This window comes from Streptomyces sp. OZ13 (assembly GCF_052068155.1).
Classification (GTDB): Bacteria; Actinomycetota; Actinomycetes; order Streptomycetales; family Streptomycetaceae; genus Streptomyces.
In genome coordinates this window covers 449,684-679,748 of record NZ_JBQHCZ010000004.1, presented here as the reverse complement: position 1 = coordinate 679,748, position 230,065 = coordinate 449,684, and the positions used below count along the sequence as shown (strand labels likewise).

Sequence of the window (230,065 nt, the reverse complement as noted above, 5' to 3'; positions counted from 1 at the left end):
CACCCTCGCCCTCGGTGTCCACGACCACGATGTGACCGGGGCGCAGCTCGCCGAAGAGGATCTTCTCCGACAGGATGTCCTCGATCTCGCGCTGGATCGTCCGGCGCAGCGGCCGGGCGCCCAGGACGGGGTCGTAGCCCTTCTTGGCGAGGAGCGACTTGGCCGTGGCGCTGAGCTCGATGCCCATGTCGCGGTCCTTCAGACGCTCGTCCACCTTGGCGATCATGAGGTCGACGATCTGGATGATGTCTTCCTCGGTGAGCTGGTGGAAGACGACCGTGTCGTCGACACGGTTGAGGAACTCGGGCCGGAAGTGCTGCTTCAGCTCTTCGTTGACCTTGACCTTCATCCGGTCGTAGTTCGACTTGACGTCGCCCTGGGCGGCGAAGCCCAGGTTGAAGCCCTTGGAGATGTCCCGGGTCCCGAGGTTGGTCGTCATGATGATGACCGTGTTCTTGAAGTCCACGACGCGGCCCTGGGAGTCGGTCAGACGACCGTCCTCCAGGATCTGCAGAAGGGAATTGAAGATATCGGGGTGGGCCTTCTCGACCTCGTCGAAGAGGACGACGGAGAACGGCTTCCGGCGGACCTTCTCGGTGAGCTGGCCGCCCTCTTCGTAGCCCACGTATCCGGGGGGCGAACCGAAGAGACGGGAAACCGTGTGCTTCTCGCTGAACTCCGACATGTCGAGGGAGATCAGCGCGTCCTCGTCACCGAAGAGGAATTCGGCGAGCGTCTTGGAGAGCTCGGTCTTACCCACACCGGACGGGCCGGCGAAGATGAACGAGCCACCGGGGCGCTTCGGGTCCTTCAGACCGGCTCGCGTACGGCGGATGGCCTGCGAGAGGGCCTTGATGGCGTCCTTCTGCCCGATGACGCGCTTGTGGAGCTCGTCCTCCATGCGCAGCAGACGCGAGGACTCCTCCTCGGTCAGCTTGAAGACCGGGATGCCGGTGGCGGTCGCGAGGACCTCGGCGATCAGCTCGCCGTCGACCTCGGCGACGACGTCCATGTCGCCGGCCTTCCACTCCTTCTCCCGCTTGGCCTTCGCCGCCAGCAGCTGCTTCTCCTTGTCGCGGAGCGAAGCTGCCTTCTCGAAGTCCTGGGAGTCGATCGCGGACTCCTTGTCGCGGCGGACACCGGCGATCTTCTCGTCGAACTCGCGCAGGTCCGGCGGCGCGGTCATCCGGCGGATGCGCATCCGGGAGCCGGCCTCGTCGATCAGGTCGATCGCCTTGTCCGGCAGGAAGCGGTCCGAGATGTACCGGTCGGCCAGGGTGGCGGCCTGGACCAGCGCCTCGTCCGTGATGGAGACCCTGTGGTGGGCCTCGTAACGGTCGCGCAGACCCTTGAGGATCTCGATGGTGTGCGGCAGCGACGGCTCCGCGACCTGGATCGGCTGGAAGCGGCGCTCGAGCGCTGCGTCCTTCTCCAGGTGCTTGCGGTACTCGTCGAGCGTGGTGGCGCCGATGGTCTGCAGCTCGCCTCGCGCCAGCATCGGCTTGAGGATGCTCGCGGCGTCGATCGCACCCTCGGCGGCGCCCGCACCCACCAGGGTGTGGAGCTCGTCGATGAACAGGATGATGTCGCCGCGGGTGCGGATCTCCTTGAGGACCTTCTTCAGGCGCTCCTCGAAGTCACCGCGGTAGCGGGAGCCGGCGACCAGCGCGCCGAGGTCCAGGGTGTAGAGGTGCTTGTCCTTGAGGGTCTCGGGCACCTCGCCCTTGACGATGGCCTGCGCCAGGCCCTCGACGACCGCCGTCTTACCGACGCCGGGCTCGCCGATGAGGACCGGGTTGTTCTTGGTACGGCGGGACAGCACCTGCATGACCCGCTCGATCTCCTTCTCGCGCCCGATGACCGGGTCGAGCTTGGACTCACGAGCGGCCTGGGTGAGGTTCCGGCCGAACTGGTCGAGGACGAGGGAGGTCGAAGGAGTGCCCTCGGCCGGGCCGCCTGCCGTGGCGGCCTCCTTGCCCTGGTATCCGGAGAGCAGCTGGATGACCTGCTGCCGCACCCGGTTGAGATCGGCGCCCAGCTTCACGAGGACCTGGGCGGCGACGCCCTCGCCCTCGCGGATCAGGCCGAGCAGGATGTGCTCGGTGCCGATGTAGTTGTGGCCCAGCTGAAGAGCCTCGCGGAGCGACAGCTCCAGGACCTTCTTGGCACGGGGCGTGAAGGGGATGTGACCGGACGGGGCCTGCTGGCCCTGGCCGATGATCTCCTCCACCTGCTGGCGGACCGCCTCGAGCGAAATCCCGAGGCTCTCCAGGGCCTTAGCGGCGACACCCTCACCCTCGTGGATAAGGCCCAGGAGGATGTGCTCGGTGCCGATGTAGTTGTGGTTGAGCATCCGGGCTTCTTCCTGAGCCAGGACGACAACCCGCCGCGCGCGGTCGGTGAACCTCTCGAACATCGTTAATCGCTCCTCAGAGCGGTCAGGCAGTAAGGGGTCGGTCCCCTCCCTGTCCTTCCGCAGCTTAGTCCCGCAAGCGGGGACCGCTCATTCCAACTGCCGACACCCGTCTGTGGCCTCCTGACCCCTGAACGCCGACAACTGCTCCAACCCGATGGTGCGAGACGATGTTCCCGCAGGCCAGGCAGTTACCCCCACCGCCACTACGCCGATGGCGAACGTGAGACTGCCCTGCGAGCGTGTCGCCCCTCCCCACTAGGAATGTCTTACCCGCTGCCACCGACAGTCCATGCAGCGTGCACCCCGTCCCTCAGCTACGGGCGAACAACCTTGCGCCGTTCCGTGCGTGTGCGCGCCCCCGAATCCGCCACGTTGAGCAATGACTCCGACACAGTGCGTAACCATCATCGGGCCTGCGGAGTTTGCGGAACATGCCCTTCACCGTGCCGTCCCCCCGCGCACCCTTCGAGTGCGGCGCCGCGCAGTGGTACCGCAGCGAACTCGGCTGGGCGGCGACGGAGGGCAGTCCCGTGCTGCTCACGACGGGGGTGCGGTTCGATGTGCTCGACCTGCCGGCGGACGCCGGAGCGGCGGTGCTCCGCCGGGTCGCCCGCACCGGGCCGGTCGCGCTCATGGGGCAGAGAATGCGGCTGCTGGTCGCTCCGGGAAGCGCGGAGGAGCTGCCGGGGCTGCTCGACTGGCTGGAATGGGGCGGTGTCGATCTGGACCTGACCGCCCTCGGCACGGGCGGAGCGATGACCGCCCCGCCGCCGCCCGGGCGTCCTGGTACCGGTCGGGCCGCCATGTGGCTGCGGCCCCCCGCGCCGGGGCGCGAGGCACAGCTGCCCGCTCTCGCCGGCCTCGGGGGCAGTGGGGATGCCCCCGATCTCGTACGGCTGGTGGACACGGCGGCCACCGAGTGCCACCGCGCCCGGCTGACGCGTACGGCGCGTACGAATACGCGACGGGCGACGAGTCAGCCGTTGGCCTTCTCGTAAGCCTCACGGACCGTCGCGGGGACACGGCCGCGGTCGTTGACCTCGAAGCCGTTCGCCTTCGCCCAGGCGCGGATCTCGGCGGTGTCCTTGTTGCCGCCCGTCGTCGCACGGCCCTTGCCACGCCCGGTCGCCGCACGGCCACCGGTACGCCGGCCGTTCTTCGTGTACGGCTCGAGCAGACCCCGGAGCTTGTCCGCATTGGCGGTGGTGAGGTCGATCTCGTAGGTCTTGCCGTCCAGTGCGAACGTCACCGTCTCGTCCGCCTCGCCGCCGTCGAGGTCGTCGACAAGAAGGACCTGAACCTTCTGTGCCACCGGGATTTCCTTTCATCGAAAATGCAGTACGCGGAAAGGAAACCGCTTTTCCTTGGAAAACACAAACCCTTGACAGAGGTTCAGAACCGCGAGAACGCGGGAAACGTGCGCGATTCGGACATAGGGATCCGGGGCTCTAGTGGCGATCACAGGTGCAGAAGCATCCGGCTGTTGCCCAAGGTGTTCGGCTTCACTCGTTCGAGACCCAGGAACTCGGCGACACCCTCGTCATAGGAACGCAGGAGCTCGGCGTAGACATCGGTGTCGACGGGCGTCTGAGTCTCCCCGATCTCGACGAAGCCGTGCTTACCGAAGAAGTCCACTTCGAAGGTGAGGCAGAAAACTCTGCGCACTCCCAGCCTGCGCGCGGTGGCCACCAGCTTCTCGAGAACCTGGTGTCCGATGCCGTGGCCCTTGAAGGCCGGGTCGACCGCGAGAGTGCGCACTTCCGCGAGGTCCTCCCACATGACGTGGAGAGCGCCGCAGCCGACGACCAGGCCGTCCTCGTCGCGTTCCGCGACCCAGAACTCCTGGATGGCTTCGTAAAGAGTCACCGTCGCTTTGTCGAGCAGGATGCCTTCACCGACGTACGGGTCCACGAGCCGGCGCACGTCCGGCACATCGCCGGTCCTCGCGCGCCGGACGGTGAAGGCATTTGCTGCGGCATAAGGCATGGACCCGACGCTATCGCTCCGCTGCTCCGGGGTCCTCGGCGGCCTCGTTGCCCTGAACGAGACGCACTGCGGCTTGCAGCGACTCGCGCTGCTCGGGGGACATCATGCCGAAGAAGGCGACAAGAGCCGCTGCGGGGTTGTCGCTCTTGGACCAGGCTTCGTTCATCAGTGCGGCCGCGTAGGCGGCGCGGGTGGAGACCGCTCTATATCGATAGGCCCGGCCCTCGACTTCCCGGCGGACCCAGCCCTTCTGATGGAGATTGTCCATTACCGTCATGACGGTGGTGTAGGCGATGGACCGTTCCTTCTGGAGGTCTTCCAGGACTTCCCTGACCGTCACCGGCCGGTTCCATTGCCAGATGCGTGTCATGACGGCGTCTTCGAGCTCTCCCAATTGGCGGGGCACACCACCACCATAGTGGGAGATCCGGGATCAACTGCCCTTTGACGTGACAAAAAGGACGCACGGCGGGAATTCCACCGTGCGTCCTCGGCCGTCGGGGACGGCCCTCAGTTGTCGCGTCCGGTCTGCGGACCGGACTCCGTCCGGGCCAGCGCCGCGTCCACGGCGGCGTCCTCCTTGGCCTTGTTCGGACCGCCCTGGCTCTTGACGATCGTCACGACCAGACCGATGAAGAACACGGCCATCACCACGGGAGGCACAAGCGCGGAAACATAGTCCATGCCGTCCAGGGTAACTAGCCGACGGCCCACTGCTCCGGCGGGGGCACGGGCTTACGGCGCGGCGGGAACACCTCGGAGGGCTTGGGCACGGGGCGCTCGTCCGGCGCGGGCGGCTTCGGCTGTGGCTGCGGTTGCGGCCTGGGCTTCGGCGCGTCGGCGGCACGGCCGCCGGGGAGCGCGAGGAGCCGGGCACGCCGGGGCGCCTGGGCGGGCGCCGGGACGTGGACGACGCGGCCGGCGAGCCGGTCGCGCACCGACTGCTCCGCCAGGCCCTGACAGCGTCGCAGCACGGCCGCGGCGGCCGGATTGCCGCGCAGGGCGCGCAGAGCCGCCAGATCGTCCGGGCGGGGGTCGTAACCGGCGGCGAGGGCGTCCTGGAGGCGCTCCAGGTAGCTGGTGGCCGTGCCGGGCAGGGCGTCGCGGTAGCGGGCGAGGTCGGCGACGAGGAACGCACGCAGCCGGCCTGCCTCGCGGACCGCCTCATCGACGGAGTCGGCCAGGCGCAGACATTCCCGGACGTCGTCGTCGGCCAAGGGGACGGGGTGAAGGGCGACGGCGAGGGCGCGTCGGAGCACACGCAGCTCGTCCGCACCGAACGCCATGCCGCCACGGGATCCGTATGGCGTGGGCATGTCCCGACAGTACGTCCTAATTGCCCAAAATCCGCTTAATGCCCGCCCGTGGGCGCGGCGTGGCTCCACGCGGTCCCGGGGGTGCGGCCGGGCGTTGCCCGGGCGCACCCCGGATCACGTCACCGCGTCCCCGCCCTCCGATTCAGGCCCGGCGACGGCGCAGGAGCAGAGCGGCTCCCAGAGCCACGGCCACGGCCGACGCCGTACCGATCAGCACGAGCGCGGAGGTACCGGTGGAGGCCAGCTTCCCGTTCGGCGATCCCGCCGCGGCGGAGGGACCGGCGCCGGTCGCCGGCGCGGCCGAGGCGCTCGGGCTCGGGTTCGGGCCCGGCGAGGCGCTCGGCGCCGGAGACGGGCTCGCCGAGGGAGACGCGTCACCGGTCACCTCGAGCCTCACCGGAACGGTGTTGTTCGACAGGTCCGGGTCGTTCACACCGTCCGGCAGCACCAGCGTCAGAGTGCCCGGCCTGCCCTGCTCGGGCTTGCGGTCGATGTGCACCCGCAGGACGTTGGAGTAGTTGTTCAGCCCGCAGCGGATCGGCTCGTCCGCGGAGCGCCCGGCGGCGCAGTAGCCGATTTCCGAAGGATGGCTGCCCGGTTCGGGCGTAGCGAGGGACACCCCTTCGGGGAGGGTCACCACAGCCTGACGCACATACGTGTCGCCGGCGTTGTCGGGCCCCAGGTTGCGGGGGACCGGCAGTTCGACCTCCGCGTAGCTGCCGACCGCACCCTCGAGGGTCACCCCGGAGGCATCGCCCGGTGCATCCCCGCCATGGAGCGACCAGTCGGTCGTCCACTCGCCCTCCGTCACGAACGGCAGTTGGCCGCCCCCCGGGCTCAGCGTCCCGATGTCCACGGGCTTCAGACCGAGCACACGGCCGTTCCCTTTCGGTTCACGACGGTAGTCCGTGTATTCGAGCGGGTTCCCGACGGGACGGACGCTGTAGCCGTAGGCCCCCTTCACACGGCGCTTCGTCTCGGTGACGGCATCGAAGTCGCCGTCCGTCTCGTACGCCGTGCCCGGCGTCAGCGGGCCGGGGAACTCGCAGTGGGCCACGGCCTTTCCGTAGTGGCAGTTGCTGTACCTCTCCCCCGTGAAGTCGAGCGCGTCGCCCACCGCGACTCTCATCACCACGCCGGTCGGCATCTCCACCTGGCCGGCATTGCCGAAGGCAGGGGTGATGGCGGGCAGCGAACCCCGCTCCGATTCCGGCACCGTGTACGGGGCATGGGACCGGTAGACCGGCTGGTGCTCCCCGATGAAGACACGGGTCGACCTGGTCAGCGTGCCGGCGTTGTCACTGGTGACCGTGACCTTGATCGGTCCGGCCTCGCCGATCTCCGCTCCCGCGACCGCCTTGATCCTGAACGGCGTCACATAGGTGCGCTCGTAGAAGTCCCCCTGCGGGCAGGTGACAACATGGTCCTGCCGTGTGCAGCGGTGTCCGAGGCCGGAGAGGGTGACCTTGCCCTTGAGGGCGGACGCGTCGTAGACGGCCACCACGTTCTTCGCGTCGCGCTCCTCGCCGCCTCCCGGCTGCCGCACGGCGATGATCGTCTGGAAACGGTTGTTGACGTCGGTGCCGTCGGGCCGCGCGAAGTAGGACTCCTGCGCGTCCATTTCGATCAGCGTGACGTCGTTCGCGGCCTGGGCGGCCTGGGCCGGCGCGCCCAGGGCCGTGCCGAACAAGGCCGTCGTCGCCAGAGCCGCCAGCAGGCCGGCCTTGCGTCCGCTCATGTTGTGTTTACCCCCTCCACGGGCGGACCGGTGCACCGCCCGCGGAGCAAGACCCCTGTCGGGCAGGAAGGGTTGTACGGTCACCCGCGGGCCGCCCGGACGTCACCGGGCGGGCCTCACATGCGGGAGACGTTGCGCTCGTACACCAGCCGCAGTCCGATCAGCGTCAGCCACGGCTCGTGCTCGTCGATCGCCGTCGCCTCGCCGAGGATTATCGGGGCGAGACCGCCCGTCGCGATCACCGTCACGTCGTCCGGGTCCTCCGCCAGCTCGCGCTTCATCCGCTGGACGACACCGTCGACCTGGCCGGCGAAGCCGTAGACGATGCCGGACTGCATGGCCTCCACGGTGTTCTTGCCGATCACGCTCCGCGGGCGGGCAAGCTCGATCTTGCGCAGCTGCGCGCCCTTGACGCCGAGCGCCTCGACGGAGATCTCTATGCCCGGAGCGATCACACCGCCGGTGTACTCGCCCCGTGCGCTGACCGCGTCGAACGTCGTCGCCGTACCGAAGTCGACGACGATCGCGGGGCCGCCGTAGAGGTCCACCGCGGCGACCGCGTTGATGATGCGGTCCGCGCCGACCTCCTTCGGGTTGTCCATCAGGATCGGCACGCCGGTCTTGATGCCCGGCTCCACCAGGACCGCCGGGACGTCGCCGTAGTAACGGCGGGTCACCTCGCGGAGCTCGTGCAGCACGGAAGGGACCGTGGAGCAGATCGCGATGCCCTCGATGCCGTCGCCGAGTTCGTCGCCGAGCAGCGGGTGCATGCCCATCAGGCCCTGGAGCAGGACGGCGAGCTCGTCGGCGGTGCGCCGGGAGTCGGTGGAGATGCGCCAGTGCTCGACGATCTCCTCCCCGTCGAAGAGGCCCAGGACGGTGTGGGTGTTGCCGACGTCGATGGTGAGCAGCATCAGCTCTCGACCTCGCGGAGGTCGAGGCCGATGTCGAGGATCGGCGAGGAGTGCGTGAGGGCGCCCACGGCGAGGTAGTCGACGCCGGTCTCGGCGTACGCGCGGGCGTTGTCGAGCGCGAGCCGGCCGGAGGACTCCAGGACCGCGCGGCCCGCGACGACTGTGACGGCCTCCGCCGTCGCGGCCGGGGTGAAGTTGTCGAGCAGGATCAGGTCGGCGCCCGCGTCCAGGACCTCGCGCACCTGGTCGAGGGTGTCCACCTCGACCTCGATCGGGAGGTCCGGGAAGCGGTCCCGCACGGCCTTGAAGGCCGCCGCGACGCCGCCGGCCGCGATCACGTGGTTGTCCTTGACGAGCGCGGCGTCGGACAGCGACATGCGGTGGTTGACGCCGCCGCCGCAGCGCACCGCGTACTTCTCCAGGGCCCGCAGGCCGGGCGTGGTCTTGCGGGTGTCGCGGACCTTCGCCCTGGTGCCCTCGAGGGCGTCGGCCCAGGCGCGGGTGGCCGTGGCGATGCCGGAGAGACGGCACAGGATGTTGAGTGCGCTGCGCTCGCCGGTCAGCAGGTCGCGGGTGCCCGCGGTGACGGAGAGGAGCTTCTGGCCCGCCTCGACGCGGTCGCCGTCCTCGACGTGCCGCTCCACCTCGAACTCGGTGGTGCAGACGATCGACAGGATCGCCTCCGCGACCCGCAGACCGGCGACCGTGCCCGCCTCACGGGCGGTGAAGTCGCCGGTCGCGACGGCGTCCTGGGGGACGGTCGCGACGCTCGTCACGTCGACGCCGCCGTCCAGGTCCTCCTCGATGGCCAGGTGCGCGATGTCCTCGACCTGGACGGGGTCGAGCCCGGCCTCGGCGAGGAGCGTGGCGAGCGCCGGGTCCAGACCGCACTCGTAGACCTCTTCGGCGCAGCCGCAGTCGTCCCCGCAGCCGCCGCCGGCCGGGGCGCCGATCTGGATCAGCGGTACGTCCACGGGGCTCGGGCGTTCATCGGGCGTGCTCACGGTTACGGCTCCCTGGGTGCGTCGGGGACGGACAAGGTATCGGTGGACGGGAAGGCTGTCCCGTCGGTGTGCCGGACGACGAGCCGGCGGTCCGGCGCGAGCCGTACGACGAGATGGCGGCGCCACTCGGCGTCGTCGCGCTCCGGACGGTCCTCGCGCCAGTGGCAGCCTCGGGTCTCCTCGCGCTCCAGGGCGGCCGCGGTCAGCACGCGGGCCACGCACAGGAGGTTCGAGGTCTCCCACGACTCGACGCCGGGCTCCGCCGTCTTCCCGGAGCCTTCGCGCTCCTGCACGGCGGTCACGTACACCGACTCGAGGGCGGCGGCCGCAGCGGCGAGCGACGCCGCCGAGCGCAGCACGCCCGCGCCGTGGGACATGATCCGCTGGATCTCCGCGCGCTCCTCCGGGGCGATGAGCGGCAGCAGGGAGGGCTCACGCGGCGCGGCGGGCGGGACGGACGGCCAGGGCCGCCTGGCGGCGATGTCGGCGGCGATGCGCTCCGCGAAGACGAGCCCCTCGAGCAGCGAGTTGGACGCGAGGCGGTTGGCGCCGTGGACACCGGTGCAGGCGACCTCGCCGCAGGCGTAGAGACCGGGGACGGTGGTGCGGCCCTGCAGGTCCGTGCGTACGCCGCCGGACGCGTAGTGGGCGGCGGGAGCGACCGGGATCGGCTCGGTCACCGGGTCGAAGCCGTGGGCCCGGCAGGCGGCGAGGATCGTGGGGAAGCGCTGCTCCCACATCTCGGCGCCGAAGTGGCGGGCGTCCAGGAGCATGTGGTCGGCGCCCTGCTCCTGCATGCGGCGCATGATGCCCTTGGCGACGATGTCGCGCGGGGCGAGCTCGGCCAGTTCGTGCTGTCCGACCATGAAGCGGACGCCGTCCGCGTCGACCAGGTGGGCGCCCTCGCCACGTACCGCCTCGGAGACCAGCGGCTGCTGGCCCTCGCTGTCCCGGCCGAGGAACAGCACCGTCGGGTGGAACTGCACGAACTCGACGTCCGAGACCTCCGCGCCCGCGCGGAGCGCGAGCGCCACGCCGTCGCCGGTGGAGACGGCGGGGTTGGTGGTCGCGGAGAAGACCTGGCCCATGCCGCCGGTGGCGAGCACGACCGTCGGGGCGTGGACCGCGCCCACGCCGTCGTGCTGGCCCTCGCCCATGACGTGCAGCGTGATGCCCGCCGTCCGCCCGTCCGCGTCGGTGAGCAGGTCGAGGACCAGGGCGTTCTCGATGGTCCGAAGCCCCTGGTCGCGGACCGCGTCGACCAGGGCGCGGGAGATCTCGGCCCCGGTCGCGTCGCCACCGGCGTGCGCGATACGGCGCCGGTGGTGGCCGCCCTCACGGGTCAGCTCGATCTCGCCGGACGCCGGGTCGGTGTCGAAGTGCGCGCCGGTGGCGATCAGCCGGCGCACGGCGTCGGGCCCCTCGGTGACGAGGGCCCGCACCGCCGCCTCGTCACACAGGCCGGCACCCGCCACCAACGTGTCTTCCAGGTGCTGTTCCGGGGTGTCGCCGTCGCCGAGCGCCGCGGCGATACCGCCCTGCGCCCAGCGCGTGGAACCGTCGTCGAGGCGGGCCTTGGTGACGACGACCGTGTCCAGACCGGCCGCCGCGCAGCGCAGTGCCGCCGTGAGCCCGGCGACACCCGAGCCGACCACGACGACATCCGCGTCGATGGCCCACCCCGGGGCGGGGGCGGTCAGCCGTATTCCGGTCACTTGGCGGCTCCGTCGTTCAGGGCGGTCCCGGGATGCGCGGTCCCGAAGTCCAGCGGGATGTTGTCGATGAGGCGGGTCGAGCCGACCTTGGCCGCGACGGCGAGGACCGCCTCGCCCCTGTGGTCGTCGGGCACCTCCTCGAAGGTCGCCGGGTCGACGAGTGCCACATAGTCGAGCGCCAGCGGCGGCTTGGCCTTCGCCGCCTCGTCCAGGACGGTCCGGGCCGCGGCCCGGACGGCGTCGGCGCCGACGGGCGGCCATGCCTGGGCCACCGCGTGCGCGTCCGCCGCCGCGCGGGCCTCGCCGAGCTTGGAGAGCGCGGCGGCGCGGGTGGGCGCGGCCGGCACCGCTTCGGCCCTCGCGTGCAGTGCCTGCTGGGCGGCGAGCCGGTCGGCCGCCGCGAACAGGGCGCGGGAGAGGGCCAGGGCGGTGTGTCGCTCGCCGGCGGACAGGTAGCGGTTGCGGCTGGAGAGGGCGAGGCCGTCGTCCTCGCGGACGGTGGGCACGCCGACGATCTCGACCGGGAAGTTCAGGTCGCGCACCATCCGGCGGATCAGGGCCAGCTGCTGGGCGTCCTTCTGCCCGAACAACGCCACATCCGGGCCGGTGAGATGCAGCAGCTTGGCGACGACGGTGAGCATGCCGTCGAAGTGGCCGGGGCGGGTCCGGCCTTCGAGACGCTCCCCCATGGGGCCTGCCGTGATGCGGACCTGCGGCTGCCCACCCGGGTAGACCTCGTCGACGGACGGGGCGAACACCACGTCGGCGCCCGCCTCTTCGGCGGTCCGGAGGTCGGCGTCGAGGGTGCGGGGGTAACGGTCGAGGTCCTCGCCCGCGCCGAACTGGAGGGGGTTGACGAAGACCGTGACGATGACGAAGCCCTTGGGGCCGACGCGCTCACGGGCGGTACGGATCAGGGAGGCGTGTCCCTGATGGAGGGCGCCCATGGTCATCACGACGGCGGTGCGGCCGGGGACGGCGTGGTGCTCCACCACGTACCGCAGGTCCTCCCTGGTCGGTACGAGCTCGAAGGCGCGGCTCATCGGAGGTCCCCCTCGGCCAGCACGCCCAGCAGGTCCTCCGCGAGCTCCGGCTTGAGCATGCCGTGCGCGAGGGCGCGGTCGGCGGTCGTACGGGCCATCGCCAGATAGCCGGCGACGGCGGCGGGAGCGTGTTTGCGCAGCTCGGCGACGTGCGCGGCGACGGTGCCCGCGTCGCCCCTGGCGACCGGCCCGGTCAGGGCGGCGTCACCGGAACGCAGGGCGTTGTCCAGCGCGGCGCCGAGAAGGGGGCCGAGCATCCGGTCGGGGGCGCCGACGCCCGCGGCGCGCAGCAGCTCCATCGACTGGGCGACCAGCGTGACGAGGTGGTTCGCGCCGAGCGCGAGGGCCGCGTGGTAGAGCGGGCGGTTCTGCTCCTCGATCCACTCGGGCTCGCCGCCCATCTCGATGACCAGCGCCTCCGCGGCCAGCCGCAGCTCCTCGGGCGCGGTCACGCCGAACGAGCAGCCGGCCAGCCGCTGCACGTCGACCGCCGTGCCGGTGAAGGTCATCGCGGGGTGCAGGGCCAGCGGCAGCGCCCCGGCCCGCAGCGCGGGCTCGAGCACCTTGGTGCCGTACCGGCCGGAGGTGTGCACGAGCAGCTGCCCGGGCCGTACGGCACCGGTCTCGACGAGACCCTCCACCAGGCCGGGGAGCGCGTCGTCGGGCACGGTCAGCAGCACCAGCTCCGCGCGGGCCAGCACGTCCGCGGGCGTCACCAGCGGGACGTCGGGGAGCATGGCGGCGGCACGGCGGACGGAGGCGTCGGAGACTCCCGACGCGGCGACCGGCCGGTGACCGGCGAGTTGCAGGGACGCGGCGAGCGCGGGCCCTACCCGGCCCGCTCCGACCACGCCGACGGTCAGCCGGGCGGGGCGGTCCCGCGGGTCGAGCGGTTCCTGTGGTGCTGTGGGATTCACGCGGCGGTGCCTTCCGTTCCAGTCCGCACGGGTACCGGACGATTTCTCGTCCACGATGCTACGCCAGCGTTTCCGGCGCCCCGCAGTTGTCCACAGGCTGTGGGCGATGATCGGACCGTGACGGACACGAACGGAACGAACGAGTACGGCAAGCAGGCGGAGCCGGACGACCGGGACCACCGGACAGAACCGGACGTCCCGGACGTCCCGGACGCCGCGGACGGACAGAACGGGCAGGACGCCCTGGACGCCCTGGACGCCCTGGACGAGCAGGACGCCCCGGACGAGCGGCGCCGCCGCCTCGCCGCATGGCGCGCGTCGGACCGTGTGCTGTCGCGCGTCTCCGCCGACCGGCGGATCGGCGAACGCCTCGCGGCGCTGGCGGAGGCCGCGGGCGAGGTGCACGACCTGGACGACTGGACCGACGTGTACGGGAACGGGGTCGTCGCGGAGCTGGAGCGGCGTACGGCCTCGCTGCTCGGTTTCCCGGCCGCCGCGTTCTTCCCGACCGGCACGATGGCGCAGCAGGTGGCGCTGCGCTGCTGGGCGGCGCGCACCGGGAACGCGACGGTAGCGCTGCACCCCCAGGCGCATCCGGAGGTGCACGAACGCTCCGCCTTCTCCGTGGTGAGCGGCCTGCGCACGGTCCACCCCACGACGGAGCCCCGGCTGCCGACGGCCGACGAGGTGCGCGAGTGCGACGAGCCCTTCGGCGCGCTGATGCTCGAACTGCCGCTGCGGGACGCCGGCTTCGTACTGCCCGCCTGGGAGGATCTGGTGGCCGTCGTGGAGGCGGCGCGGGAACGTGATGCGGTGGTGCACTTCGACGGCGCGCGCTTGTGGGAATGCGCCCCGCACTTCGGCCGCCCGCTCGATGAGATCGCGTCCCTGGCGGACAGCGTGTACGTGTCGTTCTACAAGTCCCTGGACGGCATGTCGGGGGCGGTGCTCGCCGGTCCGGCGCCGCTGATCGACGAGGCACGGGCCTGGCGGCACCGGTACGGGGGCCAGCTGTTCCAGCAGTACCCGGCAGCCCTGTCCGCGCTGCTGGGCCTCGAACGGGAGCTGCCCCGGCTGCCGTCGTACGTGGCCCACGCGAAGGTCGTCGCCGCGGCGCTCACGGACGCGCTGCGCGAGCCGGCCGTCCCCTGGGCGCGGATCCACCCGCCCGTTCCGCACACGCACCAGTTCCAGGTCTGGCTGCCGTACGACAAGGACGTGCTGAACGAGGCGGCGCTGACGCAGGCGGAGGAGACCGGCGTGACGCTCTTCCGCCGCTGGTTCTCGGAAGGCTGCCCGCCGGGCGTCTCGGTCACCGAGGTGACCGTCGCGGCCGAGGGCCTCGAGTGGACACCGCAGGACGTGGCGGAGGCGGCCTCGGAGTTCGCACGCCGCCTCCGGTAGCCGGCACCCACCTCCGCGCCACCGCCCGGCGGGTGCGCGTCATGACCACCGGGCGGGCGCGCCGCGTGACGAACCGGTGCCGGCCGAGGCCGGCGGGCGGCGGTCAGCAGGGCGAACGGTGGGCGTCGGCGGGCCGGGGGACGGCGCGGCGGGACGCGAGCACCGTGCGGAGACGGCGGTGGCCGCGTGCCTCGCGGAGCGTCCGCAGGTCGTGGTCGCCGGGGTGCGGTGGCGGCGCGGTGTCGGTCCGGGCGGCCCGGTACAGGTCGAGCATGTGCTGCTGGATCGCGTTCATGGCCTCACGCTGCTCCCCGCGTCCGGCGCCCGTCGCGTCGATTGACGAGCCACGTCAAACGTGGCCGCGCCCGCCCCGGGACCCCGCACCATGGAGTCGTGAGCGTGACCATCGACATCACGGGGCTGGCCCCCGAGCGCATCGTCTTCGACATCTCCCCACTCGCCGAGCTGGGCGTGGCCCTCCACGCGCTCTCCGAGCCCGCGCACCACCCCGGGCTGCACGGCTGGGCCACGGCGACGGCCGCCGGGCTCAAGCCGGACCTCGCCGACCGGCTGCACGAGGCCGACTTCCTGTGGCGATCGACGTTCTCGGACATCTTCCTGCCCTTCGCCGGGCTGCCGGCGGAGCCCGGTCGCATCGGGGCGAGCCTCAAGGAGGAGCTGGACCTGCTCGACCGGCTCGACGACGAGCGGTTCGTGTCGTCGGCGCTCGAGTTCACCTGCGCCAGCACGTACTCGACCGGCGCCCCGTCCCCGCTCGTCGACGCCTCACGCCGGGCGCACGCGCTCGATCTGGCGGCCAACCGAGGGCCCCGTCAACTGGACTTCACCCGGCGGCTGCTGGCCGACCCGGCGTCCGTACGCGCCTGGCTGCGGCGGCTGTTCGAGGACTGCGACGACGCCTTCTTCGCGGACACCTGGGGACGCGTCTCGACGCAGCTCGCCGCCGACGCCCGCCACAAGACCGAGCTGATGCGACGCAAGGGCCTCGCGGAGGCGCTGCGCGCCGTCTCCCCGGCGCTGTCGCTCGACGAGGGCGGCACCGTGATCAGCGCCGACAAGCTCGCGGACGGGCGGACGACCGCCACCGACCCGGCCTTCGGCGCCGGGCTCACCCTGCTGCCGTCCAGCTTCGGCTGGCCGCACCTGATGGTCGTGCACGCGCCCGGCTGGCAGCCGGTGATCCAGTACCCGATCGGGGCGCCCGAACTGCCGGGCGCCGCCTCCGTGGAGCTGCTGAAACTCCGCATGGACGCGCTCGCCCACCCGATGCGGATGCGGCTGTCCCGCAACCTCGGCAGGGCCGCGTACACGACCAGCGAGCTCGCGGACTCCCTCGGCATCAGCGCACCCGAGGTCTCCCGCCATCTGGCCGTGCTGAAGAAGGCCAAGCTGATCTCCACCCGCAGGCGCGGCCGTTACGTGCTCCACCAGCTGGACGTGACGGCCGTAGCCCGGCTCGGGAGCGATTTCCTCGAGACGGTGCTGCGCTGACCGCGGGGCCGGCGCGCAGTCCGACGGCGCGTGGAGCCGTCGGCGGGCCGACCGGTCAGGCCGTCCCGCCGCCGGCCCGGACCAGCCCGGTCTCGTAGGCGAGCACCACCACCTGCACGCGGTCACGGAGGCCGAGCTTGGTCAGGATGCGGCCGACGTGCGTCTTGACGGTGGCCTCCGAGAGCACGAGGCGGCCGGCGATCTCCCCGTTGGAGAGGCCCTGGGCGACGAGCATCATCACTTCCCGCTCCCGCTCCGTCAGCCTGGCCAGCTCCTTCTGCCGCGGCTCCGGGCCGGCGCTCGGCAGCATCGGGGAGAAACGGTCCAGGAGCCGCCGCGTCGTCGACGGCGCCACGACCGCGTCACCGCTGTGCACGGAACGGATCGCGCCGAGCAGTTCGCCGGGCGGCACGTCCTTGAGCATGAAACCGCTGGCGCCGGCCTTCAGACCCGAGAAGGCGTACTCGTCGAGGTCGAAGGTGGTCAGGATCAGCACCTTGGGGGCGTCCGGCTCCGCGCAGATGCGCCGCGTCGCCTCCACCCCGTCGAGCCTCGGCATGCGTACGTCCATCAGCACGACGTCGACAGCGGTGGACCGCAGGTTCTCGATCGCCTCCGCGCCGTCCCCGGCCTCCGCGACGACCTCCATGTCCGGCTGGGCGGCGAGCACCATGCGGAAGCCGGTGCGCAGCAGCACCTGGTCGTCGACGAGCATCACGCGGATGGACATGTGGGTTCCGTCCCTCGGTTCTGTGGGCACTAGTGGGCGGGCTTGAGCGGCAGCAGCGCACTGATACGGAAGCCTCCGCCGGGCCGGGGTCCGGCGTCCAGGGTGCCGCCGACCATGCCGACGCGCTCCCGCATGCCGATGAGGCCGTGGCCGCGGCCGTCCGCGCCCCCGTCCTCGTACAGCTCGTGCGAGGCGCCGCGGCCGTCGTCCTCGACGAGCAGCCCGAGCCCGTCGTCGAAGTAGACGAGCCGCACGCTGGCGCCGGCGTCCGGGCCGCCGTGCTTACGGGTGTTGGTGAGTGCTTCCTGCACGATCCGGTAGGCGGTGAGCTCGACACCGCTGGGCAGCGTGCGCGGCGTTCCCTCGACCTTGAAGTCCACGGTCAGACCGGCCCGGCGGACGTGTTCGACCAGTTCCTCGATCTGCTTCACATCGGGCTGGGGAACGTACTCGCCGCTCTCCGGCCCGTCGCCGGTGCGCAGCACGCCGAGCAGCCGGCGCATCTCCGCGAGCGCCTGGCGGCCGGTGCTCGAGATGGTCTCGAGGGCCTGCTTGGCCTGGTCGGGCGCGGCGTCCATGACGTAGGCGGCGCCGTCGGCCTGCACGACCATCACGGACACGTTGTGGGCGACGACGTCGTGGAGCTCGCGGGCGATCCTGGCGCGCTCGGCCGCCACCGCGACCTTGGCCTGCGCCTCGCGTTCCTTCTCCAGACGGGTGGCGCGCTCCTCGAGCTGGTCGAAGTAGGCGCGCCGGGTGCGTATGGAGTCGCCGAGCACCCAGGCCAGGACGAACGGAAGGCTCATGACGACGGTGATGAAGATCCGCTCGGAGACCGCGGAAGCCTCCTCCGGCCAGCGGATCTGCGCCAGCGACGCCGCTGACAGACCGCCGGTCAGGGCCAGCCTCGAGGCCCACCGGGGCGAGCCGACCGCCGCGACGGTGTAGATGATGACCATCATCGCGAAGTCCGCGGGATTGACGCCGACGTCGAACACGAGCTGCGCGACGCCCGCCAGCGCGGCGAGGACCAGCATGTGTTCGGGCATTCGCCGGCGCATCGCCACGACCAGGCTCAGTGCCGTGACGATGACGGCGGCCGCGATGGTGCGGCCGGCACCGTCCGGCACCTCGACCACCCACAGCATGGCGAATCCGAAGAGCGCGACGGCCCAGAAGGTGTCGACGCCCGTCGGGTGTCTGCGGATGAAGTCGTAGAGGCGCTGCACGTAACCCAGAGTAGGGAAGGCAGATAGGTGCAGGGGTCAACCGGAGGGGCGATCCGGGGAGCGGAGGCGTACTCCGCAAGGTGGAGACTGGTGCCCGTGACGTATGAGACCGGCGATTGGCGCGGCTGGCGGGAGGCGGCGGAGACCGCACTCTACGGGCCTCGGGGGTTCTACCGGCGGCCGGAGGGTCCGGCGGGCCATTTCCGTACCTCCGTCCACGCATCCGGGTTGTTCGCCGCCGCGGTGGCCCGGCTGCTGACCTCGACGGCCGGGTCGCTGGGCCTCGCCGAGCCGGCGCTGATCGACGTGGGGGCGGGCCGCGGCGAACTGCTGACCGGGGTGCTCGCCGCGCTGCCGCCCGGCCTGCCGGTTCGCGCGTACGCGGTCGAGCGGGCGGACCGGCCCGCGGGCCTCGACCCGCGGATCGAGTGGACCGCGGAGATCCCCGAGGGTCTGAACGGGCTGCTCTTCGCGAACGAGTGGCTCGACAACGTTCCCGTGGACGTGGCGGAGGTGGACGCGAACGGGGCGGTCCGCCGTGTGCTGGTCCGCGAGGACGGCGAGGAGCGGCTCGGTGACGAGGTCACCGGGGCTGACGCCGACTGGCTCGCCCGCTGGTGGCCGCTCGGCGAACCGGGAACGCGTGCGGAGATCGGCCGGCCCCGGGACGAGGCGTGGGCGGCGGCGGCGGGCTCCCTGGCGTCGGGTCTCGCGGTCGCCGTGGACTACGCGCACACGGCAGGGGCCCGGCCGCCGTTCGGCACGCTGACCGGCTTCCGCGACGGCCGCGAGGTGCGCCCCGTGCCGGACGGAAGCTGTGACATCACGGCCCATGTGGCGCTGGACGCGTGCGCCGCGCCGGGGAGCGCCGAGCTGGTCGGCCAGCGGGAGGCGCTGCGGAGGCTGGGCGTGAGCGGGGAGCGGCCGCCGCTCGCCCTCGCGTCGTCGGACCCCGCGGGCTATGTGCGTGCCCTGTCCCGGGCCGGGGAGGCGGCGGAGCTGACCGCGAAGGGCGGCCTCGGCGACTTCACCTGGCTCATGCAGAGGGTGGGGCGGCCTCTGAGAGACTGGTCGGCATGACGGAGACGACGGTCGGCATCGGCGGTGCGGCGGAGAACACCGACATGGTGCTCAACATCGGGCCCCAGCACCCTTCCACGCACGGCGTGCTGCGTCTTCGTCTGGTGCTCGACGGCGAGCGCATCCGGGAGGCCGAGCCGATCGTCGGCTATATGCACCGCGGTGCGGAGAAGCTCTTCGAGGCCCGCGACTACCGGCAGATCGTGGTGCTCGCCAACCGGCACGACTGGCTGTCCGCGTTCTCCAACGAGCTCGGTGTCGTCATGGCCGTGGAGCGGATGCTCGGCATGGAGGTCCCGGAGCGCGCGGTGTGGTCCCGTACGCTCCTCGCCGAGCTGAACCGGGTCCTCAACCACCTGATGTTCCTCGGCTCCTACCCCCTGGAGCTGGGCGGCATCACGCCGGTGTTCTACGCGTTCCGCGAGCGTGAAGAGCTGCAGACCGTGATGGAGGAGATCTCCGGCGGCAGGATGCACTACATGTTCAACCGGGTCGGCGGTCTCAAGGAGGACCTGCCCGCCGGCTGGCTCGGCCGCGCCCGGCACGCGGTCGCGGACGTCCGCTCCCGCATGGACGTGTACGACCGCCTCGTCCTTGGCAACGAGATCTTCCGCGGGCGGACGCGGGACGTGGGAGTGCTCTCCGCGGACGCCGTCCACGCCTTCGGCGTCAGCGGTCCGATCGCCCGCGCCTCCGGTGTGGACTTCGACCTGCGCCGGGACGAGCCCTACCTCGCCTACCCCGAACTGCAGGACACCCTCCGGGTGGTGACCCGACAGGAGGGCGACTGCCTGGCCCGCTTCGAGGTGCTCCTCGAGCAGACGCACAACGCCCTGGACCTGGCGGACGCCTGCCTCGACCGGATCGCCGAACTGCCGCCGGGGCCGATCAACCAGCGGCTGCCGAAGGTCCTCAAGGCACCCGAGGGCCATACGTACGCCTGGACCGAGAACCCGCTCGGCATCAACGGCTACTACCTGGTCTCCAAGGGCGAGAAGACGCCCTACCGGCTCAAGCTCCGGTCGGCGTCCTACAACAACATCCAGGCGCTCACGGTGCTGCTGCCCGGGACGCTGGTCGCCGACATGGTCGCCATCCTCGGGTCGCTGTTCTTCGTCGTCGGCGACATCGACAAGTAGCGTCCGCCGCTTCAGGAGACGGCGTTGCGCAGTCCGGCGACGTCCAGCTGCTCCGTCTCGTCGTGCGCGGTCAGGTCGATGACCTTGCCGACCGCGCGGGGCCCGCTGACGCGCTGGGCGGCGAGGGCCTCTTCGCCCACGACGTCCGCCAGGTCCTCGTGCTGGACCGCTTCGATCGCCTTCTGCGTGCCCGGCGCCTCGATGGCCCTCAGGGCGGCGGCGCTCTCGACGGCCTTGACGCCTTCGACGGCCCTGGCACCGGACCCGGCCTCGCCGCCGCCCGTGACGCCGCTCGCCGCGCCGCCCGTGCCGAAGAAGTCGAAGCCGCCCTCAGGGCGCTTCACGCGGGAGCGCTGCTGACCGTACGGGACGATCGCGGCGGCGGCAGGAACGGTCCGGCGGGCGGGGAGGGCGGACGACGGGCGTACGTCCTGCTCGGCCCCGGCGCCCGCCGCGTGCTTCCCCTGCGGCTCGTCCGCCTCACGGGAACGCTCCGCGAGGTCCCGTCGGCGCGCTTCCTCGACCGTGTGTCTCGCCTCCTGCGCCGCGGCGTTGCGCGACAGGTCCTCCAGCGCCTTGGCCGCACGCAGAAACGTCGAGGGCGTCGGCGTGGAACCGGCGGGCAGCAGCGCCTTCGCCGGTGCCGCCGCCTCGATCGCGAGCTGCCTGCGGCCCTCGAGGGCGCTGGCCCGCTCCGTCTCCGCGTTCGCGTACCGCCGCAGCAGTGCCGCGTGCTCGCCGCGCAGCGCGGCGAGTTCGACCCGCTTGGCGCGCAGCTTCGCGTCGAGCTTCAGCCGCAGCTCGCGGGACTCCTCGACGTCCGTCTCGAGCTCCGCTATGCGTTCCTCGAACTTCCACTGGTCACTGGCCCGGCCGCGCGTCAGCTCCGCGACCCTGCGCCCGGCCCCGCGGTCCCAGTTGCGCATGAGGACCGCACCGGTGACGGCGGCGGCCGCCGCGGCGGCGACCAGCACACGGAGCACCACGGTATCGCCGACGAACCACGCGCCGGCGGCGCACAGGACCGACGCTCCGGCGACCGCCGAGGGGGGCAGCAGCTTGTGCAGGGGCGGGGAATGACGGTGGCGTCCTCGTGGCATGGCCCGAAATTTACCGTGCGTAGGCACTGAATGGGGCATCGGCCCGGCAAATCTCTGGGAGAGAATGCCGGGCCCGGGGACCGCTACTTCCGCAGCAGTCCCTCCGACTCCAGATAGGCCTTCGCGACGTCCGCGGGCTTCGCGCGTTCCGAGTCCACCTTGCGGTTCAACTCGGCGAGATCCTCGGTGGTCAGGGCCTTGGTCAGGCCGGCGAGGACATCGGCGATCTCCGCGCTGCCGGCGTCCTTCGCATTGACGACCGGAAGAATGTTGTCCGCGTTCTGGAGCTTCTTGTCGTCCTCCAGGACCACCAGGCCGTAGCTCTCGAGCGTGCCGTCGGTGGTGTAGGTGAGCACCATGTCGTCCTCACCGTCCTTGACGGCCTGCTTGGCCTGCGGGGTCCCGACGCCCTTCGGGTCGATGCCCGCGACGTCGATGCCGTAGGTCTTCTTCAGACCCGGCGCGCAGAAGGGCCGCACCTCGCACTCGTCGCCCGCCGCGATCTTCACCGGTCGCTTCGACCTGCCGAGATCACTGAGCGTCTTCAGTTTGTTCTTCTCGGCGAATTCCTTCGTGACGGCGAAGGCGTTCTGGTCGACGGCTTCCCCGACGGGCAGCACCTTCAGTCCGAGCGGCTCCGCGAGCTTCGTGAGCTCCTGAACGGTCGAGGTGACATCACCCGACGCGACGGGCTTCTCCTCCGGCGCCTTGGGCCCGTTGACCTTCGCGTTGAGGAATTCGGCGAGGGTCGCCGCGTATTCCGGTACGACGTCGATCTCGCCCTTCTCCAGGGACGGTTCGTACAACTCGCGGTTCTTAACGGTGGTGATCGACGTCTTGTAGCCGGCGTCGCCGAGCAGCTGTGCGTACAGCTCGGCGAGGACCTTCGACTCGGTGAAGGCAGCGGCCCCGACGACCAGGGTGCCCTTCTTGCCCGAGCCGGTCCCCGGTGACGTGCCTGCGTTCTCCTGCTCGAGGGATTCACCGCCGCACGCGGCGAGGGAGCCTGTCAGGGCCACCACACCGAGTACCGCACCGGCGATGCGAGAGGTCTTGCTCATCAAGGTTCTCCGTCCACAGCGACTTGGGAAGCGAATCGGCGGCACGCGCAGTCGGCACGTGCCGTCAGGCGGACGACGGCACGGTCCTGCGCAAGGGACTCAGCAGCCGGTCGGCGGCCACCAGAACCCCTTCCACGACAAGGGCCAGCAACGCCGCGAGCAGCGCCCCCGCGACAACCTGCGGGGTGTTGTACGTGTTGAACCCGGCGGTGATGATGCGGCCGAGGCCGCCCTGGCCGACCATCGAGGCGATCGTGGCCGTCGCCACCACCTGGACGGCGGCCGACCTCAGCCCGGTCATCAGCAGCGGATACGCGAGGGGCAGCTCGACCCGCAGGAAGACCTGCCCGCCCGACATGCCCATGCCCCGCGCGGCCTCCACCACGGCCCGGTCGACCTCCCGCATGCCCACGTACGCGTTGGTCAGCAGCGGCGGCACGGCGAACAGCACCAGGGCGATGATGGTCGGCACATAGCCGGCGCTGCGCAGCGGCGTGAGCATGAACAGCGCGAGGACCGCGAAGACCGGCACCGCCCGGCCCGCGTTGGAGATGTTGACCGCGAGCGCGCCGCCCTTGCCGATGTGCCCGAGCCACAGGGCGACGGGCAGCGCGATCGCGCAGGCCAGGAGGAGCGCGACACCGCTGACGTAGACATGCTCGCCGAGCCGGTGCCAGGCGCCGCCCTCCCCGGACCAGTTGGCGCCGGTGGTGAGCCACGTCCACGCACCCGAGACCACACTCATCGGACCTTCGCCTCCGCCGTCCGTACCCGGGTCCAGGGGGTGAGCAGCCGCTGCAGGCCGAGGAGCAGCAGATCAGCGACCGCCGCCAGCAGCACGCACAGCACGGACGCGGTGAGCACCTGGGCCTTGAACGTGGTCTGCACGCCGTCGTCGATCAGATTGCCGAGACCGCCCTTGCCGACGAGGGCGCCCACCGTCGTCAGCGCGATCGTCGACACGGTCGCGATGCGGATGCCCGCCATCAAGGCCGGCAGCGCCAGCGGCAGTTCCACCTCCCACAGCAGGCGGGCGGGGCCGTAGCCCATGCCGCGGGCGGCCTCACGCGCCTCGGCCGGGACCGCTTCCAGCCCGGCCATGATGTTCCGCACGAGGATGGTGAGGGAGTAGAGCACGAGCCCGGTCACCACCAGGGCGGCCGACAGCCCGAAGAACGGCAGCAGCAGCGAGAACATGGCCAGCGAGGGGATCGTGTAGAGCAGCGTGGTGAGCCCCAGCACGGGCCCGGCGAACCGCGGCCTTGCACGGGCCAGCAGCGCCAGCGGGAAGGCGACCGCCAGCCCGATCAGTACCGACGCGACGGTGATCCAGACGTGCTGGACCGTCGCTTCGGTCAACTCCTGGCCCCGGGAGCGGATGTACTCGCCGCAGATCCAGTCGTTCGCCGCGAGACAGCTCCCCGCCGCCTGCTCCGTGCCCGCCCACCCCGTACTCATCCACTCCCACCTCCCCCGCAACCGCCGAACGTATGTCTGGCGACCATAACCCTGGGGACCGACAATGCCCGGGGCCGCCACAGTGCAGCAACACGGCTTTCACACATCACCCGTCACAATGGGGAGTCATGATCCGGTTCGAGCACGTCACCAAGCGGTACCCGGACGGCACGACGGCCGTCGACGATCTCTCGTTCGAGGTCGCGGAGGGTGAACTGGTCACGCTCGTCGGACCGTCCGGCTGCGGCAAGACCACCACCATGAAGATGGTCAACCGCCTCATCGAACCGAGCAGCGGGCAGATCTTCGTGGACGGCCGGGACATCGCCGGCACGGACCCGGTCGAACTGCGCCGCCGTATCGGCTATGTGATCCAGCAGGTCGGCCTGTTCCCGCACCGGACGGTCCTGGAGAACACCGCGACCGTCCCCCGCCTCCTCGGCGCCAAGCGGTCCGCCGGCCGGGCGCGCGCCGCTGAACTCCTCGACCTGGTGGGCCTCGACCCGTCCGTGTACGGCGACCGCTACCCGGAACAGCTGTCGGGCGGCCAGCGCCAGCGCGTCGGCGTGGCCAGGGCACTGGCCGCCGACCCGCCCGTGCTGCTGATGGACGAGCCCTTCGGCGCGGTCGACCCCGTCGTGCGCGAGCATCTGCAGAACGAGTTCCTGAAGCTCCAGGCCCAGGTGCGCAAGACGGTCCTGTTCGTCACCCACGACATCGAGGAGGCCGTGCGCCTCGGGGACCGCATCGCGGTCTACGGGCAGGGCCGCATCGAGCAGTTCGACGCCCCGGCGGCCGTGCTCGGCGCCCCCGCCACCCCGTACGTGGCCGAGTTCGTCGGCGCGGACCGCGGGCTCAAGCGGCTGTCCGTCACCCCCATCGAGCCCGCGGACCTGGAGCAGCCGCCGGTCGTCCACCTCGACGATCCGCTCCCCCGCGACCTCGGCGCCCGCTGGGCCGTCGTCCTGGACGGCGAGGAGAACCTGCACGGCTGGATCTCCGAGGAACGGGCCCGGCAGAGCGGTTCGGTGCGCGACCATGCCCGCCGCATGGAGGCCTGGCTGCCGGTGGGCGCCTCGCTCAAGCAGGCGTTCTCCACGATGCTCCAGCACGACGCGGGCTGGATCGCGGTGATCGACGAGGAGGAGACCGGGCGGTTCCTCGGTGTCCTCACCCCGGCCCGGCTGCACGAGGCGCTGCGGCGCTCGATCGACGCGGACGCCCAGGACATCGCCCGTGCGGAGGTGGCCCTGGAGTCCATCGCGACCGTCCCGTCGGCGGGCCCCCTCACGAAGGACTGAGCCGGCCGGCCAGCCACTGAAGGGCCGGCGGGATCTCGCGCCGCCACGTGTTGAAGTTGTGCCCGCCGCTGTCGAGGACGATCGACGACACCCGCGCCGGCGCCTTCACCTTCTTGACGAAGGCGCGCGTGCCCGCCAGATTGCCTTCGCCCTGCCGGGAAGTGGTGACCAGGAACGACGAACGGCCCTGCGGCAGATGGTCCAGGCTCCACAGCAGGTCGGCCCGCTTGCGCTCCCGGTCGTCGCCGTGGAACAGGTCGCCGGTCGTCGGGTCCTCGGCCGCCTTGTAGTACGCCGAGAGCCCGACACCCGCCGAGAACCGCTCCGGATGGTGCAGCGCGATCTTCAAAGCGCAGTAGCCGCCCGTGGAGTTGCCCATGAAGCCCCAGTTGCGCGCGTGGGTCCCCACCCGGTACGTCTCGGAGACGGCCCTCGGCAGGTCCTCGGCGAAGAACGTCTCCGTCTTCGGTCCCCCGGGCACGTCCACGCACTCGGTGTCCCGCGGCGGCGCCACCGTCGGCCGCAGCATGACCAGGATCATCGGCTGCATCCGCCCATTCTTGGCCTGCTCGTACGCGGTCCTCGGGTACTTGAGTCCCTTGAGCAGGTTCTCCGCGGTGCCCGGGTACCCGGTCAGCACGACGGCCGCCGGAAAGGTCCGCTCCCGGTGCTCCGCATGGAAGTACTCCGGCGGCAGATAGACGTACGCGGGGCTGTCGATCCCCGACTTCGCGCCCGACACGACCACCTTGTGTATCTGGCCGCCGGTCTCCGGGCGGGACGCGCCCGTCACGCCGGGTCTCTGCTTCTCGACGACCCTCAGATGGGTGCCCTGCGAATGGTCCACGACCACGCCCATGTCCTGCTGCTGCCCGAAGAGGTCGGCCCACGAGCCGTAGAACAGGAAGGAGTTGTTGGCCGCGAGCCCGACCGCGGCGAACAGCGACAGCTGCGTGGCGAGCAGCAGACCGACACGCCCCGCCACGGCCCGCGGCCCGCGGCCCGCCAGCCGCGGCCACAGCCATACCGTGGCGGCGAACAGCAGCACGGCCGCCGCGACGGCCAAGGCCAGGACTTTATTACTGGTCAGACCCATGAGTCGGGTGTGCCTTCCGTATCGACGAATTCCCGTTGCGGATGAACCCGCCTCCCCGAAGTCCCGTCCTAGAGGGCGCAAATCGTCCGGGCCGACCGACCTGAGGCCTTGGGCACGGGATCTCATCCGAAATCACGGGAAGCGATGTCTGCAACGGTAGATGGGGACAAATCAGGATCGGTTCCGAATCGGGTGCGCCGCATACTGCACGGCCCACGGCCCGAGACGGTTCCGGCCCTGGTCGGCACGGCCTGCACGTTCGTCGGTCTGATCGACATCGCGGCAGGGATCTTCCCGCGTTTCCGGCACAGCCGGATGCACACGATCGCCGAGGTACTGCCGGGCGCCACCGGCCCGTTCGCCGCCGCGCTCTCGCTGAGCGCCGGCATGCTGCTGCTCCTGCTGGCGCACGGGATCAAGCGTCACAAGCGCCGGGCCTGGCGGGCGGCCGTCGTGCTGCTGCCGGCCGGGGCCGTCGCGCAGTTCGTCTACCGGCACTCCGTCATCGGCGTGCTGCTCTCCCTCGCGCTGCTGGCGCTCCTGCTGCGCCACCGGGGCGAGTTCGCCGCTCTGCCCGACCCGCGCAGCCGCTGGCGGGCGCTCGCCAACTTCGTGTCGATGGGCGCCGGTTCACTCGTCATCGGCCTGGTGGTCGTCAGTGCCCACCCCGGCCGGGTCGTCGGCGACCCCGGGCTCACCGACCGCCTGGAGCACGTCATCTACGGGCTTTTCGGCTTCGAGGGCCCCATCGACTACACCGACGGCGTCTCCTGGACCGTCGGCTACTGCCTCGGCGCACTCGGCCTGCTGACCGCCGTCACCACCATCTACCTCGCCTTCCGTCCCGAGCACCCCGCCGCCCGCCTCACCGAGGACGACGAGCGCCGGCTGCGGGACCTGCTCGCCGTCCACGGCGGGCGTGACTCGCTCGGCCACTTCGCGCTCCGCCGCGACAAGGGCGTCGTCTTCTCCCCCAGCGGCAAGGCCGCCGTCTGCTACCGCGTCGTCTCCGGTGTGATGCTCGCGAGTGGCGACCCGATCGGCGACGTCGAGGCATGGCCCGGCGCCATCGAACGCTTCATGGACGAGGCGAAGGCCCACTCCTGGACCCCGGCGGTGATGGGGTGCTCCGAGACCGGCGGCGAGGTCTGGACCCGCGAGACCGGCCTCGACGCCCTGGAACTCGGGGACGAGGCGGTGGTGGATGTCGCGGATTTCTCCCTCACCGGGCGCGCCATGCGGAACGTGCGCCAGATGGTGAAGCGCATCGAGCGGGGCGGCTACCGCACCCGCGTACGCCGCGCCCGTGATCTCACCGACGAGGAGGTCCGGCAGATCCGCCGCGCCGCCGCCGACTGGCGCGGCACCGACACCGAGCGCGGCTTCTCCATGGCCCTCGGCCGTATCGGCGACCCCGCCGACGGCGACGCCGTGATCGCCACCGCCCACAAGGCCGACGAGAGCGGAACGTCCCCGTACGGCGACCTGAAGGCGGTCATCCACTTCGTCCCGTGGGGCACGGACGGCATGTCGCTGGAGTTGATGCGCCGCGACCGGTCCGCCGACCCCGGCATGAACGAGCTGCTGATCGTCGCCGCCCTCCAGGCGGCGCCCGGCCTGGGCGTCGAGCGTGTCTCCCTCAACTTCGCGATGTTCCGTTCGGCGCTTGCCCGGGGCGAGAAGATCGGGGCCGGGCCGGTGCTGCGGATGTGGCGCGGGCTGCTCGTGTTCCTCTCCCGCTGGTTCCAGATCGAGTCGCTGTACAAGTTCAACGCCAAGTTCCGGCCCCGCTGGGAGCCCCGGTTCGTGGTCTTCCCGGCCACCCGCGACCTGCCCCGGATCGGCTTCGCCGCGATGCAGGCCGAGGGATTCGTCAATCTCTCGCTGCCGCGCCCCTTCGCCCGCCGGCGCACGCGGGTTCCGCGCCCCTGCGCCCATCTGCCCGCCCGGCCGGAACCGCGCGAGGCCCGCGTGGCATGACGGGTCCGCCCCCGTGCGCCACCGGCCCGGCAGGGGCCGTGGACGCCCGGGTGGGGCGCGAGCGCGGCCCGAGACGGGCCCGGGCGCCGCACAGCTCCCGCACGAGCAGCACCCGGCCACGAGTGGCATGGACGCGGCCCGTACGGGCCTAGGCTGGGTTCCATGAGTACGTTGCGCGGACGGGGCACGGCCGACGGCCTGCCGGAGTGGGATCGCTGTGCGGTCATGGGAGTCGTCAATGTGACGCCGGACTCCTTCTCCGACGGCGGGCGCTGGTTCGACACCACGGCCGCGATCAAGCGCGGTCTCGAGCTGGTGGCCGAGGGCGCCGACCTCGTCGACGTGGGCGGCGAGTCCACCAGGCCCGGAGCCAGCCGGGTCGACGAGGACGAGGAGCTCCGCCGGGTCGTACCCGTCGTTCGGGGCCTCGCCGCGGAGGGCGTCACCGTCTCCGTCGACACGATGCGCGCCGTGGTGGCGGAGCAGGCGGTCGCGGCCGGCGCGGTGCTCGTCAACGACGTCAGCGGCGGCCTCGCCGACCCCCGGATGGTCCCCGTCGTGGCCGCGACCGGCGCCCCGTTCGTGGTCATGCACTGGCGGGGCTTCAGTGAGGACATGAACAGCCGCGCCGTGTACGCGGACGTGGTCGCCGAGGTGGTCGCGGAACTGCGCGCCCGTATGGAGGCCGTCGTCGAGGGCGGGATCGCGCCGGAGCGCATCGTCGTCGACCCGGGCCTCGGCTTCGCCAAGCAGGCGGAGCACGACCTCGCTCTCGTCGCGCATCTCGCGGAGCTGCGGGCGCTCGGCCGGCCGGTCCTGGTGGCCGCGTCCCGCAAGCGCTTCCTCGGCCGCGTACTGGCCAAGGACGGGCCGCCGCCGCCCGCACGCGAGCGGGACGCCGCCACCGCCGCGGTCTCCGCCATCTCCGCCCACGAAGGCGCCTGGGCGGTCCGGGTCCACGAGGTGCGGGCCACGGCCGACGCCGTAAGGGTCGCGCGTGCCGTCGAGGGCGCCCGGTGAGCCTGACCGACACCGAGCTCGTCGAGCAGGCCAACACCGCCTTCTACGAGACGATGGAACGCGGCGACTTCGACGAACTGTCCGACCTCTGGCTGGACGACGACATCTCGTGCATCCACCCCGGCTGGCCGGTGCTCTCCGGCCGCGGCGAGGTGCTCCGCTCGTACGCCCTGATCATGGCGAACACCGAGTACATCCAGTTCTTCCTCACCGACGTGAAGGTGCACCTGGCAGGCGACACGGCGCTGGTCACCTGTACGGAGAACATCCTCAGCGGCGGTCCCGCGGAGGACGGAGGCGAGCTCGGGCCACTCGTCGGCCAGCTGGTCGTGGCGACCAATGTGTTCCGCCGCACAGCCGACGGCTGGAAGATCTGGTCGCACCACGGCTCGCCGGTGCTCACGGAAACCGACGGCGAAGAGGACGAGAACAGCCCCTCATAAGTGGGTAGGGGGCGAGCAAGAGGGTTCGTCGCCGCGCATGCGCGGGTATACGCGCCTACCCGGCCTCTCGTGAGTCCTCCACGGCCCCATGGGCAGGTCCTGTCGGTGCTCGCAGGTAGATTCGAACGCGGGCACCACGCCATCCGCATGTGGCCGCGTGCCCGCAGACCTACAGAAGCAGGAGTGATTCGCGTGGATCGTGTCGCGCTGCGCGGCCTCAAGGCCCGTGGGCACCACGGCGTTTTTCCCAAGGAGCGGGAAGAGGGCCAGACCTTCATCGTCGACCTGGTGCTCGGTCTGGACACCCGCCCCGCGGCGGCCGACGACGACCTGGCGAAGACCGTGCACTACGGAGTGGTCGCGGAGGAGGTCGTCGCCGTCGTCGAGGGCGACCCGGTGGACCTGATCGAGACGCTGGCGGAGCGGATCGCCCAGGTGTGCCTCAAACACGACCCTGTCGAGGAGGTCGAGGTGGTGGTGCACAAGCCGGACGCCCCGATCACGGTGCCCTTCGACGACGTCACCATCACGATCACCCGGAGCCGAGTATGAACCAGGCAGCGAGCGACCCGACCGTGCAGCCGGTGCCGTCGTCCGTCACGGAACAGGTCGACGCGGCCGATGTCACCCTGTCCAACCCCAAGGACGCCGTGCTGTCCCTCGGCTCCAACCTCGGCAACCGCCTGGAGACCCTCCAGGGTGCCATCGACGCCCTGGAGGACACTCCCGGCCTCCGGGTGAAGGCCGTGTCCCCCGTGTACGAGACGGAGCCATGGGGCGTCGACCCCGGCAGCCAGCCGTCGTACTTCAACGCGGTGGTCGTGATCAGGACGACCCTGCCGCCGTCGTCGCTGCTGGAGCGCGGACAGGCCATCGAGGAGGCGTTCGACCGCGTCCGCGATGAGCGCTGGGGCCCGCGCACCATCGACGTCGACATCGTCGCCTACGCGGACGTCGTGTCCGACGATCCGGCCCTCACTCTTCCGCATCCGCGCGCCCATCAGCGCGCCTTCGTCCTCGCCCCCTGGCACGACGTGCAGCCGGAGGCACAGCTGCCGGGCCGCGGCGCGGTGGCCGAGCTGCTGGCCGGTGTGGGCGCCGGCGGCGTCCAGCCGCGCGGCGACCTGGAACTGCGGCTGCCCGAGTAGTCGTTAGGCTCGTACGGAACGATCTCCCCCGGCGGGTCGGCGGGGCACGGACGACAGGCGAAGGGCGGCTTTCTCGGTGAAGCAACTACGGCTCGGTGTGCTGGCCGGTCTCTTCGCCGTGGCAGGAGTCCTTTCCTGGGGCGGCGCCCGCCTGTGGGACTCGCTGGGCACCCTGCCGAGCGTGCCGCTGGCCGCGCCGATCGTGCTCGCCGCGATCGCCGTCGTCCTCGCCGCGACCGCGCTCTCTCTGCGCGCCCGCCTGCGGGCCCAGCGCGAACGCCGGCCGGGCGCCAAGGGCGTCGAGCCCCTGATGGCCGCCCGCGCGGTGGTCTTCGGTCAGGCGAGCGCCCTGGTGGCGGCCCTGGTCAGCGGCATGTACGGCGGCACGGGCGTGTTCCTGCTGGGCTCCCTCGACGTCCCGGCCCGCCGCGACCAGGCGATCTACGCCGGTTTCGCGGTGGTGGCCGGCATCGCCGTGATCGCCGCCGCCGTCTTCCTGGAGCGGGTCTGCAAGCTCCCGGAGGACGGCGACGACGAGAACGGCGACGGCGCGGCCCGGGCCTGACCCGGGACCGCCACGCCGGGCGGGCCCTGGGCGGCCGGCCCTCCGGTCAGAGCAGCGTGCCGCCCTCCACCTCGGTGGACGACAGGATCGCCGAGAGCCGCTCGAGCACCTCTCCGGGCAGCTTCACCCTCCCCGCCGCCAGGTTCTCCTCGATGTGCGCGGGCGTCCGGCTGCCCGGAATCGGGACCGCGTGCTCGTCCTGGTGCAGCAGCCATGCCAGCGCCAGCTGGGCGGGCGTGATCGACAGCTCGGCCGCGATCCCGCGGACCGGGGCGAAGCGGTCGTTGTTGGCCTTGAGATTGGCGGCGGCGAAGCGCGGCGCGTTCTGCCGGAAGTCGCCCTCCTTCACCTCGCTGACGGCACCGCTGAGGAACCCGCTGCCCAGCGGGGACCACGGCACGATGCCCACGCCCAGCTCCCTCGCGGTCGCTAGCAGCTCCGGATCGATCGGCCGCCACATCGACCACTCCGTCTGCACGGCCGCCACCGGGTGCACGGCATGCGCGGCGCGCAGTTGCGCGGCGGTCACGTTGGACAGACCGAGGTGCAGGACGAGACCGTCCCTGATCAGCTCGGCGACGGCGCCGACGGTGTCCTCCAGCGGCACCTGCGGGTCCGGGAAGTGCGGGTAGTACAGGTCGATCCGGTCGGTGCCGAGGCCGCGCAGGCTCGCTTCGGCGTAGCCGCGGACATGCTCCGGCGCGGCGTTGACGGCCAGCTCGCCGAAGGCGAAGCCGACGGGGAACGGATGCGGTTCGACACCGTCCGGAAGCCGGAAGCCGAACTTCGTGGCGATGGCGATCTCGTCCCGCCGGCCACGCAGGGCCCTGCCGATGAGCTGCTCGTTGTGGCCGTCGGTTCCGTAGCCGTCGGACGTGTCGATGAAGGTGGCGCCGGCGTCGACGGCGGCGAGCAGTGCCCGCTCGCCGCGCTCGTCGTCGATCTCGCCGTACACACCGGGGGAAAGGACCATCGCGCCGAAGCCGAGTGCGGAGACCTCGAGGTCACCGAGGCGGCGCGTGGGCAGCAGTTGTTCGGTCATACGACCGATCCTTGCAACAACTCCCGGCTGTCACCGGGGAGTTGATGAAGAACGCGGACACTGTCCGGAGTGTGGGATCAACGGGCCATGATCAAGCTCATCGCCTCGTTGCGCGTCGCGGGGTCACGCAGCTGACCGCGGACCGCGGAAGTGATCGTCTTGGCGCCGGGCTTGCGGATACCGCGCATCGACATGCACATGTGCTCGCACTCGACGACGACGATGACGCCCCGGGGCTCCAGGATCTCCATCAGGGAGTCGGCGATCTGAGTGGTCATCCGCTCCTGCACCTGCGGCCGGCGCGCGAAGACGTCCACCAGCCGGGCCAGCTTGGAAAGGCCGGTGATCTTGCCACTGGTGGACGGGATGTAACCGACGTGCGCCACGCCCCTGAAGGGGACCAGGTGGTGCTCACAGGTCGAGTACACCTCGATGTCCTTGACGAGCACCATCTCGTCGTGGCCGAGGTCGAACGTCGTCGTCAGGACGTCCTCCGGCTGCTGCCACAGACCGGCGAATATCTCCTTGTACGCCCGCGCCACGCGTGCGGGCGTCTCACGCAGCCCCTCGCGGTCCGGGTCCTCGCCGACCGCGATGAGCAGTTCACGAACGGCGTTCTCCGCCCGCTTCTCGTCGAACTCGGCGAGATAGCCCTCGCCGTCCAGCGTCACCGGGTCGGTCATCTGTGCCTCGTTCCTCTGCTCCGACGTGGCGCGAAAACGCCGCACCTCCCAGGCTAGAACCTGGGAGGTGCGGCGTTCATTCCGGGGCCGGTGGCCCTGGGCGACGAATGCCCTGGTCAGGCCTCCGGACGCTCCTCCGGGACCGGCTCGGCGGACGACTTGGTGACATCGGTCACCGTGGTCGCCGTGGCCGAGGCCGACGTCGCACCGTTCGCGGCGCCGTTGGTCAGCGCCAGCTCCTTGGGCGAGAGCACCGGCGGGCGGGTGGAGGGGGTACGCCGCGAGGAGCCGGTCCACGCCGGGCGGGCCGGGCGCTTCACGATCGGCGCGAAGATCTCCGCGATCTCCTCCTTGCCGAGCGTCTCCCTCTCCAGCAGCTGGAGGACCAGGTTGTCGAGGACGTCGCGGTTCTCGACGAGGATCTCCCAGGCCTCGTTGTGCGCGGCCTCGATGAGCTTCTTGACCTCTTCGTCGACCAGCGCCGCGACCTCTTCCGAGTAGTCGCGCGGGTGGGACATCTCGCGGCCGAGGAACGGCTCGGTGTTGTCACCGCCGAACTTGATGGCGCCCAGCCGCTCGGTCATGCCGTACTGCGTGACCATCGCGCGGGCCGTGGCGGTGGCCTTCTCGATGTCGTTCGCCGCGCCCGTGGTCGGGTCGTGGAAGACGAGCTCCTCGGCCGCACGCCCGCCCAGCATGTAGGCGAGCTGGTCGAGCATCTCGTTGCGGGTGGTCGAGTACTTGTCCTCTTCCGGGAGCACCATCGTGTAGCCGAGGGCACGGCCCCGGGACAGGATCGTGATCTTGTGGACCGGATCGGAGTTGGGTGAAGCCGCCGCGACCAGGGCGTGACCGCCCTCGTGGTACGCGGTGATCTTCTTCTCCTTGTCGGACATGATCCGGGTCCGCTTCTGCGGGCCGGCCACGACACGGTCGATCGCCTCGTCCAGCGCGTGGTTGTCGATCAGCTTCTTGTCGCTGCGCGCGGTCAGGAGCGCGGCTTCGTTCAGCACGTTCGACAGGTCGGCACCGGTGAAGCCGGGCGTGCGCCGGGCAACCGCGCCCAGGTCCACGTCCGGAGCGACCGGCTTGCCCTTCTGGTGGACCTTGAGGATCTCGAGCCGGCCCTGCATGTCCGGACGGTCGACCGCGATCTGCCGGTCGAAGCGGCCCGGGCGCAGCAGCGCCGGGTCGAGGATGTCGGGCCGGTTGGTGGCGGCGATCAGGATGACGCCGCCCTTCACGTCGAAGCCGTCCATCTCGACGAGCAGCTGGTTCAGCGTCTGCTCGCGCTCGTCGTGGCCACCGCCGAGACCCGCACCACGGTGCCGGCCGACGGCGTCGATCTCGTCGACGAAGACGATCGCCGGGGCGTTCGCCTTGGCCTGCTCGAAGAGGTCGCGCACCCGGGAGGCACCGACACCGACGAACATCTCGACGAAGTCGGAACCGGAGATCGAGTAGAACGGGACGCCCGCCTCGCCGGCGACGGCGCGTGCGAGCAGCGTCTTACCCGTACCGGGCGGGCCGTAGAGCAGCACACCCTTCGGGATCTTGGCGCCGACGGCCTGGAACTTCGCCGGCTCCTGGAGGAACTCCTTGATCTCGTGGAGCTCCTCGACGGCCTCGTCGGACCCCGCCACGTCGGCGAAGGTCGTCTTCGGGGTGTCCTTGGTGATCAGCTTGGCCTTGGACTTCCCGAAGTTCATGACTCGGGAGCCGCCGCCCTGCATCTGGTTCATCAGGAACAGGAAGACCACGACGATCAGCACGAAGGGCAACAGGGAGAGCAGGACCGAGACGAACGGACTCTGCTTCGACGGCGAGACCGTGTAACCGTCCTCGATCGCGCCGGCCTCGAACTTGTCCTGCAGCGTGTCGGCCAGGTCGGCACCCTGGGTGCCGATGTAGCTGGCCTGCACCTTGCTGCTGTTGTCGACCTTCTGGCCCTCCTTGAGCTCGATCTTGATGATCTGCTCGTCACCAGTGGTCAGTTTTGCCTGCTTGACCTGGTCTTTTGCGATCGCCTGGACGACCTCGCCGGTGTCAACCGTCTTGTAGCCACCGGACGAGCCGACGACCTGCATCAGCACGACCACGGCGAGGACGGCCAGCACGATCCACATGACCGGCCCACGGAAGTATCGCTTCACGTCCATCCATACGGGGCGGTGTCGCCCCGTCCCTCCTGCCCGTAGGTAAATGCTGCTGTGAGAAAAGACAACTGCTCTTCGGACGGTACCTCAGCATCGACGCCGACGACCGCCTTCCCCTGCTCCAACGGCGAAAAGGCGGGCTTGGTTCCCCGGCGTGCCGTTGCTTCAGCCTCCGTAGACGTGCGGCGCCAGCGTGCCCACGAACGGGAGGTTCCGGTACTTCTCCGCGTAATCAAGGCCATATCCGACGACGAACTCGTTCGGGATGTCGAACCCGATCCACTTCACGTCGATCGCGACCTTGGCCGCGTCCGGCTTCCGCAGCAGGGTGCAGACCTCGAGTGAGGCCGGCTCCCGGGAGCCCAGGTTCGACAGCAGCCACGACAGGGTCAGCCCCGAGTCGATGATGTCCTCGACGATCAGGACGTGCTTGCCCTTGATGTCGGTGTCCAGGTCCTTGAGGATGCGGACCACACCGGACGACTGCGTGCCGGCGCCGTACGAGGACACCGCCATCCAGTCCATCGTGACGGGGGTGGACAGCGCACGCGCCAGATCCGCCATCACCATCACCGCGCCCTTGAGGACTCCGACGATGAGCAGGTCCTTGCCCGCGTACTCTGCGTCGATCTTCGCGGCCAGCTCGACGAGCTTCGCGTCGATCTCTTCCTTGGTGATGAGCACCGACTGAAGGTCGGTGCCCATGTCCTTCTCGTTCACCCGCGTCGCTTTCTCTCGGCGGTTCAGCCTTGCCGAATGACCAGTCTGCCACCCTGGCGTCGCGCTTCGACCCGGCCGGGCAGGTTGATGGCGCCCTGACCGCGCCATCCGGTGATGAGACGGTCGACTTCCTCGACGTGCCGGGCGAACAGCGATCCGGCGGGCGCCCCGGCCTCGATCACGGCCCGGCGCAGCACCCGGCGGCGTACGGCGGGCGGCAGGACGTAGAGCTTGGCGCATTCCAGCCGGCCGCTCTCGTCCCGCACGGTGGCCTCCGCGTCGGCGGCCCAGCTGTCGAGGGCATCGGCATCGTCGCGGGAGAGCTGGGCGGTACGGGCCAGTGCCTCGACGACGCCCTTGCCGAGCGCCTTCTCTAGGGCGGGCAGCCCCTCGTGGCGCAGCCGGGAGCGGGTGTAGGCCGGGTCGGCGTTGTGCGGGTCGTCCCACACGGGCAGCGACTGGACCATGCAGGCCTTGCGGGCGGTCTGCCGGTCGATGTGGAGGAAGGGCCGGCGGTAACGGCCGGCGGTGCCCGACACGGCGGCCATCCCGGACAGCGAGCGGATGCCGGAGCCTCTGGCGAGTCCGAGCAGCACGGTCTCCGCCTGGTCGTCACGGGTGTGGCCGAGCAGCACGGCGGCGGCCCCGTGGCGCTCGGCGGCGTCGTCCAGGGCGGCGTAGCGGGCGTCACGGGCCGCGGCCTCGGGTCCGCCCTCGCGGCCGACCCGGACGGCGATGGCCTCGACCGGGTCCAGCTGCATCGCGGTGAGGCGTGCGGCGACCTCGGCGGCGCGCATGCCGGAGCCGTCCTGGAGGCCGTGGTCGACGGTGATGCCGCCGGCCCGGACGGAAAGTTTGCGGGCCTCGAAGGCGAGGGCGGAGGCGAGCGCCATGGAATCCGCACCGCCGGAGCACGCCACGAGGACGAGCGGGGGTTCGCTCGCGGGCGCCGGGCCCGGGGCGGAGTGCGCGAAGCGTGCGGCGTTTTCTGTCTGGTCGGTGAGGACGTCGTGGAGTACGCGGCGGACCGCCAGGCGTATCGCCGCGACCGCAGGATGGGGACCCATGTCCGGTGCCCTTCGTGAACGGTTCGGGAGTGGGGTGACTCGGTCGAGTCGGACGATCAGGACGGCCACAGGACGAAGACCGTCACTCCGAGAGCAGTCACTCAGAGTGCGTCGATGGTGACAGAACCGAGCCAATACCCGAGCATTGCACGCCTATCCACAGCCCACGGTCCCTCGGACGGGTGATTGGAGGGGCGCCCTTCTGCCGATGCCCGCCTGTCTTTCGCGACTCTCCTCTACGGCGCGCCCTCCCCCTTGCGGTGCACCCTCGCGACCCAGTCCGCCGGTTTGGCGATCTCCGCCTTGGTCGGGAGCGTGTTCGGTGAGGTCCAGACGCGGTTGAAGCCCTCCATCCCCACCTCCTCCACCACGGCGCGCACGAAGCGCTCGCCGTCGCGGTACTGGCGCAGCTTGGCGTCGAGCCCCAGCAGCTTGCGCAGCGCGAGGTCCAGCCGGCTCGCGCCCCGTGCCCTGCGCTGCTGGAACTTCTCCCTGATCTCCGCGACCGACGGCACCACCGCGGGCCCGACGCCGTCCATCACGAAGTCGGCGTGACCCTCCAGCAGAGACATCACCGCGGTCAGCCGGCCGAGGATCTCGCGCTGGGCGGGGGTCTGCACGATCTCGACGATGGAGCGGCCGTCCTCGTCCTGCTCGCCCTCCGGACGCGCCCCGACGAGGGACTGCGCGGCCTCCCGGAACCGCTCGAGGACGGTCATGGGATCCATCTCGGTCTCACTGAGGAACGACTGGATCTCGCCCTCGAGATGGTCGCGCAGCCAGGGCACGCCGGTGAACTGCGTGCGGTGGGTCTCCTCGTGGAGGCAGACCCAGAGCCGGAAGTCGTGCGGCTCCACTTCCAGTTCGCGTTCGACGTGGACGATGTTGGGCGCGACCAGCAGCAGCCGTCCGCCGCCGTTGCCCTCCCCGGGGTCTCCGGACGGCAGGTCGCTGCCGCCCGGAGCGAAGGTCTCGTACTGTCCCAGCACCCGTGAGGCGAGGAACGACAGCAGCATGCCGACCTCGACGCCGGTCACCTTGCCGCCCACGGCGCCGAGCACCGCGCCACCGGCCGTGCCGGAGCGCCGTTCCTGCATCTTGTCCAGCAGCGGGCGCAGCAGTTCGCGGAAGCCCGCGACGTTCGCCTTGATCCAGCCGGCCCGGTCCACCACGAGGACCGGGGTGTCCCGTGGCCGGGCGCCCTCCGGAATCATCCGGGTGAACTCCCGGACGTGCTCCTCCGAGGCCTTGGCGTGGCGGCGGAGCTCGGCGACGACGGCGCGCGCCTCGTCCCGGCTCACCTCGGGACCCGGCCGCACGAAGCGGGTCGCGGTCGCCACGGCGAGGTTCCAGTCGACCATCTCGGCACCACCGATGCTCGTCATGCGTCAACCGTACGTTCTCGGCCCGCGCCGCGGAGAGGTGTCGTCGCCCGCCGATCCGGTCCCCCGGCCGGTTCGGGCCCCTGCCGTCAGGAGACCAGGGCGGCCGCCAGCCGGTCCAGAGCGGGTTGCGCCTCGTAGGGGGAGGGTGTGTCCGCCGCGAGGAACGCGAAGCCCAGGAGTCGCCCGCCCGGGGCAGCGACGGTGCCGGCGAGGGAGTTGATCCCGGTGAGGGTGCCGGTCTTGGCGCGGACGAGGCCGGTGCCGGCGGAGGTGTCGGAGTAGCGGTCCTCCAGGGTGCCGCTGAAGCCGGCGACGGGCAGTCCGGTGAGGATCGGCCGCAGCTCGGGGTGGGCCGCGTCCGCCGCCCGCGCCAGAACGGTCGTGAGCAGCGCCGCCGACACCTTGTCGCGGCGGTTCAGCCCGCTGCCGTCGGCGAACCGGGTATCGGCCAGCGGCAGCTGGAGCCGGCGGAGCTGCTCGGTCACGGCCCGCTCCGCGCCGGCGAAGGACGCCTTGTCGCCGGTGGCGACTGCGGTCTGGCGGGCGAGCGACTCCGCGATGTCGTTGTCGCTGTCGGTGAGCATCCGCTCGACGACGGACGACAGGGGCTCCGAGAGCACCTGGGCGAGGGGGACCGCGTCGGCCGGCGCGCGCCCTGGTGCGGGCGGCGACGTGCGGATTCCGCGTTCCGAGAGCTGCTCCCGGAAGACCCGGGCCGTTTCGCCGGCCGGGTCGGCGCTGCGGGTGGCGGGCCCTCTCGTGCGGTCGTCGAGCCGGCCCTGCCCGACCATGAGGGCGGTGACCGGGGCGATGTTGTCGTTGGGGCCGATGGGATGCAGGACGGGGCCCTGGTAGAGCGAGGCGTCGTACACGAGCCGGACCGTGGCGGCCTTCCGGGAGCCCTCACCACGTTCCCGCAGGGAGCTCGCGGTCAGGTCGGCCAGTTCGGCGAGACGGGCCCGGTCGAGGGTCGCGTCGCCCCCTCCGACCAGCGTGATCGCGTCGGCGTCCGGAGCGGCGACGACCGTGGTGGGGATGCGGTGGTCCGGTCCGAGTGCGGTGAGGGCCGCGGCGGCGGTGGCGATCTTGACGGTCGACGCCGGGACCATGGGGACCTCCGCCCGCTTCCCGTACAGCCGCTCGCCGGTGGTGAGATCGACGACGCAGACGGCGGGCGCCGGTCCGAGGCCGGAGTCGGCGAGCAGCGGCCCGAGCGTCGCGGCCAGGCCGTCCGCCCGGGTGGGGTCCTCCGCGGACACGGTCCGCGGGCCGCCGAGGGCCTCGAGCACCGAGGCGGCGGAGGGCGCCGGTGCGGGGCGCTTCGGCGGGGGCGCTTGGTGATGTGCGCCACCCGTGGGGCCGTGGGCCGCCACCCGCTGCTTCTCGGCCTTACGCTGACCGTTGTCCCAAGGTCCCGCCGCGGCCACCGCCCCGGCGGAGAGGGTGAGGCCGACCACGGCAGCACCTGCTGCGAGCTGCCACGTCCTGACCTTCGGCACCTCGCACCAGCCCCTTTCGCGATCACACATGTGCGTGAGGGACACTTAATCACCAGTACTGCGTCTTGCTATGTGTTGATCATGGAGGAGCCACCCGTGGAGTTCGACGTCACCATCGAGATCCCGAAGGGTTCGCGGAACAAGTACGAGGTGGACCACGAGACCGGTCGGATCCGCCTTGACCGTCGACTCTTCACCTCGACCAGCTACCCCGCCGACTACGGTTTCGTGGAGAACACCCTCGGCGAGGACGGCGACCCGCTGGACGCGCTGGTCATCCTCGACGAGCCGACCTTCCCGGGCTGCCTCATCAAGTGCCGCGCCATCGGCATGTTCCGGATGACGGACGAGGCGGGCGGCGACGACAAGCTGCTCTGCGTGCCGGCGTCCGACCCGCGCGTGGAGCACCTGCGGGACATCCACCACGTGTCCGAGTTCGACCGCCTGGAGATCCAGCACTTCTTCGAGGTCTACAAGGACCTGGAGCCGGGCAAGTCCGTCGAGGGCGCCGACTGGGTCGGCCGCGCCGAGGCCGAGGCCGAGATCGAGGCCTCCTTCAAGCGCCTCGAGGCGCAGGGCGGCGCGCACTGACGCCGTACCGCTGACGTACGCCGGCGCGGGCGGGACACCTCTGGTGTCCCGCCCGCGTCGCGTTTCTGCCCATGCCCGTGGCCATACTGGGCAGAAGCGCCGGTCAAGGGGCGGTACGAGAGGGAGCGAGGAACACGAGTGGTGGCGGAACCCGAGGGTCCGGAAGACCGGAAGCCTCAGTCCGACGAGGCGCACAGCGCTTTCGTCCCGCCGGCGGGGGTGGAACAGCCCGAGGCGCCGGAAGAGGACCACCCCAGTTCCGAGTTCGCCGTCCCCGAAGGTCTGGCCCCCGAGCCGCCCGCGGAGCCGGAGGGCTCCGCGTTCGCTCCGCCGCGCACCTACAGCGCCAGGACCTCGCCGCCCGCCTTCACCCCGGCGCACGGCATCCCGATGGTGCGGCTCACCAAGGACGCGCCCTGGCAGGACCGTATGCGGGCGATGCTGCGGATGCCGGTGGGCGAGCGGCCGGTGCCGGAGACACCGCACCGGCACGACGAGGCGGGTCCGGCCGTGCCCCGGGTGCTCGACCTGACCCTGCGTATCGGCGAGTTGCTGCTCGCAGGCGGCGAGGGCGCCGAGGACGTCGAGGCGGCCATGTTCGCCATCTCCCGCTCGTACGGGCTGGACCGCTGCGAGCCGACGGTCACGTTCACCCTGCTGTCGATCACCTATCAGCCGTCCCTGGTCGACGACCCGGTGACCGCGAACCGGACCGTCCGGCGGCGCGGCACCGACTACACCCGGCTCGCCGCCGTCTACCGGCTGGTCCACGACATCAGCGCCGAGGAGTCGGACGTCACGCTCGAGGAGGCGTACCGGCGTCTCGCCGAGATCCGCCGGAACCGGCACCCCTACCCCGGCTGGGCGCTGACGCTGGCCGGCGGACTGCTGGCGGGCTCCGCCTCCGTGCTCGTCGGCGGTGACCCGGTGGTGTTCCTCGCCGCCGCGGTCAGCGCGATGCTCGGCGACCGGCTGGCCTGGCTGTGCGCCGGGCGTGGGCTGCCGGAGTTCTACCAGTTCGTCGCCGCGGCGATGCCCCCGGCGGCGATGGGCGTGGCGCTGAGCCTGTCACCGCTGGAACTGCGGGCGTCCGCGGTCATCACCGGTGGACTCTTCGCCCTGATCCCCGGACGAGCGCTCGTGGCCGGCGTGCAGGACGGTCTGACCGGCTTCTACATCACCGCGGCTGCGCGTCTGCTCGAGGTCGGCTATCTGGTGGTCGGCATCGTCGTCGGCGTGCTCGGGGTGCTCTATCTCGGTGTCGCGCTGGATGCCGGACTCAGTCCGGAGACCGCGATCCACAGCGTGCCGCGGCCGGTCATCCAGACCCTCGCGGCGATGGGCCTGTCGCTGTGCTTCGCGGTGATGCTCCAGCAGGAGCGCCGGACGGTGGCCCTGGTGACCTTCAGCGGCGGCGTGGCCTGGGTGGTGTACGGCGCGGTCGCGGACGTCGCCGGGGGCTCGCCGGTGGCCGCGACCGCCCTCGCCGCGGGGCTCGTGGGCCTGTTCGGCCAGATGCTCTCGCGGTTCCGGTTCGAGTCGGCCCTGCCGTACGTGACGGCCGCGATCGGCCCGCTGCTGCCCGGTAGCGCCACGTACTTCGGGCTGCTGGAGGTCGCCCGCGGCAATCTCAACACCGGTCTCGCCTCGCTGAGCAAGGCGGCCGCCCTGGCGCTGGCCATCGCGATCGGGGTGAACCTCGGTGGCGAGATCTCCCGGCTGTTCCTGCGGGCGCCGGGTGTCACCGGCGCCCTGCCGGGCGAGGAGACGCCGGGCGGACGCCGCGCGGCCAAGCGGACGCGCGGCTTCTAGCCAGGTTCTCCGCGTCGGCGGTCGGCGTCAGCGCTTGGCGTGACGGCCGCCGCGGGACGACGGCGGGATCTCGCCCTCCGGCGCGGAGGCGGCGGCCTCCGACCTCTTGTTCTTGGAGCGGGCCCGCAGGAACTCGATCACGATCGGGACGACCGAGAGCAGGACGATCAGGATCAGGATCGCCTCGATGTTCTTGTGGACGAACTCGACCTTGCCCAGCGCGGCGCCGAGCAGCGTGACGCCGGCGCCCCACAGGACGCCGCCGATGACGTTGAAGGTGACGAACGAGCGGTAGTTCATCCGGCTCACACCGGCGATGATCGGCGTGAACGTGCGCACGATGGGCACGAAGCGGGCCAGGACCAGGGACTTCGGGCCGTACTTCTCGAAGAAGTCGTGAGCCTTCTCCACGTTCTCCTGCTTGAAGAGGCGGGAGTCGGGGCGCTTGAAGAGGGCCGGGCCGACCTTGCGGCCGAAGAGATAGCCGACCTGGTCACCGATGACGGCGGCCAGCACGATCAGCGTGCAGACCAGCCACAGCGGCATGTCGATCGCGCCCGTGGTCACCAGGAGTCCCGTGGTGAACAGCAGCGAGTCGCCGGGCAGGAAGAACCCGATCAGAAGGCCCGACTCGGCGAAGACGATCACCAGGACACCGATCAGCCCGAACGTGGTGATCAGGTAGTCCGGGTCGAGCCAGCTCGGTCCGAGCGCAAGGGTGTTCACGAGGTCCGGGCTCCTGTGGTGATAGTCGTCGGCAGGGTCGGCTGCCCAAAGCTATCAACGCATACGGGTGACACCCGGTTCCACCTGCCTCCCCGGATGCGAGGCGAACGCAGGGACCCGAAGCTTTCACCATGGGAATCGATGATTACGGCGGCGGGCAGGGTCCGCAGGCCGATGTGCTGGTCGTCACGACGAACGACCTCCCCGGCTTCCGTGTGGAGCAGGTGATCGGCGAGGTCTTCGGCCTGACGGTGCGCTCGCGGCATCTGGGCAGCCAGATCGGGTCCGGCCTGAAGTCGATGATCGGCGGCGAGCTCAAGGGTCTGACCAAGACCCTCGTGGAGACCCGCAACCAGGCCATGGAGCGCCTGGTCGAGCAGGCCCGGTCACGGGGTGCGAACGCGGTGCTCGCGTTCCGCTTCGACGTGACGGAGGCCGCGGACGTCGGCACGGAGGTCTGCGCGTACGGCACGGCGGTGACGGTCGCGAAGGTGTGACGATGACGGGCGCGGCGGGCCCGTACGCCGCCGCGGCCCGACCCGTCCCGTCCCCGCCCGCGCGGCTCAGAGGTGCCGGACGGCGTTCGCGAGGATCGCCTCCCGCTCGTACGCCGCAAGGCCCGGCCTGGCCTTGTCGATGTTGCGGGTGAACCGCTCGTCGGCGACGTACATCTCGGCCAGGCCCGTGTGGATCTCGTACGTGCAGGTGTAGTGGTGGCTCGAGATCCACCGGCGGTGGTCCTCCGCCACGTCCATGGCGGCCTGGGACTCCGGCTCCTCGCCCGCGTCCATCAGCGCCACGAAGCGACGGGTGATCTCGTCGGCCTCGCGCTGGATGCGCAGCCAGTCCTCCTTCGTGTACGAGGCCGTGCGCCGCCGGGACTCCTCGTACGCGTCGGTGCCGCCCCAGCGCTGCTCGGTCTCCTCGGCGTACTCGTCGGGGTCGAAGTCCCCGAAGACCTCGAACTTCTCCTCGGGCGTCAGGTTGATGCCCATCTTCTTCGCCTCCATGGCTCGTTCCACGGCCGCGGCCATCTCCTTGAGTCTGGTGATCCGGGCGGAGAGCAGTTCGTGCTGCCGCCGCAGGTGGGCCTGCGGATCCGCGTCGGGGTCGTCCAGGAGTGCCGCCACCTCTTCGAGGGGAAAGCCGAGCTCCCGGTAGAACAGGATCTGCTGAAGCCGGTCCAGGTCGGCGTCGTCGTACCGCCGGTGGCCCGACCCGCTGCGGCCGCTCGGACGCAGCAGTCCGATCTCGTCGTAGTGGTGCAGGGCGCGCACCGTGACTCCGGCGAAACGGGCGACCTGTCCCACGGAGTAGCTCATCGCCTTCGCTCCCTTCCTTCGCGTTACGGACCCAGGCTGCTGCCTCACGTTGCGTGAGGTGCAAGCCCGTACGAGCCTGTGGCATATGGCACTCCACCAGGGCACCACCGGGACCGAGGACCACACACCGGAGCGGCGCAGGCTCGCGGTCAACCCCTTCTTCGGTCCGGCCGACCCGGTCGGCGGGATGACGGCCGCCCCGCCCACGCACCGTCTCCCGGACGGCCCGATGCCGCCTCTCACGGCGTATCAGCTGGTGCACGACGAGCTCATGCTCGACGGGAACTCCCGTCTCAACCTCGCCACCTTCGTCACCACCTGGATGGAGCCGCAGGCGGCGGAGCTGATGGCCGAGTGCCGCGACAAGAACATGATCGACAAGGACGAGTACCCGCGCACGGCGGAGCTGGAGCGCAGGTGTGTGGCGATGCTCGCCGACCTGTGGCACGCGCCGGACCCGGCCTCGGCCGTCGGCTGTTCGACCACCGGCTCGAGCGAGGCCTGCATGCTCGCCGGGATGGCCCTCAAGCGGCGGTGGGCGAAGCGGAACGCCGACCGCTATCCGGTGAAGGCCCGGCCCAACCTGGTGATGGGCGTCAACGTGCAGGTCTGCTGGGACAAGTTCTGCGCCTTCTGGGAGGTCGAGCCACGGCTCGTGCCCATGGAGGGGAACCGCTTCCATCTCGACCCCCAGGCCGCCGCCGAGCTGTGCGACGAGAACACCATCGGGGTGGTGGCGGTGCTCGGCTCGACCTTCGACGGCTCCTACGAGCCGGTCGGCGAGCTCTGTGCCGCGCTGGACGACCTCCAGGAGCGCACCGGCCTGGACGTCCCGGTCCATGTCGACGGAGCGTCGGGCGCGATGGTCGCCCCGTTCCTCGACGAGGACCTCGTCTGGGACTTCCGGCTGCCGCGGGTGTGCTCGATCAACACCTCGGGGCACAAGTACGGGCTGGTCTACCCCGGTGTGGGGTGGGCGCTGTGGCGGTCGCCCGACGAACTCCCCGAGGAGCTGGTGTTCCGGGTGAACTACCTCGGCGGCGACATGCCGACGTTCGCCCTCAACTTCTCCCGCCCCGGCGCGCAGGTGGTGGCGCAGTACTACACGTTCCTGCGGCTCGGGCGCGAGGGCTACCGGGCCGTCCAGGGGACGGCCCGCGAGGTCGCGACGGGGCTCGCCGCCCGGATCGGGGCGCTGGACGACTTCCAGCTGCTCACCGCGGGCGACCAGTTGCCCGTCTTCGCGTTCACGACCGCGCCCGAGGTGACGTCGTTCGACGTCTTCGACGTGTCGCGGCGGCTGCGGGAGAAGGGGTGGCTGGTGCCCGCCTACACCTTCCCGGCGAACCGCCGGGACCTCTCGGTGCTGCGGGTGGTCTGCCGCAACGGCTTCTCCGCGGACCTGGCGGAACTGCTCCTGGAGGATCTGCGGCTGCTGCTTCCCGAACTGCGTGCCCAGTCCCACCCTTTGACCAGGAGCACCGCGGAGGCCACGGCCTTCCACCACTGAGCGGGCCCGGCAGCGGCCGCGGGCCGGTGCCGGGCCCCGCCGTCTCAGCGGCCCAGACGCCGGAAGCGGGAGACCGCCAGCGGGAAGAAGACCGCGACCAGCACCAGAGGCCAGGCCACCGCCAGCAGGTCCGCGTGCTCCGCGGCCCAGGAGCCCGTGGCCACGTCGGGGATGCCGGCGAGGTCGCGGACCGTCGTCGCGGTCGCCGAGATCGGGTTCCATTCGACGGCCGCGCCCAGCCAGCCCGGCATCGATTCGGGCGTCGCGAAGGCGTTGGACAGGAAGCCGACCGGCCAGACCAGGATCTGCACGGCCTGCACCAACTCCGGCTTCCCCGCGACCATCGCGAGGTGGATGCCGGCCCACAGCATCGCGAAGCGCAGCAGCAGGAGCAGCCCGACGGCCCCGAGAAGCGCGCCGAAGCCGCCGTTCCAGCGCCAGCCGATGGCATGGCCGACGCCGATCATGACCAGCAGGCCGAGCGCCGACTGGAGCATGTCCGCGAAGCTGCGCCCGACCAGCACCGCCGACGACGCCATGGGCATGGACCTGAAGCGGTCGATGACGCCCTTGTTGAGGTCCTGGGTGACCGCGAGCATCGTCGCCTCCAGACCGAAGGCCATGGTCAGCGCGAGCATGCCCGGAATCAGGAAGTCGACGTAGGCCCCTTCCACGCCCCGGCCGCCCCCGATCAGGTAGCCGAACATCAGCAGCAGCATCACGGGGAACACGAGCCCGACCACGACCTGCACGGGCTGCCGTGCCCAGTGCGCGAGTTCGCGCCGGGTCATGGTCCAGGAGTCGGTCAGTACATAACTGCTCATGCCGCGTGCTCCTTCGTCAGGTGGAGGAAGACCTCGTCGAGGGTGGGACGGCGGACGGACAGGTCCTCCGCCTCCACCCCGGCCGTCTCCAGTGCCCGCACGGTCTCGGTCAGGGCGGCCATCCGGTCGCTCACCGGCGCGCTGACCAGCCGCCGGTCGGCGTCCACGGTCGCCTCGCCGGGAAGCAGGGAGGCGACGAGGGCGAGGCGGTCCGCGTCCCGCAGGACCACGTCGATCCGGTCGCCGCCGGTCTTCGCCTTCAGCTCGTCCGCCGTGCCCTCCGCGATCACCCGTCCGGCGTCGACGACCGAGATCCGGTCGGCCAGTTGATCGGCCTCCTCCAGGTACTGCGTGGTCAGCAGCACCGTGGTGCCGGCGCCGACGAGGGAGCGCACCGAGGCCCACACCTCGGCCCGGCCGCGCGGGTCGAGCCCCGTCGTGGGTTCGTCGAGGAACAGCACTTCGGGCTCGGTGATCAGCGAGGCCGCGAGATCGAGCCTTCTGCGCATGCCGCCGCTGTAGAGCTTGACCGCCTTGCGTCCGGTGTCCGCGAGGTCGAACCGCTCGAGCAGTTCGTCTGCCCTGGCGCCCGCCCGGCGTGCGCCGAGGTGGTACAGCCGCCCGAACATCTCGAGGTTCTGCCGTCCGCCGAGCTCTTCGTCGACCGCCGCGTGCTGCCCGAGCAGGCCGATCCGCTTACGGACCTCGCCGGCCTGGGTGCGCACGTCGTGACCGGCGACGCGCACCACGCCCTCGTCGTGCCGCAGCAGTGTCGCCATGACCCGTACGGCGGTGGTCTTGCCCGCTCCGTTGGGACCGAGCACGCCGTGCACCGTGCCGCGCGCCACCGTCAGGTCCAGGCCGTCCAGAGCGCGCTTGTCCCCGTACCGCTTCCGTACACCCTCGACGACGATCGCGTCCGTCATCCGTCTCCTCCAGCAGCCTTGGGGCAGTAGTCAAATTTGACCACCGCCGTAAGATAGTCCCCTGAAATCGATTGGTCAAACTTGATTAGCTGAGATCGCCCTCATGCGGCTCGCCCGTCGCGTAAGGGTTCTCGTCGCCCTCCGCCCGCACCCCGATGAACGGTTTCCCCTCACCGGCGAAGGTGTAGGCGCCGTCCTCGATCCGGCTGATCAGGCCGCGTGTCCACTCCGCGCCGAAGTCCGCGGACGACACCCACATGTTCATGATCTCGCCGATGTGGCCCAGCGACTGGGGGCCCTCCTCCGGCGTGTAGTACTCGGTGACCGCCGCCCGCCACTGCTCCAGACCGCGCACCCTCTCCTTGAGCAGCGCCACCGCCTCGTCCCGGGGCAGGTCGACGATGAAACCGATCGCGGCCGAGAGCACGTCCGTCTTCTGGTCGTGCGCCGTCAGGGACTCCCGCAGGAGCGAGAAGAACTCCTCGGTGCCCTGCTCGGTGATCTCGTACTCGGTCCGCGGCGGCCCGCCCGCCGTCGACGGGGCGATCTCATGGGCGTGCAGCAGTCCCTGCTTCGCCATCTGCTTGAGCGCGTGATAGATCGACCCCGGCTTGGCGTTGGACCACTCGTGGGCGCCCCAGTACTCGAGATCGTTGCGGACCTGGTAGCCGTGCGCCCGTCCGTGCTGGCGCACGGCCCCCAGGACGAGAAGCCGGATCGCTGACATCCGCGTACCTCCTAATCAACTTTGACCAGGGTACGCAGCGGTCATCACGCGCCCCAGTCCCCACCCTGCTCCAGCGCGATCAGGTCGAACGCGCCCTTGCCGTCCAGCGACTCGCGGATGATGTCCGCGTGGCCCGCGTGCCGGGCGATCTCCTCGACCAGGTGCATCATCAGCCACCGCATGGAGACCCGCGCGTCCTTGGGGTACCAGGGCGCCGGAGGCAGCGGGAAGGTGTCGTCGAGGCTCGGCACGGAGCGGATGAACTCCTCCGTCTCCTTCGCGACCGAGTCCCAGAAGCCCAGCACACCCGGCACGGTCTCACCGTCGACCAGGCGGAAGCTGTCGCCCCAGGTCTCCTCGCTGCGCTGCCTTTCGTTCGGCCGCTGCTGCGCCAGCCGCAGCCAGTTCAGCTCCGTCTCCGCCACATGCTTGACCAGCCCCGACAGCGACAGCTCGCTCGCGCTCGGCCGGCTCGCCGCCTGCTCCTCCGTCAGACCGAGGACGGAGCGCCGGATCGCGCCCCGCTGCGCCTCGACGAAGGACAGGAGCGCGCCGCGCTCGTCGCCGTGGGCCTCCGCGGGAACGTGGGTGACCATGGTGTGTCCGCCTTCCGGATCGTGGGGAGGGCCGTCCGCCCTCCTGCCGACACCTCAAAAGCTACGGGCCCTTGCGGTCAGGTTCTGTCCGCAAGGGCCCGGCGTCGGAAGATTCGTCAGAACGGGAACCGCGAGCGCCCGTGCTGGACCGAGATCCACTTCTGGGTCGTGAAGGAGTCGAGCATCGAGTCGCCGTTCAGCCTGCCGAGACCCGACTGCTTCTCGCCGCCGAAGGGCACGATCGGCTCGTCGTGCACGGTGCCGTCATTGATGTGGATCATGCCGGTGTCCACCCGCTTGGCGAGCCGCACACCCCGCTCCACGTCACCGGTGTGCACGGCGCCGCTCAGGCCGTACGGCGTCGCGTTGGCGATCCGGACCGCCTCGTCCTCGCCGTCGAAGGGGACGATCAGGGCCACCGGACCGAAGATCTCCTGCGTGAGCACCGGCGAGTCGGCGGGGATGCCGGTCAGCACCGAAGGGGAGACGAGGTTGCCGTCCGCGGCGCCGTGCAGCAGTGCCGTCGCACCCGCCTCCACGGTCTGCTCGACCAGCGCGGAGACCGCGTCCGCCTGGGAGGAGTTGATGAGCGGGCCGATGTGGGTCGCCGGGTCGGCCGGGTCGCCCACCTTGAGGGTCCGCACCTTGGCGACGAACTTCTCGGTGAACTCCTTCTCGACCGAGCGGTCCACCAGGATGCGGTTTGCGGCCATGCAGACCTGGCCCTGGTGCACGAACCGGCTGAAGACCGCGGCGTCCACCGCGTAGTCGATGTCGGCGTCGTCGAGGACGATCAGGGCGCTGTTGCCGCCGAGTTCGAGGATCGCGTGCTTGAAGTTGGCCGCGCAGACGGTGGCCACGTGCCGGCCCACCTTGTCGGAGCCGGTGAAGGAGATCACCTTCGGTATCGGGTGCGCGATGAGCGCGTCGCCTATCTCGGCTATGTCCGTGATCACGACGTTCAGCAGGCCGGCGGGCAGTCCCGCTTCCTCGAACACCCTGGCCACCAGCGAGCCGCCGCAGATCGGGGTGTTCTGGTGCGGCTTGAGGACCACGGCGTTGCCGAGGGCGAGCGCCGGGGCGACCGACTTGACCGACAGCAGGAAGGGAAAGTTGAAGGGGCTGATGACGCCCACCACGCCGACCGGCACCCGGTAGACGCGGTTCTCCTTGCCGTCGACCGGCGAGGGCAGGATGCGCCCCTCCGGCCGCAGCGCCAGGTGCACCGCCTCGCGCATGAACTCCTTGGCGAGGTGCAGTTCGAACGCCGCCTTGAGGCGGGTGCCGCCGAGCTCGGCGACGATCGCGTCCGCGATCTCCTCCTCGCGGTCCTCGATGATCCGAAGGGCCCGCTCGAAGACGGTCCGGCGGGCGTAGGGGTTGGTGTCCGCCCACGCCCGCTGGGCGCGGTCCGCCGCCCGGTAGGCCTGGTCCACCTCGTCGGCCGTGGCCACGGCGATCGAGGCGAGTTTCTCACCGTCGTAGGGATTGAAGTCGATGATGTCCCAGGAGCCGGTGCCGGGCCTCCACTCGCCGTCTATGTACTGCTGGGCCAGATCGGTGAAGAAGGACATGTGATCCCTTACTCCAGAGGCATGAGCACGGACGTCTGATGTTGCGTCATCGTACTTATGTTTCAGATGAGTTGGAGGAGACCCCGAAGAAGGTCACGGGTCTCGGCCGGATCAGGACTGTCCTCGGTCAGCCGTTCCATCACCCGCTCGTACTGGGCGACCTCCTCGCGCTTGTCCAGATACAGGGCGCTGGTCAGCTGCTCGAGGTAGACGATGTCGGAGAGGTCCGACTCCGGGAAGCGCAGCATGGTGAACGCGCCGCTCTCGCCCGCGTGGCCGCCGAAGCTGAAGGGCATCACCTGGAGCGTGATGTTCGGGTGCTCCGAGACCTCGATCAGATGGCGGAGCTGGGCCTGCATCACCGCCCGGTCGCCGTACGGGCGACGCAGGGCCGCCTCGTCCAGCACTGCGTGCAGGTGCGGGGCGCGTTCGGAGACGAGGGTCTTCTGGCGCTCCAGGCGCAGCGCGACCCTGCGGTCGATCTCGGCCCGCGGCGCGTCGGGCATGCCGCGGGTGACGACGGCGTGCGCGTACGACTCGGTCTGCAGCAGCCCGTGCACGAACTGCACTTCGTAGATGCGGATCAGTGAGGCGGCACCCTCGAGGCCGATGTATGTCTGGAACCAGCCGGGCAGTACGTCGCCGAAGCTGTGCCACCAGCCGGCCACGTTGGCCTCCTTGGCGAGCCCGAGCAGCGCGTCGCGTTCGCTGTCGTCGGCGACGCCGTAGAGCGTCAGCAGGTCCTCCACGTCGCGCGCCTTGAAGCTCACCCGGCCCAACTCCATACGGCTGATCTTGGATTCGGACGCGCGGATCGAGTAACCGGCCGCCTCTCGCGTGATGCCACGCGATTCCCTCAGCCTTCTGAGCTGTGAACCCAGCAGGATGCGCCGCACCACCGAACCTCCGCCCGGGCCCTCGGCGCGGGACTGTTCCCACGACCACGCTGACTCGCCTGCTGCCACGACTTCGACCCTCCCCATCCCTGCTGTACACGCTCTGTTCGCTCGACACCGATGCTTCCGGAGGTCCCCCCGAACCCCAAGAGCCGGATTCTGCCACCAAAACGCTTCAGCCCGTACTCATTCGATTACGGAAATGAGAAGGCGTCAGGCAGAGCTCGCAAGATATTGGTGGAAGAAATGAGCAAGAACCGGCACGGGGACGGACAGGTCCGGCGCGTGCACGTGCATCTGCCCTTGCATCTGCCCTACGCATTCGGAACCATGGTCCTCGCGCACCTGCGTGCTCGTTCGTGTTGTAGCGTCACAGCCGCGATTCCCGGGAGTGCCTCGCATGGGACCGAATGGATCCACCATGCTCGAGCCGTTACGGCAGGGCCTTCCCCCCTTCGACCCCGCGGCCGTCTCGAGCTCGGCCTCGTGCGCCCTGCCCGCCCGCTTCGAAGCGGTGCGCGGCGCCCGCATGTTCACCAAGAACACACTGGGCCAGTGGCAATTGGACGAACGCTTCGACGATGTCGCCCTGGTCGTCTCCGAGCTCGTGACCAACGCCCTGCGGCACGCACTGCCGTCCGACGGCGCCCCGCACGAGCCCACCAAGGAAGCCCCGGTCCGGTTGCACCTGATGCGGTGGACCGGCCGGCTGGTGTGCGCGGTGCGTGACCCCAGCCACGACGGCCCCCGGTCGCGGGAGACCGAGGAGGACTTCGCCGCCGAGTCCGGCCGCGGGCTCTTCCTGGTCGACTCCTTCAGCGACGGCTGGGGCTGGCACCCGCTCGCCGGGTCGCTGCGCGGCAAGGTGGTCTGGGCGCTGTTCCGTCTGAACCAGGCGCCTCCGTCGGTCTGAACCGGTCGCCCACGCCCGGGACACGGTCGCGTGTCCCGGCCCGGCGTGCGCCGGAGCGGCCGGGCCTCACGCCCCCGCGATCAGGTGATCGAACTCCCCGTCCTTGACGCCCAGAAGCAGCGCTTCTATCTCGGCGGGCGTGTAGACGAGCGCGGGCCCGTCGGGGTGCCGCGAATTGCGCATCGCCACGTCGCCGTCCGGCAGTCTGGCGAGCTCCACGCACGAACCCTGCGAATTGCTGTGCCGGCTCTTCTGCCAGACGACCCCGCGAAGCTCCGTCGCCGCCATGCCGTTGTAGACCTGGTGCACAAGTCGCTCCCGGGGTGCAAGGTGCAGGTGTCAACTATCCGGGATCATAGCTGTGTTCACATGCAGATGCATGAAGCGAATGCGTGAGCAGATGCACGTGCACGCGGGGTGTTCCCACGGTTACAGCAGCGACGGCCTCACCCATGGAGACGTCTGCCCCCGCCGATCGGTGCCATCCACCGCGGCCAGGTTCCGGGTGCCCCCGGTGGATACGTACGACCGTGCCCGTCCGTTCAGCCGGCCGAGCCGCGACGCGGGCCGACATGTCAGACCTCGAGGAGGGAGTCGAAGGCGGGCGGCAGCCGCTTCCAGGCCTCGCGGCCCGCGGCGTACTCGGCGTCGGTCAGCAGGCACGACTCGAGGAGCTGCTGGAGTCCGTCGCGGTCGAGGCCCGGCGAGGTGAACACCAGGTGCTGGCAGCGGTCTCCGTGCTCGGGGTGCCAGTCCAGCGCGGCGGCCGCCCGGCGCACGGGCGGGACCATCTCCCAGGCGGCGTCCGGCAGCGAGGCGAGCCAGGGCCCCGCGCTCTCGACACAGAGCGCGCCCCCGGCCGCGTCCCAGGCCAGCAGGGTGTCGGGCCGGTCGGCGAGCCAGAACCGGCCGCGGCTGCGGGCCGCCGCGCAGGTCAGGTCCTCCAGCGCCTGGTAGAGGCGCTCCGGATGGAAGGGCCGGCAGCTGTGCCACACATAGGTGGCGACGCCGCAGTCGTCGGCCTCCTGCGGCAGCCGTGCGCAGGCCGGATGCTGCGCGGCGGCGGCCGCGTCCACGTCGAACCCGGCGACGGCCGCGGCGGCCAGCTCCTCATCGCCCACGGCGATCCGCCTGGCCGTCGGGTGCAGTTGTGCCAGCAGGGCGCGGTCCTCGTCGTCCGCCTCCTCGCTGTCGACGAGGGCGAGGACCGGCGCGTACTCCAGTTGACGCGCCCAGGTGTCCGCGATCGTGCGCCGGTCCGTGGCCGCCGCGGCGAGGCCCGCGTCCGCCAGGTCGTCGCCGTTGGCGAGATACGGCAGCAGCAGCGCCGGGTCCACGGCGGTCATGACCGATGTCAGGGCAAGGCCTTCGCCGCCGTGCGCCGCGATCACTTCGGCCATGGCCTTGGGCTCGACCGAGTCCCACAGCTCGACGACCGCGAGACCGGTGGCGCCGTCCGCGGCGAGCCGCGCCAGCTCGGGCACGAGATCCTCACGCAGTGCGCAGCAGGCGCAGTCGTTGACGAGCGGGGTCTCCCCCGTGTCGCGGACGCCCCGTGCGTCGCGGACCGTCCTGACCACCGTGCCCCGTCCGGCGGTCGAGAGGTCGTGGTGGAGGGCGACGCTGCCGGGCACCGTGGTGAGCAGCAGCTCCACGGCTGCCCGGCGGGCATCGGCGTGCAGCCCGCCGACGATTACGACGGGCAGCGTCACCGTCGGCCTCCGTACCGGCGCTCGAAGCGCTCGACGCGGCCGGCGGTGTCGAGGACGCGCGCCGTCCCTGTGTAGAAGGGATGGCTCGCGGAGGAGATCTCCACGTCGATGACGGGGTAGGTGTTGCCGTCCTCCCAGTCGACGGTCCTGTCGCCGGTGGCCGTCGACCGGGTCAGGAAGGCGAAGCCGGCGGCCTTGTCGCGGAAGACGACAGGCGCGTAGGGCGGGTGGATGCCGGACCTCATGTCAGCGCTCCTCTCGGAAGTCGACGTGCCGCCCGGCGACCGGGTCGTACTTGCGAAGGGTCAGCCGGTCGGGGTCGTTGCGGCGGTTCTTGCGGGTGACGTAGGTGTAGCCGGTGCCCGCGGTGGAGCGGAGCTTGATGACCGGGCGGATGTCGTTGCGAGCCATGACGCCAGTATATGGAAATGATTTCCATTATCAAAGGCAGCCCCGCGCGGACCGGGCACGGGCGCGCTGGAGCAGCGGTCGCACAGGCCGGACGACGCCGTCGGCCGCGGGACGCCGGTCCGGCGCGTGTCCGCGAAGAGGCGCGGCGGGCGGCCGAACAGCGGGGTCGCCCGCGGAAGTTCCGGGTGTCCAGGGCGCCGAGGCGTGAGCAGGCGCACGCCGGCTCCATCCCTGGGGTGGGCACGTCCTGCTGGTAGCTTGGCGCGGTCTTGCTATCGATCAGGGGGACAGATCAGTGCTCAAGCTCGTACGTACATCGGCCGTCGCGGCGGGCCTCGTCGCCGCCCTCGCGCTGACCGGATGCGGCAGCGGCGACAGCGACGACGCCGGCAAGGACAAGGCCACGGCCTCGCCCACCGAGGCCGGCGGCGACAGCGGCGGCGGCGAGGGCAGGGCCCGTGACATCGAGGGCACCTGGACCGGCCTGAGCGACGGGAAGCCGGTCGCGCTGTCCGTCCAGGGCTCCAACGCCGCGATCGTCGCCGACGGTCATGCCTGCACGGGCGAGGTGCAGGACATGGGCAAGCAGATGCTGTCGCTGAAGTGCGCGGACGGGAACACCGACCGCACGATGGGCTCGATCGAGTCCAACGACGGGACGACGCTGGTCATTTCGTGGGACGCCGGCAAGAAGGACTCCCTCAAGAAGAGCGAGGCGGGCGCGCTGCCGGACGGTCTGCCGACCGGCCTGCCGTCGGACTTCCCGACCCCGTGACGGCTGCGGTTCACCGCCGGCCGGTCGCCGGGGACGAGCCGCTCCGCACGTCACTTCCGCGTCACCGGGCCGCGGGTCCCTCGTGGGCCCGCGGCCCGTCGTCGCCCGGCCTCGCGGCCATGGCGTCGGCCAGGTCGTCCAGGGCGGCGAGGAGTTGGACGGCGCCGCCGCGCAGGACGGCGTCGGACGTCTCCTTCGTTCCCCAGCGGTCCACGACCTCGTGCACCGGCCCCCAGTCCGGCACCCGGTTCTCGCGTACCGCCTCCGCGCCCTCCTCGACGGCGTGGCGCAACACCTCGGCCAGCGCGGCGGCGGCGGGTACCGGCGCGGCGTCCTGACCGCCGCCGTTCTCGGGCAGATGCGCCTCGATGAGCATGGCGACCCTGCCCGCCTGGGCGAGTGCCCGGCCCGCGTCCTCCGCCGTCCTCCGTGACAGCACACGGGAGCGCACCGGCTCGTGCTTGGCCTTCGACAGGGCGTCCCGCCAGGCGATCCGGGCGTCCCGCGAGTGGAGCAGCGTCCCCCGGACGTCCGCGGACCCGGGCGACCCGGCGATGTCCGGCCCCTCGGCGGGATCGGCGTAGCGGTCGAGGACGGCCGCGGCGTAACGGCCGCTCGCGAGCAGCCAGTCGGCGAGCCGGTGGTGCAGGCGGGGGGTCTCCCAGGCCGGGTAGAGCGCGTAGGCGAGCATCGCCAGCACCCCGCCGAGGAAGGTGAGCAGCACCCGCTGGGGAACCGTCTGGGCCCAGTCCTCTCCACCGGTGCCGAGCAGGAAGACCACGTAGGCGGAGATGAAGACGCTGGCCACCGCATACCCGGTGCGCATCACCAGGTACATGCCCAGGGCGCACAGGACGGCGATGCCCGCGCTGAGATAAGTGCCGGGGCGCGCCGTCTGTACCACCGCCGTCGCCACGCCCACACCGACGAGCGTGCCGCAGAAGCGGGCTACGGAACGGCCGTAGGTCTGCGAGAAGTCGGGGCGCATGACCATGACCGCCGTCAGGGGCGCCCAGTAGCCGTGGCCCAACGGGAGGGCTGTGCCCAGCAGATAGCCGGCGGCCACGACCGCCGACGAGCGGACCGCGTGCCGCAGCACCGGCGAGTCGGGCCGCAGCTCGTCGCGCATCGCCCGCAGCGCGCCGGGGACCAGCCGCACCAGCCCCTGCCGTGTGCGGTGGTCGGACTCGGTGCCGCCCAGGCCGCGCACCGTGCCGACGACCTCGTCGAGCAGCGCGGTCAGCCGCACGGCCGCTCGTCGGGGCGGCCCGGTGAGGAGGGCGCCGGTGTCGGGCGTCCGCAGGGCGGCGGCCGCGGCCGGCGGCACCCGGACGGCCTCCCCGTGGCGTACTGCACGCGCGGCGGCGTCGAGCACCGTCCCGGCGGCGTGGAGGAGTTCACGCACCCGGTCGCGGGCCGGGCCCTCCGCGGGAACACCGACCGCCGGGTCGGCCAGTGAGGCGAGCACGGGCCTGATGCGTTCGGCGACGCCGCGGGTGCCGTGCAGCTCCGCCGGCCTGCGCCTGGCCTGGCGAGGGGTGACGGCAGCGGCACTGCGGGCGTACATCAGCGGGGCCGGATCGAAGGACGCCGTCGGGTCCTCGCGGAGCCTGCGCGCGTAGTCGGCCTCCGCCGCGAGCGCGTCGGCGAGCGCGTCGCGCTGCGCGCCCCAGCGGCGCACGGGGAACAGGACGACGAGCAGGGCCTGGACGACGCCTCCGACGGCGATCATGGCGGCATGGCCCGCGGCGGCGGCGACCGACGTGGGCAGTGTGACGGTCACCAGCATGATGGCGATGTTGGAGGACGCCATGATCCCGGCGGTCGGTCCCACCGCCCACAGGAGGCCGCCGAGGAAGGTCCACAGCGTCAGCAGGGCGAGGAACAGGGCGACATGGGCGCCGGTGAGGTAGCCGAGGAAGGTGGAGACGGCGAGCGTCGCTCCCGACAGGAGCGCGAGGACCGGCCGCGGCCGCCAGCTGCGCTGGAACGTCGCGATGGCGGACTGGAACGCGCCGAAGGCGGAACTCACGGCGACGGCGGGCCCGAAGATCATGAGCCCCGCGCCGACGACGAGCGCCAGCCCGGCGGCGGCCCGGACGGCGATGAGGGGTTCCAGCCGTTTCCGCTCGATCTTCAGCCCCGAAAGGGCAGTCTCCTTCAGCGCCCGGAGCCAGCTCATGGACCGAGCGTAACGACCTTTCCCGGCATTTCACCCGACCTCCGGGCGGAGGGCGCCGCACGGCGGAGTGATGCCGGGCCATACGCTCCGACCATGTCGAACATACGCATGGCGCGGTTGTCGTCGGACGGGCTGTGGGTCGCCTTCGCGTTGCTGCTGTGCGCGTCCGTGGTCGTCTGGCTGGCGGCCGGCCTGCTGGCGGCGATCTCCGAACTGGACGAGCGGTGCAGCCACGGGATGGTCGGCCCCGGCGGGCCGTTCACCGTCGAGCGGAGCAGCCTGCCGCCGGACGTGCGGTGCGTGTTCGCGGACGGCACCACCATTTCCACCGCCGGCGCGCTGGTGTGGGTGATGTGGGCGTGCATCGCCGCCACGGCCGCCTGCGCCGTCGCCGCGACGGCACTGGAGTTCGTCCGGTCCGATCACGAGAAGGCGGCCCGGCGGATGGGGGCGACCGCCGTGGGCGCGGGATTCGCCCTCGCTCTCGTCCACGCCGGCGGCACGGCGCTGACCTCACCGGGGAAGGAACCCCTCCAGTCCTGCTCGGCGTTCGTGACCGGAATCTACGACCGCGCCACGCGCGTGGACCGCGACATCTTCCCCGCCCAGGCCACCTGTGTGTACCGGGACGGCACCACGTACCGCCTTTTGCCGGAGTGGCTCGGCATCCTCGAATGGCTGCTGCTCGGCGCGGTGGTCGTGGGCGTGGCGGGCATGGCCGCGGCGCGCAGGAGGCAGCGCGCCGGCTGAGGGCGTGGCGAGGGCGCGGAGGCGCACCGCGCCGGGCCGAGGTGACAGCCGGCGCCCGCCGACCGGCGTGGCTAGTGGCGGGGTCTGCGCGGGATGCGTCCCGCCGACGGCGCCGGGCCCCGACGCTCCGCGCGGTCCGCAGCGGCCCGGCCGTCCTGCCAGCCGTCGAGGTCCGTGGCGCCGCGCACCCGCGTGGTCGTCGTCTCGGGGAACATCCGGTCGGTGTGCGAGGCGACCGCCACGTCCCGCGATGCCAGGACCGGCAGCAGGTCGGCGGTGACCACCTCTTCGGCGACGGCGGTCAGATGCTCGCCCAAGCGGCTCGCGTACGCGGTCCAGAACGACTGGCGGAAGGTCTTGGTCCGCCGGCGGCCGCCCGCACGCTGCGCGGACTCCGCCTTGGTGAGGGCCGTCGCGCCCTGGACGAGCAGGGAGGTGTGCAGCAGCTCGACCGACTCGAGGTCGCTCTCGAAGCCGACAACGGTCGAGAAGCCGAAGGCGCTGTTCCACACCGCTCGGCAGCGGTTCGCGGCGGCGACCGCGTCGAGCAGGACCGCCTTCGCCGTCTCGTACGGGGCGTCCACACCGATCCGGCACGCGGACGGCGCGTCCGGGCTGTGCGTACGGGCGGCCAGCAGGGCCTCGTCGACGCTGTGCCGGGCCATCAGCTCCTGTGCCTTGGCGGTGAGCGCCTCCGCCTCCTCCGGGTAGCCGGTGGCCTCCGCCTTCGCCAGCAGCGCGCGGATCCGCCCGAGCATGCGCGGCTCGTACGGTGACGCCGGCACCGAGGCCAGGGACGCGCCCGGGACGGGGCCGACCGGTTCGATCGCGGGGAGGCGGGAGAGCAGCCGGTACAGCTCCAGCAGGGCGGTGGCGTGCGAGAAACGGTCGGACCTGGGCGGTTGCAGACCGGCGAGTTCGTCGAGCTGGGCACGGAAGCGGGGGGCGAGCCGCGGGCCGTAGCGCTTGGTCTCCGCCGTGATCAGCCCCGCCGCCAGCAGTTCGTGCGTGTCGTCGAGGTCCCGCCGGACCAGCCGCACGACGTCGGCCGGCTGCCAGCCGCGTTCCCACGCCCGCCGCACCAACTCCTCGCCGCGAAGGCGCAGCTCCCCGTCGGCGGAGGGGTCGGCGGCGAGGAGGGACGCGCCGGTGTCGAGCGCCTCGTCGCCCTCCCCGTACAGCGCCGCCGCCAGCGCCCTTTCGACCGTACTCATACTTCGGATGGTCCCACGGACGGGGCGGCCGGTCCCGCGGGGTGCTTCCGGGGGTAGGGCAGGCCATACCCCCGGAACACCCCCCAGTGGTCGTGATCACGGCGCCGGGAGACGGAAGCCTGGCGGCATGACCACAACAGCCGTACGGCTCACCGGCCTCCGCCGCGTCCACCGTGACGTCACCGCACTCGACGGCGTCGACCTGGAATTCCCGCGGGGGTCCTTCACCGCCGTCATGGGGCCCTCCGGATCGGGCAAGTCCACCCTGCTCCAGTGCGCCGCCGGGCTCGACCGGCCCACCTCGGGGAGCGTGGAGATCGACGGCTTCAGGCTGGACGGGCTGAGCGAACGGCGGCTGACGCTGCTGCGGCGCGACCGGATCGGCTTCGTCTTCCAGGCCTACAACCTGATCCCGTCGCTGACCGCGGCCCAGAACGTCGCCCTGCCGCTTCGGCTGGCCGGGCGGCGGCCGTCGCGTGCCGATGTGCGCCGGGCGCTCGCCGAGGTGGGCCTCGAAGGCAGGGCGGGGCATCGGCCGGGCCGGATGTCGGGCGGGCAGCAGCAGCGGGTCGCCCTCGCCCGTGCCCTGATCACCCGGCCGGCCGTGCTGTTCGCGGACGAACCGACCGGTGCGCTCGACACCGTCACCAGCAAGGAGGTGCTCGGACTCCTGCGCGGGCTGGTGGACCGCGAAGGGCAGACGATCGTGATGGTCACCCATGATCCGGTGGCCGCGTCGTTCGCCGACCGGGTCGTCCTCCTGGTCGACGGGCGGGTCGGCGGAGAGCTCACGTCGCCCACCGCCGAGCAGGTCGCGGCCCGTCTCGCGGGGCTGGAGGCGGTCCCGTGCTGACCGTTGCCTGTGCCGCACTGCGGGCACGCTGGGCCACGTTCGTCGCCGGCTTCGTCGCACTCGCGCTGGGCGTCGGCCTGCTTGCGACGATGGGCCTCGGCCTGGCCTCCACCCTGGAGGCGCCGCAGCGCCCGCCGGAGCGGTTCGCCTCCTCGCCGGTGGTCGTCATGGGGCAGGACAGGCTCACCGTGGAGGTCCGTCGGGGGCCGGCGACCGGGACGGTGTCGAAGCCGCTCGCCCATCCACACCCTGTGGACACCGCACTGCTGCCGGAACTGGCCGCGCTCGGCCCGGTGACCCGCGACGGCGGCCCTGACGCGGTCGGCGTCGACGCCCCCGCCGACAGGGTGAGAGAAGTGGTGGGCCGCAGAGCTCAGGTCCTCACCGGGGACGAACGGCGGCGCGCCGATCCCGGGACCGAGCGCGACGCCCAGGCTCTCGTCTCGGTGAACTCGCTGCTCGGCACGGCCGGCGGCGTGTCCGCCTTCGTCTCCGTCTTCGTGGTCGCCTCGACGTTCGCCTTCGCGGTGGCCCTGCGGCGACGTGAGTTCGGGCTGCTGCGGACAGCGGGGGCGACGCCCGGCCAGATCCGCCGCCTGCTGCTCACCGAATCGCTGGTCGTCGGCGTGCTCGCCTCGGCCGCGGGCTGCGCGCTCGGCGCGTGGGGAGCGCCGCGGCTGGCCCGGGCCCTCGTGGAAGGGCGGGTGGCGCCCGCGTGGTTCGCTATCCGCGAGGACGTGAACTGGCCCTTCCACGTGGCGTTCTGGACCGGGCTGCTGGTCGCCGTCACGGGAGTGTGGGCCGCCTCGCGCCGGGCAGGGCGCATCGGTCCCGCGGAGGCACTGCGTGAGGCGGACGTGGACACGGGTGTGCTGCCGCGCGGCAGACTGCTGGCCGGCGTCGTCCTCGCGGTGGCCGGTGCGGCGCTGCTGGCGTGGGGGCTCGCCACGGACCCGGCCGACCTGCTGAAACGCAAGACCTACCTGACCCGGCCGATGATCCTGATCACCGCCGTCGCGCTGCTGGCTCCACTGCTCGTGCGGCGCACCGCGAGGCTGCTGCCCCTGCCCGGCGCGGTGGGGATGCTCGTACGGGAGAACACCGCCGCGTCCGTGCGCCGCACGGCCGCCGTCGCCGCGCCCGTACTCGTCACCGTGGCACTCGCCGGCTCGATGACCGGGACCGCCGAGTCGGTGACGGCGGCGCGGGCGGCGGACGCCCGGGAACGGACGGCGGCCCAACTGGTCGTGACCGGCGAACGGTTGCGCGTGCCGGAACGCTCCGGCAGCACGCCGGTGACGAAGGCCGCGACTATCTCGCCGTCCGCGTCCACCGCCGTGTACGTACGGGAGGAGGGCACCGCGCTCGTCGGGTTCGAGGCGCGCGCGGTGACCGACCCCGCGGCGTTCGCGAAGCTGGCGCGGCTGCCCGTCACGGCGGGCGACCTGCGCGACCTGGACGACCGTTCCATCGTCGTCACCGAGGAATGGATGCGGCACGAAGTGGGGCGGACCATCGACGTGTGGCTGGGCGACGGCCGCCCGGCCAGACTGCGTATCGCCGCCGTCCTGGCGGTCGGGACCGGCGGCGACGGCGCTTTCGTCACGGCCGCCAACGCGCCCACCGCCCCGGTCGACCGGATCGACGTACGGGCCGGCGCCGGCGCCTCCCCGGCCGCACTCGAAGCCCTCGCCGGCGAACTGCGGCGCTCCTTCGGCGGAACGGTCCGCGACGTGCACGAGTGGGCCGCGGCGACGCATCCCCGTACGAGCCCGCAGACGCGTCTCGGAATGCTCGTGGTCCTCGGGATCGCCCTTGTCTACACGGCGATCGCCCTCGCCGGGACGCTGCTGATGGCCACGTCGGCACGCGCCGGCGAACTCGCTTCGCTGCGCCTCGCGGGAGCGACCCGCGCGCAGGTGCTGCGGGTGGTCACAGGAGAGGCACTGCTCTCCGTCGCGGTGGGAGCCGTGCTGGGGGCGGCGATCACCGCCGTGAACCTGGCCGGGCTGGGGACGGCGCTGGCCGCGCTGTCGGCGCCCGTGACCGTGGTGGTGCCGTGGGGCACGGCCGGAGCGGCACTCGGGTCGTGCGCGGCGGTCGCGGTCCTCGCGTCGCTGGTCAGCTGCCCGCGGACAAGGTGAGGGCGGCGGGGCGGGCGGGGGCGGGGCGAGGAATGAGGTCCGGGGACTCAGGGGGCGGGGCGGGACACGAGGTCGCGGGACTCCGGTCCCCCGCCCGCGGTCATTTCCCGGGACCGGCGCGCGCCCGGTCGGGAAACGCCCCCGGTCAGGAACACCCCGTCAGGAAATACGCAGCGTCCGCTTCGCGAGTTCGTACGCGGGGAGCATCTGCTCGTGTTCCTGCGAGTCGAAGCCGCCGAGGTCCACGACCACCAGGCCCCGCGGCGTGGCCACGGCGAAGGCACGTTCCTTCTTCGGGTCGTCGAAGAACTCGTTCTTGTTGATGTACGTGACCTCGGTGGCGGCGAGCTTCCCCGCCTTGGTCTCCTTGTACACCTCGTCCGTCCGCTCCTTCGCACCGTCGGCGACGAACGCCTGGAGCGCCTTGCGGGTGTCGTCCCCGGCCTCGGCACCGACCCACACCCGGATGAAGCCGATGTGGCCGGCGGGCTTGGCGTCGATCTCGCACACGAGGGTGACCGGGCCCTGGTCGAGGACCGCGGCGAACTCGCTGTCCTTGTCGCTCTCGAGGCGCTCGGGCTTCCAGTCCGCGGCGAGCGAGAAGGTGACGGGCATCGGGCAGGCGGAGCCGGGGGCGCCCACCGAGCCCGCCTCCGCCGGCCCGTCGGCCGCCTTGTCCTGCTCCTTGCTCTCTTCCTCGGTCTTCTCCTTCTGCGTCTCTTCCTTGCTCGCGTCCTGCCGCACGTCCTGCCGGCTCGCCGGACCACCCGCCTGATCGTCCGAGTCGGCCTTCGACGAGCAGCCGCTCGCCACCCCCGTCACCAGTACCGCCGTCACCACCCCGAGAGCCGCGCCGCGCAGACGTCCCCGCATCACACTCCGCACCGAAGGATCCCCACCCTGTCTGTCCGTGAACCCGCCACCACTGTCGGCGGCGTAGCAGGATCGATCCTACGGAGAGCCGCTGTCGAGGAAGGGTTCGAGCAATGGGCGAGAACAAGGACCGGATGCTGGCCGGCGAGTGGTACCTCCCGGACGACGAGGAGTTGGGCGCGGACACCCGGCGCCGTTCCGAACTCTGCGCCGCCTACAACGGGAACGGCGGCGCCTCGCCCGACGAGCGGACCGCGATACTCCGCGAACTGCTCGGCTCGCTGGGCGAGGACGTGCGCATCCGACCGCCGTTCCACTGCGACTACGGGCGCCACATCAGCATCGGGGACCGCACGTTCGTCAATTTCAACGCGGTCTTCCTCGACGCGGCCCCCATCACCGTCGGCGCCGACGTGCAGATCGGACCGAACGTGCAACTCCTCACCCCGGCCCACGAGATGGACACGGAGCGACGCCGAGCGGGGTGGGAGAAGGCGGTCCCCATCGTGATCGGTGACAACGTTTGGCTCGGCGGCGGCGTGATCGTCTGCCCCGGCGTCACCATCGGGGAGAACACCGTCGTCGGCGCGGGGTCCGTGGTCACCAGGGACCTGCCCGCCGGGGTGCTCGCCGTGGGCAACCCCGCCCGCGTCGTCCGCTCCCTGACGGGCTGAGCCCGCGGCGCGCCCGCCTCCCACGTCGCCGCCCGGCCCGTCGACCGGCCGTTGTCGTACCCGGCTGCCACACTCGAACCCATGGGCGAACGATGGGCTCTGGCAGCGACGGAGGGGGACGGGGCCAGGCTCGTCCCCCTCCGTCCCGACGGCCTGCCCGCAGGGCCCGCGGCGGAGGAGCCCGACCTGGTCGAGGCGGTCCGTTCCCGTCCCGGGGTGGACCGGTGGGTGTGGCGGTCGACCGCCGGGATCTATCCGCGGCTGCTGGCCGCCGGTGTCCGGGTCGAGAGGTGCTACGACATCGAGGACGCCGAGCTGCTGCTGCTCGGCCACGAGGGACGGCTCGGCGAGCCCCGCTCGGCGGCCGCCGCCTGGGCGCGGCTGCGCAACGCTCCCGTGCCGCCCGATCCGCCGGCCCGCGCGGCCGAGCCCGGCTCCCAGTCCTCACTGTTCGAGCCGCAGCCCGTCGCCGTGCCCCTGGAGGCACTGCTCGAGGTCTACGCCGACCAGCAGCGAAGGCATCTGGCCGCCGAGCACCCCGGCCGGATGCGGCTGCTCACGGCCGCGGAGTCCGCGGGCATGCTGGTGGCCGCCGAGATGAACCGCGCGGGGCTCCCGTGGCGGGCCGATGTGCACCGGGCGGTGCTGCACGAACTGCTCGGCGAGCGGTACGCGGGCGGTGGCGAGCCGAGACGTCTGGCGGAGCTCGCGGACGAGGTGTCGGCCGCCTTCGGCCGGCGCGTGCGGCCTGACCTGCCGGCGGATGTGGTGCGGGCGTTCGCACAGGCGGGGATCAAGGTGCGCTCGACCCGGCGATGGGAGCTGGAGGAGATCGACCACCCGGCCGTGAAGCCGTTGATCGAGTACAAGAAGCTGTACCGCATCTGGACCGCACACGGCTGGAGCTGGCTCCAGGACTGGGTGCGGGACGGCCGTTTCCGGCCCGGGTACCTGCCCGGCGGCAGCGTCTCCGGCCGCTGGACGACCAACGGTGGCGGGGCACTTCAGATACCGAAGGTGATCCGGCGGGCCGTCGTCGCGGACGACGGCTGGCGTCTCGTGGTCGCCGACGCCGACCAGATGGAGCCGCGGGTACTCGCCGCGATCTCGCGGGACCACGGCCTGATGGAGGTCGCGGGGCACGACGGCGATCTCTACACGGCGCTGTCCGACCGGGCGTTCTCCGGAGACCGCGACCACGCCAAGATCGCGCTGCTCGGCGCGATCTACGGCCAGACGTCGGGCGACGGCCTGAAGAACCTGGCGGCGCTCCGGCGCAGGTTCCCGAGGGCGGTGGCCTATGTGGACGACGCGGCGAAGGCGGGCGAGGAGGGCCGGCTGGTACGGACATGGCTCGGGCGCACCAGTCCCCGGGCGGCCGGCGCGGGCGACGACGACGAGGCGGGCATCCCCCAGGAGCCGGTCGAAGCCGCTCCCGCCGACGGCGAGTTCACGCCCGGCTACGCATCGACCAACGCCAGGGCACGGGGCCGCTTCACCCGGAACTTCGTGGTGCAGGGCAGCGCCGCCGACTGGGCGCTGCTGATGCTGGCGGCGCTGCGGCAGGCGACCGCGGGGATGCGGGCGGAGCTGGTGTTCTTCCAGCACGACGAGGTGATCGTGCACTGCCCGGCGGACGAGACCCGCGACGTGGCCGAGGCGATCCGCTCGGCCGGTGAGCTGGCCGGGCGGATCGCCTTCGGTGAGACGCCGGTGCGGTTCCCGTTCACGATCGCGGTGGTGGAGCGCTATTCGGACGCGAAGTGACGTGCGCAGGCCCGACTGCGGTACCGGCTCCGCGGAGACGAGGCTCCGGGGTTCGCGCCGAGGGGGCCCGGCTGCCGGAATTCGCCGTCGGGGAGCCCCGGAGCTCGGCGCCGTGGGGGGCCAAGCCTTGGCGCTCGCGCCACCGTGGAGACCAGGCCGCCGGAGCCCGGCTCCCGGGGCCGGGCCCCTGCGGCTCATCCGGTCGTCGTGCGCCACTTCTCGTCGAGGACGATGGTCTTCATCTGCTCGATGGTCAGGACCGGCTCGGCGCGGCTGGCGTCCTGGCCCTGCCCCGGCGCGTTGAAGGCCATCATCACGACCCGGAAGCCGTCGGGGCGCAGGGTGTCGACCGTCCAGCCGACCGCGCCCGCGCCGCCCTTCTGGTCGGGGTCGTTCTCCTTCTTCACCATGACCTTGGTGCCGTCCGGCAGGGTCGTGACGTCGCCGGTGAAGACCGCCGCGAGGTCCTGCATGCCGGACTGCGCGTTGACCTGGATGAAGCCGGCGCCCTTGCCGTCGTCGGCGACGACGAAGCCGTAACCGGGGTCGCCCTGCTTGTCGAGGACCTTCAGTCCCTTGGGCAGCAGCGACGTGAGGATCTTGTCCACCGGGGTACCGGCGGCGCCGGGCAGCGGTGTCTCCTTGTCGGGCTCGCCCAGTTGCGCGCCGATCGACTGCCACACGCCGTCCGTGACGAGCGTCTTCAGCTGCGGGCCCGTCAGAGGCGGGGCCGGCCGGCTGACCGGCGCGTTCTTCTCGGCGGGCGCGTTCCATTCGCTGGCGTCGACCTGCACGCCCTTCGGCGTGATCAGGACGGCCCGCCACAGTCGGGTGTCCACACGCCGGTCGGGATATTCGTAGCCCTGGAACAGCATGTAGCGGGAGCCGTCGGGGAGCGTCTCGGCCTTGCATGTGTCGTGCTGCACCAGCGCCTTGGACGGGCACGTGACGTACTGGTCGGCGCTCTGTCCGGCCGGGTCGACGGTGCTCACGCCGAGGCTGATGGCCGCCGCTCCCTGTCCGTCGTCGAAGACGACGGAGGCGTACGGGCCGGTCTTCCCGCCCTTGACGTCCTCGGTGATGCCCTGACCGGCCTCGCGGGTGATCTTTCCTTCGGGCAGGAGGGCCTTGAAGGCCTCGATCATCTTCTCCTTGGTGACCCCGCCCGCCGGGGGCGCGCTCGGAGCGCCGGGCGTGGCCTGCCCCGCGACGGCGGTGGGCGTGGCCGGTGCCGCGGCCGACGCCCGGCCGTCGCCGGAGCCGAGTGCGCCGGTCGTATAGCCGCCGGCGACGCCGACCACGGCGAGCGCCAGGACGCTGCCGGTCACGGCGGCGGTCCTGCGACGGGCCAGCCGGCGGCGGCCGCGGGTCAGGCCGGCGTCCACCAGGCCCGGCCGGTCCAAGGGCCGGAACGTGTCACCGGTACGGCGGATCGCATCACCGAGTTCGTCCTCGAAAGGCATGGGGAACCACACTCTCTGGTCGCATCGCATGAATGAAGTGGTGGAGCCCGCGGGGCGGCCCGCGGGAAGAGCCCGTCGTCGCGGTGCCGCGCCTCAGCGGGCGGCGAACTCGACGAGACTGCCGCCGAGTTGCTCGCGGAGCTTGGCGAGCGCCCGCACCGTTCTGGTGCGCACGGCGGCGGAGCTGACGTTCATCGCGTCGGCGGTCTCCTCGATGCTGCGGTCCTCCCAGTACCGCAGCACCACCACCGCCCGGTCCTTCGGTGAGAGCCGGCCGAGCGCACCGAGAAGTGCGAGGCGCAGCTCGGGGTCGTCACCGGAGAGCAGGGCGGAGTCGGGCAGTTCGCCGACAGGGCGTTCCGAAGCGGAGCGCCGGCGCCTGTGAGTGAGGAACGAGCGGACGAGAACGGTCTGTGCGTATCCCGCCGGATTCTCGATCCGGGAGACGCGCCCCCACAGCACGTACATCCGGCCGAGCGTCTCCTGCACCAGATCCTCTGCGAGGTGCGTGTCCCCGCTGGTCAGGAGGCAGGCGGAGCGGTAGAGGTGCGCGGCGCGATTCGCCGCGAACTCTCTGTACTCCTCCGTGCGGGACGCTCTCATCCCCTGCTCACTCTCCCCCCGTCGTGCGCCGGCGACCCCTTCACCTCATTGACGCGGCAGCGTCCCCGTAATGTTTCAACCTTTTCCAGGACCCGTGCCGGGGTCAGGCCCCGACGTACTCCCGCAGATGGTGCGCGGTGAGGGTGTCGCCGTGGGCGACCAGGTCCTTGGGTGTCCCCTCGAAGACGGTGCGGCCGCCGTCGTGTCCGGCGCCGGGGCCGAGGTCGATGAGCCAGTCCGCGTGTGCCATGACCGCCTGGTGGTGCTCGATGACGATCACGGTGTTGCCGGCGTCCACCAGCCGGTCGAGCAGCGCCAGCAGCTGGTCCACGTCGGCCATGTGCAGACCGGTGGTCGGCTCGTCCAGTACGTACGTCGCCGCCTTCTCCGCCATGTGGATGGCCAGCTTGATGCGCTGCCGCTCACCGCCGGAGAGGGTGTTGAGCGGCTGTCCCAGCCGGAGGTAGCCGAGCCCGACGTCCCGCAGCCGCCCGAGGATGGTGTGTGCCTGACCCGAGGTGAAGAAGTCGTGGGCCTCGGCCACCGACATCCCGAGCACCTCGCTGATGTTCTTGCCGCGCAGGGTGTACGTGAGCACCTCGGGCGTGAACCTCTTGCCCTCGCACTCCTCGCACACCGAGGCCACGCCCGCCATCATGGCGAGGTCGGTGTAGACGAGCCCCAGGCCGTTGCACTTGGGGCAGGCACCGTCCGAATTGGCGCTGAACAGGGCTGCCTTGACTCCGTTGGCCTTGGCGAAGGCGGTACGGATCGGGTTCAGCAGACCGGTGTACGTCGCCGGGTTCGAGCGGCGCGAACCGCGGATGGGCGACTGGTCGGCGACCACCACTCCGTCACGGGCGGGCAGGCTGCCGTGGATCAGCGAGCTCTTGCCGGATCCGGCGACGCCGGTGACCACGGTCAGGACCCCGAGCGGTATGTCGACGCTCACGTCCCGCAGGTTGTGCAGGTCGGCGCCCTTGATGGCCAGCTGTCCGCGCGGCTCGCGCACCTTCTCCCGCAGACCGGCCCGGTGCTCCAGGTGCCGCCCCGTCAGCGTCCCGGAGGCCCGCAGTCCGGGCACATCGCCGCTGAAGCAGATCTGTCCGCCTTCCGTGCCGGCCCCAGGGCCGAGGTCGACGACATGGTCGGCGATCGCGATCACCTCGGGCTTGTGCTCGACGACGAGCACCGTGTTCCCCTTGTCGCGCAGCCGCAGCAGCAGGTCGTTCATCCGCCGGATGTCGTGCGGGTGGAGACCGACGGTCGGCTCGTCGAAGACGTAGGTCACGTCGGTGAGGCTGGAACCGAGGTGCCGCACCATCTTCACGCGCTGCGCCTCACCGCCGGACAGAGTGCCGGCGGGCCGGTCCAGGCTGAGATAGCCGAGGCCGATCTCCACCAGCGAGTCGAGCAGGTCCCGCAGTCCGGCGAGCAGGGGGGCCACACCCGGGTCGTCGATCCGGCGCACGAACTTCGCGAGATCGCTGATCTGCATCGCGGAGCACTCCGCGATGTTCACCCCGTCGATCTTCGAGGAGAGGGCGGCGGCCGTCAGCCGCGTGCCCCCGCAGTCGGGACATTCGCGGAAGACCACGGCCCGGTCGACGAAGGCCCGGATGTGGGACTGCATCGCGTCGCGGTCCTTGGTCAGCATCGTCCGCTGGACCTTCAGCAGCAGGCCCTCGTACGTGAAGTTGTTGCTGCCGACCTTCACCTTGACCTGCGGCTTGTGGAGGAAGTCCGCCCACTCCTGCTCGGTGAAGTCCCGGAGCTTCTTGTCCGGGTCGTAGAAGCCGGAGTTGGCCATGATCTGCCAGTACCACGAGTCCACCGCGAAGTTCGGCACGGTGATCGCGCCCTCGTTCAGCGACTTGTCGCGGTCGACCAGCTGGTCGATGTCGATGTCCGACACCCGGCCGACGCCTTCGCAGCGCGGGCACATGCCTTCCGGAAGGTTGAAGCTGAAGGCTCCGGACGTGCCGATGTGCGGCGTGCCGAGACGGGAGAAGACGATCCGCAGCATGGTGTACGCGTCGGTCGCGGTGCCCACGGTGGAGCGGGAGTTGGCTCCCATCCGCTCCTGGTCGACCACGATGGCGGCGCTCAGGTTGTGCAGCGCGTCCACGTCGGGCCGGCCGAGGCTCGGCATGAACGACTGGATGAAGGCGGTGTACGTCTCGTTGATGAGGCGCTGGGACTCGGCGGCGATCGTCCCGAAGACGAGGGACGACTTCCCCGAGCCGGACACGCCGGTGAAGACGGTGAGGCGCCGCTTGGGGATGTCGAGCGAAATGTCGGCCAGGTTGTTCTCGCGCGCGCCGCGCACCTGGATCACATGGTGGTTGTCGGCCGGGATCGTCATTCGGCCGACGTTAGCCGACCCCACTGACAACGGGGCCCGGTACCTGCGTCCCGCCCGTTGACAGCGGTGGGACAGCGTTGTTTCGTCGTCTGGCAAGCGCTTTCCGGCCGAACCTTGGAGCGTTCAGGTGGAGTTCTCGCGTCGTTCCGTGCTGTCCGTGATCCCGGCGGCAACGCTGCTTGCCGTGGCCCAGCCCCTGCGCGCCCGAGCCGCGCCCCGCGTCCGCCCCTCCGCCTCCGGACAGGCAGCCGATCACGAGACCCTGCTGCGCAACACGGTGGCAGTCTTCGCCGGCACGGCGGAGGCCAACGCCCGGGCCGAGGTCGCCCCGAAACTCGCGGCCATCGCCTCCGCGGCGCGGTCGCGGCTCGCCGCGATGGACGGCGCCGGACCGGGCGAGCTCTTCGCGGGGGTTCCGCTCGGGACCAGCGATCCCAACCTGAGCAGGACGTTCCAGTACCTGTACGAGATCGCCCTCGCCACCCGCACCCCGGGCGTCTCCGGTCTGTTCGACGGCACGGCGGTCCGGCGCAGGGTCGCCGACGGTCTGGTCCGTCTCCACGACGAGTACTACGGCGACCAGTCGAAGGGCTACTACGGCAACTGGTTCAACTGGGAGATCGGCATCCCCGGCCACGCGACCAAGACCCTCGTACTGCTCGGGGACGAACTCGCGGCGTACCGGCCGGACCTCGCCGCGACCTACGTCGCCTCCATGGACGCGTACCTGCGCAACGGCAAGAACGGCGACGTCGACCTCGACTCGCGCTTCCACACCGGAGCCAACCTCGCCGACATCACGACCAACCGGATCCTCCAGGGAGCGGTCCTCGGCGAAGACGCCCGTGTCAGCAAGGCCGTCGCCGACCAGCTCACCGTCTTCGCCCGGATCGACCCGTACGACCTGCGGCACGGTGTGACCGACGGCTTCTACGCGGACGGCTCCTTCGTCCAGCACGCGTCCGTCGCCTACACCGGCTCCTACGGCAAGGGCCTGCTCACCCGGATCGTCCAGAGCGTCAAGATCCTCGACGGGACGGCCTACGTCCCTGCCGAGAACCTCGTCGGCGTCGTGCAGGGCTGGGTCGCGGAAGGCTTCGCCCCGGTGGTCTTCGAGGGCTGGATGATGGAGATCGTCAAGGGCCGCGCCGTGTCACGCACCGGCACGGGCTACGCGGACGTCGCCGCCGTCGTGGAGGCCGTCGTCGACCTCTCCGGATACAGCACCGGCGGCGACACCGAGGCGCTCGAGGGCTACGTCAAGTACGTCCGGCAGACGTCCAGGACGAACCTGGACCCGGCCTCCTTCGTCTCCCCCGTCAGCATCGCCCGCTACGCCGACATCCTGAAGTCCCCGGCCCCGGCCGAGGACCTGGTGCCCGCCGCCTCCCACACCGCGTTCAACGCCATGGACAGAACCGTCCACCGGCGCCCCGGCTACGCGTTCGCCCTGGCCCGCAGCTCGGACCGCATCAGCAAGTACGAGTACATGAGCGGCGAGAACCTGATGCCCTGGTTCCAGGGCGACGGGGCCCACTACCTCTATCTCTCCGGCCAGGACCAGCGGCAGGCGTTCGGGATCGACTACTTCACCACCGTCTCCCCGTACCGCCTGGCGGGCGTGACCGCCCCGGTGGAGGACCGCCGTACCGTGCCGGAGCTGTACGGAACGCTCTGGTACGACAATCCCGAGCGGGGTTTCACCTCGTCCTCCGAGTCCCAGAACACGTACGTCTACTTCCCGCGCGGCAGCCACCCTCACTCCGGCGGCGCCCGCCTCGGCGCGTACGGCACCACCGCGCTCGTCCTGTCCGACGATGTCGCGTACGCGGCGAAGGAGGCGGGCGAACTGCCCGACGACTTCGTCGCCTACCAGGGCGCCCGTGGCACCAGGTCCTGGTTCATGCTCGACGACGAGATCGTCGTCCTCGGGGCCGGTGTCACGGGCCACGCGGACCGCGCGGTGACCACCACCGTCGACACCCGCATCGCCTCCGCGACCGCCCCGGTCACCCTGACCGGTGAGCTCCGCGACGGGACGCCGTGGCAGGGGACCGGAACCGCGCCGCTCGCCTGGCTGCGGTACGACGATCCCGGGCAGGGGACCGCCGTCGGATACGTCTTCCTGTCCGGACCCCGGCCGGCCGTCGCGCTCGACACGGTCACCCGCAGCCTGCGCGGCGTCCGTCTGTCCAACCCGGACACCGCCGTGACCAGGCAGGTCTTCACGGTCTCCTACGACCGGCCCGCCGGTGCCGCGCCCGCCGCCATGGCGCACGCGATCGTCCCGAACGCCTCCGAGCGCCAGTTGGCCTCCTACTCGGGCGGGCCGCTCTCCGTCCTCGCCAACACCGTCCGCGCCCAGGCGGTCAAGCACACCGGGCTGGGCATCCTGGCCGTCAACACCTTCGCCCCGGGCACCCACCACGTCGAGCGCCTCTCCGTCGACGGCCCCGCGTCGGTGATCCTGCGCCGGTCCGCCGACGGCACGTGCTCGATCGCCGTGTCCGACCCGACCACGGAACGCCGCACGGTCAGGGTCACCCTCCACGGCCGCGCCCTGCGCCCCGTCTCGGCAGACGACGGGATCCGCACCACTCACGTCCCGGGCGGCACCCGCCTCGACGTCACGACGCACCACGCCTACGGCCGCAGCTTCACGGCGACGCTGCGGTAGGGAATCCCGTACGGACAGCCCGGCCGCCGGCGGGTCCGCTCGTACGGGCCGGCCGGGACCTCCTGGCGCGTCCCGTACGCAGGCCCGGCGGCCGGGGGTGCTCACGTCACCGGGATCAGGGCCGGCGCGCGTACTCCTCGGAGAGGAACTTGATCGTCTGGTCGACGAACACCCGCATCTCGCGCGAGAGGGTCTTCCCGCGCCGCCAGGCGATCTGGGTGTGGACCTCGAACGGGACGGTCCAGGGCAGGGGTACGAGGGTGCCGCTCTCGAGGCTGTCGGCCACTGTGACGCTCGGCAGCAGACTGATGCCGAGTCCGGCGGCGACACCGCGCTTGATGGACTCTATGGTGCCGAACTCCAGGAAGGGCAGGGATTCGCCGGTGCCGTCGTTGAGTTCCGCCTCGAACAACTCCCGGTAGGCACAGCCCGCCTCCGCGGAGATGACCTGGGTGGCGCGCAGGTCGTCCGTCGTCACCTTCTCGGCGCGGGTGAGGGGGTGGCCCGGGGCCGCGACGACCGTGAGCGGCTCGGAGCCGAGCACTTCCGTCTGCACCCCGGGGTGCTGGGTCTCCGCCTCCATCAGGAAGCCCATGTCGAACATGCCCTGGCGCAGGGCGTGGCAGGTCTCGGCGCACAGACTGGGGCGCAGCACGATCTGCAGTGCCGGGTGACGGTGGTGGAAGAACTCCAGCAGCGGCGGCATCCGGTAGGAGGTGATGCTCTCCATGGAACCGACGGTGAGCACCCCTGCCGGCTCCTCGGAACCCAGCGCCGCACCGCGTGCTTCTCCCGCCAGGGCGAGCATCTGCTCGGCGTAGGGGAGCAGTCGCCGCCCCGCCTCCGTGAGTTCGACCCGGCCGCCGAGACGGTCGAAGAGATTCACCTCGAGCGATTCCTCAAGGGCTTTGATGTGCGCGGTGACACTGGATTGCGCGTACTTCAGTTCCGCCGCCGCGCGGGTGAAACTGAGCAGCGTCGCCACCTTGTGAAATGTCGCCAACTGCCGAATGTCCATGTCCCCTCCGTGGTCCGGTTGTCGCCGAACTCGTGGCGCATGAACCAGGAAATCAGCCGGGGAATGGGGACACCAGAACAGCGGCCTGTCCGATCGGGGACAATGACCGTCAGGAATCTGCCACTTCGGCCCTGTCCGGATTCGCGGGCACAGCGCTCGTCTCAGGGATCAAGCCCTGCTGAGCGAGGAGAAGTCCGGCCTGGAAGCGGCTGGTGGCGCCGACTTCCTCCATGATGGCGGAGATGTGGCGACGGCAGGTGCGGGTCGCCATACCGAGCCGGCGGGCGATGCCCTCGTCCTTGAGGCCTTTCGCCATGAGCCGGGTGATCGACACCCGCAGATCTTCGGTGATCTGCTGGTATTCGGCGGTCCGGCCCATTTCGAACGGCTGGCTCGCCTGCCAGATGGACTCGAAGGAACGGCAGAGATAGGCCACGACCGTGGGGTCGGTGACGAGCGCCGCGCCCGGCGGCTCCTTGCCGGTGCGTTCCTTGGGAATGAAAGCGAACTTGCGGTCGTAGATGATCAGCCGCTCCGACAGCTCTTCCGCGGTCCGGACCTCCGCGCCCTGTGCGCAGATCTGGCGTACATAGGTACGCGTGGCGAGGCTCGCGCGGGCGGTGTTCTGATAGAGCGTCCGGATGCGGATACCGCGTTTTCTCATCTCGAGCGTCTGCAGCAGGTCCTGCTCCAGCAATTCGGCGCTGCGGCCGCCGCCGGGCTGGAGGCTGATGCGTTCCTCCGTGCAGCGCCGGCGGGCGAGGTCGATCTCGCGCCGGACGTCCTCGAAGTCGTCGAGCACCCGGATCGGCACGTCGTCCGACGTGGACCGGGTCCGGGAGCGGTAGACCTCCGACAGGACCCGCAACTCCTGGTGTATACCGGCTATCTCGCGGCGGCGCTGCGCGATGGACAGCTCGAGCGGGGTGACCAGTTCGGCCTCGGCGATGTCCGGATCGAGCGCGGCCACGACACGGCCGTTCGCCGATACGGCGAGCAGCCGAAGCTCCTGCAGCACCTCGCGGGCCTCACTGATCATCCGGACATCGACGCCCAGGCGACCTGCGATCTCCTCGTCCTTGAACGTTCCGTTACGCAATGCGTATTCATAGACCTCGACCGCGACGCCGCCCAGCAGTTGATGCTCCCCCATAGGTCACCAACCCCAGCCAATTGCCCGATTTGTCGCTATCCACTTGCTGCCGCTCCATCATAGGACACTCCATGCCACTCGAACTCGATCTTCACTAGTGCCACCTTGTTCTTGCGGCCGGAGAGGGCGCGCATCGGATGAACAACGAGAGGGAAATACACGATGGCGAAGGCACACCGTTTCCTGGCTCATGGAATCTCGGTGACCGTGCTGGCGCTCGCGGTGATCCATTCCATGGCAGGGGTGACCACGTCCGTTCCCGAAGGCAACTCGTTATCCGGGGTCATTCTCGCGGACGACAAGTGGGACTCCCCGATGCCGGGCGAGGGATCCACCGCGGCCGAGCGTGATCAGTACTGACCCAGTGGTACAGGCCAAAGGAGTATTGATGTCGGGGAATATGCCAATGGCCGGACGGCTCCGGGCGGTCGGAGCCAAATGCGGCACTCTCCACTGGCCGCGGCGCTGCCGTTAGCCTCGAGGCTCCGTGACGGCCCGTCGTTCACTTCGACGGGCCGTCACGGCCGTCCGGACCCGGTGCCGGGGACGGCCGGCGCCGGGCCGGTCAGAAGTGGACGCGCCGGTTCTCCGGCGTCACCCGGTACCGGATGTCCCACAGGCTGCGCCGCACATACGTGCGCTGCAGCCACCGGTCCCGCCCGTCGTGACGTGCCCCGAAGCGCGACCTCGCGTGCACCCCCTTGCGGTTGTTGACCAGGAGCGCCTGGCCCGGCTCCAGCCGCACGGCGTGCGCCACCTCGCGGCACGTCTCCTGGAGCCCCTCGAAAGCGGCTGCCGCCTCCCCGCTCAGCGGGCGCACGCCGTTGGCCGACACGGCGATCTCCGGAAAGTCCTCGGCACCGCTGATGATCGGGACCGGATCGGACAGCACCTCCGCCCCGCCCGCGGCACTGCGGGTGTAACTGCCCGGCGCGTTGAGCCGGAACAGCGGACTGCGCAGCAGGCGGAGCCGGTCGTCGGGCAGCCGGCCGCAGATGTCGCGGGCGTCGGCGTAATAGGTGACCGCGGCGCCGAAGGGGTCGCCACGCAGGCAGTTGAGCACCAGGAAGTCCGGATTGGCGACGTCGTACCGGCCCGTCGGGTCGTAGGTGATGTCGCTGTGGAAGTTCAGGAAGACCGCCGAGCTCTGGTTGGTCTGGGTCCGCTCGCCGCCTTCCACCGGCACGATGTCGTGGATCAGCCGGCCGTCCTTCTCGGTGAGCACCCCCAGGGGTTCACCGAGCAGTCCCGTCAGCCCCAGCAGCACCCCCTCGGAGACGAAGCCGCGTTTGGCCCGGCTCGGCCCGCCGTCGTCGGGTGTCGGCGGCAGCACGTCGTCGACGGGGAGGTTCCGCACCAGGGCGACACCGGCCGTGTCGATGTGCCGGCCGAAGTCCATGACGGCCTGGAGCAGTTCGGTGGGCAGCGCCGCGAAGACCTGGTGGCATCGCGCGGTGGCCCGGTCGAAGTCCTCACTCGGATCGGGCAGCCGGGAGAGGCCGCTGTGGAGCGTGTCCCGCACCGCGTCGGGGAGCACCAGGTCCAGACGGGTCGCGGCGCCGCGCCCCTCGGGCCCGCCGTACCGGCCGGAGGGCTCCCCGTGGACCGGGAATGCCGTCACCACGTCCTCACACCCCTGCCAGCGCAACCGCGTCCCTCGGCTGCGGGAAGTCCATCCCGTCGTGCAGCCGCTGCGCCAGGTGGAGCGCGTCCTCGCCGCTGTCTGCGAGGTGCATCGTGACCTTGCTGCCCCGCACCTCGGCGACGGGCACGCCCATCTGCCGGCCCGGCTCGACCCCGGCCCTGCGCTGGACGGCCTCCACGTCGACGTAGCCGCCGACCACCGCGACCCCGGGCCGTCCCGTGAGCCGCACCGTGTCGATGCCGGCGCCGTGGAACGCGTTGTGCGCCGCGTCGGCATGGGCGTCGTCGGGATATCCGAGCACCACGGAACGCTGGTTGAAGACCACCGCGGACATCTGGGTGCCCTCCGCGCTGATGGTCGTCCCGGCGGAGAACGGGGCGCGGTTGTAACGGAGCACGATCTCGATACGGTGCCGCAGCGCGAGCTGCACGGCGCGGCGGTGCAGGACCTTGGCCCCGTACAGCGACATCAGGGCCGCCATGTTGTACGAGACCCGGGGCAGGATATGGGCTCCGGCGATCAGATGCGGATCGGAGGTGTAGATGCCGTCGACGTCCGAATGGATCTCGCAGGCGGTGCTGCCGACGGCACGGGCGACCGCCAGGGCCGACAGGTCGGAGCTGTTCTTGCCGAGCCAGGTCGGCCGTCCTTCCGCGTCGACGGCCTGTCCCCCGGGCACCACGACGACCTCGTGCTCCGACATCGCCCGGCGCAGCGGCGCGGGATCGGTCCTGACGACGCGCGCCCACAGGAAGGAGTTGTCGGTGGTCAGACCGAGCTGGTGGCCGGCGAGCACCGTGGCCGTGCGGCCCCTGCGGTGCAGCGCGGCGGCCAGCAGATGGGCGCTGACGAGATCGCCGGTCGCCAGCATCCCGGCGGACGTGGCGTCCTCGGGCCGCGGGTTGACCTCGTGCAGCCGGCCCCGCAGCCCCTCGGTCTCGCCCTGCATCGCACTGACCACGACGGCCATCGGGCGTCCCCCGCTGCGGAGGCGTTCCTCGAGCCCGGCAGCGAGTTCGTCGTAGGCGGCGTGGGTACGGAAGGTGGAGCCGCCGAATTTCAGTACCACCGGGCCGTTCAACGTGTGCCTCCCGCCATGAATCCGTGCCGGAGGACGTACTCGGCCACCTGGATGGCGTTGAGCGCGGCGCCGACGCGGAGGTTGTCCGAGACCAGCCAGAGCCAGAAGCCGCGCGGGTTGTCCGGGGTCACCCGGATCCTGCCGACGTGCACATGATCGGGGTGCCCGGCCCGCAGCGGGGTCGGGAAGGCCGCCGGATTCTCCGCGTCGTGCACGGTCACCTCCGGCAGCCCGGCGAGCAGGGCGACGAGCTCCGCCCGGTCGACCGGAGCACCCGCCTCCACCCAGACCGCTTCGGAGTGGGAGTTGACCACCGGTACGCGTACGCAGGTGGCGGTGAGGTCCAGATGGGGCCGGTCGAGGATCTTCCGCGACTCCTGGAGCATCTTCTGCTCCTCCAGGGTGAACCCGGTGTCCAGGAGCCGGTCGATGGAAGGGACCACGTTGAAGGCGAGCGGCGGCTTGAACCGCTCGGCGGGCAGCTCGGCGTCCGGGTCGCGCAGCGCCAGCTCGGTGCCCTCCAGCAGTTCCTCGATGCCTTGATGGCCCTGGCCGGAGGCGGCCTGGTAGGTGCTGGCCACCACCTGGCGGATGCCCCAGCGGCGTTCGACGGGCTGCAGCACACGCACCAGCGGGATGGTGGAACAGTTGGGGTTGGCGACGATGCCGCTGTCGGGGCGCCGCTCCAGCACGTGGGCGTTGACCTGCGGGACCACCAGGGGGGTGTCCGGGTCCATGCGGAAGGCGTTGGTGTTGTCGATCACGAGCGTGCCCTTGGCCGCGGCGACGGGCACCCATTCGGTGCTGATCGGAGTGCCCGCGGAGAAGAAGGCGATATCGGCCCGGCCGAAGTCGAAGTCCTCCAGGTCCTGGACGGCGTACGGCCGGCCGTCCACCATGAGCTCCCGGCCGGCGCTGCGGGCCGAGGCCACCAGATGCATCTCGCGGTAGGGCAGCGACCTCTCCTCGATCAACTCGATGAGGGTGTTGCCCACCACTCCGGTCGCACCGACGATGGCGATGCGCGGGGCTGCTGGGTCGGTGACGAGCGTCATCAGACTTCTCCGATCTGTACGGGTCCGGCTGCGGGTGCCAGAGCTGCTCGTACGGCTTCCAGGACGGGACCTGTGGGGCCGCACACCCGTGACGGCGGCGTCATCGACGCACCGCCTCGGCCTTCGGCGGGGCGGTGGGCGCGGGCTTCCCGGCCGTCCGGCGGCGCCCGCCGGGCAGCAGGGGCAGCCGGCCGAGGTTCACTGCGAGGGCCGCCGCGGCGATCAGCGCGACGCCGAGGGCCTGGAGGGCATCGATGCGATGTCCGTAGACGGTGAAGTCCACGAGGATGGCCACCGCCGGGTACACGAAGGACAGCACCGCGATCCGGTCGGTGGCCAGCTTCTGGTACGAGGAGTACAGAAGGATGTACATCACACAGGTGTGGATCACTCCGAGGCCCACGAGCCAGCCCCAGCGGGCGTCGAGACCGGCGGTGTCGCCGAGCCGGGTGAACGGCAGCAACAGCGGAATGCCGACCAGCACCTGCACGAGAGCGGTGACTTCGGGGCGCAGCGTGGTCAGCCGCTTGGCGATGACCGTGGCGAAGGCGTAGAAGAGCGCCGCCACCAGAGCCTCGCCGACGCCCAGCAGATAACCGTCGCTGCCGCCGAGGTCGGCGCCCGGCAGATCCGCCACCAGCACCACACCGGCGAAGGCGGCGAGGATCCAGCCGGCCCGGTACCGGTCGAGCCGCTCCTTGAAGAGGATCACCCCCAGCAGCACCACGTAGAAGGGCTGGGTGTGGTAGACGACGGTGGCCACGGATATCGACGTACGGCTGTACGCGTCGAACAGCAGCACCCAGTTGAAGACGATGAACACGCCGCCGAGGGCGGCGAGCGCGAGGGTGCCCCGGGTCAGCCGGGTGTTCTTCAGATAGCCGCGGAACAGGCAGTACGCGGCCAGGGCCAGGGCGCCGAAGAGGCACCGGAAGAACACCACGTTGAAGGAGGAGGCGCCGGACTCCAGGACGAACACACCCAGGGTCCCCGACAGCCCCATGGCCGCGATGAGCTGGACGGCGCCTCTGCGCTGCCGGTCGGCCGGTACGGCCTCGTTGGTCATACGCCTCGACTCCCTCTCGGTGACGTTCGGATCGGTGCGGGCGGATCGGTACGTTCGGATCGGTGCGGGCGGATCGGTGCGGTCAGGCGGAGATCCGTGCGGGCGGGGTCAGTGCAGCGGGACGGCGTAGTGCAGGCCGCCCGCGGTCCACAGCTCGTTCACCCCCCGGGGCACGTCGAGGCCCGAGGCGGCGCCCAGGTTCCGTTCGTAGACGTCCGCGTACGTACCGACCGCGGACAGGACCCTGTCGGCCCACTTCTCGTCCAGCCCCGCCGACGGCCCGTGGGGGCCCGCCAGCCGGGCCGCGTCCTCGGGGCCCTCGTGCTCGGCGGCCACCAGCAACTGGAGCACCCACCGGACCAGTCGGAACCAGTGCGGATCGGCCTCGTGGACCGCCGCCGCCATGGGCTCGCGGGAGATCGACACCGGAAGGATCCGGTGGTCCCGCGGCCGCGGCAGGCACGCCCTGGCGCCGGCCAGCGCCGTGCGGTCCAGGACATAGGCGGCGCAGTCGCCGCTCGCGTAGGCGGCCAGCGCGTCGGCCGGGTCGTCGAAGCCGACGGGCTCGACGTCAAGGCCCCTCGGGCCGTACCACGACTCGAGATTGACCACGGTGGTGCAGCCGTTGTGGACGGCGAGACGCCGGCCGGCGAGGTCCGCCGGATCGCCGGCGCCGTCGGCCGCACGCACGAGGAACCCCTCGCCGTCGTAGCAGGTGATGCCGGCGAAGAGCACCGCGCCCGCCGCCTCACGGCCCATCGTCCAGGTCAGGTTGCACACCGTGAGATCCGCCCGGCCCGACTCCAGGGTGCGCAGCCGGTCGGTGGCGCGTACCGGGACCCAGTCGACCGCCTCCGCGTCCCCGAGGGCGGCCGCGGCCACGGCGCGGGCGATGTCGGTGTCGAGCCCCGTCCACAGCCCGGCGGGCGTCCGCAGCGACAGACCGCGGACGCCCTGGGACACGGCGACGCGCACGGCCCCGCGGACCTTGGCGGCCCGGAGCGTGGCGGTGGTGGCCGGGCGGCTCATGACAGGCTCCCGAGCGGTTCGCGTTCCGGCCGGTCGTAGCGGCGCCGGTTGAAGGTGAGCAGTTCGGTGAGGCGCCGCGCGGTGAGGGGACCGCTCTCCCGGACGGCCGTCACGGGCATGCCGCCGGCGTCTCTCCAACTGAGCGCTGACCGGGCGTCGATGGTGGCCCGTGCGCGGTTGGCGTTGTCGGGGTGCAGGCAGAACGGCACGTCGAGGATGCCCCGGGCGAAGGCTGCGACCAGGCACCGGCCGATGCTGCCGCCGAGTTCGAGGGTGGCGTCGACGAGGGCCCTCGCCTCTTCGTACAGGCCCGTGGACGTGGGTGCGGGGCCGCCGTTGACGTCGGTGGCGTCGGCCACCGAGCGGGCGAACGCGATCGCCGCCGCGTTCTCCTCGATCGTGGGAATGCGGTGCGCCTCGGCCGGGGTCTTGACGATCAGCCGGTCGGCGCCGCCCTGCACGGCGAGCGGGACGCTCTCCGCGAGCAGCCGGCGGCTGCCGTCGCCGGTGCGGGGGAAGACGCCCATGAAGGTGTAGAGGACGATGTGGTGGTCGTCGCCGGCCAGCCGCTCGTCGGCGAGACGCCGTAACGCGGCGAGGGCCTCGCGGTCCTGTCCCGGGTGGATCTGCTGGGCGTAGCTGAGCGAGACGCCCGTCAGCCCGTGCTCCTGGAAGAACATCGCTTCCAGCACTCCGAGGGCGACCAGCAGCGACGGCGGGCACAACTGGCCCAGCATGCAGCCGCCGAACGTCTCCATGTGCATCGGTACGGGCTGCGCCGCGAGCAGTTCGCAGCCGGCGCTCCACTCGCGTACCGCCTGTCCGAGCGGAACCCGGCTGTAGGGCAGGCAGTACGAGACGGGACCGCCCTCCGTCGCGTCGGCACCGGCCCGGACCATGGCGTCGAGCACGCGTAACGGGCGGGGGGTGCCGTGCCGGACCTGGACCGGGAAGCCGGGTGAGGACGTCTCCTCCAGCAGCGCCCGCACCGCGGGCACTCCGTGGGCGATGAGCGGGAAGCCGTTCAGGCTCTCGGGGTGCTCGCGCAGGGCGCGGCGCGCGGCGGTGAAGTCGTGGCAGCGGGTGTAGCTGTCCAGTGTGACGGTGCCGGCCGTGAAGGGGCCGGCGTCCCGCACGGCGCGCAGCCCTGCGCGCATGCGGTCGAGTTCACCGAAGCCCATGCGGGCCTGGATGACGAGATGTCCCGCGCGGCGGGCGTCGCGCACCATGCCGGTGAACCGGTCGGTCTCCATCACACCGCTCCCGCCGGGACGGCGAGCCGCGGTGCGGGGAAGGCCGTCGCGGGGCCGGCGCCGGGACGGGTCACCGCGTGACCGGCGGCGGGGCCGGGACGGTGCAGGGCGGCGAGGGCGCCGAGGAAGTCGTCGAAGCGCGCCAGGGCCGCGTCGGGGCCGCCTTCGTCCGCGTCGTCGAACACCGCGTCGTAACCGGCGGCGGCCAGCTGCGCGGTGACCTCCGCGTGGTCGCGGTCGTCCACACCGAGCTTCCCGCCGATGACGACGGGCAGGGCGGCGAGTTCGGACGTGGCGCGCAGGGCACGGACGAGGCGCAGCCCGTCCAGCCGGCCGTGCCCGTTGACGCTGCTGATGACGAGGAGGTCCGGCCGGCGGCTGCGGCATGCGCCGATGATCGTCGCGTCGGGCGTCACATTGCCCAGATTCGAGACGTCATGGCCGCGTTCCTCCAGCAGCAGCTGAAGGAAGACCAGGTTCCAAAGATGGGCGTCGGAGGACAGACCGGAAACGACGACTCTCAGTCTCGGAGCAGAAGCTGTGCCGTTCATTCGTTCCCCCGGGGAGAAAAGGAGTTACGTCATGGAAACTATCCATGGGCCGGCGCCGCCCGGTCCAGCGGCATCGGTCGGCATTCCTGATCGGACGGATCAGGAATTCCTATCCCTCGGCGTCCGGCTCCCGGTCGTCATCCGCGAGGCCAAGTCTGGCCGCCGCCATGCCCAGTTGGAACCGGGTCTCCACCTGGAGCTTCTCGCACATTCCGGCCAGGTACCGGCTCAGCGTGCGGGTCGAGATACCCAGCCTTCGTGACATGAACTCGTCGGATCTTCCCCGTTCCAGATGGCGCAGAATTGCCAGTTCCACATCCTCGAAGACCGCGTCGTCGTGACTTCCGCCGCCGACCGGTCTGGCGTGTTCCCAGATGTGGTCGAAAATCAACGACAGAAAGCCGACCGCCACCGGATCGCGGAGCAGGGCGGCACCGCCCGAAGCTGTGGACACGAACGCGAAGGCGTCGTCGAGCAGAATCATCCTGCCGGGTATCACGGCGGCGGTGCGCACCTGTGCCCCGAGTTCGCCGAGGCGCCTGACGTGTTGCAGCGACTCGTACTGCCGGCGAGCGGTGTGCGGCACCACCGTCCGGTACCGCACACCGCGGTCGAGGAGTCCGCGGTCGAGATCCAGGGCGGCGCGCAGCGTCTCGGGACTGCCCAGTGTGGGGTGGGCCGTCAGCACGCTGTGCCGCACCTGGGCGGACAGATCGGTGAGGCGGTGCCGTACGGCGTCCCCGTCGGCGAACAGTTCGGTGGTGGTGCCGTCGAGCTCCTGCCGCCGGTGCGCCTCGTACGCCGAGCCCAGCGGCCCCAGTTCACGGCGGGTGGTGTCGATCAGCCGCACCAGCTCGTGCACCCGCGTGTGGCAGGCGGCGGTCAGCGCGGCGGCGGCGACGGCCGGGGAGAGGGCCTCGTGGCGGCCGGGGCCGTCGGGCCGGAGCAGCCGGCGGGCCGTCAGTCTCTTCACGGACTCGGCGACCTGCTCGCTGGAGAGCCCGAGCCGCCGGGCGCCCTCCTCCGCGTCGGGGGACGTCTCGAGCAACTGCCGGTAGACGCCGATGTCCTGGGCGGTGAGCTCGTCCGACGGCATGGCTGCTCCCCGTTCCGGCGTGGGCTTCCCTTCTTCCGGTGTGCCGCTCACAGCGCGAAGTGACGCCCGAGGAAGTCCGTCGCGATGTCTCCTCCGCGGAATTCGGGGTGGCGGAGGATCTCCTGGTGCATCGGCACGGTGGTGTGCACACCGGGTCCGCGGACGTCGAACTCCGACAGCGCGCGCAGGACGCGGTCGATACAGGTGTCGCGGTCCGGGCCCCACACGATGAGCTTCCCGATCATGGAGTCGTAGTAGGGACTCACCCGCGCCCCGGCCACGTAGTCCGTGTCGACACGGACCCACGGGCCGCCCGGGACCCGGTACTCCTCCAGCGGACCCGGGGTCGGGACGAATCCCCGTGCGGGGTCCTCGGCGTTGATACGGCACTCGATGGCGTGACCGCGGATCTCGATGTCCTCCTGCTTGAAGGACAGCGGGCTGCCGGACGCCACACGCAGTTGCTCGGACACCAGGTCGACGCCGGTGACGAGTTCGGTGACCGGGTGCTCGACCTGGATACGGGCGTTCATCTCCATGAACCAGAACGCCTCGTCCCCGGCCTCCAGCAGGAACTCCACGGTGCCGGCGCCCCGGTAGCCCACCGCACGGGCGCCCGCCACGGCCGCCTCGCCCAGCCGGTTCCGCAGCTCGGGAGAGACCATCGCGGAGGGCGACTCCTCGATGAGCTTCTGGTGCCTGCGCTGCACCGAGCAGTCGCGTTCGCCGAGGTGGACCGCTCCGCCGAAGTCGTCGCAGACCACCTGGACCTCGATGTGTCTGGTCTTTTGCAGGTAGCGCTCCATGTAGACGGCGCTGTTCTTGAAGACGGCCTGGGCGCTCGCCCGGGTGGCGGTGTAGGCGTCCCGCAGGTCCTTGGGGTCCTGCACGACGGTGATGCCGCGTCCTCCGCCGCCGGCCACCGCCTTGATGATGACCGGATAGCCGATCTCCGCCGCGACGGCCACGGCCGCGTCCACCGAGTCGACCGGCTCGACCGTGCCCGGCAACAGCGGAAGGCCGGCCGAGGTCATCAGCCGTCGCGCGGTGGCCTTGTCGCCGACGTTCTCCATCACGTCCGGCGGCGGCCCGATGAACGTGATGCCGTCGTCGGCGCAGATCTCGGCGAAGTACGGGTCCTCGGAGAGGAACCCGTATCCGGGGTGGATGGCCTCCGCGCCGGTACGGACGGCCGCGCCGATGATGTTGGGGATGTTGAGGTAGCTGCGGGCGGGGGCGCCCGGGCCGATGTGGACGGCCTCGTCCGCGGCCTTGACGAACTGGGCGTCGGCATCGGGCGTGGAGTAGACCGCCACCGTACGCACGCCCAGATCGCGACAGGAGCGGATGATCCGCAGCGCGATCTCACCGCGGTTGGCGATGAGCACCTTGTCGAACACGTCTCGGTCCTCCCGTGTGTGTGGCGCCGGCGGGTCAGTCGACCGGGACGAGATCGATGAGCGGCTGCGCGTACTCGACCACCTCGCCGTCCCGGGCATGGATGGCGTGCACCCGGCCGCGGACGTCGGCGGTGATGGAGTTGAGCAGCTTCATGGCCTCGACGACGGCCAGTTGCGTGCCGGGTTCGACGATGTCGCCGACCTTGACGAACGGCTCCGCGCCGGGTGACGGCGCCTGGTAGTAGGTGCCGACCAGCGGCGCGGTGACCTGGACGAGGCCGGCGGGCGCCGCGTCCTCGGCGGGCGCGGCGGCGGTCGGCGCGGCGGGGGTCGGCGCGGCGGCCGCCGCGGGGGCGGGAAGCACGGCGACGGGGGCGGCAGCGGCGGGGGCCGTCTCCCACTCGACGTCGACGCTGATCCCGCCGGCCCGCAGCGTGATCCGGCGCAGGGTGCCCGGCAGTTCACCGGCCAGCAGCCGGGTCTGTGCCCTGAGCTCTTCGACCGTCATCGTGGCGGCGGCGGTCGGCGCCTCGGACGCCTCAGTGGTCATCACTCTTCTCCCAGTCGACGATGGGCTGACGTTCGGGGTGCCCGAACCGGTCGAAACGCTCCCGGCGCAGCTCGACGAGCCGGTCCCCCGGAAGGTCGAGCAGCGGACCGAGGGTCCGCACCAGAGCGGTCTTCACATTGAGTGCCGTCGGGTACGGCGCCGTGTGCGCCCCGTCCGGCGGTTCGGGCACGATCGCGTCGACCACGCCGAGGCGCAGCAGGTCGGCCGCGGTCAGCCGGAGCGCGTCGGCCGCCTGGCCGGCGCGCTCCGCGGTGCCGAACAGGATCGTGGAGCAGCCCTCCGGGCTGATCACCGAGTAGTACGCGTTCTCCAGCATCAGCACCGAGTTGGCGACGCCCAGCGCCAGTGCGCCGCCGCTGCCGCCCTCGCCGGTGATCACCGAGACCACCGGGACGCGCAGCCGGGAGAGCTCCAGGATGCATTCGGCGATGGCGAGGCTCTGCCCCCGTTCCTCCGCGCCGATGCCGGGGAAGGCGCCCGGGGTGTCGACGAACGCGACGACGGGCAGGCCGAAGCGGTCCGCCAGCCGCATCAGCCGCAGCGCCTTGCGATAGCCCTCGGGATTGGGCATACCGAAGTTGCTGCGGACCAGCGCCGCGGTGTCATGGCCCTTCTGGTGGCCGAGCACGACGACGCTCCGGCCGCCGAGCCGGGCGACGCCGCCCGTCAGCGCCTGGTCGTCGCCGAAGACCCGGTCGCCGTGCAGGCTCACGAAGTCGTCGAAGACGTAGCCGATGTACTCCTGCGTGGTGGGACGTCCGATGTTGCGCGCCAGCGCGACGGTGTCGCGCGTGCCACGGACGGCCGGGGGCGGTGCGGTGAGCGGCTCCGCGCCGTTCGCCTCGGGCAGTTCGGGCACGGAGGGGCCGAGCAGGGTCAGCAGCCGGGCGAGGTGTTCGCGCTGGTTCTCCCGGGGGACGACCGCGTCGATCATGCCGTGTTCCAGCAGGAACTCGGCGCTCTGGAAGCCGGTGGGCAGTTCCTGGCGGATCGTGTTGCGGATGACCTGGGGGCCGGCGAAGCCGATCAGGCTGCCCGGTTCGGCGAGGATGACGTCGCCGAGCATGGCGAAGGAGGCGCTGACGCCGCCGAAGGTCGGATCGGTGTTGAGGTTGATCACCGGCAGCCGGGCCTCGCGCAGCCGGGCGACCCACTGGGCCGTCTTGGCCATCTGCATCAGTGACAGGGCGCCCTCCTGCATCCGGGCGCCGCCCGAGGCGGCGATCAGCAGCAGGGGCAGCCTCCGGGACAGTGCGTGGCGGGCCGCGTCGGCGATGCCCTCGCCGACGACGGCGCCCATGCTGCCGCCCATGAAGCTGAAGTCGATGGCGGCCACGACCAGCCGGCGGCCCTCGATCGTCAGCTCACCGGCGACCAGGGCGTCATGGCGGCCGGTCCTGGCCTGCGCGTCGCGCAGCCGGTCGGGGTAGGGCTTGCTGTCCGTGAACTCCAGCAGGTCACGGGGACGGTAGTCGTCGGGGAACGGCCGGAAGCTGTCGGCGTCGGCGAGCTGCTCGATCCGGGTGTGCGGCGGGATACGGAAGTGGAACTGGCACTCCGGACAGACCTTCCGGTTGCGGTCCAGCCGTTTGACGTAGACGAAGGCGCCGCACGCCCCGCATCTGCGCCACTGCACCTCCTGGTCGGCCCTCACCGGGCCCTGTTGCGGGCTCACGGCCGATCACGCCCGCTCCGGGCCGGTGCTGCCCGGGACCGGCGGCCGGACGCGCTGCGGGACGGACTCGGTGGCGGCGGCGATCCCGAAGACGGGGATGTTCCGGTAGACGGTGTGCATACGCGCCGGATCGACGATGTACGCCTCATGGAAGATGCCCACGGCGCCGTCGTTGCGCACCGCCCGGTTGAACCAGGCCCACATGGAGCGGTGCTTGCCCTCCGTGTTGTGCGAGTAGCGCATCAGATCGTCCATGCTGCGCCAGTACTGGAGCATGATCACGGTCCGGTTGAACCAGGCCCGCGAGTAGAGGAAGCCGTGGTCCTTGTTCTTCTTCAGCTCGATCAGCATGGGGATCATCGAGGCGATGACGGGCAGCCAGCGGTGCACCATCCAGAACTTGTTGATGCGGGTGCCGATCAGCAGCACCACGGTGCCCTCGGGCGGCGCGGCTATGCGTGGCTCGGTGACGACCTTGAGGTCCATCGGGAGCTCCTCTCAGAACGGGTAGGCGCGGGCGGGGCTGCTGGTGGTGAGGGTGTGCCAGCGGGTGAACGCGTCGAGTGCGGCCCGGCCGCCGAATCCGGAGGCGTTGCCGGAGGCCCCGATGCCGCCGAACGGCAGCGCCGGGTCGTGGTTGACGGTCTGGTCGCCGACATGGACGACGCCGCAGCGCAGGCGGGGTGCGAGGGCCCGCCCCCGGTCGGCGTCGGAGGTGTACACGGCGGCGGTGAGCCCGTAGTCGGAGGTATTGGCGAGCGCGACCGCCTCGTCGTCGTCGGCGAAGGCCGTGATCGTGGCGACCGGACCGAAGACCTCTTTGTGGAAGACGGCCATCTTCGGCGTGACGTCGGCGAGCACCGTCGGGGGGAAGAACGGGCCCTGCATCCGTCCGCCGGTGACCAGTCGGGCCCCCTGGGCGACGGCTTCCTCGACGGCGGCCGCGATCCGGGTGAGCGCCCCGTGTTCGATGACGGGCCCGATCTGGGCGTCCGTGCGGTAGGGGTCGCCGATGCGGAGCGCGGCGGCACGGCGGGCGAGGGTCTCGGTGTAGGCCTCCACCACGTCCTGGTGGACCAGATGTCGGCGGGCCGCCATACAGATCTGACCCTGGTGCAGGAACGAGCCCCAGGAGCCGGCGGACGCCGCCTGCTCGATGTCGGCGTCCGGCAGGACGACGAAGGCGTTCTGCCCGCCGAGTTCCAGGACGACCCGCTTGAGCAGCCGGCCCGCCGTGGCGCCGATCTCGCGGCCCACCTCGGTGGAACCGGTGAACGACACCATCGCCACGTCGGGCGCCTGGACCAGGGCGGCACCGGCGTCCGCGTCGCCGTGGACCACCTCCAGCACGCCCTCGGGCAGCCCGGCGTCGGCGAGCACCTCGGCGAAGAGGCGTCCGCCGGACAGCGGCGTGTGCGGATCCGGCTTCAGCAGCACCGTGTTGCCGAGGGCGAGCGCGGGGGCCACCGAGCGCATGCCGAGCAGCAGCGGGAAGTTCCACGGCACGATGACCCCGACGACGCCGAGCGGCACCCGGCTCACCTCGGTCTCCCGTCCGGGCTCGGAACCGGGGCCGTGCGGGCTTTCGGGGCCGGTGGCCAGCGCGGCGGCGTGCCGCAGCTCGGCGGCCCCCGCGTGCACCTCGTAGAACGCCTTCCCGGTGATCGAGCCGCCCTCGCGGACCAGCAGGTCCATGGCCTCCTGGTCGCGCTCCAGCAGCAGATCGGCGGCCCGGGACAGGATCGCGGCGCGCTCGACGGCGGGCCGCGCCGCCCAGGCGGGTGCCGCGGCGGCGGCACGGCGGGCGGCCGCGGCCACGGCGCCCGGGGCGGCGAGCGGGACGCTGCCCAGTTCCTCACCGGTGATGATCTCCCGGCTCGTCAGGAGCGCGGCTTCGGTGGCAGTGGTCACCTGCATACCTCTGTTTCTTCGTGGGAGGGACGTGCCGGACCGCCGCCGCGCGTCAGGACCGCGTGGGCGGTGACCCGGCCGGCGCCGGTGGTGACGGAGAGGGAGATGTCGCCGCGCAGAACCGTCTCTGCGAAGCGGGCGACCTCGCCCCGGAAGACCAGGGTGTAGGGGCCGTCGTCGGTGCCCAGCAGTTCGACGTCCCGCCATCGGGCGGCCACCCGCGGCGGCGCGGCCAGGGCCCGCAGCGTCGCCTGGCGCAGTGCCCACCGGACGGCGGAACCGCCCCCGGCGGGCAGCTTCACCGCCGTGACGCCGTGCCGGGCGATCAGCCTGTCGAGCGAGTCGACCGCGACGCCGTAGCTGCCGATCCGAAGGACGCTCCGCCCGTGCTCAGGCATGGGCGGCCCGCCCCTCGGCGAGCAGGTCCTCGACCATGGAGATCAGGTTTCCGACCGTCATCCGGTCGAGCATCCGGTCGAGGGTGAGCCGGCCTTCCCATTCCGCCGGGTCGAGCTGCGGCATGACGGTGCGCAGTCGGGCGAGGCCGCGGGGGCTGATGACTCCACCGGCGTCGCAGAATTCCGCGTCGGCGACGTCGCCCTGCAGATATCGGCCGCAGCGCTCCACCGAGAGAACCACCGGCGCGCTGCATTCGATACGGAAGAAGATGTCCAGCAGATCCAGCGATTCCAGGCCGAGATCGGCGCTGAGAACGAGATCGGTGCGGTAGACGGCGGCGTCGATCCCGAGCGTGTCGATGACGATGGAACGAACGAGTTCCTTCACGTCGTAGTGAGACATGCACATCACTCCTGTCCGGCCTGCCCGGCCTCGAAGGCCCCTGCTTCGCGGCCTCTTCTCACCAGAGCCGCCGGAAGGCGCGGACCGGACACGTCGGCGGGCTCCGGCGCGGCCGGGCAGCTGACGCAGCCGGCCGCCGCGGGTACGCGCTCCCCCGCCTCGACGGCGGCGAGCACCCGGCGGAGACGGCGCAGGCAGCGCGTACGTATGGGGCCGACCGAGCCGACGGACATGGACAGGGCGGCGGAGATCTCCTCGTACGAGGCGGGCGGGTCGTCCAGGGCGAGGAGCAGCACACCCCGGCACTGCTCGGAGAGGGTGCCGATGGCCCGCAGCACCTCTTCCCCGCTCTGGGCCCGTAACGTGATCTGTTCCGGGCTTTCACCGTGCCCGGAAAGGCCGTCGAGTGTTTCGCTGTCGCCGACCATGACGAGACGTTTTCCCCGGGTGACGACTTTGAGGGATTCACGCCGCGCGACGGTGGCGAGCCAGTCGCCGACACGTTCGGGATCGCGAATCCGGTCCACGTTCTGCACGAGCCGGAACCAGGTGAGCTGGCGCACGTCCTCGGCGTCCACGTCGTTCATCCGGTGGCTGCGCACGACGGAGGACACGAGCCTGCCGTACCGCTCCACGATCTCGTCCCAGGACTCCTGTTCGCCGCGTGCGCATCCGGCCAGAAGTTCCGCATTCCCTTTACGGGTCATTGGAATTCCCTCGTAGCAAAACAACAGTGCCGACGGCGGGGGGTACCTCTCATGCAAGCCGCCGTCGGCCGGGGCGGGCAAGCACATCGGCTGGCAGCTAGCGGACCGGCCACAGGTGGACACCGGGGCGGCCCGTCCCGGCCGGGCGGGGTCACGGGCCGGCCTCGCGGGGAAGGAGTTCCGCCATGGCCGAGCGCAGCCTGACCGGCAGCGGACCCGTGTCCTCGCTCCCGGCACGGATGGCCACGCCGAGCGCGAACCTGTCCCACACCTGCAACACCTGCACCTGCCACAGTTCACGCTCCTGTTCGGGGATCTCGTCGTCCACGACGGCCAGGCCCCCGTCACGCAGCCGGTGCACGGAGAAGGCGTCGAACCCGCGGCACATGCCCATGCCGGTGGCCTTGGTGTACGCCTCCTTCGCCACCCAGGAGTCGGCGAAGGCGTGACCGCGCTGGTCCTCCCGGTTGCGCCGGAGCACCTCGGTCTCCAGCGGGGTGAAGACCTTCGGCGCGAACTGCATCGCCTCTGAACGGGCGGGGGTGACCTCGGCGTCCACCCCGGCGGTCCGGCCGCGGACGACGATGGCCGCGATCAGTCCGTTGGTGTGGGTGATGTTGAAGTCCAGCCCCCAGGCCGTGCCCTCGACCTCCGGGCGGCCGTACTTGCCGGTGCGGAACCGCCAGGAGCCGGGCGGAACGTCCGCGTACCGCGACAGGACCTGGCGGGAGAGCAGCCTGGCGCCGAGGAACCGGCGCCGGGCGGCGGAGAACAGCAGCCGGTCGTGCCGGGCCCTTTCCTCGTCGGTGAGCAGCGCGGCACCACCGGTGGCCTCGGCGAACCGGTCGACGTCCTCCTCGGCGAGCAGCCAGACCTCGGCGGTGTCCGCGAGGGGGTCGTCGGGCCGGGCCTCCGGCGGGTCGGCGAGCGGGTCGGCGAGCCGTGCCCCGATGTCCATGGGTGTTCCTCCCTTCGTGAGTTCACCGGTTGACGGGAAAGGGCCGGAAGGAGAAGAGCCGGCCTTCGCTGTGCGCCGACGACAGCGCGGTAGCGACCTCGGCGATCTCCTGCGGTCCCGTGATCCGCCGGGTCGGGTGGAACCGCTTGAGCAGCCGCTCCAGACACACCAGAAGCACCGCCGGGGACCGCAGCGCCGGGTCCATGCAGTGGCCTCCGTTGAGGTGGAGGTGCACGACGGAGGCCGCGGCGGACACGGTGGTGTACTGCTTGGCCAGGTCGTACAGCTCCGCCGAGGAGGCGGCGTCCTTGCCCAGGTCGGAGAGGAGTTTGCGGTGCTCCTCCGCGATCCGGTCCAACTCGCCGGCGATGGCGCCGGCGGCGTCGGCGGCGGCGGCGAGCTGTGCGGCGTCGCGGCCGGTGGCGGCGCCGGCGGACCAGCGCAGCTCGTCGACGGCGGAGCGCAGGGCGAGCACCGGGTCGTCGACGCCCCGGCTGAACAGCTGCTGCTCCGCGGGCCGGTAGGGCTCCATGGGGTAGGAGGGGTCGAAGAGCGGACCGGTCCTCGCCACCGCGCCGGCCACGGCCCCGGGGTCCTGGGCGGTGGCGTTGGCGAGCAGCTTCTCGAGCTGGAGGGCGATGTTCTTGAGGTTCACGACGGTGTTGCCGTCGGCGAAGTTGGAGATGGCGAAGTCCCGCAGGACCTTCTGGAAGATCCCGTGCCGGGGATGGGAGCGCAGGTAGTAGCGCGCACCCAGCACGGTGCTCAGCCGTCCGAGCGTCTCCTCCAGGAAGGTGGGGACGAAGTACTTCACCACCGACGACCAGATGCTCGCCTGGTCCGGGCTCAGCTGAAGGCTGCGCACCGCTCCGGTGGTCAGCGCGTCGGTGACCAGCAGGTCCGCGAAGCTCTCCACGAGCTGGCGCTGCGAGTAGGGGACCTCGAAGACCGGCCCGCCGAAGATGGTGCGCCGGACGGCGAAGTCGAGTGTGGTGCGCAGTGCGGTGTCCACACAGCTCATCGCGATGCTGGCGATGGCGACCCGGGCCAACTGGCTGCTCTTGAGCGCCGTTTCGAGGCCCTGCCCGGCCCGTCCGACGAGGGCGGAGTCCGGTACGAAGCAGTTCCGCAGCCGCACCCCGCTCATGTCCAGCCCGCGCAGTCCGTGCAACGGCTCGTCCGGCAGGTGTTCGAGCTGGTCGGCGGGTATGCCGGCCTTCTCGACGGCGAAGACGGAGTATCCGCCCGGGCCGCCCCGTTCCGAGGTACGGGCGAAGACCATGACGACGTCGGCGACGGTGGCGTTGCCGATCGTCCACTTCTCCCCGTCGAGCAGCCAGCCGCCCTCGGTCCTGCGGGCGGTGGTGTCGTTGGCGAGGATGTCGCTGCCGTGCCGGCGTTCCGACAGCCCCCACGCCAGCTTCCCGCCGCTCCTGATCACATCGGCGAAGTGCTGGCGCTGCCCGGGGGTGCCGGCGATCCACACCGGCATGTAACTGAGGCTGGTGAGGACCATGGCCGTGGCGGACGTGGGGTCCCGCCGCGCGACGAGCCGGTAGAGGTTGAAGCCGTCCTGGACGTCGACGGCCCTGCCGCCGTTCTCGGCGGGGACGATCCAGTCGTACAGCCCCCAGGAGGCGAGGTGGTCGACGAACTCGTGGGGGTACTCCTCCCGTTCGTCCAGGGCGAGGATGCGGGAGAACGGCATGGGCCCGGCCGGGTCCTCCGGATCGCCCAGGTGACGCTCGAGGTCGGCCATCAGGGCCGGCAGATCGGTCATCGCTTCTCGTCCTCCACGTCGTCCGGGCCGGCCCGGTGTGCGGTGCCGTCGCTGAGCCGTACCGGCAGGGCCGTGAACAGCCGGTGTGCGGCGTCGAGTTCGGTGATCAGTCGCGCGGCCGGGGCGGCGTCGTGGCCCGCCGAGCGGGGCTCGCGGCTGTCCACGAGCGTGGTCAGCAGACCAAGGACGGCGATGAGCCACCCGGTGGCTCCGGGCGACGCCTCGCCGTACAGTCCGGCGCGGTCGCGGTGGAACCACCACGTCAGGGCCGCCGTCGCCGCCGCGTACAGCAGGCACAGCCGGTCGGCGAGGTCCAGCAGCTCCGGGGACGCCTTCAGCGAGCGGGCCCGGTCACGCTGGGCGGCCGCCGCCTCCCGTACGACGCCGCCGAGCGCCCGGTGGACGCCCGCCACCAGGGCGGCGGCACGGGTGTCGCCCCTGCGGTCGAGTTCGGCGGCGATCGCGTCCGCGTGCCCGGCGAACCCCAGCAGGATGTCGTCCTTCGGGCGTACGCCCAGGTCGAGCGCGGCCGGTTCGACGCCGGGCAGGACGTCCGCGTCGCCGAGGGCGAAGACGGCGGTCAGCCGGCGTTCGCGGTCCGCCGCGGCGGTCCCGTCCGACCGGGCCGCCCCGCCCGGTTCCTGGTCGTAGGCGGCCGCGTACGCGGGCAGGTGCATGGCGATGGCCCGCAGGTTGCCGAGCACGCTGGTGTCGATGACCGCGACCATGGCGTTGTCGCGGACCGCCTTGTCCAGGACCGCGCCCTGCCCCTCACGGAGCACCCCGCGGGCCCCCACCAGCGCACGGGACCGGGTGGCGCACGCGGCGGTGAGCCGGGTGGCCACGTGTTTGACGACCGAGGAGCAGAGGCCGAACGACCCCGGTGCGACATGGACGAGCCGCGCGGCGGCGAGCACGGTCACGTCGGTCGCGATCAGCTCGGCGGCGGCCAGGGCCAGTTCACGGGATCCGTACGGGGTGTCCGCGACGCGGTCGCCCCCTGTGCGGTGCGCACGGGCGAAGCGCAGTGCCGTACGCAGCGCCGTGTCGGCGGTGGCCAGGCAGCCCGCGGTGCTCATCAGCCGGACGATCTGCTGGGCCCGCAGCGCCCCGGCGAGGCCGCTGCCGGTGTCCCCGACGACGGCTCCGGGCGGCACGGGGAGGCCGTCGAACTCCAGGTCGGCGAAGTCGATGCCGCGCATCCCGGTGGTGGGCCGCGCCGGAAGCCGCCGTAGGCGGTCGTCCGCCAGTTCCCCGGGTCCGAGCAGCAGGGCGGTGAACGCGGCGGGGCCGCGCTCGGCGGTACGGGCCACGACGACGGCCGCGTCCGCCGAAGCGCCCCGGCCGACCAGCCATTTGACCCCGGTCAGTCTGCCGTCGTCGGCCAGCCGGCATGTGTTGGCGAGGACGTCGCTGCCTGCCTGCTCCTCGGACAGCCCGAAGGCGATGGTGCGGCCGTCCCGCAGCCATGCGGCGACCGTGCGGTGCTGCTCCGCCGTACCGGCGGCGAGGACGGTCGTCACGGCCGAGATGCTGAACATCGTGGCGGGCATGACGTTCACGTCCCGGCGGGCACAGACGCGGACCAGGACGTGTGTGTCCTCGAAGGAGCGCAGCGTGCCGCCCAGGGACCCGGGGAGATGGCAGAGGTGCAAGCCCTCCGCACGCAGCCGCCTCTCGGCCGCCGCCGGGTACGTCCCCTCGGCGTCGCGGGCCGCACCGGCCGCGAAGCCGTACGGGTTGTCCGGCAGCCACGGGTCCCCCAGCGCCGCGTCCAGCGCCTCGGCGCGGGCGAACGGCGCGGCGGCGGCCGGTCCAGGGGCCTGGGCGGGCGCGGTCGCCGTGCGTGCGCCTGTCACCGCCCCACCCCCACCGTGGGATCGCAGGAGGCGGAGTCCTCCGGCGACGGACGGGTCGCGAAGCCCGCGGGGAAGGCGACGCCCGCGGCCCGCAGAACGGCCAGCCGCTGGTGGAACGCCGCCCCGGCCATGATCTGCCGGGCCACGTCGGCCACCCGGCGGTGCTCGGGCGCCGCCAGATAGGTGCCGCGCACCCAGGCGTTGAAGCTGCCCATCGCCGGCCCGCACCAGATCTGGAAGTCGACAGCGCGGTCGGCCTCCCCTGTCTTCGCCCACCGCGAGGCCATGCCGAGGTACCAGCGGAAGATGAGGGCCGCGCGCCGCTTGGGGTTCCCCTCGGCACGGGCGAGCTGGCCCGGGTCGCGGCGCCGGAAGTACTCGGCGGTCTCCTCCCACACGTCGTCCAGCGGCCGCCGGAAGATCTGCTCCTCGACCCGGGTGCGTACGTCCGCAGGGATCGCCTCGATGCCGTCGTACGCGCGGTACAGCTCGTACAGCTGCTTCGCGCGCATCGGGAAGAACGTGCCGCGTCGAAGCACCTGGAGCTCGACGCCCATCTCGAACATGTCGGCGGCGGGGGCCATGTCGCAGTCGGCGATGCCCGCCTGGCTGAGCATCTCCTTCACCCGTGCGGACGTTCCGGCCTCGAGGCAGGACTGGTTGACGGAACCGGTGACGATGTAGTCGGCCCCCATGGCGAAGGCGGCTGCCGCCGCCTCGGGGGTGCCGATCCCGCCCGCCGCGCCGATCCGGATACGCACGGGGCAGCCGGTCTCCTGCGCGACGGCGTCGCGCTGCCGCATGATGACGGGCAGCAGGGCGGGCAACGGCCGGCGGTCGGTGTGTCCGCCGGAGTCGGCCTCGACGGTGATGTCGTCGGCGAGCGGGACCAGCGCCGCGAGACGGGCCTGCTCCTCGCTGACCAGTCCCTCCTCGACGAGCGCCCGCACCATCGCCTCGGGAGCGGGCCTCAGGAAGAGGTCCGCGATCTCCGGCCGGGACACCTTGGCGATGATCTTGTTGGTGGCGGTGACGCCGTACGGCCCGCCCGCCGTGAGCCCGGCCACCCGGTAGCGGACCAGGTGCGGGGTGAGCCTGAGGAAGGCGGACGCCTCGACACGGCGGACCCCGTACTTGAGGAACAGGTCGACCGAGGTGCGCTCGAGCCGCTCCTCGCTGGGACTGTGGATCAGATTGCAGGCGTACGCGAGCCCGGGGATCTCGTCGCGGAAGCGCACCAGCGCCTTCTCGACCGCCTCCGGCAGCAGGCCCGCCGCTCCGTAGGAGCCGAGGAAACCGGCCCGTGCCATGGCGATGACCATGTCGGCCGACGCGATGCCGTTGGCCATGGCGCCGCTCATGTACGCCTGGCGCACTCCGTGGTCGGCGAGGAAAGCGGCGCTGCCGAGCCGTTCGGGGCCGAGGGGCGGCGCGGCGGCGACGATCTCGTGGTCACCGCCGGCGGTCACCGTGCCGCCACTCGCGGCCCCCAGGCCGTACGGCCCGCGCAGGATGTACACGGGCTCGTCGAGCCGGGTCAGGGCCTGGTGGATCCCGGTGTCGCCGACCGCGGGCTGCCCGGGGCCGCTCCAGCGCGGCCGGTACACGTCGGTGGTCATGCTGAGTCTCCTGTAGGTCTCACGCCGGATCAGGCCTGGTCGTGGTGGATCTCGATGCCGATGCCACCCAGCTGGTAGATCCGCAGGGCGGACTTCCAGACGTTCGCGTCACCGAGCAGCTGGATCCGGCCCGGTTCGCGGCGCACCTCCTTGATGTGCACGTCGAACTCCATGTCCGGGTCGGTGCGCAGGATCTGGCCGCGGTACGTCCAGCTCGTCTCGCTGCCGGACAGCAGCGCGAAACGCGGATTGACCAGCCCGTCCGTGAGTCCGGTCTCGACCGCGTACACCTGAAGGCCCTGGAGCAGCGCCTCGACGCCGAGCGAGCCCGGCATCACCGGGTCGCGGTGGAAGTGGCAGGAGAAGTACCAGTCGTCCGGGCGGATCGTGCGGTGGCCGCGCAGATAGCCGCGGCCGTGATCGCCGCCGCCCGGCAGGACGTCGACCCACTCGACGAGATCGAGGTGGCCGCCCGCCAGCCGCGGGCCGCCGCGGGCCGGCTCCCCGGCGCGGTACGCCGGCAGCTCGACCCGGCGGACCCCCGCCGGACGGTCGGGCTGCCGGTCGAGCCAGGGCAGTACGTGCTTGCCCTTGTCGAGGCCGACCTGGTTCTCCAGCGCCTTGGCGTTGAAGTATCCGAAGAGGGACTCGCCGGTGTAGAAGACCTCGCCGTCGGCGGAGAGTTCATAGCGGTAGTTCTGCAGGACGGAACCGGGCATCCGGTCGCTGGACAGCAGCGTGGAGCGGTGCTGGACGGTCTTGCCGCGCAGGTCGATGTCCTTCACCAGGGTGGCGCGGCCGTCGAGGTTGCGGATGCTGAACTGCTCGTCGGGCTCCGGGAGGGTGGCTCCCAGGTAGTAGCCGAGCAGGATGGCGGCCTGCAGACTCGACTCCATGTAGACGCAGTTGGGCATGTGAGGGTGCCCGTTGTGGCGGTAGTACCAGGCGTCGTCCGGCGAGTCGTACTCGGTGACCATGACGGCCCCGCGCTTGAGGACACCCCGGGTGCCCTCGAGCTCCATCACCCGGTCGACGAAGAGGAAGTCCCCGTTGGGGATGTACGGGGCCCTGCTGTCGGCGTAGATCTCGAACTCCGGCCCCATGGCGGTGGCCAGGTCGCCCTTCGCGGCGTGCGCCATGTGGAACTCGCTGAGCATCGCGGGCTTCCCCGTGGCGGGGCTGAGCCGGCCGAGGAAGTGCGGCACCTTGCCGCCGGCCTCCGGCCGGAACGGGGCGCCGGGCTTCTCCACCAGGCGGATACCGAGACCGCTGACGCTGATCGACGGCTTGCCGTCGCGCAGCACGACCACATCCGCCGTGATCGCGGGCCGCGGCAGCAGGGTGAGCCCGGTGATGTCGATGCGGTACTCGATGCGCTCGGTGTCCGGGGTGATCTGCCCGCGGACCTTGACCTCGGTCTGCAGACCGGGGACGGGCTGGAAACGGGCGTCGGGGAACGACAGGTGCAGGCCGAGGGAGAGGGCGTACACCTCCAGGAGCTGGACCGCGCCCTCCGCGACGAGCGAGCCGGCGAGCACCGGGTCGTCCGGGAAGTGGCTCGTGAAGTACCAGCCGTCCGGGACGAGCCGCTTCACCGCCTCGATGCGCCCGAGGCCCGCCGGGCCGCCCGAGCGGTCGAGGAGCGTGACCTCGTCGGCCATGCGGAGGCGTTCCGTGGGCAGCCTGAGCGAGGTGTTGCAGCCTGCGGGCTGGCGGTGCCCCGGCCCGAACACCTCGGCGATCCGGCCGTCGGCGAGCAGCGCCAGGTCCGCCGAGGTGAGCGAGGTGCGCTCGGTTCGGGCCAGCGGCTTGAACGAGCTCGCCCCCGAGAACGTGCCGTCGCCCTTGGGCGGAACGGCCTTGCCCTGGATGATGCCGAGGGAGCTGTCGAGCTCCTCGTCGGTGAAGAACCCGGCGCAGGCGTTGTTGAGCTTGAGGATCAGCTCGCCGTCGGCGTAGCAGTCGTAGTGGAAGAAGAACAGCAGCGTGTCGCCCTGGCGCACGAACTGGTCGATCCAGATGTCGTAGCGCAGGGTCTGCCCGACGCGGGGCAGGTCACCGACGAAGCTGAGGCTGCTGTCCAGGAGGCGGTAGACGCGGTCCCCGCGGTTGGTGAAGTCGGCGCCCAGATAGCTGATCAGGAGCAGGTCGCACTGGCCCGCCTCGATGGTGACGGCCGGCGGGACCTGCCCGTCGACGGCGTACCAGGCGTCCATCGGGATGTCGTACTCGGTCCGGATGAACGAGGGCTTGAACTCACCCGGTTCGGCGTCCAGTGCGGTGACGCGGGTGGCGAAGTGGTACGGCGGCGCGGGCAGCCGGACCCGGCGGCGGTAGCCGTCGATCTCCGCGAAGCGGGGGCCGAAGACGTTGCCGATCTTGCCGGTCGCGAACTCGAGGAGATCGTGTTCGTCCCACACGACGCCCTCGGGCTTCGGCGGCCGGGGCGCGGTGGGCGGTGCGGGCACGGCGGGCGGAGACGCCGGCGTCGTAGGCAGGGCGGAGGGCCCGGGTGCGGTGGGCGCCGTGGACGTGGGCGGCGTGGGTGGTGACGTGGGGGTCGTGGGCAGTGCGGTGGGCGCCTCGAGTGTCGTGGGCGGCCCGGGCACGGCGGGCGTCGTGCGCGCTGCCGGCGGCGCGGCGTGGCCGCCGCCGGGCGAGAGCAGCGCGACGAGTTCGTCGCGCAGCTCGTGCTGGGCCTTGAGCACCTCTCGGTGCGCCTCCAGCATGTCGCCGCGCAGGCCCCGGACGAGGACGGCGGTGGTCTCGTCGGCCGTCACCGCCCCGTTCCGCGCGGGCTGCGGGGACCCATCAGGCCGGTCAGGGCCGGCGGGCGGTACGGGCAAAGGCGCTCCGAAGATGGCCGGGCCGGGCGGCTCGACCGCCTCCGCCCGCGCCTCGGCGGGTCCGGACGGCAACACGACGGCTCCCGCCGGGATCATCGTGATGGGCTCCCGTTCCAGCACCAGGGCCGGCGCCTTCGGCTGCGCGGAGGGGCGGTTCGGCATTGCGGTGTCCCATTCCGTCGGAGTGTCTGAGCCCCTGGCGTGCGCCGGGGCGGGGATGAGAGGGCCACCGGCCCCCGGTACGGGTGCCGGTGGCGGGGCTCCGACGCCGGAGCGCGGCGTCGCGGGAGCGTCGGCCGACTCGGCGCGTACGGCGGCCGTTTCGGCCGCCACGGTCGACGCGAGAGGCGGGGCGGCACTCGGCCCCGTCGGGCTGGTGAGCCCGGTGGGCCCGGACGACGCGAAGGCACTCGGCCTCGTCGCCACGAGCGGCGTCGCACCACCCGAACCGGCCGGCACGCTCGCCGCGGGCGAGTCGACCGCACTCGCCACCACCGCCACAGGCGACCCGGCCGCACGCGCCACCGCCGCCACTGCCTGCGCAGGCGGCTCGACCGCACTCGCCACCACCGCCACAGGCGAGCCGGGCGCACGCGGGGCCGCTGCCACAGTCGACCCGGCCGCACGTGCGGCCACCGCCGCACGCGGCAGGTGCGGTACGAGTGGGGCCGCCGCCTGCGTCACCAGGCGTGGGACCGGGGTGCCGCCCGTCGGGAAGCTGCGCACCCCCACCGCCCTGCGGGGCCTGCCGGCCGGGGCGAAGGCGCCGAGGTCCACGGGGATGCCGTGGCCCGCGAGGCGCGCGGCGAGCCGCGCGACGTCGCTCGCCCCACGCGCCCCCCGGCGGTCGACGGAGACCGCGAGATGCGAGGTGCCGGCCAGGGTCTCCTGGATCCAGCGCGCGCAGGTGCTGCTGGGGCCGACCTCGATGAAGCAGCGGTAACCGTCGTCGTACGCACGCCGCACCAGCCGGGGGAAATCCACCGTCTCGCGCAGCGTCACCGCGATGTTCCCCGCCACGGCGTCCGCGTCGAAGTCCGTCACGGGTGCGTAGTGACGGCTGCTGTAGAGGACCAGGTCCCCGACGTCGCCCGTCGGATAGCGGTTCAGGTCCGCCAGGTCGGTCAGGACACCGTCCACCACGGGGCAATGCATCACATGGTTCGCGGGGGAACGGGCGCTGCGGCAGTCGAGTTCGGCGATGAGCTCCCGGCACTGACCGGGGTCGCCGGCGATCACCGACTCCTGCGGGGTGTTGACGTGCGTGAGGTACACCCGGTCGTAACGTGGGACGGCCGCCCGTACCTCCTCGGCCGGCGCGAGCACCACATGCGTCGACCAGACGTCCCCGTCCGCCACCTCGTCGCCGAGGCCCCACAGCGCGCGCACCGTGCGCTTGGGACCGCGCAGCATGTCGTCGAAGAGCGGCGAGGCGCTGATCTTCTCGTCCCCGCGCGCGCTCTTGATCCAGCCGCCTGTCGCGAAGAGCATGCTGCTCTCGCCGAGGCTGTAGCCGAAGGCTCCGTGCACCTCGATGCCCAGCACCTCCCGCACGAGGTCCGTCGACAGCAGGGCGTAGCTGGTTCCGGCCGCCAGCATCAGCGGGATGTCCTCGACCAGTTCGCCCTCCCGCCGCATCAGCTCGCGGCGGTCCAGCGGGCCGCGCGCCCTCGGATAGAGGGCGGCGCTGCGCAGCAGTTCGGCGGGGAGTTCCGCCTGGTCCTCGAAGCGGGGCAGCAGCCCGGGGAACGCACGGAACAGCGACCGGCCCAGCCCCAGGTAGGAGTTGAAGGCGCCCGGGAAGACCAGGGCGACCTTCGCACCGGGGCCCACCGGCCGCGCGGTGAAGAAGCTGCCCGACGGCGACGACCACTCGCCGCGCGACCGCCACACGCCGGGAAGGTCCTTGAGCGCCTGGTCGATCTGCCGGACGAGACCCGCCGCGTCGTCGGCGACGAGTACGGCCTTGAGCGCGGCCGGCCGGTCCGCGAACACCTCGGCGCCGGCGTCCCCGTCGAGCGCCGACCGTACCTCCGCGAGCCGCCGGAGCAGGCCGTCGAAGTCGTCGGCGCCGACCGGCACGACCAGTCCCCCGCCGGACCGCGCCCAGTCGGTCGCGGCGAGTTCACCGCGGACGGTGGCGCCCGTGAGCACCAGGTGGGCGTGGCTGCCGGCCGTTCCGGTGACACTGACGGAAGCGGCACGCCGCCCGTCGCGCCGCGTCCGCAGCCAGGGACGGGAGTCGCCGGCGAGGAAGAAGGCGGAGCCGTCGAGCCGTTCGGCGCCGATCCCGTCCGGAGCCACCGGGAAGTAGGCGTGGTGCAGGCAGAGTGCCGCGCGGATGACGCCGGCGAGCCCGGAGGCGCAGCCGGTGTCGCCGACGGCGCCCCGTACCCCGGTCAGGGCGGTACGCAGCTCCCCGCCGGCCCGTGCGCCGGTCCACACCCGCGCCAGCCCTTCGACCTCTGCGGTGTCCGCGCGGCCGGCCTCGACCAGCTCGACGTCCCGCGGGGTCAGCCCGGCGGCTGCGAGGGCGTCCTCGGCGGCGCGTTCGACCAGCTCGGGGCGCACGGCGGGCGTGACGTCCGGCGCGTGGTGCACGGAGAGGGACCGGACCGTGGCGTACACGGTGCGGCCCTCGGCCACGGCGTCGGGCCGGGTGACGACGACAGCCCCGGCGCCCTCGCCGAGGACGCGGATCCCGTCGCGGACGGCGCCGGGTTCGAGCAGTTCGCGGGCGAGGGTGTTCTCCGGGCCCGCTGCGAGATCGACCGCGCCGACGAGGACGGCCTCGACGGTGGGGTCGAGCAGCAGCAGCCGGGCCACGTCGAGGGCTTCGACGCCGACCGCGCTGTCGGAGGAGAGCGTGAAGGAGGGGCCGGTGAAGTTCCACAGGGAGGCGACCCGGCTGGCCATGATGTTGCCGATGTAGCTGAGGACCTCGTTGGGTTCGATGGAGTCGTGGATGCCGTCGCGTGCGGCCCGGGTGAGTTCCGCCAGCTGCTGCGGCGAGGGCTCGACGCCCGCCGCCGCGCACCATTCGGTCAGCCGGCGGCCCAGCTCGTAGCGTGCGCCGTGTCCGTGCGCGCTGGGCTCCATCTCCATGCCGATGACGACACCCACGCGGCGGGGCCCGCAGCCGGCGTCGCCGCCCGGACGGGGGCGTTCGTATCCGGCGTCCCGCAGGGCCTCTTCCGCGACGCGCATCATCAGCAGCTGCTGCTGGTTGAAGTGGTCGAGGTCCTTGGGTGGTATCCGGTACGACGTGGTGTCGACCTCGAAGTCCTCGATGTACGCGCCGCGCGGGGCCGACGGGCCCGCGAGCCCGGCCTGCTCCAGGGGGCCGCCCGGCACGGTCTCGAAGCCGCGCCAGCGCTGCTCCGGCAGGTCCCGTACGGCGTCGTGCCCTTCGTAGCCGGCCCGTTCGAACTCGTCGAGCGTGCTGAAGGAGCCGAAGTGGGCGCCCATGCCGATCACGGCCAGCGGCGGGATCTCGGCACCGGGTCCGGCCTCGGCCCCGGCCGGTGTTCCGTCCGGCGCCGACAGCACCACATGCGCGTTGGTGCCGCCGAAACCGAACGCCGAGACACCGGCCCGCCGGGGCGAGCCCGGAGCCGGCTCCGGCCACGGGACCGCCTCGCGCACCACTCGGTCGGCGACCGTTCCGGGAAGCGGGCGGTCGACGCCGATGGTCGGCGGTATCACGCCGTGCGACAGGGACAGGACGACCTTGAGGAGGCTGGACATGCCGGCGACGGTCAGCAGGTGGCCGACGTTGGCCTTGACGGATCCGAGGAGCGGGCCTCGTCCGAAGAATTCCTCGACGCCACCGAGTTCGGTGCCGTCCCCGATCGGAGTGCCGGTGGCGTGGCATTCCACGTACTGGACGGCGGAAGGATCGACGCCGGCCTCCCCGTAGGCCAGTTCGTACGCCGCGAGCTGCCCGGTCACGTTCGGTACCAGCATGTGTTTGCCGGGCCCGTCGTTGGTGAGGGCGAGCGCGTCGATGACGGCGTGCACACGGTCGCCGTCGCGCCTGGCGTCGGCCAGCCTCTTCACGGCGATCATCGCCGCGCCCTGGCCGGTGACGATGCCGCGGGAGCGCTCGTCGAAAGGCTGGCTGAAGCCGTCCGGCGGGTAGGCACGCAGGTCGGAGAAGGACAGGTGGATCACCGTCGGGTCGGGTGCGCACACACCGCCGGCCAGCATGAGATCGGCACGCCCGGTCTCCAGATGGGCGCAGGCCAGCTTCAGCGCGTACAGCGCGGACGAGCAGGCCGCGTCGAGGGTGAACCTCGGCCCCTCCAGGCCCAGGGCCGCGGCCACCACCTTGGCGGGCATACCGCCCGCCCAGAGGTTGTGCGCTGCGGCCATGGGGTCGGAGCCGTGGCCGGGGCCGGTTACGGCCTCCGGCGGTACGCGCAGAGCGGCGTCCGCCAGCCCGTGGGCCACCGCGGAGTCCCACAGGTCACCGGTGAACCGGCCGGAGGCCGGGGTGGGGAACGGATAGTTCCCGAACACCACCCCGGTCCTCCGCCGGCTCGGACCGCCCGCGGTAGGGGGATGTCCCGCGTCGGCCAGTGCGTCCCCGGCCACCCGGAGCGCCCAGTGGAACGAGCGGTCCAGGCCGGCCAGGTAGTCGGACGGGAGAAGGTATCCGTTCGGTTCGAAGGCCGTGCTCTCGTCGTACTCGCCGAGGAAGCCTCCCCGGGTGCAGTAGATGCGGTGCCTGTCCTCCGGGTCGGTCTCCCGGGCCTGCGGGGAGTGCCCGAAGATCCGGTCGTTCCCGTCGGTGCGTGAGTCCACGCCGCCGATCAGGTTGCGCCAGTAGTCGTCGGGTGTCCCCGCCCCCGGGAAAAGGCAGGCCAGGCCGACGATCGCGTACTTGCCCATGGTTGGGTCAGCCTCCGAGTTGTCCGAATGTCCGCTCGGGAAAGTGGTCGGCGATCGGGCGTCAGACCGTCACGGTCGCCGCGCCGGTCCGTTCGGCCGGCCCGAACTTCCCTTCCAGCTGCGGGTCCTCGACGACCGACACCCCCTCCATGACCTGGAGAACACGGCCCTCGCGGTCGAGCGCGGTGACGGAGCAGGTGATGCCGGCCGGTCCCGCCACGACGTTCTCCACGGCGATCAGGAACTCCTGGTCCGTGGGGAGCTCGGCGAAGTAGCGGGCGCGGGCGATCTCCATCGGCAGGCACGCCCGGTTGCGGAAGCGCCTGACCCAGACCAGCGCGGCCTGGAGCATCAGATCGGCGAGCACCGGGCTGTGGAACCGCCCGTGGTACGCACCGCGCGCCGGACGCGTGTCGCCGAGCCGTGCGCCGATCAGCAGCAGCCGCTCGTGGGCCGCGAGAATGCCGCGGATGCCCCGCAGCGTGGGCCCGTGGAAGAGGGTCCCGTCGCGGTACAGGTGGGCGGCGTCGGTCCGGTCCGCCTCACGGGCGGCGCGGGCGAGGTCCGGCCGGTCGGCAGGACGGCCGGCGGACGGGTCCGTGACGAGGACGCCGCCGTACGCGGGCCTGCTGCGCCCGGCGTCGTCCACCGCGGACGCCAGCACGTCGACCGAACCGGGGCGGGCGGCCTGGCCGGGCTCCATGAACAGCCGTAGCCGGCCCGCGCCTTGGGCCTGCCCGCCGTTGTCGGCGAGGTGGCCGTTGCTGTCGCCGTCGCCGTCCAGGACGACGCCCTTGAAGACCTTGAACCCGCTCACCTCGGTGACCGGCTTCCCTGTGGCCGTCTCGGCGGTGTTGACCAGCGCGCCCAGCGCGGCGGTGGCGGGCAGTACCCGCCTGCCGTCGATCGCGTGGTCGGCGAGGACCGTCTCCGTCGCGATGTCCGCCAGGGTGCGGTCCACGAGCAGGGACGCCTGGGGTGCCCCGTCGGCCGGCGCCGCGGACAACGGCTTCAGCGGTCCGGCGACGATGACGGTGTCATGACCGCGGGCCGCGGTGAACTGCTCGGCGAAGATCCCCGCGCCGGTCTCCACCGGAACGAGCTCCACACCGCGCGAGGCGAACATCCGGCGCAGATCGTCGGTGACCATGCCGCCGTCCCACGCACCCCAGTTGACGGAGGTGACGCGCGCGGAGGGCAGTTCGTGCTTGAGCCGCACGGCGAGCCGGTTGAGCGCTTCGTTGGCGACGGCGTAGTCCGACTGGCCACGGTTGCCGAAGAATCCGGCGACCGAGGAGAAGAAGACCAGGTGACGCAGGGCCGCCGTGCCGCGCAGCGCGTCCAGAACATTGCCCAGACCCACGATCTTGGTCCCGAGGACCCTGGCGACCTCCTCCTGCGTCTTGTCCGCGATCAGCCGGTCGGCGAGCACTCCCGCACCGTGCACGACACCGGTGACGCGTGCGGCGTACGGCGCGAGCGCACGGCTCACGGCCTCGGCGTCGGTGATGTCGACGGTGACGTACTCGACGGTGGCGCCGGTCGCGCGCAGCCTGGCCAGGTTGGCCTGGATCTCCCGGCTGCCGGTCACCTCCCGGTAGACCGCCTCGACCCCGCGAGGTGTCGGCTTCTCCCCCGTGGCGGCGATCCGCTTCGCGATGGTGCCCTTGAGAGCCGCGCCCTCCAGACCCAGCGCCCACCCGGGATCGGCAGCCGCCGCACTGCGGCCGAGGAGCAGCAGACCGGCCGGACGTGCGGCGACCAGTGCGTGCAGGCAGTCGGCGGTGATGCCTCTGGCCCCGCCCGTCACGACGAGCAGGTCCCGCGTGCTGATCTCCGGTACGGCCGTCACATGCACGGCCGGCGCCTCGGCCGACGGGACGACGGTGCGCCGTCCGTCCGCGTCGTGCGCCACATCCGCGATGCCGGTCGCCAGGTCCTGGATCTCGCCCAGGAAGCGGGCGGCGACGGTCCGGGCGTCCATCCCCGGCGCGAAATCGACCGTACGTACGAAGATTTCCGGCGTCTCGATCGCCAGCGTCTTCACCAGGCCGCTCACCCCGCCGAGCAGGGCCGATCCGGTGCCGCCGCCGCGGTAGCCGCTCGCGCCGTCCAGCTGGGTCACCGCCACGAAGGCCGCCCTGCCGCCGGCCGCGGCAGCGGCCTTCAGCGCGGGCTGCGTCTGCTTCGCCACCAGGACGGTGTGTCCCAGCCGCCGGGCCGCGTCGGCCCAGTCCTGACCGGCCGCCGCCGCCATCTGCACCACGAGGTCGAGACGCCCGGCCGTGACGACACGGGCCAGCTCCTCGGCCTCCCAGGTACCCAGCGACCGCACGGAGTCCGCCTCGACGGAGGTCGCGATACCGTCCGGCAGCCCGACGACCTCCACCCGCCAGCCGTCGGCACGCAGTGCCGCCACGAGAGGCTGCGTCAGCGTCGACCCGTCGTCCATGACGAGGGCGGTCCGCTGCTCGGCGTAGGCCCCGACCACGGTGGAGGGAACGGGCAGTTCCCGTATGCCGGCGAAGGTCCGGCCGACCCCGTCCGCCGCCGGGTACGTCACGACGAGCGGAGTGTCGGCACGGGGAGCGGCAACGGGAGCGGCCTCAACCACAGACACGGCCGGGGACGCGGACGACGCCAGGAAACCCGCGACATCACCCAACGTGCGCAGCTCACCCAGACGCTCAGGATCCACATCACCACCAACGCACCCAACACCGCACCATCAACAGCCGAAGCCACAGGCGCAGAAACGGGAACGGGAGCCGGAGCCGGAGCCGGAGCAGGAACGGGCTCGACAACGGGAGCGGCCTCAGCCACGTACACAGCCGGAGACGCGGACGACGCCAGGAAACCCGCGACATCACCCAACGTGCGCAGCTCACCCAGACGCTCAGGATCCACATCACCCGACACCGGGAACCGATCCTGCAACGCACCCATGATCTGAACCCGCTTGATCGAATCGATCCCCAGATCCGCCTCAAGATCCATACCCGGCTCCAACATCTCCGCCGGATAACCCGTCTTCTCCGCCACCACCTCCACCAACGCACCCAACACCGCACCATCAACAACAGGCGCGGGGAGGGCGGCCGCAGCGGGCACGGCAGCCGCGGCGGGCTCGGCAGCAGGCAAGGCGGCCGGTACCGCCGACGGCACGGTCGACGGCTCCACCGCCGGCGTCCCCGCCGTCGGCTCCCCCTCCCGCAGCGCCTCGATCAGCAGTCGAGTCGCCCGCTCGTGCCCTGCCGTGATCGAGCTGCTGTGCTGCTCGATCAGGCGCAGCGCGGCATTCGCGTCGGCGGCGGTGCCGGAGCGGATGGACTCCTCCAGCGAGCGGACCGTCCGGCGGACGGTCTCCAGGTGGGTGTCGAGGATCTCGGCCTGGAGGCCGAGCCCTTCGCGCACGACGTCGTCCAGGCCGGTCGGCGCCTCCGCGGCCGCCGGAACTCCTCCCGCCGGAACCTCTCCCGCCGGCACCCCTGCCACCGGCTCGGCCAAAGCCTCCGCGTAGGCGGAACGCCGCGCGTCGCTCACGTAGTTGACGCCGCGCAGGGGAATCGCCATGCCCTTGCGCGCCGGTTCCGCCGGCACCGGCGCCGTGCGGTCGTCGATGCCGGCGACCGGCAGGCCGAGGATCGTCAGCTCGAGCGCGGCACGCTTGGCGGCGATCTCGCCGTCCTTGGCGGGGCCGCCGTCGACGGCGACGGTCACGACGTCCTCGCGGCCTTCGAGGATGCGGTCCACGAGGTCCGACAGCACCCGCTTGGGGCCGAACTCGACGAAGACGCGGTAGCCGTCGGCGTACATCTCCTCGATGCGCGCGGCGAAGTCGACCGGCTGGAGCAGCTGGTCGACGAGGGTGCGGCGGTTGGCGGCGATGTCGTTCCCGTACGACGCGCCCGGCGCGTCGGCGTACACGGGGATGCGGGGCGCGGCCATGTCGACGCGTTCGACGGCCTCGCGGAACGCGTCGGCGGCGTGGGCGACGAAGCGGGTGTGGAACGCCGCGGAGACCGGGAGCCGCTTCGCGGGGAGGGCGCCGCCGGCCTGGTCGGCCACGAGCCGGTCGATCTCGGCGGTGGGGCCGCCCACGACGATCTGGCCCGGGGCGTTGACGTTGCAGACGGTCACGTCACGGTAGTGCGCGAGCGCGGCTGTCACCGCGTCGAGTTCGCCCCGGACCGCGGCCATCGCGCCGGGGTCGTGGCCGGTGCCGGCGCGGTCCGACGGCGGGGCCATGGCCAGTCCACGGGCACGGGCGAGCTCAGTGAAGGCGGCGTCGTCCAGGGCCCCGGCCGCCCACAGGGCGGTCAGTTCGCCGAAGGAGTGGCCGATCGCGCCGTCGGGGCTGAAGCCGAGCTCGCGGAACCAGGCGAACTGGCCTGCCGACAGCGCCCCGATCGCGGGCTGAGCGAACTGTGTCCGCCGCAGGGCCGCGTCCTGGGCCGTGCGGGTCACGTCGTCGAAGGCGGGCGGGGGGAACACGACCCGGCCGAGGGTCTCGGTACCGTCGCTGAGCCGGTTGGCCCTGTCGTACGCGGTGAGCACGGGCGGCAGTGCGAGCGCCGCGCGACGGCCCATGCCGACGTACTGGCTGCCCTGGCCCGCGAAGACGGCCGCGGTCTTCGTTCCCGCGGGCAGCGCGGAGCGGCGGTAGGTGATCCCCTTGGGGTGCTGCCACGAGGAAGCGTCCGGCTTGGCGCGCAGCAACTGCGCCGCCGTGGCGCGCAGTTCCTCGAACTCGGCGTCCGAGCGGGCCACGATGCCGATCCGGGCGTCACCCGACGGCATCCAGCCGGCGGGATCCGGGGCGGCGCCCTCCTCCAGGCGGCGGGCGAGCGACCCGGGGTCGGCGGCGTGCCAGATGCCGGTACGGGCGACGGGTCCGAGGACAGCGGACACGTCGGTCCCGTGCTCCTCGAGGACCATGTGGAAGTTGGTGCCGCCGAAGCCGAAGGAAGAGACCGCGGCGCGGCGCTTGTCCCGGCCGGGGTCGGCGACCCAGGGGCGGGCCTCGCCGCTGACGTAGAAGGGGGTGCTCGCCGGGTCGACGGCCTCGCTGGGCTCCTCGACGTTGATGGTGGGCGGCAGGACCTTCTGGTGCAGGGCGAGCGACAGCTTGATGAGGCCGGCCGCGCCGGCGGCGGCCTTGGTGTGCCCGATCTGGGACTTGACGCTGCCGATGGCGGCGTAGCCGCGCTCGTCCTGCCCCTCCATGACGAAGGAGCCGAGCGCGGACAGTTCGGTGTGGTCGCCGACGGCGGTGCCGGTGCCGTGCGCCTCGAAGAGCTCCACGGAGCCGGGCGTGACGGCGGCGTCCTCGTAGGCCCGGCGCAGGGCGAGCTGCTGGCCCTCGGCGCGCGGGGCGTAGATGCTCTTGAAGCGGCCGTCGCTGGAGGTGCCGATGCCGCGGAGTACCGAGTAGATGCGGTCCCCGTCGCGTTCGGCGTCGGCCAGCCGCTTGAGGGCCAGCATGCCGATGCCCTCGCCGATCAGCGTCCCGTCGGCGGAGCGGTCGAAGGGCCGGATGACCTGGCTCTTGGAGAACGCAGGGGTCTTGCTGAAGCACATGTACATGAGGATCGTGTTCTCGGCGTCACAGCCGCCGGTGATCATCATGTCGGCGCGGCCCTCGATCAGCTCGCTGACGGCGAGCTTGACCGCGGCGAGGGAGCTGGCGCAGGCGGCGTCCACGGTGCAGTTGGTGCCGCCGAGGTCGAAGCGGTTGGCTATGCGTCCGGCGACGACGTTGCCCAGCATGCCGGGGAAGGAGTTCTCCTCCCAGGGGATGTACGCCTTCTTGAAGCGGGCGGCGACCTCATCGGCCTGGGCCTCGCTGAGCCCGACGCTGCGCACGACCTCTTTGAGGACCGGGGTCTGCAGGCGCGCGGAGAGCGGCTGGGTGAGCGAGTTGGCGCCGGTGACGCCGAGGATGACTCCGGTGCGCGTGGGGTCGTACCAGGTGGATCCCTCGGTGCCGGCGTCGCGCAGCACGTCACGTGCGACGGTCAGCGACAGCAGCTGAAGGATGTCGGTGACCTCGAGGGTGTTCGGCGGGAGGCCGAACTCCATGGGGTTGAAGGCGATCTCCGGGAGGAACCCGCCGCGCCGGGCGTAGGTCCTGTCCTCGGCGGTGGGGTCGGGGTCGTAGTAGTCGTCGGTGTTCCAATGGCTCGACGGGACGTCCTCTATGCAGTCCTTGGCGTCCACGATGTTGCGCCAGAATTCGCGCAGGTCGCGCGACTGGGGGAACAGGCCGGCCAACCCGACGATGGCGATGGGTGTGTCGGCCAGACGTGAGTGATGCACGACGGTCCTCTCGGTCTTGTGCGCCGGGTGTGCAGGGCACGGATCACGGTGTGTTCAAGCGACGGCCGAGCCGGCCAGGAGGCCGGAGAGCACGCCGACGGCCTCGGGGTCCCGAAGCATCGTGTAGTGGTCGCCGGGGACGTCCACCTGTCGTACGGGCCGCGCGCCGAGCCCGCTCCAGCCGAGGTCGCCACTGGTGGGCAGCAGGGAGCCGGCCGGTTTGACGAGGGTCAGGGCCCGGTCGAGCGGCGCCGGTTCGTAGGGGGCGGTGCTCCGGTTGTTGCGGGAGAGGCCGCCCTGGTAGGCGGCGTACAGCTTGCGCAGCCCGGCGAGCTCGGTGCCGGGCGGCAGAACCCCCTGGGCGACGGCCGCCTCGAGCACCTGGGGCAGACCGTCCTCGGGTGCGGCGAGGAGCCGGCGCTCGTCCGCGGTGAGGCCGAGGGTGAGGGGGCGGCCGCGTTTGGCGGCGAGGTACATCGCGAACCAGTCGAGCAGCATCGCCGGTTCCATGAGCTCGTCGGTCCGCTTGAAGGCGGGGACGGGGGCGATGCTGTCGAGCAGGACGAGGTCCCGCACGACCCCGCCGTTCCCGGCTGCGTCCAGTCGGGCCGCCATCTCGAAGGCGACGACGCCGCCGAACGACCAGCCGACCAGGGTGAACGGCTCCGCGACGGCGCCCGCCGCGGCGAGTTCGTCCAGGCAGCGTGCCGCCAGGTCGGTGACCGGGACGACCGGTGCCCGGGCGTCGAGGGCCGCGGCGAGGAACTCGGGCACATTGCCGAGGTCCAGGAGGTCGAAGGCGGTGTCACCGGGGAGCCGCCCGGCGACGGCCGCCCATTCGCCGGACGCGAGCGCGCCCGGATGCACGGCGCAGACCCGGTGGGCCGCCGGGCCGTCCGGTGCGCGCAAGGTGCGCAGGACCGGACGCGGTGCGCCCGGGTCAGGCCGCGGTGGCATGGCGGGCGTTCTCCTCCGCGATGTGCTCCGACAGCGCGGCGATCGTCGGGTGGTACCAGAGCGCGGTCGCCTCGAGTTCGAAGCCGAGCCACTTCTCGAGCTCGCCGGCGAGGATCAGGGCCTCGGTGGAATCGAGGTCGAACTCGTCGAAGTAGCGGTCGACGTCGATCTCGGACGGTTCGACCTCGAGCCGGATCGCGAGCTTCTCGACCAGCCAGGACTGTGCCTCTTCAGCGGTGACACGCTGCATGGGAGTACCTCTTCTCACTTCTTGATGTCGCGGGCGATGGACTCGGCGGCCTTGAGCCCGGAGACGTATCCGGCCTCGTGGGAGCCGATCAGGTCGTGGCCGATCTTCGGGGAGTGGAAGTACGAGCCGGCGAGCTTGACCCGGCCGCCGTCGTTGACGGCGTAGATCCCGCGCTGCATGGCGCGTACGTCCAGGTCGATGACGGGGTGGGTGAAGGGCAGCTCGCGGATGACGAGTTCGTCGCGCGGGACGATCGGGGAGTCGAGCGTGACGAAGTAGTCGTTGCGCGCGGTGAAGCCCTGGAGGGAGTTCATGTAGTACGCCACCCAGGTACGGGTGCGGCCGTCGACCGTCTTGAGCCCGTAGTTCCAGCTCTGCCAGCGGGAGCGGTCCGGCGGCATGCTGGAGGGGTCGGTGTGCAGTACGGCGCTGGTGGAGCTGTACCGGACCTTGCCCAGGATGTCGGCCTGGAGGGCGGACGGGGCTTCGAGCACGGACAGCGTCTGGTCGGCGTGCGAGGCGAGCACCGCGTAGTCGTAGCGCTCCTCGCCGTCGGCGGTCCCGACGACGACCGCGTCCGCCTCCTCGCGGACCCGGGTGACCGGACTGGACGTGCGCACCTTGCCGTTGACGGCGGTCACGAGACGGCGTACGTACTCGATGCTGCCGCCGGCGACGGTCTTCCAGGCGACGGAACGCCCGCCGAGGCCGCCCGGGTCGTGCGACATGAAGAAGGCGATGACCGTGGTGGCGGGCATCTCCCAGATGAGCTCGGCCGGCACCGACCAGACCGCCGTGGCCAGGAGCACCACGTAGCCGTACTTGAAGGCGTCGGAGTACCCGCCGCGCTCCAGGTACTCGCCCAGCGCCATGTCGGTGCGCTTGCGCAGGAAGTCGCGTGGCGCCTCCCGGTGGAAACGCTCGGCGTCCCGCCACAGCGTCAGGAAGTCGGCCGGATAGGACCGGGCTATCTCCTCCTCCGTGAGTTCGAACTCGGCCGTTCCGTAGTCGAGGCCACGGTCGAGGTCGAAGAAGTCGAAGCCGCCCGTGTGGTCGAGGGCGGTGACGCCCAGCTCCTGGAAGAAGGCGGTCAGCTGGGGATAGGTGCGGCTGTTGAAGACCACGAAGGCGGTGTCGATGCCCAGCGTGCGGCCGTCCTCGTCGACTTCGACGGTCAGCGCGTGGCCGCCGGGCCGGTCCTCCTTCTCGTACACGGTGACTTCGACGTCGTCGGGCAGGTGGTAGGCGGCGGAGAGTCCGGAGATGCCGGCACCGACGACAGCGACTCGGGTGGTCATGGCGGGAAGCCCTTCGGCTCGAGCGGTACGCGAAGAACCGGTCGCGTTGCGCGACAGCGGCTGGAACGCAGAGGGCTGGCACCTCTGAAGGCGTGAATTCGCTCACCGACCCGTGCGAACGGCGGTGTCGGGTCGGGCGTGGAAGGACCGTAGGGCGGTGGTCGGAGGAGGGTCAATCACCGCATCACGGATGCTCCTCGCCCCATCGGGATGGCCGATGGGGCCGGTGACCGGTGTCCGGATCCGTACGGTCGGGGGCTCGCAGGCACGATCAGGCCAACCCTTCCCGTTCCCGGAAGTTCACGCGCGAAGGTTGTCCGGAACAGCTCTCAGGGGGACTCATGTGGATGAGACGGGCTCCGCCTGCCGTCCCCGCCTGTTCCATGTCGAAGAGGAGAAGCTTCCATGCCCACCATTCCCTGGATGCCCGGGGCCGCCGCCGACAGGCCCGCAGACTCGGGCGAGGCAGTGGTTATGGCGTCCAAGCTCCAAGTGAAGTCCCTGCTCAGCGTCCCCGGCTTCTTCCTGAAGTCGCTGGTGGTGTGGAAGCAGGTGCGGTCGGCGCCGGGTGTGGTCGGCGCCTCGCTGCGCGCCGAACCGCTGAAGAAGACCTTCTGGACGCTGTCGGCGTGGGACAGCCAGGAGTCGCTGGACACCTTCTCCCGTTCCGACCCGCACGCCCGGATCGTCGCCGGGCTGCGCAAGGTGATGGACCACTCGGTGTTCGTCTTCTACCCGGCCGGCCGGGACAGCCTGCCCGCCGACTGGGACGACGCCATCGCCCGGCTGACCCGCAAGGAGGCCGCCAAATGAGCGCGCCGACGGACGCGTTGTCGTCCGCCGCGCCACCGAAGCCGGTCATCGAGCACGGCAGGCTCGTGCTGGCGGCCGCCTGCCTCGGCCTGTTCATGTCGTTCATCGAGGTGACGGCGGCGATCTCGACCCTGCGCGCCCTCCAGGTCGACATGCAGGTCGCCCCGGCCGACCTGAGCTGGGTGTCCAGCATGTACACCCTGGTCGTGGCGGCCTGCGTGCTGTCCGGCGGTGCGCTGGGTGAGCGTTTCGGCAGGCGTCGCGTGTTCGTCATCGGTGTGGTGGCCCTGGCGGCCGGTTCCCTGGTGGTGGCGAGCGCGAGCGGCTACCCGCAGGTCCTCGTCGGGCGCGCGATCAGCGGCGTCGGCGGCGCCCTGGTGCTTCCTACGTCGCTGGCGATCATCACCACGACGTTCTTCGTCGACCTGCCGCGCATGCTGCGCTACATCACGATCTGGGTGTCGGTGTCCGGGATCGGGCTGGCCGTCGGCCCGCTGCTGGGCGGGGCACTGCTGAACGTCTTCGACTGGCCCGCGGTCTACCTGGTGAACACGCCGGTCGCCGTGGTCACCGTGGCCGTCACGCTGTACGCGGTGAAGGAGTCCTCCGTACCGAACCGGCCGCTGGACCTCTGGGGCCAGTGCCTGTCCGTGGTGGGCCTCGGCACCCTCGTGTACGGGATCGCGGTCGGCGGCCGGACGGGGTACGACGACCCGTCGGTGGTGGCCGCCCTGGTGGTCGCCGTGGTGTCGCTGACCGCGCTGGTACTGGTGGAGCGACGCGCGGCCATGCCCATGCTGGACGTGCGGATGATGGGCTCCCTGCGGGTGTCGGCGACGCTGGTGGTGGCGGCGAGCGCGCTGTTCACCTTCGTCGGCGTCGTCTTCCTCGAAGTGCTGTTCCTCCAGCGGGTCCAGGGGGCCGAGCCGCTGGAAACGGGTGTGCAGCTGCTGCCCGCCATGGTCTCGTTCGTCCTGGCCACACTGGTGGCGCAGCGCATCGCCGCGAAGGTGGGTCCGGGACGGCTGCTGGCCGCCGGTTCGCTGGTGGCCGGTGTGGCCGCGGTCGTCCTCGTCGCACAGCAGCCCGACAGCGCGTACGGGGTCACGGCTCTCGGCCTGACGCTGCTGGGCCTCGGCAGCGGTCTGGTCGTGGCGCCCTCGACGGCCGCCGCGTTCGCCGTCGTCGAGCCGGCGCAGATGGGCTCGGCGTCCAACGCCGTGACCGCGTTCCGGCAGGTCGGCTCGGTCCTCGCGACGTCCGTGCTCGGCGCCGTACTGGCCATGCGCTTCGTCGGTACTCTGCCGGACGAGCTGGCGACGGCCCAGGTGCCGCCCGGGACGGCCGCCGCGGTCGTCGAGGTCGCGCGCAGCGGCGGCAACGGCGACGGCCGTTCCACGGCCGAGGTGACCGAGGCCGTCAACGCGTCGTTCACCGTGGGCATCCATACGGGGCTGTGGGTCGTCGCAGGGGTGTCGTTCCTGGCCCTGCTGCTGTCCCTCGTGTTCCTCACCCGTACGACTCAGGGAAACAAGTAACGCTTCTTCAGGCGGGACGGCTGCCGTCAGGAACGGGCCGTTCACCAGCAGCGCGCCCGGTGCCGATCGCACCGGGCGCGCTGCTGGTTCAGGGTGCTGCCTCGAGCCGTGCCGGTTCGGGACGCCTCGAGGCTCAGGCGGCGAGCAGTTCACGCAGACGGCGGCGGGCGAACTCGACGAACGGGACGCTCGGCAGCAGCCGGCACTCGGCCGCACCGATCGTCCGCCTCCGCACCCCGTCGCCGGGCCGCCCTTCGTGCAGGTCCTCGTACGCGGCGCCGACGGCCGGGAAGAAGCGGCCGTTGTCGTCCCCGACGTCCTCGGTCTGCACCCACACCCGCTCCCCGTCCACGAGGTACGGGAAGCGGCGTCGCTTGCGGCGGTGCCCGGGGACCAGGCCCTCGGCGTGGTGGAGGAAGGAGTTGCGGTTGTGCCCCACTCCCAGCAGCAGGATCCGGGCGTCGAGCGCCAGGAGCGACGCGAACGGGGACGACCCGCCCACCGCGTGGCCCAGCGTCTGCACCGCCGTGATGCGCTCCGCGTCCGGTCCGATCGCGGCGACGGACACCTGCGGGTGCGCGCTGCGCAGTCGCCCGGGCAGGGCCAGGACCGCGTTCGGGATCGCGCCCATCTCCGTCGGCATGCCGGGACGGAACAGCGGAACCCGTTCACGGGCCGCTGCCGCCCCGGCGTCGAGGTCCGCGGCGTCGGGGCACGGGTCGGCGACCGACGGCGTGAACGCCGGTACGGCGAGGGTCCCTTCGGGGCCGAGTGCCGATCTCAGCGCCGCGACCACGGCCGACGCCCCGCCCTCGACATGCCCGAGCCGGGACAGCGACGCATGGACGACGACCACCATGCCGCGCCGTACGCCGAGTTCCCGGAACTCGTCCACGAGCAGGCCTTCATCGAGATTCCGCATCGCGCGGGCTCCTTCACTGAACAGTCGCCACCGGGTCCGCGTCCTGCCGCGCGGAGGAAGCTGAGCCCGGTGCCGGGACCTCCGGTGAGCCTTCGGCCGCCGGGGCGGCCGGCGTCGTGCGGCGCGTTCCCGGCCTGGGCAGCACGAACCCGGCCATCCCGGTGGTCACGACGGCCATGCAGACCATCATCGTGAACATCCGGGTGTCGAGTATGCCCATGCTGAGCCCGGCGTTGAGGATGATCAGCTCGGTCAGCCCACGGGTGTTCATGAGGAAGCCGAGGACCGTGCTGTCCCGCCAGCCCAGGCCCCGGGCACGCGCCACCGCCATCGTGCCGGCGAGTTTGCCGGCGCAGGCTACTGCCAGAATGGCCAGGAACTCCGTCAGCCCCGCCCCGCCCAGTCCCGCGACGTCGACCGTCAGCCCCGTGGCGATGAAGAAGACGGGCAGCAGCAGACCGCTGACGTGCTGGAACGGCACCTCGAGCGCTTCCTTCACCGCGGGGCGCACGGTGCGCGGCATGGCCAGTCCGAACGCGAAGGCTCCGAAGATCGTCTCGAGCCCGATCCACTGCGCCGTCCAGGCGGCGGCGAACACCCCGGCGGCGACCACGGGAAGCCCCACCGTGATCAGCCTGCCCGTCCGCGCCGCCCGTTCCAGCACGTGCCGCAGGACCGGCCTGACGACCAGGGCCAGGACGAGGACGGCGACGGCGGACCACCCCGCGACGGACAGCAGTTGCGAGTAGCCGCCGGAGACCGCCATGACGGACACGGCGACGAGCATGCACCAGGCGAGGATGTCGCCGACCGCCGCCGCGGCCACGGCCAGGAATCCGACCGTCGTCCCGCCGAGCCGGTTGTCGGCGACGATCCGGGCCAGTACGGGAAAGGCGGTGATCGCCATGGCCGTGCCGACGAAGAGGACGAACGTGGTCCGGTCCACGGGCTGCCCGCCCGCGGAGGAATGGGATCCGTGGAGCCAGAGCGCGAGCAGTCCTCCGGTGGCGAAGGGGACCGCGATGCTCGCCACCGACAGGGCCGCGACGGTTCCTCCGCTGCGCCGTAACCTGCCGAGATCGATGTCCCAGCCGATCAGGAACATGAACAGCAGGATCCCGACCTGCGCGATGGCCGTGAGGGCCGCTCGGGTCTCGTCGGGAAACAGAAGGCCCGGCAGATCGCCCGGGAGGAGCCCCAGCAGACTGGGGCCGAGCGCGATGCCGACCAGGATCTCGGCCGTGACCGCGGGTTGGCGCAGTCGCTGCATGAAGGGCCGCAGCAGCGCCCCGAGCACAAGGATGATCGACAGGGCCGCGATGGTCTGGGCCATCGCAGGCGTGGCGTGGGTCATGGTCTTCTCTCTCGGACGGTGGGACGGGCGGCTGCCGGCTCAAGGCTCGAAGGCGGCAGGAGGATCCGGCCGTGCGAGGGTGGCTTCCGTGTAGTCCGGAAGCCCGTTCCAGCTGAAGCGCGCGTCGACACCGGCACCGAGCCCGGCGGCGTTGACGCAGTCCCAGAGCGGGATCACCGGAAGGTCCGCGAAGAGCACGGCCTGCGCCCGTGCCGCCCACCGGTGTGACTCCGCGTCGTCCGGCGCGCGCCGGGCCGCGGCCAGTGCGTCCTCGAACTCCCGGCTGCGGTAGCCCGTCTCGTTGGCCGCCGACCCGCCGGCGAACTGGGCCTGCAGGAAGGACAGCAGCGACGGGTAGTCGCCGCGCCAGCCGGTGCGGAAGGCGGTACGCAGGTTTCCGGACGACACGGCGTCCCGGACGTCCTTGAAGGTCGGCAGCGTGATCAGCTCGGTCTCGATGCCGAGGGTCGTACGCCACTGTTCCGCCACCTCGCGCAGCCAGTCCTCGTGACCGCCGTCCGCGTTGCAGGTGATCCGGAAGGGGTCTTCCCAAGGCGCCACCGCGTCGGCCCGCGCCCAGAGTTCCCGCGCCGCGGCCGGATCGTGGACCAGCGCCTCCGAGCCGGGAAGGCCGGCCCGGAAGCCCGGGAGGGTGTGGGCGGTGAAGTCGGCGGCCGCGCGTTTCGTGCCCCGGAAGACCCGCCGGACGACCCGGTCCCGGTCGAGGGCACGGGACAGCGCCGCCCGGCGCAGGGCGCCTTCGGCGCCGCTGAACCGCGGCAGCGAGTACGGGACGGCCAGCGCCTTGTTCAGGGCGACGGGGCGGTCGACGGCACCGTCGCCGAGCTCCGCCCGGTAATCGGCGATCCGGCTGTCGGGGATGCTGTCGAGGATGTCGAGGCGGCCGGCGAGCAGGTCCTCGTAGGCGCGTTCCAGGTCGTCGTAGTAGACGAACGACAGGCCCGCGTTGCGTGCCCGGCGGGGGCCCGGATGCCCCTCGCGGGGGACGAGGTCGTAGTGGTCGCCGTCCGGTCCGCCGCCCGGCGCGGGACGGTACGGCCCGTTGCCCACCGGACTGCGCCCGAACTCCTCGGGCCCCCGCTCGAAGAAGACCGGAGGCAGGGGGGCGAACGGGGTGAAGCCGAGGGAGAGCAGGAAGTCCCGGTCGGGTTCGCGGAGCCGGACGGTGAAGGTCAGGTCGTCCAGCACGGTGAGGCCGCGCAGCCGGGGGCAGGAGCCGGCGCCGTCCGGGGCGTAGCCGTCGATGGGCGCGAAGACGGACCGCTGGGCCTGCCGGTTGGCCGGGTCGGCACCGTGGTTCCAGGTCCGGACGTAGTCGTGGGCGGTCACCGCGCTGCCGTCGGAGAAGGTCCAGCCCGGCCGCAGGGCGACGGTCCACGTGCGCTCGTCGTGGCAGGTGAGGGACTCCAGCATCGCGGGCACCGGGACGCCGTCCGCCGTGTACACGTACAGGCCGGTGAACAGCAGGTCCAGGATGCGGTTTCCGTAGCCTTCGATGGTGTCCGTGGGCACCAGCGGCCGCTGGGGGCGTCCCCCGTTGACCCTGATCAGGCGGGGGCTCATCGCGTCGTCGCCTTCTGCGTGTGCGGCTCGGCCTCACCGGCGGGACGCTCCGCCCGCAGGCGGGGCGCCAGGCCGGCCACCAGGCTGGCGAGACCGGCCAGCACGAACCCGAGGTGCACCCCTTCCACCGTGACCAGGCCGGCCAGGCCCAGTCCCAGCGCGGACACCGCGATCTTCACGCCCGCCATCGTCACGAAGACGGAGGCCCGCAGGTGTTCGGGAGACGCGTCCCTGCGGACCGCGAACGAGACGGTGTTGAGGACGGACTGGCACGCGCCGACGGCCAGGAACGCCACCGCCGCCCCCCACACCCCGGCGAAGGGCACGGCGGCGATGAACACGCCGCTGACCACGGCGCAGAAGCGCGCGGTGCGCATCACGTCCCAGGCGAGCGGGCGGACGACGAAGTACAGCGCGGTCAGCAGCGCCCCCACCCCCGTCGCCGCGATCAGCAGGGGCCCCACCGATCCCGGGAGGCCCTCGCTGCGGGCGAACGTGGTCGCGAGGACGAGGAGACTCCCCAGCCCGAACGCGTTGCCGTAGGTGATGATCGTGATGTCGCGCAGGTCCTTGGTGCGCGCGATGGTCCCGAGGACGTTGGAGATCGAGGTGCCGGCGCGGTCCGCGGCGGCCACGGGTTCCAGCGGAAGGCGGAGGACCAGCAGGGCCGCCCCGGCGGCCAGTGCGCAGAGCACCCCGACGGTGGCCTGCGCCGACACGGCGGTGGCCACGGCCCCGACGACGGAGTTGCCCACGCTGCTGCTGATCGCGTAGGTGAGCGAGTCCCCCGACTGGGCGCGCCGCTGCGCCGCCCGGGTCTCCGGTACGAGGCTGCCGAGCCAACTGCTCAGCCCGCCCGTGAAGATGGGCCCCAGGAAGCCGGCGACGGCCAGGGCACAGGCGGCAAGGACGACATCGCCCCGCTGGATGAGCAGGCCCGCGGCACCGAACAGCACGGCGAAGAGGGCGAAGGAACCCGCGAGTGCCACGCGCGGCGACCTCACCAGCGACATCACCCGGGCGGACAGCGGCCCGAACATGTGGGGCACGGTGATGCACGCCGCCAGCAGCGCCGACGCCGCCACTCCGTCGGATTTCTGGGCGAGCAGGACGACGGCCGCGGCCGAGCCGGCGTCCGCGGTACGGATCGCGAGGGCGGAGCTGTAGTAGGCGGCGACCGCCCCGCGGGGTGACGGTGCGCGCGCGGTGTCCGCGGCCTGGGTCATGGCAGAGCCTTTCTGCGCGGGTACGGGCGGTCGTGGCGGACGTCGCGGGCAGAGCGGGGCCGTGGAACGTCAGGTGGCGGTGACGGGGACGAGCAGCCGGTGCTGGGCGCACCAGCGGGACAGCTCGTCGAATGTCTTGCGCTCGTCCTCGTCGCCCTGGAAGCCGACGACGAACTGCTGGATCGCGTCGATGCTCGACGTGGCGCCGCCGTGCGGCTGCCCCATCCGGCCCGTGACGTTGTACTCGAGCACGCCGGGCAGGTCGCACCGGTCCGGGAGCCCGAGGAGCCGGCCCTCGGGCGAGGACTCCAGGTACCAGCCGTACCGGCCCGCGGGCTGCGCCGGGAGTTCCGGCAGGACCTCGTCGGCGAGACCGCACTGCATCAAGGCGTGGGCACGGAACATGTCGGCCCCGTAGGCGAGCTTCCAGCAGGGGCCGACACCGGCGCCGCCGCCGCGAGCGGCGATCTCGCAGAACCGGACCCGCCCGCTCTCCTCGAGGAAGAACTCCGCGTGGAACGGGCTGCCCCCGGTGTCAGGGAGCGTGGCCAGCACGGTACGGACGGCCTCGGTGAGCAGCGCGTGGGACGGGGCGGACAGGGGCACCATCGCCGAGGTCAGGGGGCGTGCCTCCTGATAGCCCAGGGTGCTGCCGCCGTACCGGGAGACGGTGACGCCGTACGCCTCGTTCCCGATGGTCAGACCGTCCACGTGGTACATGTCGCCGGCCGCGAACTCCTGGACCAGCACCGGGGCGCCGAGCGTCACAGGGTGCGTATCGAGCCAGCTGTCCAGCGCCGTGTCGTCCCGGAGCACCACGGTGTCCTTCGAGCCCGCCCCGTCGACGGGCTTCACCACCACCGGTGTTCCCAGCGAGCGCGCGGCTTCCCGCACCTCGAAGCCGTCGGCCGCGACGGCGAAGGACGGCACGTCCACGGCGCCCTGGAGCAGTTCGTACATCCGGTGCTTCAGCCGGAAAGCCTCGGCGGAGCGCAGGTCCTGACCGCTCGTCACACCGAGCAGCCCGCGCAGCCGGGCCGCGACGATCAGGCCGCGCTCGTCCAGACACACGACGTGCCGCACGCCGTACCGAGCGTGCCATTGCTCCGCCTGGCGCACCGTGGTCCAGTCGCCGAACAGGTCGTCGACCCAGATCCACTCCTCCGCGAGAGCGGCGCTCTCGACGAAGGCCTGGTAGTGCTTCTGGTTCGTGGCGTTGCGCGAGGCGATCAGGACCACGCGGAACCGGTCCGCGAGCCAGCGCACCACGGGCAGGGCCTGAAGATCGAAGCCGGTCAGGACGAGAACGGTGTCGCGGCTCACTGGGCCACCTCCATGGCGATTCGGGACACGGCCTGGCTCAGGAGCAGCTCCAGCTCGTCCGCGGTACCGCCGCGGACGACGAGGAAGCCGTCGAGGTCGACCGAGGAGATCTGACGGGTGCCGGCGGACCGGCGGTGCACCCTCTCGAGCGCCCGGTGCGGTTCGGGGACACAGGAACGGACCAGCGCCGGATCGAAGGACTTGGGTATGCCGACCCAGCCCGTCACGCCGCTGCCCCGGGGGGCCGGGCCCTCCGGCGCCCTGCCGAACGTCGCGTCCAGGAGCAGATCGAACGTGCTGACGCCGAAGTAGGCGTCCACCTGGTCGACGATGCCGAGGCCGCCCGGCCGGGCGGCGACCTCGCAGAGCACCGGGCCCCGCGAGGTCACGAACACCTCGCAGTGGAAGTAGGAGTGCGCGCCGCCGCCCAGCAGACCGAGCACGTCGAGCACCCGCCCGGTGAAGCCGCGGAGCTCCACCGCACGCGGGGAGTCCGGATCGATCATCGCCGTGGACAGCGGCGCGCCGAACTCCAGGATGTCGCTGCGGTAGCGGCTCACCGTCTGGAGAAAGACCCTGCCGTCCAGGACCAGGCCGTCCACATGGCACAGCTCTCCCTCGACGAACTCCTCCGCCTCCATGTGCGCCGGGGTGTAGAAGGCGGGCTGCAGCCCGGTGGCCAGCAGCGCGCGCAGCGCGGTCTCGTCCCGCACCACGCGCGTGCCCACCGAGCCCCCGCCGAGACGGGGTTTGACCACGAAGGGGAAGCCGAAGTCCCGTGCCGCGGACAGCAGGTCGAGACCCGTCTCCACCGTGCGGTACCGGGGCACGCTCACCCCGGCGTCCGCCAGGCGGTCCTTCATCGCGGCCTTGTCGCGGAACAGCCGGGCGGTCGCCGGCCGCAGGCCGGCGATGCCGTAGCGCTCCCGGAGCAACGCGGCACGCATGACGTCCACTTCGGACAGAGCGATCACTCCGGCGCAGCCGCCCTGTTCCTCGATGACGCGTGCCGCGTCGTACTCCACCAGGCTGTTGACGTCGTAGTCCTCATACACGGTCACCCGCTCCGGGGCGACGCCTCCCGTGGTGACGGAGGCGAGGCTCTTCTCCGGGTGGCACAACAGCCTCATGTCCACCCGGCCGGCGAGCCGCTCGTACCCGAACTGTGTGAGCGGGTGCCGGCAGAGCGCGATCCCGGTCGCCATCATCCCCCCAACTGCAGCGCGTAGGCGTAGTCGGAGACGAAGTCGTCGAGCGACTTGGCGTACCGGTCACCGCTGGTGAGGACCTTGGCGATGCGCCGGCTGTACTCCAGGGCCGTGTCGTGCATCGAGTAGTACATGTCCCAGCCCCACAGGCCCGCGAAGAAGCGGCCCTGCTCCTCGAAGTGGATGTCCGGCAGGAAGGTCGTCCACACGAAGGACTCCACCGGCGAACGCAGTGCCGGAGAGCCGCCGATGAGGTCGATGACGACGGCTCCGACGGGGATGTCCCGCTCGGCGTTCCGCCGGGTGATGATGTACTCCGTCTCGCCGGGCGTCTCCGCTCCGTTGACGATCAGCTGTGCCGAGGCGAGCCGACCGGGCAGCTCGTCGGGCGTCGTCTGGGGCCTGCCCAGCACGGTGAACTCGACGCGCCGGTCGCGGAGATGCTCGAAGGCGCCCATGGAGCAGTTGCCGTATCCCAGGACGAGGACCTCGGGGTCCCGCCCGGAGTTCCGGGAGCGGTACAGGTCCAGGCCGTACTTGGTGCCCCCGATGCCGACCTCCCGGATCTGGCCGATGGCGCGCACGGGCTTGCCGCGCTCCTCGGCCAGCAGACCGTCGCGGCCGGCGGGAAGATCCCCTTCGCCAAGTCGGTACGGGCCGCCCACCGCCGGCACGAGGTCGGTGACCCCGTCGCCGACGGTCAGCACGGCAGAACCGGAGACGGCCGCCCGGGACTGCTCCGCGCCTGCCGTGTCGGTGCAGCGGACCCGGACCGGCTTGCGCCCGTAGCGCATCAGCGCCCGCAGCAGGCCGTTGACGTACTCCTGCGGCGCCGACGGGTCGAGCATGACCTCCGGTTCCGGCCCCAGGGCGCCCGCGTCCACGGCGGACCCCGCGGCGATGCCGGCCAGGTACCCGTCCGACGGCTCCTGCGGGTCGGTCACCGTCTCCATGCCGACGAGCCGGACTCCCTTGTCCCGCAGCAGCCGCTCCCGCTCGGGGAAGCAGTACAGGTGCCCCATGGAGAACAGCGTGGTCCCGTAGGAAAGCTGCGCCACCTCGGCCGCCGACGGCCCTTTGAGCTTGACCACGAGGTCCTTGCCGCCGTAGCAGGAGGGGTAGGACTCGACCCGTGCCCCCTCCAGCTCGTACTGGCGGTCCAGGTAGCCGATGCCCTCACCCAGGCCCTGCTGGACGACGACGTCGAACCCGCGGTCGACGTAACGGCGTACGTCCTGGGGAACCAGGGTGGCGCGCAGGTCGTGCCCGCCCGGGTTCTCCTCGCAGTCGCTCTCCTTGGCGAAGAGGATCGTTGTCATGCCCGATCCCCTCCTCAGTCCGTGTAGACGGCGTTGGTCGTCTCGTAGGACTTCTCCTCCAGCCAGTCCTTGAGGCTGGCGAGGGTCAGGTTGACGATGATCCGCTCCACGCCCTCCGTCTGGATCGGAACGGTGCGGTGCAGGGTGGTGTCCGTCTTGAAGACGTACGACTCGCCGCCCTCGTGGTGGTAGGTGCGGATGGTGCCGCCCGCCAGGTTCTCGTGCACGGCCGGGTTCTTCTTGTCCCAGACGGTGTGCGGCACGGCCTGCAGCATGCCGCCGTGTTCGATGGAGGGCGCCTCGGCGATGAAGATGAAGGCGAACTCGTGGTCGCCCCAGTGCCAGCCGTGCGTGTCCCCCACGCGGCTCTGGTGCGTGCCGGTGATCTTCTCGTCCTCGAAGGAAGCGTCGAGGACCGGCGTCCCGACCACCGTGGAGAGCACGGAGCGGAACTCCACGGAGTTGTACAGGGCCGTGAACAGCTTGCTCTGCTCCTGGAACAGCGAGTTGGGCAGGCTGCCCAGCCTGCGGGGAGTATCACCGGTCACGGGGACGGTGATGTCGATCCGCCGGGTGTTGAGGTCCGCGAGCCGGCGCGCCTCGGCCCGCAGCTCGGAGATCAGCTCGGCAGGCAGCAGCGCCGTGGTGCGGGCGTAGTGCTCGGCGGAGTACTGCCGCTTGGCGGCCGTCAGCTTCTCGTCGAGGGTGAGCCGGTGCCGGGCGATCATCCGGTCGATACGGGCGACCTCGTCCATGTCGACGTGCGGACCGGGGACGTTCCCATGGGCGAGCAGCGCGGCAGCGGCGTCGCGCATGGTCATGGCGGGGGATACGGCTTCGATCGTCATGAGCATTCTCCTTGTGCCAGATATGGTGTCGGTGCAGGGAAGAATTGCTGAAATGAGAAACCGGTACGCGGGCGTTCGCAGCGAATGCTGCTCAAAGCCCTCGCATCGCTGGATCGTCGGCGCCCCGGGCGTCATGGCCCGAATGCGCGTGGTCGGGATCGTGCGCGTAAATCCTCGGCAGGTCGATCTCGTACTGCTCGAGCGCGGACGACAGTGCCGGGCCCGGATCAGAAGGGGTAATGCGCTCGTCGCTCACACCATTTCCTTCGAGGCTCGGCCGGCCCATCGGGCCAGCACTTCCTGGACGTCACCCTGGCTCAGCTCGCTGCTGAGCCGGCTGACCTCGGCAGGCCTGCGCACGGACAGAACGGGACGGCATCCCCACGTCACGAGGACCGTGCCGTCCTGACGCTCCTGGATTCCATAGAACGAAGGACCGCTCATGGCACCTCCAGTGCCATCGGTTTTCGTCACTCGTCGGGTCTCGCCACCGGTGGGTGAAGCCCCTGAATTCGGAACCTTCCGGAATCATTTCCGGAGCCCATCGATGCACGGCGCCGGCATCCCACGCCACTGGTTAGACAACTACCGCCCGGCGCCCGTTCTTTCCTTTTCCGCTCACCCCCTCGCTCTGGCGCGACGGGTAAATCATGCGGGCCGGCGGGCATCGGCAAAAGGGGGGATGCGGGGGCCACAATCGGCCTGGCATCAACAGGACAGCACCCGGTTCCGGTGAAACGCACGTGAAATCGGTCGCAGCGGATTTCTTCCCACCCGGGCCCGGCCCGCCCCGGCGCCCGCGCCGCCGGGACCCGGCCGGTGAGGCCGGTGCGGCGGTCCCGGCCGGGACCGCCGTGGGGGCGGCCCGGACCGCCCGGGGGTCGCGGATCCTCCGCCGGGAATCGCGCGGCGTCGCCGTGAGCGCCGTGACATCGTGGTGCCATGACCATCGAAGTTCGCCCGGCTTCGGTCTTCGAGGACGTCCGGACCCTGCTCGGCCCGAAGGCGCCCGGCGCAAACGTCTGCTGGTGCCTGAGCTACCGGATCCCGTCCAAGCTCAACAACGAGCTCCGGGGGCCTGCCCGCGGTGAGTACGTCGCCGAGCTGTGCCGTACCGGTCCCCCTCCGGGCGTGCTCGCCTACGACGGCGACGAACCGGTCGGCTGGGCCGCGGTGGCGCCGCGCTCGGACACGTCCTTCGCACGCAACCGCAAGATCCCGCACGTCGACGACCTGCCGGTCTGGTCGCTGTGGTGCATCCGGGTGCGCCCCGGTCACCGCAAGCAGGGGATCTCGCACGCCCTCATCGCCGGCGCGGTCGAGTTCGCCCGCGCCCACGGCGCCCCGGCGGTCGAGGCGTACCCCCTCGACAACGGCGGGGCCAAGGTCGACCTGACGATGGCGTACGCCGGGATCCGCAAGAACTTCGAGCGCGCCGGCTTCGCCAAGGCCGCCGACACCACCTCCGTGCTGGCCGGCCACCCCCGGATCCTGATGCGCCTCGACCTGCGCTGACCTTGCCGCACCCGCCACCGGACCGACCGGGCCCCTGCGCACGCGCGGCGGGCGGAGTGCGGGTCCCGGTCACACGGCAAGGAACTTCCTCGCCGCGGCCGCGCCCGCGGCAGGGTCCCAGCCGCCCCTGCCGATGACGGCGGTCACGTGCGCCTCGGTGACGTCGCCGTCGGCGGCGACCAGCGCGTCGATGGCGTCCCGGCGGGCGCTCTCACCACCGAGCCCCGGGGCGTCGCGGGTGAACGCGACGATGCTCTCGCGGGTCCGTTCCATGGTCAGGGCGGGCAGGCCCACGCTGTGGAACCCGTCGGGGACGCTGTACGCGGCGCGCTTCCACCCGTCGGCGTCGAAGCCGTAGACGAAGCCCACGTATTCGTCCGCCTCCAAGGTCTGCCGCACGACCGGCCGCCACCAGTCGGGCGCCCCGGCGAGGAGATCGGTCTCGTCCTCGCCGAACTCCTCGGCAGCGGGGCCGTAGTACGTCTGCGAGTACTCGTGGTCGTGACCCACCAGCAGCGCACGGCCCTCGCCGAGATGATGCAGCTCGAGCCAGTTGCCCCCGCTGTCGTCGAAGTGCCAGACGCGCCCGTCGGCACGGCACGTGGCATTCGGTCCCCGCGCGGCCAAGACCGCCGCGAACGCGGCCCGGCGTCCACGCAGCCGCGCCGGAGCGGGCAGGTCCAAGGCCACCAGTCCCGTGATCATGTCCCCCTCGTGATCTCCGTCTGCGGGGCAACATGCCCCGGACAGCAGAAAACCCCAAGTCGGAGATCATCCGACCTGGGGTTTCGATGGAGCCGCCTGGGACCGTTGTCGTAAGTCCGCGCATCGTGTCTCCATCAAGCGCCCGCCTGGTCGCCGACCGGTACGCGTAGGGCAGGTCGCCACGCGTGCCTCGTCCTGTGCCGCTGCTGGATGCGATACCCCGCTTCCAGCAGGGGCAGGCGGGCGGCCACGAGCCAGCTGTTCGCCGACCGCGGCTACGACTACGACGGCTCCGGGCCCGGCGCATCACACCGAAGATCGCCCGCAAGGGCACAGCCCACGGCTCCGACCTTGGGCAGGACCTGCTGGGTCCAGTTCAAGCGGCTACGGATTGCTACGAGATACGCGCCGATCTCCACCTGTCCACGGCCGTGCGCTGCCGCGCGGGCCGCTGCGCCTACCCCTCCGCAAGGCCCACCGCGCCGATAGGGCCCGGCCGGAGGACGGACGCAACCGCCCTCCGGCCCACGTTACGGGCCAACGCCAATCAGGCGCGGCGCGACCGGACGACCAGGGACACACCCCCGGCGATTGCCAGAACCGCCGCGCCCCCGAGGATGATGGCCCGCTCGCCGGTTCCGGTCTGGGCGAGGCTGGGTCGGGAGCCCTGCGCCGCCTGCAGGATCAGGTCGGTGACCTCGCCGGAGTTCGTCTCCATCACGTCGTGCGGGGCGTCGACCTCGACGGTGGTCGAGCTGGCCCGCTTGGCCATGAAGCGCAGGTTGTCGGTACCGATCGTGCGGTCGTCGGTGGCAACCAGGTACCACGAGGGGACCGACTTCCACGCTACGGCCTTGGTCGGTTCACTCCCGGTGAGAGTGCCAACCGGTCGCTGTGAGGCGGCCAGTACAGCGGCCCGGCTGCGGTCGACGCGGTGGCTCAGGAAGACGTCGCTGAACTTCTCCGGCTTGATGTAGAGATCGACATCGTTCGGACCGCCGCCGAGGGGAACGGCGTTCAGAGCGGTGGGGACGGGTGCCTGTGGGTCGTCCGTCAACCGGCTGCCAGGAAATTTGGCCGCCAGTTCCAGGGTGGTCTCGCCCTTGTCCGGCGCGAAACCGGCGATGTAGACGAGGGACTTGACGTTCGGGTTGTCTGCCGCCGCGTTGGTGATGACAGCGCCGCCGTAGGAGTGGGCGGCGAGGACGATGGGACCCTTGATCGTCTTGAGCAGTGCAGCGAGGTAGTCGGAGTCGCCGGAGAGGCTGCGAAGCGGGTTGGCGGTGGCGATCACCGGATGCCCCTGGGCCTTCAGGCTTTGGATGACCTTGCTCCAGCCCGAGGCGTCCGCGAAGGCACCGTGCACCAGCACGACGGTCGGCTTGGTGCTGCCGCTGCTCTCGGACGCCATGGACGGGGTGGCAACCAACAGCGTGACGGCGGGGACGAGGGCGGCCAAGGGGAGTATCCGCCTGGCGGTAGCGCGCGGTATGTGCTTCATATCCGCTCTTTCTATGGGGGATGACTGCTGATGACACTGCCTTCACCGCACCCGTGCGGCGCGACGTGATGGTCCGGCCGAGTGAAGACGGCGTCAGCGGGTTAGAACGGCCCACTACGCACGTCCGGAGCAATGTCCGTGCGCGCTTGCGGCCCGCGGGGCCTGTCCCGCCGTCGTGCGTCGGCCCCCGTCTACCAAGTTGGACTGCTGAGATGAACGGGCGGCGGACAGACTCGGCCGGCCCGGTACGACGCGCCCTCCAGTTCGGCTGTGAGACGAAGGGCGGCGGAACCTACGCTTCTGAGTCTGCTTTCGGCTCCCTAACCCCGGGCGGCGCTGGGCGGCGCCGGCTGCCGCCATGTGTGCTGGCGCCGAGGGCCTCAACTATGAGCGTGGCGCCATGTGAAACCCGGCGGTGTGAGGCCCGGAAAGGATCCGGCCTTGGGTGCAGCGGCATACGGCGACCCTGTGCTGTCGTGTCTTCACCGACTGCACCGAGACCGAAGAACGCACACGAGGCAGTGGGGCCGCGTTTGACTTGCTTCGGTGCGATGGGAGGGTGGTATGCGGGGGCAGGTGGTTGGGAGGCTTGCATGACATCCGCTTCCGCATGGCGATCCGCAGCGCGGCAGTTGCCGCTCAGACTTGGCGTCGGAGCGTTCTTCCTGAATTCCGGGCTGTCCAAACGTGGCGCGGATCAGGCCACCGCTGAGGGACTGCAGCAGTTCACCACCACCGCATATCCCTTCCTGGGCAAGCTCGACGCCCAGCGGTTCACCCGGGCCCTCTCTGCAGGGGAGTTGGCCGTTGCAGCCGCGTTGCTTCTCCCTGTGGTCCCTGCCGCAATTGCGGGGGGTGCGCTGACCGCGTTTTCTGCCGGCACGCTCGGGCTGTACCTTCGCGCGCCGGGCATGCGCAAGGAGGGCAGCCTGCGCCCCACTGAGCAGGGGGTCCCGCTGGCCAAGGATGTCTGGATGCTGGGCATCGGCATCTCGCTCGTTATCGAGGGCACCATCGGTCATGGTCGGTGACGTGACGGATATCTTCTGGCCCTGCATGTGGGTATGGGCAAGAGGTCGGGCGACAGGTGTCTTCGGGTGAGACATGCGTAAGCCGTACGCCGCCAAGAGCGGTCATCCACTCGCTCCTCATCCCGAACGCGCAGATCTCACACGGTGCATAGAAGAGAAGCCGGTGGCCAGCACTGCCGTATCCGATTCCAATGCGCCGACTGCGACTTCTACGGTCCTGAACCCTTCAACCCCTGGAGCAGCAGGTCGCCGAGCTGCCGGCCGGAAGGAAGCAGCCCCTTGCCATGGGCGCCGCCGACTGGGGCATCCGCAGCCTCGACGAACGGATCACCGGCTACAACTAATTCCTGAACCAGATGCGGTGCACGCTGGAAGCACTGCCTGAGCAGGAACGGACGGCCATTGAAGACACGGCTCGAGAACTGCGTAAGGCACGCTCGGCCGTGCCTTCATCCACGTGGGCGGGCTGACCATCCGGAGCGCACGTGAACTCAGCTGAATCCTCCCGCGCCGGCCCGCGTAGCCCGCTTGCGCAGGGTCCGCCAAGCGGACAACGCCGGCGAGGCCAAACCGATCTCGTGTCAGCCTGTGGCGCCAATGAGCAGACAGCCTGCCGCCAAGCTCTGGACCGTGCCGAGCTCGGCCAGCAGGCGGGATCAGAAGCTATCGACGCTTGCTCCCCAGGCGATGCCCCGGGAAGGCGCAGAGGAGCCGCGCCACCACCGAGCGCTGGAGATGCCCATTCTGTGGGTGTTAGATAGAAAACGTCACGAACGTGAAGACGTGCCGCAACGGCGGACAGCCAACAGACCGCGATTGCTTGGCTATCAGGAAGAACCGGTGGGTGACGAGCTGTCGCCGAGGATGCGCCGCACGCTCCTGGCTGAGCCCATGTCTGAGCCTTCGCGTGAGGAGTACTGTCATGACTGCCACCAGCGTTGTCCTTGAGCCTGCGGCACAGGATGTCGCCGAGGCATTCTCGAAACCGCCGTTCTTGTACGAGATGGCGCCGGCTGATGCCCGGAAAATCCTCGTAGACGCGCAGTCTGCCCCGATCAGCAAGCTCCCCGTCGACGAAGAGTGGATCACGGTTCCCGCCCAGGTGGGAGACGTCCGCGTACGCATCATCAAGCCGCAGGGCACTACTGGCATGTTGCCGGTCATTGTGTACATGCACGGTGGCGGATGGATCCTCGGCAACGCTGGAACCCACGACCGGCTCGTCCGCGAGCTCGCTGTCGGTGCCGGCGCAGCGCTCGCGTTCGTGGAGTACCCGAACTCGCCGGAGGCCCGCTACCCGACCGCGATCGAGCAGGGCTACGCCACCGCCCAGTGGATCACCCGAGACGGGGCGTCCAAGGGCCTGGACGCCGGCCGCATGGCGGTGGCCGGCGAATCGGTGGGTGGCAATATGACGGCCGCGCTGGCGCTGATGGCGAAGGAACGGGGCGACGTCACCTTCCTGCAGCAGTCGATCTACTACCCGGTCACCGACGCGGCGATGGACACCGCGTCATATGAGCAGTTCGCCACCGGTTACTACCTCACCCGCAAGGCGATGGAGTGGTTCTGGGACGCCTACACCACCGACCCGGCACAGCGCGCCGAGATCACGGCATCTCCGAATCAGGCCAGCGCCGAGCAGGTCACTGGGCTGCCGCCCACATACCTGTGCGTTGACGAGGCCGACGTGCTGCGCGACGAGGGAGAAGCCTACGCCGCCAAGCTCCGCTCAGCGGGCGTCCCCGTGACAACCGTGCGCTACGACGGCACCATCCACGATTTCATGCTGCTCAATGGCCTCAGCGAGACCCACGCCGCGCGAGCCGCTATCGGTCAGGCCACCGCTTTCCTGCGCGCCGGGCTTGGAACAGGCTGAGGCACCAACAGACGAACCCGCTCGGCAGAAGACTCGCCCCGGCTCGTCAGGAGGAACTGCCATGATCGACGCAGGGTCGAACTCCCCGCCGGACGGCAAGACGATCACCGAGCACGAGCTGGAGCAGTGCCAGCGCGCGAACCAGACCGGCCGCCAGCCAGTGGTGTTCGTCCACGGTCTGTGGCTGCTGCCTAGCAGCTGGGATCGCTGGGCGAAGCTGTTCGAGGACAACGGCTATGTAGCCCTACGCTGTGCCGAGCCCAGGCAAGCCGCTGTTCCAGGCGGCCGCAGCCAACCTCAATCCCTGGACCGAGGCCAAGGTCGACACCAAGAACCCCGACCGCGGAGTCATGAGGCCTAAAGCCCTCTGCAGCAGGGACGTTGGCGCTCTATCGCGCGCAGCAGCCGGCGGCCGCGCACGGTCTCCGGGACAGGAGTGTTGGTGCACCCTCCGTTGGCTGTCCGTGACATGCCACGGCGCGGCCTGGATAGCGGCAGGTCATCGCAGTTGCCGACGCCTGCGGCTATCACTGCTTGCTACAAGGAAACCTCTCTGCGTGACCTTCGTGAGCCCGAGCATGCGTGTTCGGCTCCTTCGACCGTTGAGTGAACGCACACCGGCGCACGCGCCGATCAGTCCCTGTAATCCCTCAACGAAGAGGACCGTGTTCGAAGACGTCCGTGAGACGAGGGCCATAGTCCTGTGGAGGCCCCACTGCGGCTGCCGCTGGACTTCCAGGCGCACTACCTCATGAACCAGGAGGCCTGGCACGCGTATGCGCTGTGGCGCCTTGGCAGCACACCCGGATCAGCCAGACGCGGCGGTACGTGAAAGGCCGGTCCCACCTGTCGAAGGATGCCATGCGGCGCATGGGCGAGTTCTTCATCCCCGCGCCTCCGGGCCCGATTCCGGGCCGCACTGAGACCAGAACTGAGACCGCCACTACTCGCGCGGACCGCTCCCGCCGCCGTCGCCGTGTCCGCTGAACGAAGAAACCCAGCTCAGCGAATCGCTGGGCTGGGGTTTCCATGGAGCCGCCTTCGGGATTCGAACCCGAGACCTACGCATTACGAGTGCGTTGCTCTGGCCAACTGAGCTAAGGCGGCAAGCTGCCGGGAGATACACGTCCTCGCCGAGGACACGCTCTCATCAGCAGCGGCGCCAAGTCTACAGGGTTCTTGGGGGTGCCCCGAACCACCTCCCGCGCGCCCCTGACGAGGGCCTCAGCAGCGCTCGCCGTCCTGCGGGGCCTTGCCCTCCAGGAGGTAGGTGTTGATCGCCGTGTCGATGCAGTCGCTGCCCCGGCCGTACGCGGTGTGGCCGTCGCCGTCGTACGTCAGGAGCCGGCCGGACGACAGCTGACCCGCGAGGCTCTGGGCCCACTTGTACGGGGTCGCCGGGTCGCGGGTGGTGCCGACGACCACGATCGGGGCCGCGCCCTTCGCCTCGATGGGGTGCGCCTCGCCGGTCGCGGGGACCGGCCAGTGGCCGCAGTTCAGGGCGGCCCAGGCGAAGCCGCGGCCGAAGACCGGGGAGGCCTTCTCGAACTCGGGGACGGCGGCACGGACCGCGTCCGGGGTCTTGAAGGCGGCCGGCAGGTCGAGGCAGTTCACGGCCGCGTTCGCGAACATCAGGTTCGCGTAGGACCCGTCCGGCTCGCGCTCGTAGTAACTGTCGGCCATCGCCAGCAGCGGGGCGCCGTCGCCATTCTGCGCGGCGGCGAGCGCGGAACGCAGCTGGGGCCACGCGCCGTCGTCGTACATCGCGGCGATCACGCCGGTGGTGGCCAGGGACTCGCTGAGCTCGCGGTCCTCTCCGGTGGGCACGGGAGAGGCGTCGAGCTTCGCGAAGAAGTCCTTGAGGCGGTCGGTCGCGTCGGCGACGGACTTCTTCCCGAGGGGGCATTCCGCCCGCTTGACGCAGTCGGCGGCGAACGATTTGAACGCCGTCTCGAAGCCGGCCGTCTGGTCGCGGTTCAGCTGGCGGGCGGGCAAGGCGGGGTCCATCGCCCCGTCGAGGACCAGCCGGCCGGTCCGGTCGGGGAACAGCTCGGCGTAGGTCGCGCCGAGGAAGGTGCCGTACGACGCTCCGACGTAGTTCAGCTTCTCGTCGCCCAGAACCTCACGCAGGACGTCCATGTCACGGGCCGCGTCCACGGTGGAGACATGGGGCAGGACCTTCCCGGAGCGCTTCTCGCAGCCCGCGGCGAATTTCTCGTACGCCTGCTCCAGCTTGTCCGCCTCGGCGGCGTCGTCGGGCGTCTGGTCGACCTGCGTGTACGTGTCCATCTCGGGGCCCGTGAGACATTCGACGGGCTCGCTGCGGGCGACGCCGCGCGGGTCGACGGCCACCATGTCGTAGCGGGCACGGACCGGGGCCGGGTAGCCGATGCCCGCGTACGCCTGGAGGTAGCCGACGGCCGAGCCGCCGGGGCCGCCCGGGTTCACCAGCAGCGAGCCGAGCCGCTCGCCGGGCCCGGTGGCCTTGATGCGGGAGACGGCGAGCTTGATCGCCTCGCCCTCGGGCTTCGCGTAGTCCAGCGGCGCCTTCATAGTGGCGCACTCGAACTTCGGCACGCCGCATTCGCGCCAGTCGAGCTTCTGCCCGTAGTACGGCGCGAGGGCGGCGGAGGGCGCCGACCCGCCGGCCGCGCCTGGGGCCTCGGGCCCGCTCACGGTCGGGCCGCCGGTGGTGCAGGCGGAGGCGAGCAGGCCGACCGTGGCCAGCGGGAGGGCGAACGTGCGGAGCAGGCGCCTGGTGTCCATTCAACGGAGCGTAATAGCAGGAGGCAGCCGTTGCCCGTCCCGGCTCGCACGGGTGAGCCGGTCAACCGGACGATGTTTCTGTGCCGATGCCGTCGGCGGACGCTGTCAGCCCGCCCGCAGCGCGACGGTCATCGCCTCGACCGCCAGCAGCGGCGCGACGTTGCGGTCCAGCGCCTCACGGCAGGCGACGATCGCCTCTATCCGGCGCAGGGTGCCCTCGGGTGTGGAACCGCGGGCGATGCGGTCGAGGGAGTCCCGCACATCGTCGTTGGCGAGGGCGACCCGTGAACCCAGCTGCAGCGCGAGCACGTCCCGGTAGAAGCCGGTGAGGTCCGTGAGCGCGAGGTCGAGGCTGTCGCGCTGGGTGCGGGTCTTGCGGCGCTTCTGGAGGTCCTCGAGCTCCTTCATCAGGCCGGCCGTCCCGCGCGGCATGCGGCCGCCCTCCGACGCGCCCAGCGCCGCCCTGAGCTCCTCGGTCTCCTTGACGTCGGTCTCTTCCGCGACCTGCTTGGCGTCGTCGGCGGCCGCGTCGACCAGCTCCTGGGCGGCCCGCAGGCAACCGCCGATGTCCTCCACGCGCAGGGGCAGCTTGAGAACGGCCATGCGGCGGGCCCGGGCCCGTTCGTCCGTGGCCAGGCGACGGGCGCGGCCGATGTGCCCCTGCGTGGCGCGGGCCGCCGTCGCCGCGAGATCCGGTTCGACGCCGTCCCTTCTGATCAGCACGTCGGCGACAGCGGCCACCGGCGGCGTACGGAGGGTCAGGTGACGGCACCGGGAGCGGATGGTGGGCAGCACGTCCTCGACGGAGGGCGCGCACATCAGCCAGACCGTGCGGGGGGCCGGCTCCTCGACGGCCTTCAGTACGGCGTTGGCCGACTTCTCGTTCAGCCGCTCGGCGTCCTCGACGAGGATCACCTGCCAGCGGCCGTTCGCCGGCGCGGTGAACGACTTGCGGACGGTGTCCCGCATGTCGCTGACGAGGATCTGCGTGCCCGTGGCAGCGATCCAGCTCACATCCGCATGCGTGCCGATCAAGGCTGTGTGGCAGCCGTCGCAGAAGCCGCACCCCGGCGTGCCGCCCAGAGCCCGGTCCGGGCTGGTGCACTGCAGGGCCGCCGCGAAGGCGCGCGCCGCGGTGACGCGTCCGGAACCAGGGGGTCCGGTGAACAGCCAGGCGTGCGTCATCTTCGACGCGGACGGCACCGGCTCCCCCGCGGCGTGAGCGGTGACGTGTGCGTCGGCGTCGCGCGCGGCGGCGGAGAGCTGCTCCTGGACGCGCTCTTGGCCGACCAAGTCGTCCCATACGGCCATGTGCCGTCACCGCCCTTTCCTGCTGCGGTCTCCCATTGTGGCGGAGGGCGCCGACAGTGCCGTCCACCGGCGTCCCGCCGCCCTGCCCCGCGGGATCGCGAGTCAGCAGGTCCCGTAGGTCCCGCAACCGCAAGAGGACCGGGCACCGGGCCCGGTCCTCTTCAGCGCGCACAGGTGCTTCCGTCAGCCGCGGCGGCCCCGGCGTCCGCGTCCGCCATCGTTCTCGTCGTCCTCGTGCGGGCCGAGGAGTTCGTCCGCGAGCGTCGGAAGGTCGTCCAGAGGTGTCTCCTCCGCCCAGTCGGAGCGGCGGCGCGGGCGCTCCGCAGAGGGATCCACCTGGGGAAGTTCCGTGGTGCGTTCGTTGCCCCCGCCGACCCCCCGCTCCTCGTGCTCGTCGCGGAAGATGCCCGGCGGCACACGGTCGGCCGGGCCGGCGTCGCGCACCGGAGGCAGTACCGCCGTCTCGTCCGCCGCACGCACGTCACGCACCGGCCGCAGCATGGTGGTGTCCTCGTTGTCGGGGACCTTGGGCAGCATGGCCGTCTCGGCCTCGTCCGGGACCTTCGGCAGCACGCTCGTGGCGTCGTGCGAGCCGCCCGGCATCGGGACCTCCTGCGTGACCTCGTCCGGCTTCACGACCGGAGTGGGCACCGTGGTCTCCACGGCCGACGCGGCGGCGGCCGCGGCAGCGGCGGCCTCCGCCGCCCGGCGTGCCTCCTCCGCCTTCAGCAACGCCTCCTCGGCCTTGCGCTGCTTCTCGAGGCGGCGTTCCTCCGCCTCCTTGCGCAGCCGGGCCTCTTCCTCAGCCTGCTTGCGCAGCCGTTCCTGCTCCGCCTGGCGTGCCCGCTCCTCGGCCTCGCGGCGCTGCCGCTCCTCCTCGGCCCGGCGCCGCGCCTCCTCGGCGCGCTGCCTGGCCTCCTCGGCCTGGCGCTCCGCCTCGCGCTGCCGCGCCTCCTCCAGTTCGCGGCGCTTGCGCTCCTCCTCCTCGGCCCGGAGCTTGGCGAGCTGTTCCTGCCGCTCCCGTTCGAGGCGCTCCTCCTCGGCCTTCCGCGCCGCCTCTTCCTCGGCCTTGCGGCGGGCCGCCTCCTCGGCCGCCTTGCGGGCGTCCTCCTGGGCCTTGATCTCCGCCTCCGACAGCGGCAGCAGCTGGTCGAGCCGGTGCCTCACGACCGTGGTGACCGACCCGGGCTCCTGTCCCGCGTCGACGACCAGGTAGCGGCCGGGGTCGGCCGCGGCCAGGGTCAGGAAGCCGGAGCGGACCCGCTGGTGGAACTCCGCCGGCTCGGACTCGAGCCGGTCGGGTGCCTCGGTGAAGCGTTCCCTGGCGGCCTCGGGCGACACGTCGAGGAGCACGGTCAGGTTGGGCACGAGACCGTCCGTCGCCCAGCGCGAGATCCGGGCGATCTCGGTCGGGGACAGGTCACGGCCGGCGCCCTGGTAGGCCACGGACGAGTCGATGTACCGGTCGGAGATGACGATCGCGCCCCGGTCGAGCGCCGGGCGGATCACCGAGTCGACGTGCTCCGCGCGGTCGGCCGCGTACAGCAGTGCCTCGGCGCGGTTGGACAGTCCGGCGCTCGAGACGTCCAGCAGGATGGAACGCAGCCGCTTGCCGACCGGGGTGGCACCGGGCTCGCGGGTGACGACCACCTCGTGGCCCTTGGCGCGGATCCATTCGGCGAGGGCCTCGACCTGGGTCGACTTGCCGGCTCCGTCGCCGCCTTCGATGGCGATGAAGAATCCGCTCGTCGCGGGGGCCTGCCCCGGGTCGGCCCCGCCGCGCAGTGCGTCGCGGAGGTCGCGGCGCAGCGGCACGCCGGAGCGGTCGTCCGTCTTGGCGAGCACGAGCGCGGCGACCGGCAGCAGCAGTGCTCCGACGAGCATGAGCGTGAACGCGGCCCCGCCGTGTGCGAAGACGAAGTCGCCGCCGGCCAGCCGGTGCGGTCCGATCGCGGCGGCGAGCAGCGGGGCGGCGACCGCGGCCAGCCCGATGACGAAGCGGACGACGGCCTGGAGATGCGTGGCGAACCGGGGCCGCCGGAAGTCCTCGGTCTCCTGGTCGACGAGTGCGTGTCCGGTGTTCGCGGCGATGCCCGCGGAGACGCCGGCGACCGCGGCGAGGAACAGCCCGGTCGCCGTGTCCGGAACGAGGCCCAGCGCGAGCAGGGCGACGCCGGTCACGGCGAGGGCGAGGGCGAGCAGCCTGCGGCGGGACAGCGAAGGCAGTACGGCGCCCGCCCCGCGGATGCCGGCACCGGTGCCACCGATCAGCGCGAGGATCAGCAGCGAGAAGGTCACGGGGCCGCCGCCCAGGTCCACGGCGTGCAGCACGGCGACCGCCGCGGCGGAGGCGATGGCCGCGGTGACGGCGGCGCAGGCCAGGACGAACAGCGGTATGGCGCCTGTGCGGCCCTTGTCCGGCCCGTCGCCCTTGGACGGCCGCCGCAGACCCTCCAGCGGCGAACGCGGCCGGGGCGTGTGCGAGCCGGGCAGCTCCACGAAGTACAGGGTCGACACGGACGCGGCGAACAGTCCGGCCGCGAGGTAGGAGCCCAGCGCCGCCTGGTGCTGGGAGAACCATTCGACGCCCGTGCCCAGCAGGTTGCCGATCAGCGTGGCGAGCAGGAGCGCCGCGGCCGCGGCGGGTACGACGGCGAAGGCGGTGCGCAGCCACAGCGTGCGCAGCGACTCGAGGTGGTCGGGCAGGGGCCGTACGGCCGCGCCCTCCGGCGGCGGCGCGGGCAGCAGCGCGGGTGCGGCACCTTCGCGGGCGACGGTCCAGAAGCGCTCGGCGACGCCGGTCAGGAAGACCGTGACGAGCAGGATCGCCAGTGCGTTGTCGGGTGTCCAGTCGATCCACAGCGGTGCGACGACGAGCAGCGCCAGGCGCAGCCCGTCGGACCCGATCATGGTCCAGCGCCGGTCGAACGGTCCGCTCGGCGCCGTGAGTGAGGTCATCGGGCCGAGGAGTACGGCTCCGAAGAGCAGCGTCGACAGGACCCGCGCGCCGAACACGGCGGCGACCGCGAAGGCGGCCCCGCGGTATCCGCTTCCGAACGAACCGGACTCCACCGCTGCCTGGAGCGACAGCAGGAGGAGCACAAGCACGGCGAGTGCGTCCCCGGTGCCGCCGACCACCTGGGCGTTCCACAACCGCCTCAGCGGTGGGTGGCGCAACAGGGAGCGCACGGCCCGTTCACGTGAGTCCGTGGCAAGTGCATCGGAACCCGATGCGTCGGAGGCAGTCTGTGAAGCGGTGCTCATGACCGCCTGCTGCTCGGCTGGCTGCTCGGCTCGCGTCATTCGGCCAGCCTATCCGGAGCGTGGTGCTCCCCGGAGGGGTGTCCGAACATACGGGCGCTCTTGTGGCAAGGGTGTGAAGTTCGCCTGTCGCGGAGCGCCCGGTCACGGTATGCGGCGGGGCGGTCTCCTCACGAGGAGACCGCCCCGCCGTCCCGGCTACTCGTCCGCCGAAGCGGCCGTCTTCTTGGCCGCCGTCTTCGCGGTCGTCTTCTTGGCCGTCGTCTTCTTGGCCGTCGTCTTCGCGGCGGTCGTCTTCGCGGCGGTCGTCTTCTTGGCGGCGGTCTTCTTCGCCGCCGTCTTCTTGGCGGCCGTCTTCTTCGCCGGAGCCTTCTTCGCCGTCTTCTTGGCGGGCCCCTTCGCCCGCTTCTCGGCGAGCAGCTCGTATCCGCGTTCCGGAGTGATGTCCTCGACGCTGTCGCCGGTCCGCAGAGTGGCGTTCGTCTCGCCGTCCGTCACGTACGGGCCGAACCGGCCGTCCTTGACGACCACCGGACGCTCGCTGACCGGGTCGGTGCCCAGTTCCTTCAGCGGCGGCTTGGCCGCGGCCCGGCCACGCTGCTTCGGCTGGGCGTAGATCGCCAGTGCCTCTTCCAGCGTGATGGAGAAGAGCTGCTCCTCGTTCTCGAGGGAGCGCGAGTCGGTGCCCTTCTTCAGATACGGGCCGTAGCGGCCGTTCTGCGCGGTGATCTCGACGCCCTCGGCGTCGGTGCCCACCACCCGCGGCAGGGACATCAGCTTCAGGGCGTCCTCGAGCGTCACCGTGTCCAGGGACATGCTCTTGAAGAGCGAGGCGGTCCGCGGCTTGACCGCGTTCTTGCCCGTCTTCGGCGTGCCCTCGGGCAGGACCTCGGTCACGTACGGGCCGTAGCGCCCGTCCCTGGCGATGATCTGGTGGCCGGTGGCCGGGTCGGTGCCCAGTTCGAAATCACCGCTCGGCTTGGCGAGCAGTTCCTCCGCGTACTCGACGGTGAGCTCGTCGGGTGCGAGGTCCTCGGGGACGTCGGCGCGCTGGTGGCCCTCCGCCTCCTTCTCGCCACGCTCGACGTACGGCCCGTACCGGCCGACGCGCAGCTTGATGTCGTTGCCGACGGGGAAGCTGGAGATCTCCCGGGCATCGATCGCGCCGAGGTCGGTGACCAGTTCCTTGAGGCCGCCGAGATGGTCGCCGTCGCCGTTGCCCGCCTCGGAGGCGGCGCCGGCGGCGTCGCCCTCGCCGAAGTAGAAGCGCCTCAGCCACGGCACGGCCTGGGCCTCGCCGCGCGCGATGCGGTCGAGGTCGTCCTCCATCCTCGCGGTGAAGTCGTAGTCGACGAGCCGGCCGAAGTGCTTCTCCAGCAGGTTGACCACGGCGAAGGAGAGGAACGAGGGGACGAGGGCCGTCCCCTTCTTGAAGACGTAGCCGCGGTCGAGGATGGTGCCGATGATCGAGGCGTAGGTCGACGGGCGGCCGATCTCGCGCTCTTCCAGCTCCTTGACGAGGGACGCCTCGGTGTAGCGGGCCGGCGGCTTGGTGGCGTGACCGTCGACCGAGATCTCCTCGGACGACAGGGCGTCGCCCTCCGCGACCTGCGGCAGGCGCCGCTCGCGGTCGTCGAGCTCCGCGTTCGGGTCATCGGCGCCTTCGACATAGGCCTTCATGAAGCCGTGGAACGTGATCGTCTTGCCGGACGCGCTGAACTCGGCGTCACGGCCGTCCGAACCCCGGCCACCGATCTTCACGGTGACGGAGTTACCGACCGCGTCCTTCATCTGAGAGGCGACGGTCCGCTTCCAGATCAGCTCGTAGAGCTTGAACTGGTCACCGGTCAGGCCGGTCTCCGCGGGGGTGCGGAAACGATCACCCGACGGGCGGATCGCCTCATGCGCCTCCTGCGCGTTCTTGACCTTGCCGGCGTACACGCGCGGCTTCTCCGGCAGGTAGTCGGCGCCGTACAGCTGCGTCACCTGTGCACGGGCCGCGGCGACGGCCGTCTCGGACAGCGTCGTGGAGTCCGTACGCATGTAGGTGATGAAGCCGTTCTCGTACAGCTTCTGCGCGACCTGCATGGTCGCCTTCGCCCCGAAGCCGAGCTTCCGGGACGCCTCCTGCTGGAGCGTCGTCGTACGGAACGGTGCGTACGGCGAGCGGCGGTACGGCTTGGACTCGACCGAGCGCACCGCGAACGACGCGCCTTCGAGGGCCGCCGCGAGGGAGCGGGCGTTCGCCTCGTCCAGGTGCAGCACCTGGGCGGACTTGAGCCGGCCGTCGGAACCGAAGTCGCGGCCCTGCGCGACACGCTGCCCGTCGACGGTGTTCAGGCGGGCGGTGAGCGTGGACGGGTCGGACGGGTCACCGGCCCGGCCGGTGGAGAACGTGCCGGTCAGGTCCCAGTACTCGGCGGAACGGAAGGCGATGCGCTCGCGCTCCCGCTCGACGACGAGCCGGGTCGCCACCGACTGGACGCGCCCGGCGGACAGCCGGGGCATGACCTTCTTCCACAGGACCGGCGAGACCTCGTAGCCGTAGAGGCGGTCGAGGATGCGGCGGGTCTCCTGGGCGTCGACCATGCGCTTGTTCAGCTCGCGCGGGTTGGCGACGGCGTCCCGGATCGCTTCCTTGGTGATCTCGTGGAAGACCATCCGGTGGACCGGGACCTTGGGCTTGAGAACCTCGAGGAGGTGCCACGCGATGGCCTCGCCCTCGCGGTCCTCATCGGTGGCGAGGAAGAGCTCGTCGGATTCGGCGAGCTGCTCCTTGAGCTTCCTGACCTGGGCCTTCTTGTCGGCATTGACGACATAGATGGGCTGGAAGTCATGTTCGACGTCGACGCCGAGCCGCCGCACCTCGCCGGTGTACTTCTCCGGCACCTCTGCGGCACCGTTCGGCAGGTCGCGGATGTGCCCGACGCTCGCCTCGACGACATAGCCAGGGCCGAGGTAGCCCTTGATCGTCTTCGCCTTGGCAGGCGACTCGACGATCACAAGTCGGCGGCCGCCGTGTGCGGTCTCGCTGGTCGGGGACAACTTCGCTCTTCTCTCCGGTCGACGCTCGATGGGCGCTCACGGCGGGTGCGGCACGTGGTCCTGTGCCTGGTCGCACTGCTGTGACGCTGCTGTCGCTGCGGAGTGTGACGGTACAACCCGCCCCCGTGTCAAACGGCAAAAGCCCGCAACGGCCACTCGAACGGTAACCCGAGTCCAACTGTTCATGCCGCCCGGACCCGGCACGTCGTCTTCCGGGAGCCGGGTCAGAGACGGCCGAAGCACCACACGGCGAGAGTGAGGAACACCGCACCGAACAGCATCCCGAAGGTCACGCCCGTGGCCGTGGTCACTCCGTGTGCGACGGGCCGGCGGTGCAGCGCGCGCATCCCCGTCCACAGCAGCAGTGCGGCCCCGAACAGCGCGAATGCCGTTCCGGCGAAGATCGCTGGCCCGCTCTCCATGCCCGTACCCGGTCCTTTCCTGACGCCGAGGTCCCTGTGCAGGGCGAGGCTGGCACCCCAGGGCGTCGCAGGCACGAACTCCGGGTGAACGCCACGTGGGGTTCACCCGCCCGGTCGCGGTCGAAGTCACACGGCGGGCGGGGACGAAGTCACAGGAAATGGGACCGCAAACCGAACCTTGGCCGGATTTCCCTGTCGATTTCCGCCACCACGAGCCGCGGGAGCCGGACCGGGTACGGGGACCGGGAATCGGAAGCGGCCGGGAAGCGGGACCGGCAGCGAGGCCCGGGACCGGAAGCGGCCGGGACGCGGGACCGGGGACGGGGCCGGAAGCGGCCGGTCCGCCGCACGGTGCGGCGTCACCGCGGGACGGGCTCCAGGAAGCCTTCCTCGATCAGCAGCCGCAGTGCCTGCGGAGTGCGGTCGCGCAGCAGGACCGGATCCTCGCCGAGCAGCTGGGCGATGGCGTCGAGGATCTGCCCGGCGCTCAGGCTGCCGTCGCACGCGCCCGCGAAACCGGCGCCGACAGTGTCGACCTTGGTGGCACGGCGCATGCCCCGGTTCTGGCGCAGCACCACGTGTTCCGGGTCCTCCGCGCCCGGCATCCCGACCTGCTCCTGCATGATCTCTTCGGCCAGAACGAAGTGATCGGCGAGCAGCGCGGCATCGTCATGCGCACGCAGATAGTCCTGCCGGGCGAAGTGCGCGCGCACCGTGTCGCCGAGCGGCTGCTCGACGGGGTGCGGCCACTCCTCCGTGACGATCGAGGGGCGTTCGGCGCCGGACTTCCGCAAGGTGATCCAGCCGAAGCCGACCGACTTCGTGCGGCGGGCCTCGAACTCGTCCAGCCACGCGTCGTAGCGCGCGGCATACCGGGCCGGGTCGGTGCGGTGGTCCCCGCTGTCGCGCAGCCAGAGCTCCACGTACTGCGTCACGTCCTGCACCTCGCGCTGCACGATCCACGCGTCGCAGCCGGGCGGCACCCAGGAGCGCAGCCGGTCCTGCCAGTCCTCCCCTTCCACGTGCTGCCAGTTGGCGAGGAACTGGGCGTGACCGCCGTCGTTGAGCCTGTCCCCCGCCTGCTGAACGAGAGAGCGGCACAGATCGTCCCCGCCCATCCCGCCGTCCCGGTAGGTCAGCCGGGCGCCGGGGGAGATGACGAACGGGGGATTCGACACGATCAGGTCGTACGTGTCGGAGCCGACCGGCTCGAACAGCGACCCCTCGCGCAGGTCGGCCTCCCGCGCGCCGGACAGGGCGAGCGTGAGCCGGGTGAAGTGCAGGGCCCGGGGGTTGAGATCGGTGGCCGTCACCCGCGTGGCGTGCCGGGCGGCGTGCAGCGCCTGGATGCCGGAACCGGTTCCCAGGTCCAGCGCGGCCGCGACGGGCGTGCGGATCGTGATGCCGGCGAGCGTGGTGGACGCGCCGCCGACGCCGAGGACCACTCCCTCGCCCTGGCCGCTCGCCCCGCCCGCCCCGCCGACCGCGCAGCCGAGGTCGGAGACGATGAACCAGTCCTGCCCCTCCGGCCCGCCGTACGGACGGACGTCCACGGTGGCCCGTACCTCGTCGCCGTCGCGCGACACCCAGCCGTCGGCGAGGCACTCGTCGAGAGGGAGCGCCTTGCGGGCCTGCTCATGGGGCACGGCGCACTGGAGCAGGAACAGCCGGACGAGCGTCTCCAGGACGCCCGCCCCGCGCGTGGCGCGCAGGGCGGGCACGGTCTCGCTGCGGGCGAGCGCCGCGTAGGCGGGCGCGCCGAGCAGGTCGAGCAGCCCGTCGGCCGTGAAGGCGGCGGAGAGGAGCGCTTCACGCAGCCGGGGCGCGTGGTCGGGCACGGGGAGGCTTGTCGTACTCACCCGCCCATTGTGGCCGCCGCGAGGGACGACCGCCGCGCGGCCCGGCGTCCCATTCGGACCGCTGCCGTCCGCCGAACCCCGGCTCCCGTCGCACACCGACGGCGATCCCGCCGTGCCGACACCGCCTATCGGACCGAAGACATCCACCGGCCCGCCGCCGCGCCGGAGGGGCGGGCGCGTTGCGTCACGGCACCGGGACGGCCCCCACGACCCGTCCGACGTCGTGCCGGACGGGCGGGCGCCGTTGAGCCACGGCGCCGGGACGGCCTACGCCTTGCCCGACGAAGCCGACGCGCCGCCTGCGGGGTTCGACGTGTCGGCCCGCTGGCAGCCGGGCTGCTTCGCCATGGCCGTGCCCAGCTCCCCGGACTGCAGCTTCGCCAGCGCCGCTTGGTCCATGCGCTCGATCTTCTTCAGCCCGTCCGCGACGGTTTGCAGGCCGTCCGCGAACTTCTGCTGGTTCTTCGGGTCGAGTTCGTCGACCTTCTTCTTCAGGTCGAGGTAGGCGGCGGCGGTGGCGTCGAGCTCCTTCACCGCGTCCTGCTGGAGCTTCTCGCCGTTCTCGACCGGGGGGACGCCGGCGTCCCTGACCGCCTTGGCGAGCGCCTTGTCCGCAGCCGCGATGTCCGCGAACGCCTTGGAGTCGGCAGCCTGGATGTCCGCGGGCTTACCGTCCGCAGCCGTCGAGATGATGGCCTGCTGTGCGTCCGCCCTCTTCTTGATCTGCGGCTGCGCCTGGTCGCAGACGTCCTTCGCCCAGGCGTTCACCTTTTCTTCGCTGTCGTCGCCGCAGCCGGACAGCGCCAGTACCAGTACCGCGCCGCCGGACAGGGCGGCCGCAAGCTTCTTGTTCACCGGATTGGTCCCTTCCAAGGCCTCTCGGCCCCGGAACATACACGCCAACTGGGCGACAACCGCGTGTCGTGCGCCCGCTTTATTACCTATTGAAGCCATTTGCACCAAGAGAGACAAGGCTCACCCTGAGCGGTGATTCCACACACGGACGGGCGGGCGGCACGTCAAACCGTGCCGCCCGCCCATCCACTGAATCAGCGTCAGGAAACCACCGCCGGATCGGTCGGCTTCGAGCTGTGCTCGGCAGTGCCCGACTCGTCGCCGACGGCGATGCCACGCCGCTTCGAGAGGTACACGGCACCGACGATGATCAGGATCGCCAGGACCGCGACCACCGCACGCACCCCCGCGCTGGCGTCGTCCCCGTAGCTGAACTGGATCACGGCGGGCGCGATCAGCAGCGCAACCAGGTTCATGACCTTCAGCAGCGGGTTGATCGCCGGGCCGGCGGTGTCCTTGAACGGGTCGCCGACCGTGTCGCCGATGACGGTCGCGGCGTGCGCCTCACTGCCCTTGCCGCCGTGGTGTCCGTCCTCGACGAATTTCTTGGCGTTGTCCCACGCGCCACCGGAGTTGGCGAGGAAGACGGCCATCAGCGTTCCCGTGCCGATCGCGCCCGCGAGGAACGATCCGAGGGCGCCGACGCCGAGCGAGAAGCCGACCGCGATCGGGGTCAGCACGGCGAGCAGACCGGGCGTCGTCAGCTCGCGCAGCGCGTCCTTGGTACAGATGTCGACGACGCGCCCGTACTCCGGCTTCTCCGTGTAGTCCATGATCCCGGGGTGCTCGCGGAACTGCCGCCGCACCTCGTAGACCACGGCGCCGGCGGAGCGGGACACCGCGTTGATGGCCAGCCCGGAGAAGAGGAAGACGACCGCGGCGCCGAGAACGAGGCCCACCAGGTTGTTGGGCTGCGAGATGTCCATCACCAGGTTCATCGGGGCCCCGTCGCCCAGCTTCTCGCCGACCTCCGAGGCCGCCGTCGCGATGGCGTCGCGGTACGAGCCGAAGAGCGCCGCGGCCGCCAGCACGGCCGTGGCGATCGCGATGCCCTTGGTGATGGCCTTGGTGGTGTTGCCCACGGCGTCCAGGTCGGTCAGCACCTGGGCGCCCGCGCCGGTGACGTCACCGGACATCTCGGCGATGCCCTGTGCGTTGTCCGAGACCGGGCCGAAGGTGTCCATGGCCACGATCACGCCGACGGTGGTGAGCAGACCCGTGCCGGCCAGCGCCACCGCGAACAGCGCCAGCATGATCGACGTGCCGCCGAGCAGGAAGGCCCCGTAGACGCCGAGGCCGATCAACAGGGCGGTGTAGACGGCCGATTCGAGGCCGATGGACATGCCGGCCAGGATGACGGTCGCCGGGCCGGTGAGCGACGACTTGCCGATGTCGCGCACGGGGCGCCGGTTGGTCTCCGTGAAGTAGCCGGTCAGCTGCTGGATCAGCGCCGCCAGGACGATGCCGATGGCGACGGCGACGAGCGCCAGGACCCGCGGGTCCCCGTCGTGCGCCTGGACCGCCGCGTCGCCGACCCCGTCCAACTCGGCGTACGAGCCGGGCAGATAGACGTAGGCGGCCACGGCCACCAGGACGAGCGAGATCAGCGCGGAGATGAAGAAGCCGCGGTTGATCGCCGTCATCCCGCTGCGGTCGGCGCGCCGCGGGGCGACCGCGAAGATGCCGATCATCGCGGTGACCACGCCGATCGCCGGGACGATGAGCGGGAAGGCGAGCCCGGCGTCGCCGAACGCGGCCATACCGAGGATGAGGGCCGCGACGAGCGTGACGGCGTACGACTCGAAGAGGTCGGCCGCCATGCCCGCGCAGTCGCCGACGTTGTCGCCCACGTTGTCGGCGATCGTGGCGGCGTTGCGCGGGTCGTCCTCGGGGATGCCCTGCTCGACCTTGCCGACGAGGTCGGCGCCGACGTCGGCCGCCTTGGTGAAGATGCCGCCACCGACACGCATGAACATGGCGATGAGCGCCGCGCCGAGGCCGAAGCCCTCGAGCACCTTCGGCGCGTCCGCCGCGTAGACGAGCACGACGCAGGACGCGCCCAGCAGACCGAGGCCCACCGTGAACATGCCGACCACGCCGCCCGTACGAAAAGCGATCTTCATGGCCTTGTGCGAGACGGCCGTGAGATCTTTTTCCGCCTCGCCTTCCGCCGGCGTGGCTTCACGCGCGGCGGCGGCGACACGCACATTGGCCCGCACGGCAAGGCGCATGCCGATGTATCCGGTGGCCGCCGAGAAAAGCGCACCCACCAGGAAGAACACCGAGCGCCCGGCCCGCTGCGCCCAGTCGTCGGCCGGGAGAAGCATCAGCAGGAAGAACACCACGACGGCGAAGACGCCGAGAGTGCGCAGCTGCCGTGCCAGATATGCATTCGCGCCTTCCTGTACCGCGGCCGCGATCTTCTTCATGGAATCGGTGCCCTCGCCCGCGGCCAGCACCTGGCGTACCAGGAGCTGGGCGACCACGAGTGCTGCCAGGGCGACGGCCGCGATCACAATAACGATCAGTCGGTTGTCATCCGTGAGTACCGCGGCTGCGAGAGAAGTGGGGTGATCGATCAGGTGTGGGTTGAAGAGCCCCGCCATTCGTCCTCCTTGACGTCAGAGCTCAAGATGTGGACGGATTGTAGGGAGCGGAACCTGATCAAAACAGGGCGCGGTAAATGTAATTGACCTTGACTTGCTACTCAGCAAATGATCGGGCTCGAAAATGATCCCCGAAAGCAGTAACGGTGCAAAAGCATTGACGCCCGAACGATGATCTAGAAAATACGAAAGAGGCCCTGCTCAGCAGGGCCTCTTTACGTCGGAACGATCCGGAATGATCAGCGGACATTGAGACCGGATCCCTGCGCGACGCCGATCTGCCCCTCCGGCGCACCGGCCCCAGGACTGTCCGGTCCTGCACGGTGGGATCAGAGCGTGACGGCTCAGAAGACGACGATCAGGGCGCCACGGCTCCGCGGTCGAGGTCTCCGGGACAGGGGGCTCCGAGGCCGCTCCGGGACCGACGGGCGCGGGGACCGACACTCAGGGGGCCGAAGGGCCCACGGACCGACACTTGGGGCCGACAGCTGTCGGACCGCCGGCTCGGGGCCGAAGCTGTCCGACCGACGGCTCATGGGGCGAAGGGCCGGCGGACCGACCGGCTCCGGGAGCACAGGGCCCACGGCTACGGGGCCGACAACTGTCGGACCGGCGGCTCGGGAACCGATGGGCTCCAGGACGACTCGGAAGGTGACGACGTCAGGGCGCGACGGCGAACGATGTCGCCGGCCAGCTCATACGGATGACACCGCCGTCCTCGGTGGAGGAGACCTCCATGTCGTCGACGAGGCCGCTGATGACGGCGAGGCCCATCTCGTCCTCGCCCTCCGCGTCGAGCTCCTCGGTGCCCTCGCTGCGTCCGCCGGACACGGCTGTGGAGCCGGCGCCCGCGTTCGGGACCTCGTCACCGACCTCGATGGAGAAGATCTTCTCCTCATCGGCCAGGACCACCCTTACGGGCGCGGTGATGCCATGGCTGCGGTGCAGCCCGACAGCGCGACTGCAGGCCTCTCCGACGGCGAGCCGGACCTCGTCCAGCACCGCCTCCTCGACTCCGGCACGACGAGCCACGGCAGCGGCAACCAGTCTCGCCGTCCTGACATGTTCGGGCTGGGCGCTGAAGCGGAGCTCAACGGTGGCCATGCAGTCCCCCTCGGACGTACGGGCGTGCCTCTCGACGTACGGGCGTGCCTCTCAGAGGCCCGGGCTGGATGCCCGGGGCCCCTCTTGCTTCCGGCAGTCTCCGGCCGACCGTCAGTCGGTCGCCGCGACAGCTTCGTCGACCGTGGTGTGAATGGGGAACACCTTGGTCAGACCCGTGATCCGGAAGATCTTGAGAATGCGCTCCTGGTTGCAGACCAGGCGCAGGGAGCCCTCGTGGGCACGCACACGCTTGAGCCCGCCCACGAGCACGCCGAGGCCGGTGGAGTCGAGGAAGTCCACGCCCTCCATGTCGACAACCAGGTGGTAGCTGCCGTCGTTCACCAACTCGACCAACTGCTCGCGCAGCTTGGGCGCGGTATACACATCAATCTCGCCACCGACCTCGACGACCGTACGGTCGCCACCAGGTCCGGACACATTGCGAGTCGACAGGGACAGGTCCACGGATCCTCCAGCACCTTGCTATCGAGCGGCCGCCCTTCAAGTCTCCCCGACGGAGCCGGAGGACGGTCGCCAGCCGCGATGGCATTCAATCACTTACCAGCAGCCATGCACGACGCCTTGGGACCATTGTCCGTCACGCCAGTGACACACTCGGTGCCGATGGCCATGAATCACCGTCCCAGTCGACCGCCCGGGAGCGTGGAAAACCGCCCCTCCCCCAGCACGGTCCTCGACCGGCTCACCGCTGGTGCGAGCCGGGCTGCGCGCATCACTCATACGGAGCACCTGCCCCCTCGACCGGGCAGGCATGCCGTCTGGCCGGACCGCATCCGGGCAGAAGTGATCAGCGCCGTCCAGCAGGCCGGGATCGAGCACCCCTGGGCCCATCAGGCAGCCGCTGCCGAGCATGCCCTCAACGGCGAATCCGTGGTCATCGCGACCGGCACGGCGTCCGGCAAGTCCCTCGCCTATCTGGCCCCCGTACTGAGCACGCTGCTCGACGGCGCGGAGGCTCCGAACGGCAGGGGCACCACCGCGCTCTACCTGGCGCCCACCAAGGCGCTCGCCGCCGACCAGCGACGCGCGGTGAAGGAGCTGGCGGCCCCGCTCGGCAACCGCATCCGACCCGCCGTCTACGACGGCGACACGCCGGTCGAAGAACGCGAATGGGTGCGCCAGTACGCCAATTACGTCCTCACCAACCCGGACATGCTGCACCGCGGGATACTCCCCGCCCACCCACGCTGGTCCTCCTTCCTGCGCTCACTGCGGTACGTCGTGATCGACGAGTGCCACACCTATCGCGGCGTTTTCGGCTCCCATGTGGCCCAGGTGCTGCGCCGTCTTCGCCGGCTGTGCGCGCGCTACGGTGCGAATCCGGTCTTCCTGCTCGCCTCCGCCACGTCGGCGGAACCGGCCGTCGCGGCGGGCCGGCTCACCGGCCTGCCCGTGCACGAGGTCGCGGACGACGCCTCCCCGCGCGGAGAGCTGGTCTTCGCGCTGTGGGAGCCGCCGCTGACCGAGCTCCAGGGCGAGAAGGGCGCGCCCGTACGCCGCACCGCGACCGCGGAGACCGCCGACCTCCTGACCGACCTGACGGTGCAGGGCGTCCGCAGCGTGGCCTTCGTACGCTCCCGCCGCGGCGCCGAGTTGATCTCCGTGATCGCCAAGGAGCGCCTCGCCGAGGTGGACCGCTCCTTGCCCCGGCGTGTCGCCGCCTACCGGGGCGGCTATCTCCCGGAGGAGCGCCGGGCACTGGAGCGTGCCCTGCACTCCGGTGAACTCCTCGGTCTGGCGGCCACCACCGCCCTCGAGCTCGGTGTGGACGTCGCCGGCCTGGACGCCGTCGTGATCGCCGGATACCCGGGCACACGGGCCTCCCTGTGGCAGCAGGCGGGCAGGGCGGGCCGTTCGGGTCAGGGAGCCCTCGCCGTGCTCGTGGCCCGGGACGACCCGCTGGACACGTTCCTCGTCCACCATCCCGAGGCCCTGTTCGACCGTCCGGTGGAATCCACCGTCCTCGACCCGGACAACCCCTACGTGCTGGCCCCCCATCTGTGCGCGGCAGCCGCCGAGCTTCCCCTCACAGAGACCGACCTGGAGCTCTTCGGTCCGGGCGCGGCGGACCTCATGCCCCAGCTGGAGGCCGCGAGGCTGCTGCGGCGGCGGGCCTCCGGCTGGCACTGGACCCGTCGCGAGCGTGCCGCCGACCTGACCGACATCCGGGGCGGCGGCGGTCGGCCCGTCCAGATCGTCGAGTCCGCCACGGGCCGGCTGCTCGGCACGGTCGACGAGGGCGCCGCCCACACAGCGGTCCACGACGGCGCCGTCCACCTGCACCAGGGCCGTACGTACCTGGTCGACAAGCTCGACCTGGAAGACTCCGTCGCCCTCGTCACGGAGGCCGGACCGCCCTACTCGACCACCGCACGCGACACCACGTCCATCTCCGTACTCGAAACCGACATCGAGATTCCGTGGGGAGACGGACGCCTGAGCTACGGCTCCGTCGAAGTCACCAACCAGGTCGTCTCCTTCCTGCGGCGCAGACTCATCACCGGCGAAGTCCTCGGCGAGTCCAAGCTCGACCTGCCTCCCCGGACCCTGCGCACCCGTGCCGTGTGGTGGACGGTCACCGAGGACCAGCTGGACGCAGCCCGGATCAATCCGGAGCAGCTGGGCGGGGCCCTGCACGCCGCCGAGCACGCCTCCATCGGGATGCTGCCCCTGTTCGCCACATGCGACCGCTGGGACATCGGAGGCGTCTCCGTGCCGCTCCATCCCGACACGCTGCTGCCGACCGTCTTCGTGTACGACGGGCACCCGGGCGGGGCGGGCTTCGCCGAGCGGGCCTTCCACACGGCCCGCGAGTGGCTCAACGCCACCCGGGAGGCGATCGCCTCGTGCGAATGCGAGGCGGGCTGCCCGTCCTGCATCCAGTCGCCCAAATGCGGCAACGGCAACGATCCGCTGCACAAGCGGGGCGCGGTCCGGCTGCTCACGGAGCTGCTCCGGACGGCGCCGGCGGCCCAGGAGACTCCGGCGGACCCGCCCGCGCCCTGACCGCCGGGGCGTAGGGGCCGAAACGGGCCGTCGCGCTCACGTCGGCGATCTCGCCCGTCAGGGAGCACCGGACGAGCTGCGCTCCCTGAGCGCCGGCCACCCGGCCCGCGGTCGCACAGGCCTCGGCCGTGCCCCGCAGAGCGTTGTCGGCCGCGGCGAGGGCCGCGAGGTCGGCCGCGGCTCCCGCCCGGTGCCGGGCGACCACGGCCTGGCCCATCGCCAGGATGATCGCGAACATCGCGCACAGCACAGTCGTCGCCATCGCCGCCCACACGGTCGCCGAGCCACGGTCCTCGCTCACGGCGCCACCTCCGCGATCGCCGCTGTGGCTGTGCCGGGCCGTTCCGGGCGCTCCGCCCTCGGTACGCCGACGGCGCGGGCAGGCCCTGTGTCGCTACCGCGGCCCCCTCTGTCCGCACGCATCAGCACAAGGCCCTCTCCCCGCTTCTGAGCGCCGGCCCGGTGTCTGCGGACCGGGGAGGCCGGGGCGGGGCCTGAGAGCCCCGTCAGGGCCGATGCCGGGGCCTGGGCGGCGTTCCGCGCGGTGTCCCCGGGCGTCCGGTCCCGTGCCGCTTCCCCTGTGATGACCTGTGGACCGGTGTCCCGCACGACGACCGCGCCCGGCGCGACCGCGTTCGGTCCCTGACCCACGGAGTCCTCGGCGAACGCGACGGCCTCCGCGCTCAGCGTCAGGTCGAGCGCGCCCGGCCCGGGCGTGTCCGCCTCGACGCGTACGCGCCACAGGTCACCGTTCCGTGTGAGGGTGACCGCGGAGCCGCTCGGTGCCGCCGAACGGGCGGCGGCGACCGCCGCGGCCCGTGGCTCCGACCGTGCCGCCGCGCGAGCACCGGCCCGCGCGGCGTCCACACACTGGATCTGCGCCGAAGCCGCCATCAAGGCCCAGACCAGCCCCATGGTGAACATCACCAGCGCCGGCACCGCGACGGCTGCCTCCGCCGTCACGGATCCCTTGTCCCCGAATTCCTTGCCGTCACCCTTGCCTTGGGCGTCACCTCGGCCGGGGTCGCCTTCCGGGCCTCGCCCTGGCCGTGCGCCTACCCCTGGACCTGACCGTGCCCCGGCCCCTGCGCCGGCGGAAGGCGCCTCAGAACTGCGCATCGAGCGCCTTCCCGATCACGGCTTCCAGCGCTCCCGAGACGGTGCCGCTGGTGACGATCTTGTAGAGGACCGCCGCGAAGGCGCACGCGGCGATCGTTCCCATCGCGTACTCGGATGTGGTCATACCGTCGTCGGTGCGCATCCTGCGCCTCAGCGCGGTCAGCCGAACCCGCATCGCTTGCCACATGGTGAACCCCCTGATGTCGAAATTGCCGTCTGTGTCGTCGCGTTGTCTGTCGTCAGTTGCCGTGCAGGAGTCCGCCCGCCAGGCCGATCACCACGGGCGCCACGCCGACCGCGAGGAAGGCGGGCAGAAAGCACAGCCCCACCGGCGCCGTGATCAGTACCTGCGCCCTGCGTCCCCGGCCCGCCACGGCGCGGGCACGCTCCGCACGGAATCGCTCCGCGAGCCGGGACACCGGCTCCGCGGCCGGAGCTCCGGTGGAGTCGGCCCGCTCCAAGCAGCGGGCCAGCGGCTCCGCGCCCGGTATCTCGCCGAAGCAACCCCACGCGGGCGCCGGTTCCGCACCGAGCCGCAGCTGCGCGGCAGTCCGTGCGAGGCGGCCACCGACCGGGCCGCCCAGGGATTCGCCGACCGCCTCCGCCGCCTCCCGCGGGCCCGCTCCGGCGGAAATGCACGCGGCCATCAGGTCGGCTGCCAGCGGCAGTTGACGCGCAACTTCCTTACTGGCGTCCGCCTCGGGCGCGCCGGCGTCGGTCCGCTGCCGACGGTCCCGCTGCCATCGGTGCACTCCCATGGCGGCGACAAGTCCCACTGCGCCGCCCGCGGGTCCGCCGATGAGGAACCAGCCGACGGCGACCACGCCCAGCGGAGCCGCCCAGGGCCTGGCCCTCCCGAAGTCGATACGCCTGCCGCGGACTTCGAGCCCTGACCGCAGCAAGGCCATGCCCCTCGTGCGCACCTTTCCCTCTCGCCGCTTCGCCGCCACCAGGGAGACAAGGCAGGCCATGGCGGCGAGAACTCCCGCGGTCGTCCCCAGGCTGTGGACGGCCTCGCCGCTCATGCCTCCCCTCCCGCACGCACGATCCGTCCGGCCCAGCACAGCCCTGCCGTCTCCAGCAGCCCTCCGATCACCAGACAGGCGATGCCGGCCGGGCTGTGGAACAGCACATGCAGCGGTTCGGCCCCGAGGGCCCAGCCCATGGCCAGACCGGCGACCGGCAGCAGCGCAAGCAGCACGATGGTCGACCTAGCGCCTGCCAACTGCGCTTTCAGCTCCTCTCGTTGATCCATCTCGGCGCGCAGGGCCGCTTCCAGACGGTCCAGCCCGGCCGCCAGGCCGGCACCGCTGTCCACGGCGACCCGCCAGCACGCCGCCACCCCGGCCAGTCCTTCCGCGCCCGGCTGTCGCGCCGCCGTGCGCAATGCCTCGGGCACGTCTCCGCCGAATCTCGCCGCCGCCAGCACCTCGGCCTCCGCATCCCCGAGGACGTCCGTCGCCGCCGCGGCGAAGAGCAGTGCCTGTGCCGGCTGCAGACCCGCCCTCAGCTCCCCGGCTGTCGCCCCGCACAGGCCGATGGCGCCCAGGGCCCGCCGGTCCTCGTCGTTCCTGCGTTCCCGGGCCCGCAGCCACCGCCGCACCAACGGCACGGCGACGGCTCCCGCAGCCAGCGGCAACGGAGATTCGCCGGCGACAGCCACCGCGGCTCCCGCAGGCAGGCACCACCACTCCTTGCGGAGCCTGATCAGGGGCAGGAGCCGTTCCCACGACCACCACGGCGGCAGAACCACCGCCCCCGGGCCCGCGAACATCAGCCGCGCCCTTCGCAGTTCCTGCTCCTGCCCGCCGGTCAGCAGCCAGGCAGCCGCGATCAGGCACACCGCCGCCGCGCACATCGACTGGACGGCTGTCACAGCGCATCACCGACCAGGGTCCGCAGCCGCTCCCAGCCTGCCTCCGCCGCGAACGCCCCCTTGGCCCATCTCAGGGCGGGCACCGTCACCACCAGTCCCGCCGCGTCCCGCTCCAGCACATGGATCTCTGCCAGCCGCCGCCTGCCTGCCCCGTCCCGCACGAGGTGGATCACCACCGCGAGAGCAGCAGCCAACTGGCTGTGCAGCGCGGCCCGATCGAGCCCGGCCGCGGTGCCCAGCGCCTCGAGCCGAGCCGGCACGTCCGCCGCCGCGTTCGCGTGGACAGTGCCGCAGCCGCCTTCGTGGCCTGTATTGAGGGCCGCCAGGAGTTCGGTCACCTCCGCGCCCCGGACCTCTCCGACCACCAGCCGGTCGGGGCGCATGCGCAGGGCCTGCCTCACCAGGTCCCTCAAGGTCACGCGTCCCGCGCCCTCCTGGTTCGCCGTGCGCGACTCCAGGCGCACCACATGCGGATGCTCGGGTCTCAATTCGGCCGAATCCTCGGCCAGGACGATGCGCTCCCGCTCCCCGACCATCCCCAGCAGGGTGCTCAGCAGCGTCGTCTTCCCCGAACCGGTCCCGCCGCTGATCAGGAACGAGAGCCGGGCCTCGATCAGGGCCCGCAGCAGCCTGTCCCCGCCGGGTGGCACCGTGCCGGCGGTGACCAACTCTCCGACCGAGAAAGCACGGGGCCGCACGACGCGCAGCGACAGGCACGTCGAGCCGACGGCCACGGGAGGGATCACGGCATGCATGCGTGTCCCGTCGGGCAGTCGGGCGTCCACCCATGGACGGGCGTCGTCCAGCCGCCGCTCTGCCACCGCGGCGAGCCGCTGGGCCAGTCTGCGCACCGACGCCGCGTCCGCGAACGTCACCTCGGTGAGCTCCAGGCCCCTGCCCCGGTCCACCCATACCCGGTCGGGCGCGGAAACCAGCACGTCCGTGACCGACGGGTCGGCCAGCAGCGGCTCCAGCGGCCCCGTGCCCACCAGCTCGCAGCGCAACCGCTCCGTGCCGCCCAGCACTTCGGCGTCGCCCAGCAGCCGGCCCTGCGCCCGCAGGGCCGCGGCCACGCGGGCCGGCGTGGGCTCCGCGCCGCTCTCCGCCAGGCGCTGCCGTACTGCCTCCAGCAGTCCGGAGCTCATGCGGTGCCCTCCCCCACCAGCGCACGCTCCCAGAACGCGGTGCAGAACCTTGCGAGCGGTCCGCGGCCGCTGCCGCCCGGTGGCGCTCCGGCGGTCTGCGCGGCCGCCAGTCCGGGCTCTGTCGGGAGCTCACCGGCGAGCGGCAGTCCGAGGGCGGCCGCCACCCACTGCTCGTCCAGCCCGGGCGCGTAAGGACCGCGGCACACCACCCGGAGGTCCGCCAGGACCATGCCCACGGCGGAGGCCACCCTGTTCGCGGCGGCGACCGCTCGCAGCTCGCCCGGCACGACGAGCAGCCCGAGATCGAGCTGGGCCAGGGCCTCCGCCACGCCCTCGTCGACGCGCCGGGGCAGATCGACGACCACCACTCCGCCCCGCCGGCGGGCGGCCGCCAGGACGGACCTCATGGCCTCCGGTGGGATGACGACGGAATCGCCGCGGTCCCAGCTGAGCACGCGCAGCGCGTGCAGTTCTGGCAGCGACTCCTCCAGCGCACCGCCGGCGACACGGCCTTTCGAAGCGGCGAAATCCGGCCATCGCATGCCTTCCGTGTGCTCGCCTCCGAGCAGCACGTCCAGTCCTCCGCCGAGCGGATCGCCGTCGACGAGCATCGTTCGCCGTCCGCCGCGTGCGGCGGTCACAGCAAGAGCGGTGGCCAGGGTCGAAGCCCCTGCGCCGCCACGGCCGCCGATCACGCCCACGGTCAGCGCCTGACGCCCGACGCCTTCGGCCACGTCCGCGATCCGGTCGACCAGCCAGCTCTCCGCGTCGGGGAGCCGCAGCACGCAGTCGGCCCCGATCTCCACGGCTCGCCGCCATACGTCGGGGTCGTCCTGGTCCCTGCCCACCAGGAACACCCCGCGCCTGCGCGAGGCGCCGTGGCAGCGCGCGGCGGCATCGTCGCCGACGAGGACCAGCGGCGCTTCCTCCCAACCGCCCTTCCTTTCCGGCAGCGAATGGTGGACCTCCGGCTCTGCACCCGCTGCGGCGCACAGCCGCAGCAGATCGTCCAGCAGCTCCATGTCCTCGGTGACGATCAAGGGTCCGCCAGGCCGCTCCTCCGCGGCGCGCGAGCGGTCCGATGTGATGGATCCGGCCACGATCTCCACCCCTTCCCTCTGCGATCTCGCATCGCATCGAGATCCGTGATTCCTTCGGCCCGCGACTTACGCGGCTGGAATCACGGTGCGGCCCAGTGAAAAATCGTGTGGATCTTGCTGAAAAACTGTGGACAACTCGCCACTTGTGAATATCCCGGTAGCTCATACCGGTGAGCGCTTGATGACTCATGGACAGATCCTTGAGCCGCACTGCACACTCTTCGGAAGGCTCTCGGAGAGCATCCCGACGACTACAGTCAGTGACCAATCCGGGGGTAGGCCGTCCGGTGCCGTCCTGATCCGACCGAAGGGCGAACACCGGCGCCGGAAGCGCGGGAGAGCCGGGAAAACGTGCCCGGACATGCGACGACCCCCGCCGGGGGGGAGAGCGGGGGTCGTCTCTCCGGCCGACTCGGGGGGGGAGGAGCCGGACCGGGTTAGCACGGTCGCGAACGATCCGTGACTTCCATGGTGTACCCGAGAGCCTTCTCAGGCAAACCCACACGCCCGAGCGTACGCCGAATGGCGGGCACATATGCTCTGCCTCGTGGAAAACCACTCCTTGCCGCGCACAGCCGCCTTCTTTGACCTGGACAAGACGGTCATTGCGAAGTCATCGACTCTGACCTTCAGCAAGTCCTTCTACCAAGGCGGGCTGATCAACCGGCGCGCCGTACTGCGTACCGCCTATGCCCAGTTCGTTTTTCTCGCGGGCGGTGCGGACCACGACCAGATGGAGCGGATGCGCGAGTACCTCTCCATGCTCTGCAAAGGCTGGAACGTCCAGCAGGTCAAGGAGATCGTCGCCGAGACGCTCCACGACCTCATCGACCCGATCATCTACGACGAGGCCGCCTCGCTCATCGAGGAGCATCACGCCGCCGGCCGCGACGTAGTGATCGTCTCCACCTCCGGCGCCGAGGTCGTGGAGCCGATCGGCGAGCTGCTCGGCGCCGACCGCGTGGTGGCCACCCGCATGGTGGTCGGCGACGACGGCTGCTTCACCGGCGAGGTGGGCTACTACGCCTACGGCCCCACCAAGGCGGAGGCGATCCGGGAACTCGCCGAGTCCGAGGGGTACGACCTGGCGCGCAGCTACGCGTACAGCGACTCGGTCACCGACGTCCCCATGCTCGCGGCCGTGGGACATCCGTACGCGGTGAACCCGGGGCGAGGGCTGCGCCGTGAGGCGGTCCTGCGCGACTGGCCGATTCTCGACTTCCACCGTCCGGTGCGCTTGAAGCAGCGACTGCCCGGCTTCTCGATGGCACCGCGGCCCGCCCTGATCGCCATGGCCGCCGTCGGAGCGGCAGCGGCTACGGCCGGGCTCGTCTGGTACGCCAGCCGCCGGCGGACCGCCGCCGCGCAGACTGCCGTCGGCTGATTCGCGCTGTCTCCCGGAGTACGGACCCCCGGGAGACGGGTCGGCGCCCGTCGATCAAGGCACATTCGGTTCGCCCGTATTTGAACCTAAAAGTAAAGAACTCCAGGCAGGCCTTTCCTATCCGTGGCCGCAGTAGTACAAAGGAGTCACGGCCCGCGAGACCGAGTACATCCGAAAGGATCACCTGTAACGCAGAAGGCCCCACGGACCGAAGCATGAAAACTGAGCACCCACGCGACGTCGACCCGTCGATTACGGGCCAGCCGCACCAGGTGACGGGCAAAGTTCCCGACCTGATGGGCAACATTTCGAGGACGCATGGTAACTCGGGGCTCGTGCCAGCGGCGGTACCGGAAGCGGTACCGCCGCAACCCGTTCCCGGGACTTTCCGCAGCTCAGGAAAGCAGCCTCAGGCGGCGCCGCGCTGAAGCGCCTCGCACACCGCCGTCGACTCCCTGACGCCGAGCTCCACCGCGCGGCCGCAGTGGGCGATCCACGCGGCCAGCCCCTCCGGCGTTCCGGTCAGATACGCCTCGAAGGCGGCGACATATGCGGCTCTGCCCTGCTCGGCATGGCCCACCTCGGCCGGGCAAATCGATTTCGGGTCGAGCCCGCTGCCGACGAGCACGATCCGCTCGGCCGCCCTGGCGACCAGCCCGTTGCAGGAGCCGAACGGCCGCAGGGCCAGGAGTTCGCCGTGCACCACCGCGGCCGTCACCAGGGCAGGCGCTTCGGTGCCTGCGATGATCAACTCTGCCAGACCGTCCAGTCGGCCCGTCACCTCGGCGACGTCCGGCAGCGGCGCGTTGATCAGCGGCTCGTCCACGGTCTCGCCGGGCAGGCGCGGGCGTCCCACGGTGTCGTCGTCGCCCGCGCGGCCGGCCGCGACAAGGTGCAGCCGAGCCAGGACGCGCAGCGGCGACTGCCGCCAGATGGAGAGCAGTTGACCTGCTTCGGCGGTGAGCCGCAGGGCGGCGCCGACGGTGCGCGCCTCCGGCTCGCTGCCGAAGTCGGTACGCCGGCGCACCTCCTCCAGGGCCCAGTCCGCTCCGGACAGTGCGGCGGAGCCACGCGCTCCGCGCAGGGCGGCCTCGGAGGTGATCTCGTTGCTGCGGCGGCGCATGACCCGGTGTCCGTAGACCCTGTCGACGGCCTTCCGCACCGAATCAACGGAGTCGGCAACGCCCGGCAGGGCACCGAGGGCGGCGAGGGGATCGGCCGGCGAGGCGTTCGTACTCATAAGTAGCGAGGTTACGCGCGCGAGGGGGTCCGGCCCACATTGGAGTGGTCTTCCTCACCCTTCGAGGCAACCCGAAGCAATCGCTCCGCTACTCTAGGTGAACATGAAGATCGCTTTCGTAGGGAAGGGTGGCAGCGGCAAGACGACCCTGTCCTCCCTCTTCATTCGTCACCTGGCCGCCAACGAGGCGCACGTCATCGCGGTGGACGCCGACATCAACCAGCACCTGGGGGCCGCGCTCGGTCTCGACGAGGCAGAAGCGGCGTCGCTGCCCGCGATGGGCGCCCATCTGCCGCTGATCAAGGATTATCTGCGCGGCTCCAACCCCCGCATCGCCTCGGCCGACACGATGATCAAGACCACCCCTCCCGGCGAGGGATCACGGCTCTTGCGCGTGGTCGAGGACAACCCGGTGTACGACGCGTGCGCCCGGACGGTCCGGCTCGACGACGGCGACATCCGTTTGATGGCCACCGGCCCCTTCACCGAGTCGGATCTCGGGGTTTCCTGCTACCACTCCAAGGTCGGAGCGGTCGAGCTCTGTCTGAACCACCTCGTGGACGGCCCGGACGAGTACGTGGTGGTCGACATGACCGCCGGCTCCGACTCGTTCGCCTCCGGGATGTTCACCCGCTTCGACATGACGTTCCTGGTGGCAGAGCCCACCCTCAAGGGCGTTTCCGTGTACCGCCAGTACAAGGAGTACGCCCGCGACTTCGGGGTGGCCCTGAAGGTCGTGGGCAACAAGGTGCAGGGTGAGGACGACATCGCGTTCCTCAGGGAGGAAGTCGGCGACGACCTGCTCGTCACCGTGGGGCACTCCAACTGGGTACGCGCCATGGAGAAAGGGCGTCCGCCCCGCTTCGAGCTGCTGGAGGCGGACAACCGCATGGCCCTGCAGAGCCTGCAGAACGCGGCGGAGGACTCGTACGCGGCGCGGGACTGGGAGCGCTACACACGGCAGATGGTGCACTTCCATCTGAAGAACGCCGAGAGCTGGGGAAACGCCAGGACGGGAGCCGACCTGGCGGCGCAGGTGGATCCCTCGTTCATGCTCGGTGAGCACGCCCCCGTCGCGCAGCCCGGTTGACGCCGACGGCCAGTCCCGTCCCCGGAGTCGGGGACGGGACCGGCCGCTGTCACGCGCGCTCGGCGCCGGCCGTCAGTTCATCGCTTCTCGGCCGGCTTCTCGGCCCGGTTCTTGGCAGCCTTGTCAGCCGGCGGAGCCGCCGGAGCGACCGGCTTGGCCAGGAACTGCGTCCAGCCGCCCTTCGGCGCCTCGCCGACGTCGAGACCCCGCATCTTCTCGATCACCTTCGGGTCCTGTGCGTCCAGCCAGTCCACGAGTTGACGGAACGACACGCACTTCACGTCGCTCTTCACGCACACCGTCGCGATCGTCTGCTCGATGGCACGCATGTAGGTGCCGCCGTTCCAGGACTCGAAGTGGTTGCCGATGATCAGCGGTGCGCGGTTGCCCTCGTAGGCGCGGTCGAAGGCCTGGATCAGGCCGTCGCGCATCTGGTTGCCCCAGTAGACGTGCTTCGACGGGTCGCCCTTGGCGGTGCCGGACTGGTTGACCATGAAGTTGTAGTCCATCGCCAGCGTCTCGAAGGCACGGCCGGGCACCGGGACCAACTGGAGGGAGAGGTCCCACAGACCGAGTTCCTTCTTCGGCCACACCTGGTTGTTGACGCCGCTGGTGTCGTAGCGGAAGCCGAGCTTGCTCGCGGCGCGGATGAAGTTCTCGCGGCCCTCGAGGCACGGCGTGCGGGCGCCGATGAGTTCCTTGTCGTAGTCGAACGGAAGCGGGTCCATTGAGGCCAGGCCCGCGTTCGTCTTCCAGTTCTTGACGAAGGACCTGGCCTGACTGATCTCGCTCTTCCACTCCTCGACGGACCAGGTGCCCACCCCGCCGTCCTTGCCGCAGAAGTGGCCGTTGAAGTGGGTCCCCACCTCGTTGCCGTCCAGCCAGGCGGCACGCAGCTCGCGAACGGTGTCCCTGATCCCGTCGACGTCGTTGAAGCCGATGTCGGAGCGGCCGGCCGAGTGCTGCGGCGGGTTGTACATCGTCCGCTTCTCCTCGGGGAGGAGATAGACGCCGCTGAGGAAGTACGTCATCGTCGCGTCGTACTTCTTGCCGACCTCACGGAAGCGCGAGAACAGTTTCTGGCTGTCCTCACCGGCACCGTCCCAGGAGAAGACCACGAACTGCGGCGGCTTCTGGCCGGGCTTGAGGCGTTCGGGCCGAAGGAGCCCCGGCTGGGCGCCGGTGAAGGCCGTTGAACCGTCACCGATGAGGCGTACGGCGCTCTTCGGCGCGGCGACACCTTCCTTCCCGCCGGAAGCGCCCTGTTCACCGGCCGAGCCGCCCGGCGCCTTCGATCCGGAGCACCCTGCGAGACCTGCGATCAGCGCCGTGGCGACCGTGCCGACGGCGACGACCCTCTTCGTGGCGGCCAACATCCGCCCACCTCATTCCTGTGCCAATACGACTGTCTGACGGCGGTGCATACGGAGCCGTCAAAGTCGCATCGAGATGAGCGGAGAGGGCGGGCGACGAGCCGTTATGAAATTACTAATCACCACATCGGGTGAAACGTTGCCCTATTTGCACGGGAAATAATGCCCGAGTCTTTACTCTGCATTACGATCCATTTACCGAACGTTTGAAGTATCCCGCCGCTGCACGCCGTGACCCACGGCCGCGTCCCCCCATTCCGCGACCGCGCCGCCCCGGAGGAGACGGGAATCATGTCCTACGCCCTTACGCGTACCGACGACGCTTCTCACCAGCCCGAAGACCCCCACGAGAACGACCCCGCCCGCACGAACCTGCTGTCCCCCGCATCACGCTTCCAGCGCCCGCACGGTCCGCCGTCCGGCAACGACCGCCGCTTCCGCATCCACGGCGCCGATGTCTCCGCGTCCGTCGCCGTCTTTCTGATCGCACTCCCGCTGTCTCTCGGCATCGCACTCGCGACCGGCGCGCCGCTCCAGGCCGGTCTCGTCGCCGCGGCGGTCGGAGGCATCGTCGTCGGCCGGCTCGGCGGAGCACCGCTCCAGGTCAGCGGCCCCGCCGCAGGACTGACCGTCGTGACGGCCGAGTTGATCCAGCAGTACGGCTGGCGCACCACATGCGCCATCACCGTCCTCGCCGGCCTGTGCCAACTCGCCCTGTCCGCCCTGCGGGTGGCCCGGTCGGCACTCGCCGTGAGCCCCGCGATCGTGCACGGCATGCTCGCGGGCATCGGCGCCACGATCGCCCTCGCTCAACTCCACATCGTCCTCGGCGGCACACCCCAGAGCTCGGCCGTGAGCAATGTGCTCGGCCTGCCTGCCCAGTTGGCCGGCCTCCACCCGGCCGCGCTGTCCGTCAGCATCCTGACGGTCGCCGTGCTGCTGATCTGGCCGCGGGTGCCCGGGCGCGCCGGCAGGATCGTCCGGAAGATCCCCGCCGCCCTCGCGGCAGTGGCCGCCGCCACGGCGCTCGCGGTCTTCGCCGGACTGCACCAGCCGCGGGTCGACCTGCCGTCCTGGCGTTCGCACGCGCTGCCCGAACTTCCCGAGGGTCCGGTGCTCGGCCTGCTCGCCGCGGTCCTCACCATCACGCTCGTCGGGAGCGTGGAGTCACTCCTGTCGGCCGTCGCCATCGACAAACTGGTCGCCGCCCGTAAGAAGCCGACCGTACGCATCCCTCGCGCCGATCTGGACCGTGAGCTCGCGGGGCAGGGCGCCGCGAACATGGTGTCCGGGGCCCTCGGAGGGCTGCCCGTCACCGGCGTCGCGGTGCGCAGCTCCGCGAACGTCTCGGCGGGCGCCGTGAGCCGCAACTCCACCATGCTGCACGGCCTGTGGGTCGTGGTGGCGGCTCTGCTGCTGGTGCCGGTCCTCGATCTGATCCCGCTGGCCGCACTGGCGGCGCTGGTCATGGTCGTGGGTGTCCAGATGGTCAACATCACGCATCTACGCAGCGTGAAGAAGAACCGCGAGATGCTGGTCTACGCGGCCACGCTGACGGCCGTCGTCCTCACCGGAGTGCTGGAAGGCGTCGTCATCGGCGTCGCTGTGGCCGTGGCAGTCGCGCTGCACCGGCTCACCCGCACGCGGATCACCGTCGAGGAACGGGACGGTGTGCATCGGGTGCGCGCCCGAGGTCAGCTGACGTTCCTCGCCGTGCCCAGGTTGAGCCGGATGCTGAGCCAGGTGCCCCACGGAGCCCCCTGCGTGGTCGAGTTGGACGGCTCTTTCATGGACCACGCCGCCTATGAGGCCCTGCACGACTGGCAAACGTCCCACTCCTCGCAAGGCGGCACGGTCGAGGTGACCGGGCGGGCCGGCGGCCGGATCAGCGAGCCGGCCGACGAGACCCACGGCTGCTGCCGGCCCTGGACCCCTTGGCGCAACCACCATTGCGACGACCGGCCCCGTGACACGGACACCCATCACCTGGCCAACGGGTTGAGCTCCTTCCAGCGCAACACCGCCCCATTGGTACGCGATGAGCTGGCCCGGCTGGCACGCGAGGGCCAGCGGCCGTCCCAGCTGTTCATCACCTGCGCGGACTCCCGGCTGGTGACCAGCATGATCACGGCGAGCGGACCGGGTGATCTGTTCACGGTGCGCAATGTGGGCAATCTCGTGCCGCTGCCCGGCGAGAAGGGGGCGGACGACTCCGTCGCAGCCGCGATCGAGTACGCCGTCGACGTCCTCGAGGTGGATTCGATCACCGTCTGCGGGCATTCGGGCTGCGGCGCCATGCAGGCCCTGCTGAACAGCCCGCCGGACGGCACCGCCACACCGCTCGCCCGCTGGCTGCGGCACGGACGTCCCAGCCTTCAGCGGATGAAGAACCGCCACCGCTCCTGGGCCAGGATCTCCGGCCGCATGCCCACTGACGCGGTGGAGCAGCTCTGCCTGACCAACGTGGTCCAGCAACTCGAGCACCTGAGGGCCCACGAGTCGGTGGCCCGACGACTCGCCGAGGGCTCGCTCCAGTTGCACGGCATGTACTTCCACGTCGGCGAGGCACAGGCGTACCTCCTCACGAGTACGGCGGAGCAGGAGATCGACGAGGTCTTCGACAGAGTGGCACCGGCACCGTCCGCGCTCGAGAAGTCGCACAGCTGAGGCGTGCGACAGACCTGCTCGACGGCACGCCTGGACGGCAGGGATGAACCCTGAGCGGTCCCCGTCCGTGAGAACGTGTGGCCCCTCGTCCCCACCGCCCGGGGACGAGGGGCGCCCACAGGTCTAAACCAATATCCGGAAGGCCCTTGTCACCCGGCCCTCCGGCTGATGAGCTATGGCCTGGGACACATACGCACAGAAGACGCCCTGGGAAAGGGAGATGTCGTGAGCAACGAGAGCCTGGCCAACCTTCTTAAAGAAGAGCGGCGGTTCCCCCCGCCGGCCGAGCTGGCAGCGAACGCCAACGTGACGGCGGAGGCGTACGAACAGGCCGCGGCGGACAGGCTTGGCTTCTGGGCCGAGCAGGCGCGACGGCTCAGCTGGGCCACCGAGCCGACCGAGACCCTCGACTGGACCAACCCGCCCTTCGCCAAGTGGTTCGCCGACGGCAAGCTGAACGTGGCGTACAACTGCGTGGACCGCCACGTCGAGGCGGGCCACGGCGACCGTGTCGCCATCCACTTCGAGGGCGAGCCCGGCGACGGACGCGCCATCACCTACGCCGAGCTCAAGGACGAGGTCTCCAAGGCCGCCAACGCCCTGCTCGAGCTGGGCGTCCGCAAGGGCGACCGGGTAGCCGTCTACCTGCCGATGATTCCCGAGGCAGCCGTCGCGATGCTGGCCTGCGCCCGCATCGGCGCCGCGCACTCGGTGGTCTTCGGCGGCTTCTCCGCGGATGCGGTCGCCTCACGCATCCAGGACGCCGACGCCAAGCTCGTCATCACCTCCGACGGCGGCTACCGCCGCGGCAAGCCGAGCGCCCTCAAGCCCGCGATCGACGAGGCGGTGAGCCGCTGCCCGCAGGTCGAGCACGTACTCGTCGTGCGGCGCACCGGTCAGGAGACCGCCTTCACCGAGGGCCGCGACGTGTGGTGGCACGACATCGTCGGCCGGCAGTCCCCCGAGCACACCCCCGAGGCCTTCGACGCGGAGCACCCGCTCTTCATCCTCTACACCTCGGGCACGACGGGTAAGCCGAAGGGCATCCTGCACACTTCGGGCGGCTACCTCACCCAGACGGCGTACACGCACCATGCCGTGTTCGATCTCAAGCCCGAGACGGACGTCTACTGGTGCACCGCCGACATCGGCTGGGTGACCGGCCACTCGTACATCGTGTACGGCCCGCTCGCCAACGGTGCGACGCAGGTGATGTACGAGGGCACCCCCGACACCCCGCACCAGGGCCGCTTCTGGGAAATCGTGCAGAAGTACGGCGTCACGATCCTCTACACGGCGCCCACCGCGATCCGTACGTTCATGAAGTGGGGCGACGAGATCCCCGCCAAGTTCGACCTGAGCAGCCTGCGTGTCCTCGGCTCCGTCGGCGAGCCGATCAACCCGGAGGCGTGGATCTGGTACCGGGAGAACATCGGCGCGGGCAAGACCCCGGTCGTGGACACCTGGTGGCAGACGGAGACGGGCGCGATGATGATCTCGCCGCTGCCCGGGATCACCGCGGCGAAGCCCGGTTCGGCGCAGCGCCCGCTGCCCGGTATCTCGGCCACCGTCGTGGACGACGAGGCGAACGAGGTGCCCGACGGGGGCGGCGGCTACCTGGTCCTCACCGAGCCGTGGCCGTCGATGCTGCGCACCATCTGGGGAGACGACCAGCGGTTCCTCGACACCTACTGGTCGCGCTTCGAGGGCAAGTACTTCGCGGGCGACGGCGCCAAGAAGGACCAGGACGGCGACATCTGGCTGCTCGGCCGGGTCGACGACGTGATGCTGGTGTCCGGGCACAACATCTCGACCACCGAGGTGGAGTCGGCCCTCGTCTCGCACCCGAAGGTCGCGGAGGCCGCGGTCGTGGGCGCCACGGACGAGACCACCGGTCAGGCCATCGTCGCCTTCGTGATCCTCCGCGGTTCGGCGACTGAGGACGACAGCCTGGTCAACGACCTGCGCAACCACGTCGGCACGACGCTCGGGCCGATCGCCAAGCCCAAGCGGATCCTCCCGGTGGCCGAGCTGCCGAAGACCCGCTCCGGCAAGATCATGCGGCGACTGCTGCGCGACGTCGCCGAGAACCGCCAGCTGGGAGACGTCACCACGCTGACGGACTCCTCCGTGATGGATCTCATCCAGTCGAAGCTCCCCAGCGCACCCAGCGAGGACTGACCCGGTATTCGGTGAATGGGCCCCCGGACGCACCGGGGGCCCATTCCTGCTCGCGGCTCCGCTCCCGAACGCCCGGGGCGGCCTTCTGTAGAGTGAGGAACGCGTCAATGACGTGATGAGCATTCCAAGGTGCGCCGGGAAGTCTGGTCGGCAAGTGTTTTGTCCTGCCCACCAGCACGGAGGTTCCATCTCGTGGCCGCGCCCAGCCCCACGCCCCGCAAGGTCCTCGGACGCCTCTCCCTGCCGGAGAGGAACTACGTCGCGGACGCTCTGCGCACGGAGACGGTCGGCGGAGTACTCCTGCTGCTCGCGGCGGTCGCCGCGCTGATCTGGGCGAACACTCCGCTGGGCGACAGCTACACCTCGGTGAGCGACTTCCACATCGGCCCCGCGTCGCTGGGCCTCGACCTGTCGATCGAGCACTGGGCGGCCGACGGGCTGCTCGCGATCTTCTTTTTCGTCGCCGGCATAGAGCTCAAGCGCGAACTGGTCGCCGGCGAGCTGCGCGACCCGAAGGCCGCCGCCCTGCCCGTGATCGCCGCGCTGTGCGGCATGGCGATGCCCGCGATCGTCTACCTCGTCGTCGCCACCGCCGGTGGCGGTTCCGCCGCCGGATGGGCCGTCCCGACCGCTACCGACATCGCGTTCGCGCTGGCCGTCCTCGCGGTCATCGGCACCTCGCTGCCGTCGGCGCTGCGCGCCTTCCTGCTGACCCTCGCGGTCGTCGACGACCTGTTCGCGATCCTGATCATCGCGGTCTTCTTCACGAACGACCTGAATTTCGCGGCCCTCGGCGGGGCCGTCGTCGGCCTCGCCGTGTTCTGGCTGCTGCTGCGCAAGGGGATCCACGGCTGGTACGTGTACGTGCCGCTGGCCCTCGTCGTGTGGGGGCTGATGTACAACAGCGGCGTCCACGCCACCATCGCCGGTGTGGCGATGGGTCTGATGCTGCGCTGCAGCCGGCGCGAGGGCGAGGAGCACTCGCCGGGCGAGCACATCGAGCATCTCGTGCGGCCGCTGTCCGCCGGCATCGCCGTGCCGCTGTTCGCACTGTTCTCCGCGGGGGTGGCCGTCACCGGCGAGTCCCTCGCCGATGTCTTCACCCAGCCGGAGACCCTCGGTGTCGTCCTCGGTCTGGTGGTCGGCAAGGCGGTCGGCATCTTCGGCGGCACCTGGCTGGCCGCACGCTTCACCAAGGCGGAACTCAACGAGGACCTCGCCTGGCCCGACGTGCTGGCGCTCGCCACGCTCGCGGGCATCGGCTTCACGGTCTCCCTGCTCATCGGCGAACTCGCGTTCACCGGGGACGCGACGCTCACGGACCAGGTCAAGGCCTCGGTCCTGATGGGCTCGCTGATCGCCGCAATCCTCGCGGCTGTTCTGCTCAAGCGCCGGGTACGCGTCTACCAGGCGCTGGCGGCCGAGGAGGAGCGCGACGAGGACATGTCCGGCATCCCGGACATCTACGAGCAGGACGACCCGGCGTACCACCTGAGGATGGCCGCGATCTACGAGGAGAAGGCGGCTGAGCACCGCAGAAGGGCGGAAGCGGCCGGGGTGTCGAGCGACGGCGGCGACAGTCCGGCATGATCTGACATCGGACCGTACAAACACCGGCCCCGTGGAAGAGGAGAGGGAGTCAGCGATGAGCGACCCCGGCAACACCACAGCGAACGCTGTCGGCGCCGACCGCAGTCTCGGCCAGCTGGTCGCCTCGGCGACCGCCGAGATGTCCGCGCTCGTACACGACGAGATCGCGCTGGCCAAGGCCCAGCTGCGGCAGGACGCGAAGAAGGCCGGGATGGGAGGCGCCGCGTTCACCGCGGCCGGCGCGGTACTGATCTTCTCGTTGCCGATGCTGAGCTTCGCGCTCGCCTACTTCATCCACATGTGGAGCGGCGGCTGGCATCTGGCGTACTGCTTCCTGCTCTCGTTCGCGGCCAACATCATCGTGGCCGGTCTTCTCGCCCTGATCGGCGTGATCTTCGTCAAGAAGGCGAAGAAGGGCAAGGGCCCGCAGAAGACGGTCGCCTCCGCCAAGGAGACCGCCGCGGTGCTGGGCAACGCCAAGCCGCATCCCCGCCGTGTGGAACTGACCAAGGCCCCCGGGAGCACGGCGTCGGACCGGGTTTCGGACAAGGTTTCGGCGTGATCCTCGACAGGAGGGTCGCGAACGCGGTGTGCCGCGTTGTGGGACGCTCATCAGCATGACGGTCCCTGATTCCGGCCCCGGCAGTCCCGCCGCACTCGGTAGCCCCGTACGCCTCGACGGTCCCTGGACCCACCGCGACGTGGCCGCCAACGGTGCCCGCTTCCATATCGCCGAGATGGGCGACGGACCGCTGGTGATGCTGCTGCACGGCTTTCCGCAGTTCTGGTGGACATGGCGGCACCAGCTGACGGCGCTCGCCGACGCGGGGTACCGGGCCGTGGCGATGGACCTGCGCGGCGTCGGCGGCAGCGACCGGACGCCCCGGGGCTACGACCCCGCCAACCTGGCGCTCGACATCACGGGTGTCGTGCGGTCGCTGGGTGAACCGGACGCGGCGCTGGTGGGGCACGACCTCGGCGGCTATCTGGCGTGGACGGCCGCGGTGATGAGGCCGAAGCTGGTGCGCCGGCTCGCGGTCTCCTCGATGCCGCATCCCCGGCGCTGGCGCTCGGCGATGCTGTCCGACTTCGCGCAGAGCCGCGCGGGTTCCTACGTGTGGGGCTTCCAGCGTCCGTGGATCCCGGAGCGCCAACTGGTGGCGGACGACGCCGCCTTGGTCGGTGAGCTGCTCGAAAACTGGTCCGGGCCGAGGCCGCTCGAGGAAGAGGCCGTCGACGTCTACCGGCGGGCCATGTGCATCCCGTCGACGGCGCACTGCTCGATCGAGCCCTACCGGTGGATGGTGCGGTCGCTGGCCCGGCCCGACGGGATCCAGTTCAACCGCAGGATGAAGCGTCCGGTACGGGTTCCCACCCTGCATCTGCACGGTTCCCTCGATCCGGCGATGCGGACGCGGAGTGCGGCCGGTTCCGGCGAGTACGTCGAAGCGCCGTACCGGTGGCGGCTGTTCGACGGCCTCGGCCACTTCCCGCACGAAGAAGATCCGGTGGCGTTCTCGAACGAGCTGATCAGCTGGCTCAAGGACCCGGAGCCCGACCGCTAGGCCCGCAGGGTGATTTCGTACACCACGAGAACGGTTGTGCTGCGAACAGCCACATGCCTGCCGCATAGGCCAATTGGCGGCCCACCGGACGGTTACCGACCATGGGGCACGGGCACACGTCCGGGTATGGGCTGGACGCACGACTACGGTGACGCAGCACGCAACCGCCGCTCGGCCGGCAGGCCGATCATCCACGAGACAGGTGGACTTCCGAGCGAGGATCACGCCCCTCCGGGCCAGGGGATGGGGATCCCGCGCATCCTGAAGCGCCGTGCACGCTGGGTGTCCGCGCGCCTGCGGCACCATCCCCGGGACTGACCGCCTCACAGCGGGCATGTCCGCGGGCATCCGCGCCCTTTCCACCGTCCCCTAGAGGGCGCAGCCCTGGCTGTCGACCTGTTGGTTGGCGGTGCGGCCGAGACTGATGTCCTCGCGGATCTCATCGGCCGTCAGGGCGTAGCCGGTGTCGGCGTCGTCGAGGGACCTGGCGAAGATGACGCCATAGACCTTGCCGTCCGTCGTGAGCAGCGGGCCGCCGGAGTTGCCCTGACGCACGGTCGCGAACAGTGAGTACACGTCGCGGCGGACGGTGCCCCGGTGGTAGATGTCGGGGCCGTTGGCGTTGATGCGGCCGCGGACGCGGGCGGAGCGGACGTCGTACGAGCCGTTCTCCGGGAAGCCCGCGACGATCGCGCTGTCGCCGCTGCGGGCGTCGCCCTCCTCGAAGTCGGCGAACTCCAAGGGGCGGGCCTTGAGGTCGGGCACGTCCAGGACGGCGATGTCGCGCTCCCAGTCGTAGAGGACGACCTTGGCGTCGTAGAGGCGGCCCTCGCCGCCGATCTGCACGGTCGGTTCGTCGACGCCTCCGACGACGTGGGCGTTGGTCATCACACGGCGTTCGTCGAAGACGAAGCCGGTGCCTTCGAGGACCTTGCCGCAGCTCGGAGCCGTGCCGACGACCTTGACGATGGACTGCTTCGCACGCGCCGCCACGGGGCTGCCTACGAGCGCCGGGTCGGGCGCCTGGACCTCGGTGATGGGCTCGTTGGCGAACGGGCTGAAGACCTGCGGGAAGCCGTTCTGGGCGAGCACGGACGAGAAGTCCGTGAACCACGTGTTGGCCTGATCGGGCATCACACGTGACACCCCGAGCAGCACCTTCGAATTGCGGACCTCCTTGCCCAGGGTGGGCAGTGAGGTGCCGGCGAGCGCCGAGCCGATCAGCCAGGCGACCAGGAGCATCGCCACGACGTTGACCAGGGCGCCGCCGGTGGCGTCCAGCGCGCGGGCGGGCGACCAGGTGATGAACCGGCGCAGTTTGTTGCCGAGGTGGGTGGTGAAGGCCTGGCCGACGGAGGCGCAGACGATCACGATGACGACGGCGACTATCGCGGCGGTGGTGGACACTTCGGAGTCATCGGTCAGTGCGCCCCAGATCACCGGGAGCAGATAGACCGCGACGAGTCCGCCGCCGAGAAAGCCGATCACCGAGAGGATGCCGACGACGAAGCCCTGGCGATAGCCGACGATCGCGAACCACACGGCGGCGACCAGCAACAGGATGTCCAGCACGTTCACCGTCATTTGCCTCGCAGTGTCGTCGCCGGTGCTCTGTCCGGCTGGGGTGTGGCCACGGCGCACTGCCGCTTCGGACGTGACGCCCCCGCCGGGAGCGCATCACTGGGTCAGCCTGTCATGCGTGCCAGTCGAGCGGGACCTCCTTGGTGCGGTCCCATGGTCGTTCCCAGCCTGCGAAGTGCAGGATCCGGTCGATCACTCCGGCCGTGAAACCCCAGACCAGAGCGCCTTCGACCGTGAACGCGGGCCCTGCGTGACCGCGCGGATGCACGGCCGTCGCACGGTTGGCCGGGTCCGTGAGATCTGCCACGGGCACGGTGAAGACCCGCGCGGTCTCGGCGGGATCGACCGCTCCGACCGGGCTCGGGGTGCGCCACCATCCCAGTACGGGCGTGACGACGAAACTGCTCACCGGGATGTAGAGCTTGGGCAGCACGCCGAAGGTCTGCACTCCTGTGGGGTCGAGCCCGGTCTCCTCCTCGGCCTCCCGCAGCGCGGCGCGCAGCGGGCCCGTGGTCGCCGGGTCGCCGTCCTCGGGGTCGAGCGCGCCGCCGGGGAAGGAGGGCTGCCCGGCGTGCGAGCGAAGGGTTCCCGCCCGCTCCATGAGCAGCAGCTCCGGGCCCTTGGCCCCCTCGCCGAAGAGGACGAGGACGGCGGACTGGCGGCCGTGGCCGCTCTCCGGCGGAAGGAACCGGCTGAGCTGGTGGGGCTCGACGGTTTCCGCCGCGCGGACGACGGGCCCGAGCCAGTCGGGCAGCCCTTCGGTGGTGACGACCACGTCACCGTCCACGATCACCTTGCCGTCGTCGTGCTGCTCGAACCGCTGGTACGTGTCTTCTCCTGTGCGTGTCATCGGCACCCCCTCACGGGCAACGTGCCGGAGGGCCTCGTTCGTTCCGTCGGCGGTGACGTCACTCGATCGGGCCCATGGCGGGTGCCGGCTCTCCGGGATAGTCAGGGGGCGGCTTTAGGCGCTGGCCGGGCCGGCCGCCCATCTCGTACTTCAGGAGTTTCCTGGCCTTCTCGGGGTCGGTCTCGCCCTCCCCATAGGCAGGGCAGAGGTGCGTGATCGGACAGGCGCCGCAGGCGGGCCGGCGTGAGTGGCAGACACGGCGGCCGTGGAAGATCACCCGGTGCGAGAGCATCGTCCACTCGCTCTTGGGGAAGATCGTGGCGATCTCGGCCTCGATCTTCACCGGGTCGTCCTGATCGGTCCACTTCCAGCGCCGGGCGAGGCGCATGAAGTGGGTGTCCACGGTGATACCCGGGACGCCGAAGGCGTTGCCGAGGACCACGAAGGCGGTCTTGCGGCCCACGCCGGGCAGGGTGACCAGGTCCTCCAGCCGGCCGGGGACCTCGCCGCCGAAGTTGTCCCGGATGGCGGCAGAGAGGCCCATGATCGATTTGGTCTTGGCGCGGAAGAAGCCCGTCGGGCGGATGAGCTCCTCGACCTCCTCCGGCTGCGCCGCCGCCAGATCCTCCGGCGTGGGGTACTTGGCGAAGAGCGCGGGGGTGGTCTGGTTGACCCGGAGGTCGGTGGTCTGCGCGGACAGGACCGTGGCGATCAGCAGCTGGAAGGCGTTCTCGAAGTCGAGCTCCGGATGGGCGTACGGATAGACCTCGGCGAGCTCGCGATTGATGCGGCGGGCACGCCGGACCATGGCCAGTCGCGTTTCCGGTTTGGGCGTTTTCTTCCTTTTGTCGGAGCTGGGCGACTGCTGTTCGCCCACGGCGGAATTCTGCTTACCGGACACGCTGCCAGCCCCCTCGGCCTGTGCTCTCACCGGCGAATTGGACACCCGGCCAGCCTAAAGGCCCCCACCGACATCCGCCCCGGCCCCCCGTAATCCGGCCCCGATCGGGCCCCTGCCGTAGGGAGAGACGCGCCGGTACGTCAAACTTGTTGTGATTGATCGCACGATTGTTTACTACCGGGGTCCGTTCCCCGGTGGTGCCCCACGGGGGCACAGTGTCCCCGGGCCGGCACAGCACAGTCCGGCATCATGGGACCAACGTCCCCTGAGCAGGTCGACAAGGAGAGAACTCGTGGACGACGTTCTGCGGCGCGCCCCGCTCTTCGCGGCGCTCGATGACGAGCAGGCCGCGGAGCTCCGCGCCTCGATGAGTGAAGCGACGCTCGCCCGCGGCGACGCGCTCTTCCACGAGGGCGAACCGGGCGACCGCCTCTACGTGGTCACCGAAGGCAAGGTCAAGCTGCACCGCACCTCCCCCGACGGCCGCGAGAACATGCTGGCGGTCCTCGGCCCCGGCGAGCTGATCGGCGAGCTGTCCCTCTTCGACCCCGGGCCGCGCACCGCGACCGCCACCGCCCTCACCGAGGTCAAGCTCCTCGGCCTCGGCCACGGCGACCTCCAGCCCTGGCTGAACGTCCGGCCCGAGGTGGCGACGGCACTGCTGCGCGCGGTCGCCCGCCGGCTGCGCAAGACCAACGACCAGATGTCCGACCTGGTCTTCTCGGACGTGCCGGGCCGTGTCGCCCGGGCGCTCCTCGACCTGTCGCGCCGCTTCGGCGTGCAGTCGGAGGAGGGCATCCACGTCGTCCACGACCTCACCCAGGAGGAGCTGGCCCAGCTGGTCGGCGCCTCCCGCGAGACCGTGAACAAGGCGCTGGCCGACTTCGCACAGCGCGGCTGGCTGCGGCTGGAGGCCCGTGCGGTGATCCTGCTGGACGTCGAGCGGCTGGCCAAGCGCTCCCGCTGAGCCACGGATCGCCGGGCTCACCCGCGCCGACCCGCGCACCGAGCACATGCACGAGGGGCCGCCCGCTTCATGCGGGCGGCCCCTCGTGCGCTGTTCAGCCCTTGCTGCTCACCTCTTGCTGCCGTCCACGATCAGCGGGTTCCCCGTGCCGGTGCCGCACGGAACCGCGTACACGGGGTTCTTCGCCGCCGCCTCCTTGAAGGCCTCGATGCACTGGTTGGCGAGCACCCTGTCACTGAGCGAGTCGTTGAGGATCTTGTTGGCCTTGGCGATGCCCTCGGCCTCGATCCGGCGGCGCTCGGCCTCCGCCGTGGCGGTCCGCGCCGCCTCCGTCGCCCGCTCGGTCGCCTGCTGCTGCTGGATCTTGCGGTCGATCTGCTCCTGCAGCTGCTCGGACGGCCGCACATTGCGCAGGTTGACGGTGGTGACGGCGATCCCGCGGGGCGCCAGGCGCTCCTTGATCAGGTCGCCGATCTCCGCGTTGATCTTCTCGCGTGCGGAGGTGTAACCCTCCTCGCTCGTGTGACGGGCGAAGACGTTACGGATGATCTCCCGGCTGTCGGGGAAGACCAAGCGCTGCTGAATGGCGTCCTCGCTGCCCGCGAGCCGGTACAGCTCGACCGCCTTCGCGGGGGTGACCGCCCACTTCACGGTGACCTCCACGTACATCACACCGCCCTGCGAGGAGCGCACCTCGACCACGTCCTTGTCGGAGAGGTTGAGGTCCACGGGGCGGGTGGAGAAGGTGGTGACGTTGGTGAACGGTGACGTGATGTTCATGCCCGAGTTCATGGGCGAGCCGACCTTGCCGAAGGTGACGGGCACACCGACCTCGTAGGCGCTGATGACGTGGACACAGCTGGCTATGCCCGAGAAGAGGCCGGCGATGAGCGCGCCCACCGCGCCGAGCTTGAGCCCCTTGTTGTCGCCGCCTCTGGCGACGAGGTACATCACCGCCGCGGCGATGACGAGGATGACGAAGAGTACGAACACGGTTTCCCCCCGGGAACGAATGCCGCAAGTAAGCGGAGCGTAAAGCATCGCTCGCACCACGACGCCGGAGGATGGCCGGCCGGTTCCGTCCGTGCCGAGGACCGCGCAAAGGCGCCGGTGCGGCCGCTCCGGCGAGCTGCCCCCGTCCGGCTGTCAGGGGCCGATCAGCCCGTGCTCCCGCAGGTACTCCAGCTGTGCGCGCACGGAGAGCTCCGCGGCGGGCCACAGCGACCTGTCCACGTCCGCGTACACCTGGGCGACCACCTCGGAGGGGGTGGTCCAGCCGTCCTCGACTGCCGTCTCCACCTGGGCGAGCCGGGTCGCGCGGTGCGCGAGGTAGTACTCGACGGCGCCCTGGGCGTCGTCGAGAACCGGCCCGTGGCCCGGCAGCACGATGTGGATGCCGTCATCGACGGTGAGCGAGCGCAGCCGCCGCAGGGAGTCGAGGTAGTCGCCGAGCCGTCCCTCCGGGTGCGCGACGACCGTCGTGCCGCGGCCGAGGATCGTGTCGCCGGTCAGTACGGCCCGGTCGGCGGGCAGATGGAAGCTGAGGGAGTCCGCGGTGTGCCCCGGGGTGGGGACGACCCTCATCTCCAGGCCGCCCGTGGTGATCACCTCACCGGGGGCGAGCCCCTCGTCGCCGAGCCGCAGCGCCGGGTCGAGGGCCCGGACGTTCGTACCGGTCAGTTCCGCGAAACGGGAGGCGCCCTCGGCGTGGTCGGGATGGCCGTGGGTGAGCAGGGTGAGGGCGATCCGCTTGCCCGCGCGTTCCGCCGTGGCGATGACGGCCCGCAGGTGCGTGTCGTCGAGCGGTCCGGGATCGACGACGACCGCGAGCTCGGAGTCCGGCTCGGAGACGATCCAGGTGTTGGTCCCGTCGAGGGTCATGGCGGACGCGTTCGGCGCGAGGACGTTGACGGCACGGGCGGTGGCGGGCCCCGACAGCACACCGCCGCGGGGCTGCCCCGGCAGAGTGGCTGCGTCGGTCATCGCGGACCTCCCGTGGAGACGTGCTTGGTGAACTCCTCGTGCCCCGGCCAGCTGAGGACGACCTCGCCGTTCTCTAGCCGGGCCTTGGCCAGCACCGGGGTCATGTCCTGGCTCGCCGCCGCCGCCAGCGCCTCGACCGACGTGCGGAACGCCTGGAGCGTCCGCAGCGTCGCGACCGTCGGCGGCATCATCAGCAGCTCACCCTTGTCGTACCCGTCCGTGGCGTCGGCAGGGCTGATCCAGACCGTCGACTCCGCCTCGGTCGACACATTGCGGGCGCGCTGGCCCTCGGGCAGGGCGGCCACGAAGAACCAGGTGTCGTAGCGGCGTGGCTCGAACTCCGGCGTGATCCAGCGCGCCCAGGCGCCCAGCAGGTCGGACCGCAGCACGAGGCCCCGTCGGTCGATGAAGTCCGCGAAGGACAGGCCGCGGTCGACCAGTGCCTGCCGGTCCGCCTCCCAGTCGTCGCCCGTCGTGTCCCCGACGACGGTGTCGGGAGTGGGGCCGGCCAGCAGGATGCCCGCCTCCTCGAACGTCTCCCGCACCGCGGCGCACACGATGGCCTGCGCGGACGCCGTGTCGTCGACTCCGAGGCGCTCCGCCCAGACGTCCAGGGAGGGGCCGGCCCAGCGCACCGGCCGGTCGTCCCTCGGGTCCACACCGCCGCCCGGGTAGGCGTACGCGCCTCCGGCGAAGGCCATGGAGGCGCGTCGTCGCAGCATGTGGACAGCGGTACCGTCGGGGGTGTCACGCAGCAGCATCACCGTGGCGGCCCGCTTGGGGACCACGGCGGTGAGCTCACCGGCGGCGAGTGCGCGGATACGGTCGGGCCATTCCGGCGGGTACCACTGACCATTGGACATGGGCGGATGCTATGCGCTTCCGCGCCGATGTTCGAGAGTCTCCTTCCCGCTGCCGGTCCCGCGCGTGGCTCCTGCGCCCGAGTACACGATGTCGATCCGCAGGATCCTGTCGTTTCCGTTCACGCCGTCCTTGTCGGTCGACGTGGTGAGCCAGATGTCGCCCTGGTGGTCGACCTCGACGGTGCGCAGCCGGTCGTAGGTGCCCTGGAAGTAGATCTTCTGCTCCACCAGGTTGCTGCTCGTGTCGATGCGCATCCGGTAGACGCGTTCGCCCCTGGTCGTGGCGACGAAGACGTGGTCGTTGATGATCGTCAGGCCGCTGGGCGAGGCCTGAGCCGTCGGCCAGGTCTTCTTCGGCGCGAGGTAGCCCGAGCAGCTGCCGCTGGTGCCCTCGCAGGCCGGCCAGCCGTAGTTGCCGCCCTTGCGGATCAGGTTGACCTCGTCCATGACGCTGTTGCCGAACTCGGCCTGCCAGAGGCGGCCCTGCGAGTCGAAGTCGAGGCCCTGCGGGTTGCGGTGTCCCAGGGACCAGACGGCGTTGCCGAAGGGATTGTCCGCGGGAATCGAACCGTCGCGGTCGATCCGGAGGATCTTGCCGTTGAGGGAGTTCTTGTCCTGGGCCTTGCTGGAGCTCTGCGCGTCGCCCATGGCGGCGTACAGCTTCCCGTCGGGGCCGAAGCGCAGCCTGCCGCCGTTGTGGAAGCGGCTCTTCTCCATGCCTGCGAGCAGCACGGTGTAGCCGCTGAGGCTGTTGTTCTCGAGCTTCATGCGAGCGATGCGGTTGCCGTCGCCCGAGGTGTGCAGGAAGTACACCAGGCGGTCGGTGGCGAAGTCCGGGCTGACCTCGAGGCCCATCAGGCCTCCCTCACCGCCGGTGGTCTGCGACTCGGGGACCTTGCCGACGAGCGTCTTCTGACCGGTCCTGGAGAGCGTGTAGACGTTGAAGGTGTTCCGCTCGGTGAAGACGCCGGTGCCGTCCGGCAGGAAACCGAGCCCCCAGGCGACGTCCACGCCGCCGGCCAGGGTGGAGACCGTGCCAGGGTCGGGAGTACCGCCGGGGATCGCGCCACGGGTCCTGACGGTGATCTCGGGACTGAAGGCGGACCTGTTGCCCTTGCGGTCGAAGGCCCTGACCTTGAAGCGGTACGACGTGTCCGGGATCAGGCCGCCGACGGTCGCGGAGGTTTCGTCGGCGGTAGCGGCCGCGGCCCCGTCGCGGTGGATCTCGTATCCGGCGACGCCCGTGTCGTCCGTGGACGCGGTCCACACGAGGTCGACGCCGGTCGCCCCCGCGCCGGTGGAGCGCAGGCCGCCGGGCACGCTGGGGGCCTGCGTGTCGGGCGGGGCGGGCAGGGTGGAGACGGTGACGGCGTTGCTGGCGTCGGAGACGTTGCCGGCGGCGTCACGGGCGAAGACCGTCCAGTCGTAGGCCGTTTCCGGGTCGAGCCCGTCGACGGTGGCCGCGAGGGTGGTGCCGCCGACCTGCTTCATCAACTGGCCGTGCTGGTAGACGTCGTAGCCGGTGACGGCCGTGTCGTCGGAGGCGGCGTCCCAGGCGAGCGAGACGCTCGTCGCGGTGGGCTCCTTGTCCTTGCGCAGGTTGGCGGGGGCCGTCGGTTTCTGCGTGTCGGCGGGGCCGCTCGCCGTGACGGTGAGCTTGTCCAGGTTGGGCCCGTCGGACGCCGCGGTGGTGACCCGGACCGTGTTGTCGCCCGCTTTGAGGGCGGCGTTCGCGGTGACGGTCCGCCAGGTGGTCCAGGCGCCGGTGGCGGGAAAGGCGCGGTCGTCGGCGACGAGGGCGCCGTTGACCCGGATGTCGAGGGGGCGGTTCGCGGACGTGCCGTTGGCGTACCGGAATTCGAGGGTCGCGTCGGCCGTCCGGTCGGAGGCGACGGTGAACTCGACGTAGGCGCCCGTCACCGGCTGGAAGTTCACGTAGCCGGTGCCGGAGTGACCTGCGTGGTCGGAGTCGACCGCGCCTTGGGAGACCTTGGCCGCTTCGGCCTCGTACGCGACGGGGGCGGCGGCTGCCGTGCCCGCGAGGGGTGGTGCCGCAACGGATAACGCCGCGGTCGCGGCGGCCACGAGAACGCCGAGGGCGGCCCGTGGGCGGGGGGTGGGTGCCACTGTTTCCTCCCACTTTCGTTCGGGGGACGAGGGGATGGAGGAGGTGCGTGCGAATGCTCGCCGGTTCCACGAGAGCGTTCACATCGATAGGAAGGATTCCTAACCATGGACGCCAAGGGACAGGGCACACCCACCGACGCGTCCGCGTCAAGACCGGCGCGGGAGGATCGGCGCACCGGCGGAACGGCGACGGCCCCGCGCCCGCCGGAAATCCGGGGGCACGGGGCCGTACATGTACTGACCGGGGTGTCGGCCGGGCTCAGCCCTGGGCGAGCTCCACCTGGATCTCGACCTCGACGGGAGCGTCCAGCGGCAGCACCGCGACACCCACCGCGCTGCGGGCGTGCACGCCCTTGTCGCCGAGCACCTCGCCCAGCAGCTCGCTCGCCCCGTTGAGAACGGCCGGCTGCCCGGTGAAGTCCGACGCCGAGGCGACGAAGCCGACGACCTTCACGACCCGCGCGATCCGGTCCAGGTCACCGATGACCGACTTCACGGCGGCCAGGGCGTTCAGCGCACAGGTACGCGCCAGTTCCTTGGCCTCCTCCGGGGTCACCTCCGCACCCACCTTGCCGGTGACCGGCAGCTTGCCCTCCACCATCGGGAGCTGCCCCGCGGTGTAGACGTACGCGCCGGACACGACGGCGGGCTGGTAGGCGGCGAGCGGCGGAACGACCTCGGGCAGCGTCAGCCCGAGTTCGGCGAGCCTGGCGTCGACCACGCCGCTCACGAGGACTTCTCCCGCTTCAGATAGGCCACGAGCTGCTCGGGGTTGTTCGGCCCGGGTACGACCTGGACCAGCTCCCAGCCGTCCTCGCCCCAGGTGTCCAGAATCTGCTTCGTCGCGTGCACGAGAAGCGGCACGGTCGCGTATTCCCACTTGGTCATGGAGCCGACTGTAGCCGCACCCTCCACCCGGTCCGTGACACAGGCCGCAGGCAGCCTCGTGCGTAGGGCGGGGTCCGACTGGTTAGGCTCGAATACGTGAGCAGGCTCCAGGTCGTCAGCGGCAAGGGCGGTACCGGTAAGACCACGGTGGCCGCTGCCCTCGCGCTCGCCCTCGCGACAGAGGGAAAGCGGACTCTTCTCGTCGAGGTCGAGGGCAGGCAGGGCATTGCCCAGCTGTTCGAGACGGAGGCCCTTCCTTACGAGGAGCGCAAGATCGCCGTCGCCTCCGGCGGCGGTGAGGTGTTCGCGCTGGCCATCGATGCCGAGCGCGCCCTCCTCGACTACCTCCAGATGTTCTACAAACTCGGCAGCGCGGGCCGCGCCCTGAAGAAGCTCGGCGCGATCGACTTCGCGACGACCATCGCCCCGGGCGTGCGGGACGTGCTGCTGACGGGCAAGGCCTGCGAGGCCGTGCGCCGCCGGGACAGACAGGGGCGGTACGTCTACGACTACGTGGTCATGGACGCGCCGCCCACCGGCCGCATCACCCGCTTCCTGAACGTCAACGACGAGGTGGCGGGCCTGGCCCGGATCGGCCCGATACACAATCAGGCGCAGGCGGTGATGCGGGTCCTCAAGTCGCCTGAGACGGCCGTCCACCTGGTCACGCTGCTGGAGGAGATGCCCGTCCAGGAGACCGCCGACGGCGTCGCAGAGCTCCGCGCGGCCGACCTGCCGGTGGGCAACGCCATCGTGAACATGGTCCGGCCGCATCTCCTCGACGAGGACGCCGTGCACGACGCGGCGAACGGCCGGCGCGCCGCCGTCACCGACGCGCTCAAGGCCGCCGGCGTCACCGGCGCCGCGGGGCTCGTCACCCCGCTGCTGGAGCAGGCGTCCGAACACGCGCAGCGTGTGGAGCTGGAGCGCGAGCAGCGCAAGGCGCTCAACACCCTGGAGCTGGGCGCCTACGAACTCCCCATGCTCAGCGAGGGAGTCGACCTGGCAGGGCTCTACCAACTGGCGAAGGAACTGCGCAAGCAAGGGGCCGGCTCATGACCCTGGACGCATCGGCCCGGCTGGAGGTCGATCCCCTCATCGACGACCCCACCACCCGGATCATCGTGTGCTGCGGCGCCGGCGGCGTCGGTAAGACGACGACGGCCGCGGCGCTGGGGGTACGGGCGGCGGAGCGCGGCCGCAAGGTGGTCGTCCTCACCATCGATCCGGCCAGGCGGCTCGCGCAGTCCATGGGCATCGACTCGCTCGACAACACTCCGCGCCGGGTCGAAGGCATCAAGGGCGGCGGGGAGTTGCACGCCATGATGCTCGACATGAAGCGGACCTTCGACGAGATCGTCGAGTCGCACGCGGATGCGGACCGGGCCCGCGCCATCCTGGAGAACCCCTTCTACCAGTCCCTGTCCGCCGGTTTCGCCGGCACGCAGGAGTACATGGCCATGGAGAAGCTGGGCCAGCTGCGGGCGCGCGACGAGTGGGACCTGATCATCGTGGACACCCCGCCGTCGCGCTCCGCGCTGGACTTCCTCGACGCGCCCAAGCGCCTGGGGTCGTTCCTCGACGGCAAATTCATCAAGCTGCTGATGGCGCCGGCGAAGATGGGCGGCCGGGCGGGGATGAAGTTCCTCAACGTCGGCATGTCGATGATGACGGGCACCCTCGGGAAGCTGCTCGGGGGCCAACTGCTGCGGGACGTGCAGACGTTCGTGGCCGCGATGGACACGATGTTCGGCGGGTTCCGCACCCGCGCGGACGCGACGTACCGGCTGCTTCAGGCGCCGGGGACGGCGTTCATGGTGGTCGCGGCACCCGAGCGGGACGCGCTGCGGGAGGCGGCGTACTTCGTGGAACGGCTGGCGGAGGAGGACATGCCGCTCGCCGGCCTGGTCCTCAACCGGGTGCACGTCAGCGGCGCCGCGCGGCTGTCGGCGGAGCGGGCGCTCGCGGCCGCGGAAAATCTTGACGAGGGCGGCATTGTGGATCAGGGGCACGGGAAGACTGGTGTTCGTGACGCCGCGGCCGTCTCTCCCGAATCCCCGTCCGCGGGCCACGCCCCCGAAGCCCACCCGCAAGTCGCCGAAGAACCCGCAGAGTCGAAGAGTTCCCGGATGCAGACCACGCAGGAGATGACTGCCGGTCTGCTGCGTCTGCATGCCGAGCGCATGCAGGTGCTTGCGCGTGAACAGCGCACGCGTGACCGTTTCACCGCGCTCCACCCGGAGGTGCCGGTGGCCGAGGTCCCCGCCCTCCCGGGCGACGTGCACGATCTCGCCGGCCTGCGCGCCATCGGCGACCGCCTCGCCACGGGGGGTCTCGCCCCGGCCGGGGCGGCGTAGCCGCCTTCAGCGCACGGCTCCGCGCATCGCTCGCGGAGCGTCGACGCCTCAGCACGGGCGCGGGATCTTCAGGGCCCGGTTCGCCGTGTGGTCCGGCATGGGGGCATGACCGGATGGCCCGGCGTGCCCGCGGCTGCTGTTCGGCACGTCGGTGCGCGTTTGTGGAGGCACCCCCAGCGCGCGTCTCAAGGCATGCCTCGGCCACCCGTGGCGGACACGGACACCACGACGGCCACTCGCGGCCCGTACCACCAGGGATAAGCCGACCGCGGCCGAGACCGGCCCGTCAGCCGCCCGGTACGACCGGTGCTTCCGGTGCGACCGCCGACAGCTAGCCGACCGCGGCGTACGCCTCGTAGGTCTCGTCGTCGTCGAGGGCGACGGGCAGAATCCCCGCGCTGCGCTCGTATTCCGTGCGTGCGGTCTCGAGCAGCCTGCGCCAGGAGGTGACGGTGGGGCGTCTGCGCAGCAATGCGCGTCGCTCCCGCTCCGTCATTCCGCCCCAGACGCCGAACTCGACGCGGTTGTCGAGCGCGTCGGCCAGGCATTCGGTCCGCACCGGGCATCCGGTGCACACCGCCTTGGCCCTGTTCTGCGCTGCCCCTTGTACGAACAGTTCATCCGGATCAGTAGTGCGGCAGGCTGCCTGCGCACTCCAGTCGGTTACCCAGCCCATGCCGGCGCCGTCCTCTCCCGAATCGAGGCTCCCCCACGGCGGCAGCGGCATATTCACCGCTGCCAGTTGAGGACGTTACGGAAGGTGGGCACAGCGCAACACCCCCTTGGGGCCCAATCTTGAATGGCCCGAACGGACTATGCGTACGCGGCAGATCACCCAGGGGAGTGACCTGAGGGCATACCGAATAAAGCCGACATAGCGGGGCAGTTCAGTTGGGTCACAAGGGGCACCGCGTAACACAAGTGCCGGATACGGACATGACTGACGGACACAACTCCACCGGATTCGGGTACAGCGGAAATCATGTCAAGTGCTTGATGCAGAACCGCACTGCTGTGACAGTTGTGAGCAGCTTAGGCCAATGCCTTTACGCGTGTCCGGCGAATGAGAACGTAGGCTGGCCCCATGCCAAAGAAGCGCTCGGGCGGTGGTCTGACCGGGACCCAGCAGGCCGCCAAGTTCCTCGGTGTCAGCGTGCTCGCCGGAGCCGTGCTGGCGGGCATCGCCCTGCCCGCCGCCGGAGCACTGGGACTCGCGGCCAAGGGAACGGTCGAGGGATTCGACACCATCCCGGCCAACCTCAAGACTCCGCCGCTGAGTCAGCGCACCACGATCCTCGACTCCGAGGGCGGTCCGATCGCCACGGTCTACTCCCGTGACCGCACGGTCGTGCCGATCGAGGACATCTCCCCGTACATGCAGAAGGCGATCGTCGCGATCGAGGACGCCCGCTTCTACGACCACGGCGCGATCGACCTCAAGGGCGTGCTGCGCGCACTGAACAAGAACGCGCAGTCGGGCGGCGTCTCCGAAGGCGCCTCGACCCTCACCCAGCAGTACGTGAAGAACGTCTTCGTGGAGGAGGCCGGTGACGACCCCGACAAGGTCGCCCAGGCCACCCAGCAGACCCTCGGCCGGAAGATCCGCGAACTGAAGTACGCGATCCAGGTCGAAGAGGAACTGGGCAAGAAGAAGATCCTCGAGAACTACCTCAACATCACGTTCTTCGGTCAGCAGGCGTACGGCGTCGAGGCCGCGTCCCAGCGGTACTTCTCCAAGAAGGCGAAGGACCTGAAGCTGGAGGAGGCCGCGCTGCTCGCCGGCATCGTCCAGTCGCCGAGCCGCTTCGACCCGGTCAACGACTCGGAAGAGGCGACCAAGCGCCGCAACATCGTGCTCCAGCGCATGGCGGACGTCCGGGACATCTCCCAGGCCGAGGCGGACAAGGCCAAGGCGAGCCCGATCAAGCTGAACGTCAGCAAGCCCAAGAACGGCTGCATCACCGCCGTCAACGGCGCCGGCTTCTTCTGCGACTACGTACGCCAGGTGTTCCTGACCGACCCGGTCTTCGGCAAGACCAGGGAGGACCGGCTCAAGGTCTGGAACCAGGGCGGTCTGACGATCAGGACCACCCTGGACCCGCAGGCCCAGGCATCGGCGCAGAATTCGATAAAGGACCACGTCTACCAGACCGACAAGGTCGCCGCCGCGGTCACGCTCGTCCAGCCCGGGACCGGCAAGATCGTCGCCATGGGTCAGTCCAAGCCGTACGGCTTCGGCAAGAACGAGACCCAGATCAACTACTCGGTCAACCACGACATGGGCGGCTCGAACTTCGGCTTCCCGGTCGGCTCGACCTTCAAGCCGTTCCTGGCCGCCGCGGCCCTGGAGCAGGGCAAGCCGCCGACGCAGGTCTACCCGTCGCCGTACAAGATGCCGTACCCGCAGTCGGTGTCGACGTGCAGCGGCAAGCCGTGGGTCAACACCGACAACACCATGCTGGAGAACGAGAACGAGACCGAGGTCGGGCCGTACCCGCTCAAGGAAGCGATGGCGCTGTCCGTCAACACCTACTTCGTGCAGATGATCGGCGAGATCGGGATGTGCCCGATCACGGAGCTGACCGGCAAGCTGGGCGTGGTGCAGGGCAACAACACCAAACTGCCGGAAGTACCCTCGGCGCTCACCCTCGGCTCCACCGGTATCGCGCCCCTCGTGATGGCCAACGCCTACGCGACCTTCGCCAACCGCGGGACCTACTGCACGCCGACGGCCATCGAGTCGATCAAGACGGCCGACGGCAAGAGCCTGAAGGTCCCGCAGACCGAGTGCAGCAAGGCGATGTCCGAGCGGACCGCCGACACGATCAACACCCTGCTGCGCGGAGTGGTCGACTCCGGTACCGGCCGACAGGCCGGTCTGCAGAGCCGCGACAACGCGGGCAAGACCGGTACGACCGACTTCAGGAAGAACGCCTGGTTCGTGGGCTACACCCCGAACATGTCGGGCGCCGTCTGGGTCGGCAGCGCCAGCCAGCAGGTGAAGATGGAGTACATCACCATCGGCGGCCAGTACCACGAGAAGGTCTTCGGTGGCGCGGTCCCGGGTCCGATCTGGAAGGACGCGATGACGGGGGCGCTGGCCGGCGAGCCCGCTCCGCCCTTCGTCGGCGTGCACATCCCGGACGTCCCGAAGGACGACAAGGACAAGGACAAGGACAAGGGCCGGGACAAGCCGGACGACGGCAAGCCCGGTGACGAGGAGCCGTGGCCCGGCATCTCCATCCCGCCGGACCTGATCGGCGGCGGCAACAACCGCGGCCAGGGCAACGGCGGCGGTGACGGCGGCAACTGGCCGTAGGCACCCGCGTGAGGTGTGAAGAAGGGGGACCCGGTGGCCGGGTCCCCCTTCTTCATGCCCTCATGGCGGGCGCCCACTGCCGTCGCGGCGGGCACCCTGCTCTCGGCGGGTTCCCTGCCGTCACGGCGTGCGCCGCCGGCCCGGCTCTCAGCCGGCCAGCAGCCGCTTCACCGCGGCGGCGACCCTGCCGCCCTCGGCCCGGCCCGCCACCTTCGGGTTCACGATCTTCATGACGGCACCCATGGCACGCGGTCCCTCGGCCCCCGCGGACCTGGCCTCCTCGACGGCCTGCGCCACGATCTGGTTCAGCTCGTCGTCCGTCAGCTGCTGCGGCAGATACGCGTCGAGGAGCACGCCTTCCGCCTTCTCGCGCTCGGCCTGCTCGGGGCGACCGCCCTGGGCGAAGGCATCGGCGGCCTCGCGGCGCTTCTTCGCCTCCTTGGCGATCACCTTCTGCACCTCGTCGTCGGAGAGTTCACGGGCGGTCTTGCCCGAAACCTCCTCCTTGGTGATCGCGGAGAGGGTCAGCCGAAGCGTGGAGGAGCGCAGTTCGTCGCGCGCCCTGATCGCCTCGGTGAGGTCTTCCTGCAGCTTGGACTTGAGCGTGGTCATGCGGCCAAGTGTGTCAGGTGCGCGACGGAACTCGCCCGCGCATTTCGCGGCGGGGCGCGGGGCGCGTCGCGAGACCGGGAGGGAGGCCGGGGCCTCAGCCGACACAGAGGCCGGCCCCGCGGGGCCCGGACGGAAGCGTGGGTCGAGAGACGGGGGACGGACGTGGGGCCTCGGACGACCGCGGCGGAAGCGCGCGTCGCACGGCCGGGACCGAAGCCGGCCCGGCGGGGCTCGGACCAAAGCCGACGTCGCACGGCCGGTACCGAAGTCGGCCCCGCGGGGCCCGGACGCCGGAGTCGCGAGAGGGGGACAGAGGCCGCCCCGCGAGGCCCGGACCGAAGCCCGGCGTCGCACGGCCGGCGCAGGTCGCGCCGCTGTCGGCGGGCTTCGGCGGCGAGCAGGGCCTGCGGCACCGCCGCCGTAAGCGGCTTCGACAAGGCGGCGTCCCGTAAAGCGGCGGACACGCGACCGACCCCCGCACGCGGCCGTCGCGTCGCCTGCGGGACACCGGCCGTTGACAGCCTGCGCAGGTGCCGTCCCTCCGTCTCGTCGTCGACCGGGTCCGCGACCGGGCAGTCGACTTCCGCCACTGTCAGCTGCTCGGGCTGACGGGTTCGACGGCGCTCGCGGCGGGTGGCGTGAGTTCAGGCGCCCTGCCTGTACGGCACATACCCGCCCCCGACTCCGGCCCGGCCGCGCTCGGGCTCGTCGGCGCGTATTTCGGGCTCGTCGTCCTGATAGCGGCCTGGGCGCTGGTGGGGGCGGCCGTGCGCGGACCCCGGCCGCCCGGCCGCCGTGATCTGCTGCTGACGCTGGTTCTGTGGGCGGCGCCGCTGGTGGTGGCGCCGCCGTTGTTCAGCCGCGACGTGTACAGCTACCTCGCGCAGGGCGCGATGGTCGACGCGCAGCTCGATGTCCACACCCTCGGACCGTCCCACCTCGGCGGCCCGCTCCCGGCGGAGGTCGCACCCCTGTGGCGGGACACGCCGGCCCCGTACGGCCCGGTCTTCCTCGCCCTCGCCGCGGTGGCGCACTCCCCCGGCCCGGCCGCGTTCCCCGCCGACCAGGTGTCCACCGGGGTACTCGGGATGCGGCTCGTCGCACTCCTCGGTGTGGCGGCCATGGCGTTGTGCCTGCCCCGGCTGGCCCGGTACTGCGGCACCGACCCGTCCGTGGCTCTCTGGCTCGGCGTGCTCAACCCGTTGGTGCTGCTGCATCTGGTCGGCGGCGCGCACAACGACGCGGTCATGCTGGGCCTGCTGGGCGTCGGACTGGTCGCGGCGCTCGGCCGCAGGCCGGTGGCCGCGGTCGTACTCATCACCCTGGCGGCCCTGGTGAAGGCCCCGGCGGCGCTGGGTCTCGTCGCCGTGGTGATGCTGTGGGCCCGGCAGACGTCATGGGCGCGGGTTCCACGACTGTCGGCCGCCGCTGCCGTCCTCTGCGTCTGCGTGGCGACCACAGCGGTGACCACGGCGGCCGTGGGTACGGGATACGGGTGGCTCACGACGCTGGACACCCCCGTCTCCCCCGGGAACTGGTCCCTCACCTCTACCCTCGGCCGGATGACCACCGCCCTCCTCGACCGGGCGGGCGACGGGCCCGCGGCACTCGCGCGCTTCGCCGGCCCGGCGTGGCATCTGCTGGGCCTCGCCGCGACCGCCGTCGCCGTACTGCTCGCCTGGCGCCGTCACCATCTGCTGCGCCCGGTCCACGCGCTCGGGCTCAGCCTGACGGCGGTTGCCGTCCTCGGCCCCGCGATCCGCCCGTGGTACCTGCTGTGGGGACTGTTCCTGATCGCGGCCGCCGGGCCCGGCAGATCTTTGCGCCGGACGGCCGCCGTGGCCAGTGCGATCCTCGCCCTCGTCGTTCTGCCGAGTGGATTCGCGCCGGATGCCGCCCAGTTGGGGCTGGCCGTCGGTGGCGGTCTGCTCGCGGTGACAGCTCTGTGGGGCGCGGACCGCGTCGCGCGCCGACCGATCGGGAGTACTGCATGACACAGCTGGGTACGACGGAGACCACGTGGCCGTGGCCGACGACCACCCGCGGACGGCTCATCCTGGTCGCCTCGCTGGCCTCCACCGTCCTGCTGTTCCTCATGACGGTGCCGCTGCACCGCGGCTGGTTCGACCTGGGTGTCTATTACGGGGCCGTGCACCACTGGGTGGACGGCGGCGCTCTCTACGACTACCAGGTGCCCGGCAGCCGATACGGCTTCACGTACCCGCCGTTCGCCGCCCTGACCATGCTGCCGATGACGCTGATCCACTGGAACGGCGCCATCGCCCTCACTCTGCTGCTCAACGCCGCCGCGGCCGTCGTGATCCTGCGTCTGACCGCCGGGCCGGTCGTCAGGGCCCAGGGCTGGACGCCTTGGTACGCACTGGCGCTCACCGGATGCGCCTTCGCCCTTCTCGAACCGGTCCGCGACACGGTCAGCTTCGGTCAGGTCAACCTGCTGCTGCTGGCGCTCGTCCTCGTCGACCTGCGCCTGCCGGCCGACGGCCGGGCCTCCCGTTACGCCGGCATCGGCATCGGCCTCGCCGCCGCGATCAAGCTCACGCCCGCCGTGTTCATCGGCCACCTGCTCCTCACCGGCCGCCCCCGCGCCGCCGCGACAGCCACCGCCGTCGCGCTCGGCGCCACCGGCCTGGCGGCATGGCTCGCGCCGGACACCTCCCGCGTCTACTGGACCCAGGCGCTCTGGGACACCGACCGGGTCGGCTCGCTCGCGTACGTCTCCAACCAGTCCTGGCAGGGACTGCTCGCCCGGTTCGTCGAACCGCACGAGCCGAGCCGCGGCATCTGGGCGGCCGGGGTCCTCGTGCTGCTCACTGTGTGGTTCGTACGGGTCCGCCGGGCGACCGCCGCCGGTGACCACGCCGCCGCGGTCGCGCTGACCGGCATCCTGGCCTGTCTGATCAGCCCGGTCACCTGGGTGCACCACCTGGTCTGGCTGGTGCCCGCCCTCGCGGTCCTCGCCGGCGCCGCCCTGGGCACAGCCGCGGGACCGGACCGCCGCAGGCTGCTGACCTGGTCCGTCGCGCTGCCGGTCGTACTGTCGAGCAGCGTCGTGTGGCTGTGGAGCAAGGACTCGTCCGGAATCGACGGCTTCCTCGGTGGCAACACATACGTGTGGATCGCGCTGGGACTGCTCGTCGCGCTACCGGTCCGCGGCCCGTCCCGGGGGCACCTCCCACCACTGCCCCGCACCTGACGGGTCTGCGACGATGGACCCATGCGCGCACGCTACGGGCTCCCCCTGAAGATCACCGCAGGAATCACGGCGGCCGGAGCCGCCGGCCTCGTCTACGCTGCGGGCATCGAAGCCCGTTCGTACCGGCTGCGACGGGTGACGGTGCCGGTGCTGCCGCGCGGGATGCGGCCGTTGCGCGTGCTGCAGGTCTCCGACATCCACATGGTGAGCGGCCAGCGCAAGAAGCGGGCGTGGCTCCAGTCCCTGGCCGGACTGCGCCCGGACTTCGTCGTCAACACCGGCGACAACCTCTCCGATCCGGAGGGCGTGCCGGAGGTGCTGGACGCGCTGGGTCCGCTGATGGAGATCCCCGGCGTCTACGTCTTCGGCTCCAACGACTACTACGGCCCGAAGCTCCGCAACCCGGCCCGCTACCTCCTGGAGAAGGCACAGGGCCGCCACGGCCTCAACGGCAACGCCCCGGCCGTCGGCGCCGTCCACAACCCGTGGGAGGGAATGCGGGACGCGTTCGACGCGGCGGGATGGGTGGACCTGACGAACACCCGCGGCCGGCTGAAGCTCGACGGCTACGAGATCGCCTTCACCGGCCTCGACGACCCCCACATCAAGAGGGACCGTTACGACAAGGTCCTCGGCGGCCCCGAGAAGGACGCCGACCTGTCGCTGGCCGTCGTCCACGCTCCTTACCTCCGCGCCCTCGACGCCTTCACCGCCGACGGCTACCCCCTGATCCTGGCGGGCCACACCCACGGCGGGCAGCTGTGCATCCCCTTCTACGGCGCCCTGGTCACCAACTGCGACCTGGACACGGACCGGGTCAAGGGCCTGTCCCGGCACCGGGCGGAGGGGAAGGTCTCCTACCTCCACGTCTCCGCGGGCTGCGGCACGAACCGCTACACCCCGGTCCGCTTCGCCTGCCCTCCGGAGGCGACCCTGCTGACGCTGACCCCGCGCGACTGACCCCCGCGTAGCCCCGCCCGGGGCCCGCCGAAACCGGATTTCGCCTCCGGCCGCGGGTGGGCTAAAGTAATCGATGTCGCCGGGACACCGGCGACATCGGGGTGTAGCGCAGCTTGGCAGCGCGCTTCGTTCGGGACGAAGAGGTCGTGGGTTCAAATCCCGCCACCCCGACAGCCGTAGGACCAGGCCAGGGGCCTGATTCGAGTAATCGAATCAGGCCCCTGAGTGGTTTCCGGAGTCTTCTTGGGAGCCGAATTCGTTATCCGGCTCCCGTGCCACGGAGACCCTCTGCTCAATCCGGACTATCAGTGCCCGTAGCTAGCCTGCCGCCATGGCCATCCAGACCCTGACGCTGAGTGTCCTCATCGCATCCCCGGGCGACACCGCCGCGATGTGGTGGAGGACTCCATACGCAGCTGGAACAGCGATCACACGATGCGGCGCAAGATTCATCTGCTCCCTTTGCGCTGGGAGCTGGGAGCGGTACCGCTGGCCGGCCAGGGCGACGCGCAGGAGGTGATCAACGCGCAGTTCGCCGATGAAGCGGACATCGTCATCGCCGTTTTCAACAGCCGTCTCGGCCAGGCGACGAAACGCGCGGTCTCTGGTACGGCCGAAGAGATTCTCCGGGCCCGTGATCGCGGCGCGGCCGTGCACCTCTTCTTCTCTGAGGCGCCTGTCCCTCGTGATCACGACCCGGAGCAGCTCGCCGCGCTGAACTCGTTCCGCAAGGAGCTCCAGGAGCATGGCCTCACCGTCAGCTACGTATGTGCGGAGATCTCAAGGCGAAGGTGCGGACATGCCTGGAGCACGACGCGTATGCGGCCGGCAGCCCAGAGAGTGGGCTGTTCGCTCTGGGCGGCGGCGTGCTACTGGGCGGTCTGGATCTGCAGCGCCGACGGGGTTTCGAGATGCCGGGCTGGTGGCCCTTTCGCGACCCGGCCGATGTCGTCCTGGGCAACGAGGAACGCCTACGGTGGCGGGCAGTCACGCGGGCACGGGTGCGCCTGAGGGGCTGACGTACCGCCCCGGTCGCGCGAATGCGGCTGTGGCTGGAGCCTCACGCGGACCCGGAACGGATCCTGGACCGACTCGACCGGGACACGCTCGCACGCGCACGGGACTCGGTCGGTCTGGACCGTCTCCCGGCGGAGGTCAGCCTCCGGGAAGTCCGTCACCGCGTCCATCGGGGTCGACTGAGAATTGTCCGCCATATCCAGGGACGGAATCTCACCCGCCGGCTCCTGGGGCGGCGCGGCCGTCACATCGCACCTGATCGGCTTGTCAATCAGACGGCTTCTGTCCATGCCCGCTGAAAGGGCAGGAGAGTGACAGCCCGACAGGCCACCTCAGCGGGTTGCGCCTACTCTGGAATCGAGGTACCTGCGAGGCCGGAGGTCACCATGATCATTCTCGGGATCATCCTGCTTGTCATCGGGTTTGTGGCCAGCATTTCCATCTTGTGGACGATCGGGATCGTCCTGGTCGTGATCGGGGTCATCCTGTGGATCCTCGGGGCAGTCGGTCACGCGGTCGGCGGACGTCGTCATTACTGGTAGGCGGCTCGGCTCCGAACCGACGCAGCCCCCGTGGTCGGGACCAGGCCGTCCTGCCTCAGGGAGGCGTAGCGCGATGGTCCTCTTCCTGATTCTGCTCGGCAGCGCCATCACACTGATCGTCATCGGCGCTCTCGTGGACGGAATGCCGTACCTGCTCTCCACCGGAGTGCTGCTTCTCGTCGTCGCCGTGCTGTACCTGCTGGTGCGCTCGATACTGCGCTCGTGCCGAGGCAGGCCCGCCGCGTTCTGACGGTGGGGGCCGACCTCGCGGGGCCCTCCGGACAGCCGGCGAGTGGGTAAGGCGGCCCGCACCTCGACCGCTCAGTGAGCGGCAAGAAAGATGGCGATGTAATGGGCGGTGAAGGCTGCCACTGTCAGCGCGTGGAAAACCTCGTGGAAGCCGAACCAGCGGGGGGAGGGGTTGGGGCGCTGCAAGGCGTAGACGACCGCGCCCGCGCTGTAGAGAAGCCCGCCGATCACGACCAGGGAGACCACGCCCACCCCGCCGCCATGCAGGAAGTCGGGCAGGTACCGCACGGGCGCCCACCCCAGAGCCAGGTAGCAGGGCGTGTACAACCAGCGGGGAGCTCCGACCCATAGGACACGGAACGCGATGCCGACCAGCGCGCCCGTCCACACAATCCAAAGCAGGAGGGTCCGCTGGTCCGGGGAGAGCAGGAGAACGGCCAGCGGAGTACACGTGCCGGCGATGATCAGGAAGATGTTGGCGTGGTCGAGGCGGCGCAGAACGGCCTCCCCGAGCGGCCCCCAGGTGTCGAGGTGGTAGACGGCGCTCGTCCCGAACAGCATCCAGGCGGTGACGGAGTACACGGTGCAGGCCAGCACGGCCTGGGGCGTCCCTGCCAGGCAGATGAGGACGATGCCCGCTGCCAGCGATGCGGGGACCATGCCGGCGTGAAGCCAGCCGCGCAGCCTCGGCTTGATCGGGTCCACCAGATCGGCCGTCCGCTCGACCAGGTCGGCCACCGGGCGGGAGCCCTCGGCGGCCTCGTCGCGTTGCGATCCCGAGGAAAGGCCGGTCGAGTCGCGTCCTTTGACAGTCGGTGGGGAAGAAACACTGCGGGCTTCGGCGTCGTCTCGGGACACTGCTTCCCCTCCCGAATCGGACTGCTGAGTATCACGGGCAACCATGTGCGCATGCTTGCTTCGAGGACACTCATAAACGTGCTCCGACCCCCGAATGCGGGTGGTGACTTCCATATGGGACAGCCCTACCGTGGAGACAGAGGGAACAGACCCTGGGATGGTGTCATGCCGGTCAGCCTCGGAGTCCCAGTCCTGGCCGCCACATCGGCCGGCATGGCATCGCGGTCCGCAGACAGCGGGCGCGTCGGGGACGCCTTCGGGGCACCAGCTCCGACCCGCGGGACCCGTCCCGGCCGACGGTGCGCTGTTCAGTGGGGTCCGGCACATGGAGGTGCCAGATGGAGCGCAGTCAGGGCAGTGCAGCTCAGCCCAAGTCGCGGGGGCGGCGTGTGGCCGACAGCCGTGCAGTGGAGGTCGCGTCCAGGGTCGGGCTCTGTGCCCGGGGGGTGATCTACGTGCTGGTGGGGATTCTGGCCGTGCGGATCGGCCTCGGCAGCGACAGCGGCCAGGAGGCCGATCGGTCCGGCGCGGTGGGAACCCTCGGGGAGCAGCCGTTCGGCCGGGCTCTGCTGTGGGCGCTGGTGGTGGGGCTGGCGGCGATGGCGTTGTGGCGGCTGGCCGAGGCGGCATTCGGACAGACGGTGGAGGGCGGCGACAAGTGGAGCCGGCGTCTGGGCTCCTTGGGGATGGCGGTGTTCTACACGGTGATCTGTGTCGGCGTGGTGCAGACGGCGCTGGTCGGAGGTTCCTCCGGGGGCCGCCCCGGAGACGAGACGTCGAAGGAGTACACCGCGCGGGTACTGGATTTGCCGGGCGGACGAGTGATCGTCGCCGTGTTCGGGGCCGTCCTGATCTTCGTGGGCGCCCTGACACTGGTGCGCAGCCTGATGCGGAAGTTCGAGAAGAATCTCCGGACGGACGAGATGCGCCCGGCAACGCGGCGGGTCGTCGCGGTACTGGGCATCGTCGGCGGCGTGGCGTGTGGCGTGGTCGCGGCGGGAGCCGGCTTGTCCGTCCTGCTGGCCGCGGTGCGGTACGACCCCAGCCAGGCCAAGGGCCTGGACGAGACCTTGCGCTCGTTCGCCGCAACCCCCGCAGGGCCCGCCCTGCTGATCGCCGCCGCTGTGGGCCTCCTGCTGTTCGGCCTCTACTCGTTCTGCGAAGCCCGTTGGCGCAAAGCCGCCGAGCACGGGACTCCGGCGGAACAGCCGACCGGTGGGCCGGGCTCGGGGACCCGCCCGAGTACACCCTAGAAGGGCTGGCTCATACGGTACCGCCGCCCGTTCAGCAGACACCTGCCTCAAACTGGGAGCCGTCTTGCTCCCCAAGCCCCCGCTGAACCACCCGAGACCACCGCGTACCGACGCCGTCACCAGGCAAAACGATAAACCGGCCGGTGACGATCCGGACCGAACGTCATTCGGGACGAAGAGGTCGTGGGTTCAAATCCCGCCACCCCGACGCTGTAGTACGAGGTCAGGGCCGGTTTCGTTCAGGGAACCGGCCCTGCTTCGTTGTGCGTGACCACTGCGTGAGTACCGTGCGTCACCATGACTTCGGCCATGCTTTGGCCCCGGCATGCATGGAACATGCCCGCATGAAACGCACGTTGAAGCCATCAAGCTGCTGAGTGCTGACCACCCGACCCAACGCCTCGGCGGCATCTACAGCCTTGAACGGATCATGCGGGACTCGGAGAAGGACCACACGACGGTTGTCGCGGTGCTCGCCGGATTCATAAGGCAGCACGCGCACCGACCGGAAGGTGGCACACCAGACCCCCAGCCCCTCGCCGAGGAGATCCAAGTGCCCTTACGGTGCTGGGAGACGCCCAGCACGGGCAGAACCCACCAGGCTGGACCTCCGCCGCACGAACCTGCGCGGCGCGGACCTCACCCACGCCCGCCTCAGCCACGCCCGCTTGGCCGGCTGCGACCTCAGTCAAGCTGATCTGCGAGACGTCAACCTGGAGAACGCTTGGCTCCCTGGGACCGACCTGACCAACTCATTTCTCACGAGGGCCGTTCTCAGTAGAGTCAATTTGCGAGAGGCAATCTTCATTGGCGCCGTGATCTCCGGCGATCGGATGCAAGACACAGACCTGCGCGGCGCCGATCTACGCAAGGCCAAGGGGCACGACGCCGAGCAATTCGGCACGGCTCTCACTGATGCCACGACAGGCCTGCCCCCAGGGGCATGATCTTTCCCAGGACAATTCCCGCGCCCCGACAGCTGAGACACCAGGCCCGGGTCCTGATGCGCTTAACGGGTCAGGTCTCTGGGGCGTTCCCCCCGGCAGTTCTTGTCCAGGACGGTCTGGTCGCCCGGGCTTCGAGGCCAGGGCGCCGTAGACAAGGGGCCGATACGCGCTGGAGGCCAGCGGTGCCCCGGCATCCTCGTCCAGGAGAACCAACGGGCCGCGGCTACGTGGGTGGCGGCCTCAGGCTTCTTCCAGCGCTTCACCGAACTCACGCAACACCCGTCCGTGATGGCTGTGCGCGAGCTGGTGCCCGACCGCCAAGACCAGCGCCACCGGCCATTCGATGATCTCCGCGGCGGCCAGTACGCCGACGCCTGCGAGAAAGGCGAGCTGCTCAGGAGGGAGCAGTTCGACACGCGTGCCGAACACGTCGAGAGTCACGGTGTTGTGGGTAACAGCGTGCTCAGCCGCCCCACTTGCCGCCCTTGTCTCCGGGCACGAGGCATCGCGCCGGCCAGGGCGAGCGTCCTGGGCGGTGACAGTCGATGCGGTCATGGTTGCCATCCGTTCCATCGTCGAACCTGAAACCATCGACGATGCGTTTTGGCGCTTTTTCCTTTTTATCCACCATATGCCAGGGCGCGCCGACGGTGCATGGCCGAACAGTGACCGCCCTCGTGTCGCCGCCCTCACCTCATCGGGAGCCGAGGGCAGAACCCGGTCCGGCACGACCGCTCCTTCGTCGACGAGGAGGGCGGCCCGGGCCCGGGGAGTGAGACCCGATTGACCCGATCGTGGAAAGGGGGAACCGAAGCGTGGGGCCGGTCGTTGTCCGGTCGGGCAAAGGAATCGTCAAGTGGCGCGGCCCGCGCCGGATTGCGCAGGGGATTTCCATGGGTGTCAGCCTTTCCAAGGGCGGCAATGTCTCGCTCAGCAAGGAGGCCCCGGGCCTGACCGCGGTCGTCGTGGGCCTCGGCTGGGACGTACGCAGCACCACCGGGACCGACTTCGACCTGGACGCCAGCGCCCTGCTGGTGGACACGAACGGAAAGGTCCTGTCCGACCAGCACTTCGTGTTCTTCAACAACCTCAAGAGCCCCGACGCCTCCGTCGAGCACACGGGTGACAACCTCACCGGTGAGGGCGAGGGCGACGACGAGCAGATCAAGGTCAACCTGGCCGGCGTGGCCGCAGAGGTCGACAAGATCGTGTTCCCGGTCTCGATCCATGAGGGCGAGAGCCGCAGCCAGTCCTTCGGCCAGGTGCGCAACGCGTTCATCCGCGTCGTCAACCAGGCCGACAACAACGAGCTCGCGCGTTACGACCTGAGCGAGGACGCCTCGACCGAGACCGCGATGGTCTTCGGCGAGCTGTACCGCAACGGTGCGGAGTGGAAGTTCCGCGCCGTCGGCCAGGGTTACGCCTCGGGCCTGCGGGGCATCGCGCAGGACTTCGGCGTCAACATCTGATCCGACCCGGTCCGGCTTTCCGGTGTCCGGTCCGCTTATCGCGGACCGGACATCAGGGCCGGGAGGTCAGGCCGGGAGGTCAGGCCGGGACGTCAGGAGCGCCTCGAGGCGGGGCCAGGCCCCGGCCCCACGACCGCGGTCGCCTAGAGCTCCTTCGCCGGCCAGTCGAGCAGGCGCGCCCCTATCGCCGCCGTCTGCAGCGTGTAGCGGTGCTGAGGATCCGTGGGGTCGGAGCCGGTCAGCCGGTAGATCCGATCCAGCCGGTACGTCAGGGCGCGCACGCTGAGCCGCAGCGCCCGGGCCGCCTGCGCGGCGACGCACCCCGCGTCGAAGTAGGCGTGCAGTGTGTCCAGCAGCGGCTGCGCGCCGCCCCTCGCCTGCTGAAGCGGGCCGAGCGCACTGTGCACCAGGTCCGCCATGGCCTCCCTGTCACGTGCCAGCACCGGGAAGACCAGCAGGTCCGCCGCGTGCAGGACCGGTTCGTCGAGGCCGATGCGGTCGGCGAGGTCGAGGGCGTTGAGGGCTTCCTCGTACGAGCGGACGACGCCGCCCGTGCCCGGATGGGCGCGGCCTATGGCCGCGCGTCCGCCGTCCGTCGCAGCGTGCGCCTGCTTGGCGAAGTACCGCACGACCTCCTCCTGGTCGGCCGGCACCACGCAGATGAGCCGGCCGTCCTTGGTGGTCAGCAGGATCCGGCGGTCCCCGAAGCGGCTGAGCAGGGCCGCGTCCACGGAGCGCGTCACCGGATGCGTGTCGTCGTACGGTTCAGGGCCGGCGGCGACGGCGACGGCGTGCGCGTGGGCGAGCCGCAGCCCGAAGCGTTCGGCACGCTCAGCCAGTCGGCCCGGGTCGCTGCGTCCGTACAGCAGGTCGTCGATGAACTCCCGCCGTGCGGCTTCCTCCTTGCGCACCGCCAGCCGCTGCGCCCGCTCGTAGCCGCCCGCGAACGCGTCGATGGCCTGCTCGACCGCTGCGAGCACGCTCTCCGGCGAAGTGGTCCGCGGCCATGACGCCCTGGTGGCCGCCAAGTGCCGGATGACCAGGGCTCGTAGGCCGTGACCGGACTCGGCGGCCTGCTCGCCGAGCGCCCGGCGGCCCTCCACCTCGTCGCGGGTCAGCCGGCGTCCTGTCCGGCCGACCTCGGCCAGGATCTCCGCGTACCCCGAGAGGTACTCCTCCGGAACCTCTATGACTGTCATGCGCGTCCCCCACTGATCCCCGGAACCATTCGGCCGCCGACTGCGTCACGCGGCGGTCGTCCGGCATCAAGAACGCGTAAAGACTGCCGGAATCCGGCAATGCGAGCAACTACTGATCACTGCGACGATGGGGCCGCTCGGGAGCACGGGATGCTCCTGATGCTGTGAATCGGCAATGGGATACGGGGGTCGAACGGTGAACGAGTTCCTGTCGGCCGCCTTCTCGTTCCCCACCCTCCTGTTCAGCGCCGCGCTCGCCGTGGTCTTCGTCTTCTGGCTGCTCGTGCTTCTCGGCGTCGCGGAACACGGCACCTTCGACACCGACATCGAGCCGTCGGGCATCGGCGGCGCCGGCCTCGGCGGGGTGCCGGTCTCGGTCTCCGCGTCGCTGCTGATCACCTTCGCCTGGTTCACCAGCCTCACCGGATCGGTACTGCTGCGCCGGTCCTCCCTCGCCGGCGTCCCGTACGCCGCCCTCGCCTGCGCTGTTCTCATCACCGCGGCGCTCGTCGCCTGGTGGGTCACCCGACGCCTGGTGCGCATCCTGGTCAGGCTGTTCCCCGAGGAACGCGGGCCGTCCCGGCAGGACTTCGTCGGCATGACGTGCACCGTCCGCACCGGGCGGGTGGACGCGCGCTTCGGCCAGGCGGAGGTCGCTGCCCGGGACGGCTCCACCGCCGTCGTGCAGGTCAGAGCACTGGGCGCCGAGGATGAGGAGCCTCTCGCCGCCGGTTCCACGGGGCTGCTCTACGCGTACGACGAGACCGGTGAGTTCTTCTGGGTCGCGCCCTTCCCTCAGTTCGGTGAACTGCCCGGCGCAGGCTCCTCGTCCGCTTCCTGACCTTCCGTCACCCGGCAGTTCGTGGCGCGACCACGTTCGCGACCGCACCGCCTTCCCCGCTCGCCACTCGTACCTCACCTCTCACGCGAGGGATTCCTCATGGATGCCATCACTGTGGGCATCGGCGTGCTCATCGCCGTCGTACTGCTCATCGCCGTAGGTCTGCTGCTGATCGTCTCGAGACTGTTCCGCAAGGTCGAACAGGGCAAGGCTCTGATCGTCTCCAAGATGCGGAAGGTGGACGTCACCTTCACCGGGCAGATCGTGCTGCCGGTCCTGCACAAGGCCGAGACCATGGACATCTCGGTAAAGGCCATCGACATCACGCGGACCGGCCGTGACGGTCTCATCTGCCGCGACAACATCCGCGCCGACATCCGGATCTCGTTCTTCGTCCGCGTCAACAAGACCGTCGAGGATGTCATCAAGGTCGCTCAGGCCATCGGCACCGCGCGGGCCAGTGACAAGGAGACGCTGCAGGACCTGTTCAACGCCAAGTTCTCCGAGGCGCTCAAGACCGTCGGCAAGCAGATGGACTTCACCGACCTCTACACCAAGCGCGACGAGCTCCGGGACCGGATCATCCAGCTCATCGGCACCGACCTCAACGGCTACAGCCTCGAGGACGCGGCGATCGACTACCTGGAGCAGACGCCGCTCTCCCAGCTCGACCCGTCCAACGTCCTCGACGCCCAGGGCATCCGGAAGATCACCGAGATGACGTCCGTCGAGCATGTGCGCACCAACGAGTTCCAGCGCACGGAGGAGAAGGAGATCACCCGGCAGAACGTCGACGCGCGCGAGGCCATTCTCGAGCTGGAGCGCCGACAGGCCGACGCGGAGATCAAGCAGCGCCGCGAGATCGAGACGGTGCGCGCCCGTGAGGAGGCGGAGACCGCGCGGGTCATGGAGGAAGAGCGGCTGCGGGCCCAGAGCGCCTTCCTGCGGACCGAGGAGCAGCTCGGCGTGCAGCGCGAGAACCAGGCACGCGAGGTGGCCGTCGCGGAGAAGAACCGCGAGCGGGTGATCGCCATCGAGAACGAGCGCATCGAGAAGGACCGGCTGCTCGAGGTCATCGCGCGTGACCGTGAGACAGCGCTGACCAGGATCGCCGCCGACAAGGAGGTCGAGGCGGAGCGGCGGGAGATCGCCGAGGTCGTGCGTGAGCGGGTCGCGGTGGACCGTACGGTCGCCGAGCAGGAGGAGTCGATCAAGCGACTGCGCGCGGTGGAGGAGGCCGAGCGCGAGCGGCAGGCGATCATCATCGCGGCCGAGGCCGAGGCCCAGGAGAAGCTGGTCAAGGACATCAAGGCGGCGGAGGCGGCCGAGCAGGCCGCGGTGCACCGGGCGGCGGAGGAGATCACGCTCGCGGAGGCCCGGGTCAAGTCCGCGGACCTCGACGCCCGCGCCAAGCTGCGGCTCGCCGAAGGCATCCAGGCGGAGGCCGCGGCGGCAGGTCTCGCGGCCGTCCAGGTCCGCGAGAAGGAGGCCGACGCGATCGAGAAGGCCGGCCGTGCCGAGGCCGGCGCCGAGCAGGCCCGTCTGCTCGCGGAGGCGGAGGGCGTACGGGCGAAGGGCGCGGCACACGCGGCGGCCATCGGCGACAAGCTGAAGGCGGAGGCGGCGGGCCTCACCGAGAAGGCCGCTGCGATGGCGGCGCTCGACGAGGCGTCGCGCGGGCACGAGGAGTACAGGCTGCGCCTCGAGGCGGACAAGGACGTCCGGCTGGCGGGGCTGGAGGTCCAGCGGCAGGTCGCGCAGGCCCAGGCGACGGTGCTGGCCACGGGGTTGGAGAACGCCGACATCAGCATCGTCGGCGGGGAGTCCGTCTTCTTCGACCGGCTCATGTCGTCGATCTCGCTCGGCAAGGGCGTGGACTCGTTCGTGCGGAACTCGGAGACGGCGCAGACGCTGGCGAAGCCGTGGCTGGACGGTACGTCGAGCTTCACCGACGACCTGACGTCGGTCCTGGGTTCGGTGTCCACCGGTGATGTGCGGAATCTGACGGTGTCGGCTCTGCTGATGCGGCTGATGAAGTCGGGCGGCGGCGCGCAGCTCAAGCCGCTGCTGGACATGGCCGACCGGCTCGGTCTCGCCGACACCCCGGTCGGGGCGCTCGCGGACGGTCACGTACCGGCCGGCGCCACGACGGTCAACGGCTCGGCCCCGGCCGCCTGATACCGCCCGCACACGGACCGGTGCTGCCGGACGGGGGTCAGCAGCGCCGGGCGGGTGCGGGTCGGGTCCTGCCGTCCGGGGTGGCGTACGGCGCCGCCACGGACGGCCGGGACGCCCACACACCTCTCGTGGCCGGACGGCATCCCCACCGGCTCCGGCCGGAGATCGCCCGGCCGGGAAGGGGCCGGCCCAGAAAAGCCCCTCCGTTCCCGGCAGACGTACCTCGGGCCGCGTGCCCCGCGCAGGAAGCGAGCACAGCCACATGACCACGCACACCGCCGAAGAGCCGCACGCCGGCAGCCCGGACTCCGGTACGTACGAGGTGCTGCGCGACCGGCTCGGCGCACAGGCCTCGGAGCTCGCCCGGCGGGCCGAGGAGCTCAACACCCGCCGCATCGAGACCTTCGGCTCGATGGAGCTGCGGCTCACCGGCACCGAGCACCTCCGTACGGAGAGCAACAGCATGCCGCGTGACGTCGTCGCTGTCGGCGACCGTCTGCTGCTCGGCCACAACGTGTCTCCGGGGCTGCGGGCTCGCACCACGGTCGGTGATGTCTTCGCCGTCCATGACCGCGAGTTGAACCGGCTCGCGGAGGACGCCGTGCCCGGCCTCCTCGACGACCCGGACTTCCGCGGTGAGTTCGAGGCGCTGCACCGCTACTACCAGGGCGCCCGTCTCCTCCGGCTGCGTCGCGTCGACGGCCGGCTGCTGGCCGTCTTCCGTACCGGCGACAAGGCCGACGACATCCGGGTGCTGCGCTGGGAGCTGACGCCGGACGGGGCCGCGCGTTTCCTCGACGCGCGGGGCGAGCGCGACCATGTGCTCCCGCCGTCCCACGACTTCGAGTGGACGGCCGCCACCCGCGACGACCATGTGCTCGGCCGCCATCCGCACGTGTCCGTCGGCGGTGAGGTGTTCGTCTCGACCGTCGGAGGCTTCCTGACGGTGAAGACCGAGGACGACACGGAGACGGCCGAAGGCATCCACGCCGAGCCGGTCGTCGAACCGCTCCAGTCCCTCGGGGACGCCGGGATCGAGCACGCCCGCGTCGGTCCGCTCGTCCTGCTGCGCATCCGCCCGTACAAGGAGGAGGCGTACCGCCACCTCGTCCACAACACGGTCACGGGGACGGTGGTGCGGCTGGACGGCATCGGGCAGGCGTGCCGCAGGCTGCCCGAGGACCAGGGCATCGTCTTCCCCGGCGGCTACTACCTCACGGCGAGCGGCACCGCGCGGACCTTCGACATCGACGCCGGGCTGATCGGCGCGCTCGAGTTCGAGCGGACGGTGCGGTCACCGAACGGCGAGGACGTGATGTTCGTCTTCCACGCCCGTGTGGAGGGCCGGAGCCTGCTGCTGCCGTACAACGTGATCCGCAAGTCCGTCGCCACCCCGCTGCTCTGCCGGGGCTACGCCCTCTTCGAGGACGGCACGCTGCTGGTGCTGCGCGCGGACGGCGAGGAGCCGGGCAGGGTCCACCCGGCGCAGCGCTGGCAGTCGCCGTTCGTCTCCGACACCTACGCCGCGGCCCGCCCCGCCGGGGAGGGTCCGCTGGCCGTCGTCGGCAACGCGGACCTGGTGCGCGGCATCTCCGACTGTCTGTCCCTGGCCGGCGCCGTCACAGAGACACAGGACAGTCCCACAACCGGCGCCTACGAGGCGCTGTTGGCAGCCTGCGCCCGTGCCATGGACGCGTACCACTGGCTGGCCGATCCCGAGCTGGGCGACCTCGGCAGCCCGCTCGCCGGGGTGCGGGCGACGGCCGAGCAGATCGTCACCGAGTACGAGACCGTGCGGGAGCTGGACGGCACAGGCCTCCCGCGCGCTGGACGAGGCGGCTGCGCGGATCGCGGGACAGGTACGCCGGCTGCGGGGCGGGACGCCGCGCGGCGCGGGCGAGTGGGTCGAGGGGCTGACCGGGCTGCGCCGCGCACAGGGCGAGCTGATCACGCTCAAGGAGCTGCGGTACGCCGACGCCGGCCGTATCGACGCTCTCGCCGCCGACACCGACGCCGATATCGCCTCCTTCGCGCAGCGGGCCGTGGCATTCCTCGGGCGCGAGGACGCCTTCGCGGGGTACCACGTCGAGATAGAGCGGCTGACGGCGGAGGCGGAGGCGATCCGGACCGTCGCGGAGGCCGCACCGGTCGGCGAGCAGCTCGACGCGCAGGCGGAAGGGCTGCGTACGGTCACCGAGGTGGTCGCCGGCCTGGACATCGGTGACGCGGTCGTCCGAACCTCGGTCCTGGAGCGGATCGCGGAGGTGCTCGGCGGTCTCAACCGGGCCCGGGCCACGCTCGACGGTCGCCGCAGGGAGCTCCTCGCCCGCGAGGGCATGGCGGAGTTCGCCGCGGAACTGGCCCTGCTGGGGCAGGCGGTGACCGGTGCGCTCGCGGTCGCCTCCGTCCCGAAGGCATGCGACGAGCAGCTCGCCGCGCTGCTGCTGCGGCTGGAGAACCTGGAGTCGCGGTTCGCCGAGTCCGACGACTTCCTGGCGCACCTGGGCGCGAAGCGGACCGAGGTGTACGAGGCGTTCGCGTCCCGGCGGCAGACCCTCCAGGACGCGCGCGCCCGCCGCGCCGAGCGGCTGGCCGGTTCGGCGGAACGGGTCCTGGAGGCCATCTCCCGGCGCCTCTCGTCCCTCGGCGACACCGACGGGATCAACACCTACTTCGCTTCCGACCCGATGGTCGCCAAAGTCCGCCGCACCGCGGAAGAACTGCGTGAACTGGGCGACGGCGCGTGGGCGGAGGAACTCGAAGGGCAGTTGAAGGCCGCGCGCCAGGAGGCGGCACGGGCCCTGCGCGACCGGACCGAACTGTACGCGGACGGCGGCTCCGCGATCCGGCTCGGCCGTCACCGGTTCGCGGTGAACACCCAGCCGTTCGAGCTGACGCTCGTGCCGCAGGGCGACGGACTCGCCTTCGCGCTCACCGGCACGGACTACCGCTCACCGGTCACCGACGCGGCAGCTCCCGGCTTCGCGGACACCCGCCCGTACTGGGAGCAGACGCTGCCCTCGGAGAACGCGTCGGTGTACCGCGCCGAGCACCTGGCCGCCCGGCTGCTCGACGAGCACGGCGCCGCGGCCCTGGCAGGCGCCGAACTCACGGACCTCGTACGGAAGGCGGCCGAGGCCTCCTACGACGAGGGCTACGAGCGCGGTGTGCACGACCACGACGCGGCCCTGATCCTCGGCGCGCTGCTGCGGCTGCACGAGCGGGCCGGGCTGCTGCGCCACCCACCGGGGGCGCGGGCCACGGCGCAGCTGTTCTGGGCGCACGGCACCGACGAGGCCCGGCGCATCGCGTGGACGCGGCGGGCGTTGTCGCTGGCGCGGGCCCGGGAGACGTTCGGTCTGGCGCCGGCGATCGGCGCGTTCCGGGCAGAGATGGCACAGGAGATGGGGGACACGCTCGCCGCGGAGTACCTCTTCGAGGAACTCACGTGCGGCCCTGACGGGTTCGTGACGAGCACTTCCGCGCGCACGCTGCTGGAGAAGTTCCGCCGCACGGTGGGCACATCCGCCTACGAGGAGGACGTCGATGGCCTCCGCGACGACCTCCCGGCCCGGCGGCAGGTCGTGGAGAACTGGCTGGGCGCCTACACCGAAGCGACCGGCGCCGACACCACCGACCTCGCGGAGGCTGTCGCGGTCGAGCTCTGCCCCGGCCTCGCCCGGTACGAGTGCGCGGCGCAGCTCACCGAGCATGTCGAAGGACTGCTGGGCAGCCACCCGCGTATCGAGCGCCGGTCGATGACCGTACGGATCGACGAACTGCTGCCTCGCGCACGGCATTTCCGGGAGCAGGTGACTCCCGGGTTCCGCGCGTACCAGCGGCGCAGGACCGCCTTGGCGGCCGCCGAGCGGGACATGCTGCGACTGGACGAACACCGGCCGCGGGTGATGCCGGCGTTCGTGCGCAACCGTCTCATCGACGAGGTCTACCTGCCGCTGATCGGCGACAACCTGGCCAAGCAGCTCGGCACGGCCGACGAGTCCCGGCGCACCGACAGCAACGGACTGCTCCTGCTGGTCTCCCCGCCCGGCTACGGCAAGACGACGCTCATGGAGTACGTCGCCGACCGGCTCGGTCTGCTCCTGGTCAAGGTCAACGGCCCCGCGCTGGGCCATGCGGTGACCTCGCTGGATCCCGAGGAGGCGCCGAACGCGACAGCCCGCCAGGAGGTCCAGAAGATCAATTTCGCCCTGGAGGCGGGCAGCAACGTTCTGCTGTACCTGGACGACATCCAGCACACCTCGCCCGAGCTGCTGCAGAAGTTCATCTCCCTGTGCGACGCGCAGCGCCGCATGGAGGGCGTGTGGCGGGGCACGACCCGCACCTACGACCTGCGCGGGAAGCGCTTCGCGGTGTGCATGGCGGGCAATCCGTACACCGAGTCGGGGCAGCGGTTCCGGATCCCGGACATGCTCGCGAACCGTGCCGACGTGTGGAACCTGGGTGACGTGCTGACGGGCAAGGAGGACGTGTTCGCACTGAGCTTCGTCGAGAACGCGCTCACCTCCCACCCACTGCTGGCTCCCCTGGCGGGCCGCGGCCGGACCGAACTGGAGCTGCTGGTGCGCCTCGCGTCCGAGGACGCGACCGTGCGGGCCGACATGCTCGGCCACTCCTACGCACCGGCCGAGCTGGAACAGATCCTTGCGGTGCTGCGGCATCTGCTGACCGCCCGGCGCACGGTCCTCGCCGTGAACTCCGCGTACATCGCCTCCGCGGCGAGCAGTGACGAGACCCGCTCGGAACCGCCGTTCCGGCTCCAGGGCTCCTACCGCAACATGAACAAGATCGTGGAGCGGATCAGCCCGGTGATGAACGACGCCGAACTGGCCGCCGTGATCGAGGACCACTACACGGGCGAGGCCCAGACGCTGACGACGGGCGCCGAGGCGGCCCTGCTCAAGCTGGCGGAGCTGCGGGCGACGCTGACCGGGGAACAGAAGGCGCGCTGGGAGGAGATCAGGACGCGGTACGTGCGCGCCCAGGCCCTCGGCGGACCGGACGGCGACCCGATGGCACGGGCCGTCGCCGCTCTCGGGCTGCTCGCCGACCGGGTGGCGGCGGTCGAGTCCGCCATCACGCGGGCCGCTGACCCGCGCCACCTCCTCGCACGGCCGCAGGGACACCATGCGGCCTCCCCGACGGACCCGTCTGGGCCCTTGGGGCTTTCGGGGCCGCCGGGGCCGCCGCCGTCCGGCGGGGGGCCTGTGGCAGCCCGGTAACCGCCTGCTGCGCCATGTGCCGCCGCGGCCTTGACGGGGACCTTGACGGCGAGCCTTGGCGGGCGAGCCCTGGCGGGGCAGCCGGGTGACCTGCCGCTGCCGTGGTCGTTCCGGCGGCCGGGAAGCAGGCTGCGGGCGAAGTTATCCACAGGCTGCGGAGGACGCGGGCGAAATCCGCTTTCATTGGGGGCATGAGCGACGCACCCACCACGCCCGACATGCCCGTCAGCCCTCCCGTGCCCGACTGGGAGAAGCGGTTCCGGGCGCCGCGCGTCTCGCTGCCCGACTGGGCGGAGGACGCACCGGACCGTTCCCTCTTCGTCTCGAACGCGACGGGGACGTACGAGCTGTATGCCTGGGACCGGTCCACGGGCGAGCAGCGCCAGGTCACCGACCGTCCGAACGGTACGACGGACGGCATACTCACCCCTGACGGCGAGGCCGTGTGGTGGTTCTCCGACACCGACGGCGACGAGTTCGGCATCTGGATGCGGCAGCCGTTCCACGGCGGGGACGACGTGCCCGCCGCGCCCGGCCTGGAGCCCTCCTACCCGGCGGGTCTCGCCATCGGCCGGGACGGCACCACCGCCGTCGTCGGCCGCTCCACCGACGAGGACGGCACGACGATCCATGTCGTACGGGAGGGTGCCGCGCCCGTCGAGATCTACCGGCACCGTGAGTCGGCGGGGGTGGGCGACCTCTCGCACGACGGCTCGCTGCTCGCGATCGAGCACACCGAACACGGCGACGCCATGCACTCCGCGCTGCGCGTGACCCGCCTCGACGGCAGCACGGTCGCCGAGCTGGACGACACCCGCGGCGGCACGGTGGAGCTGGGCCTCGAGGTCCTCGGCTTCGCGCCGGTCGACGGCGACACCAGGCTGCTCGTCGGGCACCAGCGGCGCGGCCGATGGGAGCCCATGATCTGGGACATCGCCTCCGGCGAGGAGACCGAGCTCGGCATCGAGCTGCCGGGCGATGTGAACGCCGAGTGGTATCCGGACGGTTCCGCGCTGCTGGTCGCCCACAGCTTCGAGGCCCGCGGCGAGCTGTGGCGCTACGACCTGGCGACCCGCGCGCTGACGCAGATCGAGACCCCGGCCGGCTCGGTCTCGGGCGCGACGGCCAGGCCGGACCGCACGGTGGAGTACCTGTGGTCGTCGGCGGCCCAGCCGCCGAGCGTCCGCTCGACCGGCGGCGGCGTGGTCCTCGACCCGCCCGGTATGAAGGCGCCCGCCTCGGTGCCGGTCGAGGACGTCTGGGTCGAGGGCCCCGGCGGCCGTATCCACGCCCTGGTGCAGAAGCCGGCCGGTACGGAGGGGCCGCTGCCCACGGTCTTCGAGATCCACGGCGGCCCGGCCTGGCACGACAGCGACGCCTTCGCGGCGGGCCCCGCCGCCTGGATCGACCACGGCTACGCGGTCGTCCGTGTGAACTACCGGGGCTCCACGGGCTACGGCCGCGAGTGGACGGACGCGCTGAAGCACCGCGTCGGACTGATCGAGCTGGAGGACATCACGGCGGTCCGTAAGTGGGCGGTCGGCTCGGGCCTCGCCGACCCGGCCAAGCTCGTCCTGGCGGGCGGCTCGTGGGGCGGCTATCTCACCCTGCTGGGGCTCGGCACCCAGCCGGAGGCGTGGGCGGTCGGCCTGGCGGCGGTCCCGGTCGCCGACTTCGTCACCTCGTACCACGACGAGATGGAGAACCTGAAGGCGCTGGACCGCACTCTGTTCGGCGGCAGCCCGGAAGAGGTGCCGGAGCGTTACGAGGCCTCGTCACCGCTGACGTATGTGGACGCGGTCCGGGCCCCGGTCTACATCTCGGCCGGTGTCAACGACCCGCGGTGCCCGATACGGCAGATCGACAACTACGTCGACAGGCTGGCGGCCCGCGGCGCGGTCCACGAGGTGTACCGGTACGACGCCGGGCACGGCTCGCTCGTGGTGGAGGAGCGGATCAAGCAGGTGCGGCTGGAGATCGACTTCGCGGAGAGGCATCTGAAGGGGGCGGCGACGCAGCGGTGACCTGACGGGACAGGCCGGCCCGTCGGCGGCGCCGACCCGTCGGACCGGCCTGTCGACGGCCCCGGCACCGAGAACGGCCGAGGTGTTCCGTACCGTGGAGGGGTGTACCGATTCCTGCTGACGCCCCGCTGGTGGGGGATCAACGTCTTCGTCCTGCTGGCGATCCCGTTCTGCGTCTTCATGGGCTCGTGGCAGCTGGGCAGGTTCGAGGACCGCGTCGACTCCCACCGTGAGGCGGAGCGGAAGCCCGGCGCGGACCAGAAGGCAGCGCCGCTGGACGAGCTGCTGCCCGTCGACAAGGAGACGTCGGGCCGACTGGCCACGGCGTCGGGCCGGTACGGCGAGCAGTTCCTCGTCCCCGGGCGGGAACTCGACGGCAGGCGCGGCTCGTACGTGTTGACGCTGCTGGAGACGGACAACGGCCGGATGCTGCCCGTGGTCCGCGGCTGGATGCCCGAGGGCGGCCGGGCCCCGGCCGCTCCGGCGGGCGAGGTCATGGTCACGGGAGCGCTTCAGGCCTCCGAGTCGACGGGCAGCGACGGGGTGCACACGGCCGGCGGTCTGCCGGCCGGACAGCTGGGCATGATCAGCGCGGCGTCACTGGTGAACCTGGTGCCGGACGACGTGTACGACGCGTGGGTCACGCTGTCGACGGCGGACAGCGGCCTGACGGCCGTTCCGGCGTCAGCACCGGAGAACAGCGGCCTCGACCTCAAGGCCTTCCAGAACCTGGGCTACACGGGCGAGTGGTTCGTCTTCGCGGGCTTCGTGCTCTTCATGTGGTTCCGCCTCGTCCGCCGCGAGGCGGAGGCGGAGCGGGACCGGGCGCTCGGCCTGGATCCCGAGACCGCCGCCTGACGATCCGGCCTGCCGCATGCTCCCGGTCGGGAGGCTCGGGCCCCGATCCTGGCGGGCTCCGGCACACCGGCGCTGCCCGGCACCCGACGACGTAATTCCTGCCGGTCCTGCCCACCGCCCTGTCCAACGGCTCGGCTCCGCGACCCCAGGCGCGTCGGGTCCCGGCCACCGGCGCTGACCTGCCGCCCCGCGGACCTGCGCACCGACGCCCATGGGTCCGACCACCGGCGCGGCCCCGCCCTGCCCCGCCTGCCCCGCCTGCCCGGCGGACACCGGCGACCGCCACCCCACCCTGCCCGGCGGACCTAGGAAGCGGCGCCATCTGCCCGGCGGGCCCTGGGAGGCGCCGCCGCCTGCCCGGCGACGCGGCCCGGCCGTCAGTCCCCGTGAGCCCGCGGCGTGGACGTCACTGGCCCGTCAGCACACCCGTGTGGTAGATCGTTCCGGCGCACGCGTTCGGGACGAGCGACTGTCCGTACACGCCGCCGCCCAGCGCCGAGTAGGTGACCGTCACGCTGCCCTCCTTGACGCCGTCCTCCGTCATGAGCTGCGGCTCCGCCGCGCTCCCGCCGGTATCGCCGGTACCACCACCCTGGCCGCCGCCGCCCCCTGAGACGTCACCTTCGGTGGGTGACGGGTCGGGCGAGGGTTCCGCGGTCGGGCAGGTGTCGGAGGGGACCCAGGCGAACTTCATCGCGAACGACGCGGACGCCATCGCGACCGCCACGTCCGTGTCCGAAGGCGACGGGTCGGGCAGACCGCCCGCCGCGTCGCCCGCGACGTGACGCACCACGCTGATCCGCGCCTGGTCGGCCGCGCCGGACGTGTGGAAGCCGATCGTGGATCGACCGATGATGCAGTCGGTGGTTGAGACATTGGTGACGCGGAAGGTGCCGTACACCTTGCCCTCGCCGTCCGGTGCGCCCGTCTCAGTGGAGACGCTCAGCTGCCCGGCCTCACAAGTCTGCATCTCGCCCACAGCGGGCGGCTGGACCGCGCCGGAGCCGCCGTCCCCACCGCCGCTGGGCTGCGCGGCCGGCGGGTTCGCTCCGGTGCTGGGGCCCGGCGGCACCGCCGGCCCGGTGCCCTGCGTGGGCCCCTTGGTGCCGTTGTCCCCGCCGGTGACGCCCGGGGCGTTGCCCGTGCCGCCCTGGGCCTGTTCGCCGTGCCCGGCGTTGACCGGGTTCGCGCTGCCGCTGCCGTTCGAGTGGACGAACGCGGGGACGGCGGTGCCGATCAGCAGTGCCGCGGCGGCCGCTCCGACGAGTGCCTGCCTCTTGCGTGCCCGCCGCGCCGGTACCGCCCTGCGCAGGTGGTCCAGCGCGCCGGCGGAAGGCTGGATGTCCTCGACGACACCGTGCAGCAGCCGCCGCAGCGCGTCCTCGTCGGTCCCGATCTCCGTGCCGAGGTCATCGGTCGGCCCGTTGTTCACAATCTCGTTCCCAGTCCGGTCGTCAGACGGCCCGTCCGGCCCGTAATGCCCAGCGCTCTGCTCGCGCTCGCGTTCATGCTCGTGCTCGCGTTCGTGCCCGCTCATTTGGTGGCCTCCATGGCGACGCGCAACGCCGCGATACCCCGTGAGCCGTACGCCTTCACCGAGCCGAGTGAGACTCCGAGGGTCTCGGCGACCTGTGCCTCGGTCATGTCGGCGAAGTATCGCAGCACCAGCACCTCGCGCTGACGCCGCTGAAGCCCGCGCATCGCCTTGATGAGCGCGTCCCGCTCCAGCTGGTCGTACGCGCCTTCCTCGGCGCTCGCCATGTCGGGCATGGGCTTCGAGAGCAGCTTGAGGCCGAGGATGCGCCTGCGGAGCGCGGAACGCGAAAGGTTGACCACGGTCTGCCGCAGGTAGGCGAGCGTCTTCTCCGGGTCACGCACGCGGTTGCGCGCCGAGTGGACCCGGATGAAGGCCTCCTGGACCACGTCCTCGCAGGAGGCCGTGTCGTCGAGGAGCAGCGCGGCGAGACCCAGCAGCGACCGGTAGTGGGCGCGGTAGGTCTCGGTGAGGTGGTCGACGGTGGTGCCCGTGGCCATGGCGTCGTCAGCGCCCTGCCGCTGGGACGGGACGCGTGACGTCCGCGAAGCGGGCATGGGAGCGATCACCGGCATGCCGCCGGCCGGGCGGGGCCGGCGGAGCGGGCGCACTGCTGCGCCTCGTACCGGGACCCTTGCGATGTCGAGAACCTCTGCCACGCCAGTTGGACACGCTTCCCCCCGCCAGGGTTGTACGCGTACGCCACCGCTTTTGACGGTGGACCAAATGTCCGCATGCGCACCGCTCTTCCCCAATGCCCAATTTTTTGCAGCACCGTGCCGAGGTGCGCAAAGACGCTTCCCGCCCAACTACCGGTTGCAGCAAGGGGGAAGCGAACTATCAAACATGCCGATGCCCCAGTTCAAGTGGTACAGATTTCGACTTCCTCACAGGGCGTCCACAGATCCTACAAAGGACCCCCACGGAATCGCGTCGGATTAACTGCTGGGACCACGAGATTACGAGATCGTCCCGGCGCTCCTGCCGCCGCCCGCCCCTGAGCGGTACTCGGCGGCCACGGCCTCCGCGATCTGCGCCGAGTTGAGGGCGGCGCCCTTGCGGAGATTGTCGCCGCACACGAACATCTCGAGGGCGCAGGGGTCGTCCGGCGACTGCCGCACCCGCCCCACCCATGTCGGGTCCGTCCCGACCACGTCCGCGGGCGTGGGGAAGTCGCCCGCCTCCGGGTTGTCGTAGAGGACGACACCGGGCGAGGTCGCGAGGACCTCGTGCGCCCGCTCCACGGTGATCTCGTTCTCGAAGCGGGCGTGCACCGACAGCGAGTGGGTGGTGAGCACCGGCACGCGTACGCAGGTGGCCGCGACCTTCAGCCCCGGCAGATCGAGGATCTTGCGGGTCTCCGCGCGTAGCCCGAGCTCTTCGGAGGACCAGCCGTCGTCGGCGAGCGTCCCCGTCCAGGGGACCACGTTGAGGGCGAGCGGCGCGGGGAACGGCCCGAGGTCGTCGCCCACCGCCCGCCGTACGTCTCCGGGTCCGGTGCCCAGTTCCGTGCCGGCGACCATGGACAGCTGCTTGCGCAGGGCGGCCACGGCGTCACGTCCGGCGCCGCTGACGGCCTGGTAGGACGAGACGATCAGTTCGCGCAGCCCGAATTCGGCGTGGAGCGCGCCGACGGCCGGGATCATGGCGAGCGTGGTGTCGTGCGGGCCGGCGACGATGCCGCGCGGGCGCACCCGTACGGCGTGCGGGTTGACCTCGGGTACGACCAGCGGCACGTCCGGGTCGGCCCGGAAGGCCGGCGACGCGTCCACGACGACCGCGCCCTTGGCGACGGCGACGGGCGCCCAGCGCTCCGACACCTCGCCGGGCACCAGGAAGAGCGCGACGTCGATGCCGTCGAAGACGCTCTCTTCGAGCGCCAGGACCTCGCACTGCTCCCCGCGCACGGCCAGCTTGCGGCCGGCCGAGCGCGGGGAGGCGGCGAGTCGGATCTCGCCCCAGACGTCCGCGTGCTGGGACAGGATCTCGAGCATCACCGCGCCGACTGCTCCGGTCGCACCGACGACCGCGAGCGCCGGCTTGCGGTTCATCGCCCGGTGCCGCCGTAGACGACCGCCTCGTCGGAGTCGGAGTCGAGCCCGAAGGCGCTGTGCACGGCGCGGACGGCCTCGTTGACGTCGTCGGCGCGGGTGACCACCGAGATACGGATCTCGGAGGTCGAGATCAGCTCGATGTTCACGCCCGCGTCCGACAGCGCCTCGAAGAACGAGGCGGTGACGCCCGGGTTCGTCTTCATTCCGGCGCCGACCAGGGAGATCTTGCCGATCTGGTCGTCGTAGCGCAGCGAGTCGAAGCCGATCGAGCTCTTCGCCTTCTCCAGGGCGTCCATGGCCTTGCGGCCGTCCGTCTTGGGGAGAGTGAAGGAGATGTCCGTCAGCGCGGTGGTGGCCGCGGAGACGTTCTGGACGACCATGTCGATGTTGATCTCGGCGTCCGCGATGGTGCGGAAGATGGCCGCGGCCTCGCCCGGCTTGTCCGGCACCCCGACGACCGTGATCTTCGCCTCGGAGACGTCGTGGGCGACTCCGGAGATGATGGCGTGCTCCACCTTCTGATCCCCTTGCGGTTCGTTGCTGACCCAGGTGCCCCGCAGTCCCGAGAAGGACGAGCGGACGTGGATCGGGATGTTGTATCGGCGTGCGTACTCGACGCACCGGTGCAGGAGCACCTTGGAGCCGGAGGCGGCGAGCTCCAGCATGTCCTCGGAGGAGATCCAGTCGATCTTCCGGGCCTTCTTCACGACCCGCGGGTCGGCGGTGAAGACACCGTCGACGTCGGTGTAGATCTCGCAGACCTCGGCGTCCAGCGCGGCGGCGAGGGCGACGGCGGTCGTGTCCGACCCGCCCCGGCCGAGCGTGGTGATGTCCTTCTTGTCCTGGGACACACCCTGGAAGCCGGCGACGATGGCGATGTTGCCCTCGTCGAGCGCCGTGCGGATCCGGCCCGGCGTCACATCGATGATGCGCGCTTTGTTGTGGACCGAGTCGGTGATGACGCCGGCCTGGCTGCCGGTGAACGACTGGGCCTCGTGACCCAGGTTTTTGATCGCCATGGCCAGCAGGGCCATGGAGATTCGCTCTCCTGCGGTCAGCAGCATGTCGAACTCACGCCCGGCAGGGATCGGCGATACCTGCTCGGCGAGATCGATCAGCTCGTCCGTCGTGTCACCCATCGCCGACACCACGACGACCACCTGGTGGCCGTTCTTCTTGGCATCGACGATTCGCTTGGCGACCCGCTTGATGCCCTCGGCATCGGCTACGGAGGAGCCTCCGTACTTCTGCACGACAAGGCCCACGTGCGCTCCTCGTTCCGTCTTGTGCAGTCACTACTGCGGTCGGCTCAGTCTATCGAGCGGCCGCGGATCGCCCCTGCGATGTCACATGGTGAGATGTCCCGCTCAACAGGTGATCATCCGGAAGTCCCGGAGGGGCGCCCGCGGCCGTTCGGACTGGCTACTGCCCAAGGGGCGGGGAGCTACGCGGAGGTGTGGGCCGGCTCACACGCACCGGGTACGGGATCCGGCCGTACGGGCTCACCCGGGGGCCGGCCAGCGATAGGCCGGTGGCCGGCTCAGTGGGCCCGGCGCAGTTCCGGCGGGCCGAGGATCTCCTCGACCATGACGCGGCCCGCCTCCTCGGCCAGCGCCTCCTCCGTCAGGTCCTCGTCGGTGTCGAGACCGTCGAGCTCGGCGAGTGGCTGGTCGAGCCGGACGTGGGCGACCAGGGACTGGAGGGCCCGCAGCGTCGCGGAGGCGGTCGGCCCCCAGTTGGAGAAGTACGAGAACTGCCACCACCACAGGGCCTCCGTGGTGCGGCCCGCCCGGTAGTGGGCCAGCCCGTGGCGCAGGTCCATGACGATGTCGGCGAGGCTGTCGGAGATCCGCGAGGGAACCGGCGCCTTGCGCGGCTCGTAGGGGTCGAAGACCTCCGAGAAGACGTCCACCGGGTCGAGCATCGCCGCGAAGCGCATGCGCAGGTCGTCGACGTCGGCGTCCGGGCCGGTGTCCGGCTCGTACCGCTCGTCCGGAACGATGTCCTCGTGGGCGCCGAGGCGGCCGCCGGTCAGCAGCAGCTGGGAGACCTCGAGCAGCAGGAACGGCACCGCGCTGTCCGGTTCGTCGCCCTTCGCCACCTCTGTCGTGGCGACGATGAAGGACTCGATCGAGTCGGCGATCTGAACCGCGAAGTCGTCCGGGTTCTGGTCAACGGCGTGCAGCATGGCGTCAGACATCGAGCAGTCGTCTCCCCTCGAAGGCACGCCCGAGCGTGACCTCGTCGGCGTATTCCAAGTCTCCCCCGACAGGGAGTCCACTGGCCAGCCTCGTGACCTTCAAACCCATCGGTTTGATCATTCTGGCGAGGTACGTGGCCGTGGCCTCGCCCTCCAGATTGGGGTCCGTGGCCAGGATCAGCTCGGTGACCGTGCCGTCCGCGAGCCGGGCCAGCAGCTCGCGGATCCGCAGGTCGTCGGGGCCGACGCCCTCGATGGGGCTGATGGCCCCGCCCAGGACGTGGTACCGCCCTCGGAACTCACGCGTGCGCTCGATCGCGACGACGTCCTTCGGCTCCTCGACGACACAGATGACCGAGGGGTCGCGACGCGGGTCGCGGCAGATGTTGCACTGCTCCTGCTGGGCCACGTTCCCGCAGACGGCGCAGAAGCGGACCTTGTCCTTGACCTCGAGGAGGGCGTGCGCGAGCCGGCGCACGTCGGCCGGCTCCGTCTGGAGGATGTGGAAGGCGATCCGCTGCGCGCTCTTGGGACCGACGCCGGGCAGTCTGCCCAGTTCGTCGATGAGGTCCTGAACCACGCCTTCGTACAACGGAACGCCTCTCCTTGGAGTGCTTGCTGCTTACGGTAGTTGGTGACCGAGAGGTAGGGGAGACGTATCTCCGGACGTCTCAGAAAGGCATGCCCGGCATGCCGCCCAGACCCTGGGCGAGCGGTCCGAGCTTGTCCTGTTGAAGCTGCTGCGCGTTCTCGTTGGCGGCCTGGACGGCGGCGACGACGAGGTCGGCCAGGGTCTCGGTGTCCTCCGGGTCCACGGCCTTGGGGTCGATGACCAGACCGCGGAGCTCACCGGAGCCCGTGACGGTCGCCTTCACGAGCCCGCCGCCGGCCTGGCCCTCGACCTCGGTCTGCGCGAGCTCTTCCTGGGCCTTCGCCAGGTCCTGCTGCATCTTCTGGGCCTGCTGGAGCAGCTGCTGCATGTTGGGCTGGCCACCACCGGGGATCACGGTCACTCCTGGCTGCATCGACGACTGGAAATCCCGTACGTCCGGATGCTCCGTACGTTTCGGTACACCTGAGCCTACGTGCTCGCCCAGCAGGGCGCCCTACCCGCTTCCGGCAACTCTTTCGGGTGAGCGGCGGAGGCATTTCGGGAGCTCCTTTACCTGACCAAGGCCCCCATGCGGGCGGCAATCCGGGGATCGGGGGCGCACAGCCCTCCATTCGGCGGTATGAAGGGGCTGCGCCGCATCGGGACGCATGCGCGCCACCTACGTCACGCGGTGTAGCGTCAGCACCTTTTCAGCACCTTTTCGGACCTGATAGTCAGTCCTGGTCGTCAGTCCTGGTCGTCAGCAGAGCGCAGAGGAGTGCACCGGTGAGCCAGCCGGAGATGCAGCCCGGGGGGCCGGCCCACGGGGAGGGCGGCGAGGTGCCGCTGGGTGACCTGACGGGTCGGCCGTTCCCCCTCGGGGACTGGGGCGAGCCCGCGGCCCGCCTCGACGAGCTCTACCGCTGGGTCGAGTCGGACGCGCTGCGCACCGTGGACTGGTATCTCTCGGACCGGGTCCGCAAGCGCCGGGCCGCGCGTCTGCTGCGCCTGGGCACGGCACTCGGCGCGGTCGCCGGAGCGGCCCTGCCCCTGCTCGACCTCGCCGGCGCGCTCGGCCGGGCGGCGCCCTGGGGCTACCTCTCGCTGCTCCTCGCGGCGGCCTGTCTGGCCTGTGACCGGTACTTCGGCCTGACGTCCGGCTGGATGCGGAACGTGGCCACCGCGCAGGCAGTGCAGCGCCGGCTCCAGGCGCTGCAGTACGACTGGGCGTCGGAGAGCGTGCGTGAGGTGCTGGGCCCGGCGGAGGGCACGGCGAGCGAGGCCGCGGAGCGCTGCCTCGGCGTGCTCCGCCGCTTCTCCGAGGACGTCTCCGACCTGGTCCGTTCGGAGACCGCGGACTGGATGACGGACTTCCGGCCCGGTCCTGCCCCGTTGCGGCTGCATTCCGCGCCCGCGCGCACGGCGACGGACGCCCATCCGGCCCCCGGCGTCATCCAGGGCCGCTTCCCGCTTCCCCCTGCCCCCCGCCCGAACATGCCGCGGCAGCGCCCTCCGGAGCCGCCGCGCTGACGCGCGAGCCCATCGGCGCGATCCTCGGCGCGGGTGGCGGTCCGCGGCGTGCCGTCACCGCGCCGGAACGAGGTGCCCGACAGTCGTCGGGCACCTCGTTCCGGCGGCCTGCCCGGGGCGGCGGACGGTCGCTCAGCTGAAGATGATCATCGAGCCCTGCCCGAGACTCCGCGTGGCCGCCGCGTGGAGTCCCAGCCACACATGCCGTTCGCGGGCGAACGGGCTCTCGTCGTACGGGATCGGCCCCGCGGGCTCCTCCAGTGCCGTGGGGCGCTCGGGCGGCTCCGGCGCGGCCGGTGGGTTCGCCGGATCGATACCGATGGACGGGGCCACGTACTCCAGCTCGCGCAACAGTCCCTGGGTGGAGCCCAACGGGCCGCCGCCCTCGAGGAGTTCGTCGTTGAAGAGCGGGTTGGCGAAGTCGACGGGGACGTAGGCGCCGGCGTGGTCGTAGTGCCACACCAGGTGCGACTGCTGCGCCGTCGTCTCGAACATCTCCAGCAACTGCTCGTAGTCGCCGCCCAGTTCGTCGACGGGGGTCACCGCGAGCCCGCACAGCTGCAGCAGATAGGCGCGCCGCAGGAAGTGCAGCGCGTCGTAGTCGAAGCCGGCGACCGGCGCGACATCGCCGGACAGGCCCGGCATGTAGGCGAAGACGGGCACCGTCGGCAGGCCCGCGCCGGTCAGCGCCTTGTCGTAGGCGGCGATCTCTTCGGCGAAGGGGTTGTCGGGGCTGTGGCACAGCACGTCGACAAGGGGGACCAGCCACAGGTCACAGGCCAAGGGAGGGCTCGCTCTCAGCAGTTCGGGCACGAGTGGTGCGGTCGAGGGTCTTGGACGGGAGGACGCGGGGACGGCGGCTTCAGGTGGAGAAAGCGTGAAGAAAGATGATGGTCGGGACAGCGTAGTGCCGCCGGCGCGGTGCGCGAAGGGTCCGTTCGACATGGTTCGGTACGTTCCGGTACCCCCTTGTCACTCCTCTCCCACGACCCATACCCACACCCCGGCCGCCCTCTCCCCCGGCCGGCCGGGCAGTTTCAGGTGCGGCTTCGCGCAGCGGGACGCTCATCCCTCGCGCCGCGTCTGCCTCTCCCGTTGCTCCATGCGCTCCGCCCAGGCCAGCGCGTGGTCGTCGTAGGCCCGGATCTCGGCGCGGACAGCGGCCGCGTCGCCGCGGGTCACCGCGTCGACGATGTCCTGGTGGCCGCCCCAGAGCCGCTCGGGCAGCTCCGCGTCCATGCGCAGGAACGGTACGGAGAACACCCACGCCTGCACCCGCAGCCGGTGCAGGAAGTCGCAGAGGTAGCGGTTGGCGACGAGCGCGCCGAGCTCACGCCAGAAACGCAGGTCGTAGCCGATGAGGATGTCCAGGTCGCCGGAGCGGGCGGCCCGCGCGGCCTCCTCCGCCCGGCGCCGCACGGACAGCAGGGCCTGCGGCGCCGGCGGCGCGGGCCTGCTCCTCGTGACGTGGCCGAAGATCGCGTCCACGATCAGCGACCGGGTCTCGACCATGGTCCGGAAGTCGTCGAAGGTGAACCGGTGCACCTTGAAACCGCGGTGCTGGTCCGAGTCGAGGAGGCCCTGCGCGGACAGGTCGACGAGGGCCTCGCGCACGGGGGTCGCCGAGACGCCGTACTGGTCGGCGATCTCCCTGACGGTGAACTCCTGGCCAGGCTGCATCCGCCCCGCGAGCACTTCGTCACGCAGCGCGTCGGCGATCTGTTGCCGCAGGGTGCTGCGGGTCACGGCATTCGGGTTGCCGCTCCCGCCACCGCTGCCGCTGCCGTAGCCGGGCATCGTGGGCTTCTCCTTCGCCTTCGGTCCCGGACACGATAGGCCAGGGGTGATACGGCCGGTACGCGGGCGGCGTACGGTCCGGAGCGGGAGGGGAGGCGAGGTCGGCGTGCGCGAGATGTTCGAGGCGGCCACCGGTGACGGCCCGCCGGTGTCAGGGCCCGGCAGGGCCGCTGAGGTGCGGACGGCTTTCGAGGGGCTGCTCCAGATCCGGCGGGTGACGAACACCACGGGCGGAGAGGCCGTGCCCGCGCCGTGGGAGCTGGTCCGGACGGTCCGCGCGGTGGCGCTGGCGCTGGAGGCCTCCGGCTTCCCGCCCTCCGCCGTCCACGAGGAGCGGCGCACGGCCACCGGCTACCGGGTACGCCCCGGCGAGCGCCCGCACACGGTGTACGTCGAGTGGCTCGGCCCGCCGGGCAGCGGGGCCGTCCATGAGGAGGAGGACCGGCTCAAGGCGTGCGCCGAGGTGCTGGCGGGGCTGGGCTGGGAGGGGCTGCTGTACCGGGGCCCCAAGAGGCGGAGGTTCCTCGAGGTCGAACCCGGGGCGTAGGGGCTGCCGCCGGTCACGGCCGGCCGTGACCGGCGGGGAGACGCGTGGCCTGTGCGGGGCGAAGTATGCCCGCGGTGCGCTTCCGGCGGAGCGCCGCCCGCGGTGCGCTGTCGGCGGGGCCGCGTCGGCGTCGGCGGAGGGGCACCTGACCGCCGCCGGTATCCGCCGGCTACGCCTACCAGGGCGGCGCCCCTCCGGCCGACCGTGGCCGGAGGGGCGTAGGGCGCGTCCGGCGGGGCCCGTCAGAGGGGCTTCGGGCGGGCCTCAGACCGTCCACTCGTCAGCGACCGACAGCGCCGCGTCCAGCGCGGCCAGACCCTCCTTCGCCTCGGCCTCGCTCACGTTGCACGCGGGGACGGCGTGCGTGCGGTTCATGTTGATGAAGGGCCACAGGCCGTTCTTCTTGCAGGCCGCGCCGAACGCCGCCATCGCCGCGTTCGCCTCGCCGGACGCGTTGTAGGGCACCAGCGGCTCGCGGGTCCCGCGGTCGCGGACCAGTTCGAGCGCCCAGAAGACTCCCAGGCCGCGCACCTCCCCCACCGACGGGTGGCGCTCGGCGAGCTCGCGCAGCCCCGGCCCCAGCACGGTCTCTCCGACGACCGCCGCGTTCTCGACGACCTTCTCGTCCGCCATGACCTGGATGGTGGCGACGGCCGCCGCGCACGCCAGCGGGTGGCCGGAGTAGGTGAGCCCGCCTGGGTAGGGGCGCTTGTCGAAGGTCGCGGCGATCTCGGCGGAGATCGCCACACCGCCGAGCGGCACGTATCCCGAGTTGACGCCCTTGGCGAACGTGATCAGGTCCGGCACCACGTCGAAGTGGTCGGCGGCGAACCAGGCGCCCGTGCGCCCGAAGCCCGCCATGACCTCGTCGAGGACGAACACGATGCCGTACCGGTCGCAGATCTCGCGGACGCCCGCGAGATAGCCGGGCGGCGGCGTCATGATGCCGGCCGTGCCCGGGATCGTCTCGAGGATGATCGCCGCGATCGTCTGCGGACCCTCGAAGGCGATGGTGTCCTCCAGGTGCGTCAGGGCGCGTGCGCACTCCTCCGCCTCCGTCGAGGAGTAGAACGGGGACCGGTACAGGAACGGCGCCCAGAAGTGGACGACGCCCGCCGTGCCGTTGTCGCTGGCCCAGCGGCGCGGGTCGCCGGTGATGTTGACCGCCGTCGCGGTGCCGCCGTGGTACGAGCGGTAGGCGGAGAGCACCTTCGGACGGCCCGTGTGCAGACGGGCCATCCGGATCGCGTTCTCGACGGCCTCCGCGCCGCCGTTGGTGAAGAAGATCTTGTCGAGGTCGCCGGGGGTGCGCTCGGCGATCAGCCGGGCCGCCTCGGAGCGCGCCTCCACGGCGAACGCGGGCGCGAAGGTGGCGAGCTTGCCGGCCTGTTCCTGGATCGCCGCGACGACCTTGGGGTGCTGGTAGCCGATGTTGGTGTAGACGAGGCCGCTGGTGAAGTCGAGGTAGCGGTTGCCGTCGTAGTCCCAGAAGTAGGACCCCTCTGCGCCGGCGACGGCGAGCGGGTCGATCAGGCCCTGGGCGGACCAGGAGTGGAACACATGGGCGCGGTCGGCCGCCTTGACGGCAGCTCCGGTCTGCGGGTCGGCATGAGGGGTCATGCGGCTCAGCGTAAGGAACCGCCGGTCGGAGCCGACATGGCCACCTTGTATGGACCAGGCCGCTTATCTGGGCAGGGTGTCGCCCCTCGCGGGCACCCTTTCATGATTGACAGCATACTGTCGTCATGACAGGCTGCTGTCATACATGGAGGAACAGGACACGCGTCAAGGAGGGCACCATGACCAGCGGGACCGTTCATCTGGCCGTTTACGACACCTACGCCGACTGGGAGACGGGCCACACCACCGCCCACCTCACCCAGAACGGCTTCACCGTGAGGACGGTCGGCCTCACCACGCACCCGGTGACCACCATGGGCGGCGTCCGCATCCAGCCCGATCTGGCGCTCGCGGACCTCGACCCGGCGGAAAGCGCGCTGCTGATCCTCACCGGAGCGACCCTGTGGGACACCGGCGACGTCCTCTCGCCCTTCGCCACCAAGGCCCGCACGTTCCTCGACGCGGGCGTCCCGGTCGCGGCGATCTGCGGCGCGACCGCCGGTCTCGCACGCGAGGGCCTGCTCGACGACCGCGCCCACACCAGTGCCGTCTCGTTCTATCTGGCCGCCACGGGCTACAAGGGCGGCGACCGCTACGTCGACACGGACGCCGTCACCGACGGTGACCTGATCACCGCCGGCCCGACCGAGCCCGTCGCCTTCGCCCGCGAGGTCTTCGCCCGCCTCGGCGTGTACGAGGGGGAGAAGCTGGACGCCTGGTACCGGCTGTTCCACGACTCGGACCCGGCGGCCTTCGAGGTCCTGAACGCATGAGGCCGGACCACCACCCCCAGGAACTGCTGACCCGCACGGCCCTCGGCGTCTTCCGGCTGAACGGGCAGTTCATCACCGTCTCCGACCGAATCGCCAGGGAGGCGGAACTGACGGCCGCCCGCTGGCAGGTCCTCGGCGCCGTGGCGCGCGAGCCGCAGTCCGTGGCCGGGATCGCCCGCACGATGGGCATCACCCGGCAGAGCGTGCAGCGCATCGCCGACGTGCTCGCCGGGCAGGGGCTGGCCGAGTACCGGCCCAACCCGGCCCACCGGCGCGCGAAGCTGCTGCACGCGACGGAGGAGGGCCGGGCCGCGATCAAGCAGATCGACCCCGGCCACGCACGGCTGGCGAACCGGCTGCTGGACGCCCTCGGACCGGAGGAGTTCGCGGAGACCGTGCGGGTGCTGGAGCAGCTGTCACGGGCGATGGACACCATGGACGCCGAGGACACGGCCGACGGCCCGGCCGTCCTCCCGCCGGGACCGGAAGCCTGACGCCGAGAGCTTGACGTCGGGAAACCGACGCGGACCCCGTGCCGGGAAGCCTGACGCCGGTAACCCGACGCCAGGAGCCCGGCGGGCCGCGCCGCCAGGGCCCCGGCGGCGTTTCCGCGGGGACCGCTGACCTGTGTGGCGCCCGGCGCGCCCACTATCCTCGGTCCGTCGAGCATTTCGGTACGGGGGAAGGGCCGCGCGGCGATGGAGCAGCTGGCACCAGGGGATCCACATCACATCGGCGAGTACCGGATCCTGAGCCGGCTCGGGGCGGGCGGCATGGGCCAGGTGTATCTCGCCCGCTCCGACTGCGGACGCACCGTCGCGGTGAAGCTCGTGCGGCAGGAGCTCGCGGAGCAGGAGGAGTTCCGCAACCGCTTCCGGCTCGAGGTCCGGGCCGCCCTGCGCGTCGGCGGGAGGTGGACGGCGCCCGTCCTCGACGCGGACACGGAGGCCCCGGTCCCCTGGGTCGCCACCGGTTACATCGCCGGGCCCGCGCTGCACACCGTCGTCTCCGGCGCGCACGGACCACTGCCGGAACGCAGCGTCCGCCTGCTGGCCTCCGGCCTGGCGCACGCGCTGACGGACATCCACACGGCCGGCCTGATCCACCGCGACCTCAAGCCGTCGAACATCCTGCTCACCATCGACGGGCCGCGTGTCATCGACTTCGGCATCGCCCGCGCGCTGGAGACGGTCGCCGACGACGGCCTCACCCGCACCGGCGCGCTCGTCGGCTCGCCCGGTTTCATGTCGCCCGAGCAGGTGCGCGGCGACAGAATCACCCCGGCGTGCGACGTCTTCTGCCTGGGGTCCGTACTCGCCTACGCGGCGACGGGCCGGCTCCCGTTCGGATCCGCCGCGAGCGGCGCCCACGCGCAGATGTTCCGTATCGCGCAGGAGGAGCCGGACCTGGCCGGGGTCCCCGAGGCTCTGCTGGACCTGATCCGCGACTGTCTGCGCAAGGAGGCGGAGGCACGGCCGACCGTGGACGAGGTCCTTCGCCGGACGGCCGCCGACGCGGACGGCGAGCCGTGGCTGCCGGGGGCGCTGATCGCGCAACTCGGCCGCCACGCGGTCCAGTTGCTGGACGCCGAACAGCCGCAGGCGCCGGCGCAGCCGCCGACGATGACGGCGCCTCCCCGCGCGGTCGCGACACCGCCTCCCGCTCCGGCGCCGATACCGGCCGCGGCGCCGCACACGCCGCCCGGACCGGTGTACGGCTATCCGCAGCCGTACCGGCCGGCCCCGTACCACCCTGCCCCGTACCCGCCAGGGCCCCATGCCCCGACTCCGCCTCCGGCGCCACGGCGCGGCTCCCGTGGCGGGACACTGGCCCTGATCGCCGTCGCGCTGGTCGTCGCCCTCGGCGCGGGCGGCTCGGTGTACGCGTTCATGTCCAAGGACAAGGGCAAGCGGACGACGGCGGACCCGAAGCCCACCTCCACGTCCTCGGCCCCCACCTCTCCCCCCGCCTCCTCCGGCACCCCCGCACCGACCGGCACACCGCCGACGGCCCAGACGGCGGGCGATGTGCCGCAGGAGTACGTCGGCACCTGGCGGGCGTCGTTCGAGACGGCGGACGGCACGAACACCCGGATCATGACGATCACGCAGGGCGCGACCGGCGAACCGATCATGACCCTGAGCGGCACGGGCCCCAACTACGACTGCCGCTGGTCGGCCACGCTCCGCGCCCCGGGACCGCCCCTTGAACTCGCCCCCACGGCCGTCACGTTCGGCGACCGCGTCTCGTGCGCCCCGGGGCAGTGGAGCCGGTTGAACATGCCCGCCGACAACATCATCGTCCGCGAGCTCGTCGGCTCGACCGGCGAGCCGCTCACGTACACCAAGACGGGCTGAGAAGGGCGACACGCCGGCTGAGAAGGTCTGCTGCCCGAACCCGCGGCAGCCGGCCTCAGCCCCAGCTCGCGCTGTGGAAATTGCGGTACTCCCTGCGCTCCTGGGCCGACACGAGCCACCGTGCGACCAGCAGTCCGGTCAGGCTGAGGCCGATCAGGCCCGCACCCAGGGCCGGGTTGCCGAAGTCGACGATCGAGCTGACCGCCCGCGATCCGAGGCCCTCCCCGGGCCGCGGCGGCGCGGGCACGGGCGGGGCGCCGCCCTCCGACTCGTCGACCGTCCCGCCGGGGGCGGGCGGGCCGCCCGTCAGGTCCACGCCGAGCTTCTCCATGGCGGTGGTCACCGGCTGGAAGTAGGTGGTGCCGCCCGTGGTGCAGTCCCCGTCGCCGCCCGAGGTGACGCCGAGTGCCAGTCCTTCGGAGAACAGCGGCCCGCCGCTGTCCCCCGGCTCGGCGCAGACCGTGGTCTCGATCAGTCCGGTCACGGTGCCCTCGGGGTAGTTCACCGTCGCGTTGACGGCGGTCACCTCTCCGGAGCGGAACCCGGTCGTGCTGCCGCTGCGGAACACCCGCTGCCCGACGGCCGGTTCGCCGGCCCCGACGATCTGTACGCCCCTGCCGCCGCCGATGTCCACGACGTTGGTGCGGTCCAGGACGTCGACGTCCTCGTAGCGCACCAGGGAGTAGTCGTCGCCGGGGAAGCTGGCGGCCGTGGTGGTGCCGACGAGTTCGTCGCCCTGACGGTCCCGGAACCAGGTGGAGTCCTCCGGCCCGCAGTGCCCCGCCGTCAGGATGAAGATGTCCTGGCCGTTGGTGACGTTGAACCCGGCGGTGCACCGCCGCTGGTCCCCGAAGACCGCGGTGCCGCCGTTGACCCTGGTGGTGAAGGTCCCCGAGGTGCGTTCCATGCGGACGAAGCCGCCGATCTCCTCCGCGAGGCCGGACATGCGCGACCAGTCGTCCGCGGAGACGGTGCTGTCGGCACGCACGGTGATGCTGTTGGCCGCGTAGTCGACCGCCCACGCGGTGCCGGGCACCCGGGGCGCGGAGCGCAGGGTCTCGGTGGCCGAGCGGAGCCGCTCCATGCTGTGGCGCACCACTTCGGCCTCCGCGCCGGCCCGCCGAACCTCCTCCGCGGCCTCCTGATCGGTGACGGCGACGACCGTCCTCCCGTCGGGGCCGGTCCAGCTGCCCGCGGTACGGGCCGGGCCGAGCCGCGACACCAGCCCGGCCACCGGGTCGTCGGCCCGCGGATCACCCGCGGCGGGCGGCTCGCCCGCCATGGCGCCGGAGACCATCAGCCCGCCGCTGAGCAGCCCGACCACGGCGGCCAGCCGCACGACCCGCTGGAGTGTCCGTCGTGCGCCCCTCCGTCGTGCGTGCATCATGCGCGGCCCCAAGGTCGTAACGGAACGGCTTCGCCAGTGCCATGGGGCCCCGGACGCCGAGGCCCCTGTCCTCAGTACGTGCCGCGGTACCGGACCGTTCAGCCGACGCCGCTACAGGGTCATCGAGTACACGTAGCGGTTGCTCTCGTACTCGTTGACCGACCACAGGACACCGGCCCGGGCGTCGTGGCTCAGGTCCTCCGGCCCTTCGGCCTGGTGCCAGGCGAAGACGGCCGGCAGGTCATCGAGGGGCTGCTTGCGCCAGGTCCGGACCGTCCCGTAACGACTCGGACCGGCACTCGCGGACAGGTAGTAGGTGCCTGAGACGCTCACGGCGCCCTGAACCTGACCGCCGTGCCGGATCCGTTCACGGGCGACCGACCTGATCAGCCCGCCCGGTCCGGCGGGAGCCAGCGCGCCGGTGGTCGGGTCCAGGTTCCAGCGGACCACGCGCGAGGACGTCTCGAGCGGACGCCTGAACTCACTCACCACGAGGGAGTGCGGAGCAGTGGTGACGTCCACCGCCACCTGCGAGTAGCGCTGCTGCACCTCTACGAGGTTCGGTGCCACATGGTCATAGGCGCGGCTCTGCGGCAGGACGTACTTGTAGCGGAGCGCGTGGTACTTGCCCTTCCAGTAACCGCACTTGTCCGCCGGGCCGTCCGTCGCGACCTCGAGCATCTCGTCGGTGTTGAAGACGCGCAGGCCCTTGATGGTGTCCGCTATGTAGAGGCGGTTGCCGTACCAGGCGATACCGCCGGCGTGCAGGGTCGCGGGCCGGAAGGTGAACCGGCGTCCCTGCACGCGAGGTTCGACGAGCAGCACGTGCCGGTACTTCGGCGCGGCAGGGTCGGAGAGATCCACGATGCTGATCCGCGCCCCTTGGTCCTCCTGACCCGCGCGGGCGTACCAGGAGACCATGAGGACGTTCGGGTCGGTTCCGCCGGCGGCGGTGTAGCGGTTGCTGATGCCCTGCGGGCGCCAGTACCTGGTCTTGAAGTCGTTGGCGATGGTGTTCCGTTCGCCCGCGCCCTGCCACTGGAACGAGGTGCGCAGCCGGGGCAGGCTCGCTCCCGGCCAGTCCGGTCGTGCGGGACGGCCCTTCCTGTCTGTGTCGGCCAGGATGTCGTCGAGTGATGCCCTGCCCAGTCCGTGGCGCTCCTCGGGACGTGCGCTGTCCGCCATGAGGAGGAGTCTCTTGATCACGTCCGGGTAGTTGGTACCCGATCCGTTGGCGCGGGTGCGCATGCGCAGGTCGAGCGGCATCGGACCGACGGCTTCCGCCGCCTGGGCGCCGTGCGGCAGCAGCAGGCCGCCGACGGTGGCGGCCACCGGTGCCGCTGCCATGCCCCGCAGAATCGTTCTCCGTGTGGTGTCCATGGCGATGGACCGTAGGAGCGGACGGGCGGGTCCGTCCCGCCCGCGGCTGTCCGGGACATGTCCCGGACAGCTTGGGTCCACGCAGGCCGCCCGCCTCAAGTCCTGGCCCACATAGGCGACTTGACCATGCCAGAGGTCCTGTGCGCCGCGTTGTGGGAAGATCCGGGCGTGGATGCCCTGCTGCCCGAAGACCCCACCCAGATCGGCCCGTTCCGGCTGCTCGGACGGCTCGGAGTCGGCGGGATGGGCCGGGTCTATCTCGCCCGCTCGGCCGGCGGCCGGACCGTGGCCGTCAAACTCGTGCGGGCCGAGCTCGCAGCACAGGACGAGTTCCGGCGCCGGTTCGCGCGTGAGGTCGAGGCGCTGGAGCGGGTCGGAGGGGCCGGGACCACGCCCGTCATCGCCTCCGACACCGCGGCGGAGTCGCCCTGGGTGGCCATCGGATACGTGCCGGGGCCGTCGCTGAGGAGCGTCGTCGTCGACCAGTACGGGCCGCTGCCGGCGAACTCCGTACGCGCCCTGGCCGCCGGACTGGCCGACGCGCTCGGGCACATCCACGCCGCCGGGCTGCTGCACCGGGACCTGAAACCCTCCAACATCCTGCTCACCGTCGACGGCCCCCGCATCATCGACTTCGGCATCGCACGCGCCGTGGACACCGTCACCGACGGCGGGCTGACGACGACCGGCGCGGTCGTCGGATCACCCGGCTTCATGTCGCCCGAGCAGGTGCGCGGCGAGCGGCTCACGCCCGCGTCGGACGTGTTCTGTCTGGGTGCCGTGCTGGCGTACGCGGGCACCGGGCGCCCGCCGTTCGGGTCCGCGGACAGCGGGGTGCATGCCGTGCTGTTCCGTATCGCCCACGAGGAGCCGGACCTCGCCGGGCTCCCGCCCGAGCTGGAGCCGCTCGTACGGGGCTGCCTGAACAAGGACCCGGCCGCCCGGCCGACGGCCGCGGAGCTGGCGAGCGTGCCCCTTCCGGACGAACCGTGGCTGCCCGCCGGCCTGCTGGCCGGGCTGGGGCGGCACGCTGCCCGGCTGCTCGACGCGGACGGGGACCCGACACCCCCGACGCCGGTGACGGTGCCGGCCGCGCCGCGCAGGCGGCGGCGTACCCCGCTGGCCGCCGCGGCCGCAGTCGCCGTTCTCGCCGTCGCCGGCACGTTCGCCGCCCTTCAGTGGAAGGACCGCGGCGGGACGGACGACGGGGCGGGCGGCGCGGGAGCGACCGGCACCCCGGTCGCGTCCACCAGCGGCACCGGCGACTCCGCCGGCATCGTGCCCGACGACTTCCTCGGCGCGTGGGAGGGCGTCCTGCGGGGCAGTGCCGACGCGCCGTACGAGACCGGGCGCATCGAGATCACCCAGGGCCGGGCCGGCGAGAAGACCGGCGTGTACGTCCACGTCACCGGTGAGCGGCTGTGCATGGGGCGCTCCACGCTCGTCTCCGCGGACGCCGACCGGATCGTGTTCGGCGAGAGCGACGTGACCACCAGCGTGCCCGAGAAGCGCTGCACCCCCGCCGCGCACCAGACCCTGACCGTACGGTCGCCAGAGGTGCTGGAGTGGACGTCCGGGGACGTCACTGCCACGTTCCACCGGTCGAAGAACGGCCCCAAGGCCGTGCCGTCCGCCTTCGTCGGTCACTGGCGGCAGAAGTTCGACGTGCTGGACGCCCCGCCGGACTACGAGGAGTCCCGTTCCTTCGAGATGACGGTCACCCAGGGTCCGGTCGGCGCCCCGCTCGTACGGTTCTCCGAGAACTACCCCCGCACCGACGAGGAGACCGGCGAGGAGACCGGCGACCTGGTGCACTGCGAGAGCACCGCCGTGCTCGGCGGCGTCGGCGACCTGGTCGTCCTCGGGCCGCCGCAGCCGGCAGAGGGTTCCGACCCCGAGTGCACCCCGTCGGGCTCCGCGCAGAACCTGCGCACCGACCGCTTCGAGGGCAAGGAACGCCTCCTCATGTACGGGATGAGCGCCGACGGCGAACCGGCGGAGTACGTCCGCAGATGACCCGGCAGGGTGATTGAACTCCGGACCAACATTCGGCGTCCGGTCGCACAAGCCGCTCCGCCGCGCCGCGTGTCCTCCGTACGGTGGCC

194 protein-coding genes, 2 tRNA genes and 2 pseudogenes (1 of these 198 only partly in view) are annotated in these 230,065 nt (G+C 71.1%); 65 read left to right on the top strand and 133 right to left on the bottom strand.

Annotated elements, in window-relative coordinates; all coding sequences use genetic code 11:
* A protein-coding gene (locus tag ACTMTU_RS13365; RefSeq protein ID WP_441263672.1) for an ATP-dependent Clp protease ATP-binding subunit crosses the window boundary here: on the bottom strand, positions 1–2,416 show its 5' portion. It extends 110 nt beyond the left edge of the window; 2,416 of the gene's 2,526 nt are visible here — the first part of the coding sequence; it begins with the start codon at positions 2,414–2,416; its stop codon lies off the left edge, out of view.
* Between the two features lie 431 nt (positions 2,417–2,847).
* Here ACTMTU_RS13365 and ACTMTU_RS13360 point away from each other — a divergent pair, with 431 nt between their 5' ends.
* Entirely contained in the window at positions 2,848–3,414 is a 567-nt protein-coding gene (locus ACTMTU_RS13360; protein ID WP_441263671.1) for an SCO3374 family protein, read from the top strand.
* On the opposite strand, the gene ACTMTU_RS13355 is transcribed toward ACTMTU_RS13360, so the two are convergent.
* From ACTMTU_RS13355 to ACTMTU_RS13305, 11 genes are all read right to left on the bottom strand, one after another.
* Entirely contained in the window at positions 3,393–3,728 is a 336-nt protein-coding gene (locus ACTMTU_RS13355; RefSeq protein WP_005314111.1) for a histone-like nucleoid-structuring protein Lsr2, read from the bottom strand. The two genes, ACTMTU_RS13360 and ACTMTU_RS13355, sit on opposite strands and share 22 nt — an antisense overlap.
* A 146-nt stretch (positions 3,729–3,874) precedes the next feature.
* The gene (locus ACTMTU_RS13350) at positions 3,875–4,402 is read right to left on the bottom strand and encodes an amino-acid N-acetyltransferase (protein ID WP_005314113.1); all 528 of its coding nucleotides are present in this window, start codon (positions 4,400–4,402) and stop codon (positions 3,875–3,877) included.
* A 10-nt stretch (positions 4,403–4,412) separates the two neighbouring features.
* Positions 4,413–4,808: a BlaI/MecI/CopY family transcriptional regulator gene (locus ACTMTU_RS13345; RefSeq protein WP_005314115.1), complete on the bottom strand. Its 396-nt coding sequence runs from the start codon at positions 4,806–4,808 to the stop codon at positions 4,413–4,415.
* A gap of 104 nt (positions 4,809–4,912) precedes the next feature.
* Entirely contained in the window at positions 4,913–5,086 is a 174-nt protein-coding gene (locus tag ACTMTU_RS13340) for a hypothetical protein (protein ID WP_189470355.1), read from the bottom strand.
* A gap of 14 nt (positions 5,087–5,100) precedes the next feature.
* Positions 5,101–5,688, bottom strand: a complete 588-nt coding sequence (locus tag ACTMTU_RS13335; RefSeq protein ID WP_441263719.1) for a hypothetical protein — start codon at positions 5,686–5,688, stop codon at positions 5,101–5,103.
* Positions 5,689–5,860: 172 nt separating this feature from the next.
* Complete coding sequence (locus tag ACTMTU_RS13330; RefSeq protein WP_441263670.1) at positions 5,861–7,456, bottom strand: hypothetical protein; 1,596 nt, start codon at positions 7,454–7,456, stop codon at positions 5,861–5,863.
* Positions 7,457–7,572: 116 nt separating this feature from the next.
* Positions 7,573–8,370: a type III pantothenate kinase gene (locus ACTMTU_RS13325; RefSeq protein ID WP_441263669.1), complete on the bottom strand. Its 798-nt coding sequence runs from the start codon at positions 8,368–8,370 to the stop codon at positions 7,573–7,575.
* On the bottom strand, positions 8,370–9,374 hold the full coding sequence (gene nadC, locus ACTMTU_RS13320; protein ID WP_441263668.1) for a carboxylating nicotinate-nucleotide diphosphorylase: 1,005 nt from the start codon (positions 9,372–9,374) through the stop codon (positions 8,370–8,372). Before nadC ends, ACTMTU_RS13325 begins: the two co-directional genes overlap by 1 nt.
* 2 nt (positions 9,375–9,376) lie before the next feature.
* A complete protein-coding gene (locus tag ACTMTU_RS13315; protein ID WP_441263667.1) occupies positions 9,377–11,089 on the bottom strand; it encodes an L-aspartate oxidase in 1,713 nt (570 codons plus the stop codon).
* Positions 11,086–12,132, bottom strand: coding sequence for a pantoate--beta-alanine ligase (panC, locus tag ACTMTU_RS13310; RefSeq protein ID WP_441263666.1), 1,047 nt, complete (start codon positions 12,130–12,132; stop codon positions 11,086–11,088). Before panC ends, ACTMTU_RS13315 begins: the two co-directional genes overlap by 4 nt.
* Positions 12,129–13,049, bottom strand: a complete 921-nt coding sequence (locus tag ACTMTU_RS13305) for a Rossmann-like and DUF2520 domain-containing protein (protein WP_159689047.1) — start codon at positions 13,047–13,049, stop codon at positions 12,129–12,131. The genes panC and ACTMTU_RS13305 overlap by 4 nt, the downstream gene beginning before the upstream one ends.
* A 252-nt stretch (positions 13,050–13,301) precedes the next feature.
* Between ACTMTU_RS13305 and ACTMTU_RS13300 the strand changes: the two genes are divergently transcribed.
* The gene (locus ACTMTU_RS13300) at positions 13,302–14,453 is read left to right on the top strand and encodes a threonine aldolase family protein (RefSeq protein WP_441263718.1); all 1,152 of its coding nucleotides are present in this window, start codon (positions 13,302–13,304) and stop codon (positions 14,451–14,453) included.
* Between the two features lie 103 nt (positions 14,454–14,556).
* Here ACTMTU_RS13300 and ACTMTU_RS13295 read toward each other — a convergent pair whose 3' ends face one another.
* Complete coding sequence (locus ACTMTU_RS13295; RefSeq protein ID WP_441263665.1) at positions 14,557–14,748, bottom strand: hypothetical protein; 192 nt, start codon at positions 14,746–14,748, stop codon at positions 14,557–14,559.
* Between the two features lie 104 nt (positions 14,749–14,852).
* Here ACTMTU_RS13295 and ACTMTU_RS13290 point away from each other — a divergent pair, with 104 nt between their 5' ends.
* On the top strand, positions 14,853–15,965 hold the full coding sequence (locus ACTMTU_RS13290) for a DUF5937 family protein (RefSeq protein ID WP_441263717.1): 1,113 nt from the start codon (positions 14,853–14,855) through the stop codon (positions 15,963–15,965).
* A 55-nt stretch (positions 15,966–16,020) separates the two neighbouring features.
* Here ACTMTU_RS13290 and ACTMTU_RS13285 read toward each other — a convergent pair whose 3' ends face one another.
* Positions 16,021–16,695 (bottom strand): response regulator, encoded by a 675-nt coding sequence (locus ACTMTU_RS13285; RefSeq protein WP_441263664.1) that lies wholly within the window; start codon positions 16,693–16,695, stop codon positions 16,021–16,023.
* Positions 16,696–16,724: 29 nt separating this feature from the next.
* Positions 16,725–17,924, bottom strand: coding sequence for a sensor histidine kinase (locus ACTMTU_RS13280; protein WP_441263663.1), 1,200 nt, complete (start codon positions 17,922–17,924; stop codon positions 16,725–16,727).
* Between the two features lie 87 nt (positions 17,925–18,011).
* Here ACTMTU_RS13280 and ACTMTU_RS13275 point away from each other — a divergent pair, with 87 nt between their 5' ends.
* On the top strand, positions 18,012–19,004 hold the full coding sequence (locus ACTMTU_RS13275; RefSeq protein ID WP_441263716.1) for an SAM-dependent methyltransferase: 993 nt from the start codon (positions 18,012–18,014) through the stop codon (positions 19,002–19,004).
* On the top strand, positions 19,001–20,143 hold the full coding sequence (locus ACTMTU_RS13270) for an NADH-quinone oxidoreductase subunit D (RefSeq protein WP_441263662.1): 1,143 nt from the start codon (positions 19,001–19,003) through the stop codon (positions 20,141–20,143). Before ACTMTU_RS13275 ends, ACTMTU_RS13270 begins: the two co-directional genes overlap by 4 nt.
* Before the next feature lie 11 nt (positions 20,144–20,154).
* On the opposite strand, the gene ACTMTU_RS13265 is transcribed toward ACTMTU_RS13270, so the two are convergent.
* The 4 genes from ACTMTU_RS13265 to ACTMTU_RS13250 form a co-directional block, all read right to left on the bottom strand.
* Complete coding sequence (locus ACTMTU_RS13265; protein ID WP_441263661.1) at positions 20,155–21,243, bottom strand: hypothetical protein; 1,089 nt, start codon at positions 21,241–21,243, stop codon at positions 20,155–20,157.
* An 83-nt stretch (positions 21,244–21,326) separates the two neighbouring features.
* The gene (locus ACTMTU_RS13260) at positions 21,327–22,304 is read right to left on the bottom strand and encodes a glycine betaine ABC transporter substrate-binding protein (RefSeq protein WP_441263660.1); all 978 of its coding nucleotides are present in this window, start codon (positions 22,302–22,304) and stop codon (positions 21,327–21,329) included.
* Between the two features lie 64 nt (positions 22,305–22,368).
* On the bottom strand, positions 22,369–23,049 hold the full coding sequence (locus ACTMTU_RS13255) for an ABC transporter permease (RefSeq protein WP_441263659.1): 681 nt from the start codon (positions 23,047–23,049) through the stop codon (positions 22,369–22,371).
* Complete coding sequence (locus ACTMTU_RS13250; protein ID WP_441263658.1) at positions 23,046–23,762, bottom strand: ABC transporter permease; 717 nt, start codon at positions 23,760–23,762, stop codon at positions 23,046–23,048. Before ACTMTU_RS13250 ends, ACTMTU_RS13255 begins: the two co-directional genes overlap by 4 nt.
* A 128-nt stretch (positions 23,763–23,890) precedes the next feature.
* Between ACTMTU_RS13250 and ACTMTU_RS13245 the strand changes: the two genes are divergently transcribed.
* Entirely contained in the window at positions 23,891–25,063 is a 1,173-nt protein-coding gene (locus ACTMTU_RS13245) for an ABC transporter ATP-binding protein (RefSeq protein ID WP_441263657.1), read from the top strand.
* On the opposite strand, the gene ACTMTU_RS13240 is transcribed toward ACTMTU_RS13245, so the two are convergent.
* Positions 25,050–26,159: an alpha/beta hydrolase gene (locus ACTMTU_RS13240; protein ID WP_441263656.1), complete on the bottom strand. Its 1,110-nt coding sequence runs from the start codon at positions 26,157–26,159 to the stop codon at positions 25,050–25,052. The two genes, ACTMTU_RS13245 and ACTMTU_RS13240, sit on opposite strands and share 14 nt — an antisense overlap.
* A gap of 144 nt (positions 26,160–26,303) precedes the next feature.
* On the opposite strand from ACTMTU_RS13240, the gene ACTMTU_RS13235 reads away from it, so the two are divergent.
* From ACTMTU_RS13235 to ACTMTU_RS13210, 6 genes are all read left to right on the top strand, one after another.
* Positions 26,304–28,139 (top strand): phosphatidylglycerol lysyltransferase domain-containing protein, encoded by a 1,836-nt coding sequence (locus ACTMTU_RS13235; protein ID WP_441263655.1) that lies wholly within the window; start codon positions 26,304–26,306, stop codon positions 28,137–28,139.
* 162 nt (positions 28,140–28,301) lie between these two features.
* Positions 28,302–29,159 (top strand): dihydropteroate synthase, encoded by an 858-nt coding sequence (gene folP, locus ACTMTU_RS13230; RefSeq protein ID WP_441263654.1) that lies wholly within the window; start codon positions 28,302–28,304, stop codon positions 29,157–29,159.
* Entirely contained in the window at positions 29,156–29,602 is a 447-nt protein-coding gene (locus tag ACTMTU_RS13225) for a nuclear transport factor 2 family protein (RefSeq protein WP_159689081.1), read from the top strand. The genes folP and ACTMTU_RS13225 overlap by 4 nt, the downstream gene beginning before the upstream one ends.
* Before the next feature lie 192 nt (positions 29,603–29,794).
* A complete protein-coding gene (gene folB, locus ACTMTU_RS13220) occupies positions 29,795–30,154 on the top strand; it encodes a dihydroneopterin aldolase (RefSeq protein WP_005314173.1) in 360 nt (119 codons plus the stop codon).
* A complete protein-coding gene (gene folK, locus ACTMTU_RS13215) occupies positions 30,151–30,750 on the top strand; it encodes a 2-amino-4-hydroxy-6-hydroxymethyldihydropteridine diphosphokinase (protein ID WP_189470392.1) in 600 nt (199 codons plus the stop codon). Before folB ends, folK begins: the two co-directional genes overlap by 4 nt.
* Before the next feature lie 76 nt (positions 30,751–30,826).
* Positions 30,827–31,315 carry a DUF3180 domain-containing protein gene (locus tag ACTMTU_RS13210; protein ID WP_441263653.1) on the top strand — a complete coding sequence of 163 codons (489 nt, stop codon included), beginning with the start codon at positions 30,827–30,829 and terminating at the stop codon, positions 31,313–31,315.
* Between the two features lie 46 nt (positions 31,316–31,361).
* Here the strand turns inward: ACTMTU_RS13210 and ACTMTU_RS13205 are convergent, their stop codons facing one another.
* The 7 genes from ACTMTU_RS13205 to dacB all read right to left on the bottom strand — a co-directional run bounded on the left by ACTMTU_RS13205 (position 31,362) and on the right by dacB (position 39,897).
* A complete protein-coding gene (locus ACTMTU_RS13205) occupies positions 31,362–32,357 on the bottom strand; it encodes an aldo/keto reductase (protein ID WP_441263652.1) in 996 nt (331 codons plus the stop codon).
* A gap of 77 nt (positions 32,358–32,434) precedes the next feature.
* Positions 32,435–33,040, bottom strand: a complete 606-nt coding sequence (gene folE / locus ACTMTU_RS13200; protein ID WP_441263651.1) for a GTP cyclohydrolase I FolE — start codon at positions 33,038–33,040, stop codon at positions 32,435–32,437.
* 116 nt (positions 33,041–33,156) lie between these two features.
* Positions 33,157–35,199, bottom strand: a complete 2,043-nt coding sequence (ftsH, locus tag ACTMTU_RS13195; protein WP_441263650.1) for an ATP-dependent zinc metalloprotease FtsH — start codon at positions 35,197–35,199, stop codon at positions 33,157–33,159.
* A 162-nt stretch (positions 35,200–35,361) separates the two neighbouring features.
* On the bottom strand, positions 35,362–35,901 hold the full coding sequence (gene hpt, locus ACTMTU_RS13190; protein ID WP_159689106.1) for a hypoxanthine phosphoribosyltransferase: 540 nt from the start codon (positions 35,899–35,901) through the stop codon (positions 35,362–35,364).
* A gap of 38 nt (positions 35,902–35,939) precedes the next feature.
* Entirely contained in the window at positions 35,940–36,983 is a 1,044-nt protein-coding gene (gene tilS, locus ACTMTU_RS13185) for a tRNA lysidine(34) synthetase TilS (protein ID WP_364592800.1), read from the bottom strand.
* Positions 36,984–37,219: 236 nt separating this feature from the next.
* Positions 37,220–38,368 carry a zinc-dependent metalloprotease gene (locus ACTMTU_RS13180; protein ID WP_441263649.1) on the bottom strand — a complete coding sequence of 383 codons (1,149 nt, stop codon included), beginning with the start codon at positions 38,366–38,368 and terminating at the stop codon, positions 37,220–37,222.
* An 86-nt stretch (positions 38,369–38,454) separates the two neighbouring features.
* On the bottom strand, positions 38,455–39,897 hold the full coding sequence (gene dacB / locus ACTMTU_RS13175; protein WP_441263648.1) for a D-alanyl-D-alanine carboxypeptidase/D-alanyl-D-alanine endopeptidase: 1,443 nt from the start codon (positions 39,895–39,897) through the stop codon (positions 38,455–38,457).
* 66 nt (positions 39,898–39,963) lie between these two features.
* On the opposite strand from dacB, the gene ACTMTU_RS13170 reads away from it, so the two are divergent.
* Positions 39,964–40,458, top strand: coding sequence for an inorganic diphosphatase (locus ACTMTU_RS13170; RefSeq protein WP_005314187.1), 495 nt, complete (start codon positions 39,964–39,966; stop codon positions 40,456–40,458).
* A 138-nt stretch (positions 40,459–40,596) separates the two neighbouring features.
* A complete protein-coding gene (locus ACTMTU_RS13165) occupies positions 40,597–42,270 on the top strand; it encodes a threonine/serine exporter family protein (protein ID WP_441263647.1) in 1,674 nt (557 codons plus the stop codon).
* Between the two features lie 27 nt (positions 42,271–42,297).
* On the opposite strand, the gene ACTMTU_RS13160 is transcribed toward ACTMTU_RS13165, so the two are convergent.
* On the bottom strand, positions 42,298–42,996 hold the full coding sequence (locus tag ACTMTU_RS13160) for a DedA family protein (protein WP_441263646.1): 699 nt from the start codon (positions 42,994–42,996) through the stop codon (positions 42,298–42,300).
* A 131-nt stretch (positions 42,997–43,127) separates the two neighbouring features.
* Here ACTMTU_RS13160 and ACTMTU_RS13155 point away from each other — a divergent pair, with 131 nt between their 5' ends.
* Positions 43,128–43,493: a YbjQ family protein gene (locus tag ACTMTU_RS13155; RefSeq protein ID WP_441263645.1), complete on the top strand. Its 366-nt coding sequence runs from the start codon at positions 43,128–43,130 to the stop codon at positions 43,491–43,493.
* 66 nt (positions 43,494–43,559) lie between these two features.
* On the opposite strand, the gene ACTMTU_RS13150 is transcribed toward ACTMTU_RS13155, so the two are convergent.
* Positions 43,560–44,318: a MerR family transcriptional regulator gene (locus tag ACTMTU_RS13150; protein ID WP_441263644.1), complete on the bottom strand. Its 759-nt coding sequence runs from the start codon at positions 44,316–44,318 to the stop codon at positions 43,560–43,562.
* An 85-nt stretch (positions 44,319–44,403) separates the two neighbouring features.
* On the opposite strand from ACTMTU_RS13150, the gene ACTMTU_RS13145 reads away from it, so the two are divergent.
* Complete coding sequence (locus tag ACTMTU_RS13145) at positions 44,404–45,828, top strand: glutamate decarboxylase (RefSeq protein WP_441263643.1); 1,425 nt, start codon at positions 44,404–44,406, stop codon at positions 45,826–45,828.
* Between the two features lie 44 nt (positions 45,829–45,872).
* On the opposite strand, the gene ACTMTU_RS13140 is transcribed toward ACTMTU_RS13145, so the two are convergent.
* The 6 genes from ACTMTU_RS13140 to ACTMTU_RS13115 form a co-directional block, all read right to left on the bottom strand.
* Positions 45,873–46,652, bottom strand: a complete 780-nt coding sequence (locus ACTMTU_RS13140) for an ABC transporter permease (RefSeq protein WP_307707614.1) — start codon at positions 46,650–46,652, stop codon at positions 45,873–45,875.
* On the bottom strand, positions 46,649–47,578 hold the full coding sequence (locus ACTMTU_RS13135) for an ATP-binding cassette domain-containing protein (RefSeq protein ID WP_441263642.1): 930 nt from the start codon (positions 47,576–47,578) through the stop codon (positions 46,649–46,651). Before ACTMTU_RS13135 ends, ACTMTU_RS13140 begins: the two co-directional genes overlap by 4 nt.
* Positions 47,579–47,663: 85 nt before the next feature.
* Positions 47,664–48,305, bottom strand: coding sequence for a PadR family transcriptional regulator (locus ACTMTU_RS13130; protein ID WP_441263641.1), 642 nt, complete (start codon positions 48,303–48,305; stop codon positions 47,664–47,666).
* Between the two features lie 44 nt (positions 48,306–48,349).
* On the bottom strand, positions 48,350–48,901 hold the full coding sequence (locus tag ACTMTU_RS13125) for a DinB family protein (protein ID WP_441263640.1): 552 nt from the start codon (positions 48,899–48,901) through the stop codon (positions 48,350–48,352).
* Positions 48,902–49,017: 116 nt separating this feature from the next.
* Positions 49,018–50,475 carry an aldehyde dehydrogenase family protein gene (locus tag ACTMTU_RS13120; RefSeq protein WP_441263639.1) on the bottom strand — a complete coding sequence of 486 codons (1,458 nt, stop codon included), beginning with the start codon at positions 50,473–50,475 and terminating at the stop codon, positions 49,018–49,020.
* A gap of 62 nt (positions 50,476–50,537) precedes the next feature.
* Complete coding sequence (locus ACTMTU_RS13115) at positions 50,538–51,458, bottom strand: helix-turn-helix domain-containing protein (RefSeq protein ID WP_356620710.1); 921 nt, start codon at positions 51,456–51,458, stop codon at positions 50,538–50,540.
* Positions 51,459–51,771: 313 nt separating this feature from the next.
* On the opposite strand from ACTMTU_RS13115, the gene ACTMTU_RS13110 reads away from it, so the two are divergent.
* Entirely contained in the window at positions 51,772–52,284 is a 513-nt protein-coding gene (locus tag ACTMTU_RS13110; protein ID WP_441263638.1) for an ATP-binding protein, read from the top strand.
* Between the two features lie 66 nt (positions 52,285–52,350).
* Here ACTMTU_RS13110 and ACTMTU_RS13105 read toward each other — a convergent pair whose 3' ends face one another.
* The 4 genes from ACTMTU_RS13105 to rpmG form a co-directional block, all read right to left on the bottom strand.
* A complete protein-coding gene (locus tag ACTMTU_RS13105) occupies positions 52,351–52,593 on the bottom strand; it encodes a DUF397 domain-containing protein (protein ID WP_005314214.1) in 243 nt (80 codons plus the stop codon).
* 266 nt (positions 52,594–52,859) lie between these two features.
* Positions 52,860–53,996, bottom strand: a complete 1,137-nt coding sequence (locus ACTMTU_RS13100; RefSeq protein WP_441263637.1) for a CobW family GTP-binding protein — start codon at positions 53,994–53,996, stop codon at positions 52,860–52,862.
* A complete protein-coding gene (locus ACTMTU_RS13095) occupies positions 53,993–54,241 on the bottom strand; it encodes a type B 50S ribosomal protein L31 (RefSeq protein WP_441263636.1) in 249 nt (82 codons plus the stop codon). Before ACTMTU_RS13095 ends, ACTMTU_RS13100 begins: the two co-directional genes overlap by 4 nt.
* Before the next feature lies 1 nt (position 54,242).
* A complete protein-coding gene (gene rpmG, locus ACTMTU_RS13090) occupies positions 54,243–54,407 on the bottom strand; it encodes a 50S ribosomal protein L33 (RefSeq protein WP_005314221.1) in 165 nt (54 codons plus the stop codon).
* An 11-nt stretch (positions 54,408–54,418) separates the two neighbouring features.
* Between rpmG and ACTMTU_RS13085 the strand changes: the two genes are divergently transcribed.
* Positions 54,419–54,664, top strand: a complete 246-nt coding sequence (locus ACTMTU_RS13085; protein WP_441263635.1) for a hypothetical protein — start codon at positions 54,419–54,421, stop codon at positions 54,662–54,664.
* A gap of 38 nt (positions 54,665–54,702) precedes the next feature.
* A complete protein-coding gene (locus ACTMTU_RS13080) occupies positions 54,703–55,182 on the top strand; it encodes a hypothetical protein (protein ID WP_441263634.1) in 480 nt (159 codons plus the stop codon).
* Between the two features lie 61 nt (positions 55,183–55,243).
* Here the strand turns inward: ACTMTU_RS13080 and ACTMTU_RS13075 are convergent, their stop codons facing one another.
* Positions 55,244–57,364 (bottom strand): FUSC family protein, encoded by a 2,121-nt coding sequence (locus ACTMTU_RS13075; protein ID WP_441263633.1) that lies wholly within the window; start codon positions 57,362–57,364, stop codon positions 55,244–55,246.
* 93 nt (positions 57,365–57,457) lie between these two features.
* Between ACTMTU_RS13075 and ACTMTU_RS13070 the strand changes: the two genes are divergently transcribed.
* On the top strand, positions 57,458–58,114 hold the full coding sequence (locus ACTMTU_RS13070; protein WP_441263632.1) for a hypothetical protein: 657 nt from the start codon (positions 57,458–57,460) through the stop codon (positions 58,112–58,114).
* Between the two features lie 71 nt (positions 58,115–58,185).
* Here ACTMTU_RS13070 and ACTMTU_RS13065 read toward each other — a convergent pair whose 3' ends face one another.
* Complete coding sequence (locus ACTMTU_RS13065; RefSeq protein ID WP_441263631.1) at positions 58,186–59,328, bottom strand: DUF2786 domain-containing protein; 1,143 nt, start codon at positions 59,326–59,328, stop codon at positions 58,186–58,188.
* Positions 59,329–59,455: 127 nt separating this feature from the next.
* Between ACTMTU_RS13065 and ACTMTU_RS13060 the strand changes: the two genes are divergently transcribed.
* On the top strand, positions 59,456–60,181 hold the full coding sequence (locus ACTMTU_RS13060) for an ABC transporter ATP-binding protein (protein ID WP_441263630.1): 726 nt from the start codon (positions 59,456–59,458) through the stop codon (positions 60,179–60,181).
* Positions 60,175–62,325: an ABC transporter permease gene (locus tag ACTMTU_RS13055; protein WP_441263629.1), complete on the top strand. Its 2,151-nt coding sequence runs from the start codon at positions 60,175–60,177 to the stop codon at positions 62,323–62,325. The genes ACTMTU_RS13060 and ACTMTU_RS13055 overlap by 7 nt, the downstream gene beginning before the upstream one ends.
* Positions 62,326–62,484: 159 nt before the next feature.
* On the opposite strand, the gene ACTMTU_RS13050 is transcribed toward ACTMTU_RS13055, so the two are convergent.
* Positions 62,485–63,198 (bottom strand): lipoprotein, encoded by a 714-nt coding sequence (locus ACTMTU_RS13050; RefSeq protein WP_441263628.1) that lies wholly within the window; start codon positions 63,196–63,198, stop codon positions 62,485–62,487.
* Between the two features lie 113 nt (positions 63,199–63,311).
* On the opposite strand from ACTMTU_RS13050, the gene ACTMTU_RS13045 reads away from it, so the two are divergent.
* The gene (locus ACTMTU_RS13045; RefSeq protein ID WP_441263627.1) at positions 63,312–63,872 is read left to right on the top strand and encodes a sugar O-acetyltransferase; all 561 of its coding nucleotides are present in this window, start codon (positions 63,312–63,314) and stop codon (positions 63,870–63,872) included.
* 81 nt (positions 63,873–63,953) lie between these two features.
* Entirely contained in the window at positions 63,954–65,639 is a 1,686-nt protein-coding gene (locus ACTMTU_RS13040; protein ID WP_441263626.1) for a bifunctional 3'-5' exonuclease/DNA polymerase, read from the top strand.
* Positions 65,640–65,833: 194 nt separating this feature from the next.
* On the opposite strand, the gene ACTMTU_RS13035 is transcribed toward ACTMTU_RS13040, so the two are convergent.
* The 3 genes from ACTMTU_RS13035 to ACTMTU_RS13025 all read right to left on the bottom strand — a co-directional run bounded on the left by ACTMTU_RS13035 (position 65,834) and on the right by ACTMTU_RS13025 (position 70,070).
* The gene (locus ACTMTU_RS13035; RefSeq protein ID WP_441263625.1) at positions 65,834–67,102 is read right to left on the bottom strand and encodes a hypothetical protein; all 1,269 of its coding nucleotides are present in this window, start codon (positions 67,100–67,102) and stop codon (positions 65,834–65,836) included.
* Positions 67,103–67,195: 93 nt separating this feature from the next.
* Positions 67,196–67,705, bottom strand: a complete 510-nt coding sequence (locus ACTMTU_RS13030) for a SigE family RNA polymerase sigma factor (protein WP_441263624.1) — start codon at positions 67,703–67,705, stop codon at positions 67,196–67,198.
* A gap of 103 nt (positions 67,706–67,808) precedes the next feature.
* Positions 67,809–70,070 carry an ATP-binding cassette domain-containing protein gene (locus tag ACTMTU_RS13025; RefSeq protein ID WP_441263623.1) on the bottom strand — a complete coding sequence of 754 codons (2,262 nt, stop codon included), beginning with the start codon at positions 70,068–70,070 and terminating at the stop codon, positions 67,809–67,811.
* 127 nt (positions 70,071–70,197) lie between these two features.
* Here ACTMTU_RS13025 and ACTMTU_RS13020 point away from each other — a divergent pair, with 127 nt between their 5' ends.
* Entirely contained in the window at positions 70,198–72,747 is a 2,550-nt protein-coding gene (locus tag ACTMTU_RS13020; RefSeq protein ID WP_441263622.1) for a polysaccharide lyase family 8 super-sandwich domain-containing protein, read from the top strand.
* Between the two features lie 115 nt (positions 72,748–72,862).
* Here ACTMTU_RS13020 and ACTMTU_RS13015 read toward each other — a convergent pair whose 3' ends face one another.
* Positions 72,863–73,765, bottom strand: coding sequence for a LysR family transcriptional regulator (locus tag ACTMTU_RS13015; protein ID WP_441263621.1), 903 nt, complete (start codon positions 73,763–73,765; stop codon positions 72,863–72,865).
* A 109-nt stretch (positions 73,766–73,874) separates the two neighbouring features.
* Positions 73,875–74,918, bottom strand: coding sequence for a LuxR C-terminal-related transcriptional regulator (locus tag ACTMTU_RS13010; RefSeq protein ID WP_441263620.1), 1,044 nt, complete (start codon positions 74,916–74,918; stop codon positions 73,875–73,877).
* 162 nt (positions 74,919–75,080) lie between these two features.
* On the opposite strand from ACTMTU_RS13010, the gene ACTMTU_RS13005 reads away from it, so the two are divergent.
* Positions 75,081–75,278: a hypothetical protein gene (locus ACTMTU_RS13005; RefSeq protein WP_441263619.1), complete on the top strand. Its 198-nt coding sequence runs from the start codon at positions 75,081–75,083 to the stop codon at positions 75,276–75,278.
* 205 nt (positions 75,279–75,483) lie between these two features.
* On the opposite strand, the gene ACTMTU_RS13000 is transcribed toward ACTMTU_RS13005, so the two are convergent.
* The 26 genes from ACTMTU_RS13000 to ACTMTU_RS12875 form a co-directional block, all read right to left on the bottom strand.
* Positions 75,484–76,542, bottom strand: coding sequence for a TauD/TfdA family dioxygenase (locus ACTMTU_RS13000; protein ID WP_441263618.1), 1,059 nt, complete (start codon positions 76,540–76,542; stop codon positions 75,484–75,486).
* 4 nt (positions 76,543–76,546) lie between these two features.
* Positions 76,547–77,644, bottom strand: coding sequence for an amino acid kinase family protein (locus ACTMTU_RS12995; protein ID WP_441263617.1), 1,098 nt, complete (start codon positions 77,642–77,644; stop codon positions 76,547–76,549).
* Complete coding sequence (locus ACTMTU_RS12990; RefSeq protein WP_441263616.1) at positions 77,641–78,699, bottom strand: aspartate-semialdehyde dehydrogenase; 1,059 nt, start codon at positions 78,697–78,699, stop codon at positions 77,641–77,643. The genes ACTMTU_RS12995 and ACTMTU_RS12990 overlap by 4 nt, the downstream gene beginning before the upstream one ends.
* Before the next feature lie 100 nt (positions 78,700–78,799).
* Positions 78,800–79,765, bottom strand: a complete 966-nt coding sequence (locus tag ACTMTU_RS12985) for a DMT family transporter (RefSeq protein ID WP_441263615.1) — start codon at positions 79,763–79,765, stop codon at positions 78,800–78,802.
* Between the two features lie 108 nt (positions 79,766–79,873).
* Positions 79,874–80,794 carry a transporter substrate-binding domain-containing protein gene (locus ACTMTU_RS12980; protein ID WP_441263614.1) on the bottom strand — a complete coding sequence of 307 codons (921 nt, stop codon included), beginning with the start codon at positions 80,792–80,794 and terminating at the stop codon, positions 79,874–79,876.
* Entirely contained in the window at positions 80,791–82,047 is a 1,257-nt protein-coding gene (locus tag ACTMTU_RS12975; RefSeq protein ID WP_441263613.1) for a methylaspartate mutase, read from the bottom strand. Before ACTMTU_RS12975 ends, ACTMTU_RS12980 begins: the two co-directional genes overlap by 4 nt.
* Positions 82,047–82,598, bottom strand: a complete 552-nt coding sequence (locus tag ACTMTU_RS12970) for a cobalamin B12-binding domain-containing protein (protein WP_441263612.1) — start codon at positions 82,596–82,598, stop codon at positions 82,047–82,049. The genes ACTMTU_RS12975 and ACTMTU_RS12970 overlap by 1 nt, the downstream gene beginning before the upstream one ends.
* A 109-nt stretch (positions 82,599–82,707) precedes the next feature.
* Positions 82,708–83,694, bottom strand: a complete 987-nt coding sequence (locus tag ACTMTU_RS12965; protein ID WP_441263611.1) for a LuxR C-terminal-related transcriptional regulator — start codon at positions 83,692–83,694, stop codon at positions 82,708–82,710.
* 47 nt (positions 83,695–83,741) lie between these two features.
* On the bottom strand, positions 83,742–85,094 hold the full coding sequence (accC, locus tag ACTMTU_RS12960; RefSeq protein WP_441263610.1) for an acetyl-CoA carboxylase biotin carboxylase subunit: 1,353 nt from the start codon (positions 85,092–85,094) through the stop codon (positions 83,742–83,744).
* A 34-nt stretch (positions 85,095–85,128) separates the two neighbouring features.
* Positions 85,129–85,644, bottom strand: a complete 516-nt coding sequence (locus ACTMTU_RS12955) for an acetyl-CoA carboxylase biotin carboxyl carrier protein (protein WP_441263609.1) — start codon at positions 85,642–85,644, stop codon at positions 85,129–85,131.
* Complete coding sequence (locus ACTMTU_RS12950) at positions 85,634–87,340, bottom strand: acetyl-CoA carboxylase carboxyltransferase subunit alpha (protein ID WP_441263608.1); 1,707 nt, start codon at positions 87,338–87,340, stop codon at positions 85,634–85,636. Before ACTMTU_RS12950 ends, ACTMTU_RS12955 begins: the two co-directional genes overlap by 11 nt.
* A gap of 6 nt (positions 87,341–87,346) precedes the next feature.
* Entirely contained in the window at positions 87,347–87,826 is a 480-nt protein-coding gene (locus ACTMTU_RS12945; RefSeq protein WP_189470511.1) for a DUF4188 domain-containing protein, read from the bottom strand.
* Between the two features lie 12 nt (positions 87,827–87,838).
* Positions 87,839–89,257, bottom strand: a complete 1,419-nt coding sequence (locus ACTMTU_RS12940; protein WP_441263607.1) for an aldehyde dehydrogenase family protein — start codon at positions 89,255–89,257, stop codon at positions 87,839–87,841.
* Positions 89,248–89,649: a hypothetical protein gene (locus ACTMTU_RS12935; protein WP_441263606.1), complete on the bottom strand. Its 402-nt coding sequence runs from the start codon at positions 89,647–89,649 to the stop codon at positions 89,248–89,250. The genes ACTMTU_RS12940 and ACTMTU_RS12935 overlap by 10 nt, the downstream gene beginning before the upstream one ends.
* Positions 89,642–90,052, bottom strand: a complete 411-nt coding sequence (locus ACTMTU_RS12930) for an acyl carrier protein (protein WP_441263605.1) — start codon at positions 90,050–90,052, stop codon at positions 89,642–89,644. The genes ACTMTU_RS12935 and ACTMTU_RS12930 overlap by 8 nt, the downstream gene beginning before the upstream one ends.
* 5 nt (positions 90,053–90,057) lie before the next feature.
* Positions 90,058–90,759, bottom strand: coding sequence for an RNA polymerase sigma factor (locus ACTMTU_RS12925; protein WP_441263604.1), 702 nt, complete (start codon positions 90,757–90,759; stop codon positions 90,058–90,060).
* A gap of 151 nt (positions 90,760–90,910) precedes the next feature.
* On the bottom strand, positions 90,911–91,717 hold the full coding sequence (locus ACTMTU_RS12920; protein ID WP_441263603.1) for a 4'-phosphopantetheinyl transferase family protein: 807 nt from the start codon (positions 91,715–91,717) through the stop codon (positions 90,911–90,913).
* Between the two features lie 22 nt (positions 91,718–91,739).
* Positions 91,740–93,497, bottom strand: a complete 1,758-nt coding sequence (locus ACTMTU_RS12915; RefSeq protein ID WP_441263602.1) for an acyl-CoA dehydrogenase family protein — start codon at positions 93,495–93,497, stop codon at positions 91,740–91,742.
* Positions 93,494–95,356, bottom strand: a complete 1,863-nt coding sequence (locus ACTMTU_RS12910; protein ID WP_441263601.1) for an acyl-CoA dehydrogenase family protein — start codon at positions 95,354–95,356, stop codon at positions 93,494–93,496. Before ACTMTU_RS12910 ends, ACTMTU_RS12915 begins: the two co-directional genes overlap by 4 nt.
* Positions 95,353–96,975, bottom strand: coding sequence for a PfaD family polyunsaturated fatty acid/polyketide biosynthesis protein (locus tag ACTMTU_RS12905; RefSeq protein ID WP_441263600.1), 1,623 nt, complete (start codon positions 96,973–96,975; stop codon positions 95,353–95,355). Before ACTMTU_RS12905 ends, ACTMTU_RS12910 begins: the two co-directional genes overlap by 4 nt.
* 29 nt (positions 96,976–97,004) lie before the next feature.
* Positions 97,005–104,714, bottom strand: coding sequence for a beta-ketoacyl synthase N-terminal-like domain-containing protein (locus ACTMTU_RS12900; RefSeq protein WP_441263599.1), 7,710 nt, complete (start codon positions 104,712–104,714; stop codon positions 97,005–97,007).
* A gap of 61 nt (positions 104,715–104,775) precedes the next feature.
* The gene (locus tag ACTMTU_RS12895) at positions 104,776–107,277 is read right to left on the bottom strand and encodes an SDR family NAD(P)-dependent oxidoreductase (protein ID WP_441263598.1); all 2,502 of its coding nucleotides are present in this window, start codon (positions 107,275–107,277) and stop codon (positions 104,776–104,778) included.
* Complete coding sequence (locus ACTMTU_RS12890) at positions 107,274–111,032, bottom strand: beta-ketoacyl synthase N-terminal-like domain-containing protein (protein WP_441263597.1); 3,759 nt, start codon at positions 111,030–111,032, stop codon at positions 107,274–107,276. The genes ACTMTU_RS12895 and ACTMTU_RS12890 overlap by 4 nt, the downstream gene beginning before the upstream one ends.
* Positions 111,033–111,086: 54 nt before the next feature.
* The gene (locus ACTMTU_RS12885; protein WP_441263596.1) at positions 111,087–111,989 is read right to left on the bottom strand and encodes a thioesterase domain-containing protein; all 903 of its coding nucleotides are present in this window, start codon (positions 111,987–111,989) and stop codon (positions 111,087–111,089) included.
* Positions 111,973–112,239, bottom strand: coding sequence for an acyl carrier protein (locus ACTMTU_RS12880; RefSeq protein ID WP_005314310.1), 267 nt, complete (start codon positions 112,237–112,239; stop codon positions 111,973–111,975). The genes ACTMTU_RS12885 and ACTMTU_RS12880 overlap by 17 nt, the downstream gene beginning before the upstream one ends.
* A 14-nt stretch (positions 112,240–112,253) precedes the next feature.
* On the bottom strand, positions 112,254–113,537 hold the full coding sequence (locus ACTMTU_RS12875) for an NAD(P)/FAD-dependent oxidoreductase (RefSeq protein ID WP_441263595.1): 1,284 nt from the start codon (positions 113,535–113,537) through the stop codon (positions 112,254–112,256).
* Positions 113,538–113,942: 405 nt separating this feature from the next.
* Between ACTMTU_RS12875 and ACTMTU_RS12870 the strand changes: the two genes are divergently transcribed.
* The gene (locus ACTMTU_RS12870; protein ID WP_441263594.1) at positions 113,943–114,350 is read left to right on the top strand and encodes a DUF3291 domain-containing protein; all 408 of its coding nucleotides are present in this window, start codon (positions 113,943–113,945) and stop codon (positions 114,348–114,350) included.
* On the top strand, positions 114,347–115,888 hold the full coding sequence (locus ACTMTU_RS12865) for an MFS transporter (RefSeq protein WP_441263593.1): 1,542 nt from the start codon (positions 114,347–114,349) through the stop codon (positions 115,886–115,888). The genes ACTMTU_RS12870 and ACTMTU_RS12865 overlap by 4 nt, the downstream gene beginning before the upstream one ends.
* A gap of 133 nt (positions 115,889–116,021) precedes the next feature.
* Here ACTMTU_RS12865 and ACTMTU_RS12860 read toward each other — a convergent pair whose 3' ends face one another.
* From ACTMTU_RS12860 to ACTMTU_RS12815, 10 genes are all read right to left on the bottom strand, one after another.
* Positions 116,022–116,810 (bottom strand): aminoglycoside N(3)-acetyltransferase, encoded by a 789-nt coding sequence (locus ACTMTU_RS12860; protein ID WP_441263592.1) that lies wholly within the window; start codon positions 116,808–116,810, stop codon positions 116,022–116,024.
* A 13-nt stretch (positions 116,811–116,823) separates the two neighbouring features.
* The gene (locus ACTMTU_RS12855; protein ID WP_441263591.1) at positions 116,824–118,164 is read right to left on the bottom strand and encodes a cation:proton antiporter; all 1,341 of its coding nucleotides are present in this window, start codon (positions 118,162–118,164) and stop codon (positions 116,824–116,826) included.
* 39 nt (positions 118,165–118,203) lie between these two features.
* A complete protein-coding gene (locus ACTMTU_RS12850) occupies positions 118,204–119,748 on the bottom strand; it encodes a peptide ABC transporter substrate-binding protein (protein ID WP_441263590.1) in 1,545 nt (514 codons plus the stop codon).
* Positions 119,745–120,974, bottom strand: coding sequence for a hypothetical protein (locus ACTMTU_RS12845; RefSeq protein WP_441263589.1), 1,230 nt, complete (start codon positions 120,972–120,974; stop codon positions 119,745–119,747). The genes ACTMTU_RS12850 and ACTMTU_RS12845 overlap by 4 nt, the downstream gene beginning before the upstream one ends.
* A 69-nt stretch (positions 120,975–121,043) precedes the next feature.
* Positions 121,044–122,297, bottom strand: coding sequence for an ATP-grasp domain-containing protein (locus tag ACTMTU_RS12840; protein ID WP_441263588.1), 1,254 nt, complete (start codon positions 122,295–122,297; stop codon positions 121,044–121,046).
* The gene (locus tag ACTMTU_RS12835; RefSeq protein WP_441263587.1) at positions 122,294–123,505 is read right to left on the bottom strand and encodes an ATP-grasp domain-containing protein; all 1,212 of its coding nucleotides are present in this window, start codon (positions 123,503–123,505) and stop codon (positions 122,294–122,296) included. The genes ACTMTU_RS12840 and ACTMTU_RS12835 overlap by 4 nt, the downstream gene beginning before the upstream one ends.
* A complete protein-coding gene (locus tag ACTMTU_RS12830; protein ID WP_441263586.1) occupies positions 123,502–124,824 on the bottom strand; it encodes a hypothetical protein in 1,323 nt (440 codons plus the stop codon). The genes ACTMTU_RS12835 and ACTMTU_RS12830 overlap by 4 nt, the downstream gene beginning before the upstream one ends.
* A gap of 14 nt (positions 124,825–124,838) precedes the next feature.
* The gene (locus ACTMTU_RS12825) at positions 124,839–125,672 is read right to left on the bottom strand and encodes a HalD/BesD family halogenase (protein ID WP_441263585.1); all 834 of its coding nucleotides are present in this window, start codon (positions 125,670–125,672) and stop codon (positions 124,839–124,841) included.
* Positions 125,673–125,763: 91 nt separating this feature from the next.
* Positions 125,764–125,928: a hypothetical protein gene (locus tag ACTMTU_RS12820; protein WP_441263584.1), complete on the bottom strand. Its 165-nt coding sequence runs from the start codon at positions 125,926–125,928 to the stop codon at positions 125,764–125,766.
* A complete protein-coding gene (locus ACTMTU_RS12815; protein WP_441263583.1) occupies positions 125,925–126,116 on the bottom strand; it encodes a hypothetical protein in 192 nt (63 codons plus the stop codon). The genes ACTMTU_RS12820 and ACTMTU_RS12815 overlap by 4 nt, the downstream gene beginning before the upstream one ends.
* A 498-nt stretch (positions 126,117–126,614) precedes the next feature.
* Here ACTMTU_RS12815 and ACTMTU_RS12810 point away from each other — a divergent pair, with 498 nt between their 5' ends.
* Positions 126,615–127,187: a GNAT family N-acetyltransferase gene (locus ACTMTU_RS12810; protein WP_441263582.1), complete on the top strand. Its 573-nt coding sequence runs from the start codon at positions 126,615–126,617 to the stop codon at positions 127,185–127,187.
* 69 nt (positions 127,188–127,256) lie between these two features.
* Here ACTMTU_RS12810 and ACTMTU_RS12805 read toward each other — a convergent pair whose 3' ends face one another.
* Together ACTMTU_RS12805 and ACTMTU_RS12800 are read right to left on the bottom strand one after the other, a co-directional pair.
* Positions 127,257–127,892, bottom strand: a complete 636-nt coding sequence (locus tag ACTMTU_RS12805; RefSeq protein WP_441263581.1) for a proteophosphoglycan 5 — start codon at positions 127,890–127,892, stop codon at positions 127,257–127,259.
* Positions 127,893–128,439: 547 nt separating this feature from the next.
* A complete protein-coding gene (locus tag ACTMTU_RS12800; RefSeq protein WP_441263580.1) occupies positions 128,440–129,393 on the bottom strand; it encodes an alpha/beta fold hydrolase in 954 nt (317 codons plus the stop codon).
* A gap of 593 nt (positions 129,394–129,986) precedes the next feature.
* On the opposite strand from ACTMTU_RS12800, the gene ACTMTU_RS12795 reads away from it, so the two are divergent.
* The 3 genes and pseudogenes from ACTMTU_RS12795 to ACTMTU_RS12785 form a co-directional block, all read left to right on the top strand.
* Positions 129,987–130,424, top strand: a complete 438-nt coding sequence (locus ACTMTU_RS12795; protein WP_441263579.1) for a hypothetical protein — start codon at positions 129,987–129,989, stop codon at positions 130,422–130,424.
* Positions 130,425–131,346: 922 nt separating this feature from the next.
* Positions 131,347–132,303, top strand: coding sequence for an alpha/beta hydrolase (locus ACTMTU_RS12790; protein ID WP_441263578.1), 957 nt, complete (start codon positions 131,347–131,349; stop codon positions 132,301–132,303).
* Positions 132,304–133,098: 795 nt separating this feature from the next.
* Positions 133,099–133,290 (top strand): annotated as a pseudogene (locus ACTMTU_RS12785) (tyrosine-type recombinase/integrase); the annotation flags it as partial.
* A 43-nt stretch (positions 133,291–133,333) separates the two neighbouring features.
* Here ACTMTU_RS12785 and ACTMTU_RS12780 read toward each other — a convergent pair.
* From ACTMTU_RS12780 to ACTMTU_RS12730, 11 genes are all read right to left on the bottom strand, one after another.
* Positions 133,334–133,410: transfer RNA gene (locus ACTMTU_RS12780), tRNA-Thr, on the bottom strand.
* Positions 133,411–133,527: 117 nt separating this feature from the next.
* On the bottom strand, positions 133,528–135,069 hold the full coding sequence (locus ACTMTU_RS12775; protein WP_441263577.1) for an alpha/beta hydrolase: 1,542 nt from the start codon (positions 135,067–135,069) through the stop codon (positions 133,528–133,530).
* A 105-nt stretch (positions 135,070–135,174) separates the two neighbouring features.
* Complete coding sequence (locus ACTMTU_RS12770) at positions 135,175–136,380, bottom strand: DNA polymerase III subunit delta' (protein ID WP_441263576.1); 1,206 nt, start codon at positions 136,378–136,380, stop codon at positions 135,175–135,177.
* Positions 136,381–136,563: 183 nt separating this feature from the next.
* Positions 136,564–139,683: a dTMP kinase gene (gene tmk / locus ACTMTU_RS12765; RefSeq protein ID WP_441263575.1), complete on the bottom strand. Its 3,120-nt coding sequence runs from the start codon at positions 139,681–139,683 to the stop codon at positions 136,564–136,566.
* A 156-nt stretch (positions 139,684–139,839) separates the two neighbouring features.
* Positions 139,840–142,686, bottom strand: coding sequence for a type I DNA topoisomerase (gene topA / locus ACTMTU_RS12760; RefSeq protein WP_441263574.1), 2,847 nt, complete (start codon positions 142,684–142,686; stop codon positions 139,840–139,842).
* A 224-nt stretch (positions 142,687–142,910) separates the two neighbouring features.
* Complete coding sequence (locus ACTMTU_RS12755) at positions 142,911–143,108, bottom strand: hypothetical protein (protein ID WP_159689215.1); 198 nt, start codon at positions 143,106–143,108, stop codon at positions 142,911–142,913.
* A gap of 359 nt (positions 143,109–143,467) precedes the next feature.
* A complete protein-coding gene (locus ACTMTU_RS12750) occupies positions 143,468–144,967 on the bottom strand; it encodes a DUF7059 domain-containing protein (RefSeq protein ID WP_441263573.1) in 1,500 nt (499 codons plus the stop codon).
* A gap of 267 nt (positions 144,968–145,234) precedes the next feature.
* Positions 145,235–145,822 (bottom strand): small secreted protein, encoded by a 588-nt coding sequence (locus tag ACTMTU_RS12745; protein ID WP_441263572.1) that lies wholly within the window; start codon positions 145,820–145,822, stop codon positions 145,235–145,237.
* Positions 145,823–146,022: 200 nt separating this feature from the next.
* The gene (locus tag ACTMTU_RS12740; RefSeq protein ID WP_441263571.1) at positions 146,023–148,428 is read right to left on the bottom strand and encodes a sodium-translocating pyrophosphatase; all 2,406 of its coding nucleotides are present in this window, start codon (positions 148,426–148,428) and stop codon (positions 146,023–146,025) included.
* A gap of 660 nt (positions 148,429–149,088) precedes the next feature.
* Positions 149,089–149,532 carry an ATP-binding protein gene (locus tag ACTMTU_RS12735; protein WP_441263570.1) on the bottom strand — a complete coding sequence of 148 codons (444 nt, stop codon included), beginning with the start codon at positions 149,530–149,532 and terminating at the stop codon, positions 149,089–149,091.
* A 111-nt stretch (positions 149,533–149,643) separates the two neighbouring features.
* On the bottom strand, positions 149,644–149,997 hold the full coding sequence (locus tag ACTMTU_RS12730; protein WP_003967428.1) for an STAS domain-containing protein: 354 nt from the start codon (positions 149,995–149,997) through the stop codon (positions 149,644–149,646).
* Between the two features lie 78 nt (positions 149,998–150,075).
* On the opposite strand from ACTMTU_RS12730, the gene ACTMTU_RS12725 reads away from it, so the two are divergent.
* Positions 150,076–152,559, top strand: a complete 2,484-nt coding sequence (locus tag ACTMTU_RS12725) for a DEAD/DEAH box helicase (protein WP_441263569.1) — start codon at positions 150,076–150,078, stop codon at positions 152,557–152,559.
* Here the strand turns inward: ACTMTU_RS12725 and ACTMTU_RS12720 are convergent.
* The 7 genes from ACTMTU_RS12720 to ssd form a co-directional block, all read right to left on the bottom strand.
* Positions 152,495–152,860 carry an Rv3654c family TadE-like protein gene (locus tag ACTMTU_RS12720; RefSeq protein ID WP_441263568.1) on the bottom strand — a complete coding sequence of 122 codons (366 nt, stop codon included), beginning with the start codon at positions 152,858–152,860 and terminating at the stop codon, positions 152,495–152,497. The genes ACTMTU_RS12725 and ACTMTU_RS12720 overlap by 65 nt on opposite strands.
* Positions 152,857–153,522, bottom strand: a complete 666-nt coding sequence (locus ACTMTU_RS12715) for a TadE family type IV pilus minor pilin (protein WP_441263567.1) — start codon at positions 153,520–153,522, stop codon at positions 152,857–152,859. Before ACTMTU_RS12715 ends, ACTMTU_RS12720 begins: the two co-directional genes overlap by 4 nt.
* Before the next feature lie 142 nt (positions 153,523–153,664).
* Positions 153,665–153,865, bottom strand: a complete 201-nt coding sequence (locus ACTMTU_RS12710) for a DUF4244 domain-containing protein (RefSeq protein ID WP_005314364.1) — start codon at positions 153,863–153,865, stop codon at positions 153,665–153,667.
* A 52-nt stretch (positions 153,866–153,917) separates the two neighbouring features.
* Entirely contained in the window at positions 153,918–154,703 is a 786-nt protein-coding gene (locus ACTMTU_RS12705) for a type II secretion system F family protein (RefSeq protein ID WP_441263566.1), read from the bottom strand.
* Positions 154,700–155,536, bottom strand: coding sequence for a type II secretion system F family protein (locus ACTMTU_RS12700; protein ID WP_441263715.1), 837 nt, complete (start codon positions 155,534–155,536; stop codon positions 154,700–154,702). Before ACTMTU_RS12700 ends, ACTMTU_RS12705 begins: the two co-directional genes overlap by 4 nt.
* 14 nt (positions 155,537–155,550) lie before the next feature.
* Positions 155,551–156,699, bottom strand: coding sequence for a TadA family conjugal transfer-associated ATPase (locus tag ACTMTU_RS12695; RefSeq protein ID WP_441263565.1), 1,149 nt, complete (start codon positions 156,697–156,699; stop codon positions 155,551–155,553).
* Positions 156,696–157,799, bottom strand: coding sequence for a septum site-determining protein Ssd (gene ssd, locus ACTMTU_RS12690; RefSeq protein ID WP_441263564.1), 1,104 nt, complete (start codon positions 157,797–157,799; stop codon positions 156,696–156,698). Before ssd ends, ACTMTU_RS12695 begins: the two co-directional genes overlap by 4 nt.
* A 535-nt stretch (positions 157,800–158,334) precedes the next feature.
* Here ssd and ACTMTU_RS12685 point away from each other — a divergent pair.
* Positions 158,335–159,183, top strand: coding sequence for an HAD family hydrolase (locus ACTMTU_RS12685; protein ID WP_441263563.1), 849 nt, complete (start codon positions 158,335–158,337; stop codon positions 159,181–159,183).
* Positions 159,184–159,592: 409 nt separating this feature from the next.
* Here the strand turns inward: ACTMTU_RS12685 and ACTMTU_RS12680 are convergent, their stop codons facing one another.
* Entirely contained in the window at positions 159,593–160,423 is an 831-nt protein-coding gene (locus ACTMTU_RS12680; RefSeq protein WP_441263562.1) for an oxidoreductase, read from the bottom strand.
* Between the two features lie 103 nt (positions 160,424–160,526).
* Between ACTMTU_RS12680 and ACTMTU_RS12675 the strand changes: the two genes are divergently transcribed.
* A complete protein-coding gene (locus tag ACTMTU_RS12675; protein ID WP_441263561.1) occupies positions 160,527–161,513 on the top strand; it encodes a nucleotide-binding protein in 987 nt (328 codons plus the stop codon).
* 77 nt (positions 161,514–161,590) lie between these two features.
* Here ACTMTU_RS12675 and ACTMTU_RS12670 read toward each other — a convergent pair whose 3' ends face one another.
* Positions 161,591–162,889 carry a hypothetical protein gene (locus ACTMTU_RS12670; RefSeq protein WP_441263560.1) on the bottom strand — a complete coding sequence of 433 codons (1,299 nt, stop codon included), beginning with the start codon at positions 162,887–162,889 and terminating at the stop codon, positions 161,591–161,593.
* Positions 162,890–163,177: 288 nt separating this feature from the next.
* Here ACTMTU_RS12670 and ACTMTU_RS12665 point away from each other — a divergent pair, with 288 nt between their 5' ends.
* The 6 genes from ACTMTU_RS12665 to ACTMTU_RS12640 all read left to right on the top strand — a co-directional run bounded on the left by ACTMTU_RS12665 (position 163,178) and on the right by ACTMTU_RS12640 (position 171,207).
* A complete protein-coding gene (locus ACTMTU_RS12665; protein ID WP_441263559.1) occupies positions 163,178–165,553 on the top strand; it encodes a SulP family inorganic anion transporter in 2,376 nt (791 codons plus the stop codon).
* 225 nt (positions 165,554–165,778) lie between these two features.
* Positions 165,779–167,734, top strand: a complete 1,956-nt coding sequence (gene acs / locus ACTMTU_RS12660) for an acetate--CoA ligase (protein ID WP_441263558.1) — start codon at positions 165,779–165,781, stop codon at positions 167,732–167,734.
* Between the two features lie 192 nt (positions 167,735–167,926).
* Positions 167,927–169,324 (top strand): Na+/H+ antiporter NhaA, encoded by a 1,398-nt coding sequence (gene nhaA, locus ACTMTU_RS12655; protein WP_441263557.1) that lies wholly within the window; start codon positions 167,927–167,929, stop codon positions 169,322–169,324.
* Positions 169,325–169,379: 55 nt separating this feature from the next.
* Positions 169,380–169,886 (top strand): phage holin family protein, encoded by a 507-nt coding sequence (locus tag ACTMTU_RS12650; RefSeq protein ID WP_441263556.1) that lies wholly within the window; start codon positions 169,380–169,382, stop codon positions 169,884–169,886.
* Positions 169,887–169,941: 55 nt separating this feature from the next.
* Positions 169,942–170,889: an alpha/beta fold hydrolase gene (locus ACTMTU_RS12645; RefSeq protein WP_441263555.1), complete on the top strand. Its 948-nt coding sequence runs from the start codon at positions 169,942–169,944 to the stop codon at positions 170,887–170,889.
* A gap of 126 nt (positions 170,890–171,015) precedes the next feature.
* The gene (locus ACTMTU_RS12640) at positions 171,016–171,207 is read left to right on the top strand and encodes a hypothetical protein (RefSeq protein ID WP_005314416.1); all 192 of its coding nucleotides are present in this window, start codon (positions 171,016–171,018) and stop codon (positions 171,205–171,207) included.
* A gap of 51 nt (positions 171,208–171,258) precedes the next feature.
* Here ACTMTU_RS12640 and ACTMTU_RS12635 read toward each other — a convergent pair whose 3' ends face one another.
* From ACTMTU_RS12635 to nth, 3 genes are all read right to left on the bottom strand, one after another.
* Positions 171,259–172,467 (bottom strand): MarP family serine protease, encoded by a 1,209-nt coding sequence (locus ACTMTU_RS12635; protein ID WP_441263714.1) that lies wholly within the window; start codon positions 172,465–172,467, stop codon positions 171,259–171,261.
* 115 nt (positions 172,468–172,582) lie between these two features.
* On the bottom strand, positions 172,583–173,320 hold the full coding sequence (locus ACTMTU_RS12630) for an NUDIX hydrolase (RefSeq protein ID WP_441263554.1): 738 nt from the start codon (positions 173,318–173,320) through the stop codon (positions 172,583–172,585).
* Between the two features lie 58 nt (positions 173,321–173,378).
* Positions 173,379–174,197 (bottom strand): endonuclease III, encoded by an 819-nt coding sequence (nth, locus tag ACTMTU_RS12625; protein WP_441263553.1) that lies wholly within the window; start codon positions 174,195–174,197, stop codon positions 173,379–173,381.
* A 316-nt stretch (positions 174,198–174,513) separates the two neighbouring features.
* Here nth and ACTMTU_RS12620 point away from each other — a divergent pair, with 316 nt between their 5' ends.
* Positions 174,514–175,188, top strand: coding sequence for a Crp/Fnr family transcriptional regulator (locus ACTMTU_RS12620; protein WP_005314425.1), 675 nt, complete (start codon positions 174,514–174,516; stop codon positions 175,186–175,188).
* A gap of 108 nt (positions 175,189–175,296) precedes the next feature.
* Here the strand turns inward: ACTMTU_RS12620 and ACTMTU_RS12615 are convergent, their stop codons facing one another.
* From ACTMTU_RS12615 to ACTMTU_RS12590, 6 genes are all read right to left on the bottom strand, one after another.
* Positions 175,297–176,181 carry a prohibitin family protein gene (locus ACTMTU_RS12615; protein WP_441263552.1) on the bottom strand — a complete coding sequence of 295 codons (885 nt, stop codon included), beginning with the start codon at positions 176,179–176,181 and terminating at the stop codon, positions 175,297–175,299.
* Between the two features lie 153 nt (positions 176,182–176,334).
* Entirely contained in the window at positions 176,335–177,171 is an 837-nt protein-coding gene (locus tag ACTMTU_RS12610; RefSeq protein ID WP_441263551.1) for an MBL fold metallo-hydrolase, read from the bottom strand.
* Positions 177,168–178,034, bottom strand: a complete 867-nt coding sequence (locus tag ACTMTU_RS12605; RefSeq protein WP_441263550.1) for an NUDIX hydrolase — start codon at positions 178,032–178,034, stop codon at positions 177,168–177,170. The genes ACTMTU_RS12610 and ACTMTU_RS12605 overlap by 4 nt, the downstream gene beginning before the upstream one ends.
* A gap of 9 nt (positions 178,035–178,043) precedes the next feature.
* On the bottom strand, positions 178,044–180,161 hold the full coding sequence (locus ACTMTU_RS12600; RefSeq protein WP_441263549.1) for a PQQ-dependent sugar dehydrogenase: 2,118 nt from the start codon (positions 180,159–180,161) through the stop codon (positions 178,044–178,046).
* A gap of 259 nt (positions 180,162–180,420) precedes the next feature.
* Positions 180,421–180,891, bottom strand: a complete 471-nt coding sequence (locus ACTMTU_RS12595) for a RidA family protein (protein WP_441263548.1) — start codon at positions 180,889–180,891, stop codon at positions 180,421–180,423.
* Positions 180,888–181,049: a DUF4177 domain-containing protein gene (locus ACTMTU_RS12590; RefSeq protein WP_005314434.1), complete on the bottom strand. Its 162-nt coding sequence runs from the start codon at positions 181,047–181,049 to the stop codon at positions 180,888–180,890. Before ACTMTU_RS12590 ends, ACTMTU_RS12595 begins: the two co-directional genes overlap by 4 nt.
* Positions 181,050–181,145: 96 nt before the next feature.
* Between ACTMTU_RS12590 and ACTMTU_RS12585 the strand changes: the two genes are divergently transcribed.
* On the top strand, positions 181,146–182,108 hold the full coding sequence (locus ACTMTU_RS12585; protein ID WP_441263547.1) for an ArsA family ATPase: 963 nt from the start codon (positions 181,146–181,148) through the stop codon (positions 182,106–182,108).
* Positions 182,105–183,406 (top strand): ArsA family ATPase, encoded by a 1,302-nt coding sequence (locus tag ACTMTU_RS12580; RefSeq protein ID WP_441263546.1) that lies wholly within the window; start codon positions 182,105–182,107, stop codon positions 183,404–183,406. Before ACTMTU_RS12585 ends, ACTMTU_RS12580 begins: the two co-directional genes overlap by 4 nt.
* Before the next feature lie 331 nt (positions 183,407–183,737).
* Here ACTMTU_RS12580 and ACTMTU_RS12575 read toward each other — a convergent pair whose 3' ends face one another.
* Positions 183,738–184,082: a WhiB family transcriptional regulator gene (locus tag ACTMTU_RS12575; RefSeq protein WP_050791514.1), complete on the bottom strand. Its 345-nt coding sequence runs from the start codon at positions 184,080–184,082 to the stop codon at positions 183,738–183,740.
* Positions 184,083–184,490: 408 nt separating this feature from the next.
* Here ACTMTU_RS12575 and ACTMTU_RS12570 point away from each other — a divergent pair, with 408 nt between their 5' ends.
* Positions 184,491–186,725, top strand: coding sequence for a transglycosylase domain-containing protein (locus tag ACTMTU_RS12570; protein ID WP_441263545.1), 2,235 nt, complete (start codon positions 184,491–184,493; stop codon positions 186,723–186,725).
* A gap of 147 nt (positions 186,726–186,872) precedes the next feature.
* Here ACTMTU_RS12570 and ACTMTU_RS12565 read toward each other — a convergent pair whose 3' ends face one another.
* Positions 186,873–187,337: a GatB/YqeY domain-containing protein gene (locus ACTMTU_RS12565; RefSeq protein ID WP_441263544.1), complete on the bottom strand. Its 465-nt coding sequence runs from the start codon at positions 187,335–187,337 to the stop codon at positions 186,873–186,875.
* A 530-nt stretch (positions 187,338–187,867) separates the two neighbouring features.
* Between ACTMTU_RS12565 and mptB the strand changes: the two genes are divergently transcribed.
* From mptB to ACTMTU_RS12545, 4 genes are all read left to right on the top strand, one after another.
* Complete coding sequence (mptB, locus tag ACTMTU_RS12560; protein WP_441263543.1) at positions 187,868–189,331, top strand: polyprenol phosphomannose-dependent alpha 1,6 mannosyltransferase MptB; 1,464 nt, start codon at positions 187,868–187,870, stop codon at positions 189,329–189,331.
* A complete protein-coding gene (locus tag ACTMTU_RS12555; protein ID WP_441263542.1) occupies positions 189,328–190,551 on the top strand; it encodes a glycosyltransferase 87 family protein in 1,224 nt (407 codons plus the stop codon). Before mptB ends, ACTMTU_RS12555 begins: the two co-directional genes overlap by 4 nt.
* 21 nt (positions 190,552–190,572) lie before the next feature.
* Entirely contained in the window at positions 190,573–191,511 is a 939-nt protein-coding gene (locus tag ACTMTU_RS12550; protein WP_441263541.1) for a metallophosphoesterase, read from the top strand.
* Between the two features lie 97 nt (positions 191,512–191,608).
* Positions 191,609–191,682 (top strand) — tRNA-Pro (locus tag ACTMTU_RS12545).
* A gap of 147 nt (positions 191,683–191,829) precedes the next feature.
* Here the strand turns inward: ACTMTU_RS12545 and ACTMTU_RS12540 are convergent.
* Positions 191,830–192,258, bottom strand: coding sequence for a hypothetical protein (locus tag ACTMTU_RS12540; protein WP_441263540.1), 429 nt, complete (start codon positions 192,256–192,258; stop codon positions 191,830–191,832).
* Positions 192,259–192,914: 656 nt separating this feature from the next.
* Here ACTMTU_RS12540 and ACTMTU_RS12535 point away from each other — a divergent pair.
* Together ACTMTU_RS12535 and ACTMTU_RS12530 are read left to right on the top strand one after the other, a co-directional pair.
* Complete coding sequence (locus tag ACTMTU_RS12535; RefSeq protein ID WP_327159851.1) at positions 192,915–193,070, top strand: DUF6131 family protein; 156 nt, start codon at positions 192,915–192,917, stop codon at positions 193,068–193,070.
* Positions 193,071–193,143: 73 nt separating this feature from the next.
* Positions 193,144–193,320, top strand: coding sequence for a hypothetical protein (locus tag ACTMTU_RS12530; protein ID WP_441263539.1), 177 nt, complete (start codon positions 193,144–193,146; stop codon positions 193,318–193,320).
* 71 nt (positions 193,321–193,391) lie between these two features.
* Here ACTMTU_RS12530 and trhA read toward each other — a convergent pair whose 3' ends face one another.
* A complete protein-coding gene (gene trhA / locus ACTMTU_RS12525) occupies positions 193,392–194,177 on the bottom strand; it encodes a PAQR family membrane homeostasis protein TrhA (protein ID WP_441263538.1) in 786 nt (261 codons plus the stop codon).
* Between the two features lie 338 nt (positions 194,178–194,515).
* On the opposite strand from trhA, the gene ACTMTU_RS12520 reads away from it, so the two are divergent.
* Positions 194,516–195,430, top strand: coding sequence for a DUF1206 domain-containing protein (locus ACTMTU_RS12520; RefSeq protein WP_441263537.1), 915 nt, complete (start codon positions 194,516–194,518; stop codon positions 195,428–195,430).
* Positions 195,431–195,722: 292 nt separating this feature from the next.
* Here ACTMTU_RS12520 and ACTMTU_RS12515 read toward each other — a convergent pair whose 3' ends face one another.
* A complete protein-coding gene (locus ACTMTU_RS12515) occupies positions 195,723–195,983 on the bottom strand; it encodes a hypothetical protein (RefSeq protein WP_441263723.1) in 261 nt (86 codons plus the stop codon).
* On the opposite strand from ACTMTU_RS12515, the gene ACTMTU_RS12510 reads away from it, so the two are divergent.
* Complete coding sequence (locus ACTMTU_RS12510) at positions 195,943–196,377, top strand: pentapeptide repeat-containing protein (RefSeq protein WP_441263536.1); 435 nt, start codon at positions 195,943–195,945, stop codon at positions 196,375–196,377. The genes ACTMTU_RS12515 and ACTMTU_RS12510 overlap by 41 nt on opposite strands.
* 240 nt (positions 196,378–196,617) lie before the next feature.
* Here the strand turns inward: ACTMTU_RS12510 and ACTMTU_RS12505 are convergent, their stop codons facing one another.
* Entirely contained in the window at positions 196,618–196,818 is a 201-nt protein-coding gene (locus ACTMTU_RS12505) for a hypothetical protein (RefSeq protein WP_159695082.1), read from the bottom strand.
* 452 nt (positions 196,819–197,270) lie between these two features.
* Here ACTMTU_RS12505 and ACTMTU_RS12500 point away from each other — a divergent pair, with 452 nt between their 5' ends.
* Positions 197,271–197,846: a TerD family protein gene (locus ACTMTU_RS12500; protein WP_441263535.1), complete on the top strand. Its 576-nt coding sequence runs from the start codon at positions 197,271–197,273 to the stop codon at positions 197,844–197,846.
* A gap of 143 nt (positions 197,847–197,989) precedes the next feature.
* Here ACTMTU_RS12500 and ACTMTU_RS12495 read toward each other — a convergent pair whose 3' ends face one another.
* The gene (locus ACTMTU_RS12495) at positions 197,990–199,045 is read right to left on the bottom strand and encodes a PucR family transcriptional regulator (RefSeq protein ID WP_441263534.1); all 1,056 of its coding nucleotides are present in this window, start codon (positions 199,043–199,045) and stop codon (positions 197,990–197,992) included.
* Positions 199,046–199,241: 196 nt separating this feature from the next.
* On the opposite strand from ACTMTU_RS12495, the gene ACTMTU_RS12490 reads away from it, so the two are divergent.
* The 5 genes and pseudogenes from ACTMTU_RS12490 (at position 199,242) to ACTMTU_RS12470 (ending at position 210,189) form a co-directional block, all read left to right on the top strand.
* Positions 199,242–199,886 (top strand): hypothetical protein, encoded by a 645-nt coding sequence (locus ACTMTU_RS12490; RefSeq protein WP_441263533.1) that lies wholly within the window; start codon positions 199,242–199,244, stop codon positions 199,884–199,886.
* Positions 199,887–199,985: 99 nt separating this feature from the next.
* The gene (locus ACTMTU_RS12485; RefSeq protein WP_441263532.1) at positions 199,986–202,064 is read left to right on the top strand and encodes an SPFH domain-containing protein; all 2,079 of its coding nucleotides are present in this window, start codon (positions 199,986–199,988) and stop codon (positions 202,062–202,064) included.
* A 262-nt stretch (positions 202,065–202,326) separates the two neighbouring features.
* Positions 202,327–207,307: pseudogene (locus tag ACTMTU_RS12480) on the top strand (DNA repair ATPase).
* A 191-nt stretch (positions 207,308–207,498) separates the two neighbouring features.
* Positions 207,499–209,331 (top strand): prolyl oligopeptidase family serine peptidase, encoded by a 1,833-nt coding sequence (locus ACTMTU_RS12475; protein ID WP_441263531.1) that lies wholly within the window; start codon positions 207,499–207,501, stop codon positions 209,329–209,331.
* A 102-nt stretch (positions 209,332–209,433) separates the two neighbouring features.
* The gene (locus ACTMTU_RS12470; RefSeq protein ID WP_441263530.1) at positions 209,434–210,189 is read left to right on the top strand and encodes an SURF1 family protein; all 756 of its coding nucleotides are present in this window, start codon (positions 209,434–209,436) and stop codon (positions 210,187–210,189) included.
* Positions 210,190–210,595: 406 nt separating this feature from the next.
* Here ACTMTU_RS12470 and ACTMTU_RS12465 read toward each other — a convergent pair whose 3' ends face one another.
* From ACTMTU_RS12465 to ACTMTU_RS12435, 7 genes are all read right to left on the bottom strand, one after another.
* Positions 210,596–211,621 (bottom strand): hypothetical protein, encoded by a 1,026-nt coding sequence (locus ACTMTU_RS12465; protein WP_441263529.1) that lies wholly within the window; start codon positions 211,619–211,621, stop codon positions 210,596–210,598.
* Positions 211,622–211,722: 101 nt separating this feature from the next.
* On the bottom strand, positions 211,723–212,382 hold the full coding sequence (locus ACTMTU_RS12460) for a SigE family RNA polymerase sigma factor (protein ID WP_159689340.1): 660 nt from the start codon (positions 212,380–212,382) through the stop codon (positions 211,723–211,725).
* Positions 212,383–212,682: 300 nt separating this feature from the next.
* Positions 212,683–213,774, bottom strand: a complete 1,092-nt coding sequence (locus tag ACTMTU_RS12455; RefSeq protein ID WP_441263528.1) for an aspartate-semialdehyde dehydrogenase — start codon at positions 213,772–213,774, stop codon at positions 212,683–212,685.
* A complete protein-coding gene (locus ACTMTU_RS12450; protein ID WP_307707538.1) occupies positions 213,771–215,042 on the bottom strand; it encodes an aspartate kinase in 1,272 nt (423 codons plus the stop codon). The genes ACTMTU_RS12455 and ACTMTU_RS12450 overlap by 4 nt, the downstream gene beginning before the upstream one ends.
* A gap of 275 nt (positions 215,043–215,317) precedes the next feature.
* Positions 215,318–215,977 carry a DUF5063 domain-containing protein gene (locus ACTMTU_RS12445; RefSeq protein WP_364600753.1) on the bottom strand — a complete coding sequence of 220 codons (660 nt, stop codon included), beginning with the start codon at positions 215,975–215,977 and terminating at the stop codon, positions 215,318–215,320.
* Positions 215,970–216,569, bottom strand: a complete 600-nt coding sequence (gene recR / locus ACTMTU_RS12440) for a recombination mediator RecR (RefSeq protein WP_005314484.1) — start codon at positions 216,567–216,569, stop codon at positions 215,970–215,972. Before recR ends, ACTMTU_RS12445 begins: the two co-directional genes overlap by 8 nt.
* Positions 216,570–216,648: 79 nt before the next feature.
* Positions 216,649–216,984: a YbaB/EbfC family nucleoid-associated protein gene (locus ACTMTU_RS12435; protein ID WP_078535290.1), complete on the bottom strand. Its 336-nt coding sequence runs from the start codon at positions 216,982–216,984 to the stop codon at positions 216,649–216,651.
* A gap of 371 nt (positions 216,985–217,355) precedes the next feature.
* Here ACTMTU_RS12435 and ACTMTU_RS12430 point away from each other — a divergent pair, with 371 nt between their 5' ends.
* Positions 217,356–218,099 (top strand): SLATT domain-containing protein, encoded by a 744-nt coding sequence (locus ACTMTU_RS12430; RefSeq protein WP_441263527.1) that lies wholly within the window; start codon positions 217,356–217,358, stop codon positions 218,097–218,099.
* A gap of 132 nt (positions 218,100–218,231) precedes the next feature.
* Here the strand turns inward: ACTMTU_RS12430 and ACTMTU_RS12425 are convergent, their stop codons facing one another.
* Together ACTMTU_RS12425 and ACTMTU_RS12420 are read right to left on the bottom strand one after the other, a co-directional pair.
* Positions 218,232–218,882, bottom strand: a complete 651-nt coding sequence (locus ACTMTU_RS12425) for a hypothetical protein (protein WP_159695084.1) — start codon at positions 218,880–218,882, stop codon at positions 218,232–218,234.
* Between the two features lie 282 nt (positions 218,883–219,164).
* Positions 219,165–219,896 (bottom strand): GntR family transcriptional regulator, encoded by a 732-nt coding sequence (locus ACTMTU_RS12420; protein ID WP_441263526.1) that lies wholly within the window; start codon positions 219,894–219,896, stop codon positions 219,165–219,167.
* A gap of 115 nt (positions 219,897–220,011) precedes the next feature.
* Here ACTMTU_RS12420 and ACTMTU_RS12415 point away from each other — a divergent pair, with 115 nt between their 5' ends.
* The gene (locus ACTMTU_RS12415) at positions 220,012–220,443 is read left to right on the top strand and encodes a hypothetical protein (RefSeq protein WP_441263713.1); all 432 of its coding nucleotides are present in this window, start codon (positions 220,012–220,014) and stop codon (positions 220,441–220,443) included.
* Positions 220,444–220,707: 264 nt separating this feature from the next.
* On the opposite strand, the gene ACTMTU_RS12410 is transcribed toward ACTMTU_RS12415, so the two are convergent.
* Positions 220,708–222,063, bottom strand: coding sequence for an aspartate aminotransferase family protein (locus tag ACTMTU_RS12410; protein ID WP_441263525.1), 1,356 nt, complete (start codon positions 222,061–222,063; stop codon positions 220,708–220,710).
* Between the two features lie 179 nt (positions 222,064–222,242).
* Between ACTMTU_RS12410 and ACTMTU_RS12405 the strand changes: the two genes are divergently transcribed.
* The 3 genes from ACTMTU_RS12405 (at position 222,243) to ACTMTU_RS12395 (ending at position 225,193) form a co-directional block, all read left to right on the top strand.
* On the top strand, positions 222,243–222,836 hold the full coding sequence (locus ACTMTU_RS12405; RefSeq protein WP_441263524.1) for a DJ-1/PfpI family protein: 594 nt from the start codon (positions 222,243–222,245) through the stop codon (positions 222,834–222,836).
* Positions 222,833–223,330 carry a MarR family winged helix-turn-helix transcriptional regulator gene (locus tag ACTMTU_RS12400; RefSeq protein ID WP_441263523.1) on the top strand — a complete coding sequence of 166 codons (498 nt, stop codon included), beginning with the start codon at positions 222,833–222,835 and terminating at the stop codon, positions 223,328–223,330. The genes ACTMTU_RS12405 and ACTMTU_RS12400 overlap by 4 nt, the downstream gene beginning before the upstream one ends.
* A gap of 204 nt (positions 223,331–223,534) precedes the next feature.
* Positions 223,535–225,193: a protein kinase domain-containing protein gene (locus tag ACTMTU_RS12395; RefSeq protein WP_441263522.1), complete on the top strand. Its 1,659-nt coding sequence runs from the start codon at positions 223,535–223,537 to the stop codon at positions 225,191–225,193.
* A gap of 55 nt (positions 225,194–225,248) precedes the next feature.
* Here ACTMTU_RS12395 and ACTMTU_RS12390 read toward each other — a convergent pair whose 3' ends face one another.
* On the bottom strand, positions 225,249–226,580 hold the full coding sequence (locus ACTMTU_RS12390; protein WP_441263521.1) for a S1 family peptidase: 1,332 nt from the start codon (positions 226,578–226,580) through the stop codon (positions 225,249–225,251).
* Between the two features lie 111 nt (positions 226,581–226,691).
* Positions 226,692–227,927, bottom strand: a complete 1,236-nt coding sequence (locus tag ACTMTU_RS12385; RefSeq protein ID WP_441263520.1) for a hypothetical protein — start codon at positions 227,925–227,927, stop codon at positions 226,692–226,694.
* Between the two features lie 159 nt (positions 227,928–228,086).
* Between ACTMTU_RS12385 and ACTMTU_RS12380 the strand changes: the two genes are divergently transcribed.
* Positions 228,087–229,976 (top strand): serine/threonine-protein kinase, encoded by a 1,890-nt coding sequence (locus ACTMTU_RS12380; protein ID WP_441263712.1) that lies wholly within the window; start codon positions 228,087–228,089, stop codon positions 229,974–229,976.
* The last annotated feature ends 89 nt before the right edge of the window (positions 229,977–230,065 follow it).

Bases quoted from the DNA above. Each gene is read 5' to 3' on its own strand.
- ACTMTU_RS13360 (WP_441263671.1), top strand. From the start codon at position 2,848: ATGCCCTTCACCGTGCCGTCCCCCCGCGCACCCTTCGAGTGCGGCGCC.
- ACTMTU_RS13350 (WP_005314113.1), bottom strand. From the start codon at position 4,402: ATGCCTTATGCCGCAGCAAATGCCTTCACCGTCCGGCGCGCGAGGACC.
- ACTMTU_RS13340 (WP_189470355.1), bottom strand. From the start codon at position 5,086: ATGGACTATGTTTCCGCGCTTGTGCCTCCCGTGGTGATGGCCGTGTTC.
- ACTMTU_RS13335 (WP_441263719.1), bottom strand. From the start codon at position 5,688: ATGGCGTTCGGTGCGGACGAGCTGCGTGTGCTCCGACGCGCCCTCGCC.
- ACTMTU_RS13330 (WP_441263670.1), bottom strand. From the start codon at position 7,456: ATGAGCGGACGCAAGGCCGGCCTGCTGGCGGCTCTGGCGACGACGGCC.
- ACTMTU_RS13325 (WP_441263669.1), bottom strand. From the start codon at position 8,370: ATGCTGCTCACCATCGACGTCGGCAACACCCACACCGTCCTGGGCCTC.
- panC (WP_441263666.1), bottom strand. From the start codon at position 12,132: ATGAGCCGCGCCTTCGAGCTCGTACCGACCAGGGAGGACCTGCGGTAC.
- ACTMTU_RS13295 (WP_441263665.1), bottom strand. From the start codon at position 14,748: ATGAACGCGATCCAGCAGCACATGCTCGACCTGTACCGGGCCGCCCGG.
- ACTMTU_RS13285 (WP_441263664.1), bottom strand. From the start codon at position 16,695: ATGTCCATCCGCGTGATGCTCGTCGACGACCAGGTGCTGCTGCGCACC.
- ACTMTU_RS13270 (WP_441263662.1), top strand. From the start codon at position 19,001: ATGACGGAGACGACGGTCGGCATCGGCGGTGCGGCGGAGAACACCGAC.
- ACTMTU_RS13265 (WP_441263661.1), bottom strand. From the start codon at position 21,243: ATGCCACGAGGACGCCACCGTCATTCCCCGCCCCTGCACAAGCTGCTG.
- ACTMTU_RS13260 (WP_441263660.1), bottom strand. From the start codon at position 22,304: ATGAGCAAGACCTCTCGCATCGCCGGTGCGGTACTCGGTGTGGTGGCC.
- ACTMTU_RS13255 (WP_441263659.1), bottom strand. From the start codon at position 23,049: ATGAGTGTGGTCTCGGGTGCGTGGACGTGGCTCACCACCGGCGCCAAC.
- ACTMTU_RS13250 (WP_441263658.1), bottom strand. From the start codon at position 23,762: ATGAGTACGGGGTGGGCGGGCACGGAGCAGGCGGCGGGGAGCTGTCTC.
- ACTMTU_RS13245 (WP_441263657.1), top strand. From the start codon at position 23,891: ATGATCCGGTTCGAGCACGTCACCAAGCGGTACCCGGACGGCACGACG.
- ACTMTU_RS13240 (WP_441263656.1), bottom strand. From the start codon at position 26,159: ATGGGTCTGACCAGTAATAAAGTCCTGGCCTTGGCCGTCGCGGCGGCC.
- ACTMTU_RS13235 (WP_441263655.1), top strand. From the start codon at position 26,304: ATGTCTGCAACGGTAGATGGGGACAAATCAGGATCGGTTCCGAATCGG.
- folP (WP_441263654.1), top strand. From the start codon at position 28,302: ATGAGTACGTTGCGCGGACGGGGCACGGCCGACGGCCTGCCGGAGTGG.
- folK (WP_189470392.1), top strand. From the start codon at position 30,151: ATGAACCAGGCAGCGAGCGACCCGACCGTGCAGCCGGTGCCGTCGTCC.
- ACTMTU_RS13205 (WP_441263652.1), bottom strand. From the start codon at position 32,357: ATGACCGAACAACTGCTGCCCACGCGCCGCCTCGGTGACCTCGAGGTC.
- folE (WP_441263651.1), bottom strand. From the start codon at position 33,040: ATGACCGACCCGGTGACGCTGGACGGCGAGGGCTATCTCGCCGAGTTC.
- ftsH (WP_441263650.1), bottom strand. From the start codon at position 35,199: ATGGACGTGAAGCGATACTTCCGTGGGCCGGTCATGTGGATCGTGCTG.
- hpt (WP_159689106.1), bottom strand. From the start codon at position 35,901: ATGGGCACCGACCTTCAGTCGGTGCTCATCACCAAGGAAGAGATCGAC.
- tilS (WP_364592800.1), bottom strand. From the start codon at position 36,983: ATGGGTCCCCATCCTGCGGTCGCGGCGATACGCCTGGCGGTCCGCCGC.
- ACTMTU_RS13180 (WP_441263649.1), bottom strand. From the start codon at position 38,368: ATGACGAGCATCGGTGGTGCCGAGATGGTCGACTGGAACCTCGCCGTG.
- dacB (WP_441263648.1), bottom strand. From the start codon at position 39,897: ATGTGTGATCGCGAAAGGGGCTGGTGCGAGGTGCCGAAGGTCAGGACG.
- ACTMTU_RS13155 (WP_441263645.1), top strand. From the start codon at position 43,128: ATGGGAATCGATGATTACGGCGGCGGGCAGGGTCCGCAGGCCGATGTG.
- ACTMTU_RS13150 (WP_441263644.1), bottom strand. From the start codon at position 44,318: ATGAGCTACTCCGTGGGACAGGTCGCCCGTTTCGCCGGAGTCACGGTG.
- ACTMTU_RS13145 (WP_441263643.1), top strand. From the start codon at position 44,404: ATGGCACTCCACCAGGGCACCACCGGGACCGAGGACCACACACCGGAG.
- ACTMTU_RS13140 (WP_307707614.1), bottom strand. From the start codon at position 46,652: ATGAGCAGTTATGTACTGACCGACTCCTGGACCATGACCCGGCGCGAA.
- ACTMTU_RS13135 (WP_441263642.1), bottom strand. From the start codon at position 47,578: ATGACGGACGCGATCGTCGTCGAGGGTGTACGGAAGCGGTACGGGGAC.
- ACTMTU_RS13130 (WP_441263641.1), bottom strand. From the start codon at position 48,305: ATGTCAGCGATCCGGCTTCTCGTCCTGGGGGCCGTGCGCCAGCACGGA.
- ACTMTU_RS13125 (WP_441263640.1), bottom strand. From the start codon at position 48,901: ATGGTCACCCACGTTCCCGCGGAGGCCCACGGCGACGAGCGCGGCGCG.
- ACTMTU_RS13120 (WP_441263639.1), bottom strand. From the start codon at position 50,475: ATGTCCTTCTTCACCGATCTGGCCCAGCAGTACATAGACGGCGAGTGG.
- ACTMTU_RS13115 (WP_356620710.1), bottom strand. From the start codon at position 51,458: ATGGGGAGGGTCGAAGTCGTGGCAGCAGGCGAGTCAGCGTGGTCGTGG.
- ACTMTU_RS13110 (WP_441263638.1), top strand. From the start codon at position 51,772: ATGGGACCGAATGGATCCACCATGCTCGAGCCGTTACGGCAGGGCCTT.
- ACTMTU_RS13095 (WP_441263636.1), bottom strand. From the start codon at position 54,241: ATGAGGTCCGGCATCCACCCGCCCTACGCGCCTGTCGTCTTCCGCGAC.
- rpmG (WP_005314221.1), bottom strand. From the start codon at position 54,407: ATGGCTCGCAACGACATCCGCCCGGTCATCAAGCTCCGCTCCACCGCG.
- ACTMTU_RS13085 (WP_441263635.1), top strand. From the start codon at position 54,419: ATGGAAATGATTTCCATTATCAAAGGCAGCCCCGCGCGGACCGGGCAC.
- ACTMTU_RS13075 (WP_441263633.1), bottom strand. From the start codon at position 57,364: ATGAGCTGGCTCCGGGCGCTGAAGGAGACTGCCCTTTCGGGGCTGAAG.
- ACTMTU_RS13070 (WP_441263632.1), top strand. From the start codon at position 57,458: ATGTCGAACATACGCATGGCGCGGTTGTCGTCGGACGGGCTGTGGGTC.
- ACTMTU_RS13065 (WP_441263631.1), bottom strand. From the start codon at position 59,328: ATGAGTACGGTCGAAAGGGCGCTGGCGGCGGCGCTGTACGGGGAGGGC.
- ACTMTU_RS13060 (WP_441263630.1), top strand. From the start codon at position 59,456: ATGACCACAACAGCCGTACGGCTCACCGGCCTCCGCCGCGTCCACCGT.
- ACTMTU_RS13050 (WP_441263628.1), bottom strand. From the start codon at position 63,198: ATGCGGGGACGTCTGCGCGGCGCGGCTCTCGGGGTGGTGACGGCGGTA.
- ACTMTU_RS13045 (WP_441263627.1), top strand. From the start codon at position 63,312: ATGGGCGAGAACAAGGACCGGATGCTGGCCGGCGAGTGGTACCTCCCG.
- ACTMTU_RS13040 (WP_441263626.1), top strand. From the start codon at position 63,954: ATGGGCGAACGATGGGCTCTGGCAGCGACGGAGGGGGACGGGGCCAGG.
- ACTMTU_RS13035 (WP_441263625.1), bottom strand. From the start codon at position 67,102: ATGCCTTTCGAGGACGAACTCGGTGATGCGATCCGCCGTACCGGTGAC.
- ACTMTU_RS13030 (WP_441263624.1), bottom strand. From the start codon at position 67,705: ATGAGAGCGTCCCGCACGGAGGAGTACAGAGAGTTCGCGGCGAATCGC.
- ACTMTU_RS13025 (WP_441263623.1), bottom strand. From the start codon at position 70,070: ATGACGATCCCGGCCGACAACCACCATGTGATCCAGGTGCGCGGCGCG.
- ACTMTU_RS13015 (WP_441263621.1), bottom strand. From the start codon at position 73,765: ATGGACATTCGGCAGTTGGCGACATTTCACAAGGTGGCGACGCTGCTC.
- ACTMTU_RS13010 (WP_441263620.1), bottom strand. From the start codon at position 74,918: ATGGGGGAGCATCAACTGCTGGGCGGCGTCGCGGTCGAGGTCTATGAA.
- ACTMTU_RS13005 (WP_441263619.1), top strand. From the start codon at position 75,081: ATGGCGAAGGCACACCGTTTCCTGGCTCATGGAATCTCGGTGACCGTG.
- ACTMTU_RS12990 (WP_441263616.1), bottom strand. From the start codon at position 78,699: ATGACGCTCGTCACCGACCCAGCAGCCCCGCGCATCGCCATCGTCGGT.
- ACTMTU_RS12985 (WP_441263615.1), bottom strand. From the start codon at position 79,765: ATGACCAACGAGGCCGTACCGGCCGACCGGCAGCGCAGAGGCGCCGTC.
- ACTMTU_RS12980 (WP_441263614.1), bottom strand. From the start codon at position 80,794: ATGAGCCGCCCGGCCACCACCGCCACGCTCCGGGCCGCCAAGGTCCGC.
- ACTMTU_RS12975 (WP_441263613.1), bottom strand. From the start codon at position 82,047: ATGGAGACCGACCGGTTCACCGGCATGGTGCGCGACGCCCGCCGCGCG.
- ACTMTU_RS12970 (WP_441263612.1), bottom strand. From the start codon at position 82,598: ATGAACGGCACAGCTTCTGCTCCGAGACTGAGAGTCGTCGTTTCCGGT.
- ACTMTU_RS12965 (WP_441263611.1), bottom strand. From the start codon at position 83,694: ATGCCGTCGGACGAGCTCACCGCCCAGGACATCGGCGTCTACCGGCAG.
- ACTMTU_RS12955 (WP_441263609.1), bottom strand. From the start codon at position 85,644: ATGACCACTGAGGCGTCCGAGGCGCCGACCGCCGCCGCCACGATGACG.
- ACTMTU_RS12945 (WP_189470511.1), bottom strand. From the start codon at position 87,826: ATGGACCTCAAGGTCGTCACCGAGCCACGCATAGCCGCGCCGCCCGAG.
- ACTMTU_RS12940 (WP_441263607.1), bottom strand. From the start codon at position 89,257: ATGCAGGTGACCACTGCCACCGAAGCCGCGCTCCTGACGAGCCGGGAG.
- ACTMTU_RS12935 (WP_441263606.1), bottom strand. From the start codon at position 89,649: ATGCCTGAGCACGGGCGGAGCGTCCTTCGGATCGGCAGCTACGGCGTC.
- ACTMTU_RS12930 (WP_441263605.1), bottom strand. From the start codon at position 90,052: ATGTCTCACTACGACGTGAAGGAACTCGTTCGTTCCATCGTCATCGAC.
- ACTMTU_RS12925 (WP_441263604.1), bottom strand. From the start codon at position 90,759: ATGACCCGTAAAGGGAATGCGGAACTTCTGGCCGGATGCGCACGCGGC.
- ACTMTU_RS12920 (WP_441263603.1), bottom strand. From the start codon at position 91,717: ATGGACATCGGGGCACGGCTCGCCGACCCGCTCGCCGACCCGCCGGAG.
- ACTMTU_RS12915 (WP_441263602.1), bottom strand. From the start codon at position 93,497: ATGACCGATCTGCCGGCCCTGATGGCCGACCTCGAGCGTCACCTGGGC.
- ACTMTU_RS12905 (WP_441263600.1), bottom strand. From the start codon at position 96,975: ATGACCACCGACGTGTACCGGCCGCGCTGGAGCGGCCCCGGGCAGCCC.
- ACTMTU_RS12900 (WP_441263599.1), bottom strand. From the start codon at position 104,714: ATGGGCAAGTACGCGATCGTCGGCCTGGCCTGCCTTTTCCCGGGGGCG.
- ACTMTU_RS12885 (WP_441263596.1), bottom strand. From the start codon at position 111,989: ATGCCACCGCGGCCTGACCCGGGCGCACCGCGTCCGGTCCTGCGCACC.
- ACTMTU_RS12880 (WP_005314310.1), bottom strand. From the start codon at position 112,239: ATGCAGCGTGTCACCGCTGAAGAGGCACAGTCCTGGCTGGTCGAGAAG.
- ACTMTU_RS12875 (WP_441263595.1), bottom strand. From the start codon at position 113,537: ATGACCACCCGAGTCGCTGTCGTCGGTGCCGGCATCTCCGGACTCTCC.
- ACTMTU_RS12870 (WP_441263594.1), top strand. From the start codon at position 113,943: ATGCCCACCATTCCCTGGATGCCCGGGGCCGCCGCCGACAGGCCCGCA.
- ACTMTU_RS12865 (WP_441263593.1), top strand. From the start codon at position 114,347: ATGAGCGCGCCGACGGACGCGTTGTCGTCCGCCGCGCCACCGAAGCCG.
- ACTMTU_RS12860 (WP_441263592.1), bottom strand. From the start codon at position 116,810: ATGCGGAATCTCGATGAAGGCCTGCTCGTGGACGAGTTCCGGGAACTC.
- ACTMTU_RS12855 (WP_441263591.1), bottom strand. From the start codon at position 118,164: ATGACCCACGCCACGCCTGCGATGGCCCAGACCATCGCGGCCCTGTCG.
- ACTMTU_RS12850 (WP_441263590.1), bottom strand. From the start codon at position 119,748: ATGAGCCCCCGCCTGATCAGGGTCAACGGGGGACGCCCCCAGCGGCCG.
- ACTMTU_RS12845 (WP_441263589.1), bottom strand. From the start codon at position 120,974: ATGACCCAGGCCGCGGACACCGCGCGCGCACCGTCACCCCGCGGGGCG.
- ACTMTU_RS12835 (WP_441263587.1), bottom strand. From the start codon at position 123,505: ATGATGGCGACCGGGATCGCGCTCTGCCGGCACCCGCTCACACAGTTC.
- ACTMTU_RS12830 (WP_441263586.1), bottom strand. From the start codon at position 124,824: ATGACAACGATCCTCTTCGCCAAGGAGAGCGACTGCGAGGAGAACCCG.
- ACTMTU_RS12825 (WP_441263585.1), bottom strand. From the start codon at position 125,672: ATGACGATCGAAGCCGTATCCCCCGCCATGACCATGCGCGACGCCGCT.
- ACTMTU_RS12815 (WP_441263583.1), bottom strand. From the start codon at position 126,116: ATGAGCGGTCCTTCGTTCTATGGAATCCAGGAGCGTCAGGACGGCACG.
- ACTMTU_RS12810 (WP_441263582.1), top strand. From the start codon at position 126,615: ATGACCATCGAAGTTCGCCCGGCTTCGGTCTTCGAGGACGTCCGGACC.
- ACTMTU_RS12805 (WP_441263581.1), bottom strand. From the start codon at position 127,892: ATGATCACGGGACTGGTGGCCTTGGACCTGCCCGCTCCGGCGCGGCTG.
- ACTMTU_RS12800 (WP_441263580.1), bottom strand. From the start codon at position 129,393: ATGAAGCACATACCGCGCGCTACCGCCAGGCGGATACTCCCCTTGGCC.
- ACTMTU_RS12795 (WP_441263579.1), top strand. From the start codon at position 129,987: ATGACATCCGCTTCCGCATGGCGATCCGCAGCGCGGCAGTTGCCGCTC.
- ACTMTU_RS12790 (WP_441263578.1), top strand. From the start codon at position 131,347: ATGACTGCCACCAGCGTTGTCCTTGAGCCTGCGGCACAGGATGTCGCC.
- ACTMTU_RS12775 (WP_441263577.1), bottom strand. From the start codon at position 135,069: ATGGACACCAGGCGCCTGCTCCGCACGTTCGCCCTCCCGCTGGCCACG.
- ACTMTU_RS12770 (WP_441263576.1), bottom strand. From the start codon at position 136,380: ATGGCCGTATGGGACGACTTGGTCGGCCAAGAGCGCGTCCAGGAGCAG.
- tmk (WP_441263575.1), bottom strand. From the start codon at position 139,683: ATGACGCGAGCCGAGCAGCCAGCCGAGCAGCAGGCGGTCATGAGCACC.
- ACTMTU_RS12755 (WP_159689215.1), bottom strand. From the start codon at position 143,108: ATGGAGAGCGGGCCAGCGATCTTCGCCGGAACGGCATTCGCGCTGTTC.
- ACTMTU_RS12740 (WP_441263571.1), bottom strand. From the start codon at position 148,428: ATGGCGGGGCTCTTCAACCCACACCTGATCGATCACCCCACTTCTCTC.
- ACTMTU_RS12735 (WP_441263570.1), bottom strand. From the start codon at position 149,532: ATGGCCACCGTTGAGCTCCGCTTCAGCGCCCAGCCCGAACATGTCAGG.
- ACTMTU_RS12725 (WP_441263569.1), top strand. From the start codon at position 150,076: ATGGCATTCAATCACTTACCAGCAGCCATGCACGACGCCTTGGGACCA.
- ACTMTU_RS12710 (WP_005314364.1), bottom strand. From the start codon at position 153,865: ATGTGGCAAGCGATGCGGGTTCGGCTGACCGCGCTGAGGCGCAGGATG.
- ACTMTU_RS12705 (WP_441263566.1), bottom strand. From the start codon at position 154,703: ATGAGCGGCGAGGCCGTCCACAGCCTGGGGACGACCGCGGGAGTTCTC.
- ACTMTU_RS12700 (WP_441263715.1), bottom strand. From the start codon at position 155,536: ATGTGCGCGGCGGCGGTGTGCCTGATCGCGGCTGCCTGGCTGCTGACC.
- ACTMTU_RS12695 (WP_441263565.1), bottom strand. From the start codon at position 156,699: ATGAGCTCCGGACTGCTGGAGGCAGTACGGCAGCGCCTGGCGGAGAGC.
- ACTMTU_RS12685 (WP_441263563.1), top strand. From the start codon at position 158,335: ATGCTCTGCCTCGTGGAAAACCACTCCTTGCCGCGCACAGCCGCCTTC.
- ACTMTU_RS12680 (WP_441263562.1), bottom strand. From the start codon at position 160,423: ATGAGTACGAACGCCTCGCCGGCCGATCCCCTCGCCGCCCTCGGTGCC.
- ACTMTU_RS12675 (WP_441263561.1), top strand. From the start codon at position 160,527: ATGAAGATCGCTTTCGTAGGGAAGGGTGGCAGCGGCAAGACGACCCTG.
- ACTMTU_RS12670 (WP_441263560.1), bottom strand. From the start codon at position 162,889: ATGTTGGCCGCCACGAAGAGGGTCGTCGCCGTCGGCACGGTCGCCACG.
- ACTMTU_RS12665 (WP_441263559.1), top strand. From the start codon at position 163,178: ATGTCCTACGCCCTTACGCGTACCGACGACGCTTCTCACCAGCCCGAA.
- ACTMTU_RS12650 (WP_441263556.1), top strand. From the start codon at position 169,380: ATGAGCGACCCCGGCAACACCACAGCGAACGCTGTCGGCGCCGACCGC.
- ACTMTU_RS12645 (WP_441263555.1), top strand. From the start codon at position 169,942: ATGACGGTCCCTGATTCCGGCCCCGGCAGTCCCGCCGCACTCGGTAGC.
- ACTMTU_RS12640 (WP_005314416.1), top strand. From the start codon at position 171,016: ATGGGCTGGACGCACGACTACGGTGACGCAGCACGCAACCGCCGCTCG.
- ACTMTU_RS12630 (WP_441263554.1), bottom strand. From the start codon at position 173,320: ATGACACGCACAGGAGAAGACACGTACCAGCGGTTCGAGCAGCACGAC.
- ACTMTU_RS12610 (WP_441263551.1), bottom strand. From the start codon at position 177,171: ATGACCGACGCAGCCACTCTGCCGGGGCAGCCCCGCGGCGGTGTGCTG.
- ACTMTU_RS12605 (WP_441263550.1), bottom strand. From the start codon at position 178,034: ATGTCCAATGGTCAGTGGTACCCGCCGGAATGGCCCGACCGTATCCGC.
- ACTMTU_RS12590 (WP_005314434.1), bottom strand. From the start codon at position 181,049: ATGACCAAGTGGGAATACGCGACCGTGCCGCTTCTCGTGCACGCGACG.
- ACTMTU_RS12580 (WP_441263546.1), top strand. From the start codon at position 182,105: ATGACCCTGGACGCATCGGCCCGGCTGGAGGTCGATCCCCTCATCGAC.
- ACTMTU_RS12575 (WP_050791514.1), bottom strand. From the start codon at position 184,082: ATGGGCTGGGTAACCGACTGGAGTGCGCAGGCAGCCTGCCGCACTACT.
- ACTMTU_RS12570 (WP_441263545.1), top strand. From the start codon at position 184,491: ATGCCAAAGAAGCGCTCGGGCGGTGGTCTGACCGGGACCCAGCAGGCC.
- ACTMTU_RS12565 (WP_441263544.1), bottom strand. From the start codon at position 187,337: ATGACCACGCTCAAGTCCAAGCTGCAGGAAGACCTCACCGAGGCGATC.
- ACTMTU_RS12555 (WP_441263542.1), top strand. From the start codon at position 189,328: ATGACACAGCTGGGTACGACGGAGACCACGTGGCCGTGGCCGACGACC.
- ACTMTU_RS12550 (WP_441263541.1), top strand. From the start codon at position 190,573: ATGCGCGCACGCTACGGGCTCCCCCTGAAGATCACCGCAGGAATCACG.
- ACTMTU_RS12540 (WP_441263540.1), bottom strand. From the start codon at position 192,258: ATGCTCCTGGAGCTCCTTGCGGAACGAGTTCAGCGCGGCGAGCTGCTC.
- ACTMTU_RS12535 (WP_327159851.1), top strand. From the start codon at position 192,915: ATGATCATTCTCGGGATCATCCTGCTTGTCATCGGGTTTGTGGCCAGC.
- ACTMTU_RS12530 (WP_441263539.1), top strand. From the start codon at position 193,144: ATGGTCCTCTTCCTGATTCTGCTCGGCAGCGCCATCACACTGATCGTC.
- ACTMTU_RS12520 (WP_441263537.1), top strand. From the start codon at position 194,516: ATGGAGCGCAGTCAGGGCAGTGCAGCTCAGCCCAAGTCGCGGGGGCGG.
- ACTMTU_RS12500 (WP_441263535.1), top strand. From the start codon at position 197,271: ATGGGTGTCAGCCTTTCCAAGGGCGGCAATGTCTCGCTCAGCAAGGAG.
- ACTMTU_RS12495 (WP_441263534.1), bottom strand. From the start codon at position 199,045: ATGACAGTCATAGAGGTTCCGGAGGAGTACCTCTCGGGGTACGCGGAG.
- ACTMTU_RS12485 (WP_441263532.1), top strand. From the start codon at position 199,986: ATGGATGCCATCACTGTGGGCATCGGCGTGCTCATCGCCGTCGTACTG.
- ACTMTU_RS12475 (WP_441263531.1), top strand. From the start codon at position 207,499: ATGAGCGACGCACCCACCACGCCCGACATGCCCGTCAGCCCTCCCGTG.
- ACTMTU_RS12455 (WP_441263528.1), bottom strand. From the start codon at position 213,774: ATGAACCGCAAGCCGGCGCTCGCGGTCGTCGGTGCGACCGGAGCAGTC.
- ACTMTU_RS12445 (WP_364600753.1), bottom strand. From the start codon at position 215,977: ATGTCTGACGCCATGCTGCACGCCGTTGACCAGAACCCGGACGACTTC.
- ACTMTU_RS12420 (WP_441263526.1), bottom strand. From the start codon at position 219,896: ATGCCCGGCTACGGCAGCGGCAGCGGTGGCGGGAGCGGCAACCCGAAT.
- ACTMTU_RS12415 (WP_441263713.1), top strand. From the start codon at position 220,012: ATGTTCGAGGCGGCCACCGGTGACGGCCCGCCGGTGTCAGGGCCCGGC.
- ACTMTU_RS12410 (WP_441263525.1), bottom strand. From the start codon at position 222,063: ATGACCCCTCATGCCGACCCGCAGACCGGAGCTGCCGTCAAGGCGGCC.
- ACTMTU_RS12405 (WP_441263524.1), top strand. From the start codon at position 222,243: ATGACCAGCGGGACCGTTCATCTGGCCGTTTACGACACCTACGCCGAC.
- ACTMTU_RS12400 (WP_441263523.1), top strand. From the start codon at position 222,833: ATGAGGCCGGACCACCACCCCCAGGAACTGCTGACCCGCACGGCCCTC.
- ACTMTU_RS12395 (WP_441263522.1), top strand. From the start codon at position 223,535: ATGGAGCAGCTGGCACCAGGGGATCCACATCACATCGGCGAGTACCGG.
- ACTMTU_RS12390 (WP_441263521.1), bottom strand. From the start codon at position 226,580: ATGATGCACGCACGACGGAGGGGCGCACGACGGACACTCCAGCGGGTC.
- ACTMTU_RS12385 (WP_441263520.1), bottom strand. From the start codon at position 227,927: ATGGCAGCGGCACCGGTGGCCGCCACCGTCGGCGGCCTGCTGCTGCCG.
- ACTMTU_RS12380 (WP_441263712.1), top strand. From the start codon at position 228,087: ATGCCAGAGGTCCTGTGCGCCGCGTTGTGGGAAGATCCGGGCGTGGAT.